The 190,055-nt window shown below is 40.1% G+C and carries 174 protein-coding genes, 1 tRNA gene and 1 other RNA gene (1 of these 176 cut by a window edge); 83 read left to right on the top strand and 93 right to left on the bottom strand.

Annotated features, from left to right (window positions below):
• A partial coding sequence (locus HZB59_05955) for an aromatic amino acid lyase (GenBank protein MBI5020962.1) occupies positions 1-1,304 on the bottom strand: 1,304 nt, incomplete at its 3' end.
• A gap of 169 nt (positions 1,305-1,473) precedes the next feature.
• On the opposite strand from HZB59_05955, the gene HZB59_05950 reads away from it, so the two are divergent.
• Positions 1,474-1,812, top strand: a complete 339-nt coding sequence (locus HZB59_05950; GenBank protein MBI5020961.1) for a heavy-metal-associated domain-containing protein — start codon at positions 1,474-1,476, stop codon at positions 1,810-1,812.
• Positions 1,813-1,967: 155 nt separating this feature from the next.
• On the opposite strand, the gene HZB59_05945 is transcribed toward HZB59_05950, so the two are convergent.
• The 6 genes from HZB59_05945 to HZB59_05920 form a co-directional block, all read right to left on the bottom strand.
• Positions 1,968-2,261: a hypothetical protein gene (locus tag HZB59_05945; GenBank protein MBI5020960.1), complete on the bottom strand. Its 294-nt coding sequence runs from the start codon at positions 2,259-2,261 to the stop codon at positions 1,968-1,970.
• A 68-nt stretch (positions 2,262-2,329) separates the two neighbouring features.
• Positions 2,330-3,736 (bottom strand): undecaprenyl-phosphate glucose phosphotransferase, encoded by a 1,407-nt coding sequence (locus HZB59_05940; GenBank protein ID MBI5020959.1) that lies wholly within the window; start codon positions 3,734-3,736, stop codon positions 2,330-2,332.
• Between the two features lie 13 nt (positions 3,737-3,749).
• Positions 3,750-4,064 (bottom strand): hypothetical protein, encoded by a 315-nt coding sequence (locus HZB59_05935; protein MBI5020958.1) that lies wholly within the window; start codon positions 4,062-4,064, stop codon positions 3,750-3,752.
• 41 nt (positions 4,065-4,105) lie between these two features.
• The gene (locus HZB59_05930) at positions 4,106-4,708 is read right to left on the bottom strand and encodes a D-sedoheptulose 7-phosphate isomerase (protein MBI5020957.1); all 603 of its coding nucleotides are present in this window, start codon (positions 4,706-4,708) and stop codon (positions 4,106-4,108) included.
• 91 nt (positions 4,709-4,799) lie between these two features.
• Positions 4,800-7,568, bottom strand: coding sequence for an alanine--tRNA ligase (gene alaS, locus HZB59_05925; GenBank protein MBI5020956.1), 2,769 nt, complete (start codon positions 7,566-7,568; stop codon positions 4,800-4,802).
• A gap of 94 nt (positions 7,569-7,662) precedes the next feature.
• Complete coding sequence (locus tag HZB59_05920; protein ID MBI5020955.1) at positions 7,663-7,950, bottom strand: ATP-dependent Clp protease adaptor ClpS; 288 nt, start codon at positions 7,948-7,950, stop codon at positions 7,663-7,665.
• A 135-nt stretch (positions 7,951-8,085) separates the two neighbouring features.
• Here HZB59_05920 and HZB59_05915 point away from each other — a divergent pair, with 135 nt between their 5' ends.
• The gene (locus HZB59_05915; GenBank protein MBI5020954.1) at positions 8,086-11,754 is read left to right on the top strand and encodes a T9SS type A sorting domain-containing protein; all 3,669 of its coding nucleotides are present in this window, start codon (positions 8,086-8,088) and stop codon (positions 11,752-11,754) included.
• A gap of 69 nt (positions 11,755-11,823) precedes the next feature.
• On the opposite strand, the gene icd is transcribed toward HZB59_05915, so the two are convergent.
• Positions 11,824-13,164, bottom strand: coding sequence for an NADP-dependent isocitrate dehydrogenase (icd, locus tag HZB59_05910; GenBank protein MBI5020953.1), 1,341 nt, complete (start codon positions 13,162-13,164; stop codon positions 11,824-11,826).
• A gap of 340 nt (positions 13,165-13,504) precedes the next feature.
• On the opposite strand from icd, the gene HZB59_05905 reads away from it, so the two are divergent.
• Together HZB59_05905 and HZB59_05900 are read left to right on the top strand one after the other, a co-directional pair.
• Positions 13,505-14,665: a tetratricopeptide repeat protein gene (locus tag HZB59_05905; GenBank protein ID MBI5020952.1), complete on the top strand. Its 1,161-nt coding sequence runs from the start codon at positions 13,505-13,507 to the stop codon at positions 14,663-14,665.
• Between the two features lie 75 nt (positions 14,666-14,740).
• Complete coding sequence (locus HZB59_05900) at positions 14,741-15,067, top strand: DUF3467 domain-containing protein (GenBank protein ID MBI5020951.1); 327 nt, start codon at positions 14,741-14,743, stop codon at positions 15,065-15,067.
• A 90-nt stretch (positions 15,068-15,157) separates the two neighbouring features.
• Here the strand turns inward: HZB59_05900 and HZB59_05895 are convergent, their stop codons facing one another.
• Positions 15,158-15,427 (bottom strand): hypothetical protein, encoded by a 270-nt coding sequence (locus HZB59_05895; protein MBI5020950.1) that lies wholly within the window; start codon positions 15,425-15,427, stop codon positions 15,158-15,160.
• A 514-nt stretch (positions 15,428-15,941) separates the two neighbouring features.
• Between HZB59_05895 and HZB59_05890 the strand changes: the two genes are divergently transcribed.
• From HZB59_05890 to HZB59_05825, 14 genes are all read left to right on the top strand, one after another.
• Positions 15,942-16,457 (top strand): hypothetical protein, encoded by a 516-nt coding sequence (locus HZB59_05890; GenBank protein MBI5020949.1) that lies wholly within the window; start codon positions 15,942-15,944, stop codon positions 16,455-16,457.
• A gap of 227 nt (positions 16,458-16,684) precedes the next feature.
• Positions 16,685-17,644, top strand: a complete 960-nt coding sequence (locus HZB59_05885; GenBank protein ID MBI5020948.1) for a proline iminopeptidase-family hydrolase — start codon at positions 16,685-16,687, stop codon at positions 17,642-17,644.
• A 519-nt stretch (positions 17,645-18,163) separates the two neighbouring features.
• Positions 18,164-18,406 carry a hypothetical protein gene (locus tag HZB59_05880; protein ID MBI5020947.1) on the top strand — a complete coding sequence of 81 codons (243 nt, stop codon included), beginning with the start codon at positions 18,164-18,166 and terminating at the stop codon, positions 18,404-18,406.
• Between the two features lie 40 nt (positions 18,407-18,446).
• Positions 18,447-19,151 (top strand): hypothetical protein, encoded by a 705-nt coding sequence (locus HZB59_05875; protein ID MBI5020946.1) that lies wholly within the window; start codon positions 18,447-18,449, stop codon positions 19,149-19,151.
• 51 nt (positions 19,152-19,202) lie between these two features.
• Entirely contained in the window at positions 19,203-19,349 is a 147-nt protein-coding gene (locus tag HZB59_05870) for a hypothetical protein (GenBank protein MBI5020945.1), read from the top strand.
• Between the two features lie 6 nt (positions 19,350-19,355).
• Positions 19,356-19,691: a hypothetical protein gene (locus tag HZB59_05865; protein MBI5020944.1), complete on the top strand. Its 336-nt coding sequence runs from the start codon at positions 19,356-19,358 to the stop codon at positions 19,689-19,691.
• Between the two features lie 267 nt (positions 19,692-19,958).
• Positions 19,959-21,434, top strand: coding sequence for a WG repeat-containing protein (locus tag HZB59_05860; GenBank protein MBI5020943.1), 1,476 nt, complete (start codon positions 19,959-19,961; stop codon positions 21,432-21,434).
• A gap of 239 nt (positions 21,435-21,673) precedes the next feature.
• Complete coding sequence (locus HZB59_05855) at positions 21,674-22,600, top strand: ATP-binding protein (protein MBI5020942.1); 927 nt, start codon at positions 21,674-21,676, stop codon at positions 22,598-22,600.
• Between the two features lie 238 nt (positions 22,601-22,838).
• Positions 22,839-23,558 carry a hypothetical protein gene (locus HZB59_05850; protein ID MBI5020941.1) on the top strand — a complete coding sequence of 240 codons (720 nt, stop codon included), beginning with the start codon at positions 22,839-22,841 and terminating at the stop codon, positions 23,556-23,558.
• Positions 23,559-23,754: 196 nt separating this feature from the next.
• A complete protein-coding gene (locus tag HZB59_05845) occupies positions 23,755-24,006 on the top strand; it encodes a hypothetical protein (GenBank protein MBI5020940.1) in 252 nt (83 codons plus the stop codon).
• Complete coding sequence (locus HZB59_05840) at positions 23,987-24,259, top strand: hypothetical protein (protein ID MBI5020939.1); 273 nt, start codon at positions 23,987-23,989, stop codon at positions 24,257-24,259. Before HZB59_05845 ends, HZB59_05840 begins: the two co-directional genes overlap by 20 nt.
• A 120-nt stretch (positions 24,260-24,379) precedes the next feature.
• On the top strand, positions 24,380-25,324 hold the full coding sequence (locus tag HZB59_05835) for a hypothetical protein (GenBank protein MBI5020938.1): 945 nt from the start codon (positions 24,380-24,382) through the stop codon (positions 25,322-25,324).
• Positions 25,325-25,347: 23 nt separating this feature from the next.
• Positions 25,348-26,181, top strand: coding sequence for a 4Fe-4S binding protein (locus HZB59_05830; GenBank protein MBI5020937.1), 834 nt, complete (start codon positions 25,348-25,350; stop codon positions 26,179-26,181).
• Between the two features lie 51 nt (positions 26,182-26,232).
• Entirely contained in the window at positions 26,233-26,850 is a 618-nt protein-coding gene (locus HZB59_05825) for a hypothetical protein (protein MBI5020936.1), read from the top strand.
• A gap of 24 nt (positions 26,851-26,874) precedes the next feature.
• Here the strand turns inward: HZB59_05825 and HZB59_05820 are convergent, their stop codons facing one another.
• From HZB59_05820 to HZB59_05790, 7 genes are all read right to left on the bottom strand, one after another.
• The gene (locus tag HZB59_05820) at positions 26,875-27,690 is read right to left on the bottom strand and encodes a M48 family metalloprotease (protein MBI5020935.1); all 816 of its coding nucleotides are present in this window, start codon (positions 27,688-27,690) and stop codon (positions 26,875-26,877) included.
• 21 nt (positions 27,691-27,711) lie between these two features.
• Entirely contained in the window at positions 27,712-28,440 is a 729-nt protein-coding gene (gene truA / locus HZB59_05815) for a tRNA pseudouridine(38-40) synthase TruA (protein ID MBI5020934.1), read from the bottom strand.
• 42 nt (positions 28,441-28,482) lie between these two features.
• Positions 28,483-29,199 (bottom strand): hypothetical protein, encoded by a 717-nt coding sequence (locus tag HZB59_05810; GenBank protein MBI5020933.1) that lies wholly within the window; start codon positions 29,197-29,199, stop codon positions 28,483-28,485.
• 71 nt (positions 29,200-29,270) lie between these two features.
• Positions 29,271-30,566: a tRNA (N(6)-L-threonylcarbamoyladenosine(37)-C(2))-methylthiotransferase MtaB gene (gene mtaB / locus HZB59_05805; protein MBI5020932.1), complete on the bottom strand. Its 1,296-nt coding sequence runs from the start codon at positions 30,564-30,566 to the stop codon at positions 29,271-29,273.
• Positions 30,567-30,630: 64 nt separating this feature from the next.
• Positions 30,631-32,478, bottom strand: coding sequence for a 30S ribosomal protein S1 (gene rpsA, locus HZB59_05800; GenBank protein MBI5020931.1), 1,848 nt, complete (start codon positions 32,476-32,478; stop codon positions 30,631-30,633).
• Positions 32,479-32,613: 135 nt separating this feature from the next.
• Positions 32,614-33,528 carry a 4-hydroxy-3-methylbut-2-enyl diphosphate reductase gene (locus tag HZB59_05795; GenBank protein ID MBI5020930.1) on the bottom strand — a complete coding sequence of 305 codons (915 nt, stop codon included), beginning with the start codon at positions 33,526-33,528 and terminating at the stop codon, positions 32,614-32,616.
• A 1-nt stretch (position 33,529) separates the two neighbouring features.
• Positions 33,530-34,204: a (d)CMP kinase gene (locus tag HZB59_05790; GenBank protein MBI5020929.1), complete on the bottom strand. Its 675-nt coding sequence runs from the start codon at positions 34,202-34,204 to the stop codon at positions 33,530-33,532.
• Positions 34,205-34,289: 85 nt separating this feature from the next.
• Between HZB59_05790 and HZB59_05785 the strand changes: the two genes are divergently transcribed.
• The gene (locus tag HZB59_05785; GenBank protein ID MBI5020928.1) at positions 34,290-34,829 is read left to right on the top strand and encodes an RNA methyltransferase; all 540 of its coding nucleotides are present in this window, start codon (positions 34,290-34,292) and stop codon (positions 34,827-34,829) included.
• On the opposite strand, the gene HZB59_05780 is transcribed toward HZB59_05785, so the two are convergent.
• The 12 genes from HZB59_05780 to HZB59_05725 all read right to left on the bottom strand — a co-directional run bounded on the left by HZB59_05780 (position 34,826) and on the right by HZB59_05725 (position 48,680).
• Positions 34,826-38,785, bottom strand: a complete 3,960-nt coding sequence (locus HZB59_05780; protein ID MBI5020927.1) for a PAS domain S-box protein — start codon at positions 38,783-38,785, stop codon at positions 34,826-34,828. The genes HZB59_05785 and HZB59_05780 overlap by 4 nt on opposite strands.
• An 18-nt stretch (positions 38,786-38,803) precedes the next feature.
• Positions 38,804-39,469, bottom strand: coding sequence for a putative DNA binding domain-containing protein (locus HZB59_05775; GenBank protein ID MBI5020926.1), 666 nt, complete (start codon positions 39,467-39,469; stop codon positions 38,804-38,806).
• A 15-nt stretch (positions 39,470-39,484) separates the two neighbouring features.
• Complete coding sequence (gene mtgA / locus HZB59_05770; protein MBI5020925.1) at positions 39,485-40,225, bottom strand: monofunctional biosynthetic peptidoglycan transglycosylase; 741 nt, start codon at positions 40,223-40,225, stop codon at positions 39,485-39,487.
• Positions 40,222-40,650 carry a Holliday junction resolvase RuvX gene (gene ruvX, locus HZB59_05765; protein ID MBI5020924.1) on the bottom strand — a complete coding sequence of 143 codons (429 nt, stop codon included), beginning with the start codon at positions 40,648-40,650 and terminating at the stop codon, positions 40,222-40,224. The genes mtgA and ruvX overlap by 4 nt, the downstream gene beginning before the upstream one ends.
• A gap of 18 nt (positions 40,651-40,668) precedes the next feature.
• Positions 40,669-40,989, bottom strand: a complete 321-nt coding sequence (locus HZB59_05760; GenBank protein ID MBI5020923.1) for an integration host factor subunit beta — start codon at positions 40,987-40,989, stop codon at positions 40,669-40,671.
• A gap of 33 nt (positions 40,990-41,022) precedes the next feature.
• On the bottom strand, positions 41,023-43,206 hold the full coding sequence (locus tag HZB59_05755) for a bifunctional (p)ppGpp synthetase/guanosine-3',5'-bis(diphosphate) 3'-pyrophosphohydrolase (GenBank protein MBI5020922.1): 2,184 nt from the start codon (positions 43,204-43,206) through the stop codon (positions 41,023-41,025).
• Between the two features lie 125 nt (positions 43,207-43,331).
• A complete protein-coding gene (upp, locus tag HZB59_05750) occupies positions 43,332-43,961 on the bottom strand; it encodes a uracil phosphoribosyltransferase (protein MBI5020921.1) in 630 nt (209 codons plus the stop codon).
• 49 nt (positions 43,962-44,010) lie between these two features.
• Positions 44,011-45,381 carry an FAD-dependent oxidoreductase gene (locus HZB59_05745; GenBank protein MBI5020920.1) on the bottom strand — a complete coding sequence of 457 codons (1,371 nt, stop codon included), beginning with the start codon at positions 45,379-45,381 and terminating at the stop codon, positions 44,011-44,013.
• A 58-nt stretch (positions 45,382-45,439) separates the two neighbouring features.
• Positions 45,440-46,750, bottom strand: coding sequence for a ribosome biogenesis GTPase Der (gene der / locus HZB59_05740; GenBank protein MBI5020919.1), 1,311 nt, complete (start codon positions 46,748-46,750; stop codon positions 45,440-45,442).
• 120 nt (positions 46,751-46,870) lie between these two features.
• Complete coding sequence (locus HZB59_05735; GenBank protein ID MBI5020918.1) at positions 46,871-47,965, bottom strand: hypothetical protein; 1,095 nt, start codon at positions 47,963-47,965, stop codon at positions 46,871-46,873.
• Positions 47,962-48,237, bottom strand: coding sequence for a hypothetical protein (locus HZB59_05730; protein ID MBI5020917.1), 276 nt, complete (start codon positions 48,235-48,237; stop codon positions 47,962-47,964). The genes HZB59_05735 and HZB59_05730 overlap by 4 nt, the downstream gene beginning before the upstream one ends.
• Before the next feature lie 38 nt (positions 48,238-48,275).
• Positions 48,276-48,680: a response regulator gene (locus HZB59_05725; GenBank protein ID MBI5020916.1), complete on the bottom strand. Its 405-nt coding sequence runs from the start codon at positions 48,678-48,680 to the stop codon at positions 48,276-48,278.
• Positions 48,681-48,729: 49 nt separating this feature from the next.
• Between HZB59_05725 and HZB59_05720 the strand changes: the two genes are divergently transcribed.
• Positions 48,730-48,807: transfer RNA gene (locus HZB59_05720), tRNA-Pro, on the top strand.
• 56 nt (positions 48,808-48,863) lie between these two features.
• Here HZB59_05720 and miaA read toward each other — a convergent pair.
• The 6 genes from miaA to bshA form a co-directional block, all read right to left on the bottom strand.
• The gene (gene miaA, locus HZB59_05715; protein MBI5020915.1) at positions 48,864-49,802 is read right to left on the bottom strand and encodes a tRNA (adenosine(37)-N6)-dimethylallyltransferase MiaA; all 939 of its coding nucleotides are present in this window, start codon (positions 49,800-49,802) and stop codon (positions 48,864-48,866) included.
• 51 nt (positions 49,803-49,853) lie between these two features.
• The gene (locus HZB59_05710; GenBank protein ID MBI5020914.1) at positions 49,854-50,459 is read right to left on the bottom strand and encodes a protein-L-isoaspartate(D-aspartate) O-methyltransferase; all 606 of its coding nucleotides are present in this window, start codon (positions 50,457-50,459) and stop codon (positions 49,854-49,856) included.
• Between the two features lie 73 nt (positions 50,460-50,532).
• Complete coding sequence (locus tag HZB59_05705) at positions 50,533-51,351, bottom strand: TIGR00159 family protein (protein MBI5020913.1); 819 nt, start codon at positions 51,349-51,351, stop codon at positions 50,533-50,535.
• 9 nt (positions 51,352-51,360) lie between these two features.
• Positions 51,361-52,188, bottom strand: coding sequence for a dihydropteroate synthase (gene folP / locus HZB59_05700; GenBank protein ID MBI5020912.1), 828 nt, complete (start codon positions 52,186-52,188; stop codon positions 51,361-51,363).
• Between the two features lie 350 nt (positions 52,189-52,538).
• Positions 52,539-53,702 carry a metallophosphoesterase gene (locus HZB59_05695; GenBank protein MBI5020911.1) on the bottom strand — a complete coding sequence of 388 codons (1,164 nt, stop codon included), beginning with the start codon at positions 53,700-53,702 and terminating at the stop codon, positions 52,539-52,541.
• 35 nt (positions 53,703-53,737) lie between these two features.
• Positions 53,738-54,895, bottom strand: a complete 1,158-nt coding sequence (bshA, locus tag HZB59_05690; protein MBI5020910.1) for an N-acetyl-alpha-D-glucosaminyl L-malate synthase BshA — start codon at positions 54,893-54,895, stop codon at positions 53,738-53,740.
• Between the two features lie 224 nt (positions 54,896-55,119).
• Here bshA and HZB59_05685 point away from each other — a divergent pair, with 224 nt between their 5' ends.
• From HZB59_05685 to HZB59_05625, 13 genes are all read left to right on the top strand, one after another.
• Positions 55,120-55,320 (top strand): hypothetical protein, encoded by a 201-nt coding sequence (locus tag HZB59_05685; protein ID MBI5020909.1) that lies wholly within the window; start codon positions 55,120-55,122, stop codon positions 55,318-55,320.
• A 100-nt stretch (positions 55,321-55,420) separates the two neighbouring features.
• Entirely contained in the window at positions 55,421-55,831 is a 411-nt protein-coding gene (locus tag HZB59_05680; protein ID MBI5020908.1) for an Rrf2 family transcriptional regulator, read from the top strand.
• Positions 55,828-57,024, top strand: coding sequence for an IscS subfamily cysteine desulfurase (locus HZB59_05675; protein MBI5020907.1), 1,197 nt, complete (start codon positions 55,828-55,830; stop codon positions 57,022-57,024). The genes HZB59_05680 and HZB59_05675 overlap by 4 nt, the downstream gene beginning before the upstream one ends.
• The gene (locus HZB59_05670; GenBank protein ID MBI5020906.1) at positions 57,017-57,328 is read left to right on the top strand and encodes a hypothetical protein; all 312 of its coding nucleotides are present in this window, start codon (positions 57,017-57,019) and stop codon (positions 57,326-57,328) included. The genes HZB59_05675 and HZB59_05670 overlap by 8 nt, the downstream gene beginning before the upstream one ends.
• Before the next feature lie 2 nt (positions 57,329-57,330).
• Positions 57,331-58,770, top strand: coding sequence for a Fe-S cluster assembly protein SufB (sufB, locus tag HZB59_05665; GenBank protein MBI5020905.1), 1,440 nt, complete (start codon positions 57,331-57,333; stop codon positions 58,768-58,770).
• 42 nt (positions 58,771-58,812) lie between these two features.
• A complete protein-coding gene (sufC, locus tag HZB59_05660) occupies positions 58,813-59,571 on the top strand; it encodes a Fe-S cluster assembly ATPase SufC (protein ID MBI5020904.1) in 759 nt (252 codons plus the stop codon).
• 13 nt (positions 59,572-59,584) lie between these two features.
• Positions 59,585-60,910: a Fe-S cluster assembly protein SufD gene (sufD, locus tag HZB59_05655; protein MBI5020903.1), complete on the top strand. Its 1,326-nt coding sequence runs from the start codon at positions 59,585-59,587 to the stop codon at positions 60,908-60,910.
• 35 nt (positions 60,911-60,945) lie between these two features.
• Positions 60,946-62,178 (top strand): cysteine desulfurase, encoded by a 1,233-nt coding sequence (locus tag HZB59_05650; GenBank protein MBI5020902.1) that lies wholly within the window; start codon positions 60,946-60,948, stop codon positions 62,176-62,178.
• Positions 62,178-62,633: an SUF system NifU family Fe-S cluster assembly protein gene (locus HZB59_05645; GenBank protein MBI5020901.1), complete on the top strand. Its 456-nt coding sequence runs from the start codon at positions 62,178-62,180 to the stop codon at positions 62,631-62,633. The genes HZB59_05650 and HZB59_05645 overlap by 1 nt, the downstream gene beginning before the upstream one ends.
• A 1-nt stretch (position 62,634) precedes the next feature.
• A complete protein-coding gene (locus HZB59_05640; GenBank protein MBI5020900.1) occupies positions 62,635-62,970 on the top strand; it encodes a DUF59 domain-containing protein in 336 nt (111 codons plus the stop codon).
• 34 nt (positions 62,971-63,004) lie between these two features.
• Positions 63,005-63,529, top strand: a complete 525-nt coding sequence (locus HZB59_05635) for a hypothetical protein (protein MBI5020899.1) — start codon at positions 63,005-63,007, stop codon at positions 63,527-63,529.
• Entirely contained in the window at positions 63,529-64,272 is a 744-nt protein-coding gene (locus tag HZB59_05630; protein ID MBI5020898.1) for a superoxide dismutase, read from the top strand. Before HZB59_05635 ends, HZB59_05630 begins: the two co-directional genes overlap by 1 nt.
• 365 nt (positions 64,273-64,637) lie before the next feature.
• Complete coding sequence (locus tag HZB59_05625) at positions 64,638-68,981, top strand: T9SS type A sorting domain-containing protein (protein MBI5020897.1); 4,344 nt, start codon at positions 64,638-64,640, stop codon at positions 68,979-68,981.
• Between the two features lie 154 nt (positions 68,982-69,135).
• Here the strand turns inward: HZB59_05625 and HZB59_05620 are convergent, their stop codons facing one another.
• The gene (locus tag HZB59_05620) at positions 69,136-69,390 is read right to left on the bottom strand and encodes a helix-turn-helix transcriptional regulator (GenBank protein ID MBI5020896.1); all 255 of its coding nucleotides are present in this window, start codon (positions 69,388-69,390) and stop codon (positions 69,136-69,138) included.
• 418 nt (positions 69,391-69,808) lie between these two features.
• Here HZB59_05620 and HZB59_05615 point away from each other — a divergent pair, with 418 nt between their 5' ends.
• From HZB59_05615 to HZB59_05550, 14 genes are all read left to right on the top strand, one after another.
• Complete coding sequence (locus HZB59_05615) at positions 69,809-70,762, top strand: hypothetical protein (GenBank protein MBI5020895.1); 954 nt, start codon at positions 69,809-69,811, stop codon at positions 70,760-70,762.
• 259 nt (positions 70,763-71,021) lie between these two features.
• Positions 71,022-74,579: a M4 family metallopeptidase gene (locus HZB59_05610; protein ID MBI5020894.1), complete on the top strand. Its 3,558-nt coding sequence runs from the start codon at positions 71,022-71,024 to the stop codon at positions 74,577-74,579.
• 191 nt (positions 74,580-74,770) lie between these two features.
• Positions 74,771-75,718, top strand: a complete 948-nt coding sequence (locus tag HZB59_05605) for a ribose-phosphate pyrophosphokinase (protein ID MBI5020893.1) — start codon at positions 74,771-74,773, stop codon at positions 75,716-75,718.
• A 14-nt stretch (positions 75,719-75,732) separates the two neighbouring features.
• The gene (locus tag HZB59_05600; protein ID MBI5020892.1) at positions 75,733-76,437 is read left to right on the top strand and encodes a 50S ribosomal protein L25; all 705 of its coding nucleotides are present in this window, start codon (positions 75,733-75,735) and stop codon (positions 76,435-76,437) included.
• Positions 76,438-76,461: 24 nt separating this feature from the next.
• Entirely contained in the window at positions 76,462-77,007 is a 546-nt protein-coding gene (locus HZB59_05595) for an aminoacyl-tRNA hydrolase (protein ID MBI5020891.1), read from the top strand.
• Between the two features lie 108 nt (positions 77,008-77,115).
• Positions 77,116-77,544, top strand: a complete 429-nt coding sequence (gene rpsF, locus HZB59_05590) for a 30S ribosomal protein S6 (protein MBI5020890.1) — start codon at positions 77,116-77,118, stop codon at positions 77,542-77,544.
• A 48-nt stretch (positions 77,545-77,592) separates the two neighbouring features.
• Positions 77,593-78,066: a single-stranded DNA-binding protein gene (locus HZB59_05585; GenBank protein ID MBI5020889.1), complete on the top strand. Its 474-nt coding sequence runs from the start codon at positions 77,593-77,595 to the stop codon at positions 78,064-78,066.
• Between the two features lie 21 nt (positions 78,067-78,087).
• A complete protein-coding gene (locus tag HZB59_05580; GenBank protein ID MBI5020888.1) occupies positions 78,088-78,327 on the top strand; it encodes a 30S ribosomal protein S18 in 240 nt (79 codons plus the stop codon).
• 22 nt (positions 78,328-78,349) lie between these two features.
• Positions 78,350-78,793 (top strand): 50S ribosomal protein L9, encoded by a 444-nt coding sequence (locus HZB59_05575; protein ID MBI5020887.1) that lies wholly within the window; start codon positions 78,350-78,352, stop codon positions 78,791-78,793.
• A 106-nt stretch (positions 78,794-78,899) separates the two neighbouring features.
• Positions 78,900-79,634 carry a cytochrome c biogenesis protein CcdA gene (locus HZB59_05570; protein ID MBI5020886.1) on the top strand — a complete coding sequence of 245 codons (735 nt, stop codon included), beginning with the start codon at positions 78,900-78,902 and terminating at the stop codon, positions 79,632-79,634.
• A 1-nt stretch (position 79,635) separates the two neighbouring features.
• Positions 79,636-81,465: a 2-oxoacid:acceptor oxidoreductase subunit alpha gene (locus tag HZB59_05565; protein ID MBI5020885.1), complete on the top strand. Its 1,830-nt coding sequence runs from the start codon at positions 79,636-79,638 to the stop codon at positions 81,463-81,465.
• 9 nt (positions 81,466-81,474) lie between these two features.
• A complete protein-coding gene (locus tag HZB59_05560) occupies positions 81,475-82,524 on the top strand; it encodes a 2-oxoacid:ferredoxin oxidoreductase subunit beta (protein ID MBI5020884.1) in 1,050 nt (349 codons plus the stop codon).
• A 65-nt stretch (positions 82,525-82,589) separates the two neighbouring features.
• Positions 82,590-83,594, top strand: coding sequence for a bifunctional oligoribonuclease/PAP phosphatase NrnA (locus tag HZB59_05555; GenBank protein MBI5020883.1), 1,005 nt, complete (start codon positions 82,590-82,592; stop codon positions 83,592-83,594).
• 24 nt (positions 83,595-83,618) lie between these two features.
• Positions 83,619-85,118, top strand: a complete 1,500-nt coding sequence (locus HZB59_05550) for a leucyl aminopeptidase (GenBank protein MBI5020882.1) — start codon at positions 83,619-83,621, stop codon at positions 85,116-85,118.
• A gap of 51 nt (positions 85,119-85,169) precedes the next feature.
• On the opposite strand, the gene HZB59_05545 is transcribed toward HZB59_05550, so the two are convergent.
• Entirely contained in the window at positions 85,170-86,579 is a 1,410-nt protein-coding gene (locus HZB59_05545) for a T9SS type A sorting domain-containing protein (GenBank protein ID MBI5020881.1), read from the bottom strand.
• Between the two features lie 20 nt (positions 86,580-86,599).
• Positions 86,600-88,435: a hypothetical protein gene (locus HZB59_05540; protein MBI5020880.1), complete on the bottom strand. Its 1,836-nt coding sequence runs from the start codon at positions 88,433-88,435 to the stop codon at positions 86,600-86,602.
• Between the two features lie 267 nt (positions 88,436-88,702).
• On the opposite strand from HZB59_05540, the gene pdxA reads away from it, so the two are divergent.
• Both pdxA and ftsE read left to right on the top strand, forming a co-directional pair.
• A complete protein-coding gene (gene pdxA, locus HZB59_05535) occupies positions 88,703-89,701 on the top strand; it encodes a 4-hydroxythreonine-4-phosphate dehydrogenase PdxA (protein ID MBI5020879.1) in 999 nt (332 codons plus the stop codon).
• Between the two features lie 2 nt (positions 89,702-89,703).
• Positions 89,704-90,366 carry a cell division ATP-binding protein FtsE gene (gene ftsE / locus HZB59_05530; protein MBI5020878.1) on the top strand — a complete coding sequence of 221 codons (663 nt, stop codon included), beginning with the start codon at positions 89,704-89,706 and terminating at the stop codon, positions 90,364-90,366.
• Positions 90,367-90,445: 79 nt separating this feature from the next.
• Here the strand turns inward: ftsE and HZB59_05525 are convergent, their stop codons facing one another.
• The 24 genes from HZB59_05525 to HZB59_05410 all read right to left on the bottom strand — a co-directional run bounded on the left by HZB59_05525 (position 90,446) and on the right by HZB59_05410 (position 115,395).
• Positions 90,446-90,694 (bottom strand): NifU family protein, encoded by a 249-nt coding sequence (locus tag HZB59_05525; GenBank protein MBI5020877.1) that lies wholly within the window; start codon positions 90,692-90,694, stop codon positions 90,446-90,448.
• Positions 90,695-90,852: 158 nt separating this feature from the next.
• On the bottom strand, positions 90,853-91,941 hold the full coding sequence (apbC, locus tag HZB59_05520; protein ID MBI5020876.1) for an iron-sulfur cluster carrier protein ApbC: 1,089 nt from the start codon (positions 91,939-91,941) through the stop codon (positions 90,853-90,855).
• Between the two features lie 203 nt (positions 91,942-92,144).
• A complete protein-coding gene (locus tag HZB59_05515; protein MBI5020875.1) occupies positions 92,145-93,356 on the bottom strand; it encodes a glycine C-acetyltransferase in 1,212 nt (403 codons plus the stop codon).
• A gap of 110 nt (positions 93,357-93,466) precedes the next feature.
• The gene (locus tag HZB59_05510) at positions 93,467-94,714 is read right to left on the bottom strand and encodes a glycine C-acetyltransferase (GenBank protein ID MBI5020874.1); all 1,248 of its coding nucleotides are present in this window, start codon (positions 94,712-94,714) and stop codon (positions 93,467-93,469) included.
• 9 nt (positions 94,715-94,723) lie between these two features.
• Positions 94,724-94,978 carry an acyl carrier protein gene (locus HZB59_05505; GenBank protein MBI5020873.1) on the bottom strand — a complete coding sequence of 85 codons (255 nt, stop codon included), beginning with the start codon at positions 94,976-94,978 and terminating at the stop codon, positions 94,724-94,726.
• Positions 94,979-95,033: 55 nt separating this feature from the next.
• On the bottom strand, positions 95,034-96,737 hold the full coding sequence (gene acsA, locus HZB59_05500) for an acetate--CoA ligase (GenBank protein MBI5020872.1): 1,704 nt from the start codon (positions 96,735-96,737) through the stop codon (positions 95,034-95,036).
• Positions 96,734-97,108: a holo-ACP synthase gene (acpS, locus tag HZB59_05495; protein MBI5020871.1), complete on the bottom strand. Its 375-nt coding sequence runs from the start codon at positions 97,106-97,108 to the stop codon at positions 96,734-96,736. Before acpS ends, acsA begins: the two co-directional genes overlap by 4 nt.
• A gap of 132 nt (positions 97,109-97,240) precedes the next feature.
• Entirely contained in the window at positions 97,241-98,470 is a 1,230-nt protein-coding gene (locus HZB59_05490; GenBank protein MBI5020870.1) for a zinc-binding dehydrogenase, read from the bottom strand.
• A 17-nt stretch (positions 98,471-98,487) separates the two neighbouring features.
• Positions 98,488-99,885: a 16S rRNA (cytosine(967)-C(5))-methyltransferase RsmB gene (gene rsmB, locus HZB59_05485; GenBank protein ID MBI5020869.1), complete on the bottom strand. Its 1,398-nt coding sequence runs from the start codon at positions 99,883-99,885 to the stop codon at positions 98,488-98,490.
• The gene (locus HZB59_05480) at positions 99,882-101,132 is read right to left on the bottom strand and encodes a GlmU family protein (protein MBI5020868.1); all 1,251 of its coding nucleotides are present in this window, start codon (positions 101,130-101,132) and stop codon (positions 99,882-99,884) included. Before HZB59_05480 ends, rsmB begins: the two co-directional genes overlap by 4 nt.
• 78 nt (positions 101,133-101,210) lie before the next feature.
• Positions 101,211-101,435: a 50S ribosomal protein L31 gene (gene rpmE / locus HZB59_05475; GenBank protein ID MBI5020867.1), complete on the bottom strand. Its 225-nt coding sequence runs from the start codon at positions 101,433-101,435 to the stop codon at positions 101,211-101,213.
• A gap of 292 nt (positions 101,436-101,727) precedes the next feature.
• Positions 101,728-102,282, bottom strand: a complete 555-nt coding sequence (locus tag HZB59_05470; GenBank protein MBI5020866.1) for a hypothetical protein — start codon at positions 102,280-102,282, stop codon at positions 101,728-101,730.
• Positions 102,283-102,465: 183 nt separating this feature from the next.
• Positions 102,466-103,683 carry a T9SS type A sorting domain-containing protein gene (locus HZB59_05465; GenBank protein ID MBI5020865.1) on the bottom strand — a complete coding sequence of 406 codons (1,218 nt, stop codon included), beginning with the start codon at positions 103,681-103,683 and terminating at the stop codon, positions 102,466-102,468.
• 470 nt (positions 103,684-104,153) lie between these two features.
• Positions 104,154-104,387: a hypothetical protein gene (locus HZB59_05460; protein ID MBI5020864.1), complete on the bottom strand. Its 234-nt coding sequence runs from the start codon at positions 104,385-104,387 to the stop codon at positions 104,154-104,156.
• Between the two features lie 227 nt (positions 104,388-104,614).
• A complete protein-coding gene (locus HZB59_05455) occupies positions 104,615-105,274 on the bottom strand; it encodes an SPOR domain-containing protein (protein MBI5020863.1) in 660 nt (219 codons plus the stop codon).
• A gap of 40 nt (positions 105,275-105,314) precedes the next feature.
• Positions 105,315-106,349 (bottom strand): DNA polymerase III subunit delta, encoded by a 1,035-nt coding sequence (gene holA, locus HZB59_05450; GenBank protein MBI5020862.1) that lies wholly within the window; start codon positions 106,347-106,349, stop codon positions 105,315-105,317.
• Between the two features lie 26 nt (positions 106,350-106,375).
• Positions 106,376-107,011, bottom strand: coding sequence for a peptidyl-prolyl cis-trans isomerase (locus tag HZB59_05445; protein ID MBI5020861.1), 636 nt, complete (start codon positions 107,009-107,011; stop codon positions 106,376-106,378).
• A gap of 54 nt (positions 107,012-107,065) precedes the next feature.
• A complete protein-coding gene (locus tag HZB59_05440; GenBank protein ID MBI5020860.1) occupies positions 107,066-108,112 on the bottom strand; it encodes a flippase-like domain-containing protein in 1,047 nt (348 codons plus the stop codon).
• Positions 108,113-108,139: 27 nt separating this feature from the next.
• The gene (lolA, locus tag HZB59_05435) at positions 108,140-108,790 is read right to left on the bottom strand and encodes an outer membrane lipoprotein chaperone LolA (protein ID MBI5020859.1); all 651 of its coding nucleotides are present in this window, start codon (positions 108,788-108,790) and stop codon (positions 108,140-108,142) included.
• Positions 108,790-111,198, bottom strand: coding sequence for a DNA translocase FtsK (locus HZB59_05430; GenBank protein MBI5020858.1), 2,409 nt, complete (start codon positions 111,196-111,198; stop codon positions 108,790-108,792). Before HZB59_05430 ends, lolA begins: the two co-directional genes overlap by 1 nt.
• 40 nt (positions 111,199-111,238) lie before the next feature.
• Entirely contained in the window at positions 111,239-112,000 is a 762-nt protein-coding gene (locus tag HZB59_05425) for a 2-phosphosulfolactate phosphatase (protein MBI5020857.1), read from the bottom strand.
• Positions 111,997-113,085 (bottom strand): glycine cleavage system aminomethyltransferase GcvT, encoded by a 1,089-nt coding sequence (gene gcvT, locus HZB59_05420; GenBank protein ID MBI5020856.1) that lies wholly within the window; start codon positions 113,083-113,085, stop codon positions 111,997-111,999. The genes HZB59_05425 and gcvT overlap by 4 nt, the downstream gene beginning before the upstream one ends.
• A gap of 2 nt (positions 113,086-113,087) precedes the next feature.
• Entirely contained in the window at positions 113,088-113,732 is a 645-nt protein-coding gene (fsa, locus tag HZB59_05415; protein ID MBI5020855.1) for a fructose-6-phosphate aldolase, read from the bottom strand.
• A 19-nt stretch (positions 113,733-113,751) separates the two neighbouring features.
• Positions 113,752-115,395, bottom strand: coding sequence for an Rne/Rng family ribonuclease (locus HZB59_05410; protein MBI5020854.1), 1,644 nt, complete (start codon positions 115,393-115,395; stop codon positions 113,752-113,754).
• Positions 115,396-116,040: 645 nt separating this feature from the next.
• On the opposite strand from HZB59_05410, the gene HZB59_05405 reads away from it, so the two are divergent.
• From HZB59_05405 to HZB59_05395, 3 genes are read left to right on the top strand one after another with little or no spacing between them, the layout of a single operon-like run.
• The gene (locus HZB59_05405; GenBank protein ID MBI5020853.1) at positions 116,041-116,541 is read left to right on the top strand and encodes a hypothetical protein; all 501 of its coding nucleotides are present in this window, start codon (positions 116,041-116,043) and stop codon (positions 116,539-116,541) included.
• Positions 116,542-116,552: 11 nt separating this feature from the next.
• Entirely contained in the window at positions 116,553-117,152 is a 600-nt protein-coding gene (locus HZB59_05400) for a hypothetical protein (protein ID MBI5020852.1), read from the top strand.
• An 11-nt stretch (positions 117,153-117,163) separates the two neighbouring features.
• Positions 117,164-118,363: a hypothetical protein gene (locus HZB59_05395; protein ID MBI5020851.1), complete on the top strand. Its 1,200-nt coding sequence runs from the start codon at positions 117,164-117,166 to the stop codon at positions 118,361-118,363.
• Positions 118,364-118,370: 7 nt separating this feature from the next.
• On the opposite strand, the gene ffs is transcribed toward HZB59_05395, so the two are convergent.
• From ffs to HZB59_05375, 4 genes are all read right to left on the bottom strand, one after another.
• Positions 118,371-118,471, bottom strand: an RNA gene (gene ffs, locus HZB59_05390) — signal recognition particle sRNA small type.
• Between the two features lie 88 nt (positions 118,472-118,559).
• Complete coding sequence (locus HZB59_05385; protein ID MBI5020850.1) at positions 118,560-118,949, bottom strand: response regulator; 390 nt, start codon at positions 118,947-118,949, stop codon at positions 118,560-118,562.
• Positions 118,950-118,966: 17 nt separating this feature from the next.
• On the bottom strand, positions 118,967-120,373 hold the full coding sequence (nrfB, locus tag HZB59_05380; GenBank protein ID MBI5020849.1) for a phage adsorption protein NrfB: 1,407 nt from the start codon (positions 120,371-120,373) through the stop codon (positions 118,967-118,969).
• Positions 120,374-120,376: 3 nt separating this feature from the next.
• A complete protein-coding gene (locus tag HZB59_05375; protein ID MBI5020848.1) occupies positions 120,377-121,591 on the bottom strand; it encodes a tetratricopeptide repeat protein in 1,215 nt (404 codons plus the stop codon).
• Positions 121,592-121,879: 288 nt separating this feature from the next.
• On the opposite strand from HZB59_05375, the gene pepT reads away from it, so the two are divergent.
• The 10 genes from pepT to HZB59_05325 all read left to right on the top strand — a co-directional run bounded on the left by pepT (position 121,880) and on the right by HZB59_05325 (position 134,660).
• The gene (gene pepT / locus HZB59_05370; GenBank protein ID MBI5020847.1) at positions 121,880-123,115 is read left to right on the top strand and encodes a peptidase T; all 1,236 of its coding nucleotides are present in this window, start codon (positions 121,880-121,882) and stop codon (positions 123,113-123,115) included.
• Positions 123,116-123,182: 67 nt separating this feature from the next.
• The gene (locus tag HZB59_05365; GenBank protein MBI5020846.1) at positions 123,183-123,746 is read left to right on the top strand and encodes an ORF6N domain-containing protein; all 564 of its coding nucleotides are present in this window, start codon (positions 123,183-123,185) and stop codon (positions 123,744-123,746) included.
• 90 nt (positions 123,747-123,836) lie between these two features.
• Positions 123,837-125,855, top strand: a complete 2,019-nt coding sequence (locus HZB59_05360; protein ID MBI5020845.1) for an oligopeptide transporter, OPT family — start codon at positions 123,837-123,839, stop codon at positions 125,853-125,855.
• Between the two features lie 124 nt (positions 125,856-125,979).
• On the top strand, positions 125,980-128,523 hold the full coding sequence (locus tag HZB59_05355; protein MBI5020844.1) for a lamin tail domain-containing protein: 2,544 nt from the start codon (positions 125,980-125,982) through the stop codon (positions 128,521-128,523).
• A gap of 94 nt (positions 128,524-128,617) precedes the next feature.
• A complete protein-coding gene (gene purE / locus HZB59_05350; GenBank protein ID MBI5020843.1) occupies positions 128,618-129,145 on the top strand; it encodes a 5-(carboxyamino)imidazole ribonucleotide mutase in 528 nt (175 codons plus the stop codon).
• Between the two features lie 54 nt (positions 129,146-129,199).
• The gene (locus HZB59_05345) at positions 129,200-129,565 is read left to right on the top strand and encodes a VOC family protein (GenBank protein ID MBI5020842.1); all 366 of its coding nucleotides are present in this window, start codon (positions 129,200-129,202) and stop codon (positions 129,563-129,565) included.
• Between the two features lie 54 nt (positions 129,566-129,619).
• Positions 129,620-130,984 carry an NAD-dependent succinate-semialdehyde dehydrogenase gene (locus HZB59_05340; protein ID MBI5020841.1) on the top strand — a complete coding sequence of 455 codons (1,365 nt, stop codon included), beginning with the start codon at positions 129,620-129,622 and terminating at the stop codon, positions 130,982-130,984.
• 16 nt (positions 130,985-131,000) lie between these two features.
• A complete protein-coding gene (locus tag HZB59_05335) occupies positions 131,001-132,413 on the top strand; it encodes a phospholipase (protein ID MBI5020840.1) in 1,413 nt (470 codons plus the stop codon).
• A gap of 85 nt (positions 132,414-132,498) precedes the next feature.
• The gene (locus tag HZB59_05330; protein ID MBI5020839.1) at positions 132,499-133,041 is read left to right on the top strand and encodes a hypothetical protein; all 543 of its coding nucleotides are present in this window, start codon (positions 132,499-132,501) and stop codon (positions 133,039-133,041) included.
• A gap of 62 nt (positions 133,042-133,103) precedes the next feature.
• Positions 133,104-134,660, top strand: a complete 1,557-nt coding sequence (locus HZB59_05325) for a DASS family sodium-coupled anion symporter (GenBank protein ID MBI5020838.1) — start codon at positions 133,104-133,106, stop codon at positions 134,658-134,660.
• A 79-nt stretch (positions 134,661-134,739) separates the two neighbouring features.
• Here HZB59_05325 and lptB read toward each other — a convergent pair whose 3' ends face one another.
• The 13 genes from lptB to HZB59_05260 all read right to left on the bottom strand — a co-directional run bounded on the left by lptB (position 134,740) and on the right by HZB59_05260 (position 151,500).
• Positions 134,740-135,480, bottom strand: coding sequence for an LPS export ABC transporter ATP-binding protein (lptB, locus tag HZB59_05320; GenBank protein MBI5020837.1), 741 nt, complete (start codon positions 135,478-135,480; stop codon positions 134,740-134,742).
• Positions 135,481-135,578: 98 nt separating this feature from the next.
• Complete coding sequence (locus HZB59_05315; protein MBI5020836.1) at positions 135,579-136,826, bottom strand: hypothetical protein; 1,248 nt, start codon at positions 136,824-136,826, stop codon at positions 135,579-135,581.
• Entirely contained in the window at positions 136,816-137,403 is a 588-nt protein-coding gene (gene lptC / locus HZB59_05310) for an LPS export ABC transporter periplasmic protein LptC (GenBank protein ID MBI5020835.1), read from the bottom strand. The genes HZB59_05315 and lptC overlap by 11 nt, the downstream gene beginning before the upstream one ends.
• 3 nt (positions 137,404-137,406) lie before the next feature.
• The gene (locus HZB59_05305; protein MBI5020834.1) at positions 137,407-138,393 is read right to left on the bottom strand and encodes a KpsF/GutQ family sugar-phosphate isomerase; all 987 of its coding nucleotides are present in this window, start codon (positions 138,391-138,393) and stop codon (positions 137,407-137,409) included.
• On the bottom strand, positions 138,390-138,890 hold the full coding sequence (locus HZB59_05300) for an HAD hydrolase family protein (GenBank protein MBI5020833.1): 501 nt from the start codon (positions 138,888-138,890) through the stop codon (positions 138,390-138,392). Before HZB59_05300 ends, HZB59_05305 begins: the two co-directional genes overlap by 4 nt.
• A gap of 7 nt (positions 138,891-138,897) precedes the next feature.
• Positions 138,898-139,722, bottom strand: coding sequence for a 3-deoxy-8-phosphooctulonate synthase (gene kdsA, locus HZB59_05295; GenBank protein ID MBI5020832.1), 825 nt, complete (start codon positions 139,720-139,722; stop codon positions 138,898-138,900).
• A gap of 88 nt (positions 139,723-139,810) precedes the next feature.
• Positions 139,811-140,260, bottom strand: a complete 450-nt coding sequence (locus HZB59_05290) for a DUF1801 domain-containing protein (GenBank protein ID MBI5020831.1) — start codon at positions 140,258-140,260, stop codon at positions 139,811-139,813.
• 144 nt (positions 140,261-140,404) lie between these two features.
• Positions 140,405-141,565, bottom strand: coding sequence for a prolyl oligopeptidase family serine peptidase (locus tag HZB59_05285; GenBank protein ID MBI5020830.1), 1,161 nt, complete (start codon positions 141,563-141,565; stop codon positions 140,405-140,407).
• Between the two features lie 63 nt (positions 141,566-141,628).
• Positions 141,629-142,708 carry a hypothetical protein gene (locus HZB59_05280; GenBank protein ID MBI5020829.1) on the bottom strand — a complete coding sequence of 360 codons (1,080 nt, stop codon included), beginning with the start codon at positions 142,706-142,708 and terminating at the stop codon, positions 141,629-141,631.
• 351 nt (positions 142,709-143,059) lie between these two features.
• On the bottom strand, positions 143,060-144,454 hold the full coding sequence (locus tag HZB59_05275) for a T9SS type A sorting domain-containing protein (GenBank protein ID MBI5020828.1): 1,395 nt from the start codon (positions 144,452-144,454) through the stop codon (positions 143,060-143,062).
• Between the two features lie 261 nt (positions 144,455-144,715).
• Positions 144,716-145,270, bottom strand: coding sequence for a T9SS type A sorting domain-containing protein (locus HZB59_05270; protein ID MBI5020827.1), 555 nt, complete (start codon positions 145,268-145,270; stop codon positions 144,716-144,718).
• A gap of 32 nt (positions 145,271-145,302) precedes the next feature.
• The gene (locus HZB59_05265; GenBank protein MBI5020826.1) at positions 145,303-147,669 is read right to left on the bottom strand and encodes a hypothetical protein; all 2,367 of its coding nucleotides are present in this window, start codon (positions 147,667-147,669) and stop codon (positions 145,303-145,305) included.
• 60 nt (positions 147,670-147,729) lie between these two features.
• On the bottom strand, positions 147,730-151,500 hold the full coding sequence (locus HZB59_05260; protein ID MBI5020825.1) for a T9SS type A sorting domain-containing protein: 3,771 nt from the start codon (positions 151,498-151,500) through the stop codon (positions 147,730-147,732).
• Positions 151,501-151,780: 280 nt separating this feature from the next.
• On the opposite strand from HZB59_05260, the gene ispE reads away from it, so the two are divergent.
• The 14 genes from ispE to HZB59_05190 all read left to right on the top strand — a co-directional run bounded on the left by ispE (position 151,781) and on the right by HZB59_05190 (position 168,926).
• The gene (gene ispE, locus HZB59_05255; GenBank protein MBI5020824.1) at positions 151,781-152,647 is read left to right on the top strand and encodes a 4-(cytidine 5'-diphospho)-2-C-methyl-D-erythritol kinase; all 867 of its coding nucleotides are present in this window, start codon (positions 151,781-151,783) and stop codon (positions 152,645-152,647) included.
• Between the two features lie 100 nt (positions 152,648-152,747).
• Positions 152,748-154,730, top strand: a complete 1,983-nt coding sequence (locus tag HZB59_05250; GenBank protein MBI5020823.1) for a TonB-dependent receptor — start codon at positions 152,748-152,750, stop codon at positions 154,728-154,730.
• A 38-nt stretch (positions 154,731-154,768) separates the two neighbouring features.
• Entirely contained in the window at positions 154,769-155,329 is a 561-nt protein-coding gene (locus HZB59_05245; GenBank protein ID MBI5020822.1) for an LOG family protein, read from the top strand.
• A gap of 66 nt (positions 155,330-155,395) precedes the next feature.
• Complete coding sequence (locus HZB59_05240; GenBank protein ID MBI5020821.1) at positions 155,396-155,869, top strand: RDD family protein; 474 nt, start codon at positions 155,396-155,398, stop codon at positions 155,867-155,869.
• Positions 155,870-155,947: 78 nt separating this feature from the next.
• Positions 155,948-158,032, top strand: coding sequence for a M1 family metallopeptidase (locus tag HZB59_05235; protein MBI5020820.1), 2,085 nt, complete (start codon positions 155,948-155,950; stop codon positions 158,030-158,032).
• A 19-nt stretch (positions 158,033-158,051) separates the two neighbouring features.
• Positions 158,052-158,936, top strand: a complete 885-nt coding sequence (locus tag HZB59_05230) for a hypothetical protein (protein ID MBI5020819.1) — start codon at positions 158,052-158,054, stop codon at positions 158,934-158,936.
• A 96-nt stretch (positions 158,937-159,032) separates the two neighbouring features.
• Positions 159,033-161,087, top strand: coding sequence for a M28 family peptidase (locus tag HZB59_05225; protein MBI5020818.1), 2,055 nt, complete (start codon positions 159,033-159,035; stop codon positions 161,085-161,087).
• 196 nt (positions 161,088-161,283) lie between these two features.
• Positions 161,284-162,267: an ATP-dependent helicase gene (locus HZB59_05220; GenBank protein MBI5020817.1), complete on the top strand. Its 984-nt coding sequence runs from the start codon at positions 161,284-161,286 to the stop codon at positions 162,265-162,267.
• 15 nt (positions 162,268-162,282) lie between these two features.
• Positions 162,283-163,068 (top strand): hypothetical protein, encoded by a 786-nt coding sequence (locus HZB59_05215; protein ID MBI5020816.1) that lies wholly within the window; start codon positions 162,283-162,285, stop codon positions 163,066-163,068.
• A 53-nt stretch (positions 163,069-163,121) separates the two neighbouring features.
• Positions 163,122-164,087: an ATP-binding domain-containing protein gene (locus HZB59_05210; GenBank protein ID MBI5020815.1), complete on the top strand. Its 966-nt coding sequence runs from the start codon at positions 163,122-163,124 to the stop codon at positions 164,085-164,087.
• 86 nt (positions 164,088-164,173) lie between these two features.
• Complete coding sequence (locus HZB59_05205; protein ID MBI5020814.1) at positions 164,174-165,334, top strand: VIT1/CCC1 transporter family protein; 1,161 nt, start codon at positions 164,174-164,176, stop codon at positions 165,332-165,334.
• 91 nt (positions 165,335-165,425) lie between these two features.
• Complete coding sequence (locus HZB59_05200) at positions 165,426-167,063, top strand: DUF2339 domain-containing protein (GenBank protein MBI5020813.1); 1,638 nt, start codon at positions 165,426-165,428, stop codon at positions 167,061-167,063.
• Between the two features lie 108 nt (positions 167,064-167,171).
• Entirely contained in the window at positions 167,172-168,239 is a 1,068-nt protein-coding gene (locus tag HZB59_05195; GenBank protein MBI5020812.1) for a nitronate monooxygenase, read from the top strand.
• A gap of 30 nt (positions 168,240-168,269) precedes the next feature.
• Entirely contained in the window at positions 168,270-168,926 is a 657-nt protein-coding gene (locus HZB59_05190; GenBank protein MBI5020811.1) for a cation transporter, read from the top strand.
• A 76-nt stretch (positions 168,927-169,002) separates the two neighbouring features.
• On the opposite strand, the gene HZB59_05185 is transcribed toward HZB59_05190, so the two are convergent.
• Complete coding sequence (locus HZB59_05185) at positions 169,003-169,389, bottom strand: TIGR03987 family protein (GenBank protein ID MBI5020810.1); 387 nt, start codon at positions 169,387-169,389, stop codon at positions 169,003-169,005.
• A gap of 172 nt (positions 169,390-169,561) precedes the next feature.
• Here HZB59_05185 and HZB59_05180 point away from each other — a divergent pair, with 172 nt between their 5' ends.
• The 5 genes from HZB59_05180 to HZB59_05160 all read left to right on the top strand — a co-directional run bounded on the left by HZB59_05180 (position 169,562) and on the right by HZB59_05160 (position 173,994).
• Entirely contained in the window at positions 169,562-169,930 is a 369-nt protein-coding gene (locus HZB59_05180) for a response regulator (GenBank protein ID MBI5020809.1), read from the top strand.
• Positions 169,931-170,023: 93 nt separating this feature from the next.
• A complete protein-coding gene (locus HZB59_05175) occupies positions 170,024-170,548 on the top strand; it encodes a hypothetical protein (protein ID MBI5020808.1) in 525 nt (174 codons plus the stop codon).
• 84 nt (positions 170,549-170,632) lie between these two features.
• A complete protein-coding gene (locus tag HZB59_05170) occupies positions 170,633-172,429 on the top strand; it encodes a DegV family EDD domain-containing protein (GenBank protein MBI5020807.1) in 1,797 nt (598 codons plus the stop codon).
• 11 nt (positions 172,430-172,440) lie between these two features.
• Positions 172,441-173,226: a DUF1295 domain-containing protein gene (locus HZB59_05165; GenBank protein ID MBI5020806.1), complete on the top strand. Its 786-nt coding sequence runs from the start codon at positions 172,441-172,443 to the stop codon at positions 173,224-173,226.
• Positions 173,227-173,523: 297 nt separating this feature from the next.
• A complete protein-coding gene (locus tag HZB59_05160; protein ID MBI5020805.1) occupies positions 173,524-173,994 on the top strand; it encodes a peroxiredoxin in 471 nt (156 codons plus the stop codon).
• A gap of 26 nt (positions 173,995-174,020) precedes the next feature.
• Here HZB59_05160 and HZB59_05155 read toward each other — a convergent pair whose 3' ends face one another.
• The 4 genes from HZB59_05155 to rho are packed head-to-tail and all read right to left on the bottom strand — an operon-like array spanning position 174,021 to position 177,792.
• Entirely contained in the window at positions 174,021-174,890 is an 870-nt protein-coding gene (locus HZB59_05155) for a CDP-alcohol phosphatidyltransferase family protein (GenBank protein ID MBI5020804.1), read from the bottom strand.
• Positions 174,883-175,743 carry a CDP-alcohol phosphatidyltransferase family protein gene (locus tag HZB59_05150; GenBank protein MBI5020803.1) on the bottom strand — a complete coding sequence of 287 codons (861 nt, stop codon included), beginning with the start codon at positions 175,741-175,743 and terminating at the stop codon, positions 174,883-174,885. Before HZB59_05150 ends, HZB59_05155 begins: the two co-directional genes overlap by 8 nt.
• Positions 175,744-175,780: 37 nt before the next feature.
• The gene (locus tag HZB59_05145; GenBank protein ID MBI5020802.1) at positions 175,781-176,677 is read right to left on the bottom strand and encodes a 3-methyladenine DNA glycosylase; all 897 of its coding nucleotides are present in this window, start codon (positions 176,675-176,677) and stop codon (positions 175,781-175,783) included.
• The gene (gene rho / locus HZB59_05140) at positions 176,677-177,792 is read right to left on the bottom strand and encodes a transcription termination factor Rho (GenBank protein MBI5020801.1); all 1,116 of its coding nucleotides are present in this window, start codon (positions 177,790-177,792) and stop codon (positions 176,677-176,679) included. Before rho ends, HZB59_05145 begins: the two co-directional genes overlap by 1 nt.
• A 129-nt stretch (positions 177,793-177,921) precedes the next feature.
• Between rho and HZB59_05135 the strand changes: the two genes are divergently transcribed.
• Positions 177,922-178,881, top strand: coding sequence for a histone deacetylase (locus HZB59_05135; GenBank protein ID MBI5020800.1), 960 nt, complete (start codon positions 177,922-177,924; stop codon positions 178,879-178,881).
• Between the two features lie 13 nt (positions 178,882-178,894).
• Entirely contained in the window at positions 178,895-179,905 is a 1,011-nt protein-coding gene (locus tag HZB59_05130; protein MBI5020799.1) for a guanylate cyclase, read from the top strand.
• A 119-nt stretch (positions 179,906-180,024) separates the two neighbouring features.
• Here HZB59_05130 and HZB59_05125 read toward each other — a convergent pair whose 3' ends face one another.
• From HZB59_05125 to rpsP, 10 genes are all read right to left on the bottom strand, one after another.
• Positions 180,025-181,611, bottom strand: a complete 1,587-nt coding sequence (locus HZB59_05125; protein ID MBI5020798.1) for a T9SS type A sorting domain-containing protein — start codon at positions 181,609-181,611, stop codon at positions 180,025-180,027.
• 56 nt (positions 181,612-181,667) lie between these two features.
• Positions 181,668-183,131 (bottom strand): cysteine--tRNA ligase, encoded by a 1,464-nt coding sequence (locus tag HZB59_05120; protein ID MBI5020797.1) that lies wholly within the window; start codon positions 183,129-183,131, stop codon positions 181,668-181,670.
• A 4-nt stretch (positions 183,132-183,135) separates the two neighbouring features.
• Positions 183,136-185,259, bottom strand: a complete 2,124-nt coding sequence (locus HZB59_05115; protein MBI5020796.1) for a S9 family peptidase — start codon at positions 185,257-185,259, stop codon at positions 183,136-183,138.
• A gap of 63 nt (positions 185,260-185,322) precedes the next feature.
• Positions 185,323-187,056 (bottom strand): DNA repair protein RecN, encoded by a 1,734-nt coding sequence (gene recN, locus HZB59_05110; GenBank protein MBI5020795.1) that lies wholly within the window; start codon positions 187,054-187,056, stop codon positions 185,323-185,325.
• A 157-nt stretch (positions 187,057-187,213) separates the two neighbouring features.
• Positions 187,214-187,936: a hypothetical protein gene (locus HZB59_05105; protein MBI5020794.1), complete on the bottom strand. Its 723-nt coding sequence runs from the start codon at positions 187,934-187,936 to the stop codon at positions 187,214-187,216.
• Between the two features lie 4 nt (positions 187,937-187,940).
• The gene (gene rplS / locus HZB59_05100) at positions 187,941-188,285 is read right to left on the bottom strand and encodes a 50S ribosomal protein L19 (protein MBI5020793.1); all 345 of its coding nucleotides are present in this window, start codon (positions 188,283-188,285) and stop codon (positions 187,941-187,943) included.
• A 27-nt stretch (positions 188,286-188,312) separates the two neighbouring features.
• Positions 188,313-188,978 carry a tRNA (guanosine(37)-N1)-methyltransferase TrmD gene (gene trmD / locus HZB59_05095; protein MBI5020792.1) on the bottom strand — a complete coding sequence of 222 codons (666 nt, stop codon included), beginning with the start codon at positions 188,976-188,978 and terminating at the stop codon, positions 188,313-188,315.
• A gap of 7 nt (positions 188,979-188,985) precedes the next feature.
• Positions 188,986-189,537 carry a 16S rRNA processing protein RimM gene (gene rimM, locus HZB59_05090; GenBank protein ID MBI5020791.1) on the bottom strand — a complete coding sequence of 184 codons (552 nt, stop codon included), beginning with the start codon at positions 189,535-189,537 and terminating at the stop codon, positions 188,986-188,988.
• A gap of 33 nt (positions 189,538-189,570) precedes the next feature.
• Entirely contained in the window at positions 189,571-189,801 is a 231-nt protein-coding gene (locus HZB59_05085) for a KH domain-containing protein (GenBank protein MBI5020790.1), read from the bottom strand.
• 152 nt (positions 189,802-189,953) lie between these two features.
• Positions 189,954-190,055, bottom strand: partial view of a 30S ribosomal protein S16 gene (rpsP, locus tag HZB59_05080; protein ID MBI5020789.1) — the final stretch only. 339 nt of this gene lie beyond the right edge of the window; 102 of the gene's 441 nt are visible here — the last part of the coding sequence; its start codon lies off the right edge, out of view — the gene reads right to left on this strand; it ends in the stop codon at positions 189,954-189,956.

Raw genomic sequence — 190,055 nt, 5'->3', positions numbered from 1 at the left:
CCGTAGGCATTATCTAAAATTTGCCCATTCTTAATTGCAGTGTTCATTCCCATCGAAACAAAGTCTTCCTGATCTGCTGCGGCTGGAATGGATTGAATCGATGCCGGAGTCGAAAGAATTCTCTGCTCAACAATCTGCATATCGGCAGTGTACTGGCTAAGCATTAAACCTGAAAACATTCCGGCACCTTTAGTCAAGAATGCAGGAAGTCCAACACTCAATGCAGGATTTAAAAGGCGATTCAATCTTCGTTCCGAAAGTACACTCACCATTGTTACTGCCACACCTACCATATCCATAGGTAATGAAACTGGTGAACCCTGGAAGTTTGCACCAGTTAATGTCAGTTTATGTTCCGGTATGAAAATCGGATTGTCGCCAACTCCGTTTAATTCTATTTCCACTTGCTTTTTCGCATAAGCAACTGCATCGTGTGCCGTACCGATTACCTGCGGCGAAGAACGCATTGAGTACGCATCCTGAACTTTTGTCTTTATCTTTCCTGTTTGTAAATCACTTCCCTTTATGCAAGTCAAAATTGCTTTAGCGCTTCGTATGGCACCGGAGAAACCACGTAGCTCATGCAAACGAGTATCATACGGCTTCAAGTTAGCAAATAATGCTTCAAGCGACATTGCACAAGCAATCTCTGCCTGCTTCAACCAACGATTGATATCATAAAGATGAATTGCACTCATTGCTGTTAGTAAGTTAGAGCCGTTTATTGTTGCCAAGCCGTCGCGTGCTTGTAGCCCGGGTATCGGAATGCCCGCTTTCTCTAGTGCCACCTTACCCGGAAGTTTTTCGCCTTTGTAATATGCTTCTCCTTCACCCATCATGAGTAAAGCAATTTGTGACATAGGCGCAAGATCTCCACATGCACCAACTGAACCTTTTTGACAAACAACTGGTGTTACACCTTTATTCAACATCTCAACCAATGTAAGAGTAATCTCCGGTCGGCATCCCGAATTACCATGAGCATGCACATTTATTCTTGCAGCCATTGCGCCGCGAACATACTCAATCGGTGCCGGATCACCGATTCCTGCCGCATGATTGTAAATCAAGTATTTCTGAAACTCTTTTACCTGATCATCGTTTAGAACAACTTCGGAAAATTCACCGATGCCGGTGTTTGTTCCGTACATAATTTCTCGTGCTTTTATCTTTTCTTCGAGCATAGCTCTGCAAGTTTTAATTCTCGCCAATGCATCAGGTGCTAATTCAACTTTTTCGTTATGGCGGGCGATACGTACTAATTTTCCTGCTGTTAAGTCTGAACCATTTAAAATTATTGACATGGGATTACTTTCTTAATTCTTTGAAAAATGACTTGAATTCAATTAGAACGTTGAAATGATTTGTAAATATAGCAATTTGGGGAATATTTTCATATTATTATTTATTAACATTCGGCTGAACCGATGCACAAGCTGAACAAATCATAAATAATATTTTAAAAGGAATTGTATGCTTAAACGACTTTTAATTCTTCCTATCATCTTACTTGTTTTTTTGTCGTTCAATTGCGTTAAGCAAGCTCAACTTGAGACAGTAATGATTCATTCTTCAGGTATTGGCTGTTCGCATTGTGAGGATAATATTAAAAATGCTATCTATGCTCTTGAGGGTGTCAAGGAAGTCAATGTTGATCTTGAAAAGAAAAATATCGAGGTCAAATTCGTTCCGACTCAAACTAATCTTCAAACGATTGAAATTACGTTGACAAGAGCTGGTTATGATGCAAATGATAAGAAGCGCGATCCCGATGCGTATGATAATTTGGATGAATGCTGTAAACATGGTTAAGAATATTGCTTTTGAAAATTATTAACAAGTTGACTTAAAATAATAATCACTCAGGAATAATTGATCGTGTTCTGCGGCAGGTGCTGTGGTTCTCCTTTATGTCTCTTTTGTAAATCTTTCCTTCTAAGGCCATTCAAATTGTTGGATGTGCGACTTCACACTGTTTGCATTTTTTTCTTCTTTCTTCTCATCTGGTAGGAGAAGAAAATCGCCTCCATAACCAGTAACAATACTAACGATAACGCATCTCTATCAAGCAAGACACCGAATCCCCTTTCGTCCATGAATAATTTTAATATGAAAGTTGAAATAGACCACCCGACAGAAAATATGAGTGCGAGAAATCCAACACCCAATAATCCATCCTTCCAGCTTTCTTCCTGCCAGCGTTTTGTATAGATTACAACTGCGGCAATTACGTGTACATAAAAAATAAATAGCGTAATCATTTTGTTAATTTGTTAATAGTGAGTGGTGAGTTTTGGGTAGTGAATATATTTTGAAACAAATGACATCTTCATGAATAAAAAACCGCCTTTATAGTTTTGAATAATATTTTAACGTCAAATCCTATCGACCAATTTTCAATATAATAAATATCATATTTAATTCTTTCCTCAAGTGAAGTATTTCCTCTCAAACCATTCACCTGTGCCCATCCGGTCATTCCGGTTTTAACACGATGGCGATCGAGATATTTGGGAATTAGCGATTTAAATTGTTGAACATAATATGGTCTTTCTGGGCGCGGTCCAACCAAACTCATTTCTCCTTTGAAAACATTTATCAACTGAGGAAATTCATCCAAGCTTAACTTCCGCAAAATCTTTCCGACAGAGGTTTGCCGTGGATCATTATCAACTCCAAGCCCTGATTCGTTATCGAACATTTCGGCTCCAACCTTCATTGTTCTGAATTTCATCATTCGAAATGATCTCCCGTCCAATCCAACCCGCTCTTGAACAAAAAAGATCTTCCCTTTCGAATTTAACTTGATAACTATTGCTATCAACAAGAATAGCCATGATAAAAGAATCAATAAAAAAGTGGAAATAAAAAAATCGAATACTCGTTTGACGATCCTTCCCCATGTCGTCATAGGAACGCCTTTTATTTTGATGAACGGTATTCCATCGATTTCCTTAATTTTCATACCGGAGGTCATCACCTCTAATAAATCAGGGACAAGCATTAATTCGGTGTTAACACCTTCACAATCCTGCACAAGTTTCATAAGTTTAGGATGCTCATCATAATTCAATGCAATTAGCGCAAGTTCAATTCGTTCGCGTGTAAGGATTTCCTGAACATCAGAAAAATTACCAAGATAATTTGATGATGATAAAGGTTGAATAGTCACAGGTTGACCAGCGATATAACCCAAAAATCTATATCCTAAAAGAGGGTGAGTTGAAAGTTGGGCAAATATTCTTACTGCAGTTTCATTGGAGCCGATTATGATTGCGTTTCTAAGCTCCCTCCCTTTTGAATAAATAAACTTCTCAATCCTGAAGAGAACAATTCTGCCGGTGAATATCATAACGATAGAATTTATCCATAAAAAGAAAAACACAACACGTGAATAAGAAAAAGCCCGGTAGAAAAAGGCGGCGCTCATAACAACGAGCATTGCAACAGATATCAGTTTAATTATTGAAATAAATTCATCGGTTAAAGCAACATTCCGTCGGGCACCGTACATTTTATTTGAGTTAAAAATCAAAAGCCAGATCGGGATTATAACGAATGAGCCGTAGATGTATGCCATCAGCGGCGGTTTATCTTCGGTTAGTGGAAGGAAATTTAAAAGCGAAGTATTAAACCTTAACCAGTATGAAAAAAGAAACGCAAGCTCGATTGCTATGCTGTCGAATATTACAGCAAGAGTCGGAATTAAAAAATCATTTCGTCGGGGATTTGGCATCAAGAAGGTTCTTCTATTCTTTAGAGGCGTGTTTTATCACTCCGTAAATTGCTTGCCCTTCCCGTGTTTGCAGAATGATGTTATCGTTTTGCCATATAACTTTATCACCTAATATTTGCTTGACCCCTTGCATTTCATATCGTAAATCACTTACACCTCCCTGCAATACTATTACTGATTCACGAAGCCCTGCCAGTTCCTTATTAGTTTGAACTAACCTTAAGTTAGTTTGGTCGATCCTCTCATTGGTTTGATTTAATTTTTCGTTAGTATCTTTCCTTAGTCCCTTTATCTCAGCAAGAATTTCCTTTAATAAGTCGTTTTCCATAAATTATCCCTTCCTATTATTACATTGTTCTGAAATTCACTTCAACCAAACATTTCGTTTTCGATGATCCCACAAATGATATGAGCAGTTGTAATATGCCCTTCTTGTATTCGCTGTGTATCGTTCGAGGGAATAATGATGGATACATCCACTATCTCTTTTGATGAACCTCCATCTTTTCCAAGCAATCCAATAACCGTCATACCGCGTCTTTTTGCCTCTGCAATTGCGAGATTTACATTTACAGATTTCCCGCTTGTACTGATTGCAAGCAAAACATCGCCTTTATTCCCAAGAGCTTCAACCTGGCGAGCAAAAACATTCTCGAATCCGATATCGTTACCACCTGCTGTCAACATCGATGTATCGGTTGTTAAAGCTATTGCGGGCAATGCAGGTCGATTTGCCTTCGTCATACGAATGACAAACTCGGTTGCTATGTGCTGAGCATCTGCCGCACTACCGCCGTTTCCACAGATAAGTAGTTTCTTCTTATCGTTGAATGCTTTCATGATTATATCGACGGCTTTTAGGATCTCCCCTGTGCAAGAATCGAAGATTTTCTTTTTCGTTTCAGCACTCTCATTCAGTTGATCCTGAACATATTTCTGTCGATGCAAGAGTGTTAAAGGTAAATGTGCCATATTAATTAAAAATTAAAAATGAAAAAGTAAAAAAATACGTTTGCTAATATTTACGCACAACAAATGACGAATAACGAATGACCAATGACATTTATTTCAAATAATTCTTGACAATCGTACTAACTTGACTAAGTGCTTCATCTAATTTAGAAACATCTTTCCCGCCTGCGGTTGCAAGATGCGGACGACCGCCGCCGCCGCCGCCAACGAGTTTTGCTACATCACCGACAATCTTGCCTGCTTGCAATTTTTTATCCTTGATTAGATCATCTGTTACAACGCACACTAAAGATATTTTCTCGTTCATCACGGTTGCTACCAATCCAATTCCTGAACCGAGTTTTGAACGCAGCGCATCACCTAAGCTTTGCAATTCTTCTACACTCTGAACTTTCACTTTTTGAACAACAATCCTGATGTTGTCAATTAGCTCAGCACCAGCAATCATAGAATCGATTCCTGAAGATACCTCTTTTACACGATATTTGCTAAGTTCCTTTTTCAGATCGATGGTTGACTTCGAAACTACTTCAATCGTCTCTTCTCGCTCTTTGATTGTTCCTTCAACTTCATCGATAACCTTTGAAGTGATTATTTCAGGAAGAGAAATCTCTCCGAGCAATGGTCGTGCAGTGGATTCTAGATTTGTAAACTGTCCAAGCTGCTTTTCAAGTTCTTCTTTTTCGATAATCATTTTTTCTATATGAGCGTTCATCTCTCCTATTTTATCAAGACGTTCCTGTAAATAAATTTTCAATCCATCACCCGTAACCGCCTCAATCCTTCGAATTCCGCTCGCAATGCTTGCCTCTGAAACAATCTTGAATAATTGTATATCTTTTGTGTTCTTAACATGCGTACCGCCGCAAAGCTCGGCACAAAAATCATCTACAGCTACAACGCGAACTTTATCACCGTACTTTTCTCCAAAGAACATTTTTAACTTTGGAAATTGACGCTTTGCTTCTTCGATTGTCAGCCATTCATTCGGATCGTTGAGTGCTGTAACGGGAAGCGCTTGTTCAATTTTTTCATTGACGATTTCTTCGATCTTTCGAATTTGATCCGGAGAGATTTTTTCAAAATGATTAAAGTCGAAACGCAATCGCTTCGGTTCTACAAGTGAACCCTGCTGTTGAAGGTGATCACCAAGTACTAATCGCAAAGCTTCGTGCAGAAGATGTGTTGCGGTGTGATTACGCATAGTATGTGGTCTGGCGGTATCATCTAACCATATACGGGCTTTCATCCCTGGTAACACACCATCGCTTCGTCCTATTTCGTGCACAATCGCATCACCTACTTTGAACACTTTCCGTATTATTGTTTTCTTTTTCTTATCTGGGAACTCAATATAGCCTATATCACCTACTTGACCGCCGGATTCTGTATAAAAAGGAGTTTCATCAAGGATAAGATAATCTAACGTATGAATTTTTCCCTCTTGAGCAGGTTTTATCTCTAATACCGTCGCATTTGTTTCCATTTTGTCATAACCGACAAATTTTGATTTTTTATCTGTAGCAAAATATCTCTCATGAGATACTTCGTCTATAGTTTTCGCTAATCTTGCTCGAGATCTTTGTTCCTCCATCAACTCAGTGAACATTCCGATGTCTACTTTTAATCCTTTTTCAGACGCCATCATCTCTGTCAAGTCAAGCGGGAAACCAAATGTGTCATATAACTTAAAAGCATCTTCACCCGGAAATGTTTTAGAGTGACCAATCTCTATAATTACTCTCTCAAATATTTCCAACCCACGGTCGAGCGTTTGATTAAAACTTTCCTCTTCACCCTTTATTACTCGTTCAATATGATTTTGCTTTTCTTTTATTTCAGGGAATTGTTCTCCCATCGATTTTACAACTGCTTCTACAACTTTGTAAATAAACGGCTCGTGCAATCCGAGTGTCCGACCGAATCGGGCACCGCGGCGGAGTATGCGACGCATAACATAACCACGTCCTTCGTTGGAAGGAATTCCACCGTCGGCAATTGAAAACGAAAGCATGCGAGCGTGATCAGCCACAACGCGCATGGCGATATCGAGCGGATTGTTAAGCTGTGCTTTGTATGGCTGACCTGCAATCTCGGAAATCCGGTTTATGATCGGCATGAAAACATCAGTGTCGTAATTAGATTTCTTTCCCTGCATCACGGCACAAATTCTTTCAAAACCCATACCTGTATCAACATGCTTTGCCGGAAGTGGAGTAAGCGTTCCCTTATCATCACGATTGTATTGCATGAAAACAAGATTCCATATTTCCATCACTCGCGCATCGCCGGCATTGACGAGTTTCCCGCCTGAATAATCATCTGTCAAGTCAATATGAACTTCCGAACATGGCCCGCAAGGACCAGTCTCACCCATCTCCCAAAAATTATCTTTCCTGCCGAATCGCAAAACATGCGATGGATCGATATCGGTGACTTTCTTCCATAACTCTTCAGCTTCATCGTCTGATTCATAGACAGTTGCGTATAATCGTTTTTTATCCAATCCCCAAACTCTTGTCAATAAATCCCACGCCCACTCAATGGCTTCCTTTTTATAATAATCACCAAATGACCAGTTACCCAGCATTTCAAAAAATGTATGATGATATGTATCTCTTCCAACTTCTTCAAGATCATTATGCTTTCCGCTTACACGGATGCACTTCTGAGTATCAGCTGCACGGTTATATTCTCTTTTTCCTGTTCCGAGGAATACATCTTTGAATTGATTCATTCCGGCATTTGTGAATAACAACGTCGGATCGTCGTGAGGAATAACCGGAGCACTTAAAACAATTTTATGTCCACGTTCTTCAAAATATTTTATAAAACTATTTCTTATTTCTTTTGATGTCATCTATATTATTTCTTTCTTCATCAATCCCGATAAATTATCATGCTATAATAACAAATCCCGCTGAAGCGGGATAAACAATATTCAAAAATATCCATCATAGTTCTATTTGCGTCATCAATTCGATCTCTTCAAGTATTGAACTTACTTGAGTGCACTTCAATAATTCTCCAACAAACACTATGGCTTTACCAGAATTATGCACTTCCCAGGTTAACGCTTCCGCCTTTGATAAATCGCAACCTGTTGCACGCATTATCTGAACTATGACCTCGTCGAATGTATGAACCTCATCATTGAATAAAACAACCTTCGCCGGTGGCTGAATTTCTTCTTCAATACCTTTTAATTCTTCGTGTTCTACTAATGGATTGGCTCCTGCCATCTATCTATTCCATAAATTTGTACAAAATTTCTATTGGAAAGTAGCAAAATTTGATGAATTTTACAAAATAATGATATTGACTTTTGCTTCGCGAAGGAATATATTGAGTTAGATTGATTCAACAAGAAAACTCAAATGCCTAAAAGAATTATTCAATTCTTAATAACCTTAAGCTTTTTCATTCTTCCGTTCGTTGAGATTGTAAAAGAAGAGAAGCAGTGCCCACTTGAGCATAATGAAAAATCCGGATTTACCGGTGCGATGAAAAGTTTTGAATGGTGGTATGCTCAACGCGCATTACCCGGAGAGATGATTCCTCAAAAAGCTTTTCAAAAAGGCGTTCAGCAAATTCAACAATTTAGGCAACTTAATAAATTATCACCGCGATCGGTAAATAGTATAGAGCCATGGAAGGCATTGGGTCCATATAACATCGGTGGAAGAATTCTCGCTCTTGCAATCGATCCGCGAAATTCAAATATAATTTGGGCTGGTTCTGCAAGCGGAGGACTTTGGAAATCGACACAGGGTGGCATCGGCTCGGGTGCTTGGAGTTATATCAATACAGGTTTTAACACATTATCAGTTAGTGCAGTAGCATTAAATCCTTTAAATCCTGATGTAATGTTTATTGGAACCGGTGAAATAAGTTTGTACTTCCGTCCTTTAATTGGAACTCCCGGCGCTCGTGCATCTTACGGTATGGGAATTTTAAAATCAACCGATGCAGGAATCTCTTGGAACCAAACAGGATTAACTTGGATATTCCCAGAAATAACCGCTGTTCAAAAGATTGTTATTAATCCTCTCAATCCCAACACAATTTTTGCTGCAACAAGCGAAGGTGTATTCAAATCAGTAAATGCGGGTTCATCATGGATCCGATCCGATACTATTTTGATGGCAATGGATTTAGTAATGAGTCCGGCAGACACAAATCATTTGATTGTTTCGCACGGTAATTTGAACTCGTCTCCGAATCCAGGTTTATATAAAACTACAAATGGCGGATCATCCTGGTTTCAATTAACCAACGGTCTTCCTGCGGTTAATTTCGGACGGACATCGCTTTCTTACGCTCCCTCTAACTCTTCTATTATCTATGCCGGAATTTCGAATGCTTCAACAGGCAGCATTCTTGGATTGTACAAATCTACCGATAATGGAAACAGTTGGAGTTTAAAGTCAACCGTAAACTTCGTCGGTTCGCAAGGATGGTATGATAATGTAATATCTGTTCATCCGAATAATCCCGATTCAATTTATTGCGCCGGACTTGATATATACCTATCCACAAACGGCGGCGGCATGCTCAGCAACATATCAACTTATGTTGTTCATGTGGATCATCACGCAATCGCATTTGATCCATTTAATCCGAGAGTTGTTTATTATGGAACCGATGGCGGTATCTTCAAAACTTCCGATGGTGGTGCATCTTTCTTGAGTTGTAATTATGGATTGCAGACTACTCAATTCTATCCGGGATTCGCGAACTCGCCGCAAGATTCAAATATTGCCATAGGAGGACTTCAGGATAACGGCACGCTTAAATATTGGGGATCTCCATATTGGTTCGATATATTTTATAATGACGGTGGCTGGTGTGGAATAGATCCGACAGATAAAAACATAATGTATTTTGAATATCAATATTTAAATCTTTACAAATCAACTCAAGGCGGAAGCGCGGCATTTCCGATTGTAAACGGTCTTGCCTATGGATCGAACAATGCGAATTTCATTGCACCTTTTATAATCGCTCCTTCATCCCCGAATATTTTGTATGCCGGAAGCAGGAATGTTTACAAGACTGTAAACGCAGGAACGAACTGGTTTGCTTCTAATGGTCAAGCTACACTTAACGGTACGAATATCGCTTGCATCGGAGTTTCCCCAGTGAACGCTGATTATGTTATTGCCGGAACCGGTACCGGCGCACTTGGTGCGACTCCGAGGTTTGAAATATTCTCCAGTAGCAATGGCGGGTCTGCGTGGACAAATGTAACTAAGCGGTTGAATGGAACCGATAGTTTACCTAATCGCTATCCCACAGATATTGAATTCGATCCTTCGGATAACTGTACAGCATATCTTACATATTCCGGTTATGGAACACCGCATATATTTAAAACAACTGACCTTGGAATAGTTTGGAAAAATATTTCAGGTAATCTACCGGATATTCCGCATCAGGCAATCTTTGTTGATCCGGAAGCACCTGAAAATTTATACGTAGGAACCGACTTGGGCGTTTTTCATTCGTCTGATGATGGAGTTACGTGGGAAGAATATAACGATGGTATGCCCCCTGCAATGGTGTTGGATTTAACAATCTCAAAAGCCAACAATAAACTCCGTGCTTCCACATTCGGGAACGGGGTGTACGAACGCTCTATGATTCGTCAGCCAAAGTTATCTCTCACCTATCCGAATAGCGGTGAAATTTTCGCAGGAGGTTTTGCTGAATCAATTACCTGGAAGCAACGATTTCTAGAACAAGTAAAACTTGAATTTTCATCGAACAACGGCATAAACTGGACATTGATTGCAGATAATATTCCGGCTCAACAACAAAGTTTTAGCTGGACGCCACCTGATACATCAACGACTGAAGCTCTGATACGAATTGTTGATATGGATTCAGGATTACTGATCGATTCAAGCGATATGCCTTTTTCAATCATTATTAATCCGGATTATTTTAAAGGATGGAATCTTGTTTCCCTGAATCTTTCCGTTGCCGATCCGCGTGCAGAAACAGTTTTCCCGACAGCGGTATCCAAACCGTTTTCATTCAACAATAGCTATGTGCTAAGTGATTCACTCTTCAACGGACTTGGCTATTGGATAAAATTTTCGGAACCGCAATTTGTATCAATAACCGGAGATTCGATATTATCCGATACAATTGATCTGAAAGTCGGATGGAATTTGATTGGCTCAATTTCCAGGAATGTTCCGATTACTGACATACAGCAAATTCCTGATAGCATAGTAACATCCCGTTATTACGGATACAAATCATCTTATTCAGCAACTGACACATTAAAACCACGATATGGGTATTGGGTGAAATCAAAGTCAGAAGGTAAACTTATTTTATCCGCATCCTCACTATCGAATTTTAAATCATCAACATCAGAAGATTTTTCCGGATGGAATCGTTTAACGATCTCGGATAATTTAAACAATAGTCAAACACTTTATTTCGGTTCGCATGAGACGGTTAGAAGTATCAATATGTATGATTTGCCTCCCCTTCCGCCCGACGGTTTATTCGATGTACGATTTGGATCGCAGAGAAATATTGAAATAATTCCCAGCAATTTTTTTTCGAGAATATCTTTACCGATTGAGATTCAATCTAATTCTAACTCTCTGAAAATGGATTGGAATATTTTTGACGAAACATCAGTGTATTCTTTAGCCATCTCAGATCGACAAGAGGTTGAAATAACTGGCAATGGTTATACGAGTATCTCATATTCCATATCGCATATCTCTTTAAAGATTGATCGCAATAATCCAGTCGCTCCCCTTTCTTTCCAACTCGAACAAAATTACCCGAATCCCTTCAATCCGATTACAAATATCAAATATCAAATATCCAAAATCGAATTCGTAACGTTGAACATATATGATATTCTTGGTAAAGAAGTGACAACTTTAGTAAACGAAGTCAAGCAACCCGGAGAATATCCTGTGTCGTGGAATGCTGAAGGATTACCAAGCGGTATTTACTTCTGCATAATATCGGCAGGGAAATATGTTGATATAAAAAAGATGTTGCTTATCAGATGATAGACCACTAAATAAAAAAGCCGGCCCTGTTCCTCAGGATCGGCTTTGATTGAAATATAATTAATCTACTCACATATTTTTGATTATCACATCGCCGAACTCAGAGCATTTTACTTCCTTTGCCCCTTCCATCAGACGTGCGAAATCGTATGTAACATATTTCGATTTTATAGCTCCGTTCAATCCTTTTATTATCAAATCAGCCGCTTCAAGCCAGCCAAGGTGACGGAACATCATTTCACCGCTTAGGATAACCGAACCCGGATTCACTTTATCAAGATCGGCATATTTTGGCGCTGTGCCGTGTGTGGCTTCGAAGATCGCGTGTCCGCTTACATAATTTATATTTCCACCCGGTGCAATACCGATTCCGCCGACTTGCGCTGCAAGAGCATCACTAAGATAATCTCCGTTTAGATTCAACGTTGCAATCACATCAAAATCATCGGGACGGGTTAATACCTGCTGAAGTGTGATATCCGCAATCGCATCTTTAATCAAGATCTTCCCAGAAGCGAGCGCTGATTTCTGCTCTGCATTCGCCGTGTCTTCTCCTTTGTCTTTCTTTGTTTTTTCCCAGTGCATCCAGGTATAAACTTTTCCACCGAATTCTTTCTCTGCCAACTCGTATCCCCAGTCGCGGAAAGCACCTTCGGTATATTTCATTATGTTACCTTTATGAACGAATGTTACCGATTTTCTCTTTTGATCTATCGCATATTGGATCGCTGCTCTTACTAACCTTCCCGAGCCGTGTGCCGATACAGCTTTCAATCCTACTCCGACTTTCACATTTGATTCATCTGGACGCCCAATAGCTCTAAGCCAATCGTTTACTTTCGCATTTGTTCCGAATCTGATTTTTTTAAACATGTCAGGAAATTCTTTTCCGAAGAAATCCAAAACCTTCTGAGCTTCAGGTGAACCTGCCACGAATTCTATTCCCGCATAAATATCCTCCGTGTTCTCACGGAATATAACCATATTAACTGCTTCCGGCTTCTTCACCGGAGAAGGAACACCTTGAAAATATTGAACGGGTCTTAGACAAACGTACAAATCCAACAATTGTCTTAATGCTACATTCAACGACCGTATTCCACCGCCGATAGGTGTTGTTAAGGGACCTTTTATACCGACGAGGTAATCACGGAATGCAGTAACAGTTTCATCGGGAAGCCAGGTGTTGAATTGTTTGAACGATTTTTCACCCGCGTAAACCTCCATCCATGCAATTTTCTTTTTTCCGTTGTATGCTTTTTGGACTGCCGCATCCATCACTCTTACGGACGCGCGCCAAATATCGGCTCCGGTTCCGTCACCTTCTATAAACGGAATGATTGGATTATCGGGAACATTTAATTTCCCGCCACTGATAGAGATCTTTTGGCCATTTGAGGGTACCTGAATTTGAACACCTGCCATTTTAAATTCCTTTCTGAATATTTTATAACGTCATTTTGAAGACATGAAGCAAATTAACTTTGTGTATATACCAAAATTTCGAATAAAAAACAATTCAATATATATGAATAATATTTTTGAGCAGTCAGATTATTCATCTAAGTACATTCGAATATCTATTGCTTTAGGTATTGACTATTCCTATTTAGGATATATTAATCGGTAAGAGTAATTTCATCAACATTAATAATAATTTAAACAAAATATCAGTTTGATTCTTTTTAGAGCTTTGTGTATATTGTCTCTCGAATTTATCAACAAAACTCGCTATTACAAAGGAACCTTCATGAAAAACTATACGATTTTTGCACTCCTTGCAGCTATTATAACCTTATTTTTCATCTTCACAGGTTTTCAATGCTCATCGCAGGAGATGACCAGCGCAAAACTTTACATCCAGAGACAAGATTGGGAGACCGCCGAAAAATGGCTCAATCAAGAAACAGAAAAAAACCCGACTAACGCCGAAGCATGGTGGCTTTTGGGAAATGCTCGTATGCAACGTGCTGATTTTAAAAAATCTCTCGAAGCGTACGATAATTGCTCGAAGAACAGCAATGAATATGACGAGAGAATTTCACAAGCCAAAAAATATATTTGGGGTCAATCACTCAATAAAGGTGTGGGTGCTTACAATCAAAGTCTTACAGATTCCACAGGGAAAGCTCCAGATTTCAGGAAGCAAGCACTCGAAAATTACAATATCGCGTTGAGCATTAATCCTGACACATTCATTACCTATCAGTACATCGCTATTGTACACCGTGCTGATGGAAATTTTGAAAATGAAATTTCAACTTTGAAAGAAGGAATGAAACATAACGCTCCTTCCGATCTTCACATTTCACTTATAAATGCTTATTTACAAAAAGCACAAGCTGCGGAAGCAAAAAGCAACAAACAAGAAGCAGCTGTTGATTATAACAACGCGATTAGCGCCATCTTAGAAGCACGTAAATTAGATCCTTCCAATGCTGAACTGTTGACTATAATGATAGACCTTTATATCCGCACCGGTAAAGCTGATGAAGCTAAACCCTATATTCGTGAAGCTATCGCAAAAGATCCGTCGAATAAAACTTATCAGTACAACCTCGGTGTTCTACTCATGCAAACCGATTCACTTGATGAGGCGATAACTCATTTCGAAGCAGCTTTACAGACCGATCCCAATTACGATGTTGCACTTCAGAATATCGGCGTTGCTTACCTTCGAATAGGCGATAAGATGAAACAGGCAACTCAAGGGCAGGATATGAAAAAGAATGTTGATAAAACATATATTGAAAAATTTAAGAAGTCAGTCGGATATTTTGAAAAATTATCTGAAATTAAAAAAGACGATCCTGCTGTTTTAGATTTGTTAGCATCAGCGTACGCGAATGCGAATATGTTGAAAGAAGCAAAAGCGGCACTTGAGAAAGCCGACTCTCTCAGGAAGAAATAATTTAGCATAACAGTTTTATGCCCTTCTTCATCAAACAGAGGAAGGGCATTTTCATTTTGATAAGAAAGGAAATTTATGGCTCAACAAAATCAACCGCAACAGCAGATAAGCATAGAACTTGGCGAGAAAGAAGCTGAGGGAATATATTCTAACCTCGCAATCATAACACACTCCCCTGCCGAATTTGTCATCGACTTCACTCGCGTATTACCCGGTGTACCGAAAGCGAAAGTGCATGCCCGCATAATTACAACGCCGCAGCATGCAAAGTTATTATTGAACGCTTTACGCGACAATATAGATAAGTTTGAAAAAGCTTTCGGCGAAATAAAATTGCAGGGCGACCCATCGCCAAGCGGTTTCGGTTTCCAGCCGCCAACTACAGGCGACAAGGTACATTAAAACAGCAGGTTGTTGGGAGGGAGTGTCCCACTACCGGCCTGTTAGTTATATATGCGGATCGGGGCAAAGTTCCCTCCCAGTAAGAGTAGTTTATGTGCGACTCACCTCCATCCAAGATTCAAATGTGTAGGTGAGTCGCACTTCTGTTATAATCCCTTTCGACATTACGACAAAAGCTATAAGGATTGCGGCAAAGCATAGGTGAACCGCGACGAAACCTACATGCATTGCCACGATGCATGAATGAACTGCGGCAGGACATAACTGAGTTGTCACGATGCAGAACTGAACTGTGGCAGAGCAGAACTGAGTTGCCACGATGCAGAACTGAACTGCCGCAGAGCAGAACTGAGTTGTCACGATGCAGAACTGAACTGCTGCAGAGCAGAATGGAGTTACGGCAATGCATAACTGAATTGCGATAATTCAACATAGGATTATACCCAAAACGACTTGTTTTTGCATGTAGCGATCTTGACCCCTCAAAAACAAGCAAAATACTAAGGTGACGTATTTGAACCTTGTAAGATTGACTTGACCTTCCCCGAAAAACCTGCACAAGGTTTCTTAACTTAAACAAGAAATTGCTCTGGATTTTGCTTGACAATTAGCAGGATGTTTCATAATTTAAACATCACGAAGAAATGGGTTGATATTTAGAGAACTCGCGCGTAGTGGAAGTTGTTTTAGGGATATTTAGAGTGCGCGAGTATGATGATGAGCTTACATGAAAGACGAATATAAAATACCTGATGAATCACAAAAGTTGCTTAAATCCGATAAATAATGGATCGACTAAAAAAAATAAAAACGACATATGTCGTTTTTAGAGATGTTATACGCCATTTGCAACTTCACATTTAAAGGTCAAAAAATGAATTCAAAAAATATTTTAGCCATAGCTTATAAAGTCTTAAGTCTTTATTGCCTTTTTCTTTCGCTAAATGTTGTAAGAATAATCGTTCAGGTCTTCTCATATTCAGGAAATAATAATACTGAAATGCCATCGTTTTGGCTTGCCCTCATTCCTTATTTTCTACAACTCCTTTTCGTTATAGTATTATGGTTCCGTGCTGGAAAACTGAATGAGGACACTGAAATTGTTTCCTTTTCTGGAGATTTTAATTTTCATCAGTTATATATTGTAGCGTTTACAATTTTAGGTGCATATCTTTTTGTTGACGCATTGACTTCCCTCGTCTTCCAACTAATTAATTCTTGGGTTATGAAAGATTTTAACTATGATAAAAAACTGAGTACTGCACAAATGCTTTCGATCGTACTTCCAAGTATCAAACTTATTTTATCTCTTTTTGTGATTTACCGTGCTAGTGATATAGTAACAATAATTAACAAACTGCGGCAGAAGTCAAAGCTATCAACGGAATAATAATAAAGTTGCAAACGGCGCATAACACGGCAAACAACAACGCTGGAAAATATCATGATCAGAAAAAGCCTCGCTCAATATTTTTGTTCACGACAATGAGAATTATAGGTTCATCACGAGGTGATCCCTTTGGGACAAAAATATTGCGTTGTTTGCCGAGACGTTAGCCGCAATGCCCATAGCATGGCCAGTTTTATCAATGTAGAAAATTGAGAAAGGATAATCTTATGTATCGACATCGGCTGTTCAGGCTTTTCTTTGGTGCGTTGTTCTTATCTCTCTTCTTTAACTCATATTCCGTTTCACAGACTCGTCCCGAAAAGGTTGGATACTGCGAAGTTCCCGGCGGAAAGATATGGTATAAAATTACAGGTTCCGGTACGCAGCCGCCCCTCATTTGCATTCACGGTGGTCCAGGAGGCACCAGCTGCACTTTGTCACTGCTTGATTCGCTTTCTGATGAGCGTCCGGTTATTCGATACGATCAGCTTGGCGGCGGTCGTTCCGACCATCCTACAGATAGTACACTTTGGCGCATCGATCGGTTTGTTGAGGAACTGAGCACCCTTGTAAACCATCTTCAACTCAAGGAGTATCACCTTTATGGTCACTCATGGGGCGCATCTCTTGCAGTTGAATACATGATCACAAAGCAACCAAAGCACGTAAAAAGCCTGATTCTTGGTGGCCCGCTTATTAGTACTCCTCTGTGGATCAAAGATGCCGCTATTCTACTTTCCACATTACCCGATTCGATACAGGACATTATCCACAAAAACGAGACTGCCGGAACAACGGATTCACCTCAATATCAAAAAGCCATTGATGAGTACAATAGACGATATCTCTTCCATAAAAATCCTCATTTGCGACCGTCAGAGTGCGAAGGTGTAAAGTCTAACAACTTCATTTATAAATTCATGTGGGGACCAAGCGAATTCACGGCGACGGGAAATCTAAAGTTCTTCAACCGTGAAAGTGATTTACACAAGTTAAAGCTGCCGGTTCTCTTGATTGTCGGTGAATATGATGAGGCACGTCCTAAAACTGTCGAGCATTTTAAACAGTTAATTCCCAAGGCAACTCTCGTGGTAATTCCAGAAGCGGGTCACGTGGGACTTGTTGATCAAACAGTCCAATACATTAAACAAATCCGCCAGTTCTTAAAAGGTGTGGATAGCCAATGAAACTTCGACAATTGATAATGGGCACTGCGGCTAACACAGCAAACAACGTCGCTGGAAAAATCAGAATGATGAAAAGCTTGGCTCAATATTTTTGTTCACGACAATGAGAATTATAGGTTCACAAAAACATTGCGTTGTTTGTTTCCGGAGTTGCTTTTCCGAAAAACATCTTGTTTTCTTCAAGCAAAAATGTCCAGCTTTCAAAGACGGTTTCCGCAACTCTCCAAATCACTATTTATGGCAAAAATTGGAAAGACTCAATCCACGGAATTCTAACCATAAAAAACGGGAAATCAATATTATATACCACCAGCTTCACAAATCTTTTCCCTGAAGAAAAATACTACTACGATGTGGAACCACCACCTGACTGCAAAAACTATGACACTTGCTCTTTAATTACCTTAGAACAGAGGACTATGTCCAATTTTTCATACCGGCATCATACTATAAAGATCAAGCCATATTGGTCTATTTTCCTGTGCTTAACAAACTCTTTGATGTCGATATTGAGTGATTGTGGAACAAGGTGATGAAAACACAAGCGTTGAATTCAACCAACCTGCACCTGCACTGCATCTAACAAGCATAAAAATGAAACAGAAATTTACAAAGTTAAATCAAACGTCCTGCAATGTTGAACATACTGTTGCTCTCAAGAAATTTATTTATTATAGTTCGCAACAGTACGTCATTTTTATGCGAGACGTTAACCGCCATTTGCCGAAAGGAAATCGATATGGACCAACAACAAGTTCTTAAAAGAATTCAACTGGAGCTTCGCCTGATCAGGATATATGCATTGGTAGCAACTGCATTCATGATTGTAATGTGGTTTGCCGGGTTCACTCAAAAAACAAACCAAAAGTTCGACGAGATCGATGTCCAACGCATCAACATCGTTGAGAAAGATGGCAAACCCCGACTCATTCTTTCAAATAGGGAACTCGCTCCGGATTTGATAATAAAGGGGAAAACCCAGCAACGGGCAACAGGAAGAAACTCTCCCGGTATCATTTTCTTTAATGACGATGGAACCGAAAGTGGTGCGTTGATGAGTGCCAGTAGCAGAGGAGAAAGCGGTTCGTATACTGCCACCTCAAGGCTTGTATTTGATCAGTTTGAATCCGATGAGTTGATGGCGCTCCAGTATATCGACGAGAGTGGTAAGCGATATGCAGGCCTGTTTCTCTGGGATAGACCTGAAACTCCTATGACTCCTGAGATTCAGCAACAGATTCGGGCAATCTGGAAAATGCCTGAGGGGTCAGAAAAGAACAAGGCACTTAACAGACTTGACTCTCTAGGTGTGTACGAATCAGAGCGTGTCTTTATAGGTAAGACACAACGAAAGTCGGCCACGGTAAACCTCTCAGACCTAAAAGGGAATACTCGTATTCGTCTTTGGGTTGATTCACTCGGAACACCAAGGCTTGACTTCCTTGATCAGAATGGCGGAATAACTTATCGGCTTCCAGACTCAGCCCGAGCAAGTAGCCAACATTAAGGGCGTAAAACTTTATCTGTCGGCAAACGGCGGTTAACAGCAGGCATTACGATGCTCACTTTTTTTGAAAATGAAATTACAGAGTTCGCTCCATTTGTTTTGCCGCAGATGAATTTGTCATTTGATAGCGGCAAAACAAACGGCGTAATGCCTGCAGACGTTAGCCGCCATGCGCCAAATTCTAAAATAAATATTTAATGATCTATGGATACCTATTATATAGTTTTTAATGTGATACCAACTAAAGAGGGTAAACAACTTTCCAATATTGATGGTGCACTCGCTCATGTTTTTATTGTTGACACCTCGTCAGAAAATGCTCTTGAACTTGCAAAGGATTATCTATCGGTTTATAATTGGGAGATCGTGTCAATAGATCAAAAACCTGTTGTGATAACTGTCGAGCAAGCAACTCGGTCGGAAGTTGGATTAAAATGTTTTCAGCGAGCTCAACGTGATAAAGCTTATGGTTTCTTTGTTGGGTGGACAAAGGACGGGAAGCTTGGTGATCCCGTAGAAATTGTGAAATTGCGTCCATGATATACTCCGATGAATTTGGCGCACGGGCGTCTAACAATTGTAAAAATGTTTGTGATTTAAGTTTTGTTTTCATATTTAAAATTTATCGTTAAGAATATTCATGTTTAATTTTCAAGTTCAATCAGTGCCTTCACTCACGATAAATGATTCTATTGCGGGTTCGTTCCGGCACTGCATTTTTACAAGGCACGTTATACGAAAATTGCTTTGCACAACAACAGTTTCAAGTCGATACATCCATAATACACTAACTCAGGATTTAATAATATGAAAACCACAAACCTACTTATGACCATTTTAATCATCGCATCCATCCAAGTACTATTCTTCGGAAGTGCGATATCTCAAAATTATTTCAGGTCAGACTTGCCAGAACTAATACCATATCGGGCTGGGGATAGATCTGGATTTTGTGATCGAAATAAGAAAATTGTCATTCCTTTGAAATATGATTATTGTGCACCATTCAACGAAGGAATTGCTGCTGTAAATCTAAATGGCAAGTGGGGTTTCATTGACAAAAATGGAGTCGAAAAGATAGCGGTCAAATATGATCAAGTTGGTTACCTTAATAGAGGTTTCGTGAGGGTAATCCTCAATAAGAAAGAAGGAGTTTTATACAAAGACGGGAAGCAAATAACTCCAATCAAATACGACGCAATTCAAGTTCCACTATCAGCTTCCCAACTGAAGCAAGTATCCACTAATTTATACCAACCGCCACCTTTCGAAGGCGGCATAGCATTCGTGAAGATGAATGGGCGCTATGGGTTGATAGATACGACGGGCAAAGAGTTAACGTCAATTGAATACGAATTTATTTTCTTCGATTCTTCAGGCACGTTGGCAAAGATGGGTAAGGATAACAAATATGGCGTCATAGATAATAAGGGGACAGAAGTCATACCAATGAAATATCGAACTATAGTTTTTACAGATAACCTCTTCGGTGTAGAAATGAACAATAAATATGGAATAATAGACAGAACTGGCAGAGAGATTATTCCAATACAGTACGACAATATAACCCAATTCGTCGAGGGTATGTCATGGGCGCAGATTAATGGACTCTGGGCGCTCTTCAATCGAGAGGGGAAAGAAATTATTCCTCCTACGTATACAGAAAAGAGTAATTTCATGGAAGGAGTCGCATGGGTGAAGCTCAACGGATTCTGGGGAGTAATAGACAAATCTGGCAGAGAAATTATTCCATATAAATATGAAGATTGGGGGGACTTCTATCATGGCATTGCATGGGTGCAATCGAAAGGATTAATGGGAATCATTAACAGAGTAGGTACATGGATCGTCTTTCCAAAGTACGACGGTGCAAATTTCTTTAAAGAAGGTAGTGCTGCAGTTCAGCTGAAAAACCGATGGGGTTTCATAAACGAAAACGGTGCGGAGATAATACCAACATATTTTGACAAGGTGACTGTCTTTCACAACGGATTTACGATGGTTGAACTGAATCAACGCTGGGGATTCTATGACAAAGAAGGATCTCAGATCACACAAGTAAAGTTCCTCGATGTAAGAGATTTCAATGAGGGGTTTGCTGCAGTTATGGATACAACATACAAATGGGGGTTCATCAATTCTCAAGGAATCGAGGTCATACCACCTAAGTACTATGATGTCGGCGACTTTGAAAACGGGTTGGCATTTGTTAGACCCTGGGCTCCACAGGGAAGTGGTGGCTATATTGACAAGAACGGAGTGGAATATTTCAATACTAAATAAACAATATTTTCATAACATAGATCGCCGCAAAGCAATTTCGCATAACAGCAACAAAAATGTAAAATGAACCATTGCTCCGCTCACAAGAAATTTATCAACAAGAGTTCGCTCCGCAACAGCATTTTTGTTGCAGACGTTGTGCGCCATGCAGCAACAATAATAGTTATAAATCAATCACCAGATTTTATTAGCAATCTATTATGGATCCTGAGAAACTCTATTCCGAATTAACTGTTGCTGTGATCGACAACTTCCTTGCCCAGTCCCAAGAGGAACACCTCACGCTCGACTTCAAGGTTGTTAACCGCCCAGATCTGAGCCATTCAGACGACAAGAAAAATCTGGCAAAGGCATTGTCCGGCTTTGCAAACTCTAGCGGAGGAATTATTATTTGGGGTGTTGATGCTCGTAAGAATACCGATGGTGTTGATTGTGCTTGTGGAAAGAGAGAAATCAAACCGTTATCGTTATTCATATCACGACTAAATGAGCTCACGGGCGAGGGTGTCTCCCCAACGGTGTCCGCAGTAAGACACCGATCAATAACAGTGGCTGAAGACTCTGGATTTGCAGTAACGATTGTCCCAGAAAGCGAATCGTGCCCACACATGGCAAAACTGGGAGAAGATCGCTACTACAAACGAAGTGGAGATAGCTTCTACAAGATGGAACATTACGACCTCGAGGATATGTTCGGCCGTCGAAAGAAACCCAAGCTGAACCTGATCACAAAATTCGCTTTTGCAGGTGGAGGAACAAACGCAGGAAGTAAGCATGTCAATGTCCAAATCACATTTGCCTTGGAGAATGTTGGGAGGGGTCCAGCAAAAGCTCCTCTTTTGGCTCTTACAATAAAGAGTAAACATCGACTCTCCGAATATGGTATAGACGGAAATTGGAACTTTGGGCTCGATAAATTACCTCATGCGACAGGATCGCTCGACCATCTTTTCGGTGGTTCCTCGATCACGGTGATTCATCCCGGCACCTACCGGGAGGTCTGTGCGATCACATGCAACATCAATCAGTACGCTACACAGGCAGAAAGTATTGTCGTGGACTATTTACTTGCATCAGAGGAAACAAAAGCTACTTCAGGTGAATATGTAATACGAGGTGAAGACATTTTTCAATTTGCACTATCTCAATTCACGAAGATTAGATGAAACATAGCTTGTACAATTACTGCACGGCGCTTAACACGGCAAACAACGACGCTTGCAAAATCTAAATTATGAAAAACACTCGCTCAATATTTTTGTTCTCGACAATGAGAATTTTAAGTTCACAAAAATATTGCGTTGTTTGCCGAGACGTTGTGCGCAATGCAGTCCAAATAATTTAGTTTGATTGATTTCGATGAATACGAATTTTCTCCTAACTACACTTTTGGTTTTGAACATTATGAATTCGCCTCATCTCTCTTCCCAAGAGCGACGAGATTATCTCTGTGGAAATTTTTCGTATGGCAATGGCTTTGAAATTCTCAGAATACATATTAAATGTGATTCTACTTTTGAATGGAGTGAATTCCATGATATGGGAGGATGGCGACCATTGACAAAAGGAAGGTGGAACTCTTCGGGTGATACTGTATTCCTCACCACACCCGTTCAACCTAAGATAATTCAAGTAGAAGAAACAGTAGAAAGCACAGATAAAATCACTATTACTTTCTTTGATAAGTACAGTCGGAACATCACCGAAGATGTCCCCGGCATTTGGAATCTTCATATCAACGGCAAACAGCAAAATCCAGATTTTTCTATAGAAGATTCAACCCTCATTAGAAGATACATGGAGCCATATGATTCACATAATATTACTTTTGCTCGGACGGGGCAGAACAACCCTCTTAATACAATAGACTTTTCATTTGATCGAATCCTATTGTCTTACATAGTCAAGAATCCACATGCATCTTCTTTTAACTTTGTACTAGATTTGCTTCGTTCCGATCTGGCAAAAGAACAAGGGTTTGTCGGTCAAAGGCGTTTTTTTATGAATGAGCCTCTGCTTTACCATGATAATGGTTATCATCTTAGCCATGATAATAACTGTTTTTATAGTCCGATAGCTGACACTGCCGGTTTCAACATGAATTATCCATTGAGGAGATATTAAGAAACCCAAATGAACTGCACTGCGCACAACACGGCAAATAACGTCGCTGGAAATGTCAATGTATGAAAAGCACTAGTTCAATAGTTTTGTTCGTTCGAATGAGATTTGTATGCTCACAAAACTATTGCGTTATTTGCCGAGACGTTATGCTCATTGGTTTGCACGAAAAGTTATTTGAAAGAAAAAGTGAGTACCTATGAAGACAGAAGTCACTAACAAACGACCGTTTATTCGAGCGATCTGGATTATAATGGCACTAGTATTAATTTTTTACGGTAGCACATCTATCATTCAAGGTAAAATAAATTATCTCAATTATTGGGGCGGATTAGTTTTCGCACCTATTGTAACCCTAGTTGGTGTGTTTTTGTTATTCATGATAATCTTTCGATGGAACCAATTTAATAAGTGGGGTTCAGAAAAAAGCAATGCCGACAAGTTCAGATAGTCATAAAGATTTGCGCAAACCACTGCGCATAACAAGCAAAAACATGACGCTTAAGCAAAGTTTCCTGAGCGATTCTTCGACATTGAGTCTCGAATCGCTTCCCGAAGGGATCCCCTTGGGACAATGCCGTTGCTCAAATAAAATTAGTTCATTATATTTCGCAACGGCAATGCATGTTTTTGCAAAACGTTCCGCAGTCATTCGCTCGTCCCGCTCTAGGAGCGGGATCACGCGAGTGAAGACAAAGGAATAACAACACTTATTCATAATCTTATCTTTATAATCAATAATTTGCGGTTTATCTTATCATTTGATACTTTACGAAGTATTATTTTACTTTTGCTCATTTAAAACAAAAAGAGGGATAACTTCAATGAAAAAGATCTTTGCAATAATTTTTTTATCAGCCATCGTATTCACACTTCAGGCACAAGTACCTGTTAAAAAAGATTTAATGCCCTTGGTAGATAATTATCCTTATCCACCTGCCAACGCCAAAGAGGCATTTTCAAAAGTCACTGTTACTTCAGAATACGGGACACTGAAATGCGGCACCGATAAATTATTTGAAGCAATAGATAAAGAGTTAAAATACATCGAAGCGGAGTACACCGCTCAAGAGAAAAACCCTTCCAACTTTATGCCTAAAGGAATAGATCCTAATGATATGAAGAAAATGGCTGATCCTGAGATGAAGAAGAAAATGAAATCGATGAGCAAAGAAGATAAAATGAAGATGGCAATGGAGATGATGAAATCGATGCCCGGTGCAGCCAGCGGAGAAATGGATCCACCCCCCGTCCGTGACGCATTGAATGAATGGCAGAAGATTTATAACGACACACAGAACGAATTTAACCGTTCAGTGGCTGAACAGCAAGAGGAAATAAAACTTGGAACGGAATACGAGAAACAACATAATGATATCAACGAATGGGAACAAGCGGAGATAAAGAAACTCCCGCAAATAAGCGGAGGTGAAATGAGCGCACCCGATCCGGCAATGCTGAAAGCTCTTAATCTGAAAGCAGCAGACAAACATATAGCCGCCGCAAATAAACGACTTGAACAAATTAAAACACGATGGCAGGCATCGGTTGACAGAATTAAATCCAGGTATACAACTTTCTACAAGAAACTTGTTGCTGCAGATTATGCCTCGGGAACAAAGAATTTCTCTTCTAAAAAAATATTATCCGACGCTCAGATGATAATATTTAAAGATATCGCTTCTCAGGTACAGATCTCGCGAAAAGCTTATGAGGATGCGGCCATGTGGCAAGCACGAAAGAATGATATTGAAAACAAGAAATATTAAAACAATAATTGAATTGTTAAATTATGTGTGAATTCTGCACTCAGCACGGCGAAGGTAAAGTCTGGTATTTAAATGCCAAGAACTACTCGACAGATTTACTCAGCGATGCAAAACGGAATAATTTCATCGAAACATTTTATGATGAGGTGATTCGAAAAGGGAACCGCGAAGTATCGATGCTTGAGAAACTGCTTTTCGGCAGACTTGAGTTGCCGCAGAAGATAAGAAATAATATAACCACGAAGCAGAAAGAGATGCACTTTGGTCAGGTGTTGCCTGTTGAGGATGTTAATAAAATATTTTCTATGGCGAATTCGATCACACGCATTGCCTGCGGTTGCGCATGGGCAAAGGAGAAAAAAGAAAGTCGCGTTTGTTTCGGTGTCAGCTTTGGTCCACCGGATTGGTACGATGGTATCGATATAGAATATTTCGGTAATCCAGCTAATTCGATAATGGACAAAGTATCACTTGATGAAGCGCTCAAATCAATCTTAGAAACAGACAAGCAAGGAATGGTACACAGCGTTTGGACATTTGAAACTCCTTTCATCGGAGCAATCTGCAATTGCGATAAACAATATTGTCTTGCAATGCGGATGACTCTAGGACTGAAAGCACCTGTAATGTTCAGATCTGAATATATTGCGGATATTTATCAAGATATATGCAACGGCTGCACGGCTTGCGCTGATAGATGTCAATTCTCCGCAATCTCTTATAATGGAGAAAGCAAAACTTGCGTAATAGATAAAAGTAAATGCTACGGGTGCGGCGTATGCCGCGAGCAATGTCCGTATGAGGCAATTAAATTAACATCGCGAAAAGATGATACAGTTGCTTCGTTGATTTGGTAATATGAGACTAGATAAATTTATAACATAAGAAATTATTTGGAGGAATTATCCATGAACAAATATCTAAGAATTACATCAATCGCTTTTTTAATTGTTGCACTTCTTAACGGATGCGAGAAGCAAACTCAGATTGTTAATTCAATACCGATAGATAATAGTAATGATCCGCTGATTCCACTGGCAATAGGAAATAGCTGGTACTATAAAGATATATTCACCACAGATTCAGGCACTTTCACACAATATTATAATATCTCGATCAAAGATACAGAATACTTTCAAAATCGTTGCTGGTATCTGTTATATGATAGCCGTGATACAATTAATCCAAAAGCTGTATACACGATTAGTAATGATAGTATATTATATCCTAACTGGACAGAAGGAGGATTTTATCCGCCTCCGCAATATTTAAAACCTACTGATACTGAGATTGTACAATTTATTGTACTTCATGGATGCAAGGGGAACACTAGAAGGGCAACTAAAGTGAAAAATCCCGTCATTCTACCCAGAGGATATTTTCGGAATTGTGTTAAGTTTCAGAACAATCCATTCAAAGATGATGTGTATGAAATTCTTTGTCCAGGAATAGGTATCGTCGAGGATATTGATTTATATAATAAGCCTTATCGAAGAACTTATTTAATTAGTTATCGGCTTTATTAAATTGGAGCTATAATAATATTATTTTTACAATTTCTTTTTAAACTCCTGATACTTCGCATTGAAAGTATTCGCTTCAGTTTGAACTGGATTTCCCATCTTACTTAAAACATCATTCACATGCTTTATTCTATCTTCATCAAGCGGGTGTGTTGATAAAAATCTTTCAAGCGTTCCACCGCTTTTACCTCCCCTTTTACCCTGCATCTTTTTGAAGAAAGAAGTTATGGCTCCGGGATAATAGTTTGTGCTTGTAAGATATTTAATTGAGAATTCATCTGCTTCAGTTTCATCTGAACGGCTGTTCGCAAGCAGAGCGAGACCTGTAAAAAGATTCGCGGTAATCTCTGCGACCTGCGAAGGTTTTTCACCTAAAACCAAACCGAGAAGAATTTGCGCGCCGTAAGTTTTCGTCATCCGCTTGGTTGCGTGACGGCATTCCGCATGCGCGATCTCATGGCCAACCACACCGGCAAGCGTTGCTTCATCATCAATGAATTTCATTAATCCGGTGTAAACGTAAATGTATCCGCCGGGTGTACAGAATGCATTTATCACCGAGTCATTCGCGATAATTTCATACTGATATGCGTACACTCCCCGTTTTTGAATCGCGGGCGCGGCGAGAATTTTATTGCCGATTGAAGCGATGTATTCCTTCACCTCAGGGCGTCCAGTGAGAATCGGATACTCTTTCGGGTTTTTACGGATTTCCTCATCAACCTGCTTACCAAGTTTCATATCTTCAGCATCGGGGAAGATATTAACAGCGCAACTGAACGCGAACAAGATCATCGTTGCGATGATAGTGTATATTTTTGTTCTATAATTTTTACTGATCATAATATTACCTTTCACTTAAATCTAATAAATAATCTTCTCAAGAGTTAACCCTTTTGCCGGCGCGGCAGTTCCCGCTTCCGAACGATCTTTCTTTTCAAATATCGATAGATATGATTCGAATGAAACATGCCCCCTTGCAACATCGACCATCGTCCCAACCAACGCGCGAACCATGCCGTGTAAAAATCGATCCGCCGCGATGTCAAACCGAAGTAGTGCACCTTCTACCTTCCACGCTGTTTCGATAATATTACAGCGATGATGGTCTACGTCGGAGTTCGCTTTGCAAAATGATTCAAAATCATGTTCACCTATAAGCCGGTTTGCGGATTTTTCCAGTAATCCGATATCCAATTTATAATTCAACTGCCATGATATATTTCTCAGCAAAGCAGTCGGTTCACGGCTAATCAAATAGGAATAATAACGTGCTTTCGCGCTGTACCGAGAGTGAAATTCCAACGGTACTTCTTCAATCTCATGAATAACTATGTCTTCTGGAAGTAAACCGTTTAATCCATTTCTGATTTCATCCAACGGACGGTTTATTGAAGTTCTGAAATTCGCCGTTTGTCCGCGGGCATGAACACCGGCATCTGTTCGACCTGCGCCAATCACGTTCACTTCCTCGCAGAGGATTCGATTAAGAACCGATTCAATTTCCCCCTGAACGCTTTTACCGTTTTGTTGGCGCTGCCAACCAACGTAGCTTGTGCCTTCATATTCAACAATGAGCTTTATGTTTCGCATCTTCGCGCTCATTATTCGACTAAGAATAAAATGGGATGCATTTTAAAAATTCTTTGAGAGAGATATCATAATCCCCTGCGGATTATTTATCCCTCCGATCACTTTCGCGTTAATATCTATCAGGTTCGAAGCTTGAAGATTATTGTTAAATGACCGCGCGCTCAGCACCGAATGCACCGCGCTGACAAGATGATTGATACCTATCGCCGCTATTACAAAACTGACATTATTGAATGCCTGATCGCTTGACACACGCAAATCGCGGTAATGTTCACGATTTGATTTGGAATCCCAGTACCAACCGACAGGATAACGCTCATCATAAAGCTTGACAATATCGCGTTTTCTTAACATATCGGTATTGTAATCTTTCACACTCTGATAATCACCGATGTCAACAAAATATTGATCGTCCTGTCCAACAATCGATATACCTGCATGCTGAACAGCGTAATCGCGAGCATCGTTCCGTACCCATGTACCGTAGCTGTCAAAACCGATCAAGGTTATCCAGAGTGCTCCTTCAGCAGCGGTGAAATATTTTCCGGTAGAATAATTTCCAAGGTATAGATCGCCCATCCCCGGCAACAAAAAAGAGTACAACCCCGCGAGGAATACGCTTTTCTCTCCACCATCGGCGGTTGAAACCGGCGGTAATATCTGAATCGGACGCTCAACATTTTTAGGTTGATAAATAAACTGTGCTGGTTGCGCGGATAAGCCGGTGGTGATAAATAAAAGAACAGCGATAAATTTCATACAGACCTCAGTTATGGTAATATGCTTTGAACATTTGATTATTTTGATTGAATAAGTAGCACTGTTGATATTTATTTATCCCTTTCTCCGAAACAGATTTCATTATCGATACGGGTGATTGTTATATTTTCGATATTATTTACCATACTATCGTCCCCTGTTGTCTCTACACGAATGTAATTTGTGGTCAAACCTGTAATTTTATTCGCTTGCATCTTTCCTTCAAAAAGGACCGGCAAAGATTTTCCTATGAAGGAAGAGTAAAAATTCCGGCGCTTCTTTTGACTTAAAATCCGTAACCGTTCATTTCGCTCATGCCTGATTTGATGATTCACCGGATCCGCGAAGGTGAGTGCGTCTGTGTCAGGTCTTTCGGAATATGTGAATACATGAAGATACGAAACCGGCAAATCAACAATGAATTTATATGTTTCTTCGAACAATTGATCCGATTCACCAGGGAATCCGACAATAACATCAACTCCGATTCCCGCGCTTAAATCTTTTGCGCTGATATATTCAACAATCGATCGGTAATCTTGTGGTAAATATCTTCGGCGCATCTTCTTCAGAATATTTTCACTACCGCTTTGCAATGGAATATGGAAATGATTGCAAAATTTTTGGGAAGCAAGCATAAAATCAACCATCTCACGCGTAAGCAGGTTCGGTTCGATCGAACTTATCCTGATTCTTTCAAGTCCTGCTATCCGCTCCAATCCCTTCAGCAGATTTATGAAATTTGTTTCAATCTTCTTGCCATAATCGCCTACATTGACTCCGGTCAGTACAATTTCTTTAAAACCATCCTGAACGATTTTTTTCGCTTGTTCGATGATTTCGGTTTCAGTAGCGCTTCGACTTGCTCCGCGCGCCAGCGGAATTGTACAAAAAGCACAAGTATAATCACATCCGTCTTGTACTTTAAGAAATGCCCGGGTCCTGCCACCGATCTCACTTGAAAAAGCTGGATGGAATTTATCTGCCTCATCTATACACGAGACAAAAATCTGCGGAACCGATTTCTTTTTCAGTCCGTTGGTGTATTTGAACAGATCAAATTTCTCCTGAGAACCTAAAACTAAATCAACACCTTCAATAGCCGATATTTCATGGGGTTGCAGCTGGGCGTAACATCCTGTAACAATAATGAATGCATCTGGCGATTGCCTCAATGCCCTGCGGATTATTTGCCGGCATTCCCTATCGGCTCTTTCTGTAACTGTGCAGGTATTCAACACAACAACATCGGCAGGTTGACCGGCAGCTACTGTTTCAAATCCTCTTTCAACGAATTGTTTCCCGAGAGTTGACGTTTCTGCGAAGTTCAGTTTGCAACCGAGTGTATGAAATGCGACCTTCATCATGATTTAAAATACAAAGAGTTGCCTAAAAAGACAACTCTCTGTTTTATTCCTTCAATCAACGATATTAATTCATGAAATCGGATGTAGGTAGTCCGGTGAATTCTTCAGGAGGTGCTTCGATCGGTTTCATCGGCATCTCGGCAACCTCTTTAAGAGTCATCGGGGGTAGCTTGTGTTTCTGAGTATATTCATCGATTGTTTTTTGTTCTTTGTGTTTCAGATACTCGACGGCGGAAAGCACAATTTTTTTGCTCTCTTTATCGAATTCAAGAACACGAAGCGGTAATTCATCGTTCACCTTAAATGCATCTGCAATATTTTTAAGGGGAGTCATTGATAGTTGTGAGATCGGCACGAAGCCGTCTACGCCTTGCGGCAATTCCACAATGACACCTTTCTCAATCAAACGAACAATTTTACCTGATGATTCTATACCGACCTTATATAACTCACCGAAAGTATCCCACGGATTCTCATTCACTTGTTTATGCCCGAGAGAAATACGACGTTGTTCAACATCAATACCAAGGATAATCACTTCCAATTTTTCGCCCTTCTTCACTACTTCACCGGGGTGGCGGATTTTCTTTGTCCATGATAGATCGCTGATATGCACTAAACCATCAACACCTTCTTCCAACTCTACAAACACACCGAAGTTGGTTAGATTTCTGACCGTTCCGATATGTTTTGAATCGATCGGATATTTTTGCAAGAGTGTTAACCATGGATCTGGTTCGAGTTGTTTCATACCGAGCGATATTTTTTTATTTTCCTTATCGAGGCTCAATATGATAGCTTCAATCATCTGCCCCATCGAAACCATCTGGGACGGATGTTTGATATGTTGAGTCCAGCTCATTTCGGATATATGAATTAAGCCCTCGATTCCTTTTTCAACTTCGATAAACGCACCGTAGTCGGCGAGTGAAACAACTTTACCGGTAACTTTTGTGCCGACCGGATATTTTTCATCTATCTTTTCCCACGGATGTGGTTGAAGTTGTTTCAATCCGAGAGAAATACGTTTCTTCGCTTCGTCGAAATCGATGACCACCACAGTGATGGTCTGATCTAACTTAACCACTTCAGATGGATGGTTGATGCGTCCCCATGATAAATCGGTAATATGAATCAAACCATCAACACCGCCGAGGTCAACGAATACACCGAAATCAGTGATCGCTTTCGCTGTACCTTCAAGGACTTGACCTTTTTCGAGACTGCCCAAAATTGCGCTGCGTTGTTCATGCATCTCAGCTTCGATGAGAACTTTATGACTAACAACAACATTTTCATTCGGGTGATTAATTTTGGCGATCTTAAATTCCATCATCTTTCCGATGAACTGGTCAAAATCGCGCACCGGTTTAATATCGATTTGTGAACCGGGTAGGAACGCATCCAAACCCATAAGGTCGACAACTAAACCGCCTTTGATACGACGAGTGATTTTACCTTGTAATATTTCGCTTTTATTGAACGCATCGACAACGCGCTCCCATGTCCGCATGAAATCAGCGCGTTTACGAGAAAGCACAAGCTGACCATCCTTGTTTTCCACACTTTCTAAATACACTTCAATTTCATCGCCCGGACTTAATTCGTCAATGTTCGGAAATTCTTCTATCGGAACTAATCCTTCGGATTTGAATCCGATATCGATCGCAACGCTGTCATCTGTGATTGCAACGATCTTTCCTTTAACGATCTGTGATTCCTGAATATTGCTAAATGTGCGGTCGTACAACTTCGAAAGGTCTTTGTACTCCTGCTCGGTATATTCGCGCTCTTCCACGCTCGCGAAATTAAAATTACTCCCACCCGAGCTAACGGGTGATGCTTGAAATGACGTTTTACTAACGTCGGTTGTTTTTTGTTGAAGGATGGTGTCCTTCTGCTCTTCTGCCATTCAATCTCCTAAAATGTTACTACTACCATTTATTAGACTGCTCAAAATATCCCGCACCGAACAGTAGTCATCTAACTGTTTCATGTGTGAAATTGATTTTGAAGGTTATTATTTAGTTGTTTAATGATGACTTAATTATAATGCTGTTTGTTTTGTTTTGACTTCACAAAACCGTTTTTCAATTTCTTGTTTGACTTGTTGCATAACCCACTGCGGGGTGGATGTCGCACCGCTTATACCCACAGATTCGATTCCATCGAACCAATCCGGTAAAACCTGATGTTCGTTTTCTACGAAATAAGTTCTCGGATTCGCGTCTTTGCAAATATTATACAAGACTTTACCGTTTGAACTGCTTTTTCCGGCAACAAAAATCATTATGTCGTTCTTCTTTGCAAACTCCTGAAGTTTTTTATCTCTTCCGAAAACCTGTCCGCAAATCGTATCTTTAGCGTGAAACTCGATGGCTTGTTGTTCGAATGAATCAACTACCAATTCTTTGATCTTATTCTGAAATTCTTCTTTCAAACGATAAAATGTTTGCTTATCCATAGTCGTTTGAGAGAATAAAACGGTTTTCTTATTCATGTCAACTTTATCAATCTCTTCGAGAGATTTTATCACAATTGCTTCACCGTTTGTCTGCCCAACCAATCCGATCACTTCAGCATGATCGATTTTACCGTAAATTACAACCTGATATCCGCTTTCGTAAAACTTGCGGATTCTCTCTTGCACTTTTCGCACAACGGGACAAGTGGCATCAACAATATCGATTCCTAATTGTTTCGCGGTATCGAATGTCGATGGCGGTTCACCGTGTGCCCTGATAAAAACTTTTTCACCGCGAAGATTTTGCAATTGGTCGTGGGTGATCGTTTGCAATCCTTCTTTCTTCAGCCGCTCAATCTCCATCGGATTATGTATTATATCTCCGAGAACGTAAAGGTTTTTACCATTCCTCGATGATTTCAATTCTGTCTCTGCAATGTCTATCGTTCTGATAACGCCCCAACAAAAACCGGCGCTTTCGTCAACTGTCACCTTCATCTTATCCTAATTTCTCAATAACTTTCTTAACAATAAAATCAACCTGATCATCAATCGTCATAACCGTAGTATCGAGTGTGATTGCGTCATCAGCTTTGCGCAATGGACTTATCTCTCTTCCGGAATCTTTTCTATCACGCACTTCGATTTCCTCAGCAAGCTCACTTAAATCAACTTTAACACCTGCTTGCTCTAATTCTTTTTGCCGTCTACGAGCACGCTCATTAACATTCGCAATCATAAATATTTTTACGTCAGCGTTCGGAAAAACAACCGTACCGATATCCCTTCCATCAACCACGACACCACCATGCTCGCCGATCTTTCTTTGCTCACGAACCATAACAGTTCGAACTTTTTCAAGCGCACTAACCGCGCTCACTGATTGTGTTACTGCCTGCGTTCGAATAATTTTCGATACATCCTCCCCATCGAGAAATACTTTTATACTATCATTGGCTTTTTCCAAGCGGACACTTGTTCGCTCTGCCAATTCTCCTATTCTGTCTGTCTCTTCCGGATTAATTTTATTCCGAATAACTTTCCAAGTGATTGCACGATACATTGCACCTGTATCTATGTAAAGATAACCTAATCGTTCAGCGACTAACTTGGAAGTAGTACTTTTGCCGGAAGCAGCAGGACCATCGATGGCAATTACTAATTTCTTCAAAATTTACGCAATTTGAGGGTTAAACGGCTTGAAAATATACAAAATTTTGATGATTGAATCAATTCTGTAAAAATTATTATATTCTATCATGAGAAAATTAGACCACAAGGAAATTTCAAAAAAGAGATACACTATTGCGGAATTGCAAAACTCAGAAAGGTTTCCGATTTATGGACTGCTTGATAACATCAGAAGTTTATATAACGTCGGTTCCATGTTTCGATCTGCTGATGGTGCCCGCTGCGCAAAATTATTTTTAACCGGATACACACCATCGCCACCGCGGAAGGAAATTGATAAAACTGCACTCGGGGCAACCGAATCGGTTCCTTGGGAATATTTCCAATCACCATTGGAGGCAGTTAACATTATTAAAGAGATGGGAATAAAAATTTGTGTACTAGAACATACTACACACAGCCGTCCTTATTATAAGTTGGATGGTTCAGAGTTTCCGCTCTGCATTGTGGTCGGTAATGAGATAACGGGCATTTCCCGCGAGATCATCGAGAACGCCGATATGGCAATAGAAATTCCGATGTACGGCATGAAACAATCGTTGAACGCTGCAGTGGCGTTTGGTATTACAATTTTCGGTTGTGTATCGGTATTAAAATCTAATCCTTAATTTTTTTTCTTTTTTTCATCCAACACTTCTCTGATGCGTTCGAGAATTAATTCAGGCACATACGGTTTCTGTATGAAATCTTTTGCGCCGGCGGATAATAATTCTTTCTTCAAGTTCAAGTCGAAGTAACCGCTCGCGAGGATCGCGGTAACATTCTCATCAACTTCTTTCATTTTCATAAACATCTCGTATCCCCCCAGCTTCGGCAGTCCCATATCCGAAACAACCAGGTCTATTTTTCCCAAATTATCCTTATAAATTTGTATCCCCTCTTGCCCATCTTTAGCGATCAGGACGTTATATCCCTGGTCTGATATAATCGATGATAAAAGAATCGCTAACATTTCTTCGTCTTCAACTATTAATATTGTTTCGTTACCCATAGGTGTAATTGGTTCTTCGGATGTTGGCTGATTGTTGTCGTTGATTTCAGATTCGACTGCCGGAATATATAACGTAAATGTAGTACCAACACCTTTAGTACTTTCCACCTCAACAATTCCCTGGTGGCTATTGATTACGCCATATACTACTGCCAAACCAAGTCCGGTTCCTTTTCCAAGTTCTTTAGTCGTGAAGAATGGTTCAAAAATTCTATTTCGTGTTTCATCATCCATTCCAATTCCATTATCCGTCACGCTGATACTTATATAATGTTTCGCTTTGGCTTTCGGATATTTCTGAATAATATTTTCCAGAGCAACAACGTCGGTACGAAGAATCAATACGCCTTCATCGCCGATTCCTCGCTCGTTCTCTAACATCGCATCGCGGGCATTGACGCACAGATTGAGTAATGCTAAATGCAGTTGACTCGAATCTGCGATTACAAACGGAGGTTGATGATATAATTTGCTTTCAATTCTTATCGTCTTGGGAAATGTTTGATTCAATATCTTAACAAGTTCGGTTACGATATCGTTTATATTAACCGAAGATAATTCGGGTTCTCCTTTGTGAGCGAATGTTAACAATTGGCGAACAAGATCGGCACCGCGCTGAACCGCTCGTTTAATTGTCTCGAGATTCTGCGAAACACGCTGCTGATCAGTTGTCCCTTTTTGAAGAAGCGATGTATATCCGAGAATAATCCCAAGAATATTATTAAAATCATGGGCGATTCCACCCGCTAACGTCCCGATACTTTCCATTTTTTGTGCTTGCCGTAGTTGATCTTCAAGATATTTTCTCTCGGTTATATCTCGGAGGAATGATCGGTAGGCAGTTACATTTCCTTCATTATTGAAAACAGCGGAAGCATTTTCAAGAACGAATCTTTTCTCTCCGTCTTTCCGCCGGATTGTGACTTCCAAATCTTTCACAAATTTATACTGTTCCAAACGCCCGATGAATAAATCACGGTCATCCGGATTAAAATAAAGTATATCTGCATCTTTTAACTTAAGCATCTCGTCACGCGAAGAATAGCCGAATAAATCAATACCAGCCTGATTAATATCGAGCAATGTCCCATCAGGAGTTGTCAGCAATATCGCATCTTGGGATTCTTCAAACAAAGTACGGTATTTTTCTTCTGAGTGGATTATAAGTTCTTCGGCATGTCGTCGTTCCGAAATATCAGTTTGCGTGCCCCATACACCTTTAAATAATCCGTTTTCAACAACTCCGACGAAATTATTCAAGAATATTTTCGCGTTGCCAAATTTATCGATTTCTCTCGACTCGGCACCGGTCAACCGATATCCGCATTCGATAAATAACTTCAGCATGTCGGTATTTCTAGTATCAGTCGGATCTAGCATATTGCTTAATTTTGTTCCAATAAATTCTTCAGATTTCAAAAAACCGTACATCTGAGCCATCGCGTCGTTACACTCGGCTATAAAGGCAGTTTTCAAAAATAAATTTACCTGCTCACTAGGCGTAAGTTTTATACTTATCGGCTCGGTCGATTCGTATCTCCAGATTCCTTCAGTGCTTTGAGTTACGAACGCACGATACCGATCTTCGCTCTCTTTTAGAGCGGTTTGTGCCTGCTTACGTTCGATTGATTTTGCAACCTGACTTGATACAAATTCGAGTATGTGTAATTCTCGCTCTGTGTACACAGTAGGATCGGAATAATGCTGAACAACCATGGCTCCAATCGTTTTACCCTCGACTATCAGCGGCACACCGAGCCAAATTGGGGAGGGAACTCCTACAAGTTCCGCTTCGCCTTGACTTTCCAATTCATCGGATAACTTTTGATCGCAGAGAAGCGATTTACCATGACGCAATACATATGCGGTCAATCCTCTGCCGGCAGTACCTTCATTCGGTGGTGTATCTATTTCATCTACCCAGTAAGGAAAGCTGAGTTTATCATGTTCAGCATCATACAAGGCAATGAAAAAATTATTCGCGTACATCAAATCACCGATAATGGCGTGAACTGTTGAAAATAAATTGTTGAGATCACGTGATGAATGCGCTTCTTCCGCTATTCTGTATAAAGCAAGTTCGATATCTTCCGCTTGTTTAAGGTTCGTTATATCACGAGAACTTCCAACGAGCCCGATGATTTTCCCTGTTTTATCGCGTAAAGGCACTTTCGATGTTGTAAACCAATGAAGTTTGCCGGATTTTAAAATAATTTTTTCAAGTTTGCCTAATGTCTTTTTTCCATCTCTTATTACCGATATTTCATCCTTCCTTGTAATCGCAGCGTGCTCCTCGATGAAATAATCCGCATCGGTTTTTCCAATCGCATCTTCAACGTTGACTAATCCGAGTACTTCTGCTTGGGCTTTATTAATCCTAGTGAACCGGGATTCAGTATCCTTAAAATAAATGGTATCAGGTATTGTATCCATCAATGAGTGTAATAGTTCCGATTCGCTCCGCAGGGCATCCTCGGCGGTCTTCCGGGCGGTAACATCGATCGCAGTTCCGAATATCTTAATAACTTTTTCATTCTTATCTTTCAGAGGCAATAAGTTCGTATTCCAAATGTATCCTCCTAACTCAAGATCAACTTGTACATTCTCGCCGGCGAGAGCTTTATCAAGCATAGTTTTCAACTCAATGTTATTCTGATACAGCTCATAAGCTGATTTCCCGAGAAGTTCATCCGGTCGGAGATTGATTTGATTTAAGCCTCTTCCCCGTGAGAGTATAAACTTGCCTTCAGAATCCAATTCGAATGCAAGAATATTCAAATTATCCATCATCAATTGCAATCGCGCCGCTGTTTCTCTTAGTTGCTCCTGTACATCACTTCGTTTGGTTATGTCACGCGATATCCATTCGATTGCTACAACATTTCCCTTATCGTCCGGAACCACCGAAGTCCACATTTCAACCGGAAGTTCGGTTCCGTCTTTTCGTCGATGAATCAATTCTCCATTCCATCCACCGTTGAATGTGGATCGATCTATCTCATCTGTAATACTACTGCGGTTCTTGGGTGATATTATAAGATCGATATTCTTCCCTATCAATTCATCATCGGTGTAACCATACATCTTGGATGTTGCCGGATTAACGAAGAGGAGATTATTTTTTAAATCGGTCAGGATAAATGAATCTTTCGTACAACTGACTGCGTGTGCAAGAAGTCGTATTTGATTATCCGATTCATATTTCTCGGTGACATCCCTTGATATGGAAATAATTTTTTCAAGTTCACCATCCCTCGAATTTACCGGTGTTAATATCGTATCAAGATTACGGATATTATTTTTCGAAAGTATAATCCGATATGTAACATGAATTTGTTTTTTTGTTTTTAAGATATTTTTAAACGCTTTTTCAACCGTATTCTTATCATCCGGATGCACTTCCGTTAAGAATGAACTTCCATCAATCATCTTCTCTTTGCCAAGCAGAAGCTGAAGCGAACGGTTTACCGAAATTCTTTTTCCATTAATATCGATAATTGAAATTAAATCACTGATTGAATCAAAAATTAAACTTAAAAGATGGTTTCTATTTTCATCGTTTTTTGATTTCACTTTTTTCATCCTATTATTTTAATATTGGACATCGTGAGCAAGAGTATAATATTCTTCTTTTTCATGTGTATGGATTCGCACAACACCTGCTCGCACAAGACTTACCAGAATGCGCGATGCACGTCTGTCGCTAATGTTCACCAATCTCCCGAACTCACGAACAGTGATTCGCTCTTTGGTTTCGAGATAAGCAAATAACCTTTTTTCATTTTCACCGATGGCGACTTTCAGAGGAGGTGAATCGGGATTTTCATCTTTAAGTATTTTAATAACTTCTTTACTTGCCATCATCGTCTTATCGTTTACACGGATATAGACACGAGTATTTTCACCATTCGCCTGATCCACCGGTCCGAGAAAATAATGCGGCTTAGTGCGGCTTTCGGGGATATAGCACACTATTACATCCTTCCCGTCGAATGGAACAATTTGGATCAACGGTTCAATTCTTGGATCACTGAAATCACGTCCGGCTATTTCGATCAACTCAATTTCCGACTTTTCACTTTCAACACCCACAATAGAACCATCATCATCGACACCGAATAATATCGTGCCGCCTTTTGTATTCGCCAGTGAAATGATTGTCCTTGCGATTTTTTCGGGTGAGGATATTCGCCGCTTGAACTCAAGCATAAATCCTTCACCCTCTTCTATCATTAATTTAACATCACGATAATTCATAACACTCATCTCATCTTACCAGCCACGTGCCGACATACGGGCAAGAACGATCTTCCTTCTGTATTTAAGATATCTGCTTTCGACATTCGGTTTATGCTTTAGCGGACTGGGAATAACCGCTGCTAAACTTGCCGCTTCCTCGCGAGATAAATCGGAGGCATGTTTTCCAAAATATATCAATGAAGCAGATTCAATTCCGAATATTCCGTCTCCCCATTCGATTAAATTCAAATATAATTCCAGGATCCTCGATTTTGATAATTCATCCTCCATCATCCACGCAATGAATATTTCCTTGATTTTCCGCACAGGATTTTTTGATATGGATAAATAAATATTTTTTGCCAATTGCTGGGTGATAGTGCTTGCACCCCGGGCAAATCTTCCTTTTGCGATATCCTTCTTGAGTGATTCTTTCACTTCATACCAATCAACACCCTCGTGTTCATAAAACGCTCCGTCCTCAGCTGCGATCACTGCGTGTTTAAGATGAATTGATATCTGATTGAGCGGTATTGTTTGTTGTTTAATGAAGTATTTTTTACCGTCATCGTTGGCATCTTCACGACGAGCATCCATCAATGCGGTTACCTTCGGAGTTTGTTTTTTTAAACTTCGAATATCTTCCCGATCCGGGAGCCGCATATATTCAATTAGAGCATAAAATAAGAATAAAATAATTATGGTTATTAATTTATGCGTCTTGATCCATTGCCACAATATTTTTAGAATATTCACCAACTTCGACCTGTTCATCTGGATTTCCGGTAATCTAAATAACCCTGAAGAATAAGTGCAGCCGCCATGGCATCTATGTTCTGCCTTGATTCGCGCTTCTTCTTTGTCAAGTTCATTTCCCGCATCGAGTTCGTCGCGATTTGAGTTGTAAATCTCTCATCCCATTTTATTAATGGAAGTGTAAAATGTTTTTCCAACAACACAATAAATTGATCAACCTCTTTTGTTTTTTGTCCTTGTTCTCCTTTCAGATTTAAAGGATATCCAATTACAATTTCTTGAGGCAGATATTCATTGATTAAGTTTTCAATTTGACCAATAAAATTAATTTTATTCTCGATAAAACAAAGAGGTTGAGCAATGATCACCATTGGATCACTTATCGCAACACCTATTCGCTTCGAGCCATAATCGAAGCATATTATTCTTCGCAGATCACTCATCTATTTGATGTCTTCTTGTTAACCTGTTACTGCAGTATCAAGCGGCTGGGACAAGAATTTCTTTAACAGCTTGCTCGGCTTAAAATGAGTTTTACGCCGAGGGGGTACTTGCACAATCTCACCTGATTTTGGATTTCGGGCTTTTGGTTTCGATTTTGTTTGTTTCACTTCGAACACTCCGAAATCTCTCACTTCTATTCTGAGCACCGGATCGGCGGTCATCATAATATCACGTATCGCTGAAAATATATCATCTACCCATTTTGCTGTTGTTGTTAAATCAGATCCGTGTGTGCGCGCAACGCGTTTAACTATATCGCGCTTCGTAAATGTTTTTATCCTTTTTGATTCTATTTCCATCATCCTTTTTCCTTATTCTATCATCCGATCTGCCCGGTGGATCCCTTCGATCTTTCGCAGCTTCTCGATGATCCTTTCAAGGTGATCTTTATTTTTTACGCTTAATATTATTGTTCCTTCAAAATTATGACCATGGACGTCAATCCTCACAGCCCTGATATTAGTATTTTGGTATGAGGAAATAGAATGTGTTATTTCATTCAACATACCTGCATGATCTTCACCGCGTAAATATATAGCGGCGGAATACTCACCTGTCTCCGTTGCGGGCCATCCGACATCAACGAGACGCTGCGGCTCATTTGTCGACATCGAGATTAAGTTGTGGCACGATTTCAAATGGATTTTGACCCCTTCCCCACGCGTAACGAATCCGACGATATCATCTCCCGGTATCGGATTACAACACTTTGCATAGCTATGAAGAAATTTATCATGACTTCCGAAAAGTGTAATACCACCGGTAATATTTCTCGCAGTAGTTAAAAATTTATTGAACAATCCTTCAACTTTTTCATCTTTAACCCCCTCCGCCGGTGGATGTTTTAATTTTTGGTCTATCTCTTTAACGATCTTGTCCGCATCAATATCCACACGATGAATTCTGATAAAGAAATCTTTCAAATCGGCGATTTTCATCTCTCTCAGAATCTCCGCAAGATCATCATCATTGATATGAAGCTTAAACTTCTTCGATCTTTTTTCCCATATTTCTTTTCCGGAAATTATTTCTTTCCGTTCCTCTTCCTTTACCCATTTACGAATGTGTTGCTTCGCTTTATGAGTTATAACAAATTTTTCCCAATCAGGTTTCGGGGTTTGATTCTTAGAAGTTATTATTTCGATCTGATCACCGCTTCGCAACTGATGATTCAACGAAACTATTTTGCCGTTCACTTTCGCGCTAAGACAATGATCGCCTATGTTGCTGTGCACCGCATACGCAAAATCGACCGGTGTGGCGCCTTTGGGTAGAATACGCAATTCGCCTTTTGGAGTGAATAAATATATTTCATCCTGATACAGCGTCAGCTTGAAACTTTCCATCAACTGTTTCGCGGGGGCTTCATCCTCGGCATGATCGAATATTTCACGCACCCATGTAATCCAGTTCTCCAATTCTTCATCGAGCGTGTTAAGGTTTTCTTTATACTTCCAGTGCGCCGCCACACCTTTTTCAGCCACTTCGTGCATTGCACGAGTTCTTATTTGCACTTCAACCATTCTGCCTTCGGGACCAACAACGGTAGCATGAATAGATTGATATCCGTTTTTTTTGGGAACGGAAATATAATTTTTAAATCTTTCAGGTATCGGCATGTAAATAGATGTGAGCACGCCGTACGCAGTAAAGCAATCATTGGAGTTATCAGTATCAAGTATTACGCGGACTGCAAAAAGATCGTATATTTCGTCAAAGGGTTTATTACGCGCTTTCATTTTGTTGAAGATGCTGAAAAAATGCTTAGGCCTCCCTTCAAGCTCAAACTTCATCCCCTCCTCTTTCATTCTTTTTTCAATAGGTTGGATGAATTTTTTTATATATGATTCGCGTTCCTTCCTTTTCGATTTTAATTTATGAGCAATTTCCTCGTACTCCGAAGGGTGAAGGTATTTGAAAGATAAATCTTCCAACTCCCATTTAATTTTCGCCAAACCAAAACGATGCGCGAAAGGCGCGTAGATATCGAGTGTTTCCTTCGCCAGCCGGATTTGTTTCTCGTCCGGCAAATACTCCAACGTCCGCATATTGTGTAAACGGTCTGCAAACTTGAGTAACATAACGCGAATATCGTTCACCATGGAAAGGAGCATCTTGCGGTAATTTTCGGCTTGAGTAACTTCGTGGGATCTGAAGATATCCGAAATTTTGGTAGCACCGTCAACAATTTCGGCGATAGTATCTCCGAATTCGTGACGGATATCTTTGATTGTAAATTCTGTGTCTTCGGCTACATCATGCATTAATGCGCTTGCAACAGATACATCATCGAGCGGAATTTCTTTCGCAACTACGAGCGCAACTTCATAAGGGTGATTAAAAAACGGATCACCCGATGCACGCACGTTATTTTTATGCGCTTCTAAACTGAATTGAAATGCCCGACGAATCAGGTCTTCGTTTACCGACCTTAGATTCTTCCGGCAAGCCACCAGTAAATCTTCTAATTTCTTTTTATAAATTCCATCACGCATCAGTTGTTTTTCCCGACTCTAAGTCGTTCATTATTTAGTACTTGCTCTTACCCAATATAATCTGATGCTGGATGAATGTCAAGCAACTATCGTGTGAATATTTGCTCCCAATTTGACAATCGGTTCTATTCACCCGTCCCGAAAATTCTATCGCCCGCATCTCCCAATCCCGGTAATATGTAGCCGCGATCGTTCAATTTCCGATCCAATGCACATGTATAGATTCGAACATCAGGATGAGCTTTAGATAATATCCGCACACCTTCGGGTGATGCAACCAAACTTACGAAGCGTATTTTTCGCGCTCCTTTTTCCTTTAACACTGTAACTGCCGCTTCGGCACTTCCACCTGTTGCGAGCATCGGATCAAGAATCAATACAAGTGCGTCCTTCAGATTCTTCGGAAGTTTTAAATAATAATCAACCGGCTTCAGAGTTTCCTCGTCCCGGTACATACCAATGTGACCAACACGAGCGTTCGGTAATATTTCAACAAAACCACCCACAAGTCCCAAACCTGCGCGTAATATTGGTACGAGTATCGTTTGTTCAACTATTTCGTATCCGATAGTTTTTTCGAGCGGTGTAACGATTTTTTTCTTCCGAAGTATTAAATCTTCGGTAACGGCATATGCCATCAAACTTGCGGTTCTTCTTAGCACTGCACGGAAAGTTGGACTCGAAGTATTTTTGTCTCGTAATATTGATAGATCTCGTTTTACTAATGGATGGGAAATAATAATCGGTTTCTTCATATGATCCTTTATTATTTTGGGTAGATTGTTTTAATCCATTTATTTATGATTACAGTAATAATTTTTTCTTTATTTGATTTGCTCCGATAAGAATCGGATCCCATAACGGCGAGAATGGCGGCGCATAGATCAAATCGAGACGCGATATTTCATCGATAGTCATTTTTTGCTGAATTGCCACTGCCAGCGTATTCGCCCGCTGAAATGCCCCGCAGCAACTAAATAAATTCGCGCCCAACAATCGACCACTTGGTTTGTCGACGATAAATTTGATGACCACTTCTTCGCTGCCCGGCATTAACTTATTCTTCGATCGGGCATTTACAATTTCCGTTATAGTTTTATATCCGTAATGCGACGCTTCTTCGGAACCGATTCCGACTTGAGCGACGTGCAAATTAAATATCTTCACAGCCATCGCTCTGATAGCGCCTTTGAATGTTGCGCGCCCGCCGGCAGCATTCTCACCTGCAACCCACCCTGACCTGCTCGCGACAGTTGCTAACGGGAGGTAAATTTGTTTTCCGGTAACTATATTTTTCACTTCACAGCAATCACCAGCGGCATAAATATCATCTGCACTTGTCTGCTGCCGTTCATCCGTGATGATTCCTCCAAATGTTCCAATCCGAATGTTTGCATCCCGCGCCAAATCTGTGTTCGGTGAAACCCCTATCGAGATTATCACCATATCCGATTCAAATGAACCTCGATCTGTAATAACATGTTTCACTAAACCTGCTGCTTCCTGCTGGAGCGCTTCAATCTTAACATTGGGGATGAATTGAACATCGTTATTATTAAGCTCAGTCAAAACCCTCTCGCGAGTTTCCTGTTCGAGTCCTTCCATTGGAAGTTTTAATTGATGAAGCATTGTAACTTCAATATTTCTCAATCGAAGCGCTTCGACAATTTCCATACTCACATATCCACCGCCAATTATCACAGCCGATTTAGGTTTCTCGGTTTTCAAGAAATTTAAGATATTTAAAGCATCGTTGCGATATTTTAAGCTGAACACGTTTCTGCAACTCTCTCCCTCCATGCCCAATCGTCGTGAGCACGACCCGGTTGCGATTATCAGTTTATCGTACCCTTCCTCAAAAACATCTCGGGAACGTAGATCACGGATAATAATTTTATGTTTAGAAGATATAATTTTTTCGACAAGGTGCGAGGTATGGACACTGACCCCTTTTTCTTTTTGAAATTTTTCGGGAGAATATACTTCTAATCTTGATTCACCTTCTATCAAACCACCTATCAAATAAGGCGTTTCGCAGATAGCGTATGAAATAGATTCCGATGCCTCATACATCTTTACTTCGGCATTTGGATTGGTTCGTTTGGCTTTCGCTGCCGCGCTTGGACCTGCCGCAAGTCCACCCACAACAATTATTCGTCTACTCTTCAAATTCATTTTTCTGAATGATATAATCTGATCATTAAGCTGATGAATAATGTGAGGATTGGTAGCATCATTTATTTTTCTTTTTAAAATATAATGATATTGGGACACCTACAAATTTGAAATGTTCTCTTAACCGATTCTCCAAAAAGCGCTTATACTTCTCTTCAATCAACTTCGGTTCATTCACGAAAAAACTAAACGCGGGAGGATTGGTTTTTACCTGCGTAATGTAATTGATTTTGATTTCTTTACCTGATTTTGCGGCCGGAGGTTTTTGTTGAATATCGCGCTGCAATAAATTGTTCAACTTGTTCGTCGATATACGTTTTGTTTGTTCCGCGAAAACTGCTTTTGCCATATCTATTGTTTTGAAGATGCGTTGTTTCTCGAGCGCGGAAATAAATATTACAGGTATATAATCGTACACACGGAGAAATGACTTTATAGATTTTTCAAAATGACGGGCGGTCTGATCGTTTTTTTCAATTGTATCCCATTTATTCACGGCAAACACAACTCCGCGCTTCCGCTCTATCACATCTTCAAGAATCCGGAGGTCTTGCTTATCGATACCTGCCTCGACATCTACCATCAATATCGCTACATTGCATCGCTCTATACTTTTGAGCGAACGGAGTGCACTATAGAACTCCACATTTTCCTTTACTCTACTTTTTCGCCGCAAACCGGCAGTATCAATGAGAATGATTTCTTCTTTTTCATATTTAAGAACCGAGTCGATTGAATCTCGAGTGGTGCCGGGGATCGGTGTAACAATCTGGCGCGTTTTGCCCAGTACCCCATTAACAAAAGATGACTTACCAACGTTCGGTTTACCGATAACTGCAAGTTTCAACCTTTTGTCGTCTTGATCTTCATCGGAAGTTTTAAATTCTTTTGTCACCTCGTCAAGGAAATCCCCAATTTTTCTCCCAAGTAATGCTGAGATCGTTATGGGCTCACCTAAACCCAACTTATAAAATTGAGCCGCATCTCGTTCACGGTTATCGCTATCGACTTTGTTCACTACAAGATGAATTTTTTTATTAGCCTTACGAATGATCGTAGCAATTTCTTCGTCGAGGGTTGTGACACCTGTAGTGGCATCAACAAGAAAGATAACGCTATCGGCCTCACTTATGGCAATCTCGGCTTGTTCTCGTATAGCGCGTTCGAAAAGGTCTTCAGAGTTCGGAACGTAACCGCCGGTATCTATGAGAGTGAATTGCTTACCCGCCCAGTCGGAAATTGCATACAAACGATCGCGTGTCACACCCGGTTCATCGTGCACAATGGCATCGCGGGCGCCGAGAATTCGGTTAAAGAGAGTTGATTTGCCGACATTCGGTCGACCAATAATTGCAAGAATATTTGTCATATTTTATTTTCCGATTAAGTATACGAATTTCCTGCAAGAGATTCAAAAAGAAGATGCCGACTCACTTTCGTAAATCGGCATATAAGAATTTATTATTGGGGATTAATTAGATCGGCAATGCTATCTCAATAATAACATCTTATTCATTTTATTGTAACTATTGGATGGCGTCAAAATAAATTCCTTATTAAAATGATCATCCACTTTTCCTAGTGGAGGTTTACTTATATCTATATCCGCATACCAACTTTTACAACCCATTATTAAAGTATATAGGTTTGCCCAGCCAGCTACATAAGCATGAGCAGATTGAATGCTAACTGCATTTATACCCGACTGATAATAATCTTGCCCTATCTTCATCGCCCATATCTGCTCTCCGTTACTAAGATTATACTTCATTAACAATCCTAAACCAGCATAGTTTCCTGTTAAAGTGTTTAACCCGGCTGCACAAAAGCCAGTAACAAAAAGATAATTTTGATTAATCTTAGCAGATAAAAAAACATCATCGTAATCAGTGATTGGCTGTGATTTTATCCACTTCATTGTTCCATCTTTTCCATAAGAAGCCAGAAATCCCGAAGACCAATATCCGGTACTTTTAGAATTCTTGTTTTTTTCAACCTCATAATTCCCAACAATAATCAGAGAATTATCATATTCTAAAAGTTGATCATTCTCCAACCTAGGATTTTTTAAACTACCTGAGGAGATATACTTATGCCAATCGAATTCTAACGAATCATTCACTCGGCAAACGAAAGGTGAATACATTGATGAATCCCAATTTCTCAACTCGCCAGAAAAATAATATTTCAATCCTAAAGAATCTTTATTTATTACCATACCTTTTAGATCGAAACGGATGTTGACAAAAATCTTACTTGTATCTATTTTTATACCGCCATCCTTAAGTAGGGTAAAATTGATTAAAAAGGCGTACCAATTGTTATTTCCGGTGGCTTGGATCTTACCACATCCTGCAAACTTTACTGAGTCATTTGTCGAGTTTAGTACACCAACAGAGTTTGTCCAAATTTTATAATCGGGCAAGGATATATAGTTTTCATTAACAATATTTCCATTATCATCATATATTATGAAACCTATCCCATTACTTACATCACCAATGGTAACTATTCCATACGGGAATACGGAATTGGAAGAAGGAAGACGAACAATATTTTTAATCATGAACGGTGAATTTTTCATCCAAATTGATTCTCCGTTTTTTTGACTTTTAAAATTGCATATTCATTATTCACAATCCCGGATAAAATAATATTACCGTCAATCCCTTCAAGCGTAATCGTAAAAACATTAATCATTGCATAATCACCATTCTTGACTTCAAGAATGATATTCTTGTTCGCGTTAGGTTTATTTGGATCTACCGGGACAGCATTTTGATTACTGGATGTTGGATCTTTCTTACATCCACAAAATACAGAAAGTAATAATAGAATAGTGGCAATAAACCTCATAGGATCCTCTCTTTTTATTATGAATAATTTATTAAAGATTACTTAGCGTATTTAATCACAGACCCCAGCTCCACGCTAAAGTTATCAAAGCCGATTGATTTGCTGATATATCCTACAACTCCCATCTGCGTGGCGTAGTTTAAATCTTCTTCACGATCGGAAGTGCTTACAATTACAATTGGAATATTTTTTAAAGATGTATCTTCCTTAATTAATTTCAAAACCTCACGGCCATCGCGCTTGGGAAGGTTCAGATCGAGAAGTATCAGGTTTGGAATCGGATACTTTTCGGAATCAATATAATTATTCTTATGGAAAAGATAATCTAAAACCTCCTGACCGTCTCGCACAACAAAATATTTAGCAGGAACATTATTCTTTTTGAGTATGTATTCTGTGATTTTTTGATGCGACAGGTTATCTTCAGCAATAAGTATATTCATATTTTGTTTGGTTATTTTATGAAATCTTCTTATTTTGATACAAGATTTACGGGGCGTGGCTCAGCCCGGCTAGAGCGCTTGGTTCGGGACCAAGAGGTCGGCGGTTCAAATCCGCCCGCCCCGACCATAAAACCTGCAGATAACTCTGCGGGTTTTTTCATTTCTGCAAAACCACATTTATCATTAAACTTTAAATGATTTAATAAAATATTTTGTTATTTCCAAGCCAATTTTTTCAAAATCGTCTTCACAATTTACATCAAACCATTTTATCCGCTCATCGTGCCGAAACCATGTCAATTGCCGCTTCGCGTATCTACGGGAATTTTGTTTGATAAGTTCAACCATTCGATTGTAATCTGTTCTATTATCTAAATAATCAAACACTTCTTTATATCCTACAGTTTGAAGAGCATTCAATGTTGAGGAATAACCCTTGGCTCTCAACTGTTTCACTTCATCAATCAGACCTGATTGGAACATTAATTCAACCCGCTTATTTATTCGGTCGTATAATTTTTTTCGATTCCAATTTAATCCGACAAATACCGGATGGAAGTTAATATCGATTTTGGATTTGTGCATTTCAGATATAGGAATGCCGGTTGTTTTAAATACTTCCAACGCGCGCACAATCCTTCGAGTATTTGTTGGAAGCATGCGAGATGCCGAGGTTGGATCGATTTGTCTTAATTCTTCCAAAAGGATTTCCCCTCCTTCAACTTCGAGCCGACGATATAATTCTTCTCTAATAGAAGAATCCGCGGAAGGTCCATCAAAAAAACCATCAATCAATGCGCGGATGTACAATCCTGACCCGCCTACCACTAAAGGTATTTTCCCTTTGCTGAATATTTCATCAATAATCAGTCGCCCCTGCTTACCGAATTCACCCGCGTTGAAATTTTGATCGGGTAACAACCGATCGATGAAATGATGTGAGACAGATTTCAATTCGTCCAAAGTAGGTTTCGCAGTTCCGATATCCATCATTTTATAAATCTGACGGGAATCGGCAGAAATTATTTCGCAATTTATTTTTTTAGCGATGATGAGGGATACAGGTGTTTTCCCGGATGCAGTCGCACCTAAAATTACCAGTACATTCCGTTGTTTTTTCAAATTTTGATTAAATGAGGGGAAAGACTCAAAACTCATAACTCACAACTCAGATTATTTCCATCCGATTTTTCCAATGAGTGGAACAAATTTAAATCCATGAGCCATGCGCGTTTGTAATTTTTCTCCGTGTCTGACAGAGATTTGAATTGATTGAATATCTTTATCCCCTACGGGAATTACAAGTATACCTCCATCCGCTAATTGATCAAGAAGTGGTTGCGGGGCTTCAGGGGCACCTGCCGTAACAATAATACCGTCGTATGGTGCAAATTCTTTCCAACCAATTGTGCCGTCACCGCATTTTGATACAATATTATATTTCAGATGTTCGAATACTTTTCTGGCGCCATTTAGCAAATCCATGTTCCGCTCGATCGTATAAACACGCGCACCCATAGCGGCTAATATCGCTGCCTGGTAACCTGAACCGGTTCCGATCTCCAAAATTTTCTTGCCCGGCTTAACTTCAAGCGCCTCCGTCATAAAAGCGACCGTATATGGTTGAGATATTGTTTGAGAATGACCTATCGGCAGAGCACAATCATCATACGCGCGGTTTAGAAGAGCGGCTTGGACAAAATCACGTCTATCAACAAGCGCCATCGCTTTGAGAAGTCTTTCATCTTCAATTCCCCTTTGTCGGATTAGGGCAATCATCTCATCGCGTTCAAAATCGAATCGTGGAGATTTATTCGGTAATTTCCTTTGAATCATTTTAATTGAATGCTTACTATTGCTGTGACTTTAAAATCTTCCAAACCGATTTTGCTGACTTTTGCGGCATCAGAGATAAACGCGTGTAAAGTTCGTGGCGAAGCTCTTGCGTTGTAAGTCCGCGTATAAGAATGCCATTATCTGTTATCGATATTTTACCGGTTTCCTCCGAAACAAGAACAACGATAACATCCGCTTGCTCAGATATTCCCAGTGCGGCTCTGTGTCTCATTCCTAAAACCGTATCTCCGATAGTTGAGGTTTGCGATAAAGGTAATGTTACTCGTGCTGCTTCGATAATTCTATCATGCACTACTACCGCTCCATCGTGCAGAGGTGAACGGGGATTAAAAATTGATACGAGAAGGGCTTTGCTGATTCGCGCCTGCAACGGTGTTCCGGTATCGACAAAAGTTCGGATTCCGGTTGAGCGGACGATAACAACCAACATTCCATGGTGTTTGCGCGCAAGCTCCGCAGATGCACCTACTATCTCCTCGATAGATTCTTCTACATCTAATTTAATGAATGAGCGGACAATTCTATTTCTTCCAAGTAAGATGAGAAGCCGGCGAAGTTCAGGTTGGAAAAGAACAATGAAAGCAATAACCCAAATATCCGTGAGCGTTCGCAGGATCCAGTTCATAGCCTTCAGATTACTCGCCTGAGCGATGAATGAAAAGCCGAGAATAAGGATAAGGCCGACGAATATTTGCGCCGCCACTGTTCCCCGCATTACCATGTACAGGCGGTAAAATATAAACGAGACAAGAAGGATGTCGAAGACATCCACAATCGTGATGGTTAGAAAACCTATTTTAAATAATTCCATTATTTACCAAGGTTAGTTTTTGCATATTGCGTCTATTAGACTAACAACACGTTTTATAGCCCGGACATCATGAACTCGCACGATATTGGAGCCATTCATTACGCAGGCGGCAACTGCCGCGGCGGTTCCTTCTAATCTGTCGTCAACATCAACATTCAGTATTTTCCCGATAAAAGATTTCCTCGAAGGTCCGGTCATAATAGGATATCCTAAATCCGAAAACATTTTCAGATGCTTAATGATGTTTAAATTGTGCTCAACTGTTTTCCCAAAACCAATTCCGGGATCAATAATAATTTGTTTAACTCCGCCTGCCACCGCTAAATTGATGCTCGTTTCTAAATAAGATTTAATTTCAGCGATCAAATTGATGTACTCAGGATTCATTTGCATAGTTCTGGGTGTCCCTTTGATATGCATGATAATGAGCGAACCATTTAATTTTGAAACTACCGAAGCCATTTTGGGATCATAATGAAGTCCCGAGATATCGTTAACAATCAGCGCACCTGCCTTAAGCGCAAGTTCCGCCACATCTGATTTATAAGTATCGATTGATACCGGGACGTTTGAGAGTCTCACTAATTGTTCTACCACCGGCAGAATTCTATTTAATTCCTCTTCCACCGAAATTTGTGCAGAGCCGGGGCGTGTTGATTCCCCGCCGACATCAATGATATCAGCACCTTCATCCACCATCTTTAGGGCATGCTTCACAGCGCCATCGATGCTATTAAATTTACCACCGTCAGAGAATGAGTCGGGAGTTACGTTTAATATTCCCATCAAATATGTCCGCTTAGAGAAATCAAACGAACAGTTTTTGAAGTTGTAAATCATCTTATTGATGACTCTTTACAAAAAATAAAAAGGGTATCAAACCGATACCCTTAAAATTATTGAGCGGCGGTTGCCTGGGCTTTTTTGCCTGCAGCAATCATCGATTTCCGTTTCGCTTTGACACGCTGGATATTTTTTCTATGTTTTTTCCACGCGTTTTGCGTTTTTTTATTCATTATTTCTCCTTATGTGATTGTTGTCTATAATAAATTCTAAATGAAAATACGAGTTTTTCATCACTTTATCAAGAATCTCTACTATTCATTTGCAAAAATTGAATGAATCCTAGCTGAATAGATCAAACTGAACGATGGATTATTAGGTTTTTTTATCCTCCCGTCGACATGCTTTTAACTATTTTGAAAATCGAGAATAATTTGTACAATCTCAGGTCGATTACCCGTGCGAACCGGCGGTCCCCATGTTCCAACTCCGCACGAAACATAATATAAGGTGTTACCGATCGACTCCTCTCCCCAACTCACTTCATAAACCATCTCCGTGATAAAATTGAGGGGCCATAATTGTCCGTGGTGAGTATGCCCCGAAAGCTGAAGATCGATTCCGTTATGTGCTGCTTCTTGAAGATCGAAAGGTTGATGATCCATTAATACAACAGGATATGATTTATTGATAGGTTTCATTAATTCGTTAAGTGATATGCGCTTCTTTTTCCCGAATCTATTGATAGAACGATCTTCACGGCCGATTAAATATAAAGTATTATTTATATTTACTGCCTCATCGCGCAATACTCGGACATTATTTGATTCTAAATACTTGCATGCCTCCTCAACTCCTCCGATATATTCATGATTTCCTGTAACCGCGAATATTCCGTAACGGGATTCTATCTTTCTCAAACTTTCTCCAACATTTTCCTTGATAACCGGAGCGAGATCTTCATCGAGAATGTCGCCGGGTAATAGAACTATATCGGAATTCAACGAATTTATTTTCTCAACTATGGCATCGAATTTAGATTTACCGATGATAGATCCAAGATGGATATCGGACATGCTGACAATTTTAATCTGTTGAAGACCGGCAGATTTATTTTTAATTACATAATGCAAATTTTTAATTTGGATTACGGTCGCATTCCAATATCCGAATCCTAAAACAGATAAGACAATGACCAGTACTCCTCCGCCGAGCAATCCTTTAACTGATTCGTAGTTGTTTCGTACCCAGGTTGGATATATAGAAAAAAAATGATTCAACAATCGTATGAAATCAAGAAGTAAAATACCAATAATAAAATATAATATCGCAGCCAGCCAGAATGCTCCAATCCAAACGAACGTACGGCTAACTGGATTCAGCCAATAATTTTCAAGTATCCGTCCGATAAAAAATGATAATGATATAATTATAAAAAGGATTAAATAATAAGGTCGGAAGAATGAATTTTGGGATAATGATTGATATCCGCGGATTAAGATGTAATAATTAATTAAACCGTAGATTGCAAAAAATAAAGTGAAAAAGAGAATAAATGCAATGGATCTCATAATGAGCGGATTATTAGCAGTTAATAAAAAAATTTTTATCGAGATTCAGCAATCTCTTGCGTGCGGTTGGTTTCATCAGTGAGAATATTCTCATATAAATTTTCATATTGCGACACAATACCTTGTTCTTCGAACTCATCAAGTGCGCGCTTCCGGCTCGCAACAGCGAACATTTTATGTTTAGTTTCATTTGTCAATAGTTCAACGGCATATTTGGCCATTCTCTCAACATCACCGATTTCAGAAATAAATCCTGTTGTTCCATGAATAACTAGTTCCGGCAGTCCTCCCACACTAGACGCTACCACGGGCACTTCGCATGCCATCGCTTCGAGCGCCGATAAACCGAAACTCTCTGATTGACTTGGGATAAGAAACAGGTCGGCGATTGAGAGAAGTGGAATTATTTCTACTTGCTTACCTAAAAATTTTACATCTTCCACGATCCCAAGATCCCGTGCCAGCTGTTCGGCGCTTGATCTATCGGGACCATCTCCGACGAGTAATAATTTTGATTTGACTTTTCCGCGAACAATATTAAATATTTTAATTACATCACCCACTCGTTTCAGCGGTCTGAAGTTGGATATGTGAATTAGAATCTTTTCATCATTGGGAGCAAATTGTTTGCGTACATGCTCGTCAGTAATACGACTGTATTTGGAACCATCCACGAAATTTGGTATCACGGTGATCGGCTTTTTGATTTGATAGCTCGTTAAAGTTTTCTCTTTTAAAAATCTGGATACTGCCGTCACTGCATCGCTTTGCTCTATGCTGAACTTCATAACGGGCAAATAACTTGGCTCCAGACCGACGAGGGTAATATCTGTTCCATGAAGCGTGGTAACAATCTTTATATTAGTATTGTTTATAATTTGCTTTGCTAAATAAGCGCTTATAGCATGAGGAATGGCGTAATGAGCATGGATTATGTCTAACTTTTCAAACTTTGCAACCTCAACAATTTTACTGGCAAGTGCCGGAGTGTATAGAGGAAAATCGAAAAGTGGATAACTAGAAATCTCAACTTCATGATAATATATATTTTCTCTGAATCCCTCCAACCGAAAAGGCATTGCATAGCTAATAAAATGAATTTTATGTCCCCTTTCAGCCAAGGATTTCCCAAGTTCGGAGGCAACAACGCCGCTACCGCCATAAGTTGGATAACAAGCAATTCCAATATTCATAATTGTTTAAAATAGTGAGAAAAACAGATAATGGCAAGAAATTTATGATTTTAAGTCAACTTTTTTGGATTTCTACCGTCTAATGTGATGTAACGTACCTTAAAAAAAAATAATTCCAAATAGGGATTGTTTTTTGTTTTTTTTTGTTTATATTTACAAGCGCTATTCCTACGAATATAAGCGATTTTTGTATTATTTAGCATTTCTGAAAGGATATATTTACAGTGAAGGCAAAAGCCAAAGTTATTGGTTTAGTAATAACCAGTTGCCCGTGTTGCGGGAACCCGATTAATTTTGATAGACAAGTCACAAAAATTTGTGCATACTGCGAAGAAGTTGTTCATATCGATCTCGATAAGGTTGAAGTGAGCTTACACGGTCCCGTTGCGACCGAAAACAAGAGAATGAAAATCAGTATGAACTAATAATCGACGTTATATGTTGTAAATTAAGATTCCGGACATACCGGAATCTTTTTTTGGATTTAAATAAGACTCGTTTAGTCCGATTTCAAATTAAAAAAATATGTTCCAATTATCAAAAAAAGTAGAATATGCCTTGATAGCGATTCGACACATGACAACCGGTAACCGTGGCCGAATTTATACTACCAAGGAGATATCAGATAAATATCAATTACCATACGAACTCCTCGCGAAAATAATGCAGCGGTTAGTTAAAGAACATTTTATCTCATCTTATCAAGGTGTGAACGGCGGTTATGTTCTTTCCCGAAATCCTGCAGAAATACGCGTCTCAGAAATTATTAATGCTATTGAAGGTAAATCAGCCGTAACAATCGTCGCTTGTGAAGCAGGCACACCTGATGATTGCAATATTCATACGACATGCACTATAAAAAATCCATTGGTCAAGTTGCAAAACAATATTAATAAAGTTTTAGATGAATTAACCGTGTTGGAGATGTTCTCTTGAAAACACCGATTTATATGGATTATCATTCAACAACTCCTGTCGATCCGCGTGTGCTTGATGCTATGCTCCCTTTTTTCAGAGAAATATTCGGAAATCCTGCCAGTCGCCAACATCAATTCGGTTGGATTGCTGAAGAAGCTGTTGAATCATCTCGCACGACGGTTGCCAATTCAATCGGAGCGTTACCAAAAGAAATAATATTTACAAGCGGTGCTACAGAATCAAACAACCTCGCCATCAAAGGTGTAGCAGAAATATATGCACAAAAGGGAGACCATATCATAACAGCGGCTACTGAGCACAAAGCTGTTCTTGATTCTTGTAAAAATCTGGAACGTCATGGTTTCAAAATCACCTATCTTCCGGTTGATAAATATGGAAGAATATCTCTCAACCTCCTCTCGGAATCAATCACATCAAAAACAATGCTAGTTTCTGTGATGACGGCAAATAACGAAATCGGAACCATTCAAGATATCACCGAAATAGGTAAACTTTGCCACGAGAAGAATGTACTGTTTCATACCGATGCTGCTCAGGCAATCGGAAAACTTCGCATTGATGTTCAAAAAATGAATATCGATATGATGTCACTCTCCGGACATAAGATATATGGTCCCAAAGGTATTGGAATTTTATTTGTCCGCGCCTCTGGACCGAAAGTAAAATTGATGATGCAAATGGATGGTGGCGGTCATGAACGTGGAATCAGATCAGGGACACCTAATGTTCCATCTATCGTGGGAATCGCTAAAGCGATCGAGATATCATCACAGGTTTTGGAAGAAGAAACCATACGTCTAAAATCGTATCGTGATAAAATGTGGAAAGCGTTTCAGGAAAATATTGAAGATATTTCGCTTAACGGAGATCCCGAACGCAGATTACCCAATAATCTAAATATAAATTTTCATCATATCGAAAATAGCGCACTAATGATGAGCATGAAAGATATTGCTGTCTCCACCGGCTCTGCATGCACAACAGGAGATCCCGAGCCATCTCACGTCTTGAAAGCTCTAAAATTACCTCCGGATCGTTTGCATTCCGCAATCAGATTCGGATTAGGAAGATTCACTACGGAAGAGGAAGTTGATTATGTTATTGATAAAGTTATAAAGAACATCAAAATGCTGAGAGAGTCTTCGTCAACATTCAAACTAAAAAACAGAAAGCCGATGTACTATGAGTAATCCTCAAGTTAATAAAGATCTAGATTTTATAATTAATAATCTTGAAGAATATTTAACATTCATAAAGTCTAAATTTGTATTTATACACAATTCTAATTTCTTTTTCAGAGATCTCCATTATGCGACCAAAATGTTTCTCGAAGAGCATCTGATAAAAACATCTTATCACAAAGCAGAGATCGTGGCAAGAGAGATCGGTTTGATTTTAGTGCAACGAAATATATTTAAAACGATCGATCACCAATCATGGATGCTCAACTATCCGAAATTCGCATTGCCGAAAGTTGAGAAGAAAGTCGCTTGAGCATGAATAACACCGATACATTTGAAAATCTCGGAGAAAGCGAATACAAATGGGGGTTTGTAACCGATATTGAATCGGACACCGCTCCGAAAGGATTAAACGAAGAGATAATCCGATTTATTTCTGCAAAGAAAAATGAACCTCAATGGTTGCTGGAATTTCGGTTGAAAGCTTATCGTAACTGGCAAACAATGATAGAACCGCATTGGCAAAATGTTCAGTATCCCCCGATTGATTATCAAGACATAATTTATTACTCAGCACCAAAGCAAAATCGGCTGAAGAGTTTAGATGAAGTTGATCCCGAGTTATTAAAAACGTACGAAAAATTAGGTATTCCGCTTGAAGAGCAGAAACAATTTGCAGGTGTTGCAGTTGATGCAGTTTTCGATAGTGTCTCAGTTGCCACCACTTTCAAAGGTAAGCTTAAAGATCTCGGTATAATTTTTTGTTCATTCTCTGAAGCAGTCCGGGAACATTCTGAACTCGTTAAAAAATATCTGGGCTCGGTCGTACCTGCAAACGATAATTATTTTGCCGCTCTGAATTCTGCGGTATTCACTGATGGATCGTTTTGTTACATTCCGAAAGGAGTTAAATGCCCGATGGAGCTTTCTACCTATTTTCGTATCAACGCTGCAAAGACCGGACAATTTGAACGGACATTGATTATCGCTGATGAAAATTCGTATGTCAGTTACCTTGAAGGTTGCACCGCACCTATGCGCGACGAAAACCAGCTTCACGCGGCAGTTGTTGAGTTATATGCCCACAATAATTCTCAAATAAAATATTCCACAGTCCAAAATTGGTATCCCGGAGATAAAGATGGAAAAGGTGGAATTTATAATTTTGTAACCAAACGAGGCAAGTGTGCGGGCGATAATTCAAAAATTTCATGGACTCAAGTAGAAACCGGTTCATCCATCACCTGGAAATATCCAAGTTGCATTCTCCAAGGCGATAATTCTATCGGAGAATTCTACTCTGTCGCAGTAACCACAAACTACCAGCAGGCAGATACCGGCACAAAGATGATTCACATAGGGAAAAATACTAAAAGTACGATTGTATCTAAAGGTATATCGGGAAAGTTCGGACAAAATTCTTACAGAGGACAGGTGTTAGTTCAAAAAGGTGCAACCAATGCGCGGAATTTCTCACAATGCGACTCACTCCTTCTCGGGGACAAATGCGGCGCTCACACATTTCCGTATATCGAAGTTAAAAACACTTCCTCGAAAGTCGAGCACGAAGCATCCACTTCAAAAATTGGCGAAGACCAGATATTTTATTGCAAGCAACGCGGCCTTTCCACCGAAGATGCCGTGAATTTAATTGTAAACGGTTTTTGCAAAGAAGTATTCAGAGAACTGCCGATGGAATTTGCCGTTGAAGCTCAGAAATTGCTTGGTGTGAGTCTTGAGGGAAGTGTCGGTTAATCAAGTTTATCATTTAAATATTTACTGAAAAGAATATCATCTATGTTAGAAATAAAAAATTTACATGCCTCTATTAACGGTAATAAAATTCTAAACGGAATTAATCTAAATGTTAAAGCCGGTGAAGTTCACGCAATCATGGGACCGAATGGTTCGGGTAAAAGCACACTCGCTAATGTTCTTGCAGGGCGTGAATTGTATAACTTGACCGACGGTGAGATACATTACAATGGTAAAAATCTTATCGATATGCCCCCTGAAGTGCGTGCACGCGAAGGAATTTTTCTCGCGTTTCAATATCCGGTGGAGATTCCCGGCGTAAGCAATACATATTTCCTTAAAGCCGCGTTGAATGCGATCCGCAAACATCGTAATCTGGAAGAGATGGATGCAGTTGAATTTTTATCGTACATCAAAAAGAAAATGAAGCTTATTGACATCGATCAGGATCTTCTTAACCGTCCGGTTAATGAAGGATTCTCCGGCGGTGAGAAAAAACGAAACGAAATCTTTCAGATGGCTGTTCTCGAACCCAAGCTCGCGATACTCGACGAAACCGATTCTGGGTTGGATATCGACGCGCTCAGAATTGTTGCGGACGGTGTCAATAAACTCCGCAAACCGGATAACGCTGCCATAGTTGTAACTCATTACCAACGACTCTTGAATTATATTGTCCCGGATGTGGTGCACGTTTTATGGGACGGAAGAATAGTAAAATCGGGCGGCAAAGAACTCGCACTCAAGCTCGAAGATCAAGGTTATGACTGGGTTAAAGACGAAACTAAGAATAGACAATAAAAACGATTCGCATATGACTGAGATATCTAATCCGGTAACAAATTATACAGAAGATTTTTTAAAATTCGAGATAGAATCCGGCAATGAATCTAAATCCGAGATTCAGACATTAAGGCAAAAAGCTTTTGAGGAATTTAGATCAGCCGGTTTTCCTACAAATAAAGACGAAGAATGGAGATTCACTAATCCATCTCGAATCTCAAAAATTCATTATAACAATCAGCTCAAGAACAAAACAACCGTAGATATAAAAAAGCAACTAGACAATCGGACCATCCAGGAATATGCTACGAACAGATTAGTTTTTGTGGATGGAATTTATTCGACTGAATTATCTAACCTCAAATCTTCATCTGCAATAATCGTATCTACTCTTTCCGAGATGCTTAGCAAAAATCCAAGATCCGTTATTGATATTGCGGAACGATTGATGATTAATGATAAGACCTTTTTTAATTCTCTGAATACGGCTTTCATGCGAGACGGCGCATTTATTTCAATCCCGGATGAAACTACAGTCGCTACTCCTATTTATTTGATTTTCATCGCCACAAATGATCCCTCACCTTTCGTTATGCATCCCCGCAATATCATCACTCTCGGAAGAAACAGTGAGGCAACAATAATCGAGCATTACATAAGTGTTTCGAATAACGTTTATTTCACGAACGTCGTATCTGATATTATCTTGGATAAGGAGGCAAGATTAGAACACACAAAATTACAGGCGGAAAGTGTGAACGCGATACACATAGGTTCTACTTACTTCAATCAATCTGAGTCGAGTAAATTAAAGCAGAATACGATAATGATAGGTGGAGCCATCGGAAGAAATAATTTAATTTCGAAACTCAATTCTGAAAATATCGAATGCACATTTAACGGTCTATCTCTTGGTGAAGGTGATCAACTCATAGATAATCATACAACAATCGATCACGCCATGCCGCACTGCGAGAGTCATGAATTATATAAATCAATTTTAAGCGGTAAATCGCGCGGCGTTTTCAACGGTAAAATATTTGTTCGGAAAGATGCTCAAAAGACAAACGCTAAACAAACCAACCGCACGTTGCTCCTTTCGGATGAAACGACGATGGATATAAAACCCCAGCTTGAAATTTTTGCGGACGATGTAAAATGCACTCATGGCGCAACAATCGGTTACCTGGATGCGGACGCGATATTTTACCTTCGTTCAAGAGGAATAAGTGAAAACACCGCGCGCGATATTCTTACTCATGCATTCGCGAACGATATAATCGCGAGAATATCGAGTGAATCGGTTCGTGATTATTTGAGTATTAAAGTTCATGATAAATTAAAACAACGGCTATAAATGAAATGAAAAGCACGCCGCAACAACAACTATCGATGCTAACAACTAAAAACTTTGATGTTGGAAATATTCGTAATGATTTCCCGATCCTAAAACAAAAGATCGGTGGTAAAAAACTTGTATACCTCGATAACGCAGCCACAAGTCAGAAACCGAAGCTTGTAATCGATGCGATGAACCGGTACTACACAGAAGAAAATTCCAATATTCACAGAGGTGTACATTATCTAAGTGAGCTTGCAACCCAATCGTATGAAGCGGCACGCAAGAAAATTCATAAACACATCAATTCTAATTCGGAAAGAGAAGTTATATTTGTACGCGGTACGACCGAAGCAATTAATCTGGTGGCACAGTGTTATGGAAGAATAAATTTCAATGAAGGAGATGAAGTCATCATCTCAGCAATGGAACATCATTCGAATATAGTCCCATGGCAAATGCTGAGAGACGAAAAAGGAATTAATCTTCGTGTTATTCCTATCAACGATAAGGGAGAATTATTCATCGATAAGTATGAAAACATGTTCAACCCGCGAACAAAGATGGTAGCATTGGTTCATATTTCAAATGTACTTGGCACCATTAATCCTGTAAAAGAGATGGTAAGAATCGCACATAAAAATAGGGTGCCGATTTTAATCGACGGAGCCCAAGCTGTTCCTCACTCTCGCATTGATGTCAGAGAGTTGGATTGCGATTTCTACACCTTCTCTGCTCACAAGATGTACGGACCCACAGGTGTGGGAATACTTTACGGTAAAGAAAATATTTTAGAATCAATGCCTCCCTATCAAGGTGGCGGCGATATGATAAAATCTGTATCTTTCGAGCGGACAATTTACAACGATCTGCCGCATAAATTTGAAGCCGGAACACCAAACATCGCTGGTGGCGTAGGATTTGGCGCAACGATTGATTATCTAAATCAGATCAATTTCGAATCAGGATTAGAGCATGAAGAATTTCTCTTGAAATACGCTACAGAGGAATTAATGAAAATTGACGGATTGCGGATTATTGGAACCGCGAAAGATAAAGCAAGTGTAATTTCTTTCGTACTCGAGAATATCCACCCGCACGATATCGGAACAATTCTTGATGATGAAGGAATTGCGATTCGTACCGGGCACCATTGCGCACAACCGCTGATGAAATGTTTTGAAGTTCCGGCAACAGCCAGAGCTTCGTTCGGAATTTATAATACCAAAGAAGAAATAGATTATTTAATCAAAGGTATTTATCGCGTAAAGGAAGTATTCGGATAATGACTGCACTGAGGGAATTATATCAGGAAGTGATACTCGACCACAACAAGAGTCCGAGAAATTACGGCAGGATGGAAAACCCGGATCGTAAGATCGACGGGTATAATCCTCTCTGTGGTGATCATTTTACTTTGTTCGTAAGATTAGACGGGGATATTATCAAAGATATTAGTTTTGACGGCGCCGGTTGCGCAATATCGAAAGCATCTGCTTCTGTTATGAGCGCTACCGTGAAGGGAAAAACAATTGCCGAAGCCGAAGGATTATTCAAGCAATTTCATGCTTTAGTGAAAGGAGAAATCGACGCTTCGGAAAATTTAGAAGAGCTTGGTCGGCTTGCGGCTTTTTCCGGTGTTTCAGAATATCCTGCACGCGTTAAATGTGCAACGCTTGCATGGCACACGCTGCACACGGCATTAACCACAACAGAACACCGTACATCAACGGAGTCATAGTATGGCAAATAATTTTCTAACATCAATCGAGCGGACAGTAATCGAAGCGCAGGCGATCGAAGTATTGCGTACCTGCTACGATCCCGAAATTCCTGTGAATATCTATGAAATGGGATTGATATATCAGATTAAAATTTCCGATGAAGGAGAAATGGAAGTTGAGATGTCTTTGACAAGTCCGAATTGTCCGGCAATTCAATCGCTGCCATCTGAAGTTCAGGAGAAATTAAAAACTATCCCCGGCGTGAAGGATGCGAAAGTAATTGTAGTTTGGGATCCACCCTGGGAACCGAGTAGGATGAGTGAAGCGGCAAAATTAGAGCTTGGAATGTTTTAATTAAATTATTTATTAATCATTTATGGAGGGTTTTATGAATAGAGTAGTTAGATTCAGAATAATAGTTTTACTCATCTTCACCGGTTTAAACCTAAGTTTAAGCCAGTTTGGGCGCCAGCGCCTCGACGAACCCAAAACAATTCCTCATGAAGTAATTCAAGGAATGTTTAAAGATGGGATAAATGTAATGCTGGAGATAGACACAGCTTGCATCAAATGGGAAATTGATGAAAGGCAGATGGAAAGTCAAGTGAAACTAGCAATTGAAAATTCCGGTTGGGCTTTTAATCCATCTTCACCAAACATCATGCGAGTAAAAATCGATTCTACTTCGACAACAAAAGAAAACTACCTGACATTAAGAATTGAATTGACACATTCACTTGATGAATTCCCTACTAAACGAACGATTGAATTACAAAAAGGAGATAATAAACTTATCTCATCAGTAGTTTATCAGATGGTCTATAAATCCGGAATTAAATCTCGAAATCAATTGTTAAAAGAGATATCAAAAAAACATAATCCTGAACACATCCAAAAATCAAACGCGCAATAATGAAGAGACGTGCCTTCATAAAATCATCTGTCCTTGGCGGAATAATCTCACTGTCGGATAAAAATTTATTTTTTAATCAACATCAACAAATAATAAAAGAAGGAGCAAATATGTCATACGAATGGAAATTCAAACCACGTCCGTATTCGGACGAAGAAGCTAAGTCACTATTAAAGAATGTTGTCTCACCCGAAACAACTGATTGGCACTACAACACACATCATAAAGGATATGTCACAGCGTTAAACACGATTGAAAAAAGTTTAGAAACTGCTGATAGAACTAAAGCAAACGGAAACTACAGCGAGGTTGGTGAATTAAAACGCCGCTTCACATGGAATCATTCCGGCGCACTTCTCCACGATATCTACTGGGAAGTTTTAGGCGGAGACGGAGACCCGAAAAAAGGTCCAGAAGTTCTTGCCGCTATCGAGAAAGAGTTCGGCTCGTTCGATAAATGGAAAGAAGATTTTAAAGCAACCGCTGTCTCGGCAAAACTGAGCGGATGGGGTTTATTAGTGTTCGACAGACTCTGGTCTGATCGCATGTTGAACATCCTCGTCGATGAACACCAATACGGTGCAATTTGGGGTGCAGTTCCAGTAATCGCATTGGATGTTTTTGAACATGCCTATTACCATAAAGATGGCGCCAAGCGGGCAGCTTATATCGATAATTTCCTCTCAAATCTGCATTGGGGCAGAATTAACGAGCGATATAAGAAATTCGTATTAAATAAGTAAAGTAATTACCCCCTTCTAATACTGATTGGAAGGGGGTTTTTCAATTAAAGGGATGGGCATTTTATCACTGAAAATCGGGCAATTCGAAAAAATACCTTGAGATTCAAGTTTGTTATCTATATATTTGATATGAATCAGATTTCTTCTTCAACTAGAATAATACCTAATCCGGAATGAGAATTTCTACAGAGAACAATCTTATTCAATCGTAAAACGGTTGGAGTACCGATATTAAATGATACTATGCTGAGAATTTTTCTTCAGGAATCTATTTCTGTAAAGCATTCATTCAAGAGACAGGAACGCGTAAGATATATTCATCTCAGCAAAAATTGATTTTATTGAAATAATGATAGGACACCAATATGATCCGAAGACTTAGCTTCATATTATTATATTTGACAACATCCACATTGCTATTTGCAGATCAGTCGTCGTGGCAATGGGTGAATCCATTACCGCAAGGTAATATTCTAAATAGTGTTTGGGCGATCAATGCTGACACTGCATTTGCCGTTGGTGACTACAGTACTATTCTTAAAACTACAAATGGAGGATTGACTTGGCAAGTAACTCCAAAAGCAGCAGGATTTATTGAACCGTTATATGCTGTACAATTCATTAATGGATCAATAGGGTACGCTGGAGGTGAATCTGGTAGAATATTGAAAACGACAGATGCCGGAGCAACGTGGTTTCCACAAAATACACCCGTCTTTCGTGACATATATGCTCTTTCGTTTTCATCCCCACAAACTGGCTGGGCAGTCGGTAGTCAAGGATTAATACTGCGAACAACAGATGGTGGTTTAACCTGGGCTCAACAAATCAGTGGTGTAACGACAACATTATACGGAACACATGCAATCAGTTCAACAAACGCATATGTGGTTGGAACAAACGGAACAATAGTCTCGACAACAAACGGAGGAACTACCTGGACACCTCAAGTTAGCGGAACAGTCCAGAATGTCTACAGTGTCAATTTTGTGAATAGCACTACAGGTTACGCTTGTGGTTCTTTTGGCTTGATGTTGAAGACTACGAACGGCGGGACAAACTGGATCCCGCAAATAAGCAGTGTTGATTTCTCTCTCTATGCGATACAATTCACATCAGCTCTGAACGGATGGGCAACTGGAAGTTATGGTGTAATTGTGAAAACAACAAATGGCGGATTTACCTGGTTCGAACAAACCAGCCCAACATCAAACGATTTATTCGGTGCGCGTTTTATAAACAGCACAACCGGTTGGGGTGTTGGGGATTTTGGGACCATAGTAATAACCACGGATGGCGGTGCAACCTGGAATATGCAATCAACCGGCACAAAAAGTTTAATCACTGCAATTCATTTTCCTAGCGGCACAAACGGTATCGCTGTTGGTGAAGAAGGTGCAATTATTCGTTCTGTAGACGGGGGACGAACATGGACTGAATCATCGAGTGGTGTTTATCAGTCTCTCTACGGTGTTTATATGGTTAATAATGATGTAGGATGGGCTGTTGGCGATAGTGCAGTGATTCTAAAAACTACGACCGGCGGATTTTCATGGAATAAACAAAATAGCCACACAGATATCACTCTTTATTCACCGTTCTTCATAAGCACGAGTATAGGTTGGGTTGCCGGTGATATGGGAACGATATTAAAAACCACGAATGGCGGAACAACGTGGATTGCTGAAACAACTGATATATCATCACCATTAATGCGCATCAAGTTTTATGATAATAACATTGGTTGGGCTGTAGGTTATAGCGGCGATATTGTTAATACACAAGATGGCGGATTAACATGGATAACGCAAACCAGTAATACTTATCAAACACTATACTCCTTAGACATCATTAATTCTTCAACGGTTGCAGCGGTGGGAGATTTTGGAACGTTTGTTACTACTACAGATGGTGGTACAACATGGATAAGCGCCGATGTACCTACCGGTTCGAGTTTGTATGGGACTGCTTTCTTAAATACGACAACCGGTTGGGTATCTGGCGATGACGGATCGATACTTAAAACCACCGATTTAGGAATAACGTGGAGTGAAGAAAGAACAAATACTTTTAATACCCTATGGGAACTTCAGCTCTTTCGATCTACAACGGGTGGTGGTTATCTTCTAACAACAGGTATTGGAGGAACAATACTTACATCGAGTGTCTCACCAATGCCTGTGCGGAGATGGACAGGGGCTTTTGATTCATCGTGGACATCCCCTGGGAATTGGAACCCAGTGGGTGTACCGCAAAATGGTGACAGTATTGTAATTCTGACGTCAGCAACACCGCCAGTGTATCGAAGTTTTCTCCAGCAAACAAACCTGGGCGCGTTAACTATCGCTCAAGGTGGTAAATTGACGATTGGAACAGGATTGCAACAATTAGTGATAAGCGGCAATGTAAGAATCGAAGGCAATCTAATTATCGAAGGAAATTCTAATCTTGAAATAATTTCGGGTGGAGCTTTTTCAGTCAGTGTTCAAGGAGAAATATCACCCGCCAATTCTTCGATCATCTTGCAAACAGGTGGCCAGCTTAGAGGACCATTTTATAACCTATTCATAGCGGAAAGTTCATTCGTTCAATCGATGGGGAATATTGAAATCAGAAATAATCTTACCATATTTTCCGATTTGAATTTACAACAAACTGATACTCTTACAATAATCAATCCCGAACCCCAAGGATTCCAGGGACCCGGGATTATAACCCGGGGAACGATACGACGGTTGATAAAACAAGGGTCGGTATATGAATATCGATTCGAAAGTCCAGCTTCATATTTAAGATTTTATCCTACTGGAACACTTCCAGATACCGTCATGATCTCGTCATATCCGGGCTTATACCCGCCGAATCTCCCCGATACTGCATTTGTGAAACGGTTTTACTCTATAACCGCTCGTGGCGGAAACGATTATCTTTCTTACCTTTCTCTGCGTTATGATCCGGCAGAAACATCGATTCCGATATATGATCTTTCTTTCTTCCGGGATTCAAGCGGAATAGTTCTTAACGCAGGTGTTACGGATTATTTGGATAGTGACTATGTGGCAATCATGCTCGACTCCGTTAGGCATCTCTCAAAATGGTACATTGGGATGGGAGACTTTGTCTGGAAACATCCCCACCAATTTTTCGATACGCTGTACGTTCACGATAATGGAACAGGTAATGGATATATAACATTCGGCGCTGCCGCACCAGCAACAGACGGCCTTGATCCACAGTGGCTCGAAACTCCGCTCGCTGCAATTCCTCCGACAGGGACGTTTGATATTCGATGGATTATCCCTGCGACCAACGGAACAGACATCGATGTCCGAGAGATTTTGGGAAAGACACATGCCCAAAATATTTTTACAGCAAACATCCAACCGGGAATAGGCGGGTATCCAATAACACTTCAATGGGACACTGCTGCAGTTCTTCTCGGTTCAATTTATTTGGAAGATGCCGCAACACACGGTTCAATTTTTTCGATCGATATGCGAAAACAGAGCAGTTATACAATCACTAATCCATCCGTATCTCAGGTTCGAATCGTAAACACAGCTCCGACATACTATCCGTTTATTAAAGGATGGAATATGATTTCGGTGCCTGTTAAATTTTTTGTGAGCAATAAAAAAAGAGATATCTTCCCCACTGCCATATCGAATGCCTTTTATTTCGAATCGAATTATCGTATTGCGGATATTTTAAAACATGGTATAGGATATTGGATCAAATTTGAAAATGTTGAAACGGCTGGGATGGACGGTTATCCGGTAACAAAAGATACCATTACCGTTCAAAGCGGATGGAATTTAATAGGCGCACTAGCATCACCGATTCGCGTGAATACAATTCAATCGATCCCGGCAGGAATAATCAACAGTTCATTTTTCAAATTCAATTTAGGATATGCGATCGCCGATTCACTTGAACCGACTAAGGGATACTGGATAAAAACAACTCAAGCCGGAAGTTTAATTGTTTCTGCTTCCTCAATGATTGAATATCAGAAGAATTTATTGACAAATAACAATCTGCAAGATTCGTTTAATTCATTTACAATAACAGATCGGAATCTAATTTCACAAAAACTATACTTCACCGATTCTGAGAACATGGATATCGACATGGATCTTTTTGAACTACCCCCAACTCCACCGGTAGGAATTATGGACACCAGATTTTCAACAAACAGATTGGTGGAATATTTAAGACAGGGAGATAAAGCAGCGACTATTAATATCAACTCTGCTGAATATCCTGTTACGATTTCATGGAGTTCCGCCTCGGTAGTTTCATACAGCATCAAAGTTTCAGACCCATCTTCTGGCAAAATACTCTGTGTGATTAGTAATGGAGAAAGTTTTAAAATCGATAACCCAAAAATCAATTCGATCGCAATATCAATACATAATGTCAAAGCAGTTCCAACTGTGTTCGAACTTGCTCAAAATTATCCTAATCCGTTCAATCCAACAACGATTATCAATTACCAATTGCCATCCGATAATTGGGTAACGCTAAAATTGTATAACATCTTAGGGGAAGAGATAACAACACTGGTAAATGGATTTGAAACTGCGGGGTACAAATCTGTTCAATTTGATGGATCCAATTTTTCAAATGGGGTATACTTCTATCGATTATCAGCAAACGGAATAAAGGATAATTTCACATCGGTTAAGAAGATGATTTTAATAAAGTAGTTAATATAAGACATCTGAAAATTTCTTTAAGAAAAAGAAAACTTGTCACGCTGAGCTTATCGAAGCGTGAAATTGGATTATAATGTCATGGTTCTACAGGCTCACCTTGACTGTTATTCTATTTTTCAGAAGTCTCTAATATAGAAATAACTGGTTATGAACCCTGCTTTTGTGAGCGGGGTTTTTTATTTTGTTGAGTAGATGATTTTTTAGGCAGATATATACTATAAACCGGTGAGTTCATGACATCTGAACATTTCTGTAACACTTTTGATGAAGGAATACAGTTTGCGTTCTCGATACGAGCATAATGCTCGCGTGAGATATTCAATAACCCGGCTATCTCTTTTTGTGCGAGTTTGTTTTTAGTTCTATACTTTTTTAACTTTTCCTGTAATGAATTGATCATAAAACCTCCATTATATCTTAACAGAAATATGTGATGTGATATATTACAAAATATTCCTTGACAATCGTAGATTTTGTTTGTAAGTTAGCAAATCGTTGAATTAAAATCAAGTATTAGTGGATTATATAGTAAATAACTACCTAATAATAACCTTGCATTTTCGATGAAAAACAGGAGGAGGAGTTTCATTTTATCCATTTTTGTTAATATCGAACGTGGTTCAATATATGAATCACCCCAAACTATAATTCTCAAATCGCTATAAATCTTACTGGTAGATAAAGGCATGATATGTATAAAATCAATATTGCATATTACCTTTATCTTTATACTTTGTTTTCTTTTAAACACTTGCCGCGAGAAACCAACTTCGATATTAGACCCCAATGCCCCCGGTAAAAGGAATTATAAATGGAGTGTGGATACACTTACCTTCCCCGGCAGCGCCCAGATACTGATGGAGGATATTTGGGGAAGCACACCGATAGATGTATACACGGTTGGTCACAATGATCAGGGTGGAGCGGGTGCGATGTTTCATTTTAACGGTTCGCGCTGGTCTGCCGTTCCGCTTCATTATAGTGAAGGCGGAAAGATAAAACATGGTTTTGATCTTCATGGAATTTATGGATTCAGCAGTGTAGATATTTATGCAGTTGGATCGTATGGCTATACAAATCCGAGTCCGCCACCCAATTTTTTAGATTCGTCTATGATAATTCATTTCGACGGAATATTCTGGCGAGACGTTCCGATAGAGAGAAAACGTGGTTTAAAAACAATTTGGGGTAGCAATCGGCATGATGTTTGGGCTGGAGGAAGAAACGGCGCGTTATATCATTTGAAGAACGGTGACTGGTCCAGAGTATCTTTCGATACAACTCTTGACATTGCGAGCATATCTGGTTTATCCTCAAATGATGTTTATATGGTTGCCCGGAAAGAGATAGGTGAAGAATTTTGGGGCGATTCCACATATCATGCTTTATATCACTATGACGGTGAACATTGGAATATGATAGATTCGTTTATTGAAACTTCTAACACAGAAATTAAATTTGGATGGAATTTATGGGCTTGCAATACCCAACAACTCTATTCGGCAGGACAAAATGTTTGGAGCTATGATGGTAATTTATGGAAGACCATACTCAGTTACTATCGATCTATTCGTATTTCCGGTAGCAGTGAAAAAAATATTTTCGCCATAAGCGCTTACGAAGCATTTCATTGGAATGGAATCGATTGGGAAAATATTTATAAATTAAAAAATAATACCACTACCACAATGAGAAAAGCATGGACAAACGGTGTTGAAACATTTATTCTTAGCGATAACGGCTGGGCAACTTATATTATCCATGGGAGATAGAATTAAATCTTTCCCATAAAATCAATTTAAAATAAAGTTATAATATACTTTTTATCTCCTTACAATAATTTTTGTAAGATGAAGATGATATAAATATTTATAAAAAAAACCGTTCCAATGATTAGAACATCGGAACGGCATAATGCAAAAAATCCGATAATCGCAGCCAAATTACATGATTACTCGGGATATTTTTTTGCATACGAATAATACTAATAAAACAAATAAATAACAAAAATATTAAAATAATGGAGATTTTATGAAAAAATATTGTAAGATTTTTTTCTTTCTAACAATTTTCTTCATTTCAGGCCATATTTCTAGGAATGTTTGTGAATCTCAAATGGTGACCGGATATGGAACTTCACAATATAACGGTGATGTTTCATTCCAAACTTCTACAGACGGATCAGGTTATAGATTAAAGGATAGCTGGGGGATATCAACATGTGAATATGACGGCTCCTATCCCCCTCCTATAGTTCAAGCAGTATTTAATACCAATACAAACTGGGGAAGCACAACTGTTCGATCGGCTGTATCGGCTCATTGGGCTTTCGAACAAACGTATTCTTATTTTTATTATCGGCACGGCAAGACCGGTATCAATAGGCCAATTAATATCTTAGTAAAGTATATTCATAAAATTTATGATAGAAATAATGTGTTAATAGATCAAGAATATAATATTGCAGCATGGGACAACATAGAGAAATGGTTTATCTTCGGCGATGGAGAAAATACATGCAGTCCGTGGGTAGCTCTTGATGCCTGTGCCCATGAATATACACACGCAGTTATTTATAATGAATTAGGATTTACAGGCGCAGCACTCACAGGTGAAATTGGGGGAATGACAGAAGGATTTGCAGATATTTTTGGTACCTCGGTTGAATTTTATACAAAGGAGAATTACCCCAATAACATCATACCAAATTGGATCGTTGGTTCAGATATCGGCTGCTATCTAACTCGTGCATTGAGTAATGAAAGGGCTTACAAGGATAAACGTTGGGGCACCAATCCCGACGAACATAATATGGCTGAAGTTTTAGGTTATGCCTTTTACCTCATTGCTAACGGAAGTGGCGGTGTCGATACAAACGAGTTCGGTAAAGAATATAATGTTGAAGGTATTGGTATGCATAAAGCAGAAAGAATTGCATACAAAGTATTAAATGAAAAGTTAACCACTTCATCAACTTTTGAAAATGTTGGTAAATATTTCTTAGATGCCGCTATCTCAATATATAGTTTTGGGAGTATCGAATATCTTGCAGTTGAACAGGCAATAATTGCTGTAAATCTCTCTCATGCAATCACAGTTAAAAACGATTTCAATGGTGGATATTGTTATGTAAGTAACAATCTAATAAATTTCGACAAACATGAAAATCTCCCAACAACTTTTGATTGGGTAAAAAAGACAAATCATATAATTAAGGCGGAAAATCAAAATTTTGTAGATCCATCTAATGGTGTTAATTATTTTAGAGTGTTTGATTATTGGGATACCGATGATAATGATGAAACTTTCGATGCAACAAGATCTGTTCATATTACAAAAGATATCACATATACAGCATATTATAATAAACAGTTTAATATTAATATTGAACCGGCATTTTATGTTGAATCATCCACGGGTGGATATTATGAGAAGGATGGTGTAAATATTGGCTCATCATTGAATACCACCTTTACCCAAACAAAATCTTCTCCCTTTACAGTAAAAGCAGTACCCCCTACGGGTTATATTTTTGTAGGTTGGAGTGATAATGTGTATGACAATCCCAGAGTAATTTTACCGACCGACCATGTGAACATTTATGCTATATATAAAAAGCACCTCGCATCAACAACATCTTTTGCCACTAAACTAAGCGGTCAACGAAAATTGATAGTTGAAGGAGATAAAAAATATGCGGTATATGAATCTGGAGGAATGATCTTTTTTATTTACGATTTAGGGACCGGTTGGTCTAATGAATACAGGGTATTTGGTTCTGCGAACGCAAAAAATCCCTCGATATCATCTAATGCAAATTATGTTTATATAGTATGGGATCAACAAGATGTATTTGGAAAACATGCAGTATTGTTAAATAAGATATTCAAGAATGGTGTTCCAATTCCATTTAATGAGATTATCGGGGAATCAGATGAGGATAATACGCCGGTGGCAGATGATCTATTTGAACATGGTCCCAATGGATCGTATGGACCAGTGATTCTATGGAGGGAGAAATCTACTGCTTATACCGGATTAAGATTATCAGTTGTATATGGCAGTAATTATCAGATAGCTTCAAATAGTAGACAACCTTCTATTCTCCGCTATGGTGACAAACATCATTTAGTATATGTCAACTCAATCGGTCAGGTTGTATATCAGAATTTTCTGATAGATAACGTTGGAGCAATGTACAACCAGACAACGCCTTTAGTTATATCCGGCAGCTATACCGATTGCTCAAATCCGTCAATAGCTGTTAATTCTGATGGTAGGATATTTGTAGCGTGGGATGGATTGAACGGAACAGCACGGTATATATTTGTCAAGGAGTGTGATGCATCGGGTGCATGGCAAACTGTATCTGAATTTACTCACGGAACACACATACTAAGCTCTCCATCCATTGGTATTGATAAACAAACATTAAAAGTGAATGTAGTATTCGATTGCGGGAATCATCTTGCACGAAAATCAAAATCACTATCGGGTTCAACATGGTACACATTATGTGATATGTGCCAAGGTTATGGTCCAGCAGTTTCATCCTTTGAGGATGATCCATATACACCAACATATCCAACAACTTACTTCACAAGCGGTACAAGTCAACCTTACTCAATAATCTCAAATGTCCTCGGAGCAATTCCAGCAATCCCGATGCTATCTACACCAACCGATGCGCAAGAAAATGTATCAATTAATCCAATTTTATCGTGGGATTGCACATTCGATGCTTCGAAGTATCATCTTCAGGTATCGAGAACATCTGATTTTGCCGAAGAAAATTTGATCCTAGACCATTATAATATCACAAACACATCTTATCAAATATCAAATCTGACTTATTCTATAACATATTATTGGCAGGTCAAAGCGATTAACGAAGCAGGTGAAAGCGGATTCTCGCCAACACGGTCATTTACAACAACCCCAGACCCATTCCCCGGACCCTCTTTATCGGGTACAAAGATAGTAGATGGAACGGTACGACGGCCTAAGTTAACATGGACATCTGTTCCGGGTGCAACATCTTATATACTGTACCGCCACGAATGCGGCGAGATAAACGATTGCGATGACGGAGTTGATCAATCGAGCGAAATTGTTTATCAAGGAAGCGCGTTGACTTTCACTGATTATTCCATGGTAGTGGCAATAAAGTACGGAAATGGATATGTAAACTACATCGTAAGAGCCAAGAATGCACAAAATCAATTATCAGGAAGATCGAATACGGTTTCGTATATAACAAATTACGATATAATTTGGAAGAACGGTGCTCGTGATGGCGAGATACCGGAGGATACTCGATTGGAAGCGAGTTATCCCAATCCGTTCAATCCATTGACAACAGTGCGGTATCAGATTGCTAAAACAAGCAATGTATCTCTATCAATCTATAATCAACTTGGTCAGCAGGTTGCATTACTTACAAATGAAACTCAGGAAGCCGGATACTACGAAAGAACTTGGGATGCAACCAACATACCGAGCGGAATTTATTATTTGCGGTTGCTCGTAACAGATGAAGATGGTAAGCAATTATATCTTAATACCGAAAAGGCTGTGGTGATAAAGTAATCCATGTTAGTCAATAATTTTAAAACCCCGCATCATCGTGCGAGGTTTTTTATTTTCATCCAATAATAATAAATCTTGCAAGAATCACTAATTTTCTTTATATTTATTTGCAATTTTAAACCGAAAGCTTCAAGTTTTTAAGCTATCCGGCGAATTTTAAGGAATAATCATCCCTATCACCGATTACTTAGATGTCAGAGCTAAAACTTTTTTCCGGTCGTTCGAACCCGAATTTTGCTGAGAAAGTCTCGGATGTCATAGGTATCCCTTTAGGGAAAGTTGAGATCCAGAACTTCAGCGATGGCGAAATCTGGGTTAAGTACAACGAAAACATTCGAGGTACAAATGTATTCATTGTCCAATCAACAAATCCGCCGGCAGAAAATTTGATTGAACTGTTGGTTTTGATTGATGCGGCAAAGCGTGCTTCAGCAAGGCGCATTACGGCTGTGATTCCGTATTTCGGTTATGCCCGGCAAGATCGCAAAGATCAGCCGCGCGTCTCAATCACTGCTAAGTTGATTGCGAATCTTGTAACAACTGCCGGGGCTGATAGAGTGATTACAATGGATTTGCACGCACCGCAGATCCAAGGATTTTTTGATATACCGGTGGACCATTTATATTCATCGGCAGTATATACTTCGTTTTTCGCTAAGAATAATATTCCTGACCTTACGGTAGTATCACCGGATGTTGGCGGAATAAAAATGGCACGGGCATTCGCACGGCGGTTAAACGCTGAATTGGTATTGATAGATAAGCGACGTCCGAAACCAAACGAGGTTGAGGTTATGAATGTAATCGGTAATGTGAATAACCGGAATATTTTAATTGTAGACGACCTCATCGATACGGCCGGCACATTCTGCAACGCTGTTAAAGCGTTGAGGAACGCCGGAGCAAAAAAGATTTATGGAGCTTGCACCCATCCGTTATTTTCAGGCGGAGCAATCGAACGTATCAAGGCATCGGATGTGGAAATGATTTATGTAACCGATTCGATTCCGCTCCATAATGCGGCATCGAAATTCGATAAGATTGAAATATTGTCGGTCACCGATTTATTCGGTGAAGCGATAAAGAGAGGATTTTCGAATCAATCGATAAGTTCTCTATTTGATGTAGACAAAGGATAACTCAAGGATAAATTATGCGTGAACTAATTTTAGAAGCAGAAGTAAGAACTCAACTTAAAAAACATTCGAACGTAGTTCGAAGAAGCGGAAAGGTGCCGGGTGTATTCTATCTTCATGGAGAAGAGAATATACCTATCTCGGTAATCGAGAAAAATCTTAAACCGCTTATCTATACATCTGAAGCTCATATCATCAGTTTGAAACTAGGTGATGGTAAGATGAAGAATTGCATTCTTCGCGACGTACAATACGACGCAGTCACCGATAAGCCGATTCATTTCGATTTGCAAGGATTAAGAGAAGACGAAGAAATTTCGCTCGAAGTGCCGGTTATTATAACCGGTGGTACACCTGTTGGTGTTCGAGATGGCGGAGTGCTTCAGCAGTTAATATATAGATTGAAAGTCTCGTGCCTTCCAAAATTTATTCCGGAACATATCGAAATTAATGTTGAGGATTTGAAGATCAACGCTTTTGTTCACGTCTCGGATATTAAGATTGACAACGTCACAATATTAGATAATGCCGGCACATCCATCGTTGGCATTATGCCTCCAACTGTTGAGAAAGAAGCTGCCGCGGCAGTGCCGGGCGCTGAAGAAACCGTTGAACCCGAAGTGATAACCAAAGGCAAGAAGGTTGAAGAAGGTGCAGAAGGCGAAGCAAAACCGGCCGCCTCAACAAAAGCTGCTCCTGCTCCAAAAGAAGAGAAAAAATAAAATCCTTTTTTCGGTTGATGTTGAGTGTTTATCATTGTCGGGCTTGGCAATTACGGTTCTGAATACGAAAATACCAGACACAACATCGGTTTTGAGGTCATCGATTCAATTGCCGAATATTTGCATTTGACTTTTAAACGCGCAAAGAGCAGATACTTAACGACTCATACGTCGATTGCCGGAAGAGATATTAGACTTGTTAAACCGCTGACATATATGAACAATTCAGGATTGGCGGTTCAGGAAGTTCTTCATAAATATGAAGCTAGCATTGAAGATCTCCTTATTATTGTTGACGATTTTTATTTACCATTAGGAAGAATAAGATTTCGAAAACGAGGAAGCGACGGCGGGCACAATGGTTTGGCTTCGATTATATATACATTAGGGACAGAGCAATTTTCAAGATTGAGATGCGGAATCGGTTCGGAATCGATGCCAAAACAGAATGAGCCGAAATCTGATTTTGTGCTCTCCACTTTTTCCGATTTTGAAAAAGATAAAACAAAGCAGATGATATTGGCGGCACGCGATGCCGTAATAAAATTGATACACAATGATACAATTTAGCCGTGCAATAGTATAACGGTAAATAATTTTAATTCACCCTATCTGTGAATTTTTTTCGAGAGAAAAAATTATTCATGGATCAATCAAAAACGTCCGAAGGGATTATACATGGAACAAAATAAACACACTTACGAAACAACTTTCATTGCCAACGCATCGTTAGACGATCTTCAGATCGAAACGATAGTTACGAATGTAACCGAAACCATCACGCGCAATGGCGGCGAGATAACCGCAGTAAACCGATGGGGAAGAAAGCGGATGGCTTTCGCGATAAGCAAGAAAAACAACGGATATTACGCAAACATAGAGTTTTCAGCTCCGGGTAATATGATACCGCAACTCGAGAGAGTTTATCAGTTAGACGAAAATATTCTCCGGTTCTTGACGATACATCTCGATAAAAAAGCTCTGGAAGCTAAGGCACAATCACTCATGTCTATACCGGTTGATGATTCTTCGATTCAAGACGAAGTAATCAAAAAACCTTTATTCGATGATGATGAAGAAATACCAATCATTCCCAAAGATATCTGAGAATGCCCGTCACTATCCCTCAACAATTGAATTGAACGAGGAAATTATATGGCTAATCTCAAGCTGCCGCAAATCAACAACATTTCAATCACCGGGAATTTGACGCGTGATATTTTATTCAGACGTACTTCAACCGGTACGGCCGTTGCGAATTTTACAATCGCATCGAATAAAAGATATCGTGACATCAACAACGAATGGCAAGAAGATGTTCTCTTTATTAGCGTGGTCTCTTGGAACCGGCTTGCCGAAAGTTGTGCTGAAATTTTGCGGAAAGGGAGCGCTGTATATGTTGAAGGAGAATTACAAAGCCACATTTATAAATATAACGACGGTATGAAGCGCACCATACTCGAAATAAAAGCACATCGTATTCAATTCCTGAATCGACGCCCGATTAAAGAGGATGAATTCGAACATATATCTCTTCCGGATGATAATCCGTTTATACTTGAAGACGATTCATTCGATAAATTCTTAACGAGCGAAGAATCACAACTTATAAAAGAACAACAAGCATAAAGATTTTAAGGATAATTAATTATGGCAAAACAAGAACAACAACTCAAAAAAAAGCGTCCCTGCCGATTTTGTGAAAGTAAAGAAATTTACATCGATTATAAAGATGAAAAACGTCTTTTGAAATATATCTCGGAACAGGGAAAGATAATCCCAAAAAGAATAACCGGAACTTGTGCAAAGCATCAGCGCCAATTAGTTCAAGCTGTTAAGCGCGCGCGTCACCTTGCACTTATCCCTTATGTTTCCGAAACAATTCGATAATGACTGAAAAGAAGGAATATTTATGAAAATCATATTACGTAAAGATCATGACAAATTAGGAAAAATCGGCGATCTTGTAGAAGTGAAAGACGGTTATGCCCGCAATTATCTCATACCACGAAATGTCGCCTTTGTGGCAACACCGGGTAATTTGAGAGCTCTGGAGGAAGAAAAGAAGCAGCATGTAGACCGCGATAAACGCGATTTGCAGCACGCACAAAAGATTGCAAATCAACTCGACAAGGTTTCGATAACTTTGAAAGTCAAAGTTGGCGAAGACGAAAAACTTTTCGGCTCTGTTACGGCTCAAATGATTGCCGAGGCTTTGATTGAAAAAGGTGTATCACTTGATAAGCGAATCATTGACCTCGAAGAGCCGATTAAAGCCCTCGGTATTTATACGGTGAACATCAAATTACACCCTGAAGTCAGCGGCAAATTGAAGGTGTGGGTTGTCCGTGAATAACGTTACAAACCAACCAATACCGATAAAATAAATCGTTCTTTAATAAACTGCATCTAATTATGAGGTGCAGTTTTATTTTTTTTATTAATATAAAAAGGATTATTTTGTGGAAAACGTTGGGATCCTCGCAGCATTCACTGCCGGTTTTATATCTTTCATCTCACCCTGTGTCCTCCCTATTGTTCCGGGATACTTATCTTTTATTTCAGGTGTCAGTTTCGAAGAGATGCAAACCTCAGCCGATAAAGCTGCTATTCGAAAGCGCATTCTTTTAAATGTTTTATTTTTTATAATCGGCTTCTCAATAGTTTTTATCTCACTCGGTGCATCGGCAACATTCATCGGTCGATTTTTGCAAGAACAGATGAATATCATCAGCAAAATTGCCGGTGTTGTCATAATTATTTTTGGCATCCACATGGTCGGAATTTATAAAATTCCTTTTTTAAATTACGAAAAAAGATTTCACACCGCAGGCAAGAGTATGGGACTCCTTAGCGCAATGGTAATAGGATTCGCGTTTGCTTTCGGATGGACACCTTGCATAGGTCCATTCCTCGCAACAATTCTGCTCTATGCCAGCAAACAAGAAACTATCGGACAGGGTATTATGTTGCTTTCGGCTTATTCATTGGGTTTAGGCATTCCATTTTTCATAGCGGGTCTGAGTGTTTCTTTGTTCATCGATGTATTCAATAAATTTAAAAAACATCTTCATAAAGTGGAAATTGTCGGGGGAATTTTATTAATACTTTTTGGTGTTCTTATAATGACTAATTACTTGACTGTTCTTTCAGGATATTTCTCAACATGGTTTCCATTTTTAAACGAATTGGGCTGAAATGGTAAAAGATTTAAAAAATTTAGACGAAGTAACAATACGATTCGCAGGAGATTCCGGAGACGGAATGCAGTTAACGGGTTCTCAATTTACAACAACAACTGCTCTCTTAGGCAACGACTTAAGTACACTACCAGATTATCCTGCTGAAATTCGCGCACCTGCCGGTACTCTATTCGGTGTCAGCGGATTTCAGATCCATTTTGGATCAAAGGAAATTTCTACGCCGGGCGATACTTGCGACGTTCTCGTTGCGATGAATCCTGCCGCACTAAAAGTTAATCTGAGAAGTCTTCGTGATGGCGGTATAATAATCGCCAACAGAGATGGATTTAATGACAAAAATTTAAAACTCGCCGGATACGATAAAAATCCCCTCGACGATGGTTCTTTAGAAAAATTTCAACTTCATTCTGTTGATATTACCAAACTCACGACATTGGCAATCCGAGAATTAAACCTCTCCACAAAAGTCGTTGAACGAAGTAAAAATTTCTTTGCACTCGGAATGATGTACTGGATGTTCTCGCGTCCGCTCGAGTCATCTATTAAATGGATTCAGGAAAAATTTAAAAAGAGTCCGGAAATTGTCGATGCCAATATACGGGTGTTGAAGGCAGGATATAATTTCGGTGAAACAACAGAAATATTTCTTGCCCGTTACGAGGTTAAAGCCGCCGAATTGCACCCCGGCCGTTACCGAAGCATGACCGGAAATGAAGCTACCGCATGGGGATTGCTTGCAGCTTCTGCAAAATCCGGTTTAGATTTATTCCTCGGCAGTTATCCCATAACTCCCGCAAGTGAAATTCTCCATGAGCTTTCGCATCATAAAAATTTCAGAGTGAAAACATATCAGGCTGAAGACGAGATTGCCGGTATCACGTCCGCCATCGGTGCTTCTTACGGTGGTGCCATCGGTATTACAACGACGAGTGGTCCCGGACTCGCATTAAAAACCGAAGCAATGGGTTTAGCTGTTATGTTGGAGTTACCACTGGTGATAGTCAACGTTCAGCGCGGTGGACCAAGCACCGGTCTTCCTACAAAAACGGAACAAGCCGATTTATTACAAGCAGTTCACGGTAGAAACAGTGAAGCTCCAATTCCTGTCATAGCGTCATGTACACCTGCCGGTTGTTTTGATGCAGCTTACGAAGCTGTGAGAATCGCATTAAAATATATGACACCCGTAATATTACTCACAGATGGCTATCTCGCCAATGGCGCAGAACCATGGCTCATTCCTGACGTTAATTCTTTGCAGGATATAGATGTAAAATTTCATACAGACACTAAAAATTTCTTCCCCTACTCAAGAGACGAAAAAACACTGTCACGCCCATGGGCAATACCGGGAACACCCGGATTAGAACACCGCATCGGCGGGCTTGAGAAAGAACATATCACCGGTAATGTGAGTTACGATGCCGAGAATCATGATTTTATGGTAAATCTTCGACATCAAAAAATTGAAGGCATAGCGAATGATTTACCTGACGCCATAATCGAAGGTGATAATACGGGTGATCTCCTTGTCGTTGGCTGGGGCGGAACCTACGGAGCGATCAAAACTGCCGTTCAGAAAAAAAGAATAGAAGGTAAATCGGTTTCGCATTTGCACTTGAAATATATAAATCCGTTCCAAAAAAACATAGGCGACATTCTGAAAAAATTCAAATATATATTAGTGCCTGAATTGAACCTTGGCCAGTTATCTCAGCTTCTTCAAGCGAAATATCTAATTCCAGTTATAAAGTTGAATAAGGTTCAAGGATTACCATTCAAAGCGAATGAAATCGAAGCCAAGATAGATGATATTTTACGATAAGTGAATAGTATGAATTTGATTGATGAAACATTAAAAGACACACCGAAAATCCCTGTACAAAAATACACCCCAAAAGATTTCCAATCCGATCAGGATGTTCGTTGGTGCCCTGGCTGCGGAGACTACTCGATCTTAGCTCAGGTTCAACGCGTACTTCCCGAATTGAATATTCCAAAACACGATATAGTATTCGTTTCAGGAATAGGATGTTCCAGCCGTTTCCCGTACTACATGGATACTTACGGTTTTCATGGTATTCACGGTCGCGCTGCTGCTATTGCCAGCGGTTTAAAAGTTGCCCGCCCTGAACTCTCGGTATGGGTTGCAACAGGAGATGGAGATGGATTAAGTATCGGGGGAAATCATTTTATTCACCTATGCCGGCGGAACATAGATATAAAAATAATTTTATTCAACAATCAAATCTATGGACTGACAAAAGGTCAATACTCCCCAACTTCAGAGTTTGGGAAGGTCACGAAATCAAGTCCGTACGGATCTCCTGATCATCCTTTTAATCCTCTTCTTGTAGCACTTGGAGCAGAAGCATCTTTTGTTGCCCGAGGATTGGACCGCGATCCAAAATTATTGCAAACCATCATTCGCCGCGCCGCCGAACACAAAGGCACTGCATTTATGGAGATGTACCAGAATTGCAACGTATTCAACGATGGTGCTTTCGATCTCTTCACTGACAAAGAAACAAAAGACGACAATGTCATAGTTCTTGAAAATGGAAAACCGATGATCTTCGGAAAAGAAAAAGATAAAGGTTTGAAACTCGAAGGTTTTACACCGGTAGCCATTTCCCTCAAAGATGGAAAGCATACGGTCGATGATCTTATTGTTCACAACGAAAAAAATACGATGCTCTCCTTTATACTGGCACGAATGACTAACCTGCCCAATTTGCCTCGCCCGGTCGGTGTACTATACGCTGTTGAGAGACCAACTTACGAGCATGAAGTAACGAAACAAATTGAATCATCGATTAATAAACAAGGGATTGGGACATTGGAGAAACTGCTTGCTCATGGGGAAACATGGATAATAAAGTAGTATTTTAATTTATTGTTTGTTTAACGGGGCGAGAATAATTTCTCGCCTTTTTCTTATATTAGAATATGGAAAATGCGATCGATAATATAATCGACTTAATTAAGAATAATCAGAATTTTATCATCACTACACATGTCAATCCCGATGGTGATGCGATCGGTTCCGAGCTTGCTCTTACCCGTGCAATCCGTCAATTGGGGAAGAATGCTGTTATTATAAATCATAATTCAACACCTGATAATTATCAGTGGATGGATACCGATAATATGATATTACATTTCATCCCCGAGCAGCACCGAGACCACATATTGAATGCCGATATAATTTTCATACTCGACGTGAATCAACCCGATCGCCTCAGGAGTTTGGAACCTTTCGTTAAACAATCTAAAGCTCTCAAGGTGGTAATCGATCATCATCTTGAACCGCATCCATTCGGCGACCATTACCTTATCGATCATGATGCGACATCAACCGGAGAAATTCTTTATAAATTATTAATGAAACTTGATAATTTTAACATCGATAAGGAAATTGCGATCGCCCTTTACACAGCGATAATGACGGATACCGGTTCGTTCCGATTTCCAAGAACCGATCCCGAGACTCATACTATCGCCGCTCATCTCCTCCAATGCGGTGCTGACCCTACTGAAATATATGTGAATGTTTATGAAAATTGGACGTGCGGCAGAATGCGCCTCCTTGGAGAAGCTCTTGATACGATGAAAACCATTCACGAGGGTAAAGTTGCATACATTCTATGCACTCAAAAAATGTTTAAAGAGACCGGAACCACCGAAGTTGAAACAGACAATTTCACCGTCTACCCTATGAGTATTAAAGGTGTTGTTGTCGGAATTTTATTCAATGAACTGCAAAACGGAGTAAAAATAAGCTTTCGCTCAAAGGGTGATGTCCCGATAAACGAATTGGCAAAGGAATTCGGCGGAAACGGTCATCTTAATGCTGCAGGGGCACGGTTGTTCGATAAAAAACTTGAGGATATAATACAACTGGTGAATGAAAAAGTCGGTAAATATGTTGCCGATATTAAAATTAATGAATAGTTAAGAATTTATTTTGGAGAAGTGATGAATATAACAGCACAGAAATCCACATTTAAGAATGTCAAAACCGACACCCTGACAATATTCATACCGGAAGATAAAAATATTCTTTCCCAAGAAATCGGAAATTTAAAAAAGATATTCAAGGAAATAGATCATATTGTTGAGATCGAAAATTTCAAAGGTAAAATCGATGAGATTGTCAGCATTCACACTCATAATAAAATTGCAGCACCAAGATTATATATTGTCGGAATCGGTGAGGTCGGTAAAGTAACTGCCGAAATATTGCGCCGTGCCTCTGCCGCAGCAGCAAAGAAAGCTCAAAGTTCGAAAGTTAAACAGGTTGGATATCTTCTTCCGCAATATGAATATAATCTTGAAAATGTGATCGCTTCATCTGCAATTGCCGAGGGAGCGATGTTATCTCTTTATAAATTCGATAAATACATCTCGGACAAAAAAGATAAATCCAAAATAACCGAAATAATCATTTCAGACCCGGATGAGATAGTTATCAATGAAATTAAAAAACCGTTAGCAGAAATGCGTATAATTTGTGAGGCGGTTAAACTCGCCAGGGATTTATCTAACGCACCAAGCAATGAAATATTTCCCGAATCATTAGCTGAAGCGGCAAAACTTTCGGCTGAGCGATATAGGTATAAGGTAGCTGTATGGGATAAAAAGAAAATTGAGAAAGAAGGATTTGGAGGACTCATTGCCGTGAGTGCGGGCAGTATTCGACCTCCACAGTTCATTATACTAGAACATAACTCAGATAAAAAAGATTTTGACACGATTGTTTTAATCGGGAAGGGAGTTACATTCGATAGCGGTGGAATCTCTATTAAACCATCAGGCGGTATGTCTGAGATGAAAATGGATATGGCTGGTGCCGCTGCCGTAATCGGAGCTATAGAAGCATCGGCACGCTTGAAGTTGCCGGTTCATCTCGTTGGACTGATACCTGCGACCGAAAATTTACCGAGCGGTTCTGCATTAAAACCAGGCGATATTATCAGACATTACGGCGGAACAACTTCGGAGGTGGATAACACTGATGCGGAAGGAAGATTGATTCTTGCAGATGCGATTGCTTACGCCGCAAATTACAAACCTAAAGCGGTTATAGACCTCGCAACTCTAACCGGTGCGTGTGTTGTAGCTCTTGGACAACATGCAACAGGAATGTTCGGTAACGATGAAGAATTGATGACCCGGCTCAGATTTGCCGGTGAAAAAACATTCGAACGCGTATGGCAGTTACCGATCTTCGATGAATATGAAAAACAAATTAAAAGCGACGTTGCCGATGTGAAAAATTTAGGCGGCAAGTGGGCAGGCGCAATCACTGCGGCTTTATTCTTGAAGAAATTTATTCCGAGAAATAATCTGTACAAATGGGTTCACCTCGATATTGCAGGAACTGCAATGCTTGAAGAGAATTTACCCTATTCACCCAAAGGTGGTTCCGGTGTGGGTGTGCGATTGTTGGTTGAATTCTTGAAGAATTGGAAATAAAAAAGCGGCGCATCGATCAGATGCACCGCTTAAATATATTTGAATGACTGATTAACGAAGCAGTATAAATTTCTTCGTAAATGTTACGTCATCAGTTTGCAAACGGTAGAAATAAACTCCGCTCGGCAGTGTTTCCGCATTAACCTCAACCGTTTTGTATCCGGCTTCCTCCATTCCATCAACAAGTGTGAATACTTCCTGTCCGATTAGATTAAAGATTTTCAGACTCACCATCGAATTTTTCGGCAAATCGTATCTTATCTTAGTTGTCGGATTGAAAGGATTGGGATAGTTTTGATAAAGCGCGAATTCCTTCGGCAATTCTTTCGTAACAGAATGCTGAATGATTATCTTAGCACTGACAAAATTATCCTCGTTTATAGTGACCGATCCTTGTTGAGCCAAAGAATGCTGTTTCGGTTTTTCACCCTGATATGTTACCTCGATGTAACCGTTATGCGCGAGCGGTGAATCCCATTTTATTTTTAGCGGGAACAATCCACCGCTGATTCTGAGCGGAAATACCTGCTTCCCTTCACGATCTGCAACCGGTGCTTCGGCAAATCTGCCCGATGCAAATCGAACATCCATTCCGCCCGGTGGTATCGGAGGTAACTCGAACCTGTTCAAATCACCTTTATAAGTTGACGAACTGAACCGAACCGATTGCTTATTTCCATCATTATCTTCAACATCAAGCGAAGAAAATTGACTTTTTGCAGATAATGGATTTGATTCTGCATCGTCATTCTCAACAATTGTTTTGATAGACGGTTCAAGCATCGAAGAACTATTAGCCAGAACAACATAACCGGGGTTAGAAGTTTTTACCCAGTATCCGTTTCCCGGTTTAAGAGTGTCTTCCACAAAATACGTACCATTGTATCCGTAAAATACGGTTGTGAACGTAACGGGCGATAACGGAGTAACCATCGATGTTTTAATCGGGAAAGATAGAGCTCCAACCATAGTCCAACCCGGAAAAACAAAAACAGTTTCGCGTGTTACTGCGCTACCCTGGATTTGATATGCCGAGGGAGGTGGTGTCGAATATTTTATCCAATACGCATTTCCTGCTTTGAGGGTATCTTCAACTGCGTACGTGCCGTTATATGCGTACGCATAAGGACCTGCACTTGGATAAATTACTCCTGGTCTCATATCTGCAGTACGAACCGGTGGGGAGACTAAATTCCATGATGCCTGTGGTACCACAGAACTCATCATCCAATATCCACCCTGAGATCGTATACCCGGGATGTAGCCACCATCCATGATCTTACCGGTATCGATATGAACCATTCGTTGTGCAGCAGTCTGACCGATAGAAGATTGCAGTGTTAATACTCCGCCGGTGGATTTTCCGCCACCGCCATCTGCAACCGACCAAGGATGGGTCAACTGACCGCTAAGCGGTAAGCTTAGGATCAGCAATGTGAATATGATTATTATTGTTTTCATGGTTTCACCTGTCGGTTTAATTATCGTTCTGAACCGTTTGGAGATCCATTACTATCTAGCTGCTTAATAGTAGCTTCCAATTCACTCTTAAGTTGAGCTGCTTTTGCTTTTAATTGCTGCAAATGTTCTTCAGGTGATATTTTTATCTGATCAATATTAATCTGCTCAGAGCCATCCGTTTTGCTATCCGGATTGTAAAATGCTGTTGGGCTAATAACTGTCGAAGTACCATATAGAGTTGGAAAATATATTGCTCGGATATGTGGCATGCCGGCTTGTGCATAGGTGCCTGCACCAAAAAATCGAAGATTCAAAAAATAACGATAAGTACCTGCTGCTACTGAATAAAATCTTGACGTTGTACCTGGATATCCATATGCTGAAACAGAGGTTGGCATTTCACCTGGTAACCGGACAACTCCGAGACCGGGATAAGTACTTTGAGCTGCTCCTACATTATTGATACCTAACCATACTTCCGTAGTAGTGCCTGTAACATGATTAATATTTAACCATGCACCACCCGTAACCTCGATGTACCCTGCTGCCGGGATTGTGATATCAACCGAATCGATCGCAATAATAGTCCCAGTGGCAGTATTACTAATGAAAGATGCTGATTGGCTATTCGATATACCCGGTTCATCCAATATTTCTGATGAAGAGATAGAACTATCCGGTAATTGGACAGATGCATCTGCTGTCTGATCCATATAAAATAATGCTGATTTGGACGACCCGTAGATGGAAACATGGGGATTATTTGTCCCATTATAATTTCCGTCAACTTCAAAACCGGGAGTACCAATATCTCGATAGATTGACATAAATCCTCCTGAGCCATTAAAATCCGGTTCAAAGCGTTGTGTCATATACTCCGAGTTATTAAATAACCGAATTCTACCGCCATAAGTTACATGTTCCTCAATGGATGCCATTGGAGTTGCTAAACCGTTTTGATAAACATCAATTTTACCACTGGATCCTGTACTGCCAACAATTAACGTATCTTTTAATTGGGTGGTACCATTGACATCTAATTTTTTTGTCGGGGCACTCGTACCTATACCAACAAGACCATCCATCGTCGCGTAAAAATCATATCTGGCATTTGGCCAATTATAAATACCAAAATTATCATTGAACATCGTTCCCAAACTCCATCTGTCTGCTCCACCTGTTGTTAGCACAAGGTAGTTGCGTCCGCTTGCATTTGGTTTATCTGCCCAAAATCCGGAAGTGTACGCTGATTGGACCCTGACCCCGGCAAAATCAGTACCGGGTTTGATATCAAGACCTTCAAGAGCGCGGCCGTAAAAATTCCCGGGAGCTGCACCAATGCTGGCGCTGATATTATTCAAGTAATATCCATTTGGATCTTGCAGCCACGGACCGAGAGAATATGCCGCAGAACCGAGTTCACTGCGAGGCGAAAATGTAATAGGTGAACTGATACCTGAACCGCTTACTGCAGTCACCTCTAACCATAGCGACTGATAGAATATCCCGAGTAACGGTGTTACTGAACCAAGAAGAACACTGAATGTTCCCTGCTTTACCGGTATGCTAGTCTGAGTTTCCATCCACTGACTTGCCCCCGCAGAAAGATCGTTGAAAAGTTCGAATTTAATATCGTACAATCCATCAGGAACAGGCATACCTAGTGGGGTTGTTAGTAAACCCTGATAGGATATTTTGTTCGGAACATAAATGGGTGCAGCAGCAATCGTTTTTGGATTAGAACCGCTTTGCTGAACCGTTCCGGAACTTTGTTGTGAAGTTACTGCCACCTGCGCATAAACAATTCCGCTCAGGATCAGACAAATAACCACCATAAACAGAAACAATACTTTCATAATATCTCCTAATTTAAATTATTGATATTGTTGATTAATAAAAAACAAAACCTCATCAGAGCTGATTCAGTTCCGAAGAGGTAAATATAGTTAATACTTTATCTTTGATGATAGTGACTCCATCGCCATGAAGATATGAAACTTATCACTTAGAGTCAAGAGGATTGTTGCTAATATCAGATTTTTTGGATTTCTACACCAGCATTTGTACATTATTTGTGATTTTCTTTTAATTTTCATCTTTTTAAAATTTATTTGTACCGCTGAATGAAGCCAATAATTGCAATTACTATGGGAGATTATAATGGAATTGGTCCTGAAATTATCTTGAGGGGTCTGAGTTCTCAAATCGTTCAAAACCTTTGTGTTCCTTTGGTGATCGGATCAATCGATGTTTTTGAGCATTATGCGATGGGGATTAAACAGCGGATACACTTTAAAGAAATAGATTCGATACCGGGGAAATTTTCTACTCAAGATATACCTGTTTTTCACCTCAGGAAATTCCAGATTCCCGTTATTAAATCCGGAAAAATCTCACGCGAAGCCGGTGAATACGCAGGTGAAGCAATTGCATTCGCTGCCGAACTCTGCAAACGAAACATTGTTGATGGAATGGTCACGGCGCCAATTTCGAAAGAAGCACTTCATTTAGCGAATTACCTCTTCCCCGGACAAACAGAAATGCTCGCGAAGATTTGCAATACCGATAATGTATGCATGATGCTCATCGCCAATAAATTACGAATAGGATTAGCCACCATTCACTTGCCTGTTAGATTAATTGCTAAAAGACTTTCGAAAGAATTAATCATCGATAAGATTTCAATTGTTCATTCTTCTTTGAGTAGGGATTTTGGAATTCGACATCCGAAGATCGCCGTACTCGGTTTAAATCCTCATGCGGGAGAAAATGGGTCGATCGGTGATGAAGAGATAGATATCATTAAACCCGCAATTCGCGTTGCAAAACGGAATAGAATTCATGTCGATGGTCCATTTCCACCTGATGGATTTTTTGGAATGAACTCTTACAAGAATTACGATGCAGTGCTTGCAATGTATCATGATCAGGGATTGATACCTTTGAAGATGATGGGATTCAATATCGGAGTCAATTACACTGCTGGTCTACCGATTGTCCGTACTTCGCCCGATCATGGGACAGCGTTCGATATAGCAGGTAAAGGAATTGCAAACCCATCCAGCATGATTGAAGCGATAAGATTAGCCGTTCAGATTATTAAAAACAGAAAACGAAAATAAATATGATACATTTTGAAAATGTCTCCATCTCATACAATTCACAACCGATTCTCCAGGATGTTACTCTTAACATTAAACCTGGAGATTTTGTCTCTTTGGTTGGAGAATCAGGTGTTGGAAAAACCACATTGTTGAAATTAGTTTATTTTGATCTCTTACCTGACGAAGGAAACGTATCTATCGCAGGTTATACATCATCTACAATTAAAAAAAGAGAAATACCTAAAATACGCAGACAGATTGGGGTTGTTTTTCAGGATTACAAACTTCTTGAAGATAAAAATGTTTATGATAATGTCGCATTTGCTTTGCATGTTACCGGAGTGAAACGAAATGAAATTGGTAATCGTGTCCTGCGGGTGCTTGCCGACGTCGGTTTAAGCCATAAGCGCGATAGTATGCCCGAAGAACTCTCCGGCGGTGAACAACAGAGAGTGGTTTTTGCCCGAGCAATGGTGAATGAACCGATAGTGCTCCTTGCAGATGAACCAACCGGTAATCTTGATCCGACAACTGCGCTTGATATACTTCAGTTGATGAAAACGATTAACTCACACGGAACTGCGGTCATCCTCTCAACACACAACTATGATATTGTAAGAAAAGCTGGAGGAAGAATTATTCAAATTAAGGATGGAAAGGTTAGTGAGATTGAGGGCTTGTAACCTTGCGAAGGAGGAATCAGAGTAACCTTGTGATGGTTCAACTTAGTTTAAACTGGACAAACTTCGCAATATTTCCTGTTCATTTCACCGCTTCCACCCTTTTAATCTCTGGCGCGCATTGAAGAACAGCACGCTCTATCCCTGCCCGCAGTGTCATCTGCGACATTGGACAGCCGCCGCACATTCCCTGCAATCGCACTTCGGCAATACCATCGTCTGTAACTCTAACCAACTCAACATCGCCGCCATCGGCTTGTAGATACGGACGGCACATCTGAAGTGCCATCTCTACTTTTTCTTTTACTGTCAAAGCTTTCTGTTCTTCCATGTACAAATCCTAAAATATTTTAGACGATATTTATAATACGACCCCCTATCGTCCCCCTTCTGAAGGGGGACAAAAAGCCGACTCAACAAATTAATACAGCCTATCCTTTTCCCCTCGATGAGGGGAAAACACAAAAGGGGTCAAAACAATAAACATTCTCACAAACTAATCTCAACTTTCTGATTTAATTTTCCTGATAATTGAGCAATACTTAATTGCGCCGCCATGTTCCGTGTAATCTGCCGGATGATTTTGCTTTGCTCAGCATCAGGTTCCGATATAACTATCGGTTTACCAACATCTCCGCCAATCCTGATCGGAGTGTAAATAGGTATCTCACCTAAAAAAGGAACACCTAACTCACCGGCAGCTTTCTTTCCACCGCCTGTGTGGAAAATATCTTCACGGTTTCCGCAGTGGTTACATATATAATAACTCATATTCTCAATAATTCCAAGAACCGGAACGTTTACCTTCTCAAACATTGCATATGCTTTTCGCGCGTCGGCAAGAGAAATATCCTGTGGTGTTGTTACGACTACCGAACCTGTCAGTGGAATTGTCTGCACAAGTGTAAGATGAATATCGCCCGTACCCGGAGGAAGATCGAATACAAGATAATCGAGCTCACCCCAGTCCACATCCGACATAAACTGTTTGACGGCACCGCTGACCATCGGTCCTCGCCAAATCACCGCCTGCGATGGATCAACGAGGAATCCGATCGACATAACTTTAACACCGTGCGCTTCAAGCGGGACTAATTTTTGATTTTGGATATTTGGACGTTCATTTATTCCCATCATCAATGGAATACTCGGTCCGTAAATATCGGCATCCAGCAAACCCACTTTTGCACCATCAAGCGCAAGCGAAACTGCAAGATTAACAGCAACCGTTGATTTGCCAACGCCGCCTTTGCCGCTTGCAACTGCAATTGTTGTTTTAACATTGGGAAGCAGATCAATATGCTGCTGGATGTTGTTTGCGCGAACACTCGCCGTCATCTCGATTGCAAGATTTCCAACTCCTTCAATTTGATTGCGAATGGCAGTCTCGGCAAGTTTTTTAAATTCATCGCGTACCGGACAGGCAGGAGTTGTAAGTTCAATTTTAAAACTTACATCTTTCCCTTCGATATTTATATCTTTGATAAAATTGAGAGATACAATATCTTTATTCAAGTCGGGATCGCGGACTATTTTTAATGCTTCTAATATATTTGATTCTGTTAATGGTTTTTTCATTTTCTTTTTCTAATTGATGTACAATTTTATATTTAAATCTTGTGTCCCAATTCTAACCCTCTTCCCTACCCAGGGTTCACTAATAAATAAGATTTAGGTGGTAGCCGCAACCTTCAGGTTGCGTTTCTGTTATGCTTTCGCAGACATAAAGTCTGCGGCTACCAGAAATATTTTCTTTTTAGTCGACCCCTTGAGGGTGAGGATTATTTAATTACCCCAAGCTTCCTACCCACCTTCGTAAACGCATCAACCGCTTTGTCTATGTGATGCCTTTCATGAGTCGCGGAGATCTGCACTCTTATCCTGTCTTTACCTTTCGGAACAATGGGATAGAAAAATCCGATGACGTAAATACCTTCATAATATAAATCGCGCGCCATCTGTTGTACAATTTTTGAATTATGAATCATGATTGGCACAATCGGATGAAATCCATCTATAATTTCAAATCCTGCTTCCTTGATTTTTTGACGGAAATATTTCGTATTCTCTTCAAGTTTGTCACGAAGCTCTGTTGATTGTTCCAACAACTCAATAGCTTTTATTGTTCCGGCAACCACTACCGGACTGACAGTATTTGAAAAAATGTATGGCCTCGACTTTTGTCTCAAAACATCTATAAATATTTTACTCCCCGATACACAACCGCCCGATGCACCGCCGAGAGCTTTCCCGAGCGTTGTTGTAATGATATCTATCTTCTCCATAACACCGTAATGTTCAGGAGTGCCTCTTCCCTTTTTACCGATGAAACCGGTGGCGTGCGAATCATCTACCATTAAAATCGCATCATATTTTTCTGCTAACGCGACAAGTTCAGGTAGCTTTGCAAGTTCACCATCCATCGAAAAAACACCATCAGTCGCGATCATCCTGAATCTTCTATCCATCGACTGTTTGAGATGAATCTCAAGATCGTTCATATCGTTGTGTTTGTAACGATAGCGATGGGCTTTGCACAATCGAATACCATCGATAATAGAAGCGTGATTTAATTCATCCGAGAGAATTACATCCTCTTCTCCAAGCAACGCTTCAAACACACCGCCATTTGCATCGAAGCATGATGAGTATAGGATTGTGTCTTCGGTCCCAAGAAATTCCGAAACCTTTTGTTCTAATTCCTTATGAATATCTTGAGTACCGCAGATAAACCGGACGGATGACATCCCATAACCGTGCTGTTCCAATCCTTTTCGCGCGGCATCAACCAGCGCGGGATGATTTGAAAGTCCTAAATAATTATTCGCGCAGAAGTTCAACACTTCTTTAGAAGGAGAACCTTTCGGAAATTCAACATCGATCTCTGCAGATTGAGGAGAAAGAATTATCCGTTCAACTTTACAGATATCGCTCGATTTAAATTCATCGATTACGTGCCGATAATGTTCTATAACTTTTTTACTTTTAGACATAACTTTTGTAAAAAACCGAAATCCTAATATCTGCGCCAAAGGTGCATCAGCCTCTGGCTGACAAATCCTAAAATTTTAAAATTTCTGAATTAGGATTTCGAAATTAATTCTTACATACCATACATCGCGATTATTTCATCGCGCTTCTTACCGAGGATATTATACTTTGCTCCGACTTTTGTAAATGCTGCAACAGCTTTATCTATATGCTCGATCTCATGATCGGCAGAAATCTGCGTTCGGATTCGTGCCTGCCCTTGTGCTACCACAGGGAAGAAGAAACCGATAACATAAATTCCTTCTGTATACATATCGCGGGCTACGTCCTGGGCAAGTTTCGCATTGTATAACATAACCGGTACAATCGGTGTTTCTCCTTCTTTGATGTCTAGTCCTGCCTTGGTCATCTTCTCACGGAAATATTTTGTATTTCGTTCAAGCTTATCCCGTCGTTCAGTTGTGTCTGAAATTAAATCAATTACTTTTATCGAGGCAGCAACAACAACCGGCGGGACTGTATTTGAAAATAAATATGGTCGGGCACGTTGACGGCATAGATCAACAATACCTTTTCGTCCACTAACACAACCGCCCGTAGCACCACCGAGCGCTTTACCGAGTGTTGTTGTAATTACATCAACGCGACCCATGACATTAAAATGTTCGTGCGTACCACGGCCTGTTTTTCCGATGAATCCTGAGGCGTGTGAATCATCCACCATAACCATCGCATCATATTTTTCTGCAAGGTTACAAATTTCATCGAGCTTTGCAAGATCTCCATCCATTGAAAACACGCCATCAGTGATGATGAGTCGAAAGCGACAGTTCTGAGTTTCCTGAAGTTTCTCTTCAAGATGAGCCATGTTGTTGTGCTTGTAATTGAAAAGTTGCGCTTTGCTCAGACGCATACCGTCAACAATCGAAGCGTGAACGAGCCGATCAGAAATCATAGCGTCTTCTTTATCAAGCATCACTTCAAATATTGCGGCGTTTGCTTCCATGCATGATGGAAATAAAATTGTATCTTCTGTGCCCAGGAACTTTGTCAATTTATCTTCTAATTCATGATGAATATCCTGCGTTCCGCAGATAAAACGCACAGATGACATACCGTAGCCGCGAGAATCAAGCCCATCATGCGCGGCTTTTACAACTTCAGGATGACTCGACAAGCCGAGATAATTATTCGCACAGAAATTCAATACTTGTTTCTGCTGTGCACCGAGTGGAAACTCAACTTTAATATTAGCTGCCTGAGGTGATTCTATAAATCTCTCTTCTTTAAATAATCCGTCCTGACGGATATTTTTCAAAGTATCATCGTAAAACGATTTTGCTTTTTCACTATATGCCATAATTGCTCCTTAACTTTTTGTATATTCTTTTAGGAGATTCATTATGTTATTCACAGAATCAAATGCCTCGGGTGTCGCTTTATCATCAGGAATTTTAATGGAAAATTTTTTCTCTAAAAACATTTTCAACGAAACCATCGAGAACGAATCGACGATTCCGCTTGATATGAGCTTCGTACTTTCATTAACTGTTACCCCTGAATCTTCTTCGAGGTATTCTTTTTTGATATAATCGATAATCATTTTCTTAATATCTTCAGACATTGTAGCTCCAATAATTGATAATTAATAATTGACAGTTAGCTATTGATAATTTTATTTAGTCGTTTTCTAACGTTGATGTATCTCCGATTTCTTCTCCCCACTCTTTAGCACGGAGAAGTCGGCGCATAATTTTACCGCTTCTTGTCTTAGGAAGCGACGGGACAAACTCGATCTCCTGCGGCATAGCCAATGGAGAAAGTTTTTTCCTTATGAAGTTCATAATATCAAGCTCCATATCTCCACTCGGATCGAAACCGGGTTTCAGAGCGATGAATGCTTTCACTACTTCCATATTTACAGGATCGGGTTTTCCCACTGCGGCTGACTCTGCAACAGCTTTATGTTCAAGTAATGCCGATTCGATCTCAAACGGTCCTACTAAATGTCCTGCCGTGTTAATCACATCGTCATCGCGACCAACAAACCAAAAGTATCCTTCGTTATCAATACTTGCGCGGTCACCGCAAATATACCAACCGTTTTTGAACTTACTATCGTATGTTGTTTTGTTATTCCAGTAAGAGCGCATCATTGAGGGCCAACCCGGTTTGATAGCAATGAGTCCGACTATACCGGCAGAAGTGATCGGCTCATAGGTTTTTGTATTGAGAACTGTTGCCGTAATACCGGGGAATGGTTTTCCCATTGAACCCGGTTTAATTTTCATTCCCGGGTAATTTGTAATCATCATCGCGCCGGTTTCGGTTTGCCAATAAGTATCATGAAACATTTTTCCGAATGCTTTTTCAGACCATACAACTGCTTCGGCGTTCAGCGGCTCACCCACGCTTGCCAAATGACGTAACGTTGAAAGATCATATTTCTTAACAGCTTCTATTCCTTCTTTCATCAGCAAACGAATGGCAGTCGGCGCCGAGTACCACATGGAAACTTTATATTTATGCATAAACGCATACCATTTTTCCGCGCCAAAACCTGCATCGAGTACAACCTGAGTTACACCCAACGCCCACGGACCAATGATTCCGTACGATGTTCCTGTAACCCAACCCGGATCGGCAGTGCACCAGTAAATATCATCCGGTTGTAAATCGAGAACCCATTTAGACGTAATGTACTGTGCGATAATCGATGAATGAGCATGCTGCGCACCTTTCGGTTTGCCGGTTGTCCCCGACGTATAGTGAATGACCGATGGCACTTCCGGACCGACTTTCACGATATCAAATTTTTCAACCTTCGGAGCTTTTTCCATCCAGAAATGAATCTCATTTATTTGCGGCGTTGCTGCTTCATCAGCATCGATCACAATAATTTTTGTCAAATTGGGAAGTTTATCTTTGATCCTTCTGACTTTGGGTAAATGTTTCTTTTGAATCATAATAGCTTTTGTTTTTGCATCATCAAGACGAGTGAATAAAGCTTCTTCGCCGAATGCAGAAAATAACGGCTGTGTAATTCCACCCATTTTAAGTATTCCAATAAAACCGATATACAATTCAGGGACCTTATCCATGAAGAGGCAAACTCTGTCGCCCACATTAACTCCCGTATCCTGTAAAAACTTGGCAATCGTATTACTGTAAACACGGATGTCATCATAACTATATTTCTTCACTTCACCTGTGAATCCTTCCCAGATCAAACCTAATTTTTTACCATTGCCCTTTTCGCAAACTCGGTCACTGCAATAGTAACCAATATTATACATTCCGTTTTTACCGTACTCTAATTCCTCCTCCGACTGTTTCCAGTTAAATGATTTATATCTTTCTTCGTATGAACCTATATGACTCATGAATTCTCCTTATAATCTTCAAGAAGTACAAATGCTGTAATATATTTTTTTGAATTTGAATATGAACTATGAATCTTTGACACCTGCATTTTCTCTGCCTGCACTTTCAAGATTCCGGTCAGCTTAATTTGACCATCATCCAACACCTCGATATCGTGCCAGTATGATCCGTACGTCAATCCCCAACCGAGAGATTTCATTACAGCTTCTTTTAGAGCGAATATTTTTGCGATATAAGCTGTACTGTTTTTACTGTCTCGAATCAATGAGATTTCTTGTCCGGTTAGAATCTCTCCTAAGAAATTCTTATCATTCTCAACATGCTTAAATTTCTCGATCCCCACGATATCTATACCGATACTTTTTATCATCCCGCGAGTGAGAAATATTTGAGTTTTGAATAAATTACAGAGATTTTTGAAGAACGTGGGCGGCACATTGATAGTGCCTACAATATAACTAAAAGCGATAAAACTTCATAGATGATCACGAATAATCCGATTCTATGGTCGTAATAAAACTTTAAGAGCATCTCCATTGATAATAGCTTGAAAACCTTTATCGTAATCGACTAACGGGACTTGATGAGTTACGAAACCGGCTTTCATGAACCGCTTGGCCAGACCTTTCTTAAGTATATCAGTCATAATATCCCAGGTCGACCAAACTCGCCTACCTATAACTCCGTGAATTGTGATACCGGGAAAGATTACATGCTTGGAGAAATCTACAGGGAGCGTTCCGCTGGTTAAACCTAGTAGAGCGATCTCTCCGCCCATTCTGACAACATTGAAAGCATCGTCGTATGCATGATAGCTTCCGGACATTTCAAGCACGGCATCAACACCTGCGCCATGATTCTGCTCTTTGGCAACTTTATAAAATTCTTTTTTCTCTTCCGGGATTGAAACATCGAAACATTCATCAGCCCCAAGCGAGCGAGCCATCTTAAATTTGAGAGCTTCTAATTTCTCATGTGTATTTTCACCGTGCGATGCATCGGTTACAAGAATTCTTTTCGCACCCGCACCTTTTGCAATCGCAACCGACATTAAACCTATTACTCCGAGTCCCAGCACAGCAACTGTTTTGCCTTCAATCGATTTGAGAACTTGTACCGTATGTGCCGCGTTCCCGATCGCATCCATGAATCCTACAATCTCTTCAGGGATTTCACCATTTTTGAAAATTAAAATATTCTCGGCAGGAAGCACTATGTATTCAGCATACGATCCATCACCGTGCAATCCACGAATTACCGTCTTCGTGCATACATGATAATCGCCAAGCTTACATTGAGCGCATTCGCCGCAGGTTATGTGCATCTCTGCGGTTGCGATGAAATTTTTGTTCAGATAGTCGATGAACGTTTTATCTTTCGCCACTTGCGCTGCCGACCGGTTCTTCACGAACTTTTTAATTTCTTTGTACTCTTTTGATTTTTGAATCACCTGATCAGCCAGTCGCAGTTTCGCTTTCACTCCGGCATCGGTAATCCTTCCGCAAAATTCATGACCAATCGTTACACCTTCCGGTGAAATATTCGCCATGCTGTTCTTGAGTGAATCTTTTGAATTATAAATTCCAACATCAGTGCCGCATATGCCGGCAGCGACAACTTTAAATTGAATATCATTTGAATTTTTAACGACAGGGATTTCGCGCTCAACAAGCTGAAAACCTTTTTGCCACGCCTGATACATTTGTGGCTTTGGCTTAATAACCGCTTTCATGAAATTTCCTTTAATTATTATTCTGATTGTTTCTTCCGAAGCCGTGCGGCAAACGAACCATCGATCTGGTGCCTGTGCGGCATTGTTTCGATAAATCCTTCTGCGCTCACGACAGATTTGTTAACAAAATCACTCGCAGATTCAATAGAAAATTCAGGATGGGCATTGATAAACGATTTCACTAATTCAGAATTTTCTTCCGGTTCCGTGGTACATGTGCTGTAAACAAGAACACCCCCCGGTTTTAACATGCGCGCCGCGCTTTCCAGGAGCGCGTATTGCTGCCGTACCATTCGCTTTATGTCTTCAGGTTCGCGCTTCCATTTTATATCGGGTTTCTTCCGCAGCGTTCCTAATCCCGAACATGGCGCATCCACTAAAATCCGGTCGGCTAATTGAGTGTCAATCGTTGTCGAATCTGCCACAAGAAGTTGAACATTTTGAATCCCAAGCCGCTCGCAACTCATCTTTAACATGTTTAATTTCGTATCGTATTTATCTACAGCTAAAATTTCTCCCTCGTTTTTCATCGTCTCTGCGATAAAAGTTGTTTTACCGCCGGGGGCAGCGCACATATCTATCACCCGTTCTCCGGGATGCGGATCAAGAAGCAAAACAGGTAATGCCGCGCTCTCATCTTGTATCGTGAAAAATCCTTGCTGAAAAATATTCATTTGTGATATTCCGGAAAGACTTCTAACTTTTACAAAATAATCGATATATGTTGATCCTTGAAATTGTACATTTTGTTTTTCAAGAAGCGATAAAAATTCGGCGGGTGTGATTTTCATTTTATTGATTCTCAGCGTCAAACCCGGGATCTCATTATTCGCCGTTAGAAGTTTTTCAACCTCCTCCTTTCCGAAACGCGGAAGCCACCTTCTCACCATCCAGAGAGGATGCGAATAATAAACCGCGAGATACTGGGCTAAATCTTCATCGGGATTCGGATAATGTATTCCATCAAGCGTTCTGATGACGTTGCGCAGAACCGCGTTCACAAAACCTGAGAATTTATCTCCGCGGATACGCTTGATAAATTCGACTGCTTCATTTACAGCGGCATAATGCGGAACCTGATTTAAAAATAAGATTTGGTAAAGCGCAACCCTGAGTGCGTTTCGCACGTTTACCTCGGATTTGGAAAAATTACCATGTGTGAATCCGTTCAAAACCCAATCCAATCTCCCCTGCCAACGTAATACGCCATGCACAATCTCAGCGAGCAAACTTTTATCCAAATCCGATATATCTTTAGATCGAAGTTCTACATCTAATAATTTATCCAAATAAGAATCTGTGCGTTCAACCCGATTCAATATTTTTACAGCAGTTCCGCGCGGACCGGCATACAGCGTTTGGATCTCTGCTACAGGCGGATCGGTGTTGACTGATTCCCGAGTTTCTGAATTCATTTTAAACCAAAATTCTTTCTATCTTTCATCGTGCTGATAAATATCTCTCTCACAAGTTTTTCATAATGATCCGACATTACAACATTCCTTCGCGCCATTACTTTTCTCATTGTCTCTATACTCTTTTCAATATCATATACCTGATATGATTTATCACCGCCCCACGCGAAAGATGGAATCGATTTAGGCGGAAGTCCCGCTCCATACAAATTACATGAAACACCGACAACCGTTCCCGTATCGAACATCATATTGATTCCTGATTTAGAATGATCGCCGATAGTCAATCCTACAAATTGCTGACCTGAATCAATTGTTTTACCATCGATTTGTACACGCACCGTGCTGTAGTTATTTTTTAAATCGCTTGTGTTCGTATCGGCGCCCAGATTCACCCAGCTTCCTAAATAAGAATGACCTAAAAATCCTTCGTGCTGTTTGTTTGAATAAGATTGAATCACCGATGCCTCAACTTCGCCGCCAACTTTGCACCATTCGCCTATCGATGTGCCGTGATAAATTTTTGCGCCAATCTTTATAACAGAGTTGTCGCCCACAAATGCGGGTCCTTCAATAACAGCATTCGACATAACAGTTACATTATTGCCGATGATGACAGGTCCCTTTTCGGCATCAAGTACTGCGCCCGGTTTGATTATGGAATTTTTGCCAATGAATATATCTTTACGATTCAAAAGATGAACACCACTATTGACTTTTCCTTCAATCTTATTTTTCTTTTTCTTGAGAAAAGCACTATGGGCGATTATTTCATCTGAAGTTTTATGAACCAGATCCCACGGGTACGATACTGTATCAACATCCACCTTTTCAGTCCGCAAACCCTCAAATCGGTTTTTGCTGAGAGTACCACTTTCTTGATCGAATTGTTTCAGTGATTCTTTTTTCAGAAATACCGCTACAATATCTTTTCCGTTAATTAAAACTTTTTCTTCTTTAGGTAAGTTTACTATATGTTTTTTCAGTATGGAGTTTGCAACAACTCTCCCATTAACAAACCAGGTATCATCTTTAGGGATTTGATTAATATTTTTAGAGGAGTTGTTTTGGTTATAGAGATGAAACAACTCTGCTCTCATATCATAATTAATTTTATGAGGAGAAAAATATTTCTCAAATTTTTCCCTGAGAGTGAATGCGCCGCACCGCAGATCGTAAACCGGTCTGAGGTATACAAGCGGAAGGAAGTTTTTATAAGATTCGTCTTCGAAGATAGTTATCTGCATAGGATCACTTAAAAGAAAAAACGGAATCCCGATTCCTCAGAATTCCGTTTAATAATTGTGATGAGATGTGAATTCCCCTTACGCTGTTGCGGGCGCCTCTTGTGTTTTTTTGCCGTACTTCTTGTTGAAGCGTTCAACACGTCCGGCAGAATCCATTAGCTTCTGTTTGCCTGTGAAGAATGGATGACACTTATCGCATATTTCTATTTTCAGGTTTCCGGCTGATGAGCGTGTTTCAAAAGTTGACCCGCAAACGCAGGAAACAACCGATTTTTTATATTGGGGATGAATACCTTTTTTCATTAAAAACTCCAATTCTGTATCAAAATGTTGAAATAATATACGAAGAATCCCCAAGATTCGCAAGGATTAAAAGTATTTTTGAGATTTTATGATCATCATTAATCTTCCGCGTTATGAGGAGAACGAATGGTTGCGGAAACGTGTGCAGTAGCAACGCAGTGTACCGCCGAACTATTAGTGATCAATTTCCACTGAAGGTGGCATATTGAGCCGACCCCTACAATTTATCTTAGTCATAAAGGGAATGTTGTTGCTAATGCTGTGAGCCGCAGGTATACTGTTATTAAATTGTTCAAGGAGTTTCAATGATCAACATATCATGAGTATAAGCCCACGCACGAAATCGATGTCCGATCGGTGCAATGCTCTTTGCTTCTTCCGAGTCAATACTATAATATCCAGCACCGATTAAAATGGAATCCATTCTCACGTATCCCTCGAACCCATAGCTGGTATTCCCAGGACTATGGAGCCGTACAGTCCACGACTGCATAAAATCGTTGTTTGCAATAAACAAAACAGGGACCGTACTATGTTGATCCGTGTTTGGCAAAGTGTCACTGAGAGGAGAATCAATGAACACTGTTCTGCCCCCGCCAAGCAATTGTAATTCTATGACACCCTTTCCTGAGTATAACGGTCTGCACTGTTGCATGATGTGAAAAGAAGAGTCAATCATAACGTGGCGTCTATCAGCCCATATCTGTATTTGGTTGTTGGCAAATGTATAGCTCTCCAATGGCCCGGGATCGACATTCACGTGATCAGGATTGCATGAAGCTAAAAGTATTAGGAGGCACACAACCAAACCTGTTTTTTTGATTATATCTCTTATCCTAATTATCATTATTGTCACTCCTAAGCCTGCTTGTGGCTAACGTTGAGCAGGAAAAACAGGATGTGCGGATCTCACCGAAAGCGGGAGACAAACATTGAAGTTTTTCCCGTCGACGAAATATATTTAAAAAGCAATGGTTTGCCAAAGGGATTACATCGAGATATTTTGGTTGTCGTTATCTGCGGTTACTCTTTACCTTATTAATAATAATTTTTTTGTTTCGATATAGTTGCCAGCTTGCAGTCGGTAATAATATATCCCGCTTGATAATTTACTTGCATCGAACTGCACCGATTTGTAACCTGGCTCTTCGATTCCGTTTACAAGCGTTACAACTTCCCTGCCAAGTATATCGAAGACTTTGAGTGTAACGTGGCTTTGTGTTGAGAGTTGATATATGATTGTTGTGTTTGGGTTGAACGGGTTTGGATAGTTTTGTTCGAGCCTAAATTGCAGAGGCGCCTCATCGTTTCTTGGAACACTGGTTATCATTTGCGACAGGGGCCGCTGCCAAACGCCAGAGCCACCAGTACCTGCAAGAAGGGTACTGTCGCTAACTAGAAGACTAAGGATAATTGCATTTGCTGGCAAACCAGCATTTACCGCATTCCAACTCGTGCCGTTGTTAGTAGACAGGAACACACCACCGCCGAAAGTGCCAGCAAAAACGTCTGTACCGCATGTTGCGAGAGCCTCGATACTTGTCGTTGTCAATCCTGCACTAACCGGAGTCCAGGTTGTGCCATCGTTGGTTGAAAGGAATATCCCAGAATTCGTTCCGGCAAAGAGGTTCGTGCCAGACACTGCAAGAGCGTTTATACCGGGACTGGTGAGCCCATTATTGACAGGAACCCAGCTTGTACCATTGTTGGTCGAAAGGAATACACCGCCGGAAGTACCTGCAAATATATCTGTGCCGTTAATTAGAAACGACTCGATGTAAAGACTTGTAAGACCTGTATTCGCCGGAATCCAGTTAGCCCCGGTATTCGAGGAGAAAAAGACTCCCCCGCCATCAGTTCCAGCAAAAAGATTCACCCCGCTGGTGGCTATTTCCCGTACACTTGTATTCGTGAGACCCGTATTGATGGAAGTCCATTGTGTGCCGTGATTGGTTGACAGAAAGATACCTCCGCCTTCACTTCCAGCGAAGAGATTCATCGAGCTCGCAGCAAGACTACGAATGCGCAAAGTGGTTATGCCATCGTTAACCGCAGTCCAAGTTGATCCGCTGCTCGTTGAAAAGAATACTCCTTCCAGAAACGTACCAGCGAACAGATCTGCATCCTTGCTGGTAAAGCTGCTGACAAAACTGCTATTGATGTTTGAAGATTGTACCCACTGCGCATCGCAAACACTCGCTTGACTAACGAGTAGAAAGAATGTTAAGAGAACTGTCATCATGTTCATCGATTTTTCTCGCGCTATCAGTCGTGAACAAATGGCTGCGGAACATCTGTAATTTCGCAATATTGCGTTTTTATTTTTTTTAGATTATCCATTATTTATCGGATTTAAGTAACATATATTTTTCATCAGGTGTTTTATATTTATCTTTTCTCGAAAAGCTCATCATCATACTCACGCACTACAAACATTCATTCTCTCTATCCACCAAATCCATAAGCGTAAGTTCCCTTGTTTCAACCCATCAAAATCGTGTTATGCAAATTACAAAACTGGTCGGTTATTGTCAAGCTATGTTTCGCCTTTCTACTCAACTTCTTATTATTATTTCTCGGAGGGTCTTAAATCCTTTTGTTTCTCCCATCGTTTTTCATTACCCCCTAAATCAATCATTTTTTAACATCCTCAATTATTGCATAATTTTGAGGGATTAAAATCGCTTTGTTCAAAAACAGATCGTTTTGGGCATAATCCTATGTCGGATCGTCGCAATCCCGAACAGGATTGTCATAACTGCGAACGGGATTGTCGTAACTACGAACAGAATCGTTGTAACTGCGAACGGAATCGTCGCAACTGCGAACAGCATCGTTGCAACTGCGAACGGGATCGTCGTAACTGCTAACGGAATCGTCGCACCTGCGAACGGGATCGTCGCAACTGCGAACGGGATAGGTAGCATTACCATTTTGAATTTGACCTCCCATCACTAAGGCTGTCTAAAAATCAAAAAGCAATGTCATTCCCGAATGCTTCTATCGGGAATCCAGAATTCTGTTAATATCTGGGCACTGGACTCCCGCTTAAAACATGCGGGAGTGACATTAAAGAACTTTTTGTAAAACACTGACGAAAGGGGTGGTAATATAATGATGAAAGGAAGTGCGACTCACCTGCACATTTGAATCTTAAATGGAGGTGAGCCGCACATAAACTACTTCGGTGTTTTAGAAACCCAATACTCGCTTCCGAAAATTTCCCTGTTTTCAGAAACAAATCTCCGCGCGGAAACTTCGGTCTTAAATCGCCCGATAGCTACCCTGTACCTTCCGCGTGCCTCTAAAATACGTGCATCAAAACCGTTTTCCTCCCACTCGCCCGCCTTTGAACGCGCGCCTGCTTTTTCTGCGAACGATGCAACGTAAATTGTGTACCTTCCTACTCCGTCATCGCTTCCGGATTTTTCTACCGCCGGTTTTTCTTTATGGATCTGCTCTTTGGCTTCCTCTTTTGCAATTACAGGTTTTTCTTGCTTCCCAGTTTCTTCGGGAACTGATTCTTTTATTTCATCTTTGATTTGCTGTTTAATCGTATCGACGGTTGGCGCACTCCGTTCGGTTATCGATTGATCAGGCACAGAGGAATTTATAGAGTTATCGCTTAACGATATCTCTTGTCTTGTAATCTCGGTATCGCTTTTCACCAATTGCTGATATGTGAAAAAAATAACAGCAACTATTATCGCAACAATCCCCACTCCGATGACAATATTTTTTATTAAGCTATAATCTTTTTCCGGCTTATGAAGTATCGGCTGATATACCGGTTTCTCGGATTCGAGATCTTCCTCGTTTGTATTATCGTTCAACGGCATCTTTAACTTCCATTAATGATTTAGAATGCTTTTGCTTAGATCATCTAAGCAGCATTTTACTATTGATGAAATTATACAACATTATCGTGAATAACAATTTCGGATTCGTGTCGGTACTTTTTAATTTCTCATCCACATCAAGCAATATCGCGAAACACCGCTCAATCTCGGATGATGAAAATGAACGCGCAATCTTAATATCTTCCTCCAAAAAAGGTAACTGTCTCGGATTCATTCGGAGGGTTTTAATCAATTCATCTTTATTCATCTTGCCTTCAATAAAATCGCGAATCGTCCATAACCGCTCGAAATATTTCGTGAGCATAACGATCATCCCGACCGGATATTCGCCGGCATCGAGCATTTTTTCGGAAATTTCTAAACTGGTTGCGATATCTTTTCTTCCCACCGCTTTTTGGAGCTCGAAGATGTTATATTTTTTTGATACACCTACAACCGCGCTGACATCATCAGAATCTATCGTTGGTTTCGTCCCGACATAAATGAACAGCTTATCTATCTCGTTTTGAATTTCCCTCAGTGATCTGCCGACATGTGTTTGAATCAGATTGCAGGCATCCATGTTGGCAGATTTGCCCCGCTCAGATATTTTCTTGTTGATCCAAATTGGGATTTCGTTATCGTACAATTGCCTGAACTCTACAACAACCCCGTTCGTTTGAATGGCTTTGGAAAGCTTCAACCGCATATCAAGCTTTTCACCCGCGATTGCAAGAATTGTGGATTGCACCGGCTTATCAATAATCGACAGCAGAAGTTCCTGATTTTCAACCAATCCGAGATTTTTGATAATAACAACACGGCGATCTGCCATCATCGGGAAAGCGGATGCCAAAGAAACAATATCTTTAGCATCCACTTTTTCTTGCCCGACTATATCGAGGTTGAAACTTTTTATCGATTCGTCGAGAGAATATTTTATTATCAGATCGATTGCCTGTTTGATCAACAGATCTTCTTCACCCCAAAAATAATAGATCGGGGCAAATTGTTTCTGACGGAACAATTTTTCAAGATCGCTGAGACTCAATCGCTCTGACGGTGCTTTACTCATGATCGATCCGATAAATCAACCGGTAATTATTTCCCCTGGCGGGAAATTGATTCGATGACAACTTTCGTTTCGGGTACATCCTGCATTTGCTGTTTAATTTCTTTTCCCTGATATAAAGATACCGCGGGGAAATTACCGGTCTTCACTGTACGGATTTTATCCACAACATCCATTCCTTCAATCACTTTACCGAAAACCGCATACCCGGGATTTCCTGATGAATAGTTGAGGAACGCGTTATCAACCACATTGATAAAGAATTGGCTGGTTGCGCTGTTCGGATCGTTGGTGCGAGCCATAGCTAGAGTGCCGCGATCGTTTTTCAAACCGTTGTCCGATTCAATTTTAATCGGCGCTTTTGTCGGTTTCTGCTTTATCGGGTCTGTGGCTTCGAAACCGCCGCCTTGTATCATAAATCCTTTTATGACCCTGTGAAAAACAGTTCCGTTGAAATATTTTTCATCAACATAACTTAAAAAGTTTTTTACGGTGATCGGCGCTTTGTCTTCGAATAATTCAACTTTAACGCTGCCCATTGAAGTTTTCATGATAACGATCGGGTTTCCTTTTGGTTGATCCATTTTTGTAGCTTTCGATTGTTGTGCAAAAAGTGTCGCTGCTCCAATGATGATGGCAGCAACGGTGATGATTATTGATTTCATTATTTATCTCCTTTTGTTTGAGAATATGTTTTAAATTGTTAAAAATTTGCGCGTCTATTTGCCGGATGTTGAATTCATGTCGTTTGTTATATCACGCCGGGCAACTTCTCCGAAATGTAATTTATCTTTTATAAAATAATAAATTCCTATCGCCATCGTCCCGATAAAACCGATCGCGTGGGTAACGGTAGCATAACTGCGTGCTATTTCTTCATTCACATTATAAAGTTTTGTAAGCGTTTGAATTGTGAAATAATGATAAGAACCGGTTCCGCCCGGAGTCGGAAGAATGAATCCGATTGTTGAGATCGCCTGCACGACTAATGCGGAGGCGAGATCGAGTGAATATTGCTCAACCATTCCGAAAGCGTAGAACGGAAGAAATACCATGATGATATAAAACACCCAGACTAGAACGCTCAATATTCCGATCATGAAATAATGCCGCGGTTCTTTCAAAAATAAAAATCCATCCAGGAATGAATGCGCGATATGTTCTACGAGCTTACCCTTTTTAGGTGAAATGTGGCGCGTGATGAATCGGAGCATTTTTTCAACATAATCTCTGCGCATCATCAAGAAGGTGAAGATCAGAAGAAATAATAATGAGATTACCGTCAACCAGATACCCGTTTCTTCAAGCCACGGAAATACTTGTGTGAGAGGACCGCTATAGAATAACGGAATTAATGCGATCACGACCATGAATGAAAGTATATCGAAGATGCGTTCGATGAAAACCGTACCGAGAGCGGAGCTTCGCGAGATACCTTCGAGTTTTCCGATCGCATACGGACGCGCAAGCTCACCCACACGAGGTAGAACGTTGTTCATCATGTAACCAACCATCATCGATGAAAAAAGATTTCTGTACCGAATCCCCTTCTTAACCGGTCTTAATAAGTATTCCCACCGCCATGCTCTGAAAAGATTGCTTATGACCAACATGGGAATCATTGCTAATGCCCACCAGTAATTTGCCCGAGATAAAATTTCGATCAGACTAGCAAAGTCTGTTCCCCTGAAAGCAAAATAAAGAAACACTCCGGTCAGTATTACACTAAATCCGTATTGCAGATATGTCTTCAGTTTTTGATTCATAAAATGTTGTTTCTATAGGAGGTTCATTCACCGTAAATCTATCACTTCATAACCGTCAGGTGGTTGATATGAAAATGAATTTTCTTTTAAGCCGGAGTTAATGAATAGATTATTGATTGTGTAAGTTATCGTGTTTTTACTCGCGTCGATTATCTGGATTTTTTTTAATACCGACTTATCTTCGTCTACCCACATTTTAATCGAACGGAATGAACTTCTTTCTTCTTTGGGAAGTAATTTTAAAACCGCAATATCCGCCCCCCCCTCCTCATCGCGATTCAACAATGTCGCGTTGTAATTTTTCGGTATATTGGTCAACATTTTTTCGGGTGTAATCGATTTCGGATCGTCACGGTAATTATCGATCATTACCTGTTTGTTAGTCTTATTAACGTTCCAAAGGGTTTTCCCATCGGTGATTATCAATTGTTGTTCGAGGTCAATTCTGTACTTATTCCCTTTTTTTACAATAAGTTTTCCATCAAACGTTTGCTCCGATTTAGTTACAGCGAATAACACTTGTTGTGTAAACGAAATTGTGGCATCATTCCATGATTCGTATTTCTTCTGTATGTTTCGTAGAATCTTATCTGCATCATCTCCAGCCATCAGATTAGAGATGATAATTAAAGTTAGAATTGCAATCCGAAATATTTTATTTAGATAGATAAGTTTCATTATAAAATATCCTTAAAAAGTCTATCGAGTTGCTGTTCATCTTCAATAAGAACCATTCGAGCTTTACTGCCGTCAAACGGTCCCACGATACCGGCCGCTTCAAGCTCGTCAACTAATCGGGCGGCTCGTGAATATCCGACTTTCAGCCGGCGCTGCAACAATGATACAGAACCTTGCTGATGCCTGACTATCAAACGCGCTGCTTCTTCAAAATATTCATCACGGCTATCCGACATACCACGTGCACCGGATTTTTTACGCTCGAGAGTTGATGGGAGCTGGAATGGTTTGCTATAACCTTTTTGGCGCCCAACATGTTCGGTCAATCGTTCAACTTCATCGGTTGAAACATAAGCATTCTGAATACGCGATGGTTTTTGACCTCCAGCCGGCATATATATCATATCACCGCTGCCTAAAAGTTGTTCGGCACCGTTCATATCAAGAATAGTGCGGGAATCAGTTTTCGTCGCAACCTGATAAGCGATACGCGCGGGGAAATTTGCCTTGATCACGCCGGTGATAACATCCACCGACGGGCGCTGTGTTGCGAATAATAAATGCACTCCGACCGCTCTTGCCATTTGCGCCAAGCGCGCAATCGGTTCTTCCACTTCGCGTGCGGCGGTCATCATGAGATCGGCAAGTTCATCAATTACCACCACCAGATAAGGCATTTTACGATGAACGATTGTCTCGGTGTTTTTTAATCTCCCTGCTTTCAACCGTTCGTTATAATCTTGAATATTTCTCACGCCGGCGGCTGCCAATCGATCGTAACGTTTTTCCATCTCCAGTTCCACGCTGCGTAAAACGAAAACCGCGTTTTCGGGTGTGGTGATTATATCTTCATCGATATCGGGTGAGACCGCGAGGAAATGATTCTTCAATTTTTTGTATGGTGTCAACTCGATCTTTTTAGGATCGATGATTACGAACTTTACATCGGAAGGATGTAGACGGAACAAAAGACTCGCGAGGAATGTATTGATCCCCACACTTTTCCCTGAACCGGTTGAGCCGGCTATCAACAAGTGAGGCATCTTAGATAAATCGTCCGAATAAACATCACCCGAAATTGTTTTCCCGAGCGCGATGGGTAGATTTGCTTTCATCTCCCGGAACTTCGTCGAGTTCAAGACAGATCGCAAAGAAACGAGTGACGGATTTTTATTTGGTATCTCGACACCTACGGCACTTTTACCCGGAATTGGCGCCATAATTCGAATCCCTTTAGCAGCCAACGCAAGCGCAAGGTCATCCGATAAATTTACGATACGGCTAATTTTCACTGTGGATGCAGGAACAAGCTCATACAATGTTACCACGGGTCCGGGTGTAACACTAACACTCTCTATTTCAATCCCGAAATTAGCCAACTTCGCCCGCACCAATTCAGCGTTCGCTTTTAATTCTTCCTCAGGAATAATATCTCCCTGACGATGAGCATCGAGCAATTCAATTGAAGGAAAAACATAATCGATTTCTTCATCCTCTACCGCTTCAGGAATTTTAACTTCCTCAGATTCAATTTCCGCATCCGGTTCATCATCCATTTCAACGATTTTCATCGGCGGTTCATCTTGCTCTTCTTCCAACTCCTGTTCCGTTTCAATCTCTTCTTCCTCCTCCGAAACTATCTTATCTAATTCATCCTCTTCCTGTGGGATAATTTCCGTAGTAAACTCTTCCTCGTTTTTGTTGATCGAAACTTCAGTTTCAGCTTCCGACGGTATCGGCAACGAGCCGTCGCTTGCCTTCCGATTGAAGAGAGCCAGCCACAATACTTTTATTCTTTCGATAGATTTATGAATATCGAGATCGATTGCAAGAACGATTGTGATAAAAAATGCGGTAACAACCACAATAGGAGCACCGACTCTTCCCAATAATTTCACAAAAATATCCGCAAGATACGCACCTACTATGCCGCTCCATTCTTTTGGCAAATCGATGATCACCAAATTCGTAATTCCGAATGTTGTGGAAAATAAAAGTGAAAAGAGAAAAAGATAATTCGTCAAGGTCAGTAGTTTCTTAGATTCCGCTGCTCGAAGGAATACCCAACACCAAATAACAATCAATAGCGGGAATAAGATTGATACAAAACCTACAGTAGAATTGATGAAATAATCTGCTGTAAAAGCGCCGAATAATCCTAACCAATTCCTGATACCGGATGCTAATGCTTTTACCGAGGAATTGAATGGTAAGCGAAATATATCGGTGAAGGAAAGCTCATCGAGGATAGCTTCATCGGAGAATGAATAACCGAGTATACTTAAAAATATAAGTACACCGATCATCATCCCGATGATCGCGAAAATGTGTTTGCGCCTGTCTGCCGTTCGTTTCTTCTGGGATTTCTTAGAAATCCCTGTCGAGTTTTGTTTTACACGGTCAGCCATCAACACTCTTTCATCAGATTTTCGGATGATTTAAAATTGTTCAGCTTATATCTTTTGGAAGTTTGATAACGTTACCGACCAGCATCGGAATAACCTCAACAGAATCCAATGAGGCACATATTTTAAGATCATCGGCAAAGCCAATTTCGGTGAGATATTTTCCGTGTTCCGTGCTCTTAAGCATTTTCAACAAGCTTTTACCGAAACTTTTATCGAGCATGGCGCAAGCAACTCCTGCGTCATCAAGGACTAATTCGATACCTGCAGAATCGGCCATCTTGTTTATTATTCTGCCGGCACATACGGCATCTTCGACGCAAAAAACATTTTCATTTGCCGCACAGAGAATAACTATATCCTCCTGCAGGCGGAGGAAATATTGTACAACTTTCGAAAGGTTTACAAAACTTGCAACTACTAAGTTCTTCGCGTGTTTACCTTTTCCTATCGCAGTGGTTCCGTTCGTGGTGAAGAAAATTATTGATTTCCCTTTCACAACATCTTCAGTGAATTCTTTCGGGGAATTTCCGAGGTTGAATCCTTCGATAATTTTTGAATTCCGCTCGCCGGCACGCAGCGTTACGCCACCGAACAAACTGCCGGAAATTTTCACCGCGTTTTCAATAGTACCAACGGGCATAATCTCTTTAGCGCCGTTTTTCAGTGCCGTTGCAATTGTTGTACTAGCACGCAACACATCTATTACAATTAAATTCTTGTCTTTCAACTCCATCTCATCAATATTACCGGGTGTGAGATGGACTGTAATCGAAATTTTTTTATTTATCAGGTTTGTCTTCATCTTTGTATGAAAGGAATCTTTACAACTTTTGCGTTAACCTCTTTATTTCGAATCATAATATTTAAAACAGATCCGGGTTGACTGAACTCCATCGAAACATATCCCATACCTATTGCATTACTAAGAATTGGCGAAACTGTTCCGCTTGTAACTGTGCCGATCTTTTTGCCGTTGCTCAATATTTCATATCCGTGACGCGGAAAAGCACGATCATCTTCGATCACAAATCCGACAAGTTTTCGGTTGGTACCATTTTTCTTTACTTCTAACAGCACATCACGGCTATTAAAATTATTTTTATCAAGTTTCGTTATCCATCCGAGACCTGCTTCAAGCGGATTGGTGGTCTGATCAATATCGTTGCCGTAGAGACAAAATCCCATTTCAAGTCGAAGTGTATCACGCGCACCCAAACCGATCGGTTTGATACCGAATTCTTTCCCGGCTTCCATGATCGAATTCCAAATGCGTTCCGAGACAGCGATGGACGAATCAAAATATAATTCAAAACCCAATTCTCCTGTGTAACCGGTTCTCGAAATAATCATATCGATACCTGCCAGTTCACCATACACGAACGAATAATACGGCATAGCCGCTAGGTTGGTTCCTGTTAACTTTTGCAGGGTAGCAAGCGACTTAGGGCCTTGAATAGCCAGAAGCGAAATTCCATCACTTTGATCCTCAAGTTGCACGTTGAAACTATCGATATTGGATTTTATCCAGTTAAAATCTTTTTGAAGGTTCGCTGCGTTTACAACGAACATGAAATGATCCTTCATTCTGTACACAAGCAGATCGTCAACGATGCCGCCATCCTGATAACACATCGCGGAATATTGCACTTTGCCATCGGTCAATTTTGAGGCATCGTTTGTCGTGACTTTTTGGACAAGCGCCAGAGCATCCGGACCGCTGATTTTAAATTCGCCCATGTGCGATACATCGAAAATGCCCACCGATGTGCGAACCGCACGATGCTCGTCTATAATTCCTGTGTACTGAACAGGCATTTCGAATCCGGCGAATTCCACTAACTTAGCTCCCAATTTTTTGTGAATCGAATTAAATGCTGTTGGTTTCATAATTACCTCGGCACCTTCTTCCAATCTGAAAGAAATTTTTCTAATCCGATGTCTGTCAGAGGATGTTTGATAAGCTGGGTGAATACGTTAAAAGGAATTGTTGCAATATCGGCACCCATCAAGGCAGATTCAACAACGTGCAACGGATGACGGATACTCGCGACTAAAACTTGTGTATCAAATCCATAATTCCGATAGATAGTTAAAATCTGAGATATCAATTCCATTCCGTTAGTGCTGATATCATCTAAACGTCCAACGAACGGACTAAGGATGTATGCGCCTGCTTTTGCAGCAAGAAGCGCCTGATTTGGAGAGAAGCATAACGTTACATTCGTGCGGATGCCTTCGGCTTTCAAACTTTTAACTGCTTTCAGACCTTCCTTGATAAGCGGAATTTTCACAACTATTTTATCGTCGAGTTTTGCAAGCTCACGACCTTCACGCAGCATTCCGTCGTAATCGGTTGATATTACTTCGGCGCTTATATCACCATCGACTATTGAACAAATTTCTTTGATTAGTATTTCAAATTTTTTACCTTCTTTTGCCACGAGACTCGGATTAGTGGTTACACCATCCAACAATCCCATACTTGCTGCTTCTTTGATTTCATTAATGTTTGCTGTGTCAATAAATATCTTCATTAAAAATATCCTTTAATAATCATGAAATAAATTGCTCAGTAATATCTTTATTTTGCTTTAGGGAAAAGAAATGGAACTCTGATGCCTGAGTTGATGTGTCTTCTGTAAGTTTGATTGAAACAAAATATTTGAATTTCATCTTCGTAATCCTACTTATTGTGCCTTCTCTCAGGTATTGAGCGACTGTTGGGTGTACCGCGAGTCTAAGTCGGTATTCACGCGATTCTGATTTGAATCTGCGTACCCATCTCTCGATATGATTTACAATGCTCGATTTAGATTCAATTAGACCGCCGCCGCCGCAAACAGGGCAGGGTTCGCTGAAACTATGGAGGATATTTTGTCGGATCCTTTGCCGGGTGATTTGAACTAATCCGATTTCAGTCATCGGCAAGACGGTAACTTTTGCACGATCGCGTTTAAATTCTTTACGCAATTCATCGTATACTTTTTTTCGATTCTTCTCATCATCCAGATCGATGAAATCGATTACGATAATTCCCCCAAGATCTCTCAATCTAAGCTGACGGCATATCTCCCTTGCCGATTCGAGATTAGTACGGAGTGAATTCAATTCTTGTTCGCGTTTCGCCGCGTAACGACCGCTATTCACGTCGACAACAACCATCGCCTCGGTTTGTTCGATAATTATATATCCACCGCTCTTCAACCATACTTTTCTACTTAGCACGGTTGCGATTTCTTTTTCTATTCCATAAACATCGAAGATCGGCTCTTTGTCTTTGTATAACTCAATCTTATCGATCCAATCCGGAGAGACTGTTTTAACGTACGCGCGGATTTCTTTATACAATTTTTTCGAATCTATTACTATCCGGTCAACAGATTCAGAAAATAAATCACGGATAACACTGGAAGTCGTTGCCATGTCTTTGTAAAGAAGTGAAGGCGGTTCCTCCGATTTAACGCTTTTCTCTATCTCCCTCCATGTTGAAAGAAGATTATCCATATCCGCTTTTAATGCCGCTTCATCCTGATCCATAGCAACAGTACGGATGATCGCACCAAATCCTTCAGGGAGAAAATTGCGAACGATTCTGCGCAACCGGCGTTTTTCCTTGAAGCTCTGCATCCGTTTTGAAACACCAATCTTCCCATCGAAAGGCAATAGCACTAAAAATCTGCCGGGTATGGAGACTTCCGATGTTACTCTAACACCCTTGCGACCAACCGGTTCTTTTGTAACTTGTACTAATATATCCTGACCGCGCTTGATGTCCGGTAAAGATTTTTGATAATTATCGTTCCTTTGGGGTCGTTGTCGCTGTTGCGATTGTGGTTGGTTTTTAAGTTCCGTTGTTGGAGTCGAACCGTTTTCGCTTAAAGGATTTTCGGTATCGTCTCCATCTTCATCAACATCCACATCGGAATCTTCATCGCCCACTAACGATGAATATTCAGAGAACGAACTTCCAATATCTGAAAAATGTAGAAAGGCATCTTGCTTTAATCCAAGATCAATAAATGCAGCACGGATGCCAGGCATTACCTTAGCCACACGGCCTAAATATATATCGCCTACCATACGCTCCTTTTCAGGAGTTTCAACGAAGAGTTCTGCTAAACGCTTATCCTCGGTGATAGCAATGCGAATCTCGTTCGCAGTTGCGTTGATTATAATTTCTTTTCTTACGTTTGACACTTTGTTCCTCCGACCCACTTATAGACATAATATTTTCTGCTACCAGCCCATTAGGGTCTGAATAATTATTGAATATGCAACTACGCACACGGATCAGTGCCGCGGCGAAGTCGTGGAACGAAGCGAGGAAACGGTTTGTGCTTAAAATGAAAACTCGTAATAAAAAGACGCTCGACATCGTTAACCAGTGACTTGTTGCGAATGATTTTAAATTTAATTTATCTATGTATTATCCGAAATTTTGAAATTATTCGGTATTTGTTTTTTAAAGTTACTAATTTTTTAACATCTTTGCAAGAATTCATCTTTTTTGATAATCCGACTGTTTGGAGTTATTTCCTCTATCCGGAAGTGATTGTTCTCACTCTTACTATTGCGTCTTCTCGTAATTTATTTTATCATGTCCATGTGATTTAGTGATATGCCAGCATGTGCATTGATTATTTTACCAAATGAAAATATTGGTCCTGATTAATCGGTAGGAATTAGAACGCCGGCAAATCGGATTAAAATATCTTGCAGTCTGATTAACAGAAGCGGCAAATCCGGCAAAGGTACATTTTAATGCCGGAATTGCATCAGATCTGGCCTCAATCACATCCGTTGATTAAAAAATAATTGCAGAAAACTTATTAAGGGGTTAATATGAACACCGGACAAACAATATTTGCTTTGTTTGCCTTAGCGCTTCTTGGAACTGTTGTAGTTTCCATGAACCGCAGCTTAGGGAACAGCAATGAGATTGTTATTCAGGCAAAATTAGGTGTAACAGCGATATCAATCGCTTCCTCACTTGTTGAAGAGGCGCAGGGAAAATCATTCGATAAAAATACAGATGAAGATATTGCTACTGCGACCTCTCAGCTAACTCCTGTAGCGCAATTAGGACTTGAGACCGGTGAATATTATCCGGATTCATTGAATGACTTTGATGACTTCAACAATCTACGAAGAACAGTTACTCCAGACACTTTAAGTGGAATGTTCAACATATCTTGCCGTGTATTTTATATCGATCCGTTGAATCCAAATGTTGCGCAAGCATCTCCTACATGGCATAAAAAACTAAGCGTTCAGGTGACGAGTCCGCAAATGAAAGATACAGTGAGCGCCGAATATATCTTCAGTTATTGGTATTTCAGGTAAGGAGCAAAGTTATGGGTTCAAGTACGATATTAGACATATTATCATCCATCATCATCGCCGGATTTCTGCTGTTGATGGTAATACACATGAACAGTTCGTTAGTTTACTCCAATTATACCACCACGAACGATCTCACTGTCCAGGAAAATTTAGTATCACTAGTACGCATGATTGAAGATGATTTTAGAAGAATAGGATACTGCAGGGAATACACTAAAGTTCCTGATCCATCCAAAGCAATTCTTGGTGCGGGCAGGCATAATATTAAATTTCAAACCGATTTATTGAATGTCGGAAATGTTGACACTCTGGAATATTCAATCGGGACGATATCAGGGTTAACCGGTACTCCGAATCCCAGAGACATGTATCTATTCCGCGACATCAATAATCGAAGAGGAAGCGGTATAAGTTTGGGCGTCACAAAATTCGATTTCGTTTACTTCGATGCACAGGGTGATTCATTGCCTTTTCCGATTAGTAATCCGAATGCAATCTATGAGATTCAACTTTCCGTATTGCTGGAAAGTCCTTACGCGTACGATACTACATATTCATTTGCGTTCTGGCGGCAGTTGCGTCTTGCAGCAAGAAATCTTAAAAACAGATAAGGAAAATTTATATGGGCAGAGCATCTATATTACTCGTGTTAGGTTTCAGTTTAATACTTGGAATTGTGACACCTAACTTACATCGGCAGGCAAACCGTGCGGTGGAAAACTATCTCAGTTATCAAAAAAAATCTCAAGCTCATAACATTGCTACGAGTGCCGCGAATATCGCTGCAAATAAATTATTCATAGACACCTCATGGAGAGCGGGGTATTCAAATATTTCTTTCTCAGGGGGTAAATTCAGTGTTACCGTACGCGATACACTTACAAAGATGAAAAAAATTGAAGCAATCGGAACGTACACCGATTCAGCCGAGACGGTGAGAGTTTTGCTTCAACCGAGCTCATATTCTAAATTCGCTTATTATTCTAAAATCGAAGGTGCAATCGATTGGATATCTAAGGATACAGTTTGGGGACCCCTCCATTCACAAGCCAAATTAAATATTCCCACACCTAATTCTCCTGTTTTCTATGGGAAAGTTACAACTCGGTTAGGAACAAATCCCACAAAGAGTAAAGCAAAATTTTATGGTGGTTATCAGAAAGGGGTTGATTTAGACCTGCCCGCGAATATTAATGGCGTAGTGGCGGCTGCAACAGCAGGAGGCCGGGTTTTTGCAACCGGTGATTTATGGCTGACATTTGAAGATGGAAACGTTAAATGGAAAACATCTGCTACCGGTACGGTAACTACCGAGCCGTTGTCTTCATTTGCCCCGAATGGTGTTATATTAGCAGCGAAAGGAAATATTCACGTTCAAGGTACTATCGACGGTAGAGCAACAGTCTGTGCTACGGCTAGTTCTGGATTGGGATTTGGGAATATTTATATTGATAACGATGTCCGCTGTAAAGCAGATCCAAGAGCAGGTGCATCTGATGATATGTTGGGACTCGTCAGTGAAAATAACGTATTTGTAACAGATAATGCTGCCAATAACAGCGATTGTAGGATTGATGCAGCAATTTTTTGTTTGAAAGGCGGTTTGACGGCAGAGAACTATAACACTCGACCTGTTAGTGGAACTTTGTACCTTTATGGCGGGGTAACGCAATATCAACGTGGACCGGTGGGGACTTACAGCGGCACAACAATCAATCATGGATTTCAGAAAAATTATAAATACGATAACCGATTATTAGTTAACTCTCCGCCAAGTTACCCGATGACAGGATCGTTTGAGATTATTTCATGGTTGGAATAAAATTAAAAGAGGTCAAGCTACCCTACGTCACACAAGATTTACTTCCTACCGTTGCTTCCTTCCGGACCTGGCGGGGTTCGGAAATTTCTTGTTGCGCAGGACTTGACCCCAAGTCTTAAATCAAATTACTAACTATCTACAGCTTTTCCAAAACTTTTGCTGTCGCCTGAATGTCCGGCATCTGCAAATTCTAACTCTAACCAATAACGCGCATAATCGATCTCATAAGATTATCCAACTCGTAAGGTTTGGTCAGATAATCAATCGCACCGCTTTTAACAGCTTCAAGGGCAACGGCAAGATCATCCACACCTGTAAGCATTATCGCCCGAGCGTTCGTTTTCCGCTTTTTCATTTCCTTCAATACTTCAAGTCCGTTCAACCGCGGCATCCTGATATCTAGTAACACAACATCATACGACTTTTGTTTCATCATATCTAAGGCCGTATCACCATCGTCTGCGGTGTCGACATTAAAACCTTCCTGACTTAATTGATTCTGCACTAAAAACCGTAATTGATCTTCGTCATCAACATATAAGATAGAATAATTCTTGACCATCAAATCCCTCAAGTTTGTTTTCATTAATTCATTTTTTAGTTTTAAGAACTATGTTCTGTCGCAGTTGGGAAGTGGTGCGCTGTCTTTTCCCACTTAAGCTCTTTCTTCCTCAAGGCTGCTTTTGTAAATTGATATAACGCTCTGCCTGTTGCGCTGAAATTAATAATATTTGAAATCGGCAATCTGAAAATACTTAATATTGCCGCCCAGATTCCATATACGCGTCGTACAGTAACAAACCGATGCATAATTCGCCAGATCATCAATAGACTATCGATGACCACAAGGTCCCACAATATTGTTCCTTTAGTAACAATAGGTGGCAGTTGTCGATATGCCGCAAAACCTAAACGTATCGCTTCGTAAGATATTAAATATAGAATTACAATGTAAGCGAAGAAATTAATTATATTCGCAATTACCGCTTTTCTATCACGATAAAGAACAAATCTGAATTTTGCATCTCCCCGCCAACCGATTGTTTGCCATGATTGCAGGCATATACCGGTAATCCACCTGCTTTTCTGTCTTATTGAAGCGCTCATTGAATGTGGGAAATATCCGCGGGTAGCACAATCGATACCGAATGGTTTATATGTAAATAAAAGATTCGCCCGCCCAAGCGCGAGTCGCAACGCGAGATCATAATCTTCAGTAAGAGCGCTCGTACGGAAAATGTTCTTCGCGAACGAGGTACCAACAAATTCGATAATCCACCTATTGAATGCAGTGCCAACACCGGCCGAGGGAACAAATCCGCTGAAATGCTGTCGAACAAATAAATCTTTGGTATGGTATTCTGCAAATTCATCGGCATAGGTCCAGTGAACAAGATTCAAATGACTAGTATCCAGCGGAAATACAGGCATCTGCACCATATCATATTCCGGAATAAGCGCATTATGAATTTTCAATGATAGAGGATGAATGACATCTTCAGAATCGTGCATGACAATGATATCATATCTTACGCCGGTTTTGTTTTCCCACTTTATCATTCCGGCATGAATACCATTCAAATTATCCGCTTTTGTTGTTGGCCCAGGTTTATCAGCCACTACCGCATGAACATTCGGATATTGCTTGCTTACCAATTCAACTCTTGATATTGTTCCGGGATCGTTCGGATAAACTCCCACAAAAATATCGTAATTCTTATATTGAATTGTTCGGCATGCATTCAACAACATTTTATCAATAACATCTTGCTCGTGCCATGCAGGCACGAAGATCGCGATTGTTTTTTCTTCTAATTGATAAAGTTTTTCCGGGGTTTCGTACCGAAATTTATTGAATTTCTTTTTCATCAACCAGTGATGGAACCAATAATATAGATCTACAAAAATATCATCGAAACCACTGATGAAAAGGAATGTGGCAACAATAAATGTTGCCATGTACAAAGAATCGTACGACGACCTGAATATTTGTACTAGCCAATCGCCCATATATTAAAAGATATGATCATAAATAATAAAGAGACGAAAACCGCCGAAATATTTTGAGAAATCTGAGGGACGGGCAATATTCCCTAAATATGTGCCCCGATAATATTCTGCCATCACGTATAAATCCCATTTATAAAACGGCAGAATACGTAAACCGATCGCGGCATCTATTTGATTATTATAAAATTCCCGTTCCGAATCTTTTACATACATAGACCTTAAATATAAATCGGCGGCAGTATAAGACATTTCAAAAATTCGCACACCGGCCCTACCCTGAAGATAGCCGATGACATTTTTATAACGGGAATAATAACCGACCGATGAATAGACATCTAACAACGGTTCTAATGTAACTTTCGGATCGGTATGAAATTCAAAATCCGGATAGATTCCATTTCCATATATTGCCAGTACCCTAAAATCTTCACTCCAGCGCGACACTCCGCTATCCTGCTGTATTATATCATATGCAATCCCTAATTGAGTTCTTAATTCTAATCCTGTTAACGGTTTTACGCCTATACCAACTCCGCCCACAATTGCGTTATCGGAAAATATCTCGGGTACTTCGCCAAGCTTCGATTTTCCGTCCGCCGCCAGAGATAAAAATCCGTAACCAAAAATTGTCCTCTTGGAATTGAAATAATATCCACGCTCCGCATCGAAGTTATAGAATATTGTTTCCCAGCGTGTATCATAAAAAGGTGCTGCATAAATACGGGAATACCATCTGCTTGGTTCATCTGGAATTACCGTCACAGAGGCAGAAGTAATCGCAGCCAACTGCTCATCAGCACTCTTTTTAATAAACAGATCTTGACTCTCCGTTAGCTCACGCAAGATTGTTACCGCTTTGTCTTCATGGCCGTTGGTTAGTTGGATAAATGCCATCTGTAATTTAATAGTATCGGATGATTGTATGGCTTCCGCTTTTTCAAATTCTTTTAACGCTCGCTCAGGTTTATTATTATCGCTGTAGAGATATCCAAGCTGTCTGCGTAATGCTAAATCATTAGGTGAAATCGTCAGTGCCTGTTCGAATAACTGCTCTGCCCTATCGGGATTGCTTTGCATTATGGCGTAACCTTCATTAACCAGTATCGCCAATGAATCGGTAGGAACTTGAGCTATCGCCTGATGCTGATAAATACTTACAGCTAATAATAAGTGAAAAATAATGATATATTTTGACGTTTTTTTATCTGTTTTAATCATATACTTTCTTTTGTATCAAAAATAAATCGAATATCGGGCAACCAATCAATAAAATCGAATGAAAATACAAAAATTCCATCCTCTAAACAAGTATTGAATTTCATCAAAGTTAATGAATTGGAACTAAAATACCTATTTCTTAAAGGACCGGAAGTGATATGTATCATCCGGGAAAACAATCTCCAATTATGGATATCTTATCCTATTTGCTTCTAACTTTGAAAATTCATAAAATGCCAATCATTAATTATTCCTGTTTGATGACAACATTTATAGAAAGATAATATTATGAACGAAACAGTCCTCGATAAATTTCTTCGATATGTCAAGATAGATACACAATCCAGCGAAGAATCTGAATCGTATCCGAGCACTTCCAAACAACTAAATCTTTTAAATCTGCTTGTTGAAGAATTGAAAACTTTAGGTCTGAAAGATGCACGGATAGATAAATACGGATATGTTATGGGAACAGTGCCTTCAAATGTACCGCATAAAGTTCCGGCTATCGGATTCATCGCACATGTAGATACATCACCATCTGCAAGCGGTGAAAATGTAAAACCACAGGTGATTAAGTATCAAGGCGGAGATGTTGTATTGCCCGGTGACAAGTCAATTGTAATCACTGAAGCTGAAAATCCTGAATTGAAACATTGCATCGGTAAAACAATAATCACATCTGATGGTACAACTCTGCTGGGTGCAGATAACAAAGCAGGTATTGCAATCATAATGACGGCAGTTCAGCAACTCCTCAATAATCCCAAAATTCCTCACGGTGATATTAAAATTGGATTCACACCTGATGAAGAGATTGGAGCAGGGACAAAATTTTTCGATTTAAAATCTTTCGGCGCTGACTTCGCATACACAGTTGATGGCGACACTGCCGGAGAATTAAACAAGGAAACCTTCAGCGCAAACTCTGCGACCATAACCGTGCACGGAAGAAACATACATCCCGGTTTTGCAAAAAATATTATGGTGAATTCGATTAGAACAATGGCAGACATCATAATTCGAACACCGAAAGATATGGCACCTGAAACAACTGAAGGTTACGAGCCATATATCCATCCGCACATTTTAAAAGGTGAAGAAGAAAAAACAACTCTCAATTTCCTATTCCGGGATTTTAAGACCGAAGGATTGGATAAACAGAAAAAGATATTAGAAAAGATAATCGAAGAAGTGAAACCACTTCATCCTAAAACCAGAATAGAGTTGGAGATAAAAGAATCGTATCGCAATATGCGTGAAGGTGTTGATAAAGACCCGCGTGTAACTGAATATTTATGGGAAGCAACAAAGCGCTCCGGGCTTGAACCAAAATGGGTTCCAATCCGCGGTGGCACAGACGGCTCACGGCTTACAGCAATGGGCCTCCCCTGTCCGAATATTTTCACAGGAGGAAAAAACTTCCACGGCAAAACCGAGTGGGCTTCACTTGACGGTATGGAGAAATCGATTGAAACAGTTGTAAACCTTGTGCAGGTGTGGGTAGAGAAGAGTAAAAAATGAACTGGTGATAAATCTGGTTCAAAGTTGATATAACAAAAATTTGATATTGTATCTGGAGGAGAAGCTAATGAGTTCTACAACACTGATACCAATTGAAAGAATCGAACAGCAAATCTTCTTGATCCGTGGGCAAAAGGCAATGTTAGATTCTCACCTCGCGTTGCTGTACGGTGTATCTACTAAACGGCTTAATGAACAAGTTAGAAGGAACATTAGTCGATTCCCCGAAGATTTTATGTTCCAACTTACACCAGAAGAATATATATTTTTGAGGTCGCAAATTGCGACCTCAAAATCTGGCAGCGGTGGGAGACGTTATCTTCCACTTGCTTTTACTGAACAAGGCGTAGCGATGCTTTCGACTGTTTTAAACAGTGAAAGAGCTATCCAAGTCAACATTGCTATCATGAGGGCATTCGTAAAGTTAAGACAGATCCTTGCAACTCACAAAGACTTAGCACATAAGCTCGAAGAACTTGAGCGAAAGTTTGAAACACACGACATACAAATTAAATCGGTCTTTGAAGCAATTCGGCAATTGATGACTCCGCCAGAAAAACCAAAACGTCAAATTGGATTTATAGTTGAAGAACCTAAGAGCAGATATACAATTAAACGCAAAAGAATTTGATTTGCTTAATATTTTTTTTTAACTTCATCTACATAATTATTATCGGGCAAACAGTGCCGATATACACAATATTCACAACAGGAGAATCTAATGGAACATCAAACCAATACAACTAGCGGTCTTCCTGATAATGCTTATAAAGAACTGAAAGAGGGAGAAGCGTATTACCCTCTTATGGATCCGGCAAAACCATACCCCGAAGTTACGGGATGGTCTGTTGGGTGGGGACTTGTTATGGCAGTCCTATTCTCAGCCGCCGCGGCTTATTCCGGTTTAAAGATCGGACAGGTTTTTGAAGCGGCAATTCCAATCGCGATTTTAGCAGTCGGACTATCTGCTGCATTTAAAAAACCGAATGCCCTCGGACAAAATGTTATCATCCAATCAATCGGCGCTTGTTCAGGTGTTATCGTTGCCGGAGCTATCTTTACAATTCCCGCATTGTACATCCTCAATCTCGATGCAAGCTTTTGGCAGATGTTTATGGCATCTGCTCTCGGTGGATTCCTCGGCATTTTGTTCCTGATTCCATTCAGAAAATATTTTGTAAAAGATATGCACGGAAAATTTCCGTTTCCTGAAGCTACCGCGACAACTGAAATATTAGTTGCAGGTGAAAAAGGCGGCAAACAAGCCGGTGTTTTAGTTGTAGCAGGATTACTCGGTGGTTTTTTTGATTTTGCTTTCAGCGCGTTCGGATGGTGGTCGGAAGTTGTCACTTCGCGAATGTTTCATTATGGAGAAGTAGTTGCCGACAAATTAAAAGTTGTTGCAAAGCTGAATGTTTCAGCAATGGTGTTTGGTTTAGGATACATTGTCGGTTTGAAATACTCTGCAATCATCGCTGCCGGTTCGTTTTTATCATGGTTCGTTCTTATTCCACTTTTCTATGAAATTGGTCAGCATCTTACCACTCCTCTTGGAGCGACCGCTACAAAATTAATTGCCGATATGAGTGCTGAAGAAATTTTTAGAACATACGTCCGACAAATCGGTATCGGTGGAATTGCCATGGCAGGAATTGTTGGGATTCTCCGCTCTTCAAAAATTATCGGCGGCGCATTCAAGTTAGCTTATAATGAAATCTTGCATAAAAAATCCGGAGACAGCGATGAAACAATTCGCTGGCAAACAGATTTGCGAATGAATTTCATCGTCATAATGATTTTATTAACAGCTTTGATGCTTTTTGTCTTCTTCTATGCCGGTGTGGTTTTTAACTTCACACATGCATTAGTCGGATTATTGATAGTAATTATAATTTCATTCTTATTCACAACTGTTGCAGCAAATGCAATAGCTATTGTTGGTACCAATCCTGTTTCCGGTATGACATTGATGACGCTGATTCTTTCATCGTTCGTTCTTGTAAGAATTGGACTATCAGGAACCTCGGGAATGATTTCTGCACTGATCATAGGCGGTGTTGTTTGCACAGCACTTTCCGTCGCAGGTGGTTTTATTACAGATCTGAAAATTGGTTACTGGTTGGGTTCAACTCCAAAGAAACAAGAAACCTGGAAATTTTTAGGCGTATTGGTTTCAGCGGCAACAGTTGGTGGAGTTGTAATGATATTGAACAAAACATACGGCTTCACTGGTCCCAATGCGATGGTTGCACCACAGGCAAACGCAATGGCGGCTGTGATACAACCGTTGATGTCCGCAACACCGGCACCATGGATATTGTATCTTGTAGGTGCTATTATCGCTTTAATTTTAGTGATGATAAAAATACCACCCCTTGCATTCGCACTCGGAATGTACATTCCGCAAGAGTTGAATGTTCCGCTCGTGTTCGGCGGACTTGTAGCATGGTGGGTGACTTCGCGATCCAAGAATGAAAAACTTAACAACGCTCGCTTCTCGCGCGGAACCCTCATCGCTTCCGGATTCATTGCAGGCGGCGCTCTGTTTGGTGTGTTTAATGCATTTTTGAGATTTTCGGATCAAATGCTCATTGAAAGATTCCAGCTTGATCTCGGAATTTCCAATTGGTACCTCGCTCATTGGGCAGAGAGTGCAAATGGTGAAATACTTGGATTGATCATGTTCGCACTTCTCTTCATATACATGGTATGGGATTCAATGCGCGCGAAGGAAGATTAAACCAACAGCGTAATAATTTTTAGATTTGAATGCGGCTCTTAACCGAGCCGCATATATTCGTTTCAAAATATCCGTCTCCCCGGCGCCGAGAAATTGTTAAACTTCTTAGGAGCGATGGAAGAGTATGCGATATTCTATATTTTTGTTTCTAACTCTTTTTTGTTCTGAGTTAAAAGGACAAATCAGTCAATTTCCTTATCTTCAAAATTTCGATTCTGTTACACCGCCTGTTCTGCCAATTCAATGGACAACAACAACGAATAAATCAGTAACAGGAGATTTCATAACGACAAAATCATCTCCTTATTCCGATTCAAACGCGGCGATTAGCACAAACTCCACCATAAGCCAAGCGTTGATCTCGCCTTTGATCGATTTTTCAAACAAAGAGGCCGACAGTCTAAAATTTTACGAGCGAAGATCGAGCAGCCATAATTCCGGTTTATTGATCGAAGCATCCACTAACGGAGGAATAACATTCGATATCCCGATTAGCGATACATTGAAAAATCCCGGAACAACATCGTACGTCCTTAGAAAATTTAGACTCTCTCCTTCACTAAATAATCAAAGCAATATAAAATTTCGATGGCGAGTTATCGGCAATGGAACCGGCACATCCGGTACAATTCGTTTTGACGATGTACTGATAACTGCGTTATACAACACGGATATATCTATTGACTACATAAACATCTTTCCCACTTTTCCGATTATTGGAGATTCCGTAGTCGTTCAGGCAATTTTGAAAAATTCCGGTTTACAACCGGTGCAAAATATTTCGGTCGATTTCTATGAAGATAAAAATCACGACTCGCTCCCTCAACCAGATGAAGTATTTTCATCGGCATCAACCCAAAAATTACTTCAACCCGCTGAAACAACAGCAGTTCAAGCCATCTTAATTCAACCCTTGTTTGGAAAAGAATGGATATTTATCAATGCGATTCTAACTGGAGATCAGAATCTTTCCAATAATCTTAAGAAATATACTTTATCCGTCGGTATACCACCATCCTCCGTCGTAGTGAATGAAATAATGTTCGCTCCTGATAGTCCTGGGCCGGAATGGGTGGAGTTGTATAATAATTATTCGGATACGGTTGATTTGAATGGTTGGAAGATCAGCAACCGATACTCATCAACGAAACATCTTATCACGAATCAAAATATTCAGATCCCTCCGAACGCTTACTGCGTTTTGACGAAGGACCTAAATTTATTCGCTGCAGTTCATCCGGATATTTCTGCAACAACTTTGCAAATCAATTCGTTACCGACATATTTTTTAAATAATACGGGTGATGCAGTAGTTCTTTTTGATGACCGGGGGGCGATAATGGATAGCGTTTATTATTTCCCATCCTGGAACGATTCAGTAGGGAATTCTTTAGAGAGAATCGAACCCGAGGTTGGATCTACTGATTCCACAAATTGGGGATCATCGAAAGATTCAGTTGGCAGTACTCCCGGTCTTCAAAACTATCTTACTCCTTTAGAATACGATCTTTGCATCGTGAATGCGTACGCCATTGATACGACGACAATCAGAGTCGTTGTTCGGAATGCCGGGCATCAAATAGCTCAGAATTTTTCCGTCTCCCTTTACTTCGATTCGAATGGCGATTCGATTGCCGATGCCTCAGAACTAATCTCATCACATCAAATAATTTCACCATTGATTTTTAAAGATTCCTTGGCGATCGATTTTACATGGAATAATCTACCTCCCGGTAAAAAGATTCTCATATCCATTATCGATTACCCTCTCGATATGAGACTGACTGATAATACGATCTTTTTCGAGATAAAGAATCGCTTCGGAAAGAACGTCATCGCTATTAATGAAATCATGTACCAACCGAAAACCGGCGATGCTGAATATGTTGAGCTTTTTAATAACGGAACCGACCTCGTTGATCTTTCTGAATGGAGACTAACAGATTTTAAAGACACAAATTCATCGAGCAAATATGTCATTAGTAATTCGTCGTTCGTCATCGGTAGCGGAGAATTTTTAGTAATCGCTTTTGATTCATCGATCTACAATCGATTCTCTTATCTTCGAGATTCAAATTATAACGTGATTATTAAAGATGGATGCTTAAGCTTGAATAATGACGGTGACGAAATTATTCTTTCAGATTTGACCGGAGAAATAATCGACAGTGTTCATTATTTCCCCTGGTGGCACAACTCCGATATCGAAGATGTTGAAGGTAGATCGTTAGAGAGAATCAATCCAAATCTTTCAAGCCACGATCGAAGAAACTGGAGTACAAGCGCAAACTCTTTAGGCGGATCGCCTTCATTTCAAAATAGTTTATTTACGGTCACTGTCCCGGATAACAGTTCAATTTCTTTCACTCCCAATCCTTTCTCACCCGACGGTGATGGATACGAGGATGTAACAATAATTCATTATGAATTACATTCATCAACAGCGACGATTCGAGTGAGAATTTACGATTTGACCGGAAGGTTGGTGCGGACACTCGCTGAAAATGAACCAAGCGGTTCGCGGGGAGATATCATCTGGAACGGATATAATGACAACAAAAATAGAGTCCGCATTGGGATTTATATTGTTCTCCTGGAAGCATTAGATAGTTTTGGTAGCACACTTTCGAATGTGAAATCGCCCCTTGTTGTCGCGACCAAAATGTAATTATGTCAATATTAATTGACCGTTGATGTTTGATTGTTAAACTCATTCTTCTTAAATTGGCACGAGGAACAATTTAAATTATCAAGGAGAAGAGATGAAAAAACCACTTATTGGAATTATAATGGGGAGTAAATCGGATTTGCCGATAATGGCAGAAGCCGCGGAAATGCTGGAAAATTTCGGGATCCCGTTCGAAATTACAATCGCGTCGGCTCACCGCACACCGGAACGTGCCGCTCAATATGCAACGACCGCTCAGAAGCGCGGGATCAAAGCAATCATCGCGGGCGCAGGAGGTGCAGCACATTTGCCCGGTGTCATCGCATCTATGACCACCCTGCCCATAATCGGTGTTCCGATCAAATCGACGAATTCTATCGATGGTTGGGATTCGATATTATCGATCTTACAGATGCCGTCGGGAATTCCGGTTGCAACTGTAGCATTGAACGGAGCGCAAAATGCCGCCATACTAGCCGCACAAATTATCGCACATTGCGATTCTAAAGTTGCAGTCAAACTGAAAGAATTTAAAAAATCTTTAAAGAAAAAAGTAGAGCAAAATATACATGAACTCGAGAAAGTTGACTACAAAGAATTCCTGAAGAAACCCGGCAAGTGAATGAATAGCCGAGTAATGGATTGTTGGAATGATTCAAGTTATTAAAGGATGATTATGATTAGTCATGTGAAATTTATAAGTGTACCGGTTTCGGATTATGACAGGGCTCTAAAGTTTTACTCGGAAAAATTGGGGTTCACGTTAATTACAGATCAGAAATTCAACGATGATTCACGATGGATCGAAATGCAGGTAGGCAAATCTGAGACTAAAGTAGTATTATTCACTCCGACGGGTCACGAAAACCGGATCGGCACTTCCATGAACATGGCATTTACGTGCGCGGATGTGAATACTACATATGAGGAATTAAAATTACGCGGCGTTGAATTTAAAGTCCCCCCCACTACTGCACCTTGGGGAACTTATGCCCAGTTTGTCGATTCCGAAGGAAATATTTTCGTGCTTTCATCCACTTAAATTATATTTTTAATTTTACTTTTATCTTTTAATTTTTAACTTTTAATTGATCCCATGTCAATAATATCGATCAATCCTGCAACCGGTGAAATTCTAAAAACTTTCAATCCACTTTCTCCCGAGGAGTTAGAGGTTAAGATATCTCTCGCCGAAAATATTTTCCAGAAATATAAAAATATATCTTTTCAAGAACGTACCGCGATGATGAACAAAGCCGCCGATATTCTTGAAGAAGAGAAAACCATATTCGGTGGAATTATGACAACCGAAATGGGTAAGCCATTATGGTCGGCAGCCGAAGAAGCGGCAAAATGCGCCTGGGTATGCAGATATTACGCAGAGAAGGCGGAACATTTTTTAGCCGATGAATTAGTGCAAACTACCGCATCGAAAAGTTACATAAAATATCAACCACTTGGAATTATACTCGCAGTAATGCCATGGAATTTTCCTTTTTGGCAAGTGTTCCGATTTGCGGCACCTGCCCTGATGGCGGGAAATGTTGGATTACTTAAACATGCATCAAATGTGCCTCAATGCGCGCTCGCAATAGAAGATATTTTCAGGCGAGCGGGCTTTCCGGATGAAACTTTTCAATCACTCCTGATCGGTTCCGATAAAGTTTCAAGAATAATTGAAGATGATAGAATTAAAGCTATAACATTAACAGGCAGCGAACCGGCAGGTCGTTCAGTTGCGAGCATTGCCGGTAAAGCAATCAAGAAAACGGTTCTTGAATTAGGCGGAAGCGATCCTTTTATTGTAATGCCGAGCTCGAATATCGAGGAAGCAGCAAGAATCGCAGTGAGAGCCAGGACAATTAATAACGGACAATCTTGCATAGCTGCAAAGCGGTTCATTGTGCACAATAAAATTTACAAAGAATTCACATCTCTTTTTATCGAAGAGACGGAAAAATTAAAAGTATCCGATCCTATGTTAGATGATTGCGATATCGGTCCCCTCGCGACACCTGCTCTTTTAAATGAACTGGAAGAACAAGTTGATACGAGCGTTAAAATGGGCGCGCGTATTCTTACGGGTGGTCATCGCATAGACAGACCCGGAAATTATTATGAGCCTACTATCATCACGAATATTCCGAAAGATTCGCCGGCACATTCACAAGAATTATTCGGTCCGGTTGCTTCATTATTCAAAGTGAATAACATAAATGAAGCAATAAAACTCGCAAACGATTCACCGTTCGGTTTGGGAGCGAGCGCATGGACTAAAATCGCTTCAGAAAAACAGCAATTCATCGATGAGCTTCAAACCGGATCGGTATTCATAAACGGAATGGTTGTTTCCGATCCCCGATTACCGTTTGGAGGAGTGAAGAACTCCGGATACGGGCGCGAATTAAGTGCTTTTGGAATACGAGAATTTGTGAATATCAAAACAGTTTGGATAAAATAATTTTGTTAAGGATTATATGAAAAAATATATTGCACTTACAATAATCTTTACATTAACAATACCTTTTTACATTCTTGCACAACAATCAGATTCACTTTCGGCTGAACAGAAGTTATGGCTTACAAAATCATTCCGCACAGAAAAAGCCGGATGGATATATCTTCATCTGGAAGGTAACGCGCAGGAGCGTGGTTTCCAGCATGGTTATCTTCTTGCGAAGGAAATTAATGAGGCGATTCAAACTCGCGTAAAAGTCTGGAACTATCAAACCGCGATGGATTGGTTGTGGCTCGTTCGAAAAGCTGGTGAAATGTTCACACCAAAAGTTGATTCCGAACTTGTTGATGAAATTAATGGTATGGTTGATGGCATGAAAGCCGCAAAATATTTTGTCACGCGGGATGAATTGATTACGCTGAACGGCTTTTTTGAACTGGCATGGTATTGGTGGCCAACAGTAAAAGATTCAATCAGCCCAAATGCCGTTGAACCGAAAAAACAATCGTGCAGTTCTTTTATTGCGACTGGTAGTATGACAATCGATGGCAAAATTGTGCTTGGACATAATTCTATGGTCGGTTTCCCTGAATCAGATTGCAATATTGTTCTCGACATTCTTCCCGATAGCGGACATAGAATATTAATGCAAACCTTCACCGGCTGGATTCACAGCGGGACAGATTTTTTTGTCACAGATGCCGGACTTGTAGGATCTGAAACTACGATAGGCGGATTCTTTCCTTTCGATACCAGCGGAGTTCCTGAATTTTCCCGCATGAGACACGCGACTCAGTATGCAAACAACATAGAAGAGTGGTGTGAGATCATGAAGAATAATAACAATGGCGGCTACGCGAATGCATGGCTGCTCGGCGATATTAAGACAAATGAAATTGCCCGCTTGGAACTCGGTTTGAAATGTGTTGGATTTGAGAAGAAGACCGATGGATATTTCACCGGATCAAATATCGCGGAAGATTTAAAACTTCTCCGCTTCGAAACACACGCCGATAATACGAACATAAAATATTCATCAATTGCTCGGCGAGTCAGATGGAATCAACTTATGAAAGAGTATAAAGGAAAAATCAATCTCGAAACTGCGAAACTGTTTGAAGCCGATCATTTCGACACATATTTGAAGATGAATAATCCCGGCGGGCGCTCTCTATGCGGACATGATGAACTCGATCCGCGATACTCCAGCGACGGTACTCCGTACGATGCCGGTGGCTCAATTGACGGAAAAGTTTTAGATGCGACTATAGCTAAAGAAATGTCGTTTGCTGGCAGATGGGGTTCTTCTTGCGGAACTCCATTTGATGCAAAAAAATATCTGGAAGTGCATCCGCAATTCGGTTGGATGAGTGGACTTATTAAAGATCGACCCTCTCAGCCATGGGTTGTTTTTAAATCAGGAGATAAATAAATTAAGGTCATATAAGGAATTGGAATTAGAATTGATGCTCCTTAATCAATATTCAAACTAAATTATCTACATCATGGAGGTATATATGATTTGGATAAACTCAATAGTCACAATTAGCTTTTTATCTCTGTTATCGTTCCTTCGCGGATGTGATTGGATGCAGCAACCCATAGAGTTACTTCCATCACCGGAGAATAGAATTTATTTCAATTCCTTTGAATCATCGTCCGACACAATCGGTTGGAAGGGTTGGATGGAATTTAGAAACGATGCACCTCGTTTCGGCGGAAAACAATCCGCCTATGTTTCCGGTGGTTGTCTTGTTCCACATACATCTTATCAGCTTCCATCAAGCAGTCATGATAGAAAGTTGGTATTACGATGTTGGGGGAAAAATCTAGAAATCGGTGGGGTTGTAGAATTAGAGGCAGTACCTGAGGTTTTCATTCCGGAGAATCCAAAAAATTATATTTTTGTAGTCATATCGGATACAATCTGGAAATCATATAGATCTGAATCTATCCTGTATTGTCCGGCAAATTCTAAATTAGTTCTATCGATGAGTTCAGGTGGATATATTCCGAGTGCCATGCTTGTTGATTTGCTGGAAATAATTGAAGTTAAATAATATTCATTCCAGATATTTTTGACCGGCATGAGAATTTCGAATTTAATTTCTAATAAAATAAAATGAACACTAAATCGGTCGGATTCATTTTAGGTATCTTATCGTTCATCATCATACTTATTTTACCTACACTAGATATATTTCTGACGACAGGCCAACGACTCATAGCAGAACAGCAAATATTTCTCGATCCACAATTACTCGCCAGATCAATGCAATCGGTTCTCGCTGTTCTTACTCTGATGATAATTTGGTGGATAACAGAGCCAATACCAATCCCCGCCACGGCACTGCTGCCCGCTGTATTATTTCCAATTTTAAAAATCACCGGCTTGCATGGCGATAACCTCTATGAATTCAATTTTCTTCGCACATTGCTTAATTACGCGAATCCTGTTATTTATCTTTTCCTTGGCGGATTCCTCCTTGCAGGTGCTATGCAAAAATGGAAATTGGACAGACGACTTACGTTATATATCCTCACCCGTGGAAATCTCGCTGACAATACAAAAAGCATATTGCTCGGTATCATGATTACGACAGCATTCATATCGATGTGGATTTCGAATACCGCGACCGCCGCGATGATGCTTCCGTTAGGATTGGGTGTCCTTTCGTTTATCGGTGTGAAACCGGGCGAGTCACGATTCGGGACATCACTCATGCTGGGAATTGCATGGTCTGCTTCCATCGGTGGTGTTGGTACAGTCATTGGCACACCACCGAATGGGATCGCGCTCGCGATTCTCAATTCAACGTTCGCGAACGATCCCGGATACAGACAAATATCATTTTTGGATTGGATGAAATTTGGTATCCCTTATGTTATTCTGGCAATACCGGTAGCATGGTTCGTACTCATAAAAATATTTCCCGCCGAAATTGATAAACTCGCAGGAGGGAAAGAGCAACTCCGGAAAGAACAATCGTTACTCGGGAAACTTTCCTCCGGCGAGAAACGAACCATTGCCGTTGTTTTGCTGGCAGTATTTCTCTGGATTTCAAATCCTTTTTGGAAGTACATATTTCCGGTATGGCTGCAAACACAGTTGCTCTGGTTAGACGAGTATTTGATTGGATTATTCTGCGGCGTTCTTCTTTTCTTGATTCCCGTAAAATTGAAAGAAGGACAGTTCCTTCTCGAATGGCACGATACAAAATTTGTTGATTGGGGAACATTGATATTATTTGGCGGAGGTATAGCGCTTTCGGATGCGATGTTTAAAACCGGACTTGCCACATGGATAGCAACCTCATTTATCGGAATTTTCGGGACACCATCAACTCTTTTACTGATGATAATAATTATATTTTTAATAGATTTCCTGACCGAAGTTACATCCAATACGGCTGTAACATCGATGATGGTCCCGATTGTCATTTCGATTGCGCTGACTACCGGAGAAAATCCCGTTGCTCTTTCAATTGCCGTAGCCGTGGCATCATCGATGGGGTTTATGCTTCCTGTTGCCACGCCTCCGAACGCGCTTGTGTACGGTACTGGTTACGTCAAGTTGAAAGATATGATTAAAGCCGGTTTTGTTTTAGATATTTTGGGTTGGATAATCACCATATTCGTTCTTGTGGTGATAAGTCAACTTTTGTTTGGTGTGTTTTAAAACGAAGTATTTTGAAAGTGTTTTCGTTTGTGTGTCAATTTGTTGTGATTAGACCACTCTATTAACAACAAATTTTAGTTTATTCGTACCTATCAAGCTTAAACTTTTCGCCCAGATACAATCTCCGCGCTTCGGGATCGTTGGCAAGTGTTTCTGCCGATCCTGATTTTATTATCTTTCCCTCGAATAACAAATACGAGCGGTCGGTTATTGAAAGCGTTTCGTGAACATTATGATCGGTGACGAGAACTCCGATGCCGCGGTTCTTCAAACCCTGAACGATGCGCATAATATCTTCAACTGCTATCGGATCGATACCGGCAAATGGTTCGTCTAACAAAATAAATTTCGGTTTTGTTGCCAGAGCGCGTGCAATTTCGGTCCTGCGCCTCTCTCCGCCCGATAACATATAACCTTTGCTTTTGGCAATATTGTTCAATCCAAAATCGTCAATCAGTTGCTGACATCTTTCTTCCCGTTCTTTCTTACCGATACCCATTAACTCGAGCACGGCAGTGATATTATCCTGCACCGATAATTTTCTGAAGACCGATGCTTCCTGCGAAAGATATCCAATACCCATTCTCGCGCGCTTGTACATCGGCTCCGATGTAATCTCTGAACCGTTGTAAAACACTTTTCCATCTGTCGGCTTTATCATCCCGACGATCATATAGAATGTTGTAGTTTTCCCCGCGCCATTGGGACCAAGCAAGCCCACCACTTCACCCTGACGCACTTCAACATTTACATTATTAACAACGTACCGTTTCTTGTAACGTTTGAAAAGCCCCTCGGATCGCAAGACGCTTCCGTTCATAACGTCTCGTGGTTGAGTTTCGGGAGTATTTTCAATTTGCTGATTCATTATCGGATAATATACAGTTTATTTCACGATGTTAAAAATATCGGGAGAATTCATTTCTTTTTCCAATTGAATTCTGGCAGGTTGTAGTCTGCTTCATTTCCTTTGATCATTTTCTCCGGATAATATTTCCCTTCGACACCGGATAATGCTTTTATCTTATCTATCTTACCTTCTTTAAAGAGCACAATGATTTCATCTCCCGTTGTTACATTCATCCCGTTTGGTTTACCGTTATCGAAAAGATAATACAAACTTGTGGCTGTTGTGATAACATTGATTCGATTCACTTTATCATCGACGAACCGAAGAATAATTTCCTGCCCGGTCATTTGATTAAATCTTTCGGTATAAACGGTATCGGCACGGGAGATTGCCACTGCCCTTCCGCGCACATACGCCGTCTCTAATTTCCTCTTCTTTAACTTCAGAAATATCGACTCGCCTGTAATCTGGTTGTCTTCATTCTTTCCGGTTTCATACCAAATGCAGGGTGCTCTTGTCATGAAAATACTATCGGCTTCTGTAAAATATAGCGTCAATCCTGCCTCGCCCGAAACAGTGCCGCGAGTGATACGAACGCTATCGGTGGCGATAAGCCGCTCAACGCTGTCCTGATACGATTCGAGCGTTGATGCGGTTACAATCAGTGTATCGGTTTCGCCTTTCGATGTTGTGTCGATCTGAATCAGTCGCGGATTTCCGGTCATCTTGCTGTATTGTCTTTTCTTATCATTCTCGAAATGAGTTCCGAATATCGTTAAACGGTTTCGTCGATTGTTAATTTTTACATTCCCATCCGCAACAGATTTTTCAGCCGAACGATAATATGTAAGCTCATCCGATGTTAAAACAGAAGAAGTATCTTCAACATAAACGTTTCCCCTGAAATATGCTTTCTTTTCTTCTGCAAAATATTTACCATACGATGCCTGCAAATGTGTTGTAGGATCTTCAAGCAATACCCGATCAAACATCTCTCCGACTTTCTCCTTCTGATAATACGCGCCGCGCATCCCAACAAGCCGCATCGTATCATCTTTTATCTGAACAACCCCTTCCATCTCAAATTTGTTCGACGATAAATATTGAATTGCGCGGTCGCATGTTACAACAGTTGAACCGTGTCTCAATTTTACATTGCCGATAAGTTGACGGGCTTTCTCTCCATTGATCTCTGTTCCCACCAGACTATCGGCATGTTCAATAACCACAACGCTGTCTTTTTCCTGCGATCGAACATGAGCGAAGAAACTTAAAATTATGGTGATGATAAAAAACGGAGAAATATTATTTTTCATTCGTCTTGGCTTTGCCGGTTACTTTAAAAATTGTGTAATGCTTTAAACTCTTATCTGATTCGAAACCGTGTCCCTGTATCTGTTCGGTAGGTGAGGTAATCTCAACATACGCGTTAGTATGAACTTTTTGTGTAGTGTTAGACCAATACAGATGTTCGGTTCGAAGCACCGTTCCACTATCGGATTTAACCACAACATCTTCATGGACCTCGAAGTCATGCGTAATATCGTTCACGGTTCCCCGCTCTGCGGTCAAGATTGATGTATGGTGTTGTTGATCATCGAAAAAGTCGACAATGACCAATGAATCGAGTTCTGTGGTTTTTCTATCGGAGTACATACGGATATGACCTGCGCGCAGTTTCCCCGTCACCTTCCCGGAATCTGTGAATGTTATATTCGCGTTCCAGCTTTCCTGACTTGGTACATCATAACCTAATCCAACTGGTGTGATAGGTGGTTTAACTTTTGATTCGCAACCATAAATAATGAAAGAAATTAGAATTAACACAACAAACAATGTGGCGAAAGGATTGAGAAGATATAATTTTTTAATTTTGATTTTTTCCTTTTGCATTGATTACTGGTTTTCTCCACCCAAACCCGCTTCAACAAGATCGTGCAGATGAATCATTCCCACAGGTTTGTTATCTTCATCAACGACAACCAGTTGGGTGATTTTATGTGCTTCCATTTCCTGTAACGCAACTGCTGCCAGCATGTTTTTCGAAATTGTTTTGGGATTTTTTTTCATCATCATCTCGGCTGTTAGATGAGTCAGATCGGTAGTTTGTTGAAGAAGACGACGTAAATCTCCATCGGTAATGATACCGAGTAATTTACCCTCGTTGTTTACAACACATGTGGCGCCCAAACGCTTCGACGTCATTTCCAATATCGCATCGCGCGTTGGAACATTCGCATGGACGATAGGAACCGCATCACCCGCGACCATCATCTCTTCGATCTTGAGCAGAAGTCGTTTACCCAAATTTCCGCCCGGATGATAAAGCGCGAAATCTTCGGCTGTGAAATTTCTTTTCTCTAAAAGCGCAATAGCCAGAGCATCACCCATCGCCATTGTCGCGGTTGTAGATGAAGTTGGAGCAAGATCGTGAGGGCATGCCTCTTCTTTCACACCGACATCCAGAATAATATCTGCCTGCTGAGATAAAATTGAATTGAGATTGCCCACCATGCATATCAGCGGAACACCCACACGCTTAAAAAGAGGAATGAGCGGTTTAAGCTCGGGTGTATTACCGCTTTTCGATATACAAACTACTACATCTTCTTTTCTGACCATGCCGAAATCGCCATGGACAGCATCCGTCGGATGAAGATACATTGCAGGAGTTCCGGTTGAATTCAGGGTGGCTACGATTTTACGCGCGACTATTCCGGACTTACCCATGCCTGTAACTACAATTCTGCCTTTCGAGGCACAAATAATTTCCACCGCTTTTGCAAAGTTTTCGTCGATGTGTGATTCCAACTCAGCAACCGCCTCTGCTTCGATGCGGATAACGTTCTTACCTTTTTCAATGATTGTCTTGCTATCTATCATAACAATTTCTTCGCCTCTAAGATTAAGTCGATTACTTCACGCACAGCTCCGCGTCCACCATCGGCTTTTGTAACATAATCAACTTCGCTGCGCACCCGTTTCATTGCATCGGCAGGTGCGGCGCTGAAGCCGACTTTCCGTAATAACGGTAAATCAAATTCATCATCACCTATAAAACATACTTCGTTGTATTCAAGTTTATATTTCTTCTTGATCTCCTGAAACACCGAGACCTTGTCTTCATCGCCTTGAAAAACATCGGCTATTTCCAAACGCTTCGCACGGATTGTAGTTACTTTTGATACCCTGCCGGAAATAATAGAGAATAACAATCCCTTTTTCCTCGAACGGAATATCCCGTATCCATCATGCACATGAAAACGCTTATACTCGGTTTCATCGGAACCGTAAATTATTGATCCGTCGGTTAAAACTCCATCGACGTCGAGAACAACCATGCGAATACGTTTGAGTTTCTTTTGAAGTACTTTCGATATTTTCTTTTCAGATGCCAAGTTTTTCTTTCACAATATTATCGATAGGAATTATTTGTTTCAGTAAATCTTCCAACAAATCTAATTTGAGCTGACTGCCCGAATCACTCAAAGCACGTTTCGGATCGGGATGAGTTTCAATGAACAATCCATCTATACCAACCGCGACACCCGCGCGCGCGATCGGGAAAATAAATTCGGGTTGACCTGCGGTTTGATTTTTCCCCGCACCCGGCAGTTGAACAGAATGCGTTGCATCGAGTATCACAGGATAACCGAGCGAACGCATGATCGTCAACGATCGCATATCGACCACAAGATTATGGTAACCGAACGAAGCGCCGCGTTCAGTAAGCATAACTTTTTTATTTCCGGTCGATTCAACTTTTCGCGCTTGATGTTTCATATCTTCGGGCGCCATGAATTGTCCTTTTTTGATATTCACTACTTTACCGCTGCGTCCGGCCGCTTGCAAAAGCTCGGTCTGCCTGCAAAGAAAAGCGGGGATTTGTAATATATCAGCTACTCCCACCACCGCTTCAATTTCACTTTCGGTATGAATATCCGTTAGTATTGGAACTCCAAGATTATTTTTTATCTCCGAAAGAATTGCTAATGCTTCATCCAATCCTAAGGTTGAAAAAGATTTCCCGCTCGTTCTATTGGCTTTTTTATAAGAAGATTTAAAAATGAACGGTATTTGATATTTGTGGGTAAGTTTTTGAAGACGGGCGGCGGTCTTCAGGGTAATCTCACGTCCTTCAACAACACACGGACCGGCAATAAGCATTAACCGATTACCGCTTCCAATCACTAAATTCTCTGATTTAATCATTTATGCATAGATATTTTGATTGGCTAATATTACGAAAAAAATGGATGAGAGGCAATCTCAACCAAATCTCCCGGGATGGATGGATAAATTAATTTTTTAAGCATGATTCATATAATTTAATCCAATCCTTCACACTCACCTTTTTTACCAATTTTCCGATGAGTTCCAACGGAATATTTTCTATTTTTTTGAATCTGACGCAGCTTTTACCCATATCGAGCTTGGGATCTTTCGGATATCCTTTTCGGAACCAATCTAATAATTTTTTATCTGCGTACAGAGCCATATGATACAACGCGATATGATTTTTCTGTGAAGCTATTGCGATAAACGGAAGCGGCTGGATCGGATTACAATGATAACCACCCGGATAAATTGTATGTGGTACAACATACCCGATCATTCCGTAACTGATAGTTTCCGAAAATCCTTTTGGAAGATTTTTTAGTATCACTTTACGCAGCGACTCAATCGCTTTTTTTCTGTCGTCGGGAAGTTGTGCTATATATTCTTTTGGTGTTTTAGCTTTGATAGTCATGTTGCAATCCTATGATATTATTTAATAATAACCCGCTCGTTCCAACTATTGTGCCGGGTAAATTTATATAACTCTCTTATCCAACGTATCCAGAATATTCTCCTGCCACCATACCCGTTGCACCGAAAATAATTGCTTTAATGCTCATTGTTTTTTCATTCTTTTATCATACTGTAAAAACCAATCATACAATGCCTGATTTGGATAAACTAACCAATTGATCCAATGCCCTACTTCATGTTCAACTGAAAATCTCAACTCTTTGTTTTTTCCTTCCAGTTTCTTAATTACTCTTTCTGTTTCTTCAAATGGAACCACATTATCTATCTTTCCATGAAAAGCCCATATCGGTATATTATTCAGCTTATCAATATTATTATCTATGTAATCAATGTGGCTTGTAAAACCGCTCATTGGGGCAATCGCTGCAAACTTATCGGGATACTTTGCGGCGATATACCATGTACCTGCCCCTCCTAAACTGAAGCCGGTTAGATAAACTCTGTTTGTATCAATTCTATATTTATCGGTTACTTCTTTATAAAGATTTTCAAACCAATTATCAGTTGACCATCTGATATGTTCGGGACATTGCGGGACGATAATTATAAAAGGAAATTCTCTCCCCCTGTATATCTGGTCAGGGATTCCATCGGCATACAATTTCTTTAAATCAGTTCCCCGGCGTGAACCTCCATGCAAATAAATTATAAGGGGTAATCTCTTTAAAGTATCTGTATTATAATCTTTCGGCGTATATGATAAATAATGATATCTTACATTCTTGGGATTTTGATTTATACCATGGTCGAATGTTAAATCAAATTGCAGATCTCCTTTTTCTGTCCAATATTTTGTTCTACCATGTAATTGTCCGTTTAGCCAATTCTCTTCTGCTTCCTTTCGTCCATCTTTATACCAGCTCGTGCATAGTCCATTGTGAAGTCCGTTTTTATAATTCCCTGTAAATTCAATCTGTCCGTTTTCATGCCATTCCGTGTATTTTCCCTCTTTTGTATTTGAATGGTAATTACACTGACTTTCCTCTTTTATGTTCTTGTCAAATGAGCTATAGAAAGCATCCATTTGAATCTGTCCGTTTTCAAAATAATCTCTCACATGATACATTTTGTTGTTCTTATCGAGCTCAATTACTCGTTTATAAATAATCGTATCGTATTTGGATGCTGCATATTTCAAGATAAGAGTTTCGGTATCTTGGGCTTTTACAAATCCCAGGCAAGATATGATCATCATAATGATGATATGGGGGTGGAGTGAATATTTTTTTGTTTTATCCGACATCGGGGCACTGCATCTTAGCGAAACAATGTAATATTTCTCCCCACTCAAAACAAACCCACTCCATTATTTAAAACTGAACGGTGTAAACCTCTTTCCGTCGAACCTGCAAATCCCTCCGCCTAATGTTCCAATCAATAACTCCCCTTTCCGGTCTTTATAAATAGTCCAGATTGCATTGCTCGTCAGTCCATCTTTGACCGTGTAGTTCGTTAATTTTTCTTCGTCATAACGCCAAACACCTGCATCGATTGTTCCTATCCAGAGGTTGCCGTCGTTATCTTCGTTGATTGTCCAGGCACGGGCAAGTGTTCCTTCTTTCCCTTTCAAACTTTTTCTGAACGCAGGATTGCTCAAACTTTTCTCTTTTGTAATATTGGTCAAGATTTTTCCGTCGTAATGGAATAACCCACTGCCATTATTCCCGAACCAATAGTTCCCTTTCTTATCCTGATAAATTGTACGGATGGGTGCATTCAACTCTTCATTATTGATACGCGAAAATGAATTCCCGTCGTATCTATAGACGCCCTTAGTCTCTGTGCCGAACCATAGAACACCATCTTTATCTTCGAGTATGCTGTAAACCGAGTATGCGGTATGCTGATAGGAGGGTTGTTCACGACGCATTTTTAAATCAATTTCATCTAACGGCAAAGGTAAAAATGTAAAAGATATTCCATCATAGTGATGAACTCCATCCCTCGCACCGAAGTAGAGGTCTCCCTTTCTATTTTTAAAAATGCCGTGAAAGATTTTTTCTTTCGGGGCGCTGCTAAGATTTACAGTTCTGAAAGTTTTTCCATCAAAAAAACAGACACCATCACGTGTGCCGAACCAGATATTGCCTGCTCTATCTTCCTGTATACTCCGGACAAAATTACTGCACAAGCCATCTTTCTCCGTAAAGTTTTGTATCACTTTCCCATCGTAACGGCATACACCTCGTCCCTCAACCGCGAACCAGTAATTCTCTTTTGTGTCTTGATAAATAGACCAGATCTCTTTCCCCTTCCCAAGGATTGTATCTCCCACAACAACGCCAATATTTTGTTCGATCTTGGCAGCGTGAGTATTTTGAGATTTATTTTCGCTATTGCACGAAGCAGAAAGGACTAATATTAATAAAATTAAAATGATTGGCATACTCATAAGCTGTTGTGTGATTAAGATTGATGAGGTTATTTACTGAAGAGAGAACAGCTATTTTATAGGAATTTGTTCCAACTAGATAACCTTGCCAAGGTTGATATAGATAGTGGATGTACACTTCACAAGGTTGCATATACAAAAAGTTCATATTTGTTCATGAAAAAGATTTGTCGGTAATTTATGTACTTTGCGACAAACAGATAACCATTTTTAATATGGTCGGGAGAAGATCTCCATCCCAGTCTTGGGATTTGCTGAGTAAAAATAAAAACGGCTCACGTTGGTGCGCGAGCCGTTGTATAAGCAACATATCAATCCGTGCGTTGGGATTGATGAATAGTCAGTCTATTTAACCAATAACATTTTGTTCACTTGCGTGAACATCTTTGTGGGATTGGATATGTCGGTTACTTCAACTCTGTATAAATAAACACCGCTTGTCAGCGATGATGCGTCAAATTCAATTTCCTGCTCACCTTCATCAATAACTTCGTTATTCAGCAACGTGGCTACATTCTGACCAAGCATATTGTATACTTTCAATGTAACACGTCCCTCCTGAGCAATTGAGAAGGAGATCGTTGTAGTCGGATTGAAGGGATTCGGGTAATTCTGTAATAAGGAAATTTGTTCGGGCTGCTGATCCAACATTGAATAATCGTGTGAACGTCTGGTAAACGGAGCCGCCGCGGGATTCGGATGAATGAATGAATATTCATCAACTGAGTGAGTTCCTGCAACGACAAACGGGAATAAGCTTACAGCAATATAATCTCCATCAAACGCACGGTTGATTCTGCTGACGCATGTATCGAGCTTCGCGTAAATTTCGGGATTCAAATCAAAATGGTCGCAATATGTAAGGGCAGAATCGACGAGGTAAATCAGTTGCCGGATCGTTAATCCATTTCCCGGATCGCTTGGGTTACCGAGATCATTATATATTAAATCACCCAATGCTGTTGTATCTAAGGGCTGAGTTGCGCCGGAGTCGTTTGCAATCACTGCAAGTTTCAACGCGTGAACTTCGCCCAGCAAATGGTTATTATGTTTTTTAACATGCGGATTCTTCAATTCGCGATTGAACGGACGCGTGATGGCAGAACCGGTGCTAATCCGATCAAAGCAACGCGCTACGCCCGAGTGGGGGAAAAATTTTCGATCAGCTGTTTTGTATCTGATCCGCCCCACATCATTTGTATCGGTCATCATTCCAACAACAATCCCCTGAGGACGATGTACAATTCGTTTGTAAATAAATTCAAGTAAGTTACCGCCATTAGGTTGGATTGAGATACCTTCGAAAGTACCGGCAAGTCCTTCGCGTTTATCACCGATCATACTACCATCCAGTTCCCACCACCAGAAATTTGCCTGAGCGCCCGGAGCTTTCTTTTCCAGATTGAATGTAAGTATCACAGAATCACCTGCAGCAATTGTCCGCCCGCTCGCGGTGATTGTTTTTCTTTTATCACCAATTACAATTGATGTGAAACCACCTGAATCGAGGATACCAATTATCGCGGAATTAAACCGGGCATGTAAACCATTTACAGTTATTCCGCTAACATCATTTCCAAAAACAAAAGACGAATTACTGCTGAGAACTTTACCGGCTTTTGCTTTCTTCTCGCTTAAAGAGAATTGGCTGAAAGTTCTGTACTTCGGTTGCGCATTAAGAGATGCAACAGCGATAAAGCATAAAACCACCCACGTGAACTTAGTATAAATATTATTCATTGTTCCATTCCTCATATAATTCCGACTTGTCTTTAAGTTTGTGCATCCCAGTTCAATATACTGATTTAGGTTAGATAATGTCAAGAAATCGATTTAATAGATAAAAAATACTGGATAATTTGAATAATTCCGCAAGTGGTTGGAAGAAAGACATGCCTGCTCCTTGCGGATATCCCTCTCAGTATTTTATTCGGTTGAATAAAAATAAAAACGGCTCACGTTGGTGCGTGAGCCGTTATGTTTATGAGATAATGAAGCTGGTTACTTCATCAAAATTAATTTCTTAGTTTCGATGAAATTTCCTGCCTGTAAGCGGTAATAATAAACACCGCTCGGATATCCAACCGCGTCCCATCTTACGGTGTACGCACCGGGTGGCTTCACCTCGTTTATCAAGGTCACTACCTCTTTACCGAGTACATCGTACACTTTCAGCACTGTCAATTGAGTATTAACAATACTGAATTGAACTGTTGTAGACGGGTTGAACGGATTCGGATAATTTTGTTCGAGTGAGTATTTTGCAGGTAATTCTTCATTTTCTTTAACTGCAACTACTGTTCCTCTGAATAAAGTATCCGCCAAAAATCCGCTTACAACTTCAGTGTTTCCTTGTATCGATGTTCCTACAAAATTCTGTCCAACAACAGAACTGACCATCGTGTTCGTGGTTTGAGATTTTGCAAATCCCATATTGAACGACGACCATGTGATCTTAGCGTTTTGTGAAAGAGCAAAATTTAATAAGAGCATCAGGCAGAGCGGCAGCAATATTACCGCCCGCCTTATATTTTTATTTGAATAATTTATTTTCATGACATCACCTCGTTTATGAGTTGTCAACAGAATTAACGTTTATCATTCGGAGTATCAAGAACACTGCCCGAGTTATCAGCAGGTTTTGTTACTGCCTTTACTGCATCGGTATTAGCAACGCTTCCTGAGTTCTCAACTGATTTCGGAACTGTTTGAGTCGCAGGCGCCTGATCTAGACTGCCGCCGGTTTCGATAACTGTTTGCTGAGTCTGCTGCGGAATAGAGGTCGTTTGAGTTTGCGAGACGGATCCATCCGTCTGACCTGCAAAGTCAATGCCTCGGGTTGCCGGTAAATTGAATGACTCAGGATTTAAATACTTACCTCTGTTCACCGATTCTTTATCTTCAACATTCGGAATACGATTTTTCTTGGCATAAGCATCATTACGGATACCTGTTACCTGCCAGCTTACCTCAACATTGGGAAGACTGGTTGCAATTTCAAACTGGTTATTCTGTACTTTTTTCGAAATGATTGCTTGAGCAAAAGAGCCAATGGCTGTCAATTGATAACGATAATCCATATTCAATGCTTCAAAATACTCCGGCAGTGATACCACGGCTTTACCGGTAGCATCTGTTACAATATTGCCATTGTAAATATTCATCATATCCGGACTTTCCACGAAGCTGTGAGAAAGATATTTGTTTTCTGGATCGATAGGATGGTCGATTTTAAAAGAACCGGCAGATTTTGAAAGTGTTCCGCTAACGTGTACACGACCTGCAAAATATCCTGCATATCCAACAGTATTACTATAACCATTGTCCCCAAAAACAGCGGCTCCACCGCTTACAGTGCTATGTGCGTATATACCATTATTCTGTGTTGCAAGCGCTGCAGTAGGACCTGCAGTATTATTACCATATACGGCTCCATCTATATTAGATAAAATACTTGACGTTCCATATATACCTCTGGTAGCACCTGCCGTAACCTCTAATTGAGCCGTAGGATTACTAGTATTTATTCCGAAAAATCCTGTAGAATCCTCAATTACAACACGACTTCCTCCGCCACCTAATTCAAATATTTCTAAATTATCATCACTGGGACGGTTGCGGATGTTCCACATGTTGACACCAGCTTTCTGGAAACGTAATGCTGCATCGCCACTTGCGGCATCAATATCAACGACAGAGAAACTGGATGATGATTTGATACGAGCACCTGTTGAACCACCATGCAATACATCCAATTTGTAAGACGGTGAAGTAGTTTCACCAATACCGACATTACCGGTCGCGTCCTGGATCACCATACGACTTCCGCCGCCACCTAATTCAAATATTTCTAAATAATCATCACCGGGACGATTACGAATATTCCACTGGTTAACTCCAGCCTTAGCAAAACGTAATGCGGCGTCGCCAGAATTTGCATCAATATCAACGACTGAGAAGGATGCACTTGATCTGCTGCGGATACCTGTTGAACCAGCGTGCAATACATCTAATTTGTAAGATGGTGCTGTGGTTTCACCGATCCCGACATTTCCTGTTGCATCCTGTATTACCATACGACTGCCACCACCGCCTAATTCAAATATTTCAAGATAATCGTCACTGGGGCGGTTGCGGATATTCCACTGGCCAATACCGGCTTTCTGAAATCGTAATGCAGCATCACCACTAAATGCATCTATATCAACAACTGAGAAACTGGCGCTCGAACGGCTCCGGATACCCGTTGATCCAGTATGTAATACATCTAATTTGTAACTAGGATAGTTTGTATCACCAATACCAACATTACCAAGGTTATAATAAATATCGGAGCCGAGTGTTGTCCATTGACTGCTGACTCCTAAAGTACCAACAGAGTCATTCCTCGGTGTCCAGATAACACCGTTCCATTTCATAATCTGATCGACGGCGGCACCATTTTGAGCAATGTCTGCAAACTGAACTGTGCCGTTTAATATCTTTGCGCTGGTAATACTGTTATTTGGAATTGTTCCGGCGATTCTGGCGCTGTCTGCTACACCACCCGACGGTGCAACACGAGAATATTCAGCTGTATCGGCATGTGCCGAATTCAAGCTATAACCAACCGAGGAGAGTTTAACTCGAGGAGCAAGTTCCAGATCAGCATTTACTTGAATTCCTAACCAATATTGTTTATCAAATAACATGGAGGGACCGAAAGGTGTTTGTCCTAATAGAGAGCTAAATAGACCTCTTTCTACTTGAAGACTTTCTGCCTGAGTCCAAAGCGCCACTCCTCCTGAACTGACGTCATACAATTTGAAGGTAAATAAATATCGTCCGTTCGGTTTCGGATTACCTAAATCATCCGTTAGAACACCTTGGTATGATATTGTCCGTGGAATCTGCGAATAAACGATTGCGGGCAATAAAACAAGGAAGATTAAAAGCAGTAATCTTGCATTTTTCATGATAAATCTCCTACTGAATTATTTATGAATGATGAATTTAACCGATTAATATACTAAAATTTATTTCATTAGCAATAATTTTTTTGTGTCTGTGAAAGTACCTGACTGCAACCGATAAAGGTATACACCGTTCGGATAACCGTTCGCGTCCCAGTCAATGTTGTAAATACCTGGTTGTTTTTCCTCGTTCACAAGCGTTTCAATTTCCTGCCCCAGAATATCATATATCTTCAACGATACAAATCCGATTTTCGATATTTGATATTCGATATTTGTACTTGGGTTAAACGGATTGGGATAGTTCTGCTCCAATTTAAAATTCGATATTCGTTTTTCGAAATTCGATATTCTATCATCATCCGGCGGCGCAGGCGGTTTTTGATTTATCGATACTATCTGAATCTTTCCTTCGGCTATTCTTCCCCCCAAGGAATTGTCCATAAATAATCTCCCGGACTGATTCACTTTGACCCAAAAACCTTTTCCGGGTACCAATGTGTCAACATCTACATACCCTTTACCGTATCCGAAGAATTGCGACGTCATTATTCCTGAAGGAACAGATGTTATATTCGCCACCGGAACGGAATCGGATAACGAGCCGATCATATTCCATCCTTCAACGACATCAACCGAATCAAGTGTAATCTCGAAGCCGGTAAAGCTGACCGATTGCGGTTCGGAAAATTTCACCCAGTAACCGATCATATTTTTCAAAGTATCTTCAGCCACGTACGTTCCGTTGAAACTGTATGCCGGAGATTTTGCGGTCGGATATAAGATTAAGGTACGGTAATCATCCATTATCATCGGAACAGATACCATATTCCAACCTGAATTCATTTCCACACTCATGGTAACCGGTGTTCCCCGCATCAGAATATAGAACGGTTTATTGGCAGGTGACCAGGTCATTCCTCCATCAAGCGTCATCTCAAGGTAAATATCGAAGAAACTGCATAACCTGTAATCCATCTGCCCAAGTGTGAAAAATTCGTATTTTCCGCTTGAAGGTTTAGTCGGACTTTCACGTATTTGCGTTCCGGGAGGCAATGTTCCGCCAGAAATTGAGAATGATAAAAATTCGGTACTGAAAAATCTTGCATTATTATCATCCGAGGTACCATAAATCCATACATCTTCATTTACGCTGCCGGAAATTTTAGTCCATGATATTCCACCATCAGCCGATAATTCGAACTCAGCAGTTCCCCCGAATGAATTTGTTTGAGAACTTAAAAGTGGCGGAAGCGTGAATGACTGTGTGAACCGGTCGTGTAATAATTCCCTTAATAAAAATCCGTTCGAGAATTGAATATAATCACCCCCGATACTTTTGAATTGTGCATCGGTTGGAAAATAATTCGTTGAATTAAATTTTGAATCAGCCGGTTGCACAAAATTGAGTATTAATTTATTAAGTGCTGTTGACCAAGTAGCGCCGCCGTCAGCACTGACTTCTGTGAAGATATCAAAGAAACTTTCTACATGCCATTGTCCATCAGGGAACTGAGACATTATAACTTTACTGCGTGATGCAAGTGTAGGGCTTTCCCGCATCATGTATATCGCGGCGATGGAGGAAATATTGCATTGAAGAACTTCTGCCAGAAAATGTTCCGCCCCCCCTTCATCTTTATAATGATTAAGGTTGACCTGCATAGATACCGGTAAATTGTAATAAGGCGTCCATGTCAACCCGCCATCTCCAGATGTTTCTAAATCAACGGATGCACTGAAATTATAAACTTGAGCAGAGTAAAGTGCGGGTGGTTCACCACGATGATATAAATCTCGTACGACAAACTTTCTAATAGCCAAACCGGATGAGTATGAAACTACGGTATTCGGTTGCTGGAAGTACTTTCCGGTCTGTGGAAATCGGTCGGAATAAGTCCTCTGACCGGCGGGCATCACGGCAATCCAATACGCCGCAGAAGCGGTGCACCCGATCGAATCGGTTACTTCAATTGTAAATGTTGAATATCCCGTTGATGTAGGTGTTCCGTAAATAATACCTTTCGAAGAAAGATAGATTCCATCCGGTAAAGAACCTCCGACTATCGCATAGCTATACGGAGATGTGCCGCCCGAAGCGGAGATTTCCTGATAATATTCTTCATTTACTTTTCCATCTGTCAACGATTCAGGGATCAATGAAATTGTCGGACAAGGTGGAATTAGCGTACATGAAATATAATTTCCAGATTGAATAAACGTTGCCCCCCCGTCTGTGGATATTTCAGTAAAAATATCAAAGAAACTGCTGATGTTGTAATCCACAAGTGTCGTGACGATATCATGCCTACCGGCGGATTTCAGTGTAGGTGATTCTCTGATTGTAACACCGAGAGGTAATCCACCTCCAGTGATGTTAAGCCCTAGTACCTCTATTTCATAAAATTCTGCCGCACCATCATCAGTGTGATGATAAGTTCTGACCTGCCATGATGCTGGCGCGGTTACATTCGACCAACTTGATCCTCCATCGAAACTCAAATCAAAATTTGCAGTTCCGTTAAACAAATTTGTTGATGTTCCACCCAATGCCGGTGGCGCGAAGGATGAGGAAAAATTATCCAGTATAACAGATCTGATTTTATATAATGACGAATATGAAATCTCATCGCCTGATTTAGTTCTGTATCCTGTCGATGGCATCATCATATTTGTCAGGAAAGGATAGGCAGAAGGATATGTCAAATCGATATTCAAAAGATTGTTACTTGGTGACCAGGTTGTACCGCCGTCTAAGCTAACCTCAGTAAATATATCGAAGAAACTCGATATCATATAACCTGAGCCCAGTGACTCGACAATTATTTTACTATTAGATTTTTTTGTGGGACTCTCACGTATCAGGGTACCTCCACCACTCGAAAAACTCATCGAGATCACTTCAGTTTCATAAAGTCCGATTCCCGTTGAATCGGCAATTTTATTTATACTAACCGACATTGTCACCGAAGAATGGTTGATACTCCATGTTAAACCGCCATCGAACGATATTGAGTAATCACATGCAGCACTGAAAGGATAAACCTGCGAAATATCGGGTAATGCTCCCTGATGAAAAAGATCCCGAAGAATAAAATCTTTAAATCTGACACCTGAGAGAAAAGTAACAACATCCGATTGATTTTGTAGATACTTTCCGTGCGGAGGAAAATTCGTCGAAGGTACTATTGCAGATGGACTCTCTTTATAAAACGAAACCGCTTTCATTAAAATAGAACCGAGCGGAGGCCAGAATGTCATACCACCGTCCGTGCTGATTTCAAAAAATATATCAAAGAAACTATCACACCAGTATCTGTCACCGTTTGGTAACCACATGGTTCGTCCCGTCGATGCCTGAGTCGGACTTTCCCTGATCAAAACTCCCGGAGGCATTGAACCGCCGCTCAGGTTCAAAACATAAACTTCGCCAGAATGAATATTGTACGACAAAGAATCTTTTAAATAATCCAAATGAAATGTATTAGATCCTGTGGTGGAGAAGGTTGTCCAGGTTCCCCCCTGATTAAAAGAAAGCTCAAAGGTAGCATTACCTGTACAAACATAATCTTTGCTTTCTCCCGATCCGGGAGGGATACCGACAGGATTAATACCATATTGAATAAAATTTTTCATCAAAACACCATTGGGCCACGCTAACGTAACTCCCCGCGGTGTTACATAAGCACCCTCCGGAGGGTAATTATTATTCGGAAATGAATATTCCGGCACTGCAGCAATTACCGAAGAAATAAATATGTCCGAAATATGAAACAATGGTATCATCAACAGTATGATATATACGAAAGCAAGGTTTTTAAAAAGATGTTTCATAGCAACTCCTTGGTTGTTGATTGGAAGAATTATTGATAATCAATTTTTTATAAAATGTATTTCAACTTCCATCCATCGAACTAACTGGGTGTAACATCCAGATCGGTGGGGAGAACAACGATACTGGCATATTTTAATAAATGATTTGACAAAAAACAAGAAAGAATGGAATCTGAAACTCCCGGTTGAATTATGGCTAATTCTGCATCTTACCTAATTTTTTTGTAAGTTTGAAAGATGCGAATTTGACCGTTTTATCAATACTTTAAGATCGAAATAAATGATTTCAGTGAAAGCATATGCAAAGATAAATTTGGGATTGCGAATCCTTAACCGAAGAGAAGATGGCTACCATAATCTCGAAACGATATTTTTGCGGGTTAATCCTTTTGATGAAATTATATTAACTGAAGCAACCGAGATAAGCTTCAACTCCAATGATCTGAATTTGAACTCCGATTCCTCTAACCTCTGCATTAAAGCGGCTAGGATCTTAAACGATCATTTTCATCCTAATAATGGTGTGAAGATAAATCTTCAAAAAAATATCCCGATAGGCGCAGGAATGGGTGGAGGAAGTTCCGATGCGGCAGCAACACTCCTTGGACTAGTAAAATTATGGAATCTAAAAATTACGGAAGAAGAACTGAAATCGATTGCTTTAAAACTCGGTTCTGATGTCCCTTATTTCCTAAAACCTGGTACAGCACACGCAACAGGCAGAGGAGAAGTGCTTGAATATTTTTCGTTACCACTTCCCTACTGGATTGTAATCCTTTACCCCAATGTTCATGTTTCTACTGCGTGGGCTTATCATTCACTTGAATCATCTCACATCAATCATATCCCACATCCGACATCTCCAATCCCTCTGAAGGATTTTCTTCTAAAAAATATTTATGACCCACACGAACTAAATCAAAATCTCATAAATGATTTTGAGCCGATAATATTACATGAGCATAAGCAAATCGGTTTTGCCAAACTATTGCTGTATTCCGAAGGAGCTTGTTTTGCTCAGATGTCTGGAAGCGGATCGTCTGTATTCGGTCTCTTCAACGATGAACATAAAGCTGTTTCAACAGCTAAAAAACTCCAGAATCGGTATAAAGTATTTATAACCCCTCCAAACTTTCACCCTGAATAAATCTAAATTGCATAACTGCTCAATAAACTTATTACTCACCAATCGCCAACCCGACTACCACATACCTAAATTGCATCTGTTACAGCTTTTCTATATATTTTTGAAATTAAATTTTGGTGAAAACCTGTTGCGAATATTTCTAATCAGCATCATAATAATTGTTTGCTCAATAATATCTTTCGCGCAAACAGTTTCAAGCGATTCACTCGCAGTCGATTCTGTCTCCCATCAGTTCCTTGCGCCCATACCGACAATTGGAGCGCTGGATAGGGAAAATCTTTCTTCCAATCAATTAATAGATTCAGTGATTAATTTCAGTAATTATCGATACTCAGTTGACCTGCTAGAATTGAAAGTCGGTATATTCAGTCGCGATTTCGGAAGTTTGGGTCCATTGCCGGGTTTAAATATTTTTGGTGTGGATGGAAAAGGTATTTCTTTTTTTGCGGATGGCATTCAGTTAAACGATCCGTTCACAGGGATTTACAATCCGTACTTATTTCCCACCGAAAGTATCGAACGTATTGAAACAATAACCGGAACTCGTGCCTTTCTCTACGGATTGAACAGCACAGGGGCGGCAATAAATTCTATAACTAAAAGTAAGAAAGCGTTAAAACCATATTCAAGAATACGATATTCCGAATCGGGATACGGATTCAGTATTATCGATGGCATGGTCAGTCAGGATGTGCTGCGCGGTATGAACATAACCGCAGGCGCGCAGCATACTGTGTATGGACAAAGATATCTGAATGAAAATTACGACAATTGGAATGCACGTATCAAAGTCCGCTATAATTTGAACGAGAATTTTAATTTATTCGCGTCCGAGATGTATAATCAATCACTCCTCGGTATCTGGCAGGGAGTTGATATAAAGCAGACACATGATTCTCTCCGCTACGAAGTATTGCAAGCTGTTGTTCGAAACACTGAAGCGTACGAGAAGATCGCAAGGCACGATATTCAACTTGGTATTGCCTCCCGGCTGCTTCCAGACACGAGCGCTATCAGTATGTTAACCCTGTATTATATCTCAAACGTAAGGCAATACCGTGATCTTGAGAATAGACCTATCTCGAATGGTATCTTCTCCGATCAAAAATATGTGAGCAATTGGTTCGGGGCAAAAGCCACTCAGAGTTTGACAATCGAAAGACACTCATTCGATTTCGGAGCCGGAATTCAATCACAGCAAATTACACACTCGACGACTGATCAAAAAAGAAGTGCGGTGTTAGCTGATTTATATGGCAAAGGGGAAATAATAATTTCAGAACAGATGCGAATATCACCATATTCTCGCCTCGACTTCGCAAATTCCAGAACGATTCTTGGTTTTGGTACTGATACAAGATTTCAACTCACACCTTGTTTGACTATCTTCGGCGGATATTCAAGATCTTATCGTTTACCGACATTCCAAGAAAAGATTGGAATCGATACTATCATATCATCAGACCTGAATAACGATCCGGAACGACATCATTTATTAGAAGCAGGTTTGAGTTGGGATCCTGTTGAAAATATGAACATCGAAATTAAATCTTTCAACAGAATAATTTGGAATGCGATTAATATTAATCGATCACCCGAAGGATTATCAGTCCCATTTGCATATACCAGATCTACCAAAAATATCATTCGCGGAATCGCCGGAAGTACCAGAGCACAGTACTGGCTTTTATTATTTGAAGGAACAGCAGAGTATCTCGATATAAACGAGAATTCAACTCCAACCTCCTCCCTCCCGCGTTGGTCATTTACCGGAGCGTTATATTATCGGAATAAAATACTCGGTGATCACCTCGACTTAAAATGCGGACTCAGAGGAAGATACTTCAGCAATTATTTTGCAGAAGAATATAATTTTGAAGTGGAAGAATACTTACTGTCAGATTACGGTTACCAGATTCAACAGAACGGTGTTCTTGACCTTGTAATACTCGCACATTTAGGTCAAGCATATATTCATTTGATTTGGGATAATGTATTAAATCGAAAATATATAATGAATGCCTTTTATCCTATGCCCGAAAGGCAAATGAGGTTCGGTGTGAGCTGGGAATTTTTAGATTAATAAAAAGTGAGTTGTTAATTTGTAAGTAGTGATATTGAATGAAAAATGGTAGAACAAATCATATCGTGACAATATTCGGAAGTTCAAAACCATTACGAGGTGATGCGGAATATCAAACTGCTTACGAGATAGGCAAAACTCTCGCCGTTAATGGTTATACAATTTGCAACGGCGGTTACGGCGGAATAATGGAAGCCAGCGCTGAAGGAGCAAAAGATGCTAACGGAAAAACGATCGGAGTAATTGCAGAATACTTCAACCGCGATGCTAACAATTACATCCTTGAGACCGTGAAAGTAAAAACATTAACCGACCGGTTGTTGAAATTGATTGATCTTGGCGATGCATATATCGCACTTAAGGGAAGCACTGGAACCCTTGTAGAATTATCTATGGTATGGGAATTCCTAAACAAATCTGTAATGAAAGAAAAACCGATTATTTTATTTGGAAATTTTTGGAATCCTATAGTTGATACCCTTGCAACTGAGTTGGTGCACGAAGGATTCGAGAACGTTACGAAATTTATTCGATACGCCAATCATCCTGATGATTGCATAAAAATATTAAAATCATCTTTGAAGAGCTGTAACATTTAGCGAAAACAAGCGTTACAATAACCTGAACAATTGAAAGGAATCAATATGGAAACACGCAACCCTCAAATGGCGGCACCACAACCAGTTGCATTTCATTATGCCGGATTCTGGAAACGATTTTTAGCATACATTATCGACCAGATGATAATGGGAGTTTTAGGTATTTTTATTGTTATTCCCTTTTTGGCGATGATGGGTATCAGTTTATGGAATGAAGATTTTGATCCATCCATCGGTTTAGTCGTTTGGATGATAGGCGCATACTTCACAATGATCATGACCATCGTGATCGGAGAATGGTTATACTATGCATTGATGGAATCGATGAAAGGTGCAACTCTCGGAAAGATGGCGCTTGGGATTACCGTTACCGATCTTCAGGGCAATAGGATTTCCTTCGGCAGAGCAACGGGAAGATATTTCGGAAAAATAATTTCGAGTCTAACAATGAGCATAGGTTACATTATGGCCGGATTCACACAACGTAAACAGGCACTGCACGATTTGATTGCCGGGTGTTTGGTGATAAATAAATATTGAGATTTCCTTAATGCACAATTTACATATCGGACTTTCATTATCTACCAGAGACACCAGGCAAAAATAAGGAAAAGGTTAATGAAAAAATATCAATTCTTAATCATTATTTACCTCCTCATCAGCATCATCATTGATCAAACAACATTTGCTCAACCGAAAATTTTTCCCCAACCACTGAGTCCGCGAATAGCCAATTACGATATCGATGTAAAACTTGATGTCCAAAAACGCTTGTTAAACGGTCATCAGATTCTTCAGTGGCATAACAAATCAACCGACGTGCTGAATGAACTACAATTTCATCTTTACCTCAACGCATTCCGAAATAATAAATCTACTTTCATGAAAGAATCAGGTGGCTTGAGTCGGGGATTTAAAATTGAAAAAAACGGTTGGGGTTTCAGTGAAATTAAAAAGATTAAACTCGCCTCCGGCGAAGATTTAACGAGAACTATTCAATTCATTCAACCTGATGATGACAACATAGATGATAAAACAGTTTTTCGCTTACCTTTGCCAAAACCTCTTCAGCCGGGCGATTCGATTAAATTAGAAATCGATTTTGTGGCACTGTTACCTGAACCGCCCTTCGCCCGCTCGGGAGCTAAAGAAGAATATTTTTTCATAGGTCAATGGTTTCCAAAAATCGGAGTCTATATTGATCATCAATGGAATTGCCATCAGTATCACGCACATTCTGAATTCTTTGCTGACTTCGGTGTGTATGATGTTAAAATGACTGTCCCCGATAAAAACATCGTTGGTGCGACCGGTATTCAGGTAGAAGTGAAAAAAAACAATGATGGCACTTCAACCCACCGGTATCGAGCCGAAGATGTGCACGATTTTGCATGGACTACAAGCCCGGAGTTTGTTGAATTCAAAGGCAAAGCACAGGATGTCGATATCCGGGTTTTAATGCAACCCGATCACGCAGATCAAGGTAACCGTCATCTTGAAGTGGCAAAAATTGTAGTCGAATATCATCAAAATTGGTACGGAGATTATCCCTATCCAAATCTAACTGTCGTTGATCCCCGGCGAGATGCAGGAGGTTCCGGTGGAATGGAATACCCGACTCTTATAACTGCCGGCACATTGTATGGCTTGCCTGCCGGTGTGCGTGCTGTTGAAATGGTAATCATACATGAATTCGGACACAATTACTGGTATCATCTTCTCGCTTCGAATGAATTCGAAGAAAGCTGGTTGGACGAAGGTATAAACAGCTATACTGAAAATCAAATCTTTGAATCGGCATACGGTAACGACGGTAATTTTCTTAACTTCCTCGGAATCAAAATAAACGATCTGCAATTTCAACGAGCACAGTATATTCCCATGGCAGATTATGATCCCACAACACGAAACGCATGGCAATATTATTCCGGTGGAAGTTATGCAGTCAATTCATACATGAAACCGAGTATCTTTCTTACGACCCTTCAGAATTTTGTCGGGAAAGAAAGAATGTTCAAAATTATGCGCCTATATTCCGAACGTTGGAGATTTAAACATCCAAAAACACAGGATTTTATTGATATCGCGAATGAAGTATACCCCCAAGACCGTTCAACAGATGAACCGGAATATTCCAGAATTCAAAATCCGCAATCGGTCACATCAGATCAAGGGAAACAAAATCTTGATTGGTTTTTTCAACAAGCCCTATATACCAACGCGGTTTTGGATTATAGCGTTGATTACGTTTCCTCTAAAAAAATATCAAACGATAAAGGTTTCGATTATGATCGCGCCATTCAGGAAACAGTTGACGGAAAAGAATTTCAAAGCGAGAAAGAGGATGAAGACACAACAGGCACATATATAAGTGAAGTGAAGATACGCCGGCTCGGTTCTTTTATATTTCCTGTGGAGATTGAAGTAAAGTTTGATAACGGAGAAACAGTGAGAGAACATTGGGACGGGAAGGAACTTTGGAAGAAATTAAGGTATACGAAATCCGCTAAACTCATTTCAGCGACTGTAGATCCGGATCGTAAAATTCCTCTCGATATCAATTTAACCAACAATGGAAAAACGATTGAGGGTCAAACGCTGGCAATTAATAAATTATCAGCCCGAATTTTGTTCTGGGCTCAATTCATACTCGACATGCCCGAGTTCATGAATTTGTTCACATTCTTCGCCAATTATTTCTGAGAAAACGGGATTGATGATTATGATATTAAGAAGTATTTTTGCCGGAATAGGTTCAGCGTTAAAAAACAAAATAATTATTGCTTTATTTTATATATCAAATCTCATCTTCGGAATAATTCTCATGATTCCTATTCGGTTCTTTATCGATAGGATGGTCGGGCAATCGACTATGGGAAGTAATCTGATACCGGGAACCGATATAGATTTTGTGTTTGAATTCCTGTTCAAAAATCAAAATGCGATTACCGGTGTGCGAGGATTAATTTTGATAGTCCCTATCATCTTCTGGCTATTCAGCTTATTCTTATCCGGAGGCGCTTTCAGCACATTCATTCATCGGCAAAAGTACGAAACATCATATTTTTGGGGAGAATCTGCTAAATATTTCGGCAGATTCTTTCGATTATTTTTATTCAACATTCCAATTTTCATATTATTTTATTCACTGCAATATCTTGAAACTGCAGTTCAACATCTCATCTATGGAAAAGATCCTTATCAATCTGTTATTTTTTGGGGTGGATGGATTAAAATTGCGATCGGATATATTGGATTGCTGATAGCTTATTTAGTATTTGATTACGCAAGAATATACATTGTCATGTTTGATGTCCGCGCCGCGCGAAAAGCATGGTGGCATGGATTCAAATTCACCTTCAAACATTTTCCGAGAACATTCAGCATCGGATTTATTTATTTTATTCTCGGAATTTTGTTCCTCGTTCTCTATAATCTAATCTCAGATTCAATCTTCGATCGCAATATATTCCTCATCGTCACGCTTATAATAATTCAGCAATTTTATATGTTAATCAGAACGTCTCTACGACTGGCACTTTACGGCAGTCAATCATTCTTATATAAATATTTCGACACAATTGAAGCCGAAGAATCGACAAATTAAGAATCCTTCTTTCACATTATATCAGTTTTTTAGAATTTAACATCTTTTTTCTTATCTTCTAAATACAACCATTCAACAAACTTATATTGGATAAAAATGAGACAATCTCCAGTTATATTATTATTTATTTTAATGGCTTCAACCATTTGCTTCACTCAAGATTCACGCGACTTACTGAATCCTTCTGTCCGGGAGATTCTTAATAATGGATTAGACGGTGAGAAGGCAAAAGAACATGTAGTTGAACTAACTAAATTCCACAGAGTTCAAGCTTCTCCCGGATATCGGGAGGCGGCTAATTACGTTTTGGGAAAATTAAGAGAATATGGATTTTCGGAAAAAGAGGCGCACATCGAATCCTTCCTATCCGATGGAAAAAAAGAATATCAAACTTGGCAATCACCATCCGGCTGGGATGTTACATCAGCGACTTTAAGCATAGTACAACCGGAAGAATCCATTCTCGCATCGTATCCCGATGTACCGATGAGTTTGATGACATACTCAAACCCCGGTGATGTGACGGCTGAAGTTGTTTGGGTGGGTGCTGGAACAAACGACACTGATTATGTCCGAAAGAATGTTAAAGGAAAATTTGTACTCGCCACCGGCAGCGGCGAAGATGTTCACCGACTTGCTGTTATTAAATACGGTGCAAAAGCTGTTGTGAATTATTTAGATGAGAAACGCGGACGCGAAAATCCCGATATGATTCGATACACAGGTATCTGGCCCCGCACCGAAGAACTCGGTAAAATCACTTTCGGATTCAATATCTCGAATAAGAATGGTGAGAAACTCAAAGCGATGCTTGCCGAAGGAAAAAAAGTTGTTCTCCACGGCGCTGTTCAGGGAAAAGGATTATATCCGGCAACAATGGAGGTTGTAGTTGCAACAATTCGCGGTAAACAGTTCCCCGATGAAGAACTGGTCTTCACCGCACACTTAGATCACCCAAAAGAATGCGCGAACGATAATGCAAGTGGGTCTGCGGCAATTCTCGATATCGCCCGCACATTTAAAGAGCTTGTGAAGCAAAGAAAACTACCGCAACCGAGTCGCACCATAAAATTTTTCTGGATTCCTGAATGGTACGGTACTATGGCGTATATCGATGCTCATCCCGAATTTGCTGGTCCCACATCCGGCGGAAAAACTGTTGCCGCTATAAACATGGATATGGTTGGAGAAAATTTAGAACTCTTACATTCCAAGATGTATGTTGTCAAATCGCCATGGTCAGTTGCATCTTGTTTGAATGATGTTGTTGCAAATATGGCATCAATGGTTGATAAGATGAATATTCAAAAATCAGGCGGCAGCAAGTCACAATTCAATTACCGTGTCGTTCAATTCCGCGGAGGAAGCGATCACATGATGCTCCTTGACAGAAAAATTCCGACTGTGATGCTATCTCATTCTGATTATACTCACCATACAACATACGACACACCGTCGAATGTAGACCCAACCGAATTACAACGTGCAGAGATGATTGCCGCTTCTTCGCTTTGGTATTTAGCTAATCTATCAGCCGGTGAAGCATTCGATCTATTCGAACTCGTTAAAGCAAATACTTATCAACGCTTTGGTGAGATGGCTCGCGTAACACGCGCGCATATAACCGGGGCACAAATTAAAGATTTGCCAATGGCATGGTCAGAATCGGATAATGCACTAAGCAACCAATTCAATTTTGATGTCGAAGCGGCAAAATCGATATTACACTTCAATAAAGATCCGGAACTTGCCAAATTACTTGATCAAGTTCAAGCACATTACGGAAAACGATTTGAATTTCTATTCGGACTTACCCGCGCGAATGCAGAAGCATCGGGTTATGGAGCCGATATGGGAGCTCCTATAAACACTCAACCGGATGATAGAATTCCAGAAAGACTTACACGCGGACCCATCGACCTCCGCCTCCCCTGGAGTAAGCTACCACCGAAAGAAGCAGCTTGGTATCAAGGAGAAGATTTTACTTTGAATGACTCAAAACGATTTGAAATAATCAATCTGATTGATGGAAAGCGAAAAGTTTCGGAGATTAGAAATTCTTTTATCGCAGAATTCGGTTCAACTCCCGATTCTGTTGTTAATCGTTTCATTGGTGATCTCGTAAAAATAAAAGTACTTAAATGGAAATAAGATGCAGAACGATTGAAACATAGTGATGGCATCATTTCACGGCATCAATTAAAAGGCAGTTTATACAAATATAGACTGCCTTTGCCATTTCTTTATGCTTTTGATATATTCTGTAAGTAGTAGTGTGTTGAGTATTTGAGATATTTTATCACATTCACTTAAATTCTCAACGACTCATCTACTCATATACTTCTTTATGAAAAAATACACAATAAAAAAATCGAACGAAACGCTTCACATTGTTCAACCATCTCGATTTCAAATCGATTATAAGACCGAATTGAACAGCGCGCAATACGATGCGGTCACATCAATTAATGGTCCGAATCTGATCATTGCCGGTGCCGGCACCGGGAAAACACGCACAATTGTATATCGTGTTTCATATCTCGTTGAGCTTGGAGTAAAACCGGAACATATTCTTCTTCTTACATTCACCCGCAAAGCGGCACAAGAAATGCTCAGGCGCGCTTCATTATTGTTGGATCACAGATGTGAAAGGGTTTCCGGCGGAACATTTCATTCTTTCTCGAATTCAATCCTCAGAAAATATTCAAATCTGATCGGATATGAACGAAATTTTACGATACTCGATCAGGGTGATGCTGAGGACGTGATGAACCTGATAAGAACTCGTCTAAAATTCGACACGCGCGAGCGCAGGTTTCCGAGAAAAGAGACGCTTTACGATTTGTACAGCCGATCGGTTAACACAAAAGCATCTTTAACTGAAATTTTAACTCTCGATTATCCGCACTATCTTGAGGATGAACCGGATATTCGAAAAGTGCATGAGTTATATTCTGAATATAAAATATCTCATGGAACAATGGATTATGATGATTTACTTCTAAACTTCAACAAACTCTTGAAACAGAATGAACCGGTTCGTGCGGAAACTTCGAACCATTTCAAATATATTATGGTTGATGAATATCAGGACACAAACAAACTTCAGGCAGAAATGGTTAAACTTCTCACATACAAACATCAGAATATCATGGTAGTAGGAGACGATTCACAGGCAATTTACGCATTCCGTGGTGCGACTATACGGAACATCTTGGATTTTCCCGACGATTATCCGGGATGCAATGTGATAAAACTTGAAGAGAATTTCAGGAGCACTCAATCGATTCTTAATGTTGCCAACGAAATTCTGAAACGCGCATTAGACTAATTCTTAGGAATACTGATGAAACAAAAAAAACTTTATTTATTTTTCATAATTCTAATTATCGGATGCCAACCTCCAAAACCAATCATTAAAGAAAAGCCACCACCCCCTCCGCCGGCAGTCAAAGAAATTGCACCGGATATGATCATCAAATTCGCGACGATCGATATATCCAAATTCGGGAGGAAAATTGAATTAAATGACATTCAAAAATTTGCCCGCCAAATAAAAAATGATTCAATAGATATTCTTACAGTGCAGGGCATTACTCGTTATCCCGATATAAAAACAAGAGCTGATCTTGTTGATGAACTCGCCAAAGAAACCGAGATGAGAAAATCATTCGGCGAAACGATAAACCTAGGCGGACGCCAAATGGGCAATAGCGTTTTTTCGGTTTACCCCATCCGATCGAGTGAGAATCTGCAGTTCGATAAAATTAAGTCTACCGGATTCGAAGCGGCTATGCAGACGATAATCGATTGCGGCGCGCAGAATTTGGTTGTAATCAGCACACATATCACGGAAAAAGCTTCTCTGGATGATCTAGAAAGCATCGTCGCCTCCTTAAAACAATTGCCCGAGACATTTCAAAGTTATCCGATAATCATAAGCGGGAATATCAACTCCAACAAACTTCTTGATAAATTCAGTGCTGTCGGTAATAAATCAGGTAACGGCTTAACAGGTGTCTGGTTTACAACGAACGGTACGCTGAAGATGATGAATCAATCCGAAATAGGATCGGTATATGGGAAGTTGACGATAGTAAAATTAGCATTATTCTCCCAACCTCATCCATGACGCTGAGACATAAATATTCCAAATTTCTTTTTACGAATAAGAGTGAAGGCAGTTTGCCTCAATTAATAATTGCGGAAAATGAAAACCTTCAGTCAAAGTTTGTTGTTCAGAAAATTCTTGAGCTTCGGGAACAGGGTGTCAACCTGGAAGAGGTTGCCGTTCTCTTCAGATCGTCATTCTTATCTTTCGACTTGGAAATCGAGCTTGCCAAAGCTAACATCTCATTCAGAAAATTCGGTGGATATAAATTTATAGAGACCGTACACGTCAAAGACATGATCGCGTATCTTCGCGTGCTTGAAAATCCACGCGATGTTGTTGCATGGAACAGAATATTGTTATTGATCGATGGGGTTGGTCCCCGCTCTGCCGAAAAGATTATCGACGACATCCTGCATAAGCGCGCAAATACTTCCATCTTAGATTTCTGGAAAGAATACAACAACTATTCACACAACGTGAAGGAATTATTTGAATTACTCAAATCAGTTTCAACCGATAAATTTGCACCTTCCGAGAAAGCGTCTCGCATCATCACTTATTACCATCCGATGATGAAAAAGAAATTCGATGATCATACAAAGCGGAAAAAAGACCTGGAAATGTTCGAACAAATTGCCGAAAGATACAAAGATGTCGGTTCTTTTTTAACCGACCTTGCACTTGAACCGCCAAATGAGAGCATTGCCGACATTGAACCGGTTAGCAGCGACAATGAATATTTAACATTATCTACCATTCACAGCGCAAAAGGATTGGAATGGCATAGCGTATTCATCATATACGCACTTGACGGGCGTTTTCCAACAATGTACGCGGCAAATAACATTGAAGAACTGGAAGAAGAACGTCGCCTTATGTACGTCGCATGCACACGCGCAAAAGAAAATTTATTTATCACTTACCCAATCAACATATACGATAGAGAAAGCGGCACTATTCTTACGAAACCATCCCGATTCCTCGAAGGATTAAATGATAAGTTGCTGGAACCTTGGGTGGTAGATGAGGAAGGATGAAATGATAGATATGAGATATGAATCATGAGTTATTAGTTATGAGTGTCATTTTTACTTTTTACTTTTTACTTTTTAATTGATAGATCATGGAAAAGAAAAAAGATTTTATTAATGGCTTGAAAAAAGCATGGCGTGATGAAATGCTGAGTGCCCAGGACTACAGGGCATTGGCAAATCAGGAAAAAAATAGTGCGAAAAAAGATATTCTGATTCGCATGGCAGAAGCCGAAGAACGACATGCCGAAACATGGGCAAAACGGCTTCGCGAACTCGATGTTCATGTTGGAATATTTTCTGAAACATTCCCAGAAAAAATGCGCCGATTGATATTGCTTAAAAGCGATGCCGAGGTTGCGGCAAAAATGCTTGAGGCGGATGAATTACAAGCTGACAAACTGTACGACAATTTATTAAATAACGCTCAATCTGATACCGATAAATCTTCCATCTTGGAAGCACAAAAAGAAGAACATGCACACAGCAAAGTTTTGGAAGAATTCGGGAATACAACCACTTCGCATCTTCCGCAAAATAGACTGGAAAAAATATTAGGCAGAGAGAAATGGCATGTGCATGCTGGCGGGTGGATAGGTCAGGCGATATACGGCGTTAACGATGGATTAGGTGCGGCGTTCGGTGTAGTCAGCGGTGTTGCAGGTGCAACAAGCGCCAACAGTGAATTTATACTTCTCAGCGGTTTCGCAGCCACGATTGCCTCCGCCCTTTCGATGGGAAGCGGTGCCTACCTGGCAACAAAATCTGAACGTGAAGTGTATGAAGCGGAAATTGAAAAAGAACGACGGGAGATCTCAGAAAATCCTCAGGAAGAGATTGAAGAAATGGAACTCTTCTATCAACTCAAGGGCTTCAGTGAAGAAGAAGCCAGAATCATGACAAAGAAACTTGCTGAACAACCCGATCATCTATTGACAACGCTGGCGCATGAAGAATTGGGTTTATCTGAAAAATCTTTTCCCAACCAATGGAAAGCTGCAACCAGCGCAACTATCAGCACGGCAATAGGCGCGTCGGTGCCTGTTATTCCATTTATTTTTTTCACCGGGATAGAAGGATTGCTAATTTCGCTGATTGTAAGTACTCTGGCTCATTTTCTTGTCGGCGCATCGAAGGTGATTGTAACAGGTCGCTCATGGCTTAAAGGTGGAACAGAAATGACGCTAGTTGGATTGGGTGAAGCGGCGATTACATATGTGATTGGAATTTTAATAGCACCAACGCTTGGATAAGTTACGTCTATGCGGATTCAGATGATAAATATCATCCTAAGTGAGATATGCTATAAACCTGTACATCTAAACTATTCGAAAGTAACATACAATGAAAGATCGATCCGATAGTGTCTCGAATTTTAAACTCCAACAGCAACTCAGACTGCTCGACGAACGGATTCGCCGCATCGAGCAAGAACTGAATATAACTTTCTCACAAGCAGAATCGAAAGAAAATCATCCACTGCCGACATCTGTTGACACAGAAGAACGGGAAGATAAACTCGAATTTCGCATTGGTCAATATTGGTTCGCAAAAGTCGGCATTCTAATCCTCGCGATCGGGATAGGGTTATTACTTACATTTCCGTTTCAAAATCTACCCCCGATAATGCCAAGTTTATTCGGTTACGGTATTACGTTGGCTCTGGTAGGTTGTTCTTATTACTGGAGAAAATCTTATACATTAATTTCACAATATTTCATGGGAAGCGGATTGCTCCTGTTATATTTTTCAACACTTCGGCTTCACTTTTTCAGTGATCCTTATGTTATTGATAATATCGTGATCGAGCAAATTTTATTGGCTTCTGTTGTAATAATTAATTTGTTCGTTGCCACCCGCAGAAATTCTGTATATCTTGCCGGTATCAATATTACACTCGGATATTTTACAGCGTTAACCGGAGGCAATCCGTACTTCACATTCATTGTCATCTCACTCCTCTCGGTTTACGCCATTTATCTTCAGGTACGTTTTCAATGGATTTGGATTACCATATACTCGTCAATCATGGCTTATCTTACGCACGCCATTTGGTCTCTGAATAATCCGTTCATCGGTAATCCCCTTCAAATCGTATCGACTCCAAATCTACATGTATATTTTATTTTGCTATATGGATTGATAAATACGGTTGGCATAATCATCCGTCGAAATCGAGAAGAAGATGCACCTGCAATAATAAACGTCATATTGAATAGTGTTGTGTGTTACGGTTTATATTTATTGCTCACCCTTGCTTTACAACCTTCAGAGATCACACTAGCTCATATACTGGCATCGATTCCATTCCTAATATTATCATCAATTTTTTGGCTGAGAGATAAAACGAAGTTAATAACGTTTTTCTACGTCATGACCGGTTATCTTGCGTTGACTGTGGGAATTGTGTATTGGTTTGGACTGCCCGCATCGCTGGTATGGTTATCATGGCAAAGTCTACTAGTCATCACAACTGCAATATGGTACCGATCAAAGTACATTGTCGTTGCTAACTTTGGTATCTATCTCATCATTCTTATCGTGTACATGGCGACTGAAGAAGTCATAGGTGTGATGAGTCTTAGCTTCGGGATTGTGGCATTATTAAGCGCACGAATTATGAATGCCAAGCAGGATCGGCTTGAGTTGAAAACCGAAGTGATGCGGAGCGCATATCTCGCAGCAGCATTTGTATTCTTTCCATATACACTTTATCATATCCTTCCAAGGGAGTATGTTGCCCTCTCATGGGTTGCAGTTGCAATGATTTATTATTTACTTAATCTCATTTTGAAAAAACAGAAATATCGTTGGATGGCAGTTTTTACTCTTCTTCTCACTGTCGGTTACGTTCTTATTATGGGAACTAGCAATCTTGAACCAACCTATCGGATCCTCTCATTCATTATACTCGGAGTAGTACTCTTGATAATCTCAATGGTGTATACTCGCTTGCGTGCAAAGCATAATGTAGAACGTTGAGATGATGCGATTAATTCTAATTTATCCAAATTGTCCACTTTTATCCAATAAATTATTTATTCTGAAATATTATGACTATCTTGTAAAGAAGAATATTTTAAAGACGAAATGAAATCATTACAAATTGGCAATTTACATATACCGGTTCCAGTAATACAGGGTGGAATGGGTGTCGGAATATCACTATCGGGCTTAGCAGCAGCTGTAGCTAACGAAGGGGGAATCGGCGTGATTTCCAGCGCAGGTCTCGGACTTTTATACAAAGAATCATCAAAAGATTTTTTAGAGGCAAGCATCCTTGGTTTGCGCGAAGAGTTACGGAAAGCCCGTGAAAAAACCGGCGGTGTAATCGGAGTTAATATCATGGTGGCGATGTCCAATTTTGCCGATATGGTTAAGACAGCTATTGCCGAAAAAACCGATATAATTTTTGCCGGAGCGGGTCTTCCTTTAGACCTTCCGGGTTTTCTAAAAAAAGACAGCGTCACAAAATTAGCGCCAATTGTCTCATCAGCACGTGCCGCCAAAATCATTTGTGAAAAGTGGAAAAAGAATTACGACTACCTTCCAGATGCTATCGTAGTTGAAGGTCCAAAAGCCGGCGGGCACCTTGGTTTCAAACCTGAACAGATCGAAGATAAAGATTACTCACTCGAAAAATTGATACCGGAAGTTGTTCACGAAGTTAGGCAAATAGAAGAAATGTACAATCAGCCGATACCCGTTATCGCAGCCGGCGGTATTTACACCGGTAAAGATATTTATGATATTATGCAGTTAGGCGCTTCGGGTGTGCAAATGGGTACACGCTTCGTAACCACAGATGAATGCGATGCTTCGGACGCATTCAAGCAATCTTACATCGATGCTAAAAGCGAAGATATTGAGATTATTAAAAGTCCGGTTGGCATGCCGGGACGCGCGATCATGAGTAATTTTTTAGAGAAAGTTAAACAAGGGAAAAAGCAACCGCTTCAATGCCCATTCCAGTGCATTAAGACATGTGAAATTTCCAGCAGTCCATATTGCATTATCACCGCGCTGATAAATGCTCTAAAAGGAAATTTTGAAAAAGGATACGCATTCGCCGGCGCGAACGCTTTCAAAGCTACACGTATCACTTCCGTAAAAGAATTAATCCAATCTCTTATCTCAGAATTTAAAGCGGTAGAGTAAACACCTTCCGCGATTAATTTTGCAAATAAAATGAACTCCTCTTCAGACGCCAGGATCGATACCGATAAGCTTTATAAGATAACATTCGGTCTGGCAATTTTTACGATTGCTTACAACATAATCGAAGGAGTTATTTCAATTTACTTCGGTTACCAGGATGAGAGTTTCACTCTTTTCGGTTTCGGTGTTGATAGTTTCATCGAAGCGATCTCAGGACTTGGCATCGCGCATATGGTGATCCGCATTCATATGAAACCAGATACCTGCAGGGATAATTTTGAGCGCACCGCATTACGCATTACCGGATCGGCTTTTTATATTCTTACTGCCGGTCTTGTTGCAACCGGTATCTACAACCTCTATATCGGACACAAACCGGAATCGACATTCTGGGGAGTTGTTATTTCGATAATTTCAATTGCGGTGATGCTGATCTTAATTTATTGGAAGCGGCGGATGGGTAAAGCGCTCAACTCAGAAGCTATACTCGCCGATGCTGAATGCACAAGAGTCTGCGTGAACATGTCGATTGTACTGCTTGCCGCCAGCGCGATATACGAGATTGTGAAAATACCTTACATAGACGCAATTGGTTCGCTTGCACTCGCCTATTATTCGCTGAGAGAAGGAAAAGAGTGCTTCGAAAAATCAAAAAACAATAAACACTGTAGTTGCAATCACGAATAATATCGCGCAACGTAAACCTGAGATTGCATGCGGTGAGTATGACGAACCCGTTGAAGGATGACAGTTGCAAAGACTTCTAAGAACGATTCGTCATGCCGATATACATCCCGCCAAAATACGGAACCAGCCATATCAACCAAACCACCAAACTGTAACGGTGAAATTTAATTCGCAATTCCTCACTCCCCTTCCGCGTTACAATTGTAGCCCAGATTGCATGAACGAACATAAGCCATAAAGCAACCTGACCGGTAAAGGTGTGCGGTTCCAGAATATTGAATGGTCCTTTAGCCAACTGATGCATTGCTAATGTCCCCAAAACATCAAAAGTAAATCCCGTCCAAAAGGTAACCACATGCCACGGTTTAAGATATTTGGCAATTCGTTCAGACCAAACACCGATTGAGTAAAAGATGAGGGCTAATGAGATGAGAACAGTAGAGAGTATTAATTGAATTGACATATTGAACTATCGAACAAAAATAATTTATAGTTAAGGTAAACAAATGAAATCGAAACACAAAATCAAACTAAAATCAAATTATAAGAGACGTTTCCGATTTCCATTATCGAATTATTTCCTACATTTGCTCTTCAAAAAATTATTCGTATATTAATGGCAAAATTGGACTATTATGGAACCAAAATATAAAATTCTCGCTGTTGACGACGATGTGAGTCTGCTCGATCTCCTCTCAAAAGAAATAGCCAGGGCAGGATACGACGTGACTGTAGCTTACGACGGAGTTGAAGCCGTTGCCCGTGTTCAGAAAAAACAATTCGACCTCGCTATTCTTGACATCAAGATGCCCAAGATGAACGGTCTGGAAGTTTTGAAATATATCAAGAAGCATTATCCGGTTACAAAAGTCATTATACTGACTGCCTTTGCCGATTTGTCGAACGCCGTTGAAGCCAAACGCAACGGAGCCGAAGCTTTTATCGATAAGCCGTGCGATGTCGATGAACTGCTCGCTCTGATGAATCGTATTTTAACATCTTAACCTGTTCCTAAAAATTATTCAACCCGCGGTTTCCTCTCTGCCGTTGCCTGAATATCTAAAAATAATTTTTAATGAACAAATAAATCTACCGGTATGACTTGGTATATCTCTTTAGTCTCGGAATATCCGCTAACAACCGCAATGGTTCAGTTTGCAATACTCGGGACGTTTGGTGATATCGTATCCAAGTGGTTGATTCAGAAAAAGATTTCCTTCCCGTTTTCCCCTTTGACACTTTTATTGAAAATGCTTGAGTGGGCTTTGCTCGCTGTGTGCATCAAATACGCTTTCACGGGATTTCAAGGATTTGTTGATAGTTTAATACAACACGACCTCCTGCCGTCGCTTGATTTGTTCGGCAGATCTTTTGCCGTTTCAGTTTCTATGAATTTACAGTTCGGTCCATTCCTCGTGATAATGCACAGAGTTTTAGATAACATAATCGCGCGCGAAAAGAATTGGGACAATATTCATAAAGGCATGCTATCTTTGCTTTGGTTTTGGATCCCCGCGCACACTATTACGTTTATTTTGCCGAAACCATATCAGATCGGTCTCGCTGCAATATGGTCGGTAGTTCTGGGTATTATTTTAGGATTTCACAGCAGAAAAAGATAAATTCGATTCAAGGAACGATATTACCTAATCATAAGTTGTATTTTAGGAACACGGACATAGATTAAAATTTATCGGCGCATATCAATGAAAGACAGCTCTATATCAAAACTTGATGGACGGATGCTTTATTACGTTTTTAGAGCAGGCGCGCAAAGGGTGTTCGAAAATCAGATTGAGTTAAACCGTATTAATGTATTCCCTGTTAGAGACGGCGACACCGGAACAAATCTTACTTCTACAATCCGCTCTGTTCTGGAACAAATACATCCCGATAGGTCATTCAAGATAACCGCAGATAAAATTGCCGATGCCGCTCTAGCAGGAGCACGTGGGAATTCCGGCATCATTTTCGCCCAGTTCCTATACGGAATGAGCACCGAAGCTGGAAACTCGGTCGCACTCTCTCCTATTGAATTTGCTGAGATCATCAAACGATCTGTAAAACATTTATTCGATGCGATTGCCAATCCTGTCGAAGGGACCATGCTCACCGTGATCAATGACTGGGCTGAATATATTCATAACAACAAAGAAAAGGCCCGGGATTTTGCCCAGCTTATCATTGGTTCACACGAAATTATACGGCGATCATTAGAGGAAACAACATCGAAGCTTGCGGTTCTTGCTAAAGCAAATGTTGTCGATGCTGGTGCAAAAGGGTTCGTTCTATTCATTGAAGGCATCATCGATCTTATTAAGTCGAAAAATATTAAGCGACTTCTGCATTCGAAAATAGAAACCATCGACATACAGAAAGTCCAGGAGATTGTCCCCGAGATTGTAACCCATAGGTTCTGCACCGAAGCAACAATAAAACATTCAGCCATCGATAGTCATTCATTACAAAATATTCTGTATGAATTTGGCAATTCCGTTGTTGTTGCAGGTTCCCAAAAAATTACACACTTTCACCTTCACACGAATACGCCCGCAGATTTATTTACCCGGTTGCGGAGAGTCGGAATCCTCACCAATCAAAAAGCTGAAGACATGATCCGTCAAAGTGAGGCGGCATACAACAGAAAATGGAAAATCGCGCTAGTAACCGATTCTACCTGTGACCTATCTGAAAAATTAATGGATTATCATCAAATTCATATGCTACCGATTAATATCCACTTCGGCGAAAACCATTATCTCGACAAAATCACAATAACACCGAAACAGTTCTACACGCTTTTAGATGAGATGCAGGCTTTTCCTTCAACATCCCAAGTGAATGACACAGCGTTTCTCAATCTCTATTCACAGCTTGCTTCTCACTATGATTCAATTATTGCTGTACATCTCACTGGTAAATTCAGCGGGACACTGAACAGCAGCCGGAAAGCAGCAGAAAAAGTGAGTAAAGAATTCAATAAACAGATTTCAGTAATCGACTCAAGAAACCTCTCAGGCGGTCTCGGCTTGCTAGCACTTCGAATCGCCCGCGCGATAGAATCAGGCAGGACACATTCTGAAATTCTGGAGGCGTCTGACCGATGGCTCAGGCAAACTAAAATATTCGTCAGTGTTCAAACACTTGAATACATGGTTCGTGGGGGGCGAGTTTCTCAGGTAAAAGGTTTACTGGCACGATTACTTAATATAAATCCGATCGTTTCACTTGATGAAGATGGAAAATCAATATTATTTGGCAAAACTTTTAACCAGCAATCCAATATGAAAAAAATTATGGAACACATCCGCGACCTCAGCAATGGGAAGGATATCTGGAATTACATCATTCTACACGCCGGCAACGAAGATGCCGCTAATTGGTACACCGATCAGATGAAAATACTCACAGGAAAAACACCGGTCGATACCGTTAACATTTCACCGGTCATTGGAATGAATGCGGGCATAGGCGCAGCGGCAGTTTCATTTATGTTTGAATAAGGAGAATGCCAATGACATTTTTCGAGATATATTTTCAAGCACTGTTATTCATTCTTGTCATGATGACATTGCTCTGGATAATAAGTGTAATTATTAAAAATGTCAGTATTGTCGATCTTTTCTGGGGCATCGGTTTTATAATCTCAGCATGGTTATATTTCTTCCTTACCGATGGATATATAATACGTAAGATTCTCATTACAACGCTTGTCTCAGTTTGGGGATTTCGCCTGTCAATATATCTCGCATTGAGAAATATCGGCAAGGGAGAAGATTTTCGTTACCGGCAATTTCGAAAAAATTACGGTGAACACCGTTACTGGTGGATAAGCTTTTTTCAGACATTTCTCCTGCAAGGGATTCTCATGTGGCTGATTTCCGTACCACTCCTCGGAGCACAGTATTATACAACCGACCCCTCGCTCAATATCTTAGATATTATCGGAATCTTCTTTTGGATTATTGGTATTATATTTGAAACGATTGGTGATTACCAATTAGCAAAATTCAAATCAAATCCTATGAATAAAGGAAAAGTGCTCAACACCGGTTTATGGCGATACACCCGACATCCAAACTATTTCGGTGACGCTGCAGTCTGGTTGGGATATGGTTTAATTTCTATATCAGGCGGCAGCTATGTGCCCTTTTTTGGTTCACTCCTTATGACTACTCTCATTATTAAAGTTTCGGGGGTGACATTATTAGAAAAGACACTCAAAGAAACCAAGCCACAATACAGAGAATATGTGAAGAAAACAAGTACTTTTATTCCATGGTTTCCAAAAAATAATTGATAAACTATGCAATGGCTCGAAAACATATGGTTGATATTGTTTATGGTTTGGGGTCTGCCTTTGGGTTATTACCGAAGTAGATTCCGTAAAACCGTTTACCAAACTGATCGATGGCTCATTAACATTAAACCGGTTTTTATCAGAGAGATCAAAGGATTATTGGGAAACATCTATCCCGATAATACACTTTACATCCGACAGCGGAATTTTTACCGTTTTTACCTCTCCGTGTATTTTATTTTATTTTTTCTTTATTTCTTTTTTAACAGTGATATAAATTTATTCTCAGGCAACAGTATGAATAAGATAGATATTGGCAGTCGTATCCCGGCATTCACTCTCCCCGACCAAAACGGGAGAATGATTGATATCTCTGCTATAATTGGTAAGAAAAATATGGTTATTTACTTTTATCCCAAAGACGACAGTCCGGGATGCACAAAAGAAGCTTGCAGTTTCAGAGATCAGTATGAGATTTTCCGTATGGCAGATGCGGAAATCATCGGCATCAGTTCCGACAATGTGGAAAGTCATAAACAGTTCGCCAAAAAGCACAACTTAAATTACATCTTATTGAGCGATGATGGGAATAAAGTGCGAAATTTATTCGGTGTGCCATCTAATCTTTTCGGATTAATAGCCGGCAGGGTTACTTATATCGTGGATAAACAAGGAATTGTGGTTCACACTTTTAACTCACAGATGCAAGCTGAAAAACATATCGAAGAATCTATAAAAGCACTAAAGAATATAAGCGATGGTAATTGACGTTAAACAGGATGATCAAAATTTCATCATGCTAAATTTCTGGCAAGTATAAAACGGCGATAAAATATACTTACCATCCATATCCCATTCATAACAATAACATTAATAATCAGATAAGCCTGGAGTTCATTGATCCATGAACAAATACACATAAGCATAAACTCTGTACCAAATCCTAATAGCCCGGATATTCTTAATGCCAACCGGTCTGAATACCAGGTTGCTAATAACTTTTTATCAAAATTTCTTCCCTTACACCACCGGTCTATCCGGAGCATTAATTTATCCTGCCATCCATAAATTAAAATAAATATTTTCTGAAGCCTCAGGGCTAAACGATCACCTTCTAAATCTTCCTCGGTTATTTCTTCTGCTGTACGGTTGAGCGGGTATTGATTTTCCAGATGAAAGAAAGAAACCTGATAATAGACATGATACGAAACTCTCAATGTAATCCCGATAAAAGATAATATGCCAAGAAACATTATCCAGCCGGTTGGCTCCGCTATATAAACGATGTAAGTTATTGAAGAAAATAGTGCCACATCAACAATAAAATCGCCGATAGAATCCAGAAAGCGTCCGCGGCGGGAATAAATCTTCTTAGCCCGCGCTAGTTGTCCATCAGCATCATCAAAAATATCTTTGGCTACAATGAGAACACCGCCCGTTGCAATTGCCGCCGCTGTTCCAAAAGAGTATGCAGCCGCGCTCGCCAGTCCGAGAAGAATAGCCATCAGAGTAACCTGATTTGGAGTGATTCTGGTCGGATAAAAAATCCAAACAATAACCGCCGCAATCGGACGTAATAAATAAATGTTCACCAACTCATCTGCAAAGTATGATTCTGACTTTAACGATTGTTTGAAAAATGTAATCGGATCCTGTTTAGGCATTGACTGAAGACGTTTTCTTTTTATTATCAATACTGTACTGGTAAACACGACAGAATATTAGCCATAAGTTTCCTGCAATCAGAATTACCCAGAGATAAATATCTATCCTTCCGAGAAAGGCAAAGAATATTAAAATTGTTCTATTTGTTGTGGGACCAATAAAACTCCAAAAGCGTATAAGAACAGAATTTTCTTTTTTGTATTGGTCTGGAGCATAACCAATATTATCCGATCTCTTACCGAATTGTTTTTGTATATTTAAATATTTGAGATAAAGAATCAGAAAGATAATTTTCGTACTGTTACTTTTTTCAATCCTCATTCTTTCAACTTCGCTGCTGAATTGTTCAATTTCCTTATCGAGAAAATTGATCTCCGATCTTACGGTTGACATAAATTCGTTTTGATAATGATCGAAGAATATTGCATGCATAGCAGTGCTAAATCCGGCGAGAATAACAAGAATCCACATCTCGTGATTTATGGCAGCAAACCCAAATCCTATACTGATGAAAACGGCAAGCCCGACTATATAATCTGCCACACCGTCTATAACCCGCCCCAGCAATGAACCGCTTTTTTGTATTCTGGCAAGCTGTCCATCCGCGCAATCTAATACATTTGATACAACAAATAATGCACCGCCAATAATTAATGCTTCAGAAGTGCCGTGGCTAAATTGCCATGCGGCAAAAAATCCGAACATCATAGAGATAAAAGTAATTTGGTTCGGAGTGATGGAGAAACGCTTTATTGATTGAACAAAAAGAAAAGCTAACGGTCTGTAGAAAATGAGATCGAAAATCTCTTCCACTTCGGGCATCTTCAACGAAAGTCTGTATTCTTCAATCATTGTCATTTTCTTTAAAAGAAACCTTGAAAATCAGCCATCAGAACGGGAATTCCTGAGAATACCAATCTTTCGTTACATCCATCCAGAAAAATAGCCCCCTCCACCTGCCGAAATGCTTATAATAATTTTCTATTACTTTATCGCTGCACTTTTTTCCGTTTCGATGAATCTCAAAATATTTTCCCCGGCACCAGCTATCAATACCAAGATAATCGTAACGTCCCAAAAGTTTTAAAATATTCCCTGCGGCATAAGGACCAATTCCCTTCACAGAACGAACTTCTTTAAATAATTCTTCTGTTGATAAACCGCTTGTACGCCATTGTTCAATAACAATATTTCCCTCTGTTATTCTTCGCGATAATTCAAGAATGTATGGCGCGCGATAACCGGCACGAATCTCTCTCCTAAGATATTTTTCTGAACAATCTCCAATCGTTTCAGGTGTTGGGAACATGAATCGGGAATCTTCAACTTTCATCCCTAATTTCGTGCAGAGATTATTTACCATGATTTCGGTAAGCGCCCAACTGCAATTGGTTGTGCATATCATTTTTACAACGTCCTCGAAAACCGTCGGAGTCCGGAGCAAACGCCCTGCGCCAATTTTCGGAATCCAACAGTATTCTTTATAATTACGCGCCTCTTTATAAAATTCCGAATAATCTTCATCCATCCTTAAACACGATTTCAACTGGGATATCAAATCCTTTTTCTCAACACTATTCAATTTTGATCTAGAAAAGATATTCACTTTTCCCTTCTTGCCATCTTTAATCATGATGGCAAGGTGTTTCCCCGATCCTAATTTAAATATTCTTTCAAGTGATTTATTTTCTTTATCGACTTTAAATGGAGGTAGGATGCACCATCCGTGGCTATAAACAGTCGGCCATAATGAAAAATTGTCCGGGACGTTTATACTGAATTCCATTACTCAGATATGATATCGGAAATGTGTGATAATAGTTTCTGATTGGTGGGGAATTTTTGCAGCGCTTTCAAAAATGTAAGCATCGCGTCTTTCGGTTTCATCCGGTGGAGCGAACGTCTCAGCAACTGATACTTTCCCGTATCGGCACCAAAGAGCAATTCTTCCCTCCGAGTTCCAGATTTCGGAATATTAATGGCGGGAAATATCCGCAGATCGGCGAGCTCGCGGTCTAATACCAATTCCATGTTACCCGTACCTTTAAACTCCTGAAAGATCAGCTCATCCATGCGCGAATTCGTTTCTATGAGCGCGGTTGCGAGTATTGTTAACGATCCTTCTCCTTCCAAAGCGCGTGCCGCACCGAATATTTTTTTCGGAATTTCAAGCGCGCGGATATCCACACCGCCAGACATGGTTCTTCCGCTGCTGCGTTGGGAAGCGTTGAATGCTCTGCCCATTCGTGTAAGCGAATCGACCAGCAGCACAACTTCAGCACCCGCTTCAACTTTTCGTTTTGCAAACTCAAGAACCAATCGCGCCAACCTCACATGACTTTGTGCGTTACTGTCGTTCGAACTGCCGAATACTTGTCCCTTGATTGATCTCCGCATCTCGGTTACTTCTTCGGGTCGTTCATCCACGAGCAAAACTATCAACTCAATTTCAGGATGATTCGCGCTGATAGCATGCGCGAATTGCTGCATCAACATTGTTTTCCCCGCTTTCGGTGGAGAGACAATCAAAGCGCGTTGTCCTTTTCCAAGAGGACATAAAAGATCAACCACGCGCATAGAAGTATCTGATGGGGCGACGGTTAGTTTAATTCTTTCGTTCGGATCGATTGCGGTGCGACCAGAGAACTCCGTTACATCTCTCCATTTCTCCGGCTTCATTCCATTAACGTGAATTATCGAAGCGGCTTCATGTCCGCCGCGCCTGCCGCGTTGGACTTTCACTTCGATGTAACAACCTTCACGAAGATTAAATCCCCTCACCAAATCGGGACGAATGAATGGATCGCCTGTTTTAGGTTCTATCTCAAGTGATATTTGTCGAAGGAACCCCCCGATTTTCCGGTCTAATTCAAAGATACCGGTAAAACTGTTTTCGTTCATTAATGATTAATTTGTTTGTGATGAGTTATAATATACAAAATCCCCATCATCTGAGCAACGATTTCTTATGATTTGACGAATAAGAAAAGTATCATTATCTTCATAAGAATACAGAACAGGTAAATTACATTGAGTTCAAGAACAGGTTTTGTTTATAACGAATATTTTCTGAAGCACGATACCGGACCCGGACACCCGGAGAGTCCTGAACGGTTGAAGGCAATTGTATCGCATCTTCAGCAGACAAAACTTTGGCACAAACTCAAGCACCTTATCATCGATGAGGCACCCGAAGATTGGATAACCAAAGTGCATACACCTGAACATTCGAAATATTTGCGTCAGGCATGCAGGCAGGGATTGCAGACTGTTGATGAAGGAGATACTCGTGTATCTGAATCCTCTTATAATGCGGCGCTGATAGCGGTTGGCGGAGTTTTGGCTGCAACCGATTCAGTAATGAGTGGAATTTTAAAAAACGCTTTTTGTGCAGTCCGACCACCAGGGCATCACGCCGAAAGAAATAAACCGATGGGTTTTTGTTTGTTCAATAACGTTGCTATAGCAGCACGTTATGCTCAGCAAAAATATGGTACCAAGCGTGTCGCGATAATCGATTGGGATGTTCATCACGGCAACGGAACCCAGAATATTTTTTATGATGACGATTCGGTGCTTTACATCAGCTTGCATCAATTTCCTTTTTACCCCGGCACAGGCAGCAGAGGTGAACAAGGCATTGGTAAAGGTCTTGGTTTTACCATTAACATCCCGCTCACGGCTGGCAGTGGAGAAAAATCATATATGGAAGCGTTTACCGGAGAGATACTGCCTTCACTCGATAATTATCTGCCCGATATAATTTTTATCTCTGCCGGATTCGATGCACATAAAGACGATCCGCTAGCTGATTTAAATCTGACAGAGAGTTCGTTTGGAATATTGACATCGATGCTGACTGATAAAGCAGAAAAGATTTGCAACGGTCGGATTGTTTCGGTGCTGGAAGGCGGATACAATTTCGGCGCGTTAACATTAAGTGTTGAAGCGCATCTTCTTGCTTTAATTGGACAAAATAATTCACATTAAATATAATCTAAAAATGAAAACTGAACATAAATCGTTTCGGGTACTTAGTTTATCGATCACTTCAAGAATCATCCGGGCTTGCGGTGTATTTCTGATGTTACTGATGCTTCTTTTCATCGCTCCTCTTATATTACAATATGTTGAAGACGCGGCATCTTATCGATTTGCAAAATGGATTATCGACACCGATAAAAATCTTTTAGTGCTGGTAAAAGATAATATACCCACAAAGATCGCCGGCAAAGATATGTCGAGATGGATATCAATAGTCGGATTATTCATCCTCAGCGGGTCGTTGACGAGGATGAGTGAAAAGTTAAAAGATAAATCTGAGTATTTTAAATATAAGGATAATGTCGATTCGTGGAAAAAGCAGATGCACCTATCGGATAACGCGATAGTTTTGACACCGTTGAATGAAAAATTAGAACAATTTAAAAATGCCAAGAAGAAAGACCGCGAGCAATTGTTGAAAGAATTCATCGAAACTAAAAAGAAGTTGGATGAAATGGGGCGCGATCTCGCTTTTCTCGCGATCGATGTCGTCGATTCCACAGGCATGAAGGAAGGAGAGGAAAAAGCGATAATTGAACATGATTTCAAAGAGTATAAACGATTCGTCGAGAAATGTTTTGCCACGTATGGTTGTTTGAAATCTACATGGACACCTGATGGCGTGATGAGTTGTTTCAACACCGTAGACGCTGCAGTAAGGGCAGCACGTGAAGTTATTAACGGATTGGATAATTTCAACAAAACTGTAAAAGGGATGCGGCGCGATTTTCTTGTCCGCGCGGGTGTAAATTCAGGATTCGTTTATTTTGATGAATCTATTCCACTAGAAGAGATAAGCGACAGAGTAATTGATATCGCTGGACATATGCAGAAGAACGCACTGCCAAACACTGTTTGCATAGCCAAACCGACAATTGAACCGCTTAACGAACGTGTCGGTTTTGAACCATCCGGTAGAATGGTGGATGGATATGAAGTGTATGAGTGGAAAAAAGCGTTAGATAAATAAAATTACGCTTGATCGTAGAGCGAGGTGATACCTCGCTCCGCACGAACTAACAGTTAGTCCTTAATCCCCACTTGTAATAAATAAATGATAATGATTCTAAAAATATTTATAGCAGTTAACTATCTCATCAAAATCATTTTTTTTGTTTCTGCAAGACCGCCTGCTAATAATTTGTAGAAGTACACACCACTAGGAACATTATCGGCATTCCAAGTTACAGAATATTCACCTTGCTGTTTCTTTTCTTGGACAAGTATTGCCACTTCTCTTCCAAGTAAATCATAGACTTTTAAAGTAACGTAACTTTCTTTTGGAATTGAGAACGATATTTTTGTTTGTGGGTTGAAAGGATTGGGATAATTAGACGATAGTTTGAAGCTAGAAATAATATTTGATTGTTCGTTCATATCAGTTAGAAGCACTTGCCAAGTATAATTATTTCTGGTGTAGTTTACCCATTCAATACCGTTCCAATCCTGAGATAGATAGGTTGTCAGCTTACCATTTTCGCCATAGAAGTAACTGGATTTACTCGAATTTACCCAAGTGCTATCAAATCCCGTTTGACGAATATATTCTATCCGAATGCCAGTGGTGTCATAAACGTAAATGCTTTTTTTTATATTTTGCAGTGTATTTCCATACCATCTCTGATAATAATACTCTACCCTTTTGCCATTTAAATCATAAGCATAAGTGTATTTATAATTATTTATCCATTGGTTAATCCAATATCGGTTCAAGACCTCTGTTCGATTTCCGTTGATGTCGTATGAATAAAGAGTATTCCTATCATTCACCCAGGTACTATCTTCCCAAATTTGTGATGTAAGCTCCGTTCGTTTACCTGCCTGATTATAATTATAATTTGTTTTATTATGATTAACCCATAAGCTGTCAAGCATTTGATAATCAATAGACTCTACAATGTTATTATTTTCATCATAAATATTTTGTCCCTTCTCACTCTCAACCCATTTTATGCTATCCCAGTTATGGTGAAACCATTCGATTTGTTTGTTATTTGAATTGTAAGTGTATGTGAACTTTTCAATATTTATCCAGCCGATTACGTCCCAATTCTGATATAAATATTCAGTTTGATTACCGTTCAAGTCGAAAACAGAAGAGATTTTGGAAGTGTTTACTAACATACTGCCATCCCAATTTTGATAGATTTGTTCCGTTAGATTACCAATCAAATCATAAGTCGAAGTAATCTTGAAATCAGTGTACCACGTACTTCCATCCCAAATCTGATGGTTGTACTCTATCTGATTTCCATATTCATCATAAGAATAATTGTATTTATAATCATTAATCCAGCTGACTGAGTCACGGATTTGATATAAATATTCAGTTAGATTTCCATTTACATCATATAAAGAAATTCCTATGCCAGCCGAATCCCAAATACTTTTTTCCGGACTCCAGATTTCTCTAAGATAGGCAATACGGATAAATATTGTATCATTGCCGATTTTTTCGATGATCAGTCGTTCTGATACATCAAGTGACTCCTCATCATCGCATCTTTCTTTTTCCTCTAATAAAGAAGCAAGATTCCCATGCTTGCCACCCATTAAAGATTCCGGCTTGAGCGAATGATTGGTGAACATGTTTTGATTCTTCTGAGAGAATACAAAGCATGTTAAGATTATCGTAAGAAGTACATCTACAAATAATAATATTACAAAATTCTTCACAAACACCTCACCATTTTAAGTTTATGTTATCGCACAAATATTAAAATAATTTATTTTTACCCCCGCCGCCAACTTGTTCCGTCCTTTTTGTCTTCGATAACAATTCCAAGATTTTTTACCCCATCCCGGATTTTATCGGACATTGCCCAGAGCTTTTGTGCACGCGCCTCAGTTCTCAATTCGATTATGAATTGAATCAAATCGTTCTCATCGCCTCCTGCAGTTGATCCGGCATCGAAATGCTCAGGTATTATACCAAGGACCGTTCCACCTAACTCATTGTAAAGGTCGTTGATTTGCTGTAATATTTTAATATTTATTTTCCCCGAAGACAGAATTGTATTGACTTCGCGGTTAAGATCAAATAAAATCCCGATTGCCTGCGGAGTATTAAAATCATCATCCATCGCTTCAATAAATGCTTTCTTAAATCCCGCAAGATCAACAAAGATTGAACTGTCAAAAACTTTTCCATCTTCCGATTTTCTTAACTTCTCAATCTCCACCCTAACATTTCTAACGGTGTTTGACAATTTTTCCAATCCCTTTGAAGCACCTTCAAGCGCTTCATCTGTAAAATCAAGAGTACTGCGGTAATGGCTTTGAAGTATGAAGAACCTTACAACAAGTGGCGAATATTTCTTGAAAGAGTCTTTCAAATTAATTACGTTGCCGAGAGACTTCCCCATCTTCTGTCCGCCAACTGTAACCATGTTATTGTGAATCCAATACTTCACGAACTGTTTTCCTGTTGAGCATTCACTCTGAGCAATTTCGCACTCGTGATGCGGGAACTGGTTCTCCATTCCGCCGCCATGTACATCGAATGTTTCTCCAAGATATTTCATCGACATCGCGGAACATTCAAGGTGCCAGCCGGGGAAACCTGTCCCCCACGGACTTTGCCACTGCATGATATGCTCTGCTTCGGCTTTTTTCCATAAAGCAAAATCTGCCGGATTTTTCTTCTCTTTATTCACTTCAACACGTGCGCCTGCTTCCATTTCTTCCAGCGGACGCCGGGACAACTTACCGTACTCCTTAAATTTGGCAACATTAAAATATACTGAACCGTTTTTCTCGTAAGCGAACCCTTTTTTAATCAGGTCGCGTGCCATTTCAATTTGTTCGATGATATGACCGGTTGCCCGCGGTGAAATATCGGGACGAACTACGCCAAGCGCATCCATATCTTCAAAATAACTGCGCGTGTACGATTCAACTACTTGCATCGGATGAACACGATCTTTCTTTGATTGCTTTGCAATCTTATCTTCGCCCTCATCGGCATCGTCGGTCAGATGCCCGACATCGGTTATGTTTTGCACGTAAAGAGTTTTGTATCCAAGATATCGGAGATATCTTACGATAATATCGAATGAGACGTAGCTTTTTGCATGACCGATATGAGAATGTCCGTAAACAGTTGGTCCGCAGACATACATATTAACGCGCCCTTCGACGAGCGGTTTGAATTCTTCTTTTTGACGAACGAGTGTGTTGTAGATTTTTAGTGACATAAGTTTACTTTGTAATTCCAGATTGATTTAAAATATATGCATAATCAAATGACGCTTCTTTTAACCGTTCGTATCGCCCGGAAGCTCCCATATGGCCGGCACCCATGTTTACTTTTACAAGAACTATGTTGTTATCGGTTTTCATTGCTCTAATCTTCGCAGCCCACTTTGTCCCTTCCCAATAATTTACACGCGGATCGTTGAATCCGACTTTCACCAAAATGTTAGGATAATTTACGGGCTTAACATTATTGTACGGGTCGTACGATTTCATATAATCATAAGATACTTTTTCGTTTGGATTGCCCCACTCTAAATATTCTGTAGTTGTGTACATAAGTGTGGGATCGAGCATTGTATTAATAACATCCACAAATGGAACAGACGCGATAACGGCTTTAAACAAATCAGGTCGCATGGTTGTAACCGCACCCATTAACAATCCGCCCGCGCTGCCGCCTGAGATTGTGAGTTTTTCTTTGCTTGTATAATTTTCTTTTATTATATATTCCGCGCAGGCAATAAAATCTGTAAATGTGTTTTTCTTGTGCAGAAGTTTACCATTCTCATACCAATCTTTGCCCATATCACCGCCGCCGCGGACGTGCGCAATCGCGAAAATAACTCCGCGGTTAAGATAACTTAAACGTGATGAACTGAAAGTCGGCTGACTTGGTGATCCATAAGAACCGTAGCCCGTCATATGTAGCGGTGATGTGCCGTCTAATTTCACTCCCTTTTTATAAACAAGCGAGATAGGAACCTCAACTCCATCCGGAGCTTTTGCGTAAATCCGCTCCGATTTATATTCGTTTGGATCATAGCCACCTACAACTTCTTGCTGTTTTATCAATTTTTCTTCTTTAGTTTCAAGATTGTAGTCATAGATTGATGAGGGAGTTGTTAACGATTGGTAACTGAAACGAAATACTTTCGTATCATAAATGCGGTTTACATTCGGATATGCCGTGTATACTGGATCCGGGAAATCGATATAATGGGTTTGACCCGATTGCATATCAGTTACACGCATTTTTTGCAAACCTTTTTCCCTCTCATACACGATTGAATAATTGTTAAAGAAATCTGTTCCCTCAATTGTAATTCCATCTCTAAAAGGTAAATAATCGGTCCAATGCTTTTCACCGGGATTTGTTACCGGTGCTTTAATCAACTTGAAAGTTTTTGCATCTTTATTTGTTCTGATATAGAAATATTCACCGTGATGATCTACGCTGTATTCATGTTCGCTCGACCGCGGAACTATCATCTTTGGTTCTTCAGCCGGATTATCTGCAGAAATAAATTGCCACTCATCCGAGTTACTTGCCGATGATTGAATCAGTATGAACTTGTCGCTTCTTGTTTTTCCTACACCGAGATTGTATAATTCATTTTTCTCCTCGAACAATAATGCATCGTTCGATAAATCTGCTCCGAGTGTATGACGGTATAGCTTATATGGTCGTTTTGAATTATCTTCAACCGTGTAGAAGATAGTTTTGTTATCATTCCCCCAAGCGATCGATTGTGTATTTTCAGCACGATCGGTAAGTATTTTTCCGTTTCTCAAATCTTTCACAAAAAGAATATATGACTCGGCTCCATTTGTATCTACCGAAAATGCGAGAAGGTTATGATCGGGGCTTAATTCCATAGCGTTAAGACGATAGAATTTATATCCTTTCGACATTTCGTTCTGATCGAAATAAATTTCCTCGGCAGCATTCAGACTTCCGCTCTTGCGGCAATAAATCGGGTATTGTTTCCCTTTCTCAGTTCGTGAATAATAAAAATATTCTCCATCGCGGTATGCCGGATCCTGATCGGTTTCTTTTATTCTGCCAACCATCTCATTATAAAGAGTTTCCTGAAAAGCTTCCGTCGATTTCATTATCGCTTCAGTATAAGCATTTTCAGATTTCAGATATTCAATCACTTCAGGATTCGAGCGATTCACGTCTCTTATCCAATAATAATTATCAACTCTCACATCATTATGAAGTGTGTCGTACTTAGGAACGATCTTCGCAACCGGGGCAAGCGGAGCAACCGATTGTGCATTCAGAATGATTATTGATGCGAACAATAATACAATCAAAGATAAAATAAAGATTATTTTTTTCATCTAAACACCTTCTTACTATTCTTTTTTTTTAATTTATACTTTTAAATTATTAATTTTAACTAATTACTTTTTACTTTTTAATTTTGACTTATTTTCTATACCCATCAACTCCCTCGCACTCTCAAGCCCGCTGATTGTTATCTCTTCACCGCTCATGAGTTTCGCGACTTCTTCCACCCGCTCTTCAAGATCGAGTTTTCGCATCTGTGTTGAAGCACGCTGTTTATTCTCAATCTTCTCAACAACAAAATGATTATCGGCAAGTCCGGCAATTTGCGGAAGATGGGTGATTGCGATAACCTGATGAAACTGAGACAATTTTTTTAAACTCTGCCCCACCGCTTGAGCAATTCTACCGCTAACTCCGACATCGATCTCATCAAATATAAGAAGCGGCAGACGATCTGATTTAGCAAGAATCATTTTCAACGCGAGCATTATACGCGATATTTCACCGCCCGACGCAACCTTCACCAGCGGCTTCGGATCTTCGCCTATGTTCATAGAAATATAAAATTCGACTAGATCCATTCCTTTAGAAGTCGATTCATAATAATCTTTGCCGAGCTTGACCAAGGCGTCGGTTTTATCTTTAGCAGGAGAAAATGTTAATTGAGTTTCAAATTGCGCGTTCAGAATTCCGAGGTCGACTAAAGCAAGGGCAATCGCTTTATTGGCTTTCTTCGCAACTTCATGGCGTTTCATTGAAAGCCGCTGAGCGATTTCTGATAACGTTTTTCTTTCCGATTCGAATTTATTTTGATAAGCCGATATTTCAGTCTGGAAATTGTTCGCCAGTTCAAACTCCCTGCCGATTTTCTGGCGGTATTCGATTACAGCGTTCAACGATCCGCCGTATTTCTTTTTCAATAATGTAAGGTTGCCAAGGCGATTACGTATTTCTTCCAGCCGCTCCGGCTTAAATTCGATTTTGGAATTATACCGCTGGATAAATTTCGCAAGTTCATCAACGATTGCCGCAGCTGAATTCGCTTCATTTTTAATATCGCTGAACGATGAATCTATTGATGCAAGAGTTTCCAATTCATTACGGGCAAGAATGATTTGATCGTGGACGGCGTTATCTCCCTCATACAACATTTGGTACAATCGTTCGGTAGCACTGAATAGTTTCTCAGAGTTTTCTAAAATTCGAAGTTCGTTCTCAAGATCATCCTCCTCATTCTGCCGTGGATTTAAAGCATCGATTTCGTTAATCTGAAATTCATACAACGTCTTCTTTTCCATCAACTGCAGTTCTTTTGATTTTAATTCTTTCAGATCATTCAATACTTTATTGGCGATTGAATGGGAGTGTGAGTATTCTTCAACTAAACTTTCCAACCTTCCGTAATCATCAAGTAAATCTATGTGTGTTTCTGTTCGAAGAAGAGATTGATGCTCGTGCTGACCGTGCAAATCGACTAACATATCTCCAACTTCTTTGAGTGTTGCGGTTGTGGTTGGTGTATCGTTTATAAACGAGCGGCTTTGTCCTTTAACTGAGACTTCACGTCGGAGGATAAGTTCATCCGAAAATTCAATTTCGTTTTGAGTGAGGAATGTTTTTAGTTTTTGATTTCCGGAAACATGGAACAATCCTTCAACAATAGCTTTGTCAGCACCTTTTCGCACAGCATCTGTTTCGGCGCGTTCACCAAGAACCAGACTCAGCGCATCGATGATAATCGATTTACCGGCACCGGTTTCACCTGTAATTATAATCAATCCGCGCTCGAACTCTACATTCAGTTCTTCAATCAGCGCGTAGTTTTTTATGAAGAGGGATTTAAGCATAGAAAAAGATTGTAAAAATCCGGCTAATAATTCGACGCGTTAGCCGACTTATGAAGTCAATCTACCAAATGGCTATTCCATTTGTAATAATTGTTATCAATTTAATGAATTTTCTTGAATATTCAAGAAATTAGAAAGGTTGATTTATCAAAATTTATTAGGTGAAAAACTTCACATCCGGTATATCTTTTAAAATACCATGATAGTATGCCATACCGAAAAATTCTTTGATCGATTCGATTGCCTCTTCCGTCAGCTCGTACTGAAATTGCTGAATGTTCCCTTTGGCTGCGGCTTTGTTCCTCTCTGCTTCGATTATAATTTTTATTTCCTCATGCGTAAGCTGATCCTCCCTGCCAACCCAGAATCCATGCACGAACGGCAAACCTGATATATCCAACCATTCATCAACAAGATCGATTTTGTTCGTCTTATCTTTCAAGCTGAGAGCAATATCGCCAACAGCGAGGAATGAGTCGTAATGTTTGAGCGCAGTTAGTGAGTCCATTGAAACAGGAATAAGTTTGGGTTTCGTATCATACTTTTCAGAAAAAATGATGCCGGCAAGAACGATTTCGGATGCAGAAGAAGGATCGAAAGCGATCGAGTTTATCTCTTGTATATTCTCGTTGAAGAACAAAAAGATTGAATTACTATTTTCTCCAGAAACGGCTGCAGCTTCTGGTAGAATTTTATACAAAGAATAATCTTTTGCATAATCGATTGGAGATAGAAAAGCTCCGTCGATATTTTTCGCGCGGAGCTTTATAGCAAGTTGAGCGGAAGAATCGCAGACTAGGGAAAATGTTCCGTTATTCTTCAGCGCGGCAAAAAGCGGCTGAGCATAAGCATCTGCGATTATGCCGAGTCGTTTTTGCACCTTATTAATCTGCTGATGTTTTCAAGCGGATTTGTTTAGCCGCGAGAGTGCGCAGGTAATACATCTTAGCACGTCTCACTCTGCCTTCTTTCATCAGATCGATTTTTGATATTCGCGGGGAATGAAGCGGGAATATTCTTTCCACACCAACACCATTTGAAATCTTTCGAACTGTAAATGTTGCACGCAAACCGGAGCCGTGCCGTCCGATAACTACACCCTGAAACTGCTGGATGCGTTCTTTATCTCCTTCGATAACACGCACATGAACGTTAATCGTATCACCCGCCTTAAATTGGGGGAGATCCGATTTCATTTGAGTAGCTTCTACTAATTTAAGTTTGTCCATCTTTATTTCTCCTTCATAAATATTTAATTAAACTTTTTTTCTCTCATTTGTCCGGCTTACGCGTTGTTCTTTTCGCCAGTTCGCAATCGCTTTGTGATCACCCGAAAGTAAAACATCGGGTACACGCAAATCGCGGTAAACAGCCGGTTTTGTGTAATGCGGACAATCGAACAATCCATCCTGAAATGAATCGGTTAACATCGATTCTCCATCGCCTAAAACACCGGGAATCAAACGTACTAAAGCATCTACAACAACCGCTGCGGCAAGCTCACCGCCGGTGAGCACATAATCACCTATTGATATTTCTTTAGTGATCAATTTCTGGCGAACCCGGTGGTCGATTCCTTTATAGTGTCCGCATAAAAACAGCAAATTTTTCTTCATCGACAAATTATTTGCAAGCGATTGGTTAAATTTCTCGCCATCTGCCGATAAATAGATCACTTCATCGTAGCTGCGTTTAGACTGAAGCGATTCGATACATTCAAATATCGGTTCCGGTTTTAATATCATTCCGGCTCCGCCGCCATAGGGTGTACCGTCGATTGTCCTATGTTTGTCGTGCGTATACTTTCTCAGGTCGTGCACGCGGATTGTGACTAATTTTTTCTTTTTCGCTTGCCGTATTATACTTTCGCCAAGCGGACTTCTCAATAACTTCGGTAAACCGGTAACGATATCGATGCAGATCGAAGATTCATTCATTCATTAATCCTTCAATCGGATCAATAATTATTTTTTTCATATCAATATCCACATCACGAATAAACTCTTTCACAACCGGCAGATAAAAACTATCCTGTCCTCGATTTATCACCCAGATATCCTGAGCGGGAAGTTTAAGAACATCTTCCACAACACCTAACATTTCACCACGCGTTGAATACACTTTACATCCGATCACTTCATGCACAAAATATTTGCCCTGCTTAGGTGAACAAATATTTTTTTCATCGACAAAAATCAACTGCCCGATGAAAGCCGAAGCGGTATTCTTATCGGAAATTCCGCTTATCGATATAACTACCGATTTATGTTGCTCTTCCAGATCTTCAATCAAAACCGGTTTCGCGTCAAAATCATGCATACCGATCTTTACATCGCGAATGTCCTTCAGGTTAGGGTGTTCATTTGAAAATAATTGAATTTTCAATTTACCTTTTACCCCGAAGCAACCGGTAATTTTGGCAACAGCTAATAACTGCTGATCAGCATTTTCATCGGCAGAATGGAATTTAACTTCGCTCAAAGTCTGCTCGATGAATATATATCTTGGCGGAACTTAATCGACAACTTCAACGGCGACTTTTTTTCCGTACTTCTTGCCAACAGCCGCGGCCAATGTCCGCAAGGCAAAAGCTGTTCTTCCTCTTTTACCAATAACTTTTCCGATATCAGGTTGTTGTACCTTGAGCTTGATGATGAGTTTATCATTCTTCATTTCTTCCTCAATCACCACTCCATCAGGTTGATCAACCAACTGTTTTGCAATGTACTCTACGAATTCTTTCATGAGATCTCCAGTCGTGGTTCACGCCATCGAATCTCTACGATATCATTTTACTAAGCACCATCGTATCCACGAGATCCCTCGCACCGACAACTGCGGGATGGTTTCAGTTATGAGTTAATGAATTATAGTTACAAAACTCGTTGTTCAGTTATTTAAGACGCCTGGGTTTCTGCAACAGGTGCCGGAGCTGCTACCGGTGTTTCAACCGGCTTACGTTTTCTCTTGAGAACTTCTTTGCGCCGGGCTTTCTTTGC

It is taken from the genome of Ignavibacteriales bacterium (genome assembly GCA_016214905.1).
In the GTDB taxonomy this organism is placed as follows: domain Bacteria; phylum Bacteroidota; class Ignavibacteria; order UBA10030; family SZUA-254; genus PNNN01.
The sequence above is the reverse complement of the archived record's forward strand: the minus strand, read 5'-3'. Positions and strand labels throughout refer to the sequence as shown.

Coding starts and splice junctions, on each gene's coding strand:
- HZB59_05950 (MBI5020961.1), top strand. CDS start 1,474: ATGCTTAAACGACTTTTAATTCTTCCTATCATCTTACTTGTTTTTTTG.
- HZB59_05945 (MBI5020960.1), bottom strand. CDS start 2,261: ATGATTACGCTATTTATTTTTTATGTACACGTAATTGCCGCAGTTGTA.
- HZB59_05940 (MBI5020959.1), bottom strand. CDS start 3,736: ATGCCAAATCCCCGACGAAATGATTTTTTAATTCCGACTCTTGCTGTA.
- HZB59_05935 (MBI5020958.1), bottom strand. CDS start 4,064: ATGGAAAACGACTTATTAAAGGAAATTCTTGCTGAGATAAAGGGACTA.
- HZB59_05930 (MBI5020957.1), bottom strand. CDS start 4,708: ATGGCACATTTACCTTTAACACTCTTGCATCGACAGAAATATGTTCAG.
- alaS (MBI5020956.1), bottom strand. CDS start 7,568: ATGACATCAAAAGAAATAAGAAATAGTTTTATAAAATATTTTGAAGAA.
- HZB59_05920 (MBI5020955.1), bottom strand. CDS start 7,950: ATGGCAGGAGCCAATCCATTAGTAGAACACGAAGAATTAAAAGGTATT.
- HZB59_05915 (MBI5020954.1), top strand. CDS start 8,086: ATGCCTAAAAGAATTATTCAATTCTTAATAACCTTAAGCTTTTTCATT.
- HZB59_05905 (MBI5020952.1), top strand. CDS start 13,505: ATGAAAAACTATACGATTTTTGCACTCCTTGCAGCTATTATAACCTTA.
- HZB59_05900 (MBI5020951.1), top strand. CDS start 14,741: ATGGCTCAACAAAATCAACCGCAACAGCAGATAAGCATAGAACTTGGC.
- HZB59_05890 (MBI5020949.1), top strand. CDS start 15,942: ATGAATTCAAAAAATATTTTAGCCATAGCTTATAAAGTCTTAAGTCTT.
- HZB59_05885 (MBI5020948.1), top strand. CDS start 16,685: ATGTATCGACATCGGCTGTTCAGGCTTTTCTTTGGTGCGTTGTTCTTA.
- HZB59_05870 (MBI5020945.1), top strand. CDS start 19,203: ATGCTCACTTTTTTTGAAAATGAAATTACAGAGTTCGCTCCATTTGTT.
- HZB59_05865 (MBI5020944.1), top strand. CDS start 19,356: ATGGATACCTATTATATAGTTTTTAATGTGATACCAACTAAAGAGGGT.
- HZB59_05860 (MBI5020943.1), top strand. CDS start 19,959: ATGAAAACCACAAACCTACTTATGACCATTTTAATCATCGCATCCATC.
- HZB59_05850 (MBI5020941.1), top strand. CDS start 22,839: ATGAATTCGCCTCATCTCTCTTCCCAAGAGCGACGAGATTATCTCTGT.
- HZB59_05845 (MBI5020940.1), top strand. CDS start 23,755: ATGAAGACAGAAGTCACTAACAAACGACCGTTTATTCGAGCGATCTGG.
- HZB59_05840 (MBI5020939.1), top strand. CDS start 23,987: ATGCCGACAAGTTCAGATAGTCATAAAGATTTGCGCAAACCACTGCGC.
- HZB59_05835 (MBI5020938.1), top strand. CDS start 24,380: ATGAAAAAGATCTTTGCAATAATTTTTTTATCAGCCATCGTATTCACA.
- HZB59_05830 (MBI5020937.1), top strand. CDS start 25,348: ATGTGTGAATTCTGCACTCAGCACGGCGAAGGTAAAGTCTGGTATTTA.
- HZB59_05825 (MBI5020936.1), top strand. CDS start 26,233: ATGAACAAATATCTAAGAATTACATCAATCGCTTTTTTAATTGTTGCA.
- HZB59_05820 (MBI5020935.1), bottom strand. CDS start 27,690: ATGATCAGTAAAAATTATAGAACAAAAATATACACTATCATCGCAACG.
- truA (MBI5020934.1), bottom strand. CDS start 28,440: ATGCGAAACATAAAGCTCATTGTTGAATATGAAGGCACAAGCTACGTT.
- HZB59_05810 (MBI5020933.1), bottom strand. CDS start 29,199: ATGAAATTTATCGCTGTTCTTTTATTTATCACCACCGGCTTATCCGCG.
- mtaB (MBI5020932.1), bottom strand. CDS start 30,566: ATGATGAAGGTCGCATTTCATACACTCGGTTGCAAACTGAACTTCGCA.
- rpsA (MBI5020931.1), bottom strand. CDS start 32,478: ATGGCAGAAGAGCAGAAGGACACCATCCTTCAACAAAAAACAACCGAC.
- HZB59_05795 (MBI5020930.1), bottom strand. CDS start 33,528: ATGAAGGTGACAGTTGACGAAAGCGCCGGTTTTTGTTGGGGCGTTATC.
- HZB59_05785 (MBI5020928.1), top strand. CDS start 34,290: ATGAGAAAATTAGACCACAAGGAAATTTCAAAAAAGAGATACACTATT.
- HZB59_05775 (MBI5020926.1), bottom strand. CDS start 39,469: ATGAATTATCGTGATGTTAAATTAATGATAGAAGAGGGTGAAGGATTT.
- mtgA (MBI5020925.1), bottom strand. CDS start 40,225: ATGAACAGGTCGAAGTTGGTGAATATTCTAAAAATATTGTGGCAATGG.
- ruvX (MBI5020924.1), bottom strand. CDS start 40,650: ATGAGTGATCTGCGAAGAATAATATGCTTCGATTATGGCTCGAAGCGA.
- HZB59_05755 (MBI5020922.1), bottom strand. CDS start 43,206: ATGCGTGATGGAATTTATAAAAAGAAATTAGAAGATTTACTGGTGGCT.
- upp (MBI5020921.1), bottom strand. CDS start 43,961: ATGAAGAAACCGATTATTATTTCCCATCCATTAGTAAAACGAGATCTA.
- HZB59_05745 (MBI5020920.1), bottom strand. CDS start 45,381: ATGAATTTGAAGAGTAGACGAATAATTGTTGTGGGTGGACTTGCGGCA.
- der (MBI5020919.1), bottom strand. CDS start 46,750: ATGACAAATATTCTTGCAATTATTGGTCGACCGAATGTCGGCAAATCA.
- HZB59_05735 (MBI5020918.1), bottom strand. CDS start 47,965: ATGAAAAATTCACCGTTCATGATTAAAAATATTGTTCGTCTTCCTTCT.
- HZB59_05730 (MBI5020917.1), bottom strand. CDS start 48,237: ATGAGGTTTATTGCCACTATTCTATTATTACTTTCTGTATTTTGTGGA.
- HZB59_05725 (MBI5020916.1), bottom strand. CDS start 48,680: ATGAATATACTTATTGCTGAAGATAACCTGTCGCATCAAAAAATCACA.
- HZB59_05710 (MBI5020914.1), bottom strand. CDS start 50,459: ATGATTGCCCTAATCCGACAAAGGGGAATTGAAGATGAAAGACTTCTC.
- folP (MBI5020912.1), bottom strand. CDS start 52,188: ATGATTTACAACTTCAAAAACTGTTCGTTTGATTTCTCTAAGCGGACA.
- HZB59_05695 (MBI5020911.1), bottom strand. CDS start 53,702: ATGAGATCCATTGCATTTATTCTCTTTTTCACTTTATTTTTTGCAATC.
- bshA (MBI5020910.1), bottom strand. CDS start 54,895: ATGAATATTGGAATTGCTTGTTATCCAACTTATGGCGGTAGCGGCGTT.
- HZB59_05680 (MBI5020908.1), top strand. CDS start 55,421: ATGTTCCAATTATCAAAAAAAGTAGAATATGCCTTGATAGCGATTCGA.
- HZB59_05670 (MBI5020906.1), top strand. CDS start 57,017: ATGAGTAATCCTCAAGTTAATAAAGATCTAGATTTTATAATTAATAAT.
- sufB (MBI5020905.1), top strand. CDS start 57,331: ATGAATAACACCGATACATTTGAAAATCTCGGAGAAAGCGAATACAAA.
- sufC (MBI5020904.1), top strand. CDS start 58,813: ATGTTAGAAATAAAAAATTTACATGCCTCTATTAACGGTAATAAAATT.
- sufD (MBI5020903.1), top strand. CDS start 59,585: ATGACTGAGATATCTAATCCGGTAACAAATTATACAGAAGATTTTTTA.
- HZB59_05650 (MBI5020902.1), top strand. CDS start 60,946: ATGCTAACAACTAAAAACTTTGATGTTGGAAATATTCGTAATGATTTC.
- HZB59_05645 (MBI5020901.1), top strand. CDS start 62,178: ATGACTGCACTGAGGGAATTATATCAGGAAGTGATACTCGACCACAAC.
- HZB59_05640 (MBI5020900.1), top strand. CDS start 62,635: ATGGCAAATAATTTTCTAACATCAATCGAGCGGACAGTAATCGAAGCG.
- HZB59_05635 (MBI5020899.1), top strand. CDS start 63,005: ATGAATAGAGTAGTTAGATTCAGAATAATAGTTTTACTCATCTTCACC.
- HZB59_05630 (MBI5020898.1), top strand. CDS start 63,529: ATGAAGAGACGTGCCTTCATAAAATCATCTGTCCTTGGCGGAATAATC.
- HZB59_05625 (MBI5020897.1), top strand. CDS start 64,638: ATGATCCGAAGACTTAGCTTCATATTATTATATTTGACAACATCCACA.
- HZB59_05620 (MBI5020896.1), bottom strand. CDS start 69,390: ATGATCAATTCATTACAGGAAAAGTTAAAAAAGTATAGAACTAAAAAC.
- HZB59_05610 (MBI5020894.1), top strand. CDS start 71,022: ATGAAAAAATATTGTAAGATTTTTTTCTTTCTAACAATTTTCTTCATT.
- HZB59_05605 (MBI5020893.1), top strand. CDS start 74,771: ATGTCAGAGCTAAAACTTTTTTCCGGTCGTTCGAACCCGAATTTTGCT.
- HZB59_05600 (MBI5020892.1), top strand. CDS start 75,733: ATGCGTGAACTAATTTTAGAAGCAGAAGTAAGAACTCAACTTAAAAAA.
- rpsF (MBI5020890.1), top strand. CDS start 77,116: ATGGAACAAAATAAACACACTTACGAAACAACTTTCATTGCCAACGCA.
- HZB59_05585 (MBI5020889.1), top strand. CDS start 77,593: ATGGCTAATCTCAAGCTGCCGCAAATCAACAACATTTCAATCACCGGG.
- HZB59_05580 (MBI5020888.1), top strand. CDS start 78,088: ATGGCAAAACAAGAACAACAACTCAAAAAAAAGCGTCCCTGCCGATTT.
- HZB59_05575 (MBI5020887.1), top strand. CDS start 78,350: ATGAAAATCATATTACGTAAAGATCATGACAAATTAGGAAAAATCGGC.
- HZB59_05565 (MBI5020885.1), top strand. CDS start 79,636: ATGGTAAAAGATTTAAAAAATTTAGACGAAGTAACAATACGATTCGCA.
- HZB59_05560 (MBI5020884.1), top strand. CDS start 81,475: ATGAATTTGATTGATGAAACATTAAAAGACACACCGAAAATCCCTGTA.
- HZB59_05555 (MBI5020883.1), top strand. CDS start 82,590: ATGGAAAATGCGATCGATAATATAATCGACTTAATTAAGAATAATCAG.
- HZB59_05550 (MBI5020882.1), top strand. CDS start 83,619: ATGAATATAACAGCACAGAAATCCACATTTAAGAATGTCAAAACCGAC.
- HZB59_05545 (MBI5020881.1), bottom strand. CDS start 86,579: ATGAAAACAATAATAATCATATTCACATTGCTGATCCTAAGCTTACCG.
- HZB59_05540 (MBI5020880.1), bottom strand. CDS start 88,435: ATGAAAGTATTGTTTCTGTTTATGGTGGTTATTTGTCTGATCCTGAGC.
- pdxA (MBI5020879.1), top strand. CDS start 88,703: ATGAAGCCAATAATTGCAATTACTATGGGAGATTATAATGGAATTGGT.
- ftsE (MBI5020878.1), top strand. CDS start 89,704: ATGATACATTTTGAAAATGTCTCCATCTCATACAATTCACAACCGATT.
- HZB59_05525 (MBI5020877.1), bottom strand. CDS start 90,694: ATGGAAGAACAGAAAGCTTTGACAGTAAAAGAAAAAGTAGAGATGGCA.
- apbC (MBI5020876.1), bottom strand. CDS start 91,941: ATGAAAAAACCATTAACAGAATCAAATATATTAGAAGCATTAAAAATA.
- HZB59_05515 (MBI5020875.1), bottom strand. CDS start 93,356: ATGTCTAAAAGTAAAAAAGTTATAGAACATTATCGGCACGTAATCGAT.
- HZB59_05510 (MBI5020874.1), bottom strand. CDS start 94,714: ATGGCATATAGTGAAAAAGCAAAATCGTTTTACGATGATACTTTGAAA.
- HZB59_05505 (MBI5020873.1), bottom strand. CDS start 94,978: ATGTCTGAAGATATTAAGAAAATGATTATCGATTATATCAAAAAAGAA.
- acsA (MBI5020872.1), bottom strand. CDS start 96,737: ATGAGTCATATAGGTTCATACGAAGAAAGATATAAATCATTTAACTGG.
- acpS (MBI5020871.1), bottom strand. CDS start 97,108: ATGATAAAAAGTATCGGTATAGATATCGTGGGGATCGAGAAATTTAAG.
- HZB59_05490 (MBI5020870.1), bottom strand. CDS start 98,470: ATGAAAGCGGTTATTAAGCCAAAGCCACAAATGTATCAGGCGTGGCAA.
- rsmB (MBI5020869.1), bottom strand. CDS start 99,885: ATGAATTCAGAAACTCGGGAATCAGTCAACACCGATCCGCCTGTAGCA.
- HZB59_05480 (MBI5020868.1), bottom strand. CDS start 101,132: ATGCAGATAACTATCTTCGAAGACGAATCTTATAAAAACTTCCTTCCG.
- rpmE (MBI5020867.1), bottom strand. CDS start 101,435: ATGAAAAAAGGTATTCATCCCCAATATAAAAAATCGGTTGTTTCCTGC.
- HZB59_05470 (MBI5020866.1), bottom strand. CDS start 102,282: ATGATAATTAGGATAAGAGATATAATCAAAAAAACAGGTTTGGTTGTG.
- HZB59_05465 (MBI5020865.1), bottom strand. CDS start 103,683: ATGAACATGATGACAGTTCTCTTAACATTCTTTCTACTCGTTAGTCAA.
- HZB59_05460 (MBI5020864.1), bottom strand. CDS start 104,387: ATGGGAGGTCAAATTCAAAATGGTAATGCTACCTATCCCGTTCGCAGT.
- HZB59_05455 (MBI5020863.1), bottom strand. CDS start 105,274: ATGCCGTTGAACGATAATACAAACGAGGAAGATCTCGAATCCGAGAAA.
- holA (MBI5020862.1), bottom strand. CDS start 106,349: ATGAGTAAAGCACCGTCAGAGCGATTGAGTCTCAGCGATCTTGAAAAA.
- HZB59_05445 (MBI5020861.1), bottom strand. CDS start 107,011: ATGAAATCAATAATCATCACCGTTGCTGCCATCATCATTGGAGCAGCG.
- HZB59_05440 (MBI5020860.1), bottom strand. CDS start 108,112: ATGAATCAAAAACTGAAGACATATCTGCAATACGGATTTAGTGTAATA.
- lolA (MBI5020859.1), bottom strand. CDS start 108,790: ATGAAACTTATCTATCTAAATAAAATATTTCGGATTGCAATTCTAACT.
- HZB59_05430 (MBI5020858.1), bottom strand. CDS start 111,198: ATGGCTGACCGTGTAAAACAAAACTCGACAGGGATTTCTAAGAAATCC.
- HZB59_05425 (MBI5020857.1), bottom strand. CDS start 112,000: ATGAAGACAAACCTGATAAATAAAAAAATTTCGATTACAGTCCATCTC.
- gcvT (MBI5020856.1), bottom strand. CDS start 113,085: ATGAAACCAACAGCATTTAATTCGATTCACAAAAAATTGGGAGCTAAG.
- fsa (MBI5020855.1), bottom strand. CDS start 113,732: ATGAAGATATTTATTGACACAGCAAACATTAATGAAATCAAAGAAGCA.
- HZB59_05405 (MBI5020853.1), top strand. CDS start 116,041: ATGAACACCGGACAAACAATATTTGCTTTGTTTGCCTTAGCGCTTCTT.
- HZB59_05400 (MBI5020852.1), top strand. CDS start 116,553: ATGGGTTCAAGTACGATATTAGACATATTATCATCCATCATCATCGCC.
- HZB59_05395 (MBI5020851.1), top strand. CDS start 117,164: ATGGGCAGAGCATCTATATTACTCGTGTTAGGTTTCAGTTTAATACTT.
- HZB59_05385 (MBI5020850.1), bottom strand. CDS start 118,949: ATGAAAACAAACTTGAGGGATTTGATGGTCAAGAATTATTCTATCTTA.
- nrfB (MBI5020849.1), bottom strand. CDS start 120,373: ATGGGCGATTGGCTAGTACAAATATTCAGGTCGTCGTACGATTCTTTG.
- HZB59_05375 (MBI5020848.1), bottom strand. CDS start 121,591: ATGATTAAAACAGATAAAAAAACGTCAAAATATATCATTATTTTTCAC.
- pepT (MBI5020847.1), top strand. CDS start 121,880: ATGAACGAAACAGTCCTCGATAAATTTCTTCGATATGTCAAGATAGAT.
- HZB59_05365 (MBI5020846.1), top strand. CDS start 123,183: ATGAGTTCTACAACACTGATACCAATTGAAAGAATCGAACAGCAAATC.
- HZB59_05360 (MBI5020845.1), top strand. CDS start 123,837: ATGGAACATCAAACCAATACAACTAGCGGTCTTCCTGATAATGCTTAT.
- HZB59_05355 (MBI5020844.1), top strand. CDS start 125,980: ATGCGATATTCTATATTTTTGTTTCTAACTCTTTTTTGTTCTGAGTTA.
- purE (MBI5020843.1), top strand. CDS start 128,618: ATGAAAAAACCACTTATTGGAATTATAATGGGGAGTAAATCGGATTTG.
- HZB59_05345 (MBI5020842.1), top strand. CDS start 129,200: ATGATTAGTCATGTGAAATTTATAAGTGTACCGGTTTCGGATTATGAC.
- HZB59_05340 (MBI5020841.1), top strand. CDS start 129,620: ATGTCAATAATATCGATCAATCCTGCAACCGGTGAAATTCTAAAAACT.
- HZB59_05335 (MBI5020840.1), top strand. CDS start 131,001: ATGAAAAAATATATTGCACTTACAATAATCTTTACATTAACAATACCT.
- HZB59_05330 (MBI5020839.1), top strand. CDS start 132,499: ATGATTTGGATAAACTCAATAGTCACAATTAGCTTTTTATCTCTGTTA.
- HZB59_05325 (MBI5020838.1), top strand. CDS start 133,104: ATGAACACTAAATCGGTCGGATTCATTTTAGGTATCTTATCGTTCATC.
- lptB (MBI5020837.1), bottom strand. CDS start 135,480: ATGAACGGAAGCGTCTTGCGATCCGAGGGGCTTTTCAAACGTTACAAG.
- HZB59_05315 (MBI5020836.1), bottom strand. CDS start 136,826: ATGAAAAATAATATTTCTCCGTTTTTTATCATCACCATAATTTTAAGT.
- lptC (MBI5020835.1), bottom strand. CDS start 137,403: ATGCAAAAGGAAAAAATCAAAATTAAAAAATTATATCTTCTCAATCCT.
- HZB59_05305 (MBI5020834.1), bottom strand. CDS start 138,393: ATGATAGATAGCAAGACAATCATTGAAAAAGGTAAGAACGTTATCCGC.
- kdsA (MBI5020832.1), bottom strand. CDS start 139,722: ATGATTAAATCAGAGAATTTAGTGATTGGAAGCGGTAATCGGTTAATG.
- HZB59_05290 (MBI5020831.1), bottom strand. CDS start 140,260: ATGACTATCAAAGCTAAAACACCAAAAGAATATATAGCACAACTTCCC.
- HZB59_05285 (MBI5020830.1), bottom strand. CDS start 141,565: ATGTCGGATAAAACAAAAAAATATTCACTCCACCCCCATATCATCATT.
- HZB59_05280 (MBI5020829.1), bottom strand. CDS start 142,708: ATGCCAATCATTTTAATTTTATTAATATTAGTCCTTTCTGCTTCGTGC.
- HZB59_05275 (MBI5020828.1), bottom strand. CDS start 144,454: ATGAATAATATTTATACTAAGTTCACGTGGGTGGTTTTATGCTTTATC.
- HZB59_05270 (MBI5020827.1), bottom strand. CDS start 145,270: ATGAAAATAAATTATTCAAATAAAAATATAAGGCGGGCGGTAATATTG.
- HZB59_05265 (MBI5020826.1), bottom strand. CDS start 147,669: ATGAAAAATGCAAGATTACTGCTTTTAATCTTCCTTGTTTTATTGCCC.
- HZB59_05260 (MBI5020825.1), bottom strand. CDS start 151,500: ATGAAACATCTTTTTAAAAACCTTGCTTTCGTATATATCATACTGTTG.
- ispE (MBI5020824.1), top strand. CDS start 151,781: ATGATTTCAGTGAAAGCATATGCAAAGATAAATTTGGGATTGCGAATC.
- HZB59_05245 (MBI5020822.1), top strand. CDS start 154,769: ATGAAAAATGGTAGAACAAATCATATCGTGACAATATTCGGAAGTTCA.
- HZB59_05240 (MBI5020821.1), top strand. CDS start 155,396: ATGGCGGCACCACAACCAGTTGCATTTCATTATGCCGGATTCTGGAAA.
- HZB59_05235 (MBI5020820.1), top strand. CDS start 155,948: ATGAAAAAATATCAATTCTTAATCATTATTTACCTCCTCATCAGCATC.
- HZB59_05230 (MBI5020819.1), top strand. CDS start 158,052: ATGATATTAAGAAGTATTTTTGCCGGAATAGGTTCAGCGTTAAAAAAC.
- HZB59_05225 (MBI5020818.1), top strand. CDS start 159,033: ATGAGACAATCTCCAGTTATATTATTATTTATTTTAATGGCTTCAACC.
- HZB59_05220 (MBI5020817.1), top strand. CDS start 161,284: ATGAAAAAATACACAATAAAAAAATCGAACGAAACGCTTCACATTGTT.
- HZB59_05215 (MBI5020816.1), top strand. CDS start 162,283: ATGAAACAAAAAAAACTTTATTTATTTTTCATAATTCTAATTATCGGA.
- HZB59_05205 (MBI5020814.1), top strand. CDS start 164,174: ATGGAAAAGAAAAAAGATTTTATTAATGGCTTGAAAAAAGCATGGCGT.
- HZB59_05200 (MBI5020813.1), top strand. CDS start 165,426: ATGAAAGATCGATCCGATAGTGTCTCGAATTTTAAACTCCAACAGCAA.
- HZB59_05195 (MBI5020812.1), top strand. CDS start 167,172: ATGAAATCATTACAAATTGGCAATTTACATATACCGGTTCCAGTAATA.
- HZB59_05190 (MBI5020811.1), top strand. CDS start 168,270: ATGAACTCCTCTTCAGACGCCAGGATCGATACCGATAAGCTTTATAAG.
- HZB59_05185 (MBI5020810.1), bottom strand. CDS start 169,389: ATGTCAATTCAATTAATACTCTCTACTGTTCTCATCTCATTAGCCCTC.
- HZB59_05180 (MBI5020809.1), top strand. CDS start 169,562: ATGGAACCAAAATATAAAATTCTCGCTGTTGACGACGATGTGAGTCTG.
- HZB59_05175 (MBI5020808.1), top strand. CDS start 170,024: ATGACTTGGTATATCTCTTTAGTCTCGGAATATCCGCTAACAACCGCA.
- HZB59_05170 (MBI5020807.1), top strand. CDS start 170,633: ATGAAAGACAGCTCTATATCAAAACTTGATGGACGGATGCTTTATTAC.
- HZB59_05165 (MBI5020806.1), top strand. CDS start 172,441: ATGACATTTTTCGAGATATATTTTCAAGCACTGTTATTCATTCTTGTC.
- HZB59_05160 (MBI5020805.1), top strand. CDS start 173,524: ATGAATAAGATAGATATTGGCAGTCGTATCCCGGCATTCACTCTCCCC.
- HZB59_05155 (MBI5020804.1), bottom strand. CDS start 174,890: ATGCCTAAACAGGATCCGATTACATTTTTCAAACAATCGTTAAAGTCA.
- HZB59_05150 (MBI5020803.1), bottom strand. CDS start 175,743: ATGATTGAAGAATACAGACTTTCGTTGAAGATGCCCGAAGTGGAAGAG.
- HZB59_05145 (MBI5020802.1), bottom strand. CDS start 176,677: ATGGAATTCAGTATAAACGTCCCGGACAATTTTTCATTATGGCCGACT.
- rho (MBI5020801.1), bottom strand. CDS start 177,792: ATGAACGAAAACAGTTTTACCGGTATCTTTGAATTAGACCGGAAAATC.
- HZB59_05130 (MBI5020799.1), top strand. CDS start 178,895: ATGAAAACTGAACATAAATCGTTTCGGGTACTTAGTTTATCGATCACT.
- HZB59_05120 (MBI5020797.1), bottom strand. CDS start 183,131: ATGTCACTAAAAATCTACAACACACTCGTTCGTCAAAAAGAAGAATTC.
- HZB59_05115 (MBI5020796.1), bottom strand. CDS start 185,259: ATGAAAAAAATAATCTTTATTTTATCTTTGATTGTATTATTGTTCGCA.
- recN (MBI5020795.1), bottom strand. CDS start 187,056: ATGCTTAAATCCCTCTTCATAAAAAACTACGCGCTGATTGAAGAACTG.
- rplS (MBI5020793.1), bottom strand. CDS start 188,285: ATGGACAAACTTAAATTAGTAGAAGCTACTCAAATGAAATCGGATCTC.
- HZB59_05085 (MBI5020790.1), bottom strand. CDS start 189,801: ATGAAAGAATTCGTAGAGTACATTGCAAAACAGTTGGTTGATCAACCT.